Origin of the sequence: Candidatus Formimonas warabiya, assembly GCF_002777255.1 — a bacterium.
GTDB classification, from domain to species: Bacteria; Bacillota; Dehalobacteriia; order Dehalobacteriales; family Dehalobacteriaceae; genus Formimonas; species Formimonas warabiya.
The window spans coordinates 634,386-865,071 of the sequence record NZ_CP017634.1; the positions used below are offsets into that span (position 1 = coordinate 634,386).

Sequence of the window (230,686 nt, forward strand, 5' to 3'; positions counted from 1 at the left end):
GGCCGGATTGCCCGGAAAGGGGTGAATGAAACCTAATGACTGTGAAGCAGCAGGAAAAGATCGCCCGATTTTTCTTATGGACAGCGGCCACCATTACCGTAGGTTTTCTCTTTTTGATTATTGGTTATATCGTTAAAGAGGGTATTGGCGTGGTGAACCTTAATTTTTTGCTTGATGTTCCTAGAAAAATGGGGGCAAAGGGAGGGATTTTCCCTTCCATCCTCGGCACCCTGTATTTAATCGCTGCTACCTTGGTTTTTGCCATCCCCATTGGGGTGGGGGCAGCTATTTATCTCAATGAGTATACCAGGGAAGGGAAAATAACCCGGCTGATTCGATTCGGTACCGAGGCTTTGGCAGGTATTCCTTCCATTATTTTTGGCTTATTCGGCTTTGCTTTTTTTGTCATTCTTTTGCGGCCGATCACAGGAGGGTGGTCCATCCTATCCGGCTCTTTAACGGGGGCCATTATGGTTCTGCCGACGATTGTCCGGACATCGGAAGAAGCGTTGAAAACTGTTCCCTTGACATACAGGGAAGGAAGCCTGGCTTTGGGTGCAAGCAAGTGGCAAACAGTAAGCAAGGTGGTGCTTCCGGCCGCAATTCCGGGAATATTAACAGGGATTATTTTAGCCATTGGGCGGGTAGTAGGGGAAACGGCAGCTTTGCTTTTGACCCTGGGAGGAACCCTGTTGATGCCCCATTCCCTTTTTGACGGGGCCCGGACCATGTCAATGCATTTATATATGGTGGCCATGGAAACCGGTGCCATGGAGATGGCTTTTGGCACGGCAGTTGTATTAATTATCACCATCCTGATCATCAACACGGCGGCCGGGTTTTTACGCAAAAAGCTGGAACTTAGCTCAGGCAGGAGGTAAAAGTAATGGGGAAAATAGATATCACCAATCTGAATTTATTTTACGGTAGTTTTCAAGCTTTGATCAATATTAATTTTACGATTAAAGAAAAGGGAATTACCGCATTAATCGGACCGTCCGGCTGCGGAAAGTCTACCTTTTTGCGCGTGCTGAACCGGATGAATGACCTGATCCCGTCGGTAAAAGTGGAAGGCCAGGTGCATATGGATAATCAGGATATTTATGATAAGTCGGTTGATGTGGTAGAATTAAGAAAAAAGGTGGGGATGGTGTTTCAAAAGCCGAATCCTTTTCCCATGAGTATTTTTGATAATGTTGCTTACGGCCCCAGAATCCATGGGATCAAAGAAAAGAAACGGTTGGAAGAGATTGTGGAAAGAAGTTTAAAACTTGCTGCTCTTTGGAATGAGGTGAAAGACAGGCTGCACAGCGGCGCCCTAGGTCTTTCAGGGGGGCAGCAGCAAAGGTTGTGTATTGCCCGGGTGTTGTCGGTGGAGCCGGAAGTATTGCTCATGGACGAACCTACATCTGCTCTCGACCCGATTTCTACATTGAAAGTGGAAGAATTGGCCCAGGAATTAAAAGAAAAATATACCATTGTCATCGTTACCCATAATATGCAGCAGGCCGCCCGGATATCCGATCATACCGCCTTTTTCTTGAACGGGGAAATGATTGAATTTGGGGAGACTGATTTTATTTTTACCAAACCACGGGATAAAAGGACAGAGGATTATATTACGGGACGATTTGGATAAAGGAGGGAACAGTATGACACGGGAGACTTTTCAGGCCCAGTTAAAAGACCTGCAGCAGCAAATTTTACGCATGGGCAGTTTGGTGGAGGAAGCCATTGCCAATTCGGTGGCTGCCCTGAAATTGCAGGATACGGTTTTGGCCCAAAAAATTATTGATGAGGATGACATCATCGACGATTTTTATGCCAAAATTGAGGATCAATGCCTGAAACTTATTGCTACCCAGCAGCCCATGGCGAAAGACTTGCGTAAAATTATCACCGGCCTGAAAATAATCGGAGATTTGGAACGCATGGCAGATCATGCGGTGGATATCTCTAAAATTGCTCTGCAAATTTCTCATGAGCCGCTGATAAAGCCTTTGATTGACATTCCCCGCATGTCGGAATATGCGCAAAAAATGGTTAAACACTGTTTGGATGCGTATGTAAAAGAAGATACAAACCTGGCCAACAGTGTTGGTCTTGACGATGATTTGGTCGATCACCTGCACAGGCAGATTTTTCGCGAATTATTAACTTACATGATGGAAGATCCTCGCACCATTAAACAGGCGACCCACTTGCTTTTTGTCAGCCGTTACCTGGAACGTATTGCGGACCGGGCCACGAATATCGGTGAAGCGGTGATTTATTTAGTTACCGGAGACAGAACGGACATCAATAATTAGATTGGTACCGCCAAGGGACAGACGGGGGAACGGTTCTTCGAACTGAAAATGAGATCGAAGAACCGTTCCCCCGTCTGTCAGGGTAATCTGTTTATCCGGCTGCCTGGCCATGGCGAGATAAATTAAATATTCTAAAGGACTGGCACCAACTTCCGGCCTCATGAATATAATAGATCAAGGATAGGAGGGGAATGCCGTGTCCGATTTTAATCATTTTATGCGCAACAAATTTTTTGGTTTATTCGGACGTGTGAAGTGGATTGCCTTTTTAATTGAGCTCCGGGTTTTGGGTAGATTACTGGTTGTCATAGCGACGATTTTCCTGTTTTTGTATGCCTTGTTTTTCCCTCAGTTTTGGATTATTTTGATTCTTTTTTGGCTGTTCTTAGCCTTACTTGCCATGTGTTGCGGTTTATAGCATGAATCATATGGGTGGTTACTGAAATGTAACCGCTTTTTTGCGCATCAGAGAACAAGGCAACGAAGAAGCGACAAGTGACCCCGTGTCTTGTTGGATCTATCATGTGAAAGGAGGGGGTCACTTTGCTACGGGTGGTTGTGGTAGGCGGAGGTTGGGCGGGCTGCGCTGCTTCCCTGACCGCTAAAAAGGCCGGGGCCGATGAAGTACTTTTAATTGAGCGGTGCGACATGCTGTTAGGTACCGGCTTGGTAGGCGGTATTATGAGAAATAACGGCAGGTATACTGCAGCTGAGGAAGGGATAGCGATGGGCTGCGGGGAGCTTTTTGAAGTGGCGGATCATGTGTCCCGTCATAAAAATATTGAATTCCCCGGACATAAACATGCCTTCCTTTATGATATTACCGCGATCGAACCGGCTGTGAAAAAGAAATTATTATGTTACGGGGTTGATGTTCTAACGGAAACCCGCATCACAGACATCAAAAGAGCCGGACAAGCCATCACAAGTGTGATCACAGCACAGGGACGAGAAATCCCGGGGGATATTTTTGTGGAAACGACAGGGACAGCCGGACCGGCAGGTAATTGCGCCAAGTTTGGTAACGGCTGTGTGATGTGTATTTATCGCTGTCCTACTTTCGGGCCCCGGGTGAGCATTGCGGGGAGAGCAGGGATCAAAGAAAAAATGGGCGTAAATACGGATGGTTCAACCGGTGCCATGAGTGGTTCCTGTAAACTGCACAAAGAATCATTATCTGATGATATTATACGCGAACTTCAGCAAAAAGGTGTGGTAGTCCGGCCAATTCCGGAATTTTTGAAAAAAGGAGACAAAATGCTGGCGCGCAAAGCATGCCAGCAATACGCCGGAAAAGATTTTGCCGATAATGTGGTTCTTTTGGATACCGGGCACGCCAAGTTGATGTCCCCTTATTTTCCCTTGGAATTATTAAGACAAGTTCCCGGGTTTGAAAAAGCCCGGTTTGAGGATCCTTACTCAGGTGGAATCGGCAATTCCATCCGCTTTCTCGCCATTTCGCCTGTCAACCGTTACCTGCAGACGAAAGGATTGGAAAACCTTTTTTGTGCCGGGGAAAAAGCCGGCCCCCTGGTTGGTCACACAGAAGCCATTATTACCGGCTCTTTGGCCGGCCATAACGGAGTACGGCAGGCAAAGGGATTTCCCTTAATCAAGATTCCGGAGACTTTAGCCTGTGGGGACATTTTGGATCAGGTGAATAAAGCTCTGGAAACGGAGGAAGGATTAGCAAAAAGGTACACTTTTTCCGGCGGACTGTATTTCCAGAGGATGCAAGAGAAGGGGACCTATTCTACGGACCGGGAGGAAATAAAACGGCGGGTGGACCAATCCGGGATGATGGGTATCTTTGATGGGCCAATCCGATAGATAACTTAGCAAAATTATCGAAAAATTAAAAATCTTTTGTATATACTGGTAATAATCATCCACTCTATAGTATAATACATAAAAATAGGGGGGTGATAGTTTGAAAATTACATTTTTAGGGCATTCTTGTTTTTTTATTGAAGGAAATAAAAAACTGATTATTGATCCTTTTTTAACGGGTAATCCGGCAGCCGCCAAAAAAGCAGAAGAAATTGAAACAGATTATATATTGGTTTCCCATGGACATGGCGACCATTTAGGCGATGCCGTTAAGATCGCTGAGCGGACAAAAGCACCCATTATTGCGCCCAATGAATTAGCCTTTTTTTGCAGGCGGCAAGGGGTATCGGTGCATCCCATGCATATTGGGGGAGCCTATAAATTTGACGGGGTGCGGGTGAAATTGACCCAGGCCTGGCATGGTTCGGGGTTTGTGGATGACAATGCGATTTCCTTTACCGGAAATCCCTGCGGTTTTCTGATTTGGATGGATGACAGATGTCTCTATCATTCAGGTGATACCGGATTGTTCGGGGATATCAACCATGTGATTGGGCGATACAATAAAATAGATGTGGCCTTTTTGCCCATCGGAGATAATTTTACCATGGGGCCGGAAGACGCCGTCATTGCTGCGGAATGGCTAAAAGCCCGCATGGTGGTCCCCATGCATTACAATACCTGGCCCGTCATTAAACAGGATCCGGAACTGTTTAAAAAACAGGTGGATGCAAAAACCCAAAGCAAATGCTTAATATTGAACCCGGGAGAAAATTTTGAGTTTTAAAAAGCGCAACGATGTTGCGCTTTTTTGATAAGTATTTTATCTTTTTTGGGGCACAATAGATCTGACATACATTTTAGGAGGTGAATGAGTTGGGCAACGTAAAATGTGTTGTGGAAGAATGTAAATATAACAAGAATCATTTATGCCATGCTGGGGGCATTGAAGTCCGTTCCAGCGGGGATATGTCTGTCGAGACTTCAGATGGGACTGCCTGTGAAACCTTTGCGCCTAGGGAATAGAAGCCAAGTTGGTCAGGTTAAAACCGGGAGTCTCCCGGTTTTAACCTATCAGCCCCAATAAGTTTTTTTGTATGAATTGCCGAACGCCATTTTTCTTACTTTCCCGAACCCAGGTGCCCCGGGGCCAGAAGAAATCCGCAGGATTTTCGTAAATAGGAAGGTATAGACGGGTTTATCCCGAAATATTTTTAGAGAAACAGCCCTTATTCCGGGAGGTAGAGAAAAAGGATGCTGCGCCAAATCATACACGTGGATATGGACGCTTTTTTTGCCTCGGTAGAGCAGCGTGACCACCCCGAATTTGCAGGAAAACCGGTTGTCGTAGGGGGAAAACCGGAAACCCGGGGCGTAGTGGCTGCTGCTTCCTATGAGGCACGTAAATTTGGGGTTCGTTCTGCGATGGCCATGGCCTTGGCGGTTAAAAAATGCCCTGATCTGATCATTGTGCCCCCCCGCCATCATGAATATGAACGGGTCTCCCGGAGTATTATGGAGATTTTCTATCAATTTACTCCTTTGGTGGAGCAGATCTCAATTGATGAGGCTTTTCTGGATGTAACAGGCAGTCTCGGCCTCTTTCAAACGGCAGAAAATATTGGCCGTACCATACAACAGAAAATCTGGCAGGTTCATGCTTTAACCGCGTCCGTAGGTATCGGCCCCAACAAATTTGTGGCCAAGCTGGCCTCGGATTTTCATAAGCCTCAAGGGTTTACCATGGTCCATCCGGATCAGGTAGCCTCTTTCTTAGATCCTTTAATTGTTCATACTATTTGGGGAATCGGAGAAAAAACAGCATTAACTCTCAATAAACTTGGCATCAAAACGGTCGGTGATGCCAAGAGCTTGTCCCTGACCCGTTTAGAAGCTTTATTTGGGAAACAGGGAAAGCAGATTTTTTATCTTTGCCGGGGAATCGACGAGCGTCCTGTAGTCCCGGAACATGAGGCAAAATCATTAGGAAAAGAAATTACATTTTCCCAAGATATTATTGACGTGTCTTATTTATTTTCCATCGCCGGCAAATTGGCAGATCAGGTCGGATTGCGATTAAGAAAAGGGTCGAAACAGTGCCGGACGGTCACGCTTAAATTAAGATACTGCGATTGGGAGACTATTAGCCGCAGTCATACTTGCACAGATCCTACAAATTTAACGAAAACAATTTACCAAAATATTTCTTTATTAATCAAAAAAGAGCTGCCTCTAAAAAAGCCTGTCCGTTTGCTTGGCGTATCTGTATCTAATCTTTGCTCTGAAAATGTGCAGCAGCAATCTCTTTTTGGGGCACAGGATGTGCGCGAAGCGGAACTCACGAAAGTAACCGATCACTTAAAAGAAAAATACGGAGAGATGGCAGTCGTCCCGGGATCCGTTCTTTACGGCAAAAAAACGAATTTCCGTAAAATGGATTAGGCTGCCTGCTTTTTGCATATTAAATTGCTTTTTCATCCATACTATACAGGAAGATAAATTGGGGACATTCCTCGGCAGGATAGGAATGCCTGATATAGAGGTGTGTTCCCTAACATTATTAAGGAGGTAAAAAGATGGAACCGTCTGTTTATGATTTTTTAGCCAAATCCTTATTGAACGAACAAGAACTAGTACGGGATTATCAAAGATTCTCCATGAAAGTGGACGATCCTGAAATTGCTAAAAACTTTCGGCATTGGGCGGAAGAAGATGGTTTAAGGGCCAATAAGATAGAGGAGTTTATCCATAAAATACAGAGCCATAAAAGTTAAAACCCGGTTGAGCGGGTTTTAACTTTTTCAGGAGGGAGCCTTATGTTTTTAGGATGCCCATTGTGTAACGGAGTCACCACTCCCGGACCCTGTGAGATTTGCGGAACACCCATGGAAGATTTAGGTATGGTGGAGGATTATGCCGGACCTTATAGTCCTTACCAGGATGGAGAGCTAATTGAACTGGAGCACAAGAGAAACCATAAAAGCACTTTGATCTGTATTCATTTAATCTACTGTCCTACCTGCAAATATGACGATTATTTAGAAGTGCCTATTTAAATGTATATAATTACCAAAATAAACCTGCCATTTTGGGAAATAATATTCCATGGGTCCTATGAAAAATATAAAAAAAGAGGTGCGAAAAATGAGAGTGGAAAAAAGTGATGCTATTACCCGGGTAAAATGTGTCGTAAACACCTGCGAATATTATCAAAGCGGGGATCATTGCACAGCGTCAAAAATTGAAATTCAGCCTCAGAATGCATCCGATACCCAGGATACCGACTGTGCCACTTTTGTTACCAGACGCTAGCTGTTTTTTAGTGGACGAATAAAAAAGGAGGTAATTTTGATGTCCCAACAACTTTCTCAAAAGGATTTACTGTATCTTACCGACCATCTGGACATTGAAAAACAACAGGTCCAGATGTTTACTGAGTCAGCCAATCAATGCAGTGATCCTCAATGCAAACGTATGTTTCAAGACATTGCCAATATGCATCAAAGACATTTTGACACTTTAAGCAAGCATATCAGCAGCGGAAGAATGATGTCATAACTATTGAGCAAAGAAAAAGGAGGGAAAACAAATGCCTCGAAATGATAAGTCTATTGCCCATGAATGTTTACTGCATCAAAAATATCTGGCCGATTCTTATACCGGTATGGCAAGGGAAACGGCATGCGACAGTTTGTTTAGCGATGTGATGAAGATCTGTCAGGAAGAACTGCAGGCGAACCATCAAATCTTTAATTTTATGAACCAACAAGGCTGGTATCAAGTTCAAAATGCGGACCAGACCCAGATTTCCAAGGCACAAAGCCAGGTTCAACAAATGCAGACAATGATGTAATTTATAGAAATAAATGGCTGAAAAAATCGCAATGATGATTGCGATTTTTTCATGTTTACATCGAAGAATAATGGGTATACCATATGTACAGGAGGTATGGTTGTAATACAAAATAAAACGAATCTACGGGAGAAAAGCATGAATGAAAAGGAGAAGCAAGAGGCCATTTTAGATATTCTGGAAAATACTTATGCCAATGCCACTACGGCGTTAAATTTTTCTACTCCTTTTGAACTGATGGTGGCTACGATCCTGTCCGCTCAAACCAATGATAATCAGGTGAACAGAATTACACAGGATTTATTTCGCAGGCTTAATACGCCCCAGCAGTTTGCCGAACTGGAACAAGAGGAACTGGAACAATCTATCAAAACATGCGGTCTATATAAAAATAAGGCAAAGAATATTATTGCTGCATCCAAAATGATTATGGAACGCTTTGGGGGGATGCTGCCCAGAACAAGAGAAGAACTAATGACGCTTCCCGGCGTAGGCAGGAAAACCGCCAATGTCATTTTAAGCAATGCCTTTGGCGTACCCGCACTAGCTGTGGATACCCATGTTTTTCGGGTAGCCGGGCGGCTAGGTTTAAGTACCGCGAAAACGCCGGATGAGACGGAACAACAATTAATAAAATTAATCCCCCCGGAAAAATGGGGGAATGCCCACCACTGGTTAATTTGGCATGGACGTAAAATTTGCACTGCAAGGAATCCCAAATGCCAGGCGTGCCCGGAGGCCAGCCTTTGCCCGTCATGTAAAGACAGAGAGGAGATAGATCAATGAAAAAGAAATTCTATTGGATCTTGGTGTTTTCCCTGATTTTTATGGTTGTAGGAACTTGTGCCGCCTATGGTGATAATAATTTAAACGAAGTGAAGAATTGGATTCAAACCCGTTATTACCAGGACGTTGACCCAAGTGTATTGAGCAAGCCGACGGTACAGGAAATGGTTTATGCCCTGAATGATCCCTATTCTACCTATATTGATCCGAAACAATTTCCTGATTTTTTGTCTTCTCTGGATGGAAAATATGTTGGCGTAGGCATGTACATAAATGAAGTAAACGGAAAGGTTCAAGTGCTCAGCCCGATGAAAGGCAGCCCTGCGGAAAAAGCGGGACTAAAAGAAGGAGACATTATCACCCATGTTAACGGTGAAACCACAAAAGGGCTCTCTTCCTCCGAAGTAGCAGGAAAAATTAGGGGACTGGAGGGGACAAAAGTAACGGTTTCCGTTCTGCGCGGAAAGGAAGCAATCAAGTTTACCGTCACCAGAGCGACGATAAAAGTTCCCAGCCTGGAGTACAAGTTGATCGGACCGGGGATTGGATATATTAAATTGTATAGTTTTACTTCTGATGCCCCGCAAGAAATGAGTGACGCCTTAGATGAACTTCAAGCCCAAAATATTCAGACGCTGGTACTGGATTTGCGGGATGATCCGGGAGGATTGCTGGACGCTGCGGTGGACATAGCCGGCAATTTTGTCCCTAAAGGACCTGTCGTCTATGTGGTCCAAAAAGGCGGAAAAGAAAATGTCTTGCGCACTTTTAAGAAACCCCGGGGACTTCCTATAGCGGTACTGGTCAATGAAGGGACGGCAAGCGCTGCGGAAATACTGGCCGGGTCTATTCAAGATGCTAAAACCGGTATCCTGATCGGCACAAAAACTTTCGGCAAAGGTTGTGTGCAAACTATTTTTACCCTTAGTAACGGCGGAGGCTTAAAACTAACCACAGCCAAATATTTAACCAGAGGACGACAGGATATTAATTCAAAGGGCCTTACTCCCAATATTTTGGAACCGGATCCTGACAAGCAATTGGAGAAAGCCGTAAAAATGCTGGGGGACAATATATCTCTCTTTGACGTTCAATTAACACTGGGATCCCCCAAGGTTTTTGTAGGTTTTCACACCTATGATTTGCCTGTAAGCCCTTATATTTTAAATGGCAATGTGATGGTACCCTTAAGAGAGATTGCCCAATATTGCGGGGCCAGCGTTCAATGGAAAAACGGGAAAGTCATTGTGACGTCTCCGAAAGGGAAACTGGAAGTCGACCTTGCTTCTAAAATAATCTCTGTCGGATCAGGAACAATAAAAGGAAAAGCGGTGGTAAAGAACGGATATACCATGGTTCCTGCACGCCTATTGGCTGAAGCTTTGGGTTATCGGATCGGATGGCAGGAAAAGGCCCAGTCGATCTACCTGGTTGATTGAAATTAATCCCATTCGGATGCTTTAAATTTCCATTTAAGGGTTGATTTTGTTTTTGCTTTCTAGTTATAATACAAATGTTTGACAGGAAATTATATCCATCTTTTAATGGAGGTTAAAGGATTTGAAAGGTTTATGGTATACGGAACACCAAGAGGCTGGGGTTGCGATTTCTCTTAAGGCTAAGACAAAATTGCATGAAGAAAGAACGGATTTTCAGTTCCTTGAAGTGTTGGATACGGATACTTTCGGACGGATGTTGGTCTTGGATGGAGCCATTCAGACCACCATGAAGGATGAGTTTGTTTATCACGAAATGATTTCCCTTGTGGCCCTCAATACCCATCCGCATCCGGAAAATGTTTTGGTGGTAGGCGGGGGAGACGGTGGCGCGATCAGAGAAATAGCAAAACACCCCCACGTAAAAAAAGCTACTTTAGTGGAGATTGATCCTGCCGTAATCGATGCGTCTAAGAAATATTTTCCGGAAATATCTTGCGGTTTAAATGACCCCAAAGTTGAAGTAAAGGTTGAAGATGGCATCAAACATATTGCGGAATCAAAAGGAAAATATGATGTGATTCTGGTGGATTCCACTGATCCGGCGGGACCGGCGGTAGGTCTTTTTGAACATGGCTTTTACCAGGGCATTTTTGATGCTTTAAAAGAGGATGGAATTTTTGTTGCCCAGACCGAGTCCCCCTTCTTAACAGAGAATTTAATTCGAGGGGTATTTCAGGATTTTAAATCTATTTTTCCCATTGCCAAACTATATTTGGCCTACATTCCTACCTATCCCAGCGGCATGTGGAGTTTTACCATAGGCTCGAAAAAATACGATCCGGAAGCGGTAGATACGGCAAAGATTCCCGATACCAATACCCGTTATTATACTCCTCAAATACATAAAGCGGCCTTTGCCCTTCCCCTGTTTGTACAGGATTTGCTAAAATAATTTGCCTGGAATTACCCCCTGCAGGAAGAATTGTTTCAAAAGAAACCAGGTGGGGAAACAAATTCGTTTTCATAGTAGGAGATAAAAAATGTCCATCAAATATGCCGACCGGTCATTTGGATTTATGGGCTCTGGAGATGACTTTTCGGAAGCGAAAATCGCTCTCTTGGGTATACCCATGGATTTCACCGTCAGTTTTCGTCCGGGATCCCGTATGGGTCCCAGGCAGATCCGAAACGTATCCGTTGGGTTGGAAGAGTACAGCTGTTATTTGGATCGAGATCTGGCCGAAATAAAGTATTTTGATTGCGGAGACTTGGTTTTGCCTTTCGGTAATGTAGAATTAAGCCTCAAAATCATTGAAGAAGCGGCCCGGGATTTATTCCGGGAAGGGAAGTTTCCCATTTTTATGGGGGGAGAACACTTGGTTTCCTATCCTTTGATTAAAGCTGCTTTCGAGAAATACCCGGACCTGGCTCTGATCCATTTTGATGCCCATGCAGATTTGCGCCTGGATTACATAGGGGAGAAAAACTCTCATGCTACGGTAATGCGGCGGGCGGCAGAACTTTTGGGCGGGAAAAACATCTATCAGTTTGGGATCAGATCGGGAGATGCTGCTGAAATCGCCTATGGTAAAGAACATACCCATTTATTTCTGGACCAGCTGATTGTTCCTTTGCAGGAAGTGATTCCAAAGCTGGGAGAAAGGCCGGTCTATGTCACTTTAGATATTGATGTGGTAGACCCTGCCTATGCTCCCGGCACAGGTACGCCGGAACCGGGGGGATGCTCGGCACGGGAAATCATCCAGTGTATTCACATGCTGGGGGCCGCTAAGGTGATCGGGTTTGACTTGGTAGAGGTTCTCCCAACCCATGATTTATCTGAACGCACCGCTCTTTTGGCTGCTAAACTGATTAGGGAAGCGATGCTCACATTTTGTTAAGAAAAAGTTTTCTTCTCTTGGTTGACAAGTAAAAGCAGTTTGGTTATAATAAAAAAGCGCTTGAGGGAGAAGGATGAAGTGAAAATTCCCAAAGATTACTTTTGACAAAAGGCGCGAAATTGTATATACTATAACTTGTCGTCGGACAAGGATGGGTGGTTAGCTCAGCTGGGAGAGCGCCTGCCTTACAAGCAGGATGTCGGCAGTTCGATCCTGTCACCGCCCACCAACAAACATGGAACTGTGGTGTAGTGGTCTAACATGCCGGCCTGTCACGCCGGAGATCGCGAGTTCGACTCTCGTCAGTTCCGCCATTTGCCTCGGTAGCTCAGTCGGTAGAGCAGAGGACTGAAAATCCTCGTGTCGGTGGTTCGATTCCGCCCCGAGGCACCATCTGCGGGCGTAACTCAGTGGTAGAGTGCAACCTTGCCAAGGTTGAAGTCGAGGGTCCGAATCCCTTCGCCCGCTCCAAAAGTGCCAAAAAGCAGAGATCAGTGATCTCTGCTTTTTGCGTTCACATCGTCCATGTACCGCCAGGCGTGTGCAGAAGCTGCAGGATTTGTTCTTCGGTGCCGTCAAGGGCATTAATATAAATCAAAAAGTTGTCACTTTTATAGGAACCCTTAAATTCGTAGCAGAGTACTTCCTCGCCTGTTTCTAGAGGAATTAAGGTAAGGCGTTCACTATCTACTTTAATCACCTTATTCAATTTTTTCCGGGCCTCTTCCAGGGTCAATTTTGGCTCAGGCAGGTTCCGCTGGTGGTGCTGCATCAAGTAACCCAAGCTCTCAAAACCTGTGACCTGGCCGTTGTCCATAGCTACGCTTACTTTTACCAGATCCGGGTAAACAATGACATCGTTTTCTTTATAGGCAAAGGATACGATCAAGGTGTTTTCCTGACGCAGAGAATAAGTAGGTACCATGGACTGATACTCGGTTTTGGCTAAAAAGGCTTTTGCTTTCTCTAAAGCCTGGTCAATGCCAATGGTAGCGGCTCCGATACTCCGGGAATTCATGGCCATCGTGATGTGGCCGCCTTTTTGGCTGACATCGACATAAATTACTTCACCCAGACTGGGCACCCGGGGAGAAATACGGACGGAATAGACAGGGATACTTGCCTTTGCGGTGCTTTTTCCGTTGTCCGCAACGACATAGTCAATTCTGTCTCTGAGATCCACAAAGTCGCGGGCTCTTTTTTTGGCCTCTTCCCATGTAATCGCTTTCCCCGTTAAAGCTTTTGGATTCTTTGTTTCCAGATGATCTGAAAAGGGACCGTCATAGATCAATGTGGGGTATTGGTTTATTTGCTCATTCATTTTTTGGAAGTTTGTATCCAGGTAACCGGTGGATTCCTTATCCAGCTTTTCTTTGCTGGTATTTTTGACTTCACGCCAGTTGACGCCGTTTTTCACAACCTCATTTTGCAGTTCAATCAGATCTCCGCTTAATCGGCTAATCTGATTGTGCAGGTCTTGTAATGTCGCTGTTTGTTTGGCATTCATGGGACGGCCGTCAGCCGTATTTTTTGCCAGAGAATAGGCGTAGTCTCCTAACTGGGTAAGAAATTTTTGCGTCCGGGTCAGGGTTACATGGGACAAGGGAAGCTGGGCCAGATTGTCTTGGGCAAAGTTTGCCTGCCACCAAATATCGGACAATAATCTAATGTTCTGCTGAGGTGACCCGGAAACAATACTCTTTGAGGTCAGAACGGAAAGATTCTCCACATTGTCCACCAGGTTATAAAAAGAACGCTGGTGGTCGTTTTCCAAAAGAATTCGGTTGGCCTGGTTCATGCGATATTGACTAAAACCCCAGACTCCTGAAACAATTAAAGCGGCAGCCAGTATACCTGTTAACCAGTTTCGCATATGATCACCCCTCAATTTTTATTTTCCAAAAACATGGTTGCCGTATTGAACAACGATTTGCCGGCTCCAAATCCAGGCGCTTACCGGTTTGGCCGGATTCCAAAAATACAGGCAGCCATAGGTAGGATCCCAACCGTTCAAAGCGTCCCGGGCCGCCCTAACAGAGTCGTCATTCGGTTCAAAGTTTACCCGCCCATTTGCCACGGATTCCAAAGCTCTTCCCTGGTAAACCACCCCTGCCAGGGTTTTAGGGAAATTGGGGTTGGCCACCCGGTTGCATATTACGGCTCCCACAGCAACTTTGCCAATATAGGGTTCTGATTCTGCTTCCGCATGGATTGCTCTGGCCAGCAGCATGGTATCACCACTTGCCGATACTTTGGATGGCTGATAGCCTGTTGAACCTGCAGGAGCCGTTGTGGGAAGGCCTAAGGCGTTATAGGTCTGGGCGCCGACGATCCCGTCGGCCGGTATGCCGTTTTTGCGTTGAAAATCGGAAACAGCTTTAAATGTTGACGCACCGTAAAATCCATCAATGGGGCCTTTATAAAATCCCCAATTGTTTAAACGCTGCTGGACCTGGGACACGTTGCTTCCACTACTGCCCCAGTAAAGTGTCGGTCTTTGCTGGGCATTTCCCAACTTGTCCGTCAAAAAAAATACGGCCGCCATAATAAATAAGAACGATACGGCCAGAATAAGTTTTTTGTTTTTCATAGACACCCTCCTATAAATATGAATAGATTGTCATTACTTATTTTCACTCCATGGGAGGTTTTTTATGCTAAAATAATAGGGATGGTTTGGAGAGATGGGAATTTTTTAATGGGATTTTTATCGAGAAATCTACTTGCAAAAGAATTTAAAGTGTGTTATTATAATCTTCGCGGTAAGGCGCCATAGCCAAGTGGTAAGGCAGAGGACTGCAAATCCTTCACTCTCCAGTTCAAATCTGGATGGCGCCTCCAAAATACATGCCGGAGTGGCGGAACTGGCAGACGCACAGGACTTAAAATCCTGCGGGCCTCACAGCCCGTACCGGTTCGATTCCGGTCTCCGGCACCAATAGATATAAGAAGGACTCAGCAGTTTGGTAAAAACTAGCTGGGTTCTTTTTTATATTATCCTGCGTGTCAGACGCAGGTTATTCTAACTATTTAGAGGGATGGTTATAACTAAAGAGAAGTTGTCTGACTAGAGAGAAAAAGTGTCAATATAGAGCTAATAATAGAGAGAGTATATCATCATCTGAAGTATGAAGATATGTTTTCCCATAGGCCCTAAAAACATCGTGTCAGTAAAATGCCAGTTATTTGACAAAATATATCAGAAAGCTGACACATAGAGTGGATAATATTAGACACAAACTGTTAAAAATAAGTCTTTCCTAGGATTTTAGGCCGGAGGTATTTTGGCATGAAAATTGCTATATGATATAATCGAGAAATCAAAAAAGGGGGAAAAGATAATGAAAAAAATGGATACTACTTTAATTGCTGTTCTCAGCGGCTTATATGTATGCTTCACCGTCCTGTCTGTATTAAACTTCTAATTCAGGTAAAATTCAAAGATTAGGAAAGGAGGGAAGTTCAATGAAGAAAATAGATGTTTCTTTGGTTGCAGCTCTTAGCGGTTTATACGTTTGCTTGACGGTTCTTTCTGTTCTGGGTTTATAGTGGAGTCATGATTAAATACGGAAGAGTGGTGGTGTAAGTGCCGGTATTTATCATGAATCAACCCGGCGGATATCAGCATCGTAAAAAGGAAAAGCCTTTTGGTTCTAATTGACCTGTTTGATCTAATGAACCAAAAGGCTTATTTTTTTGCCTCAGAGATCCCACGGATGCTATGATCATTGAGTTTCCCCGGAAGAACCCCCTTTTTTAGTCCCGAAAGATTGTGCTTTAGAGAAAGCGATATTGCTCCAGGGGCGGAAAGCTTTTTCTGTCGTTTCTCCTCGGAATTTTTGTGAAGGGAAAGCCTGCCCCATGCCGAATTTAATGGGGAGTTGAGGAAAAGCACCTTTTCCTTAGTCGCGGGGGGTGGTGTAAGGTGAAAGTAAATTTCCCTCAGGGGATGCTGAAACGCAGGGAAATTATTTATTCTGGTCGAGGCTTTGTTGATGAGGATGTAGTCATGAATGTACTCTTGCTGGGAGCGGTGGACATGGATACCGGGGCCAAGATAATGAAAACACGGAACTATGATTCAAAGGCACTGGAAGTAGAACTGAGAGTTAATGGTGTCACTGTTAACCTAGAGCGGGGTATGGCAAGGCTCGCATCATTATTCAGGAGCGTGAAAGAAAAAGACGGGTGTATATACGTTGATATATAGAGTGGATCCGTTCAAAACTCAGTACGAAATGTTACTGGGTTTAATTTTTTTGGAATTAAAAAATTGCGAAAGATTTACCTGCCCTAATTGATAGGGTATAGATTTCACAGGAGGGTATGCCACCTATTTGACTGCCTTTTTGGTTAGAAGTCATCTTATGCTGCTTAATATTTTTCTCCATTTTGGAGAGTATATTTGGAAGAATAAATAGAAGAATTGGAGGCAAATATGGATAACAGTGAATACTCTCAAATAAATCCAGAAAATATTTTTTTTAATGCTGTGAAACACGATTTAAGGAACATTATGCCGACATCCTCTGAAATCAGTCACCTTTGGTCCGGTTATTTGGCGGAAAGTATGTCGATCACGTTTTTGAAGCATATGGTTGCCAAAGCAAAAGACAGGGACTTCCATGATGTTTTGCAATTTGCTCTGGCTACTTCCAGTCAAAGAGTGAAGCTGATGGAGGAGCTGTTTCATTCCATCAAGCATCCGATCCCAAACGCCTTCGGAGAAAAAGATGTTGATGTTCAGGCTCAAGAGCTTTTTTCCGAAGAATTCTCAGTCAAATATACCAGACATACAACCAAATATATCTTACTGAATTATAGTTTTGCTTTCAGTGATTGTACCCGCCCGGATTTCCGAGAATTATTTTCCGGATTTATTGATACAGCTAAAGAGGTTATTGCGAGAGCAGATGATGTCCTGATAGCCAAAGGGCTTTTTCCTAAGTCACCTTTGATTCCGGTACCGGATCAGGTAGACTATGTCGTTGAGAAAAATTATTTTGGTTCCCTAATCGGAAGTGAAAGACCCCTTAATGTAGTGGAGATCAATAATATTTTTACTATAATGGATTATAAAAGAACTATGAGGGCTTTAAAGCTGGGATTCGCTCAAGTGACAAAATCTGATAAGGTCAGGAATCATTTAAATCGCGGTCTGAAGATGGCGGACAAACAATTACAAATCCTCGGCTCATTTTTGGAGAAAGAGGGCTTGCCCGGCCCGGAAACAATGGATTCCCAAGTTACCGATTCTAAAGAATCCCCGTATAGTGACAGGTTAATGATGGTTCATGTCACCATTGTTTTGGCTTATATTGTTCTGGCCTTTGGCCGGGGACAGACAAATACCTCAAGAAAAGATGTCGTTTTAGCCTTTAGTCGTCTTATGGCTGAAGTTATGGCGTATGTAAAGGACGGAATGGACTTGCTGATAGAAAACAGGTGGCTGGAAAGAGTACCGCAGGCTGCTGATCGTCAAGAGTTAACACATTAAACAAACAACTTTTGTAATTGTGTCTAAACCTAATTTAAAAAGCCAAAACATGATAGCCGGTTACGAAGCATTTAATCTGAGCGGAATATTGAAATTAAATGCGAAATTGAATAAAATTGAAGCAATAACTTAAGCCATAAAGAACAAAAGACAATTAGTCAACCGATGTCATGGCCGGTGTTTATTTAGAAGGAGAGGAATAATTCATGAAATATTTATTGATCTGTTACCCCAAGTGCACAACCTGTCAAAAAGCCAAAAAATGGTTGGATGAGAACGGAATTGATTATGCAGAAAGACATATTTCCGAGCAAAATCCTACAGCTGCCGAACTGAAAGATTGGCAGCAAAAAAGCGGCCTGCCGCTGAAAAAGTTTTTTAACACCAGCGGACAGTTGTACCGCTCTCTTCAACTGGCGGAGAAATTGCCGGTCATGAGCGAAGAGGAACAGTATGCCTTATTGGTCAGTGACGGTATGTTGGTCAAACGTCCTATTCTTGTTGGTAATGATGCAGTGTTGGTAGGATTTAAAGTTTCCGACTGGCAAGGGTTGAGAAACGCGATTTAAGTTTTCGCAGCTAAAAACAATGGAGCACTTATATAACAGTAGCGTAAAAAGCGGAGCATTTCAGTTGATTTGAGCCGCTTAAATATTATGGTAGAGAAACCTTTCCGATAACATTTTGATTTGAGAGAGCATAGTTTATCTATTGAGTCAATATTTATCAGAGAGGTGAAAAATATGTTTCTGTGTCCAATGAGAATGATGTACTCCCCATGCAGAGGGTACCCGAGCAGTTACCGGTCGAGCAATGTGCCAATGGGAATTAGTCAAGCCCAATTAAATCTCAATAATGAATTACGCATGTTATGGGAACAACATGATGTTTGGACTAGGATGACCATTATGGGAATTGTGGAGAACTTGCCGGATGTAGACTTAATCACCCAACGCCTTCTCCGCAATCCCAAAGATTTTGAAGCAGCCTTAAGGCCTTTCTATGGAAAAAGAGCGGCTGCTCATTTTTCCGATTTATTGACCGCTCATCTTACGATTGCTGCAGAACTTGTAAAAGCCTCCAAAGCCGGAGATGACAGAGCTGCAGCAGATGCAGAGAGACGCTGGTACGCGAATGCAGACGAAATTGCCCGCTTTCTTGGAAGAATCAACCCGTACTGGTCTCAGGAGGAATGGGAAAGAATGTTGCATGATCATCTGGGCTTGGTTAAAGCCGAAGCTGTCGCCTTGCTTACCAAAAATTATGCGGAAGGGATTGCCGTATACGATAGAATTGAGGAACAATCCCTGACCATGGCCGATGTGATGGCAGAGGGCATTGTCAGACAATTCCCCAACATGTTTAGGTAAGATTGAGTATAGGATGTTTTTGACTAGGCCGGAAGAAAGAGCGCTGAATAGAAAAAAGGCCGATTTTCAGCTTCAGGCCCCACATATTTCTTAAAATTCCCAGGCTCCGAAAAAATGGCCCTGGAATTTTTTATTTGGGTGCGTACATCAAAAAACGGGCATTATTCATAGAATTCCCCTTACGAAGATGTTAAACTTCAATTACCGAATATCCTTTTTCCATCAGTGTTTGTTTAATGTCTACGAGCGTTACTTTGATCTCGTCGTATTTTACCGTAACTTTTTTGCCTGCCTCGTCGATGATAACATTTTCAACACCGTCAAGGGCAGTTAAGCTTTTTTCCACAACGGCCTTACAATCACTACAATTCATATCCTCTACATTGAGCTCAGCACGTATAGACATGTCTCTTCACACCTCAATTGATTTATTTTGTACACCCATATCATATCCAGTTTCAAAATAAATAAAAGCGGCGACAATTTTTTGCCTTTCTTCCAGTTTTCGAACAATTTTGTTACGGCGCTTCCGGTAATAATTCAGCCTTTGCCCTGCGATAAATAATTAAAGGAATTTTTAGGGAGTCCAAAGAATATCTCCAGTATGATAGATGGCATTAGCGAAAAGACAAATCGATATGGGAGTTAAACCAGATGAGTGGGTGGTTGGTATAAAAATACCGGATTAGAGGTATCGGATGATGAACATCGAAATGAAAAAAAGATTTGATTACAAAAATCTGCCGGACATGAGAGAGATATTCGGCGAAGTAGAAAAGATCGCCGCCGAGACGACGATTGGCACAACCTTGTTTTTCCAAGAGCATGGGGTCAAGACAGAAGCGGAGTATAAAAGGAAGGCGATGGCAGAGGGTAAAATTTCCAAGCACTCGCATATGGGCTGGAATTCATGGAACGAGACAGCGAAAAATGTAGCCTATATTTACCACGAGCTGAAAAAAAGAGGGAGCTATCTCACCAGGGCCGGCTTCATTTTTGACTGGGTCATGGGTGTACCGGAGGAATATCGAAGCAGGATGCCGGCCGGGACAGGCCTGATTTTAAAAACTCCCGAAGAATGGAAGGCGCTGGGACAAATTGTGCCTGTGCAGCCCCATCTGAGCGACCATATGATCGGCGCTCCCAACGCGCTGGAAAACGCCAGGCTTGGCTTGGAGGCGGGAGTTACCTCAATCGGCAATGTGTCTCATTATTTTACCTATGAATATCCCGGAGTGGAGCTGGAACGGGAAAGGACCGTCTCCACGCTGAAGGCATTTGCCCTGATGGGGAAATTTGACGGCACCATCGTCCATTCAAACCTGGATGATGGCTTCGGCAACCAGTTTCACGACCTGGCCAACCTTACCGGATGGGCCATGATGGAACGCTATCTGGTCGAGGACCTTCTGGGGGCCAGCATGACCTTCTGCTACGGAAATCTTTTCAGTGACCCCATGGGACGCATCATCTTTAATATGACGATGGAAGCCCTGAACAAAAAGGGGACGCCGGGAACCATGATTTTCGGAAATACCATTGATTACGGTTTGGATTTTCACCGAAATTATGGGGCTCTTTCCTCCTTCTCGTTGGCCGATGCTATCTGCCAGCGCCACAAGCCCACGGGCCACGCCGTTGCTTCGGTACCGGTTACGGAAGCATCCCGAATCCCCACACCGGAGGAAATTATTGAGGGTCATCTTTGTGTCGATATGATGATAGAAAAGTCTCTTTGCTTTGAACCTTTTATCAACTGGGAGAAGGTAGAGTCGGAGAAAAACATCCTCATCGCCTGCGGCAGGATTTTCTTTGAGAGAATGATGAACGGGCTTGAGGATTTGGGTGTGGACATCACGCATCCGGGAGAAATTTTTGCCGCCCTGAAATTTATCGGACCCGAGCAGTTGGAAACATACTTCGGCGTAGGCCAAAGAGACAAGATGGCCATGCGGGCTAAAGTGCCTGTACGCCCCACCGACATGATCAAAATCATTAGCCAAAAACGGGAAAAGGTGTTTGAAAAAACGCCTGATATTTCCGGCTCCTTGGACGGAATGAAGGTGATTGTAGGCTCAACCGATATCCATGACTACGGCAAAGAAATTGTGAAAACGATTGCCTTGAAAGCAGGAGCTACCGTCTTTGACCTGGGCACCTATGTCACCCCCGAGGAAATCATAGAAACGGTGATCGAGACGGAAAGCCGGGCCATTCTAATCAGCACCTATAACGGAATTGCCCTCAGCTACGCAAAAGAACTTGTTGCCGGTCTGGAGAAAGAAAAGCTTGATGCAAAGCTGATTCTCGGGGGATTGATCAATGAAAATCAAGCGGGAAGCAGTCTTGCGGTTGATGTGACGGATGCGGTCCGGGCTTTGGGTGTCAACTGCGACAATAATGCGGAAGCCTTCGTTGACGTGGTCCGTGATATTTATTTAGGCAGTTAAAGGATCTGAGGAAGATACGATGAGAGATGCCATTCTGATTGATTTCGGCAGCACGTTTACCAAGGTTGTAGCCGCATCCGGGCAGGAAAAAAGAATTCTTTTCACGGCTTGCTTTCCTTCCACGGTTAAAAACGATGCCAGAATTGGGCTTTTCCAGTGCTTGGATGGGGCGAAACAGGCGATGGGTGAAAAAGCCTTTTCTGAAGCGGCAAAGCTTGCGTCCAGCAGTGCGGCAGGGGGATTGAGAATGGCGGTCGTAGGACTGTCCAAGACCCTTAGTATCACAGCCGGCAGGAACACGGCATTCGGGGCCGGGGCCAAGATTCTAAAAACTTTTTCGGGCAGAATCAGTGCGGAAGATGCCGAGGCCATTGTGCTTTCCCAGGTGGAAATCGTACTTTTTTGCGGCGGTTATGAAAAAGGAAATACCTCCATGATCCTTCATAACGCCGAAGTTTTAGCCAACAGCGAAATAAATGTGCCTGTAATCTATGCCGGAAACAGCTCGGTGGCAAAAGATGTGCGCAGGCAGTTTGTGATGCGGGGAAAAGAATGTTATATTGTCAGCAATATCATTCCCCAGGTGGGTGAACTGGACACAGCAGGCGCTGAAGAAATCATCCGGGATGTGTTTATGAAGCGAATCGTCAACATGAAGGGGCTGGACCGGGTGAGCAGTGCCCTTGACGCGGTGCTCATGCCCACTCCTGCTGCGGTGCTTTCGGCAGGAGAACTATTGTCCCGGGGCTGGGGGAATAGCGCTGGACTGGGCCCGTTGATGATTGTGGACATAGGCGGCGCCACCACGGATATCCACTCTTACGCTCATCACACGCCTTATCTGGGTGCAAAAATCATTGGTGCCCAAGAAGCCTATGCCCGGCGTACGGTAGAGGGCGATCTTGGCATGCGGGAGTCCTCAGACTCACTGGCGGAGGAGACCGGTTGGGATCGTCTTGCGCAAAAGACCGGCCTCCCGGTGGACAAGCTCAAAAAATCAATCGAGCATCGGGTGAAGGTAAACGGATATCTGGCTGATTCCAGTGAGGAAGTGAAAATTGATGGGGAGTTGGCCTGCGCCGCTGCGCGGATTTCCGCCCGGCGCCACACGGGGGTATTGGAGCATGTTCATTCCGGCTGCTGCAAGCTGATTCAAAAGGGGAAAAACCTCACAGAGGTAAACTGGATTATCGGCACCGGGGGACCCATCATCCATAGTGAGAATCCCTGGGAGATTCTGCAAGGTGTTTTAGCGGACCGGCAGAAAGAGCCCGATGTACTGCTTCCCGAAAAAGCTCAGTTTTTCCTTGATGCGGATTATGTCCTCTACGCAGTGGGGCTGCTGAAGGAAATCGACCCCCAAGCCGCCCTGGAAATAGTCAAAAAGAGCATTAAAAAAATTTAGCGCGCATAGAAATAAACATCCCCGCCCTTTTCACCAGGCGGGGATGTTTTTGCCCTGCATTCTTCAGGCCTTCTGGCATCTAAGGCAGGGAAATCAATATTTTGTCTTCATCTTGGATCCATTCTACTTTGCCCCCGAGAGCTTCGCTGATAAAACGGAGGGGCAGGTAGGAGGTGCTGACAAGGATAAAAGGGTTGTTTAAAAGTTGAACGGGCTCTTGATTTAAATAGACCTTTCCCGAAGCATAGTTGATACCAATGGTGACGGGCGGTATGCCAGGTTCCGTCCGGTTGATCGTGACGGTTTTGTTTACCCCATCCCAATTCAGCACGGCGCCCATTTCCTCGAAGACAGAACGGAGGGGAATAAAAGCCTGGCCGTTCCGGATGATCACACCGCTATTCATGACCACCAACTGGTCGTTTAAATAAACTGAAACGGGCTTTTGTACGGGCTGAAGGTCACTGTACATAAATGAGAAATCTCCGCAACCTAATTGGCCGTTTTTGTTCACACCCCACCCCCACAAGGAGCCGTCCTTTTTCTGCAGGATGATATGACGGGAGCCGGCCTTGATTTGTTGTACATTGGACGTCAGGTAATCGAAGAGGGGATTTCCCGGCATGGTTTCCCGATCAAGGGAAGTCTGATAAACGTCTCCCCGGGAAGTTAGTACCATGAGGGAGCGCTCGGCAGCAAAGGCTTCCTGGACGTCCTTCATATTTGTTAATTGGATGGGGTTAGGATGAAGATGATACTGAGTGCCGTCAGAAGCACCGGTGACGGTTGCCCCCCAGAACCAAAGGGTGTTTTTGTGATCAATGGCAATGTAAACGTTTCCAAATGCTTTAATCGATCGAATGCCGGTTAATTCAATTATCGGCGTGGCGGTGAAGGCCTCAACAGGGTCATTGTCGGTTTCGTTGGGCCAGGACCAAACCGTTCCGTCTTGTTTCAAGGCGATGTTTGCTTCAATATCCGTGACGGTATCTAGCGAGGGGATTTGTTCAAAGGTATTCGACGCGATGCTCCCCTTGCTTTTCCAAACTGTACCGTCCTTTTTCAAAAATACCCAGCGCATCTCCGTGCTTTGGGGGTGATATTCATAATAGCTGCTTATGTCCGCCACATTGTCGATGCCGGAAAGCGGCATTATTTGATTTAATTTGTCAGGATCCAGCTTTCCTTGGGTGGAGAGAAGATATACTTTCCCTTCTTTATCTAAGGTTAATATCTCGCTCCAAGCGGATTGCACGTCGATAAGATTGTTTAATGATTTGACGGGATAGATTTGGATTGCTCCGGAGGGGACTGTTCTCTCCCAAAACCACACCGTACGATCCTTTTTCATCACGAGTTGATTGTCAAAGGATTTTTCCACCTCAGTCAACCCATAAACCTGAACAGGCACAGATTGATCGTTGCCCTGCAGGTCGTTGCCCCACACCCAATAAGAACCGTCGGATTTGATCAGGGAGGATGCTTCAAAGGATTGAATATGGGAGGTCGGGGCAGCAGCTAAAGCAAGGGGGTTAAAAAGGACGAATGACAAGCTGGAGAGCAGAGTAAGGATAAGGATCCACTTTTTCATTAATTTACTTCCTTTCTTGAGGGTATATTTTCCTATTGAGGGCGGTATATGCATAAACAGGATAGAGATTAGACGTATGAAAACTGAAGGAAGTTCCTTAAGACCAAAAATTTTCCATAATTTTGCCTGATGATATTTCTGTAACCTACCTGGCTAAGTCATCTACTTTGGAAAATTATTAAAGGAATTTTTAGGGAGCCTAAAGAATATCTAAAAAATACGCTGATTGGAATCAGCGAAAAAATAGATAGCTGTGGGGTCAAAGTCGATGAGTTTAAGATTTATCTGTGGCAGAGCAGGAAGTGGAAAAACACGCTTTTGCCTTAATGAAATTAAAGCAAGAATATGTTCCGGCACCACCAAACCAGTGGTCTTGCTTGTGCCGGAACAGTTTAGTTTTCAGGCCGAAAGGGACCTGATCACAGTGCTGGAGACGGGCGGTATCTTGAAAACCGAGGTCTTAAGCTTCCGGCGCTTAGCCTTCCGGATTTTCCACGAGGTGGGCGGTATTACGTACCCCCACATTCATCCTGCCGGTAAATGCATGATTCTCTACCGGATCCTGGACAAAATGCGGGATAGCTTCCATGTTTTTGCCAAGTCCGTGGACCGGCAAGGCTTTATCAATACGCTGGCCACCTTGATTACGGAGTTGAAACGGTACAATATTACCCCCGAAATCCTGGAAACTGCCGGGAAGAGGCTTGATGATGAGGACCCGTTAAAGGACAAGCTGATGGAATTGCATGCCATTTACGCCATATTTGAACAGACTTTGAGAGAGAGATACCGGGATGCAGACGATGACCTGTCCCAGGCTGCAGAAAAACTTGGCGCTGCTTCTCTTTATGAGGGTGCCGAAATCTGGATTGACGGTTTTTCCGGCTTTACGCCCCAGGAATTCCAGGTGATCGGGCGTCTGCTCCGCAAGGCGGAACGGGTGAATATCAGCTTCTGTACCGATGGGTTGGATGGGGATAATGCTTCTGGTGATACGGATGTCTTTTCTGCGGTAAAAACCGCTTACAGAAAGCTGGTCAAGATCGCCCAGGAGAATGGCATTGAAATAGAACCTTTTGTCCATTTGAACCATCATCCCTTGTTCCGTTTCCGTGCGAGTCCCGAGCTTTCCCACCTGGAAGCTTATCTGAATGCCTATCCGTACAAAATCTACCGGGAAAAAACCAGGGATGTATTGCTTTTTTCTGCGCTCAATATTTTTTCCGAAATTGAGGCTGCCGCCAGGGATATTATTCATTTGTGCCGGGACCGGGGTCTCAGGTACAGGGAAATTGCCGTGGTAACAAGAAACCTGGCCGGTTACGAAAATTTAATTGAGGTTATCTTTACGGAATATGGCATTCCCTGTTTCATAGACAGGAAGAGGGACATTGCCAATCATCCTTTGATCCGATTGATTCTATCTATGCTGGACATTTTCAACGAAAACTGGTCTTATGAGGCGGTATTCCGGTATCTGAAAACCGGCATGACTGAGATCGACCAGGAAAGCATCGACCGGCTGGAAAACTATGTTTTAGCCTGTGGCATCCGGGGCAGCCGCTGGACCGAGGAAAAAGACTGGAATATGAGCCCTGACCTGATTCCGGATCAAAAAAGCCTGGACGCCCAGAGCAAGATGCTGGAAGACGTCAACAGCATCCGGGCGCTGGTTTCGGCACCACTGCTGGAATTCAGGAAGAAAAACAAAGGGAGAAAGAAAGCGGCCGAGCTCTGCGGTAGCCTCTATGACTTCCTATGTACCCTGGGCGTGCCGGAGCGGATAGAAGACAGCATAGAAAGGTTTCGAAAGAGCGGGGATCTGAATCTGGCCAATGAATATTCCCAGGTCTGGAATATTGTGATGGAGGTTTTTGACCAGACAGTAGAGGTGATGGGGGAGGAAACCTTTGGTATTGAGCGGTTTAGCGATATTTTAAAAATTGGATTTGGTGAATATCAAATCGGCCTGATCCCCGCCTCCCTGGACCAGGTGCTGGTCGGGAGTGCAGAACGCTCCAAAAGCCATGAGATCAAAGCAATGTATATCTTAGGTGTCAACGATGGAGTATTCCCTTCTGCGGTCCTTGAGGAGGGCATCCTTTCGGACCAGGACAGGGCAGTATTAAATAAGGCTGGTATTGAGCTGGCCAGCGACACCAGGACCCAGGCCTTTGACGAGCAATATTTGGTATACAGGGCACTGACTACGGCGGGAAATTATTTGAGAATCAGCTGGCCCATAGCAGACCAGGAAGGCAGGACCATGCGCCCTTCGATGGTGATATTCCGGTTACGCAAGCTATTTCCGGCCCTTAGCGAAACCAGTAACATTCTTTCCGACCTTTCCCCTGAAGAGGAGATTGGCCTTGTATCATCCAGGGATCCTTCCTTCAAGCAGATGGTGACGGCTTTGCGCCAAAGAGCCGACGGAAAGGAAATTCCCCCCATTTGGCCGGAGGTGTACCGCTGGTTTGCCGCCCAGGAGGAATGGAAGGAAAAATGCCGGACCGTCCGGAGTGCATTTCAATATAAAAATCTTGCCCGTCCGGTGGGTCAGGATAAAATCCTCGCCCTTTACGGAGACCCTGCCCTGTCCAGTGTATCCAGACTGGAAAAATTCACGGCCTGTCCTTTTGCTTTTTATGTGCAATACGGGCTGGGAGCCAGAGAACGGAAGGTGTACCGTCTCAGTCCGCCGGACGTGGGAACCTTTATGCATGCTGTGATTGAGCGGTTTTCCAGACTTGTTTCGGAAGGAGATCTTTCTTGGCGGAACTTTGACCGGGACTGGTGCCAGGCCAAGGTAGGGGAAATTGTGGATGAAATGCTGCAGAAGATGCAGGGGGCAGGAATTGCAGGCTCCAAACGATACACAGCCATGATCGTCAGGCTGAAGCGTGTGGTATCCCGGGCAGTCTGGCTGATTGCGGAGCATATCCGCAGGAGCAGTTTTAATCCTGTTGCATATGAAGTAGGCTTCGGAGCACAAGAGAAGTATCCCCCCATCACCATTGAGCTTGATTCGGGTGAAAAGATTTTCCTCACAGGAAGAATTGACAGGGTGGACGCGCTGAAAACGGAAGAAGGTACCTATTTGCGGGTTGTTGATTATAAATCGGGCAGCAAAGATTTCAGGCTCTCGGATCTCTACTATGGCCTCCAGATTCAGTTAATCACCTATCTGGATGCCATTCAGCAAGGGCAGCAAGGGGACGACTCTCTCGCTCTCAAAGTGCGACAGACAAAAGAACCGTCCCCTTGTCCAGACAAAGTGGCAGAAGGGCAGACAGAAGAACCGTCCCCTTGTCTCCCGGGGGGGATGCTGTATTTTAAAATAGACGATCCGATGATTAAAGGAAACGGCAAGCTGACTGAGGAAGAGATTGAGCTGGCGATCATGAAGCAGCTCAGGATGAGAGGGCTCCTCCTCGCCGATGTAAAGCTGATTAAGGAAATGGACCACACCATGGAAGGGTCTTCTCTGATCATCCCTGCCACCATCAATAAAGGAGATGTGCTGGGCAAGAATACTTCCGCTGCTACGATGGCACAGTTCAAGCTGCTGCGTAAATACGTGAGAAAGCTTTTGAAGGATTTATGCCGAGAGATGATGAAGGGAAATGTTTCCATTCAGCCATACAAGAAGAAGGGAACCACCTCCTGCACATACTGCAGCTTTTTGCCCGTGTGCCAGTTTGACACGAGCAGGAAAGAAAACGCATTTCGGCTGCTTTATGACAAGGAAAATGATGAAGTATGGAGCCTGATGGGGGAGGAGGGTAAAACAAATGGCTGATCAAAAATGGACAAAGGAACAGTGGGAGGCCATTAGCGAGAAAGACTGCAACCTCCTGGTGGCTGCCGCCGCAGGTGCCGGAAAAACGGCGGTGCTGGTGGAGCGGGTAATCCAGAAAATCACCGATGAGGAGAATCCGGTAGACATTGACAGGCTTCTCATTGTCACCTTTACCAATGCCGCCGCCACAGAAATGCGGGAAAGAATTGCCGAAGCTATCTCTTTGCGCTTGGAGAAGAAACCGGGTTCGGTGAATATCCGGAAGCAGCTGACTTTGCTGGGTAAAACCAGCATTACCACCATCCATTCTTTTTGTCTGGAGGTGATCCGCAGCAATTTTCAAAATATCAATATTGATCCGGGTTTTCGTATTGCCGATGAAACTGAAAGCACATTAATGAGGCTGGAAGCTTTGAGTGAGCTGTTTGAGGAACAGTATGAGCAGGAAAACGCCCATTTCCTCGATCTTCTGGAACGTTATGGCGGTAATAAAGATGACCAGGCCCTGCAGGATCTGGTGCTGAACCTGTATAGTTTTATCCAGAGCAGTCCCTGGCCCCAAAAATGGTTGGATGAAAAGACGGAGAGCCTAAATGTCCCGGCCGGGATAGATTTCGGAGAAACATCCTGGGGAAGCGTGCTTTTGGCTTCGGTAAAGCTTGAGCTGAAAGGTCTGAGCGCGATGCTGTCCCGGGCCGTTGAAGTGTTGAAATCTGCCCAAGGGCTGGAGAAATACCAAGCGGTATACGAGGAAGACCTGACCAATATGGATAGACTCCTAATGATTTTGGATCAAAGGGGTCAGGCATTCTGGGACAGCCTTTTTGAAGAACTGCATGGGTTGGAGTTTGCCACCCTTCCCCGCAGCGGCAAGGAGGTTGACCGGGAGAAGCAGGAGTATGTAAAGAAGATCCGGGATGATGTGAAAACAGGGGTCAAAAAGCTCCGGGAAAAGATGGTCACAGCCGATTCCTGTGAAATTATTACTGATTTGAATACCTTATACCCGATCATGAAGGTCCTTTCCGGTCTGGTCACCGGGTTGACGGAAAAGTACGGGGAAAAGAAAAACCGTAAATCAGTCGTGGATTTTAACGATCTGGAGCATTTCTGCCTGGAAATCTTGTCTGAGAGAGGGGAAGGGGGCCAGTTGAAACCGTCTCCGGTAGCACGCCGCTACCGGGAACGGTTTGCGGAGATTCTGGTGGATGAATATCAGGACAGTAATCTGGTGCAAGAAATCATCATTAGCCTGATTTCCCGGGCGGATACCGCCCAGCCCAATGTGTTCATGGTAGGGGATGTCAAGCAAAGCATCTATCGGTTCCGGCAGTCCAGGCCGGAGTTGTTCCTGGAAAAATACCATACCTATACACCAGATCGGGGAAACCCCTTTCGCAAAATACTGCTCTTCAAGAATTTTCGGAGCCGCAAGGAAGTAGTGGATGGCGTCAATTTTATCTTTAAGCAGATCATGTCGGCACGCGTCGGTGAATTGGACTATACCGATCACGAAGCTTTGAACCCGGGAGCGATTTTTGAGGAAAACGACCGGGACGATTTTATGGTGGGAGGTGAAGTGGACCTGGATCTGATCCAAACCGGAGGCAGGGAGGGTCGGGCCTCACTGGAAACGGAAGAGGAAGAAGCCCGGGAAGATGCCGCCGGGGAATGGTCGGATGAGGAAATGCTGGATCATGTCCAGTGTGAGGCCCGGCTGGTGGCGAGGAAAATTCTTGCGTTGATGGTGCCGGATGAAAATGGGAAACGTTTCTCTGTTTTTGACAAAGATAGGAAAGGGTACCGGCAGGTAGAATTCCGGGATATCGTGATTCTTTTGCGCACCACAAGAAACTGGTCGGATATTTTTTTGGATGAGCTGTTCATGTTGGGAATTCCGGCATTCGCCGATATGGGAACCGGTTTCTTCAAGACCATCGAAGTGCAGGTGATACTGTCTCTTTTACAGATTATCGATAATCCTCTGCAGGATATCCCCTTGCTGGCGGTGCTGCGTTCTCCTATGGTTGCCTTTTCTACCGACCAATTGGCAGAACTCAGGCTGGCGGACCGGAAGGCGTCACTTTATGAGGCGTTGAAAAAATTGGCTGAAGAGGGTCAGGAAAGTACGAAAGAAAAGGCGGCAGCGTTTCTGGAGCACCTTCAGCGCTGGAGAGAAATGTCCCTCTATTTGTCCACGGACCAATTGCTCTGGCAGCTCTATCGGGACACCGGTTATTACGGGATGGTGGGGGCAATGCCGGCAGGAGAACAGCGGCAGGCAAACTTAAGGATTCTTTTTGAGCGGGCCAGGCAGTTTGAAGAGACCAGTTACAAAGGGCTGTTCAATTTTATCCGCTTTATTGATAAGCTGAAGGCCAGCAGAGGCGATATGGGAAGCGCTAAAATCCTGGGAGAGCACGACAATGTGGTACGCATCATGAGCATCCATAAGAGCAAGGGGCTGGAGTTTCCCGTCGTGATTCTTGCCGGGTGCGGAAAGAAATTCAACCTGCAGGATATGAACAAAAGCATTCTGGTGCACCAGGACCTGGGCCTGGGGGCTGACGTTGTAGACCATAAGCGGCGCTTATCCTGGCCGTCGGCAGCCAAGGAAGCCATCCGGGCGAAAATTAAGGCGGAAAGCCTTTCCGAGGAAATGCGCATCCTTTATGTGGCCATGACAAGAGCCCGGGAAAAACTGATCATTACCGGAGCAGTGAATGATGCCGCCAAAGCCGTAGGCAGGTGGTCCGTTTCTGCCGGGATACAGGGGAGCAAGCTTCCGGACTATGAGATGCTAAAAGGTGCTAATTACCTGGACTGGATTGGACCTGCCCTTTTAAGGCATAAAAACTGCACCGTCCTGTTGGATTATCTCAATACCGGCACTCAGTTCTGCGGACTGCCAATGGAGGATGGGTCCCGTTGGAGAATACAGGTGTGGACCAAAAGCGATGTACTCAGCAGCAGGATTTCCGACGTGCATGAGGAAAATGAGTTTATGCGTTGGCTGGACAGCCTGGAGTCAACAGAAGAGCCTACCGATTATCAGGAGGAAATATCGGGAAGATTGAGCTGGGATTATCCTTATCTCAAGGCCTCCCGGGTACCGGCCAAGGTATCGGTTACCGAGTTGAAAAGACGTTTCCACGCGGAGCTTGCGGAACAAACGGTCCCTTTTCCTGATGATCTGCCCCTCCTGGTAAAAAAACCCCTGTTCCTTGAGGAAAGAAAAGGCCTCAGTGCCGCAGAAACCGGTACGGTACTGCACTTTGTGATGCAGCACTTGGATTATGGCAGGGAAGATCTTGCCGCCCAAATGGAAAAAATGGTGGCAAAAGATCTCCTCACCGCTCAGCAGGCCCGGAGTGTGGACTTGGATAAAATCCGCCGCTTCCTGGAGTCACCTTTGGGGAAGAGGATACTGGCTTCCGGAAACATATACCGGGAAGTACCCTTCAATATCGAGATACCCTGCCAGGAACTATATGCGGGTTTGGTTGATGAAGCCTGCCAAGGTGAAACTCTTCTGCTCCAGGGAGTCATTGACTGTTTCTTTGTAGAAAGGGACGGCATTGTCCTGCTGGATTATAAGACTGATTATGTACCTGCCGGGGGAATTGATCGGATCAGAGAACGGTACCGGCTCCAGATCGACTATTATGCCCGGGCCCTGGAGATGTTGACCGGGAAAAAGGTCAAGGAAAGGTATATCTACCTGTTCTGGAATGGGGAAGTGCTGGAGTATTAATTGATATAGGAAAAGACAGGTCCTTTCGAGAATATGCCCTTTGATACATAAATGGTGCATAATCAGAGAAAACTTTTCATTAAGGAAACCGATGTATTGGAGGGACTGATTTTGGAAGAAAGGATTTGGGAAAAAACGGAGGGACGGGTTAGCTATCACGATTCTGTGGAAGAGATGGTAAAGCGGATGCGAGAGGACGGGATGTCTAATGTATTTGACCGCTGGACCCTTCAGGAAAAAATCAGATGTAAGTTCTGCCTGCAGGGATTAAGCTGCCAACTGTGTTCTCAAGGTCCCTGCAGGATTAGTGAAAAGGGTGGACAGGATAAAGGCGTCTGTGGGATCGGGGCGGATGCCATGGCCATGAGAAGTCTTTTGCTCCGGAATGTGATGGGGGCAGGCACTTACAGTCATCATGCCTATGAGGCTTTCCGAACGCTACGGGCTACTGCCCAAGGGAAAACACCCTTTCAAATAAAGGATGCGGAAAAGTTAAAATGGATGTGTGAAAAAGTAGGTCTTACGACCGGCCAGGACACCAATACAATGGCGCTGGCCCTGGCAGACTTCCTGGAGCAGGAAATGGGTAAGGACATTGACGAGCCCAGCGTGATGGTGGAAGTGTTTGCTCCCCAAAAGAGAAAGAAATTATGGAAAGACTTAGGTATCTACCCATCCGGTGTGGTCCATGAAGAGCAGAACTGTGTCGCGAGCTGCTTAACAAATGTAGACGGCGATTATGCCTCACTGGCGAAAAAAGCGCTGCGTCTGGGTCTGGCGACCATTTATACGGCCCAGATCGGCCTGGAAATGGTGCAGGATATCCTGTTTGGCACGCCGGCCCCCCATGAAGTTGATGTAGATTTAGGTATTATGGACCCGGATTATGTGAATATTGTTTTTAATGGTCATCAGCCCTGGGTGGGGGTAGCTACCTTACAAAAAGCCAGGTTGCCTGAAATCCAGGAAAAGGCAAAAAAAGGCGGGGCAAAAGGCCTGCGCATTGTCGGATCCATTGAAACCGGCCAGGAGTTGTTGCAAAGATTTGAGGTAGATGGGGTGTTTGTGGGATTAATGGGCAACTGGTTGGCCATAGAGCCTCTTTTAGCAACGGGTACCGTTGATGTCATGGCCATGGAAGAAAACTGTTCTCCCCCGGCAATTGACCAATATGCGGAAAAGTATCAGGCCACGCTGGTCAGTGTGAGTAATATTATCGGGGTTCCAGGATTACAGCATCAAATGGCATATCATCCGGCCCAAGTAGATGCCATGGCAGATCGGCTGATCGATCTTGCCCTGGACAACTTTAAAAAACGCAAGGGCACAGTCGTGCCGAAGGTGCCGAAATTTACCCAAAAAGCAATCGCCGGTTTTTCCACCGAGGCCGTGCTGAAAGCGCTGGGAAACAGACTGGATCCCTTGGTCGATGTGATCAAAGCCGGCAAAATTAAAGGAGTAGTTGCACTGGCAAACTGCTCTACTTTAAGAAATGGACCCCAGGACTGGAATACGGTAAATTTAGTTAAAGAATTGATCAAAAAGGACATTCTGGTAGTAAGTGCCGGGTGCGGCAACCATGCTCTTGAAGTAGCGGGACTTTGTAATCTTCAGGCGATTGAAATGGCTGGCTCAGGTCTGCAGGAAGTATGCAGGATGTTAAAAATACCACCTGTATTAAGCTTTGGCACTTGTACGGATACGGGAAGAATATCCATGCTGGTAACAGCCTTGGCGGATCACTTGGATGTAGATGTACCCCAACTCCCCATTGCGGTAACCGCGCCGGAATGGATGGAACAGAAGGCTACGATTGACGGGGTCTTTGCCGTTGCTTATGGGGCATATACCCATCTCTCGCCCACACCTTTTGTTACGGGTGCTCCCCAGCTGGTTAAACTGCTCACCGAAGATGTGGAAACATTAACCGGGGGAAAAATCGCTTTGGGTGATGATCCCAAGGAAGCGGCGGATCATATTGAGGCTCATATCCTGAGCAAAAGAAAAGATTTGGGACTCAGTTAGACACCAATCAAAACGGCAGCTTCACGAAACTTGGAAGCTGCCGTTTTGTTCATTGGAAAAGCCGGAATCCAGAAGGACTATGAAAAAAGTGACATTTTTTCAGAAAAGAAGGGCCTCTTTTCGCCGGGGGCTTAGATGATTAGCAATGGGAGAGCAGGCGATCAGCGACTTAAAACCTCTGTGATGGTAATGGAATAGGTGGAGTAGTCGTTTGTTAAATCCAGATAATATGGTTCAACCTTTTGCGTACCATCATTAATAATTTTCACCAAAGGTCGCATGGTACAAAGTTCATTGTTTCTTACCACATAACCCTCTTTTCCGTCACTGAGCTTAACCAGGGTGCCGGATGGATAGGGAGCAATTTTTCTGATAAAGACTTCAACCAAGTTAATATCAAAGGAAATCCCCCCGTTTGACATGATAAACTCAATTGCCTCGGAAGGGAGTAATGCTTTTCTGTATGGCCTGTCAGATGTAAGCGCGTCATAAACATCTGCAATACCGATGATTCTTCCAAAAAGGGAAATATCATCTCCTTTTAATCCATAGGGATATCCGGTTCCGTCATATTTTTCGTGGTGATGTAAAGCGCCCAGGCATAATTTTTCCCGGAGTTTAAATTTTTCTTTCAGGTAGACATAGCCCAGAGCGGCATGTCTTTTTATTAGCTCCAGTTCTTCAACAGTTAAAGGGTCGGACTTGTCGATGATTTTTTTTTCAATAAAAACCTTGCCAATATCGTGCAAGATGGCACTTATGCCCAGATCGTACAATGTTTGTTTCGGCAACCGGAGGGAAATCCCCATCATAATGGATAAAACTGCCACATTTACGGAGTGGTGAAAAGTATAATCGTCAAAAAATTTCAGGTCAATCATATTGACCATGATCCCTCTGTTGTTTATGATATCGTCAATAATATCTTCAATAACTTCATGAAGAATTTTGGTATCTTCCTCTACGGATTTTGCCGAAGGGGCATGGATAAAAACATGTTTCACGACCTTAACGGCAGTGGCCCGGATTTTTTCACTAATGACATCCTTTGCTTCGATCTCTTTCGTTTCATCATCTTGAATATAGATGCCGATGATTTTTAAAATATTTAATTTTTCTACATAATGACTATTTAAAACCGTTCCTTTGGTTAGCCAGATTTCTCCGTTTTTTCCATAGATCGTATTGCTAAGAATAGAACCTTCTTGGACACAATTTACAGGTATAAATCGCATTTTTGAACACCTTATCTTTCTATTTTACACAATACATAAAAATTATATCGGCATAAATACTCGAAAGTGAATACCTAATTAAAAATTTTTTTTATTTTTCTTATAAAATCCTAAGAATTATGGATAAGGCCTGATCCCGTTTTGATCTTTAAGTTTAGGTTAAGAGGCAGGAATAGATGATCTTTTACCGAATGTTTTGGCTAACTAAGAATAAAGGTGGCGAGACATTTGGGAACACCTGCCCAATTAGTAATAGGGGAAATATATACTTCGCGTGAGATTTTAGATATTATGAAGACAAATGACGACCTTGTATTATGTAATAATGTGTACATATTGGCAGATACCGACCGGGAGCGGTTTAAAGTCAAAGAATGTATGCGCACCTATGTTCATTCCTGTTTTGGGAAGCAGTATTATTTGCTACCGAATACCAAACAAAATGTTTATGTAGTTGAGAAAGTTGAAAGCTAGCTTATCCTGGACCAAAGAAAAGGCCTCCTAAAAGGAGGCTTTTTTGTAACTTAAATATCAGGCAAGGTGCGCCATGAAATGGTTCCTTTTTTTCTCTGTAAATTTAGCGCATAAATGATGAAATTGCCAAGTAAACTAATTTATCGGCAGTGTTGTCGCCGCAAATGGCTATAGAAATAGCAAAGGGGGTATGGGACATGTCAACGGTTGTTGCTGTAAAGAAAGATGGGGTAATTGCCATCGGAGCAGATTCTCTTTCCAAGTTTGGCAGGACAAAACAGCACTCTGAGTACATCAAGAATTACTCGAAAATTTTTCAGGTGGGAAAAGCCTATATTGCCTGTGTGGGAGATGCGGTGATTAGTCACGCTTTACGAAGCTATTTTGGGAAAAGGAAGGAGATGCCCTCCCTGGATCATGCAGACCAAATCTTTGAGGTAGTATGTGATTTGCATAAGTCATTAAAGGAAGACTATTTTTTAAATCCCACCGACCAAAACGATGATGATTTCGAGTCTTCCCGGTACGAATGCTTAATTGCCAGTCCCGGGGGAATTTTCGGCGTATATGCCCTGCGCTCTGTGGATGAATTTACTAAATTCTATTCCTTTGGGTCAGGAAATGAATTCGCCTTGGGCGCCATGAAAACAATTTTCCCTGCTGCTGCTGCAGAAGATATTGCCCGTGCCGGCCTGGAGGCTGCTGCGGAGTTTGATGATTCCACCGGATGGCCTTTTGAGATTTATACCCTTTCTCTGTCTTAATCTTCTACTTCGTCCCAGGACAGAGTAGTTACCCGGGTCGTTTCACCAGCTTTTTTTTCTTTTTTGGTCGCTTTTTGTTCTAAAATATCCTCCATGCCCGGGGCAATGGTAGGTTCTTTTTTCTGATCGGACATCCTTGCCACCTCCCGATTTAGCGGTTTTTCCTTGCATAGTATCATACCCGGGGAAAATGTATTAGCCAAAAAGCCTTTGAAACCAGGATTTTTTTCCTAAATCCCGTTTCGATCTGTCTAGAACGTTGTCTTCCGCGGCTTCAAAGACCGTTGATTGCCGATTTTTATCGGATGTTTCCGTAGCATGGTTCTGGTTGTTGGGACTATTTTTTTGGGATGCGTGTGTGAATTGACCTTGGTTCGTTTCTTTTTCGCTCATGTTGGACAGCTCCTTTTTTTACCCCGGGTATGTGGAATTAGTTTACCCCTGATATACGGTAAAATATTACTATCCTTTCTTGTGTCCAATTATCTGGTACTTGCATAGCATGTAATGAAAGGAAAATAAGGAGGGATTGAGATTGGGTATTTTAAGCGGTTTTATGGGCCGGGATAAAGATTGTGGTATTTTTGGCGGGGATGACGAATGTTTTGATATTATCATTATTCTTGTGATCATTTTTATTTTTTTCTGTTGCTGCTGTAAAAGGTAAAATGGTTGTCCGGCTATGGTCCATCATCAGAAGGTCTTACATAAAAAAACCCCTGTTCTCGTGGACAGCGGTTTTTTTGCTTGAATATGCTCAGAAAGCGGCAGAGCTTAATTCAAATACATCAGGTATTTTAACATCAACCAAAAATGAGAAAAGCTTCCTGCCAATACAAATAAGTGAAAGATCTCATGAAAACCCAGCCATTTTGCAGAAATGCGCGGCCTTTTTGTTCCGTATATGACGGCACCAATGGTGTAAAGAAAACCACCGATCACTAACCAACTAAATCCGGTGAGGGGAATGGTTTTTATTAAAGGGAAAAAGGCGATTAATACCAGCCAGCCCATAAAAATGTAGATGATGGTGGAAATCCAACGGGGACAATTTCGCCAAAAGATTTTCAGAAAAATTCCCAATATGGCGAGGCCCCAGATGCTGCCCAGCAGGCTCCAGCCCCAGGCGCCCCGTAAGGGAATCAGGCAAACCGGGGTGTATGTACCGGCAATTAAGACAAAAATCATGATGTGGTCGATGCGCCTAAGAATTTTCACACCTTTGTCCGAAACGGGGACAAGATGGTATAAAGAGCTTGCTGCATAAAGCAGAATCAGGCTTGCGCCGAAAATGGAAAATGATACGATATGCCAGGGAGTAGAGAAATGCGCCGCATTCCATACCAAGAGAATAAGCCCGGGAATAGAAACCAAAAAACCGAATAAATGGGTCAAGCCACTTACCGGATCTCTAAATCGGATCATGATCATAGCTCCTTTTGTTTGATTACCTTTATTACTTTATTATAGGAAATTTTTTCAAGGATTTCAAATGTTCCTGCCTGAAAAACAATAAAAAAAGAAAGCCGCAAGAAAAGCGGCTGTTGAAAAAAAGAAAAGACAATGTTGTTATTCATTAGTAAGGGGACTGTTCAATGGAAAACAAAGTTGGTTGTTCAACGCATTTTGATTGTATCATTAAAGCAGCAGGAAAAACAATAAGGTGAAGGCATTCGGTCAAGATATTCAACTTTCACAACAAAAAAATAAACAAGCGGTCAGGGGAGAGGGGTATGTCCCAATTATTTTGATTTCAGGTAGCCTTCTGCGGCTAATAATTCTGCTGTGAGCACGGACCCTCCGGCAGCACCCCGCAATGTATTATGAGAGAGGCAAACAAATTTGTAGTCAAACAAAGAGTCCTCCCGCAGCCGGCCAATGGTGATGCCCATCCCTTTCTCCTTGTCCCGGTCACATTTTGTCTGGGGCCTGTTTTCTTCCGGGCAATAGGTTAAAAACTGTCTGGGGGCACTGGGAAGATTTAATAGCTGGGGCTTGCTTTTGTATTCTTGCCATAAGTCCAGAATGGTTTCCTTTGGTGGTGTAGACTCAAAAGAAACATAAACTGCGGCCATGTGGCCTTCGGTCACCGGGACACGGATGCATTGCGCGCTAATCACCGGCATGGTTGCATGCTCGATGATGTTGTCCTGTACATGCCCCCAAATTTTTAAAGGCTCCAATTCACTTTTGCTTTCTTCACCTTTGATAAAGGGAATGACATTATCGGTCATTTCCGGCCAGTCGGCAAAGGTTTTTCCGGCACCGGATATGGCTTGATAGGTGCAGGCCAATATTTTGGTCGGTTTAAAGTGCATCAGGGGAGTGATGGCCGGAACATAGCTTTGAATAGAGCAGTTTGGTTTTGCCACAATAAAGCCATATTCTGTGCCCAATCTTTTGCGCTGATGGGCAATAACGTCAAAATGCCCGTCATTAATCTCGGGAATGACCATTGGAACATCAGGAGTGAGGCGATGGGCCGAATTATTTGAGATCACTGGGGTTTCCTCTTTGGCATATCTTTCCTCAATTTCTCTGATTTGATCACCGGGCATGTCAACGGCACAAAAAACAAGGTCCACATCACGGCTGATCTTCTCTACGAGACTGACGTTTCTTACCGTGATATTTTTGATTCCTTCCGGTACCGGTTCGTTCATTTTCCATTTGTTTTCGACCGCCTCATGATAACTTTTCCCTGCTGAATGTTCACTGGCGGCGATCACTTCAATGTAAAAGAAAGGGTGATCGGCCAATAAGGTGACCAAACGCTGCCCCACAAAACCGGTCCCGCCGAGAATTCCTACTTTTAGCTTTTTTTTCATTACGCACCTCCGACAATTCTTCCTGTATGTTTTTGACAGTTCGGATTTTCCTATGCTATTATTATAATTGACATTTTAAGCCATAGAAATGGCATAAAATGTCCAAAACTATGTAAAAAGTGGGTTTTATTCTGAGATGCGCCTGAGGAATCCAAGAAAAGGAGTGGCCCGATGGTGTCAAATGAAGATGCTTTCGCTGGTAAAAAGGGTTACTTGGAAAAAGATTTTGAGTTTTTCCACTTGACCGACAAGAGGACGATGCATTTTGAGTATCATTACCATGATTTTAATAAGGTTATAATCTTTCTTTCTGGTAATATCACTTATTTGATTGAGGGAAAGTCCTATCAGCTGAAACCCTGGGATATTTTATTAATAAACAATAATGAGGTTCATAAGCTATTGATGGATCCGGAGGAAGCATATGAAAGAATCGTGATTTGGGTAAACAGCTCTTTTTTATCCAAGCATCTTGACGGGGAATGTAATTTGTTCACCTGCTTTGAAATGGCCTTAAGACAAAGGTGCAATTTGCTGAGATTGGATCCCCAAGCCCAACATCAATTGAGTTATCTCTTGGCCGAACTGGAGAAAGCTTTTGAAAGTGAAGAATTCGGCACTGGAATACTGAAGAATTCTTTGATGCTCCAATTTTTTGTGCTCATGAACAGGTTTTATTTACGACAGAGGGACAAAGAGCCGGAGGGGATTAAGTTTAGCAAGGAGATCGCCGCTATTTTAGATTATATCAATGAAAATCTGGATCAGGATTTATCTTTAGAGAACCTTTCTGCTGTTTTTTTTATCAACAAATATCATTTGATGCACAAATTTAAAATGAACACCGGTTATACCGTGCACAATTATATTTTGCAGAAACGATTGATCAAAGCAAACATGCTGATGCGCAAAGGAATCCCTGCTGGAGAGGCATGTATCTGTTGCGGTTTTAAAGAATATTCCAGCTTTGTCCGCTCTTTTAAGAAAATGTTTGGACTTTCTCCCCGCAAGTATCACCAGGCGGTCCCAGACATGAACCAGTAATTTCCTTTTGGTTAGGCCCGGGGAATTTTTGATCGCTGGTATTTTTTCGAGATTTTCAAAAAGGATTCCGATATTCTGTTCACTGCTTCGAAGATTATTTTTGCCGCCGTCATGAACATCAATGTTTTTGCCACCGTTTTTTTCACATTTGCCACCTTCTTTTTCAATGATAGTATAGTGTTTACGAAAATGAGGCAATCATTCCTGGTATATTTCGTCTGAAGGCTTCAATTTTTTGTGTGTCATAGGGCAAGATACTACGAAACCGGGTATCGGGCTCAAACAGAAAAAAAGCAGGTGTTGGGAGGAAGCATATGAATACGTTAAGGGTTGGTCTGGTTCAAATGCATGTCGGGTACTCTAAAGAAGAGAATCTCCAAAAGGCGAAAGAGATGGTGCAGAAGGCTGTCTCTAAAAATGCCCAATTGATCGTACTGCCGGAAATGTTTAATTGCCCCTATGATAATCAATTTTTTCCTGCCTTTGCCGAGGAGGAAGGCGGTTTCTCCTGGCAGGAATTGTCCCGCATGGCCCTGGAAAATGAAGTATTTTTAATCGGCGGATCTATTCCGGAAATAGATGACCAGGGCTGCATTTATAATACTTCATTTGTTTTTAACCGGCAGGGCGGGCAAATAGCCAAACACAGGAAAGTGCATCTCTTTGATATCGATGTGAAGGGAGGCCAGTATTTCAAAGAGTCGGACACCTTAAGTGCCGGAAATGAGGCGACGGTCTTTGATACGCCTTTTGGCAGAATGGGATTGATCATCTGTTACGATATCAGGTTTCCTGAACTAGCGAGATTGTTAGTAGCAAAAGGGGCAAAGTTTATTATTGTTCCCGGCGCTTTTAACATGACGACGGGGCCTGCCCATTGGGAAATTCTTTTTCGGACCAGGGCATTGGACAATCAGGTCTATATGATGGGCGCCGCTCCGGCGCGGAATGAGGAAGCAGCATATGTCTCCTACGGGAATTCGATCATTGTGGACCCCTGGGGAAAGGTGGTCCAAAGGATGGATGGAGAGGAAAATATTTTGATTGAAGACTTGGAACCGGCGAAGATTGAGAGGGTCAGAACAGAACTTCCTTTATTAAAACATTTACGCCAGGATCTCTACACCCTGACAGAACACCCCTACGTTACCCCCAAAAACGGCAGATACTAACCGAATCTTTTTTCAGCACCAAAAAAAATTAGGGGGAGTTGAAAAGATGAAAAAGGTGTTGTTGATGTTGTTGGCTGTAGTTTTCCTAGCAGGGGCAGTGGCACCGGCGGCCTATGCCTCTCAACCGGCCCATGCCAAGGGATCCGACAAGGCAAAAATGAATCAGGCCCTAAAATTTAAAGACGTGAAAGGACACTGGGCGGAAAATGTTCTTCTGGAAATGAACGCAAAGGGTTTCGTGAAGGGTTACCAGGATTGTACATACAAACCTGCTAACGTCGTGAGCAAATTAGAGGCTGTAGTGATGATTGTGCGCGCTTTAGGGCTGGAAGAAGAGGCTCAGGAGGCAAAATTGTCTGCACCCGTGAAAAATGAGAAACAGATCCCGTCCTGGGCCGCCGGCTATGTCCAGGTTGCCTATGATCAAGGAATTTTAACAGAGGGCGATTTAAAAGCCTTTAGACCCAATCAGGGGGCAAAACGGATCGAAGTTGCCCTTTGGATTGCCCGGGCTCTTGATCTGGACCAAAAAATTCAACAAAAAATTCAATTAGATTTTGTTGATGATGAGGATATTCCTGGGAACTTAAACGGTATTGTGATCATTATGGTTCAAACCGGTATTATGCAGGGAGCTCCCGGACATTACTTTTGGCCCAACAAGCCGATTACCCGGGCGGAAATGGCCGTGTTGCTGGACAGAATTGACGGCAAGGTAGCCGATAATCAGGGCAAGGAGATATCCGGCAAAATAAAGTCTGTTGATGATGACACCATCACGGTAGAAAAAACTGGCTGGACGAAAGAATTTGATTTCTCCGAGGATGTTACGGTCTATCTAGACGGAGATCTGGCTGAGGTAGAGGATCTTGAAGAGGGATACCGGGTAAAAGTAGTCCTTGATAATGATGGAAAAGTCTCATTTGTGAAAGCTGAAGATGCGGAAAATGAGGAAGATTTTGAAGGAGAAATTACGCAGATTGTATTAGGCGACGGGGCTCAGATCACTGTTAAATCGGGGAACAAAGAGAAGGCCTTTCGGGTGAATGGTTCCACGGAAATCGAAAAAGACGGCAAGGAAATCTTTTTATCTGAACTGGAAATAGGCTGGGAGGTTTCTGTAGAATCTGAGAATGGTGTTGCCATAGACATTACGGTAGACAATGAGGAAGATAACGAAGATGACGAAGAAACCGAGGAGGAATATGAGGGAACGATTACCGAGGTAGACTCAATTGGTCATCAATCCATCACGATCGAGGACGAAGATGGGAGAACACATACCTTCGATGTGGATGAAGACACGGAAATCATTCTGGATGATGAAGACCAGGATCTGGAGGATTTGGAATCTGGTTTTGCTGTAACAGTTACGGTTATCGACGATGTAGCCACCAGAATTGAAGCAGAGTCGGAAGAGGAAGAGTTTTCCGGGGAAATTGTGGCCCTTACTCTGGGAGATGAACAAACTGTCGTCATCGAAACGGATGAAAATGACAGGTTTACCTTTGATGTTACCGAGGATACGGAGATTGAATTAGATGGAGACCGGGCAGAATTGGATGATTTAAAAGTTGGGGACACAGTAGAAATAACAGCTCAGAACGGTGCCGCCCTGACCATTGATGCAGAGAGAGAGGACGATTAAGAAAATCCCCGGTATCACCTGCCTTCTCTATTTTGGTGCAAATACCAGGTGATATTTACAATGCCATTGTGCATGTAATAAACTTTCCATATCCATTGAAGCAAGTTCTTAATTCAGATGGAGATTCTTTTACTCCATCTGAATTTTAGAACTGCAAATGCATGACTTAGTTGGCGTTTGACTCCCGCATATTTGGGGACATTCCTAAGAGAGGTGTGTCCCCTGACCGCTGATGGCGGGAGACTTACGCCAAGTTAGTCAGGTTAAAATAACTACCTCCTTTGGGCTAGTGGGGCTGGCGAAACCTGCACATTTGACCAAATGGGGGTAGTTCTTCTTTACTCAGCGCTAAAGCTTTTTGGAGCCACCTGCCTAGCAGGTGATTTTCGTGATACAAAATACAAAAAAGAATAACCGTCTGGAGAACGGTTATAACAGAAAACAACAAAGAAAACTGCATATAAAGGGCATACAATGGACATAAAATTGAGAAGCATGACACAACTTTATTGTAGAGTGTGGGACGAATAATCACAATACTTAGAGGATGTTTGGTCAAAAATTTAAACCAAAGAGCAAAAAATTAAAGGCCTCATTCTCTGATCAAAAAGTTTGAGAATAATCTCACTACTTCATTGACGTTGCAGACATCTTTTGAAGAAGCAGGAAAATGTCCGAATTCTTCAAGAATCTTGTCGAAATATTTGACAAATATATCCTGATATACTATTATTTAAAAGATGAGTTCCTTAGCGATAGTACTTTTTAGTTTAGAAATGGGGAGGTTGTAAACGGGTGGTTGAACGAAAATGTCCCCGGTGTGGAAAGAGAGTTTTCAGTGCCGATACGATTAATGATTGGTATTGCCCCTATTGCGGGGCGAACATTCCCAGGTTTTAAGTTTTTGTTTTTTTAAATTAAGACAATAAAGTACTGTCAAAGCCTTTCTGGGCTTTTTTCTTTTTGCATCAAGTGCTCATGAGAAGATCCGCACATGGACTAATCTTCCATGTGCTTCATTTGTTCTTCAAAACTGGCATGGGGTTCTTCACCATCATGGGTAGAAGCCGCTGGCTGCAGTCCCTTTATATCCCGGGAATGGGCATGGATTTCTTCTTTCTCCAGGAGTATTTCGCTAATATCGTCTGCTTTTACCTGAATACCATTTTGCAAATAGACCGATAAAATCTCTTTTGCTGTGGCTTCATCCACTGGGGGAAAATCCGACAAAGTAATGCGGAATGTTACCTTCATGGTTTAAACCCTCCTCTTATGTATGATTAATAAATCATACCATATTTTTTAGTAAATTTGAACAATTAAGAATATTATATGAATAACTTATTTGCACGAATCTATGATACAATACGAATAAAAACCAGAGGACAAATAAATGGAGAAGACAACCAGTTTGGCTCTTAACCAGGATCAGAAACTTGGTATTCGATACGCTTTGGCCGCTTATGGCGCATGGGGACTATTGCCGGTATATTGGAAAGTGATAAGTGCGGTGCCGGCGGTCCAAATTTTGGCGCACCGGATTTTCTGGTCTTTTATTTTCGTGGGAGGATTACTGATTGCGCAAAAGGGTCATCACTCTGTCATGCACGTAATTAGGACACCGAAATATATGCTGTGTTTTTTGGCCAGTTCTCTGCTTTTGACGACAAATTGGGGCGTATATATCTGGGCCAATAATCACAATCATATGATTGAAACAAGCTTGGGTTATTTTATTAATCCTTTAGTAAGTATTTTACTGGGGATGATATTCCTGAAAGAGAAAATTGAATTTTGGCAGATCGTTGCGGTGTTATTAGCTGGAACCGGGGTAAGCTATATGGTTTTTGAATACGGAAAATTTCCCTGGATTGCCTTAATTCTTGCCCTGACCTTCGGTTTTTACTCCCTAATTCGAAAAGTAGTCCCTGTAGAATCATTAACCGGTTTGTTCATCGAAACAAGTGTAATGACCCCGATAGCCTTTATTTATCTCATAGTTCTAGGGGCAGAAGGAAAAGAAATGTTTTTCTCGGCCGGATTAAAGATATCACTTTTACTAATATTTGCCGGGGTGATTACTGCTTATCCGTTAATGTGGCTGGTAAATGGGGCAAAAAGGCTTCCTCTTAAAACCATCGGCTTTTGCCAGTATCTTGCCCCCAGCCTGATGCTGGTCATTGGTGTGATCATTTATCAAGAGCCTTTTACGGAAATGCACCGCATCAGTTTTTCCTTCATTTGGAGTGCCTTGCTCATTTATTCGCTGTCTACGGCATCCTTTATGCAGAAATTAAACCCATTCGCCAGGAGAGAAAAATGGAGGGGGAGATTATAAAATTTTAAAGAACTTCGAGAAATGAGCAAAATTTATTTTATTGTGAACCCTTGTGCCGGGAACGGTGCCACCAGACGATGGTGGCTCAGCTATTTGCCTGTTTTAGACCGGACAGGCTTGAATTTTCAGTGGTCATTTACCCAGGGGCCCTTTACCGCTCCGGCTATTGCCGCTCAAGCGGTAGATTCAGGCTATGATATTCTTGTAGCAGTTGGGGGAGACGGAACCGTCCATGAAGTCGTAAATGGAATCATCAGAAATAGTGGCTTCACTTTGACCACTCCGGCTTTGGCCATCTGGCCCAGGGGGACGGGATGTGATTTGGGCAGAACATTAGGGATTAGGAATAAAAAGGAAGACTTGATTGGCTTGCTTAGCGGGGGTGAAGCAATCTGGGTGGATGTCGGACAGGCAGAATTTATCAGTAATGATGGAGAAAAAAATCTTTCGCGATACTTTTTAAACGTGGCTGAAGTAGGACTTGGCGGTGAAACAGCGGCTAAGGTAAATGAGACAACAAAGGTTTTGGGAGGCTTTTTTTCTTTCCTTTGGGGATCCTTGACTTCCATCTGCACTTATCGTAGCCCATATCTCCGCATGGTAATTGATGAGAAGCATTCCCGGGAAGGCCGGTACACCCTGATCGCCTGTGGAAATGGCAGGTTCTTTGGGGGTGGGATGATGATTTGCCCAAAGGCAAAAATAAATGACGGCTATTTTGACATCGTCGCAATAGAAGCAATGGGCAAAAGCAATCTCATCTATAACTTGCCGAAAGTATACTCCGGAAGGCATCTGGAACATGCAAAGGTGTGGCATGCCCGGGCTAAATCCCTATTGATTCAATCCCGGGGAAGGGTTCTGGTAAACCTGGATGGGGAACAGCCAGGAATTGTACAAGCAAAATTTACGATCATACCCAAGGCAATTAAATTGCTCGTCCCCAAACAATTTCCAACTATGTTCGGAGAAGTTTAAACCCCATCAACAAATTACCGGATGCTCCAAATTTTTGGGAGCATCCGGCGCCATACGAGCCGAACCCGATACCCGGATCCAGAAAAAAGTAAGCAATATTGATTTAGTTTTTTCCCGGTAACCGGTTCCCGGATCCCGAAAAGCCCTTTGGGCTTTTTTATTTATACAAGCCCATACTTTCTGCTTCCCGAAGCTGCTTTTTGTCAATCTTTCCTGTAGCGGTTTTAGGAATACTCTCGAGCAGTTGCACTTGGCGGGGACATTTAAAGTTAGCCAATCTCTCACGGCAAAAGACGGAGAATTCTTTCGGTACTGCCGTTTCACCAGGTTTTAAAACAATAAAGGCCTTAGGCACTTCACCTCTTAGACTATCATGAATGCCGATTACCGCTGCCTCTGCAACCTTGGGATGTTGGTACAGGCATTCTTCAACTTCTCTGGGATATACGTTGAGTCCGCTGACAATCAACATGTCCTTCTTCCGGTCGACGATGTAAATGTAACCGTCGGCATCTTTTTTGCCCAGGTCGCCGGTGTGGAACCAGCCATCTTTGATAGCCTCCGCGGTGGCTTCCGGCTGGTTGAGATAGCCTTTCATGACGTTGGGGCCTTGCACACAGATTTCTCCAATTTCTTCCGGAGGCAGTTCCTGGTCATTTTCATTTACAATCTTCACCTTGACTCCTTCTAAAGGTGTCCCCACAGAACCGGGCTTCCGCAGGCTCATGGGGTTGGCATAGGAGACAGGAGAGGTTTCTGTAGGGCCGTTTCCTTCAATCACAATGATACCGTATTCATCCTCAAAAAGATGCATGATTTCTAAGGGCATCGGTGCTCCGCCAGAAAAACACAGGCGCAAAGAGGAAAGATCAATTTCATTTGTGTTTCCGGAGTTTTGCAGGATGGCAGCATACATGGCGGGAACCCCGCAAAAAAGGGTCACTTTGTGTTTGCCGATTTCCTTCAGTACGTGATCCGGCCGAAACTGGGCCATTACGGTAATGCTTCCTCCGGAATAAATAGGACAGAGCATGGCCGCCATTTGCGCATAAGAATGAAACAAGGGAAGGACACACAAATGGTTGTCCTTCGGGTTCATTTCTACATGGTTTACCACAGCAGCCGCATCAAACATTAAATTGCTATGTGAGAGTAAGGCTCCTTTCGGCTTTCCCGTTGTGCCTGATGTATAAAGACAGGCGGCAATATCCTCCGGGTTGATGGCAACTTTGACGGGTGCGGATGGTATCGAGATCAAATCATCCCAAGAGATTACATCCTCATCGGATTCTCCGCCGATGACGATGATTTTTTTCAGCGCGGGAATTTGACCCCAAACGCTTTCCACTAAAGGCAAAAATGCTTGGGTCGTGATGAGAAAAACCACTTCGGCATCATTTAAAATATATTTAATTTCCTCCCCTTTAAAAAGAGGGTTTAAAGGAATAACTGTCCCGCCGGCCCGGGTAATGGCAAAATAAGCTCTGATAAAATCCGGTGAGTTTGCGAGGAGAAGGCTCACCCGCTGTTGGTACCCTAAGCCAAGATCGATAAAGCCCTGGGCAAGGTTGTCCACTTCTTGATCAAACTGACCGTAAGTAATTTCGGTATCCCCAAAAAAAATCGCTTTTTTGTCTGGAAGACGGGCGGCCGTGTTTCGTAAAAAAAGATCTACTGACATAAATCTCCTCCTTTATAGGTATTTAATGCTTCATGATAGTAGTTTAATTTTACCGGCTTTTTCCCCGAAAAACCATATTCTGTCTCAAAATTTTTTTCCTTTCCCAATACTTTTTTTGTCGAAATTCGGAAACAAAAATCCCTGGTAAAACGTCTAAATGAAATAGTAACACACAAGTTTGTCTTATGGAGGTGGAAAATATTTAATAATTATGAAAAGATATGAAATACGTCATTGGACAGGAATGAGGAGTGGTTAAATGAATTTTAAACATGATCATTTATTCAAAACGTTAGTTGCATTGCTGCTGGTAAGTTTTTTAATTTTTAATGTCTCCTTTCCTGTTTTTGCCCAAGATGAGAAAAAAGTTAACGTCAGAGTGGACGGACAATCCGTTAATTTCGATGTCGCACCTTATATTGACAGTCAAAACCGCACCATTGTTCCTCTGCGCTTTATTGGGGAAGAATTGGGATACAGTTTTGCCTGGGATGCTCAAACCAAACAGGTTGCTTTTGCCGGTGACGGCGTATTGATTTTTCTTACCATCGGTAAAAAAGAGGCGACCGTAAACGGTGATCAGGTTCTTTTGGACACTGCGGCAGTAACAAGAAACGGCAGGGCAATGGTGCCTTTGCGTTTTATTGTGGAGAATTTAGGGGCCACAGTGCAGTATGATACCGCGAAAAATCTGGTTAATATTGTAACGAAAGAGGGGGGCGAAATGCCTGTTACTGAAACCAGAACCGCTGTGGTATCGGAAGATGGCGTGAATATCCGAAGTGGACCTGGCCAAACATATAAGGTAATTTCTCAGGCGAACAAAGGTAATACCTTTAAGATATTGGGCCAAAGCAACGATTGGTATCAAATTGAAATCACCGGCAATTCCTCCGGGTGGATCGCAGGTTGGCTGGTTTCGGTACGGACGGACAGCTCTTTGCCTTCCCGCAGCGAAGAACCCGGGGAAGGAAGGGATCCTCCCGTAACATCCCAGCCCGGACCATTGGCTTCTATTACGGAAGTAAGTGTGGATACCTCCCAAGGAGATCCTTTGCTCACAGTTACGGGTGATCAAACCCTTAATTATGCCACGTCCATTTTGGACAATCCGCGCCGGCTGGTTTTGGACTTTTTCAATGCTGTCTTAGACACGGAGGAAATCGAATCTGAAGATTTAGAAGTTGACACGGAATTGGTAGATGGGGTTCGTATGGCCCAGTTTTCGGATAATCAGGTGAGAATTGTGGTGGATGTTTCCGGTCCTGCCGGGCTTACCCTAGCTTCCGGTAGTGGGAAAACCTTATCCTTTAAAATCGGTAAACCAACTTTACAGGGTAAGACCATCGTGATCGATCCCGGACACGCCAGTATTCAGCCGGGAGGATGGGCGGATCCCGGAGCAGTTGGTCCGACAAATCTCAAAGAAAAAGACGTCGTGCTCGATATGGGGGTAAGTGTTGCGGAAATTTTAAAAGCACAAGGAGCAAAGGTGATTATGACCCGGACGGGCGATACTAATTTGACTTTGGGTGGCAGGGCCGACGTAGCTAATAAAAATAAAGCGGATATATTTGTCTCCATCCATGTCAATGCTAATGTGAGCAGAACGACTAACGGCACATCCACTTACTTTTTCGGTGACGTGGCCGGTCAATATCAGGCAAGAGAAAAATTAGCGAAATCAGTCCAACAGGAGTTGGTTAAATCGATTCAGCGAAAAAATATCGGGGTGCTTCAGGCTAATTTTGCTGTTTTACGCTATACCCAGGTGCCTTCTATTTTAGTGGAGACTGCGTTTATTTCCAATTATGAGGAAGAAAAGCTTCTGGCTGATCCGGCGTTTCGTTTAAAAGTAGCTCAAGGGATTGCCAATGGCATTGAACGGTATTTTTTAAACTAAAATTAATATTTTAGCGCTGACAATTGACCAAAGAAGCTGTAGTTATTTTTCTCAGCTTCTTTGTTTTTACGGATTGTCCCTAAGAAAAATGGCATAATAAAATGAATAATACTTAAGGATGGTGTATTTATGACGAAAGCATTCACCCGAGCAGGGATTCTATTTTTCGTAGCTCTCGTTTTCTTCGTTGGTTGTACAGCTAACCCTTCTCAAAAGGAAATGGATGTTTCCACGGAAAAAGTAAACCTGTATTATGGGGATAGCAACAACGAAAAACTGGTTACCGAAGAACGAGAAGTATCTTTTTCCCCAGAGGCTGATAAATACAAAATAATTCTTGAGGAATTAATCAAAGGGCCGGAGGACAAAAATCTCCGGGCCAATATTTCACCAAACACCAAAGTATTTGGCACCATTAAACAGGGCAACGACTTGATCGTCGATTTCAGCCGGGACTTTAATCAATTTGGCGGCAGTGTGGCGGAGATCATTAGCGTGGCCTCGGTCGTTAATACCATGACCCAACTAGATAATATCAACAGAGTGAAAATTCTGGTGGAGGGACAGGAATTGATTGGGCCGAGCGGAGAACCCAGAGGATTTATGGCGTCTTTCGGTGATACGCAAGAAACAACCACGGATGTAGTGCTGTATTTTGGGAACAAAGATGCCACGAAAGTTATTGGGGAAACGAGGAAAATTCCCGGCTCTGCCGATGAAAACAGGGACGGATTTATTAAAAAGGTACTGGAGAAATTAATTGCCGGGCCCCAGCGCTCCGATTTATACCGGACCATTCCGAAAGAAGTAAAAGTACAGTCTGTGGAAATAACGGACGGCACAGCTTTTATAGATTTTTCTCAGGAAATGCATACAAAGCATTGGGGCGGGTCAGCCGGTGAATCTATGACGATTAATTCTGTGGCAAATACGCTGACGGAATTTGATTTTATCAAAAGAGTTAAAATGACAGTGAATAAAGAACCGCTGGCAATTGAAAACACCATTCTAGAGGAGCCGGTAGAGCGTAACGAAAGCATCATTGAGCGTTAAGTCTTTCATAGAGCAAATTTTTTCAGGCCTTTGGAAAAGAGGCCTTATTTTTTTGGGAAAAAACTTGACGCCAAACATTTGTTCCTCATAGAATAAATATAGTTCACCGAAACGATGGGCTAGGTTATCTTCATTTAAATGAACTGGGAGGGACTCTGAAATGAACCATTTTTTTGCTTATTTATCCAGAATGAAATTTATTCAACGGTGGGGTTTAATGCGGAATACCCGCTCTGAGAACATTCAGGAACATAGTTTGGAAGTTGCCATGGTGGCCCACGGTTTGGCCCTGATTCGAAACCGTTATTTTAAGGGAGGGATGAATGCCGAACGGGTCATTGCTTTAGCCGTGTTTCATGAAGCCGGGGAAGTCATCACCGGTGACCTGGCTACTCCTATTAAATATTTTAATCCGGAAATTGAACAGGCCTATCATAAAATTGAACAAGTGGCCAAGGAAAAGCTTCTTCAGATGCTCCCGGAAGAATTAAAGGCGGAATATGCCTCTCTCTTTTTTCTTAACGAATCAGACCGGGAGAATTGGAAGCTGGTGAAAGCAGCGGATAAGATTTGTGCTTATTTGAAATGCCTGGAGGAGCTGAAAAGCGGAAACCAGGAATTTTCAAAAGCTGAGAAAGCAATAAAATCGGATCTGGAAAAAATGAATCTTCCGGAAGTTACTTATTTCATGAATAAATTTGTGCCTAGTTTTTCTTTAACACTGGATGAATTGAACTAGTTATGCCATAATAGGATTAATAAAAAGGGAGTAGTTGAGGAGGAAAAATAATGGATACAGCGGTATTAAATTTGTCCTTTGAAATTGATTTGGACCAACTGTTGCATCATCTCCATATTAAGCCCGGCAGTCCCCATGTGGAAAAAGTAAAAAGACTAGTAGACGAGGCTGCAAGTGTTGCGAAACCAAAGGCCGTATACCAGGTAGCATATGTTGATGAGAAAAATGATAATGATGTTGTGATCAATGGAATTAAATTTACCAGCCGTGTTCTAAGAGTAAACCTGGAAGAGGCATACCGGGTTTTTCCCTACGTAGTAACCTGTGGGGCCGAACTGGAAGAGTGGTCGAAAAAAATTGACGATATGTTTGACAGTTTTTGCGTTGATGCCATCAAGGAGGCGGTATTGCGCTCTGCCCGGCAAAATTTTACTGCCTTAATTGATCAAGAGTATGGTTTGGGACATGCCGCCAATATGAACCCTGGCTCACTGCAGGATTGGCCTTTAAGAGAGCAGAAACCTTTGTTCCAACTGCTGGGAAATGTCAAGGACCTGATTGGGGTTGAGTTGACCGATAGTTTTTTGATGATTCCCATCAAAACGGTTTCCGGAATTAGATTCCCCAAGGAAGGGACTTATGAAAACTGTCAGCTGTGTCCGCGGGAAAAGTGCCCAGGCCGTAAAGCCCCCTATGATAAAGACCTGTATGAGGAAAAATTCAAATTAAAATAATGGGGTTAGGCTTTTTTATATTAAAAAAATTGCCGCTATCGTGGTTATCGCTAATCCAATCAATACCGGGATTAGGTTGCGGCGGGCTAAGTCAAAAGGGTTAACACCACAGATGGCAGCCGCAGGAATCAATGCCCAGGGGACAAGAGTACCTCCACCTACCCAAATAGCAGCTATTTGACCAAGGGCGGTCAGGGTAGCAATTCCCGAACCAATAGAATTGGCAAACAAGTGGGCGACCGATCCTGCTAATGAGATGCCGGAAAAGCCTGAACCGTCCAGTCCTGTGATTGCACCTACAGTTGTAAGGGTAATTGCGCCTATTGCGGCATTAATGGGCACGGTATTGGCCAAGGCAATGCCCAGATCGTTAACGAGACCCTGAGAGTTCTGGGGAAGCACCTCTCCAAAAATTTTAATAAACGCAGAATCGCCTAAATAGAAAAACGCCGCAATGGGGATCACTGGGCCAAATACTTTGAAACCAAACTGAAAACCTTCAATCAGGTAAGCCGTTATTTCCTCTAGACTATCGTTTCTATGAGAAATGACGGCAATTAAAATGAGGATAAAAATAGAAGTTCCCCCGATTAATGCCGTAGCATCTCCACCCTGCAGGCGGGCAAAGTACATGGTCACCACGTCGAAAGCAAACAAAACGGGTACTATGACGGCCAGGAGCTTTTTACTCTGTGGAGTGAGAGCTTCTTTTCGCACCGGACTTTTATTTCCTGAATCCGTGCTTAATTCCTGATCCTTTTTTTCACCTGACCTATTTTCCAACGGTATTAGACCATTTTTCATATCCCGTTTTAAAAGCCAAAAAGCAGAAATAGTAGTGACTGCTCCCATGATAAATACCAGGGGAATGCTTGCTGCCACTACCTGATTAACAGCTATTCCGGCGGCGTCGGCGGTGAGCTTTGGTGCTCCCTGAATAATAAAATCACCGGAAAGAGCAATTCCATGGCCGAACAAGTTCATGGCCATGGCCACGCCCAGAGCCGGAAGACCCACCCTAAGAGCAACAGGCAATAATACGGCTCCCAACAGGGCAACTGCCGGAGAAGGCCAAAAGAACCAAGAAATTCCCATCATCACCATACCGATGACCCAGTATGCTAATGAAGGTGAGCGAATCAATTTAGCAAAAGGAGAAATCATTACTTCATTAATCCCGGTGCGCGTTAATACTTTGCTCATGGCTACAATAATAGAAATGACCAGGATGGTTCCCAACAGCTCGGTAATGGCAAAAACCATACTGTTGAATATGCCGATTATGGATTGATACAAGGAGTTTTTGGCCAGTAAACCAAGAACAAAAATTCCTACGATACACACCAGTGTGGTATCACGTCGCATGATCATGACAAGAATAATCAAGAGAACAAAAACTAGATAAACCCAATGCAATGCATTCAGGTCGATCCCCATTGATCTCCCTTCCTTTCAAAATAGCCAATTTTTTGTATTACAAAATATGCGTTAATAGGGAATGTAGTGCAAGGCCAACTGCTTTGTCCATTCTTTATTGATGGCCAGGAAGAGGATCAAGGGATCTCCATAAAGGATTTCTAGACTACTTGACAGGAAGCGCGAACTCCTTTACAATATAAAATGTTCCTGCAAGACTTATGTTTTGGAAGGTACCATGTTGAAAGAGCAGGATAGTTATGTTAGAATTAGCGCACGAGGTTGTTTAGCTCAAAAGAATACAAATTTGGGGTCTTAGCTCAGTCGGTTAGAGTGCTTGCTTGACATGCAAGAGGTCGTTGGTTCGATTCCAATAGACCCCACCACTTGGAATTAAAGGGACTGCTGGTTTTTGCAGTTCCTTTTTTTATGCTCAAAAATAGTCAACACCCTATTTACACTTTGAAGAAAAAAGCAGGGTGGTTGCCGCCTCTCATTCCCTAATGGAAAGGGGGTGGTGCTATGACTGCATTAAAATTAATTATGGCATATTGTTTGCGTGGGAAAAGTGATCGCAAAGGTTAAGCCTTTGGGATTATTTATTTTATTTGGTGGGTAGGCTAATCATAAACAAGGCTTCAGAAGGAGTGATTTTTTGAATCAGGTACCGGAAGGGTTTCCTGTTTTAGAAGTGAACCCCATTATAGATCAATCCGTGCGGGAATTGTGCACGAGACCCTATCCGCTTCATCCGAAAGGTTGTCCCAATTTCGGGCAAAAGGATACCTGTCCGCCAAAAGCAAAAATGTTTTTTGAGGTCTTCGATCCTTCCTATCCTGTTTATGCAATTGTTAATGCCTTTGACTATCGGGGCCATAAAGAACAGATGCGGGCGAAACATCCGGAATGGTCGGAACGTCAGTTGGCATGCGTACGTTTTTGGCAAGGAAAAGCACGAAAACAGTTAAAACTAGCCATCAATATGTTTTTAAGTAAGCATGAAAATTATGCGGCCACCACCTGTCCGGAGGCCTTAGGAGTTAATGTGACGGAGACCTTAAAAAATGCGGGTATTATCATGGAGTGGCCCCCAAAAGAAATTGCTTACCAGGTGGCATTGGCGGGTAAAAAGAAGACAGGCGATTGCTAAACTCATGCTTTGTCTCATGGAACCTTTGATGAATGCCCGCCATAATATATGGTAAAAAAAACTGGAGGGGGTTTTGATGACCACGAAACTTCCGGATATGCCCGAGTTGTTAACACCTGAGGTGATGGAAGAAATTATAAAAAACGCTGAGGCCGTAAAGATTATAATAAATTCTGGGGAAGAGGAGATGAATATCCATAAAAACTGCAATATGGCCTGTTGTTGTCCCAAGTTATTAAAATTTAAGTTTATTTTCTGTAATGTTTATATTATAAACCAGAATGCAAAATGCTCATCGGAGCCAGAAATAGGTAAAAACTAAAAACCGATCTGAATTTTCTCATGGAAATCCGTCACAATCTGACGGTTTTTTATTTTCTACCAAAAAACGACATTGTTCTTGGCGTGAAATGGTGTAAAATAAAAAATATGGAATCTAATCAGCTTTTTCTGCTGAATCATTGGAGGAAGGTAATAATGGGTCGAAATAATAAAGAATTAGTACCGGAAATGGTTCAGAAAAGTAATTTTGACACAGAAAAGCAAAAGGAACCCCTTACAGAAGCAAGTCTTGCGGAAATGTTAAAATTGAACAATAAGCTGAATACGATCATGAAGGATATGACGGAAGGTTTAATCATTTTAAACAGTGGACTTCGTTTCTTATATTTGAATCACGCGGCAAAGCTTCTCCTTCATCCGGTTAACTTGGAAAGCATCATCGGGAAGGAATTAGGCGAAATATTTCCTCCGGAATCCTTGTTATATCAAACGCTTTATAAATCCTACACAAAACAATTGGCGGTTCGTCTGGAATACAATCCTGTACATACGGACCAATTTTTAGAGATGGACATTTATCCCCATAAAGGAGGTTTACTGGTTTATTTACGGGATATTACCAACCGGAAAAGCTATGTCAAACGGGAGCAAAATAATTACAGCAGGTTAGTTGATGTTTTGGACCGCATATCCGACGGGTTTTATGCCCTCGATCATGATTGGCGGTTCGTTTTTGCCAATAAGGGGGCTGGTGAATTTTTTCCCCGGATTCCCGGGGACCTGATCGGCAAGGTAATTTGGAAAGTAATTCCCCAGATTGCCGGAACCGTTCTTGAAGAAAAATTAATCAAAGCCAAGCAAGAGAAGATCTATCTTAAATTCGAAACAAAAGGATTATTTCAGGAGAATTGGTTTGAAAAACACATTTTTCCTTCTGAAAACGGACTAACTGTTTATTTTAAAGATATTAGTGAGCGAAAACGCTTGGAATGGGAGATTTCCCGATTGGACCGGCTCAACTCCGTGGGGGAAATGGCTGCCTGTATTGGACACGAAATCAGGAACCCGATGACGACGGTGCGGGGATTTCTTCAAATTTTAGGGGAAAAAGAAGAATGTCTAAAATATAGGGAATCTTTTACCCTGATGATTGAAGAGCTGGACCGGTGCAATTCCATCATCACGGAGTTCCTCTCTTTTGCCGGTAAAAAAGATACAAATCCGGAACTGGTTAATTTGAATGCCATTGTTGAGGCGATCAGACCCTTGATATTGGCGGATGCTGTGATTGACGATAAAAATGTTATTTTTGAGCTGGACCCGGTTCCCGATCTTCTTCTGGATCGGAATGAAATTCGTCAGCTGATTCTTAATCTAACCCGTAATGGATTGGAAGCCATGTCCGCAGGAGCGACATTGCTGATCAGAACCTACTGGGAGGGGAACGAGGTGGTTTTGCTGGTTAAGGACCAGGGTTCCGGCATCGATGCCTCCGTTATTGAAAAGATCGGTACCCCCTTTGTGACCACCAAGGAAAAGGGCACCGGACTAGGATTACCGGTGTGTTACAGGATTGCGGATAAGAATAACGCTGCCATCAGCTTTGAGACAGGAAGTACCGGCACCACCTTTTTTGTTCGTTTTAGCAAGAAATAAGAAATATAAGAAATAATTGTACAAAGAAAATGAAATTTTTTTTCGATCAGATTAAAGAAGTGCTCCATTTAGCCGAAATATAGAAATAGAAAGAGTATATTGTTAGGGAGGATAAAATGAAAAGACATTATTTCTTAATTTTGCTGCTCTTAATATTGATGTGTCTCGGACAAGGGGCCTTTGCGGCAGAAATTTCCGAAATCAGGATCCTTGATGGTTCAGGTAGAACTGAACTAACTGAAACTACGACTTATCTGACCAGGGAAAACCTGGTTGACTTTCAAGTTGATTATCTCGGCGCTTCCAGCATCAAAATTGGTGCGCTTACTAAATCGGTAACTGAGTCTGTTTATGACGAGGCTACAGTTACTTTTAGGGATTATGTGCTGAAGCCCGGTTTAAACAAATTAACGGTTCAGGCAGTAGGTTCCGGCGGTACGGCAAAAAAGAACATTACCATCAATTATGTATCTTCTTTTGTTAACGAAACCCAGTATGTCTTAGAAATCCCCTCTACCGGGAAAATCAGTATTTTTGACAAAGCGGTTAATCTTACCCTTCCCAAAGATGATTTTATTGTTGACAGCGGGGGAGATATCATCGAGGACCAAAAAATTAAATTTGAGGTAACAGATTTGGACACCGATGATTATCCGAGCAAATTCCGTACACCGGTAAGCAATGTCATTGATATATCGGCCAATGACAGTGATGGGAAAAGGCTAATTAATCCCGGGACAATTTCCATAAAATACAGCGCTGAAGTGCCGGAATCCAGTGCCAGTAATATCACCATTATGTATACTCAAGGATCAGACTGGGTTAATATTGGCGCCGTTGTTGATGCCAAAAACAGAACTGCCACAGCGCCTTTTCAGGAGTTTGGCGAATATGCTGTTTTTAATGCGTCCAGATTTTTTGATGATTATAATTGGGCTAAACCTTATGCAGAGCCTTTATGGGCGAAAGGGATCATGCAGATTCGCCAGAGCGATGGAGATATTGTGTCTGAGGATTTTGATGAAGATACGCAAGAATTGGGTTTAGAGAATGACTGTTTAAGAGCGGATTTTGCCAGTATGATTGTTAAGGCCTTAGGGTTGCTGCCTGTGAATAAGCCTGGCTCCGACAACAGCAGGTTTACGGACATCAGTACAAGCGATGATGAACAAGACATTGAAACTGCTGCGGCGTACGGTATTGTAGAGGGAGTGAGCGTAAATCGTTTTAATCCTAATGGATCCTTAACCCGGGCTCAAGCAGCAGTGATTGTGGCAAGGGTGCTTAATCTGAGTTTGACGATCGATGAAACTAAAGTAGCGACTGAATTACAAAAAGTCTTTACAGATGAAGATGATTTTAATGCTATCCCTGACTGGGCAAGGCCTCATGTGCTGGCTTGTGTAAAAGGAAAATATTTCAATGGGATCCCTACGGGTGACGGATCCGAGGTAGAATTTAAGGCCAACCAAAAGCTGAACCGGGGAGAGGCGGCCAAACTGGTCTACCTGATCATGAAAGCTAAAAAACGCATCTAAAAAATAGCGGCATCAGCCGCTATTTTTTTTACCAGGAAAGTATAAAATGGTCTGAAGGTTTCCTTCAGATATCAGAAAGTAAGTAATCAATCTTGACTTAATTAGTTTTCCCGGTAATCGGACTCCCAAAAGTTTTTTGAGTTTTTTTACGATCCTGAATTGGACAGGGTCACTACCATACTTACTTCGCTTTCTTTTTGCGCCCGATCAAAAAGGATTTTAAGCCCGGACCATATTTCTTCTTCTGTTCCGGTAAGCTGAGTCGAGATGGAACCGACTTTTGTGTCCAGATCTAGGTCGGCAACCGCATCCAATGAATCTCTGATGATTTCACTGGCTCGACTGGTTTTTTGGGGATAGAGGGAAACTTCGGCAGAAATCAAGATAACTCACCTCCGTGTTTTTGATCTTATTTTGCGGGAAACGGCTGGTTTTTATGACTGGAGGAATTAAGTAATTAGGAATGGAACCAAAATCTGAGAAAAAGCATAACATGATAGGCAGAAGAACTATTCCTGTTGCTATTCAGGAGGTGGTAGCATGTCGAAAAAGGCACGCCATAAAAAGCATGATCAACCGCAAGAGGATTGCCGTCAAAATTTTGGAGCGGATCACCATTGGATGCGTATTTTTGTGAAGCTGATCATCATTTTGTTAATTTTTAAGTTTCTCTGCATAGCTTTGGAAGAAGAGTAAAGGGACAACGTTGTTCCCGTTATTTTAGTTACAGCACCATTTTTCTCCCCGTATACAACGAAAAACCCACACATATACTACTATTAAGCAAGAAAGGGGTGACAAAATGGCGACCTCAATTACCATCGGCACTTCCATTGAATCTGAATTTATCAGTTCCAGGCTGGGAAAAGATTTTAATATCCTCCAAAATGAAGGAATTAATATTATGATGGAGCGAAACTGCCTGGGTGATTATACCGTGTTGGATTGTTCTCTCAAAGAGCTCCCCATACCGGAACATGAAATGATTTTAAAGCATTATGTGGCAAATGCCATTTCAGATTTTATTCTTACCCAATGGGAACATTTGATTTTAAAAAAAATTACCAAACTCCAATATTATTATTTGACCAAAGATGAAAAAGAAAACGTGTTAAATAAGGCCAGAAATATCCTGGAAACCGTTGCTAAGCCCGGGAAAGACGACTATTTGCTCTATCGTTTAAACAGAAAAAGTAAAATATTGCATACCGTGCTGGATTATCTTTCCCAGGATGATACCATTAATATTGATGGCTTTGTGAATTTCCGGCTGCAGGATTATATTGAAGATTTACATCATGTCATTGAGCAGGCTGTAGATGAATTAATGATGGAAAAAGAGTATCAGGAATTTATCATGCTCTTAAAATATTTTGTTGACATTCAAGAGCCCCGCTTGGAAAAGGTACATGTTCTATTATTGCCTACAGGCAGCTTTAAATTGTTCGACGACAATAACAAATCTATTAATAGTCAATGTCTTGAAGGCTGTATTGTAGAAATGATTGATAACGAGATAAATTATGAAGACCTGCTCATTAGCGCTCTGATCACGATTGCCCCGAAAGAAATCGTGTTGCACATACCGGAGCCATTTAAAGCGGGCAGTTCAGTGAAAACGATTCAGGGTGTTTTTGGGGAGCGGCTGGTAATTTGCAATGGGTGCAGCCGCTGCACCCAGAAAAACCGGAACAGCCATTAAAGCCATGGAGATTCTGTTGAGATAGAGAAAGATGCGAAAATGGATACTTAACTGGTATGGAAAAAAGCGCTTATGCGCTTTTTATTGCTTTTAAGCCCTGGGAATGGTATTCTTACTAAAAAGATTTCCGTGACATGGAGGATTTTATGTGGCTTCAGTTGATTACTATTCCTCTGGTAGGGGCATTGATTGGTTGGATTACCAATGTTTTAGCAATCAAATTAATTTTCCGGCCTTATCGGCCTGTACGCATTCCCCTTTTGCATTATCAAATTCAAGGACTGATTCCTAAGAGAAGGGAAGAATTGGCGGTCAATGTGGGACAAGTCATTGGCAATGAATTGCTTTCCTGGGACGATGTCCTGTCTAAATTAAACCAAAAAAGCATCAAAGAAAGAATTGTGAAGTCAGTGGTAGAGACAGTAATGCAAAAATTGGATGAGCGGACCCCTTCTTTGGTTCCCCATTCCCTCAAAAAGTTATTTCTTGGTATCGTAGAAGACATTCTGTATAAAGAAACTCCGGGGATGATCAATAATTTCTTAATGGATTTCTCTGGTAAGGTGAAAGATGAGATTGACTTTCCCCACATGATCCAAGATAAAATCAACAATTATGATCTGCATGAATTGGAGCGGGTGATACTTTTAATTGCCTCCCGGGAACTAAAACATATTGAAATTCTGGGAGGGGTTTTAGGGTTTGTCATCGGAGTAGTTCAGGCCCTGCTTTTCTATTTATTTGAATAAGGGAGCTAACTATTCAGTAGTTAGAAGCCGGGAGTCAGCATGGAAAAGTGTTTATCGACGGGAAATATCCCGGCGGGTAAATTTTAAATCGTAAAAAATTGACAACAAAGTTGATTCGCTTTATAATTAGGGATAAAATTAATAATAAAAAAATGTAATGCTGGGGAAAGTAGCTTTTTTACCTGTTTCAGAGAGGAGACATTCAGGCTGAAAGTGTCTCTAACGAGGTATGATTGTGAATACCACCCCAAAACAGCGGATCAGAGCATCCCATTTGATGGGAAAGTAAGATGCGCCGGCTTGCCTGACGTTAGCAGCACAGAGTAAAAAGACAATCTGTCTTTTTGATAGGGTGGAACCACGGGAAGCCTTCTCGTCCCTTTTAGGGATGTGAAGGCTTTTATTTTTATATGAAAAGGAGGAAATAGAAAATGACAGTATCAGTTACTTTTCCGGACGGATCCGTACGGGAATACGAAGAAAAAAATACGGTGATGGATGTTTTAGAGTCGGTGAGCAAGGGACTGGCCAAAAATGCTTTAACAGCAAAAATGAATGGGCACATGGTGGACTTAAACTGTCCCTTAAACCAGGATGCCACTATCGAAGCTATTACCTTTGAGGATGAAAAGGGCCGGCAGGTATTCCGCCACAGTACCTCCCACATCCTGGCCCAGGCGGTACAGCGCCTGTTTCCGGGCACGAAACTGGGTATCGGCCCCGCAATTCAGGACGGGTTCTACTATGATTTTGATTCGGAACACACTTTTACTCCGGAAGATCTAGCTGCCATCGAGGAAGAAATGGCAAAAATTGTCCAGGCTTCTTATGCCTATCAGCGGGAAGGCGTAAGCCGGGAAGCGGCCCTGAAATTTTTTCAGGATAAGGGAGAAATTTACAAGGTAGAATTGATTCACGATCTTCCCGCTGATGCGGAAATCAGCCTTTACCGGCAGGGGGACTTTGTAGATTTGTGCGCCGGGCCCCATGTTCCGGATACCGGAAGGATCAAAGCTATTAAACTTCTTAATTTGGCCGGGGCTTACTGGCGGGGGAGCGAAAAGAATAAGATGCTGCAACGGATTTATGGCACTTCCTTTCCCAAAAAAGCCATGCTGGATGAGTATTTATTCCGGTTGGAAGAAGCAAAGAGACGGGATCACCGAAAAATCGGTACGGAACTGGAATTGTTCACTATTTTGGATGAAGGACCCGGGTTTCCCTTCTTTTTACCCAAAGGAATGATTTTAAGAAACGAATTGGAAAACTTTTGGCGGCAAGAGCACCGGAAATGGGACTATGAGGAGATTAAGACGCCCATCATTTTGAGCCGGGGATTATGGGAACAATCCGGCCATTGGGATCATTATAAAGATAACATGTATTTTACGAAGATTGATGAGCAGGATTATGCCGTGAAGCCGATGAACTGCCCGGGCGGCATCCTGGTTTATAAAAGCAAGTTGCATAGTTACCGGGACTTGCCCATCCGATACGGGGAATTGGGACTGGTGCACAGGCATGAAAAATCCGGGGTCCTTCATGGTTTGATGCGGGTTCGGTGTTTTACCCAGGATGACGCGCATATCTTTATGCTCCCCTCCCAGATTAAAGATGAAATAAAAAATGTTTTTGATTTGATTGACTCTTTTTATACCCTCTTTGGCTTTGAATACCATGTGGAGTTGTCTACCCGCCCGGAAAAGGCCATGGGTTCTTTGGAAGACTGGGAGCAGGCTACAGAGGCTTTGCGTCAGGCCTTAATTGAGACAGGGAAGCCCTTTAAAGTGAATGAAGGAGACGGCGCTTTTTATGGGCCTAAAATTGACTTCCATCTCAAGGATTGTTTAGGCAGGACATGGCAGTGCGGCACCATTCAATTGGATTTCCAAATGCCGGAAAAATTTGACCTCACTTATATCGGAGAGGATGGGCAAAAACATCGGCCTGTGATGATCCACCGGGTTGCCTTTGGCAGTATTGAGCGTTTTATCGGTATTCTTACGGAACACTATGCCGGGGCTTTTCCTTTATGGTTATCACCGGTACAGGTTCGCGTATTATCGATTACGGATAAACATGGGGAATATGTGCAGGCTGTTACGGATAAACTGCAAAAAGCCGGGATTAGAGCAGAAGCAGATCTTCGGAACGAAAAGATTGGCTACAAGATCCGGGAAGCCCAAACGCAAAAAATCCCGTATATGTTTGTGGTGGGAGACAAAGAGATGGCCGGCAATGAGGTGGCGGTGCGCAAGCGCAGCGAAGGAGACATAGGAGCGAAGCCCTTAGACGAGATGATTTCTCTGATCCTTCATGAAATTGATACGAAAAAGTAGGCGTTAATGATCCATTTTAAGGGAATTGCTCTTGACTCAAAATGGATTAAGTGCTATATTTATTTGGTGAAGATTGAATATGATGAGAAAAAGTAGAAGTCATCCGCTTCTCACCTTATAGCTTGCGCTTTTAAGGTTAATAATTTGACCATTTATTACGTATTTTCTGGCGGGTGAGTTCTGTGCACTCGCCATTTTTATGTTATCTGGAGGTGAAATATTATTAGTAAAGACTTACGCATCAATGAGGAAATTCGTGTCCCTGAAGTGAGGTTTGTTGGTCCGGAAGGGGAACAGCTGGGAATTATTCCCATTAAGCAAGCGTTAAAAATAGCTGGGGAAAAAGGGCTTGATTTGGTTGAAGTCGCTCCCACTGCTAAGCCCCCGGTGTGCCGTATTATGGATTATGGCAAGTATCGCTTTGAACAAAGTAAACGGGAAAAGGAAGCCAGAAAAAACCAAAAAATCATTAGTATCAAAGAAGTCAAATTACGGCCTAATATTGAAGAACATGATTTTGAGACCAAAGCGAAAAATGCGGAGAAATTTTTAAAAAGCGGCGATAAAGTAAAAGTGACGATTATGTTTCGGGGACGGGAAATAACTCATCCTGATTTAGGTAAACAGTTGTGCATGAAGATGGCTGACTTTATGCAACAAGTGGCTACAATAGAGAAACTACCAAAAGTCGAAGGAAAAAATATGACGATGATTTTAACACCAAAACAGGGTTAAGAGATGTAAAAGGAGGATTTTTTTATGCCTAAAATGAAGACACATCGAGGAGCAGCAAAAAGACTGAAAGTTACCGGGTCTGGGAAAATTAGCCGGTCCAAGGCTTTTAAAAGCCATATTTTAGAAAAGAAAACCAGAAAAAGAAAACGCAGCTTGCGCCAAGGGGGGCTGGTCTCGGCTGCTGATGTAAAGAAGACCAAGAAATTACTTCCCTATATTTAGATGACTTCCTATCGAGAAATTCTTAAATTTTTTTCGGAAAAGAAAGCGGGGTTAATAACATGCCAAGAGTAAAAAGAGGCGTGACCAAACGCCAAAGACATAAGAAGGTTTTAAAGTTAGCGAAAGGATACCGGGGCGCAAAATCTAAGCTTTTTAGAGTTGCCAACCAACAGGTGATGAAATCCCTGGCTTATGCATTTGCCCATCGGAGAAAGAAGAAAGGCGATTTCCGGAAGCTGTGGATTACCAGAATCAACGCCGCAGCCAGGATGAACGGATTGTCTTACAGCCGGCTGATAAACGGGTTGAAAAATGCCGGAGTGAGTATTAATAGAAAGATATTGGCCGATGTAGCTGTAAACGATGCAGCGGCTTTTCAGGAGTTTGTTACCGTAGCAAAACAGAATCTTAAATAGCAGGTACCAACCGTGAGCTGGGAAGAATTCTCAGCTTTTCCTTTTCTCTTAAATGTTAATTGAAGTAATATTGTAGATAATAATAGTACAATGTATCCTAGTTGTTGATCATTGCGGAGGATTAACCTGATGTACCGGAAAAGAATAAATATGACTCCACCTCAGATTTTGGCCATCGGTTTTGGGGTGGTGATCATTTTGGGGGCTTTTTTACTCACCTTGCCTATTGCCACCGTCAACGGGAAAGGATGTCCCTGGTTAAACGCCCTTTTTACATCCACGTCCGCCACTTGTGTTACCGGTCTCATCGTTGCGGATACCGGAACCTATTTTTCCCGATTCGGGCAGGTGGTCATTGCCTTATTGATTCAGGTAGGCGGATTAGGTTTTATGAGTATGTCCGTTCTTTTTGCTCTGGCCTTAGGAAAAAGGATTTTATTAAAAGAACGGCTGATTGTACAGGAAGCATTAAATCAGATTAATGTGGAAGGGATCATCCGGGTCACCAAATTTCTTCTGGGCGTAACTTTTATCATTGAAGGTGTGGCAGCCTTCATTCTGACGATCCGCTGGGCACCGGACCTGGGTTGGGGTAAAGCCGTTTATTACGGTATTTTTCACAGTGTATCCGGTTTTTGTAATGCAGGATTTGATTTATTTTCCGTGAGCATGGTTAATTACCGGGGTGACATCACTGTAAATCTGGTGATGACCTCTTTAATTATTATCGGCGGGATTGGTGTCACGGTTTTGGTTGACCTGGCTAACGGGATCTCACATCGAAAAATGAAATTTAGCCTTCATACAAAAATGGTTTTATCAATTACCGCCATCTTAATCGTGGTAGGTACTGTGGTGATATTTTTACTGGAAGTAAATAACCCGCATACTTTGGGGAATATTTCCTGGAAGGAGAAAATTTTAGCCTCCTATTTTCAGGCGGTTGTTCCCCGTACAGCAGGATTTAATTCGGTACCGATCGGAGAATTGCATGAAGTAACCTTGTTTTTCATGGTGATCCTGATGTTTATTGGCGCCTCTCCCGGCTCTACCGGGGGAGGGATCAAGACCACCACCTTTGGTACCATTTCACTGCTCATCCTCAGCCTTATCAAAGGGAAAAATGAAGTAGAAGTTTTTGACCGCACCATACCAAAGGAGACCATATTTAAATCGTTGACCATTTTTTTAATTTCATTGGGCCTGGTTGTGGTGGCCACCATGGTGATGCTGATCACGGAAAAGGCCAATTTGATCCAAGTATTATTTGAAGTCGTGTCGGCTTTTGGCACGGTGGGCTTGTCCACCGGTCTTACCCCGACACTCACCCCCCTGGGAAAAGTAATCATCATTTTTACGATGTTCTTAGGCCGGGTGGGGCCCCTTACTCTAGCTTTTGCCTTAACGGAACGGATGAGAAAAGGTTCTCAGATCAGGCATCCGGAAGAGAAAATAAATGTGGGATAGGTGGTTTGAAAGATGAAACAGTTTGCGGTGATTGGACTGGGCCGCTTTGGTTCCAGTTTGGCAAAAACCTTATATTCCATGGGACATCAAGTTTTAGCGGTGGACATTTCTCATGAAAATACCCAACGCATGATGGATGATGTGACACACTGTGTCCAAGCTGATACTACGGACGAAGAAGTCTTAAAATCACTGGGACTGAGGAATTTTGACGCTGTGGTGGTTTCTATCGGTCAGGACATGCAGGCCAGTATCTTAACAACTGTTCTGTTAAAAGAAATGGGTGTGTCCTTTGTGATTGCCAAGGCGAATAGTGCTTTGCACGGGAAAGTATTGGAAAGGGTTGGCGCTGATAAGGTCGTCTATCCGGAAAGAGATATGGGAGAACGGTTAGCCCACAGCCTTATTTCCACCAACATTTTAGACTATATTGATATTTCCCCTGAATACAGTGTGATGGAGATTGCAGTTGGTGAACGTTTGGCAGATAAAACATTGGGTGAGCTTAATCTCAGGGCCAAATACGGGGTCAGTGTGATGGTGATCAAGAATAATGATAAAATTCAAGTTGCGCCAGGCGCCGGTGACTGGGTCCGGGAAGGGGATGTTTTGGTTGTGATTGGAAAACCGGCAGCCTTGCAAAAGATTGCTTTATGAACAATTCGGACATGATCATCTCAAAAAATAATCAATATGTGAAACTGGCAAAGTCTCTTATGAATAGAAAATACCGGGAAAAACAGAATTTATTTATCCTGGAAGGGGTTCGTTTGATTGAGGAAGCGGTTGCCGCTGGAATTAAGCTGGAATTCATCCTCTATTGCTCCAGACTCTGCAGTTCCGGGAGAGGGGCCAGACTGCTGGAAAAAATTACAGAGTTAGGTGTTTCCACCTTTCTTGTGGAGGAAAAGATCTTTGAAGATTTAGCGGACACGGAAAATCCGCAAGGTATTGTCGCAGCGGCCCAAATGACAAAAAGCCGGTTTGCCGATATCAAAACAAAGGAAGATAATCTGGTCATGCTAATTGACGGCGTACAGGATCCCGGCAATTTGGGGACCATGATCCGTACGGCCTGTGCTGCAGGCGTATCCGGGATAATCCTCACGAAGGGTACCGTGGATCTGTTTAATCCTAAGGTTGTCAGAGCCAGTATGGGGACCATGTTTAACATTCCGGTGGTCAGTGCCGTGGACGATCAGGAGATTGTGAACTATTTGAAAAAAAACAGGTTTCGCCTGCTCATAGCTGATGTGGCGGGGGAAAAATTCTACTTTGATGTGGATGTGGACGGGCCCCTGGTTTGGGGATTGGGAAACGAAGCGAATGGCCCGAGAACGTTTTTTATGGAGCAGGCAGATGAAATCGTAAAAATACCCCTGGTGGGGAAAGCAGAGTCCTTAAATGTGGCCGTCGCTGCGGGGATATTGTTGTATGACACGGTGCGCAGGCGGGGGGTTTTGTGATGAGACCGTTCTTGTCAATTATTTGACAGTATGTTATACTAATACTGGCTTCAATAATTTACAGGAAGGTAGTGGTATTGTTGTTTTCACCCGCCGAGTTTTTCTGGAGATTATTTGAACAGACCGGCTCCATTGCCGCTTATATTATTTACCGAAGGCTAATGGTACAATAGGTTAATTTAATAATAACTGTAATGATTGGGACAGTAAACCTCAAGTTCTTTTTCAGGGAAATGCTGCCAGAGACTGGAAGCGGCATTAAGGAAGCAGGGTTGAAATTCCCCCATGAACAGCACTCTGAACGAGTCTACTTATTGCTCAAGTAGGAGTTGCCGGCTCTTATCCGTTACCAGTAAGCAGTATTCATGAGATACTGAAATGAGCATCCTTAGGGATAAAATAGGGTGGTACCGCGGAAGTTGCCTTTCGCCCCTTGTGGGCGAGAGGCTTTTTCATGTACAATTTTTCCTGAAAGGAAGTCAGCTAGGGAGGAGAAATATGTTAGAAAAATTGAAAGAGATTCGCATCCAAGCAGAACAGGAATTAAAAAATGTGGGCACCTTAAATGATCTGAATGCATTACGGATTAAATATCTAGGGAAAAAGGGAGAACTGACCTCGGTGTTGCGGGGGATGGGAGCCCTTTCCCCGGAAGAACGACCGATCATCGGTCAGGTCGCCAATGAAGTGCGTGCATTAATTGAAGAAGCCTTGGCCCGGAAAACAAACGATTTAAAGGCGGGGGAATTAGAAGCATCCTTACAGAAAGAAACCATTGACATCACCCTTCCCGGACAAAATATCTTCATCGGGCGCCGGCACCCTATTACCACAGTCATTGATCAGATCAAAGAGATTTTTCTCGGTATGGGCTACTCTATTGAGGACGGGCCCGAAATAGAATTGGATTATTATAATTTTGAGGCCTTAAACATCCCTCCGGACCATCCGGCCCGGGATATGCAGGACTCCTTTTACATATCGGCAGAGATTTTACTGCGCACCCAGACTTCTCCGGTTCAGGTACGCACCATGGAAAAAACCGTACCCCAGGTACCGGTAAAAATTATCTGCCCGGGCAAGGTTTACCGCAAGGATGATGATGCCACCCATTCCCCCATGTTTCATCAAGTGGAAGGGTTGGTCATCGACAAAAATATTTCTATGGGCGACTTAAAGGGAACCTTATTGACTTTTGCCCGGCAAATGTTTGGTGCGGACCGGGAGATTCGATTACGCCCCAGTTATTTTCCTTTTACGGAGCCCAGCGCCGAAGTGGATATTTCCTGTATCATGTGCGGGGGAAAAGGCTGCCGGGTCTGTTCCCAAAGCGGCTGGTTGGAAATATTGGGCGCAGGCATGGTCCATCCCCGGGTATTGGAAATGGCCGGGTATAATGCCGAAGAGGTGCGGGGGTTTGCCTTTGGCATGGGCGTAGAAAGAGTAACGATGTTGAAATACGGCATTGATGATTTGCGTCTGCTTTTTGAAAATGACGTGAGATTTTTGAGTCAGTTTTAGGGGGGATCAGGATGAACGTATCATACAAATGGTTAAAGAAATATGTGGATATTGCTATTTCTCCGGAGGAATTGGCTACCCGTCTTACCATGGCGGGCCTGGCGGTGGAGCACACAGTTTACTTGGGCGAAGGAATCAAAGGCGTTGTGGTGGGGGAGATCCTGGATGTACAGAGACATCCCCAAGCCGATAAGCTGGTTGTCTGTCAGGTGAATCTAGGGAAAGAGACGGTTCAGATCGTGACCGGGGCAACCAATGTGAAAGCCGGACAACGGGTACCCGTCGCCACCGTGGGAGGGGAACTTCCGGGCGGCATCAAAATGAAAAAAGCCTCTTTACGAGGGTTGGATTCTTATGGCATGATGTGCTCTGCCGGTGAATTAAATATGGATGAGGATCTGGTATCTCCCGAATTCAGAGACGGCATTCTCATCTTGCCTCCGGACAGTCCCATCGGGGCCAATGCACTAGAAGTTCTCAACCTGGATGATACCGTTTTGGAATTCGAGCTGACCCCGAACCGGTCCGATTGTCTAAGTGTGATCAATATTGCCCGGGAAGTAGGGGCAATATTGGATAAGCCGGTTCATTTGCCTGCGGTGGAATTTCCCGAGACAGAAGAATCTATTTTTGACATCGCAGCTGTTGAGGTGCGGGATCAGGACCTTTGTAACCGGTACACGGCAAGGGTTGTAAAAAATGTGAAACTGGGGCCCTCTCCTGAGTGGATGCAGCATTTTCTTCGGTGTGCCGGGGTCAGGCCCATTAATAATGTGGTGGATATTTCAAACTATGTGATGCTGGAAATGGGACAACCGTTACATACCTTTGATTATGACGGTCTGGCCGGGCACAAAATCATCGTCAGAAGGGCTGAGGCGGGAGAAAAAATGTTTACCCTGGACGGACAGGAACGCACCTTCCAGAATGATACCCTTTTAATTTGTGATGGGGAGAAACCGGTGGCTGTTGCCGGCGTCATGGGCGGATTGGAAACAGAGGTTACGGAAAATACAAAACATATTCTCATAGAGGCGGCTCGTTTTCACCCTGTGTCTATCCGGCACACGTCCCGGAACCTGGGATTAAGATCGGAATCGTCTTTAAGATTTGAAAAGGGACTGGATGTCCATAATGTGGTTCACGCGGCCAACCGGGCAGCTCAACTGATGGTGCAGTTAGCCGGAGGAGAGGTAATAGCCGGGATCATTGATTCTTTTGAGGGAGAGATGGCAACTCCGAAGATTACTCTACGGACAAAACGGGTCAATGAAATACTGGGCACATCTCTTACAACGGCAGATATCGCGTCTATCATGAGGAGACTGCAATTTAGCGTTGAGATTTCGGAGCATGAGACGAGAGTAGTCATTCCTTCCTACCGGCAGGATATTACGAGAGAAATTGACTTAATTGAAGAGGTAGCCCGTCTCAATGGCTATGATAAGATTCCTCTCTCTTTGCCTTTTGGCCCCACAACGGAAGGAAGCAAGACCAGATTCCAGAAGTATGAGGATCGAGTAAGGGACTACCTGACGGGAGCAGGATTCCTGGAAGTAATTACGTACAGTTTTATTAACCCCAAAGATTTTGACCGCCTGCATTTACCCCAGGATTCTTCCCTGAGAAATGTCCTGGAAATTAAGAATCCTTTAAGCGACGAACAAAGTGTGATGCGGACCACATTAATTCCCGGTCTCCTGGAAACTGCAGCGAGAAATACCAGCCGGAGGAATTTAAATTTCGCCTTATTTGAATGCGGACGGATTTTCTTGCCCCATGAGGAAAAACTGCCGGACGAACCCCTGATGCTGGGCGGGATTGTGTCGGGAAAAACAGAGCGGGGATGGAATTGGCAGGCGCAAGTTTTTGATTTTTATTTTCTCAAAGGCGTTTTGGCAGGCATCTTTCAACGTTCCGGGATCACAGACTGGTCCCTCAAAGCGGAATCCTTTCCTTCCTTTTTACATCCCGGGAGGGCGGGGAATCTATTTGTGGGCGAGACCTATGCCGGGTTTATGGGAGAGGTTCATCCTCTGGTCCAAGAGAATTACGGACTGGAAAACCGGGCCTATGTTTTTCAAGTCTACTTAAAACCAATCATGGAAGCTTCTTTAGAGATAGCAAAATATACTCCGGTGCCTAAGTATCCTGCAGTGGACCGGGACATGGCATTAGTTGTCAAGGATACTATTCCTGCCCGGATGATCGAAGAAATCATTTGGGAAAACGGGAAAAGAATCTTAACGGGAGTTAGCCTGTTTGATGTATACAAAGGGGCCCAAATTCCGGAAGGATGCAAAAGCCTGGCCTATTCCTTGACTTTTCAAGCCAATGACAGAACATTGACAGATGAGGAGGTTTCCAAGGTATTTGGCCGCATTAAGGAAAAACTTTCTCTAAAATTTGGAGTCGAATTGCGCTGAATAGCAGGAAAACGGTGGAATAGTGCCGAAAAATACCCTTTATAAGAATAGTTTACCTGAAAGATAAGGATCTAAACTGGTAACAACTATGGGGAGAAGGGGTGAAGAATAGTGAAACTGGTAGATAAGTCAAAAGCAAAGGTAGAAATATTGGGGCAGGAGTATGTCTTAAGGGGGACGGAGCCTCCCGAGTATTTGGAAACGTTAGGAAAATCTGTCGGGAAAAAAATGGAACAAGTATACCAGAGCAACCCCTCCTATGGACCCACGAAAGTAGCGGTATTGGCATCCTTGCAATTGGCCGATGAGCTCTGTAAGCTCCGGGAAGATTATGATAAAATCATGGAAGAGCTAAGGGTTTTAGATAAAATTCATAAGATTGGCTAAAGCGTAACCTAGGTTATGCTGAACCTGTTGATAAACCCCCATCTCGTTCAGCGAAGTGTTTTTTCCAGGTATACGATGGGAAAACGCCATCGACCTGAATGCTCGCTGTGCTTTGTGCCTGGGGGTTTCTGAGTAGTCATGTCTCTCAATCATCTTATGATTTCTTTTCGGGGAAAAACAAAGAGAAATGCCCTCATGTTCGGATGCGCGGGAATATCGTATATTTATCAGGCTTATGGGATATATTTTTGTTGTAACCTAACGTCACTATTTCTTTGTCAGTGAAAAGAAAAATGGATACCGGGAGGATCGTTTATGAAGTTAATGGATCTTTATCAATTAGTGGTTAAGACTGGTATGTCTGCCGACCCGCGGGGAGAAAAGACCGTGGAAAAGGACTTGCAAAAGACACGGAAAAGATGGGAAAAGTTAGAGGAAAAGAAAAGGGAATTTTTTGATCAAGAATCACTTTCCAATCCTTATAGTGATACCAGGATTCTGTTTGGAGAGCCGGAGACGGAAGTTTCCACGCTGTTCACGGGAATTGATATTGAAATGGGAGAAATACTTCTTGCGGATCGGTTAAGGGAGAAAGGAGAGAAAATTGATTTGGTTCTCTCGCACCATCCGGAAGGTTACGCTTTAGCAGGGCTATATGAAGTGATGCATATCCAGGAAGGAATCATGGCGGGATTGGGTGTTCCGATCAATGTGGCGGAAGGGCTGTTGGCGTCAAGAATACCCGAAGTGAAAAGAGGTTTTCTTCCTTTTAACCATAACCGGACTGTGGATGCGGCCCGAATTCTGGGGATTCCCTTTATGAGTGCCCATACCCCTGCCGACAACCTGGTCACGGCTTTTCTGATCAAATATCTTGCCGAAAAAGGGCCCGATACGCTGGATGAGTTAATTGAGGTGCTGAAGGAAATTCCGGAGTACAGAAATGCGGCCAAACTGAAAGCAGGTCCTACCATCGTCTTAGGCCTGGGGAAAAGATCTGTAGGAAAGATCTTCGTTGATATGACCGGGGGCACCAGCGGATCGGAAGATGCCTTTGAAAAACTTGCCATCGCAGGAGTAGGAACCATTGTGGGCATGCATATGGGGGAAAAACATCGGAAAAACGCGGAAAAATATCATATTAATGTGGTAATTGCCGGACATATGGCCAGTGACAGCCTGGGCATGAATCTCTTATTGGATAGGATCGAGGAAAAGGGTGTCCGGATTATCCCGGTTGCCGGACTGGACCGGGTGGCACGAAGATAAAAAAAGGCGTACCGAAAAAAGGAAGCGGTTAGCAGGAACAGGTTACAGGGCTATGGCATAGGTCCTGTAATTTTTTTCCTATTCTCTAAAATCTTATCTGATGCCCATTTTTGCTTCCTATTTGTTCGTTGTGATATAATCGAATCAGATTTGATAAAAGATGGAGATGATGATCTTGCGCATACCGGAAATTCTTGCTCCGGCCGGGGATTTTGACGCCTTGGTTGCCGCGGTGGAAAATGGTGCGGATGCGGTATATTTGGGGGGGAAAACCTTTAGCGCCCGTGCCTTTGCGGGGAATTTTGACGATATGGAGATGGAAAAAGCGATCAAGTATGCGCATTTACGTAGTATCCGGATCTACGTGACGGTAAATATTTTGATTGACAACAGCGAAATGAAAGACGTGATGAATTATCTGAAAAGGCTTTATGATTGGGGGGTAGACGCTGTCATTATCCAAGATCTTGGGTTAGGGTTTTTACTGGGACGTTTGTTACCTGAGCTGAATGTCCATGGCAGTACGCAGATGACTGTACATAATGCGGAAGGAGCCCAATTCTTGTCCCAAATGGGGATGGACCGGGTGGTTTTAGCCAGGGAAGTTGCCTTGGATGATGTCCCTTCCATAAAACAGGAAACCGCCATGGACTTAGAGATTTTCGGACATGGTGCCTTATGTATTTCTTATTCCGGCCAATGTTTGATGAGCAGCCTGATCGGAGGCAGGAGCGGCAACCGGGGGAAATGTGCCCAACCCTGCCGGATGACCTATGCTTTGGTTGACGAAAAAGGAAGGTTTGTAGGCGATCAAGAGATGGGAAACCACCTGCTCAGTCCCCGTGATTTGAATACGCTGGAATTGCTCCCTCTGATCTGTGAGACCGGAATCTGTTCTTTAAAGTTTGAAGGCAGAATGAAAAGACCCGAGTATGTGGCCACGGTAATCCGCATTTACCGGCAAGCATTGGACCGGTTTAAAGCGGACCCTAAGGCTTTTCAGGTTTTTCCGGAAGAATTGCATCAACTGGCCCAAATCTTTAATCGGGATTTTACCCAAGGACATCTTTTGGGAAATCCGGGCCGCGATCTCATGAGCTATAAAAGACCGAATAACCGGGGTGTTCGATTGGGACGGGTGGAAGAGGTAAAGGAGAGAGAACAGCTGGCCCTGATTAAACTTGACGAAGAAATCCGGGTAGGGGACGGAGTTGAGATCTGGGTTACCAAAGGAGGCCGTCAGGGATTTTTTGTGGATAAGATTTACCACGGGGGAGTACAGGTGAAGGAAGCCGGAAAGGGCGAGACAGTTTTTATTAATATCATAGGTAAGCCTAAGGTAGGAGACAGGGTTTTTAAAACCCATGACATAAGGTTAATGGATGAGGCCCGGACCTCTTATCTCCAGCCCAGAAAGCTAATTCCCCTGCACATGAAGATATCAGCCCTGGAAGGTCGTCCCATCATTTTGAAAGGATGGGATGACCAAGGGAATGAGGCTGCATATACCTCCCCATATCTTGTTGAGAAAGCAAAGAAACATGCCGCTGATGAAGAATCTGTGGCACAACAATTAAATCGCCTGGGGGGAACAGGTTTTACGACAGGCGCCTTATCTTTTGATCTGGAAGAGGGGATGATGCTTCCGGCAAGCGAGCTGAACACAGCCAGACGTTACCTGGTGGATCATATTACTAAGCAGCGTTTGGAAAAATACCGCTATCCCACCGTATCCAGGGAGGAATTTGATAAAAAATTAAAGGTATGGATAGGGAGTCGGAAAACAAATCAGAAAGGCAAAGTCCTGAACATAGCAGCCAGGGTAGCCGGTATGGAAGAAGCCAGAGCAGCCCTGGAAGCAGGGGCAGATGTAATTTATCTGGGCGGAGAAACTTTTCGCTCCCAAGGATCTTGTTCCCTGGATCAGATGCAAAAGATGGGAGAATTCAGTGCCCAAAACGGGCGGGAAATAGTTTGTGATTTGCCCAATATTTTTCATGAAAAAGAGCGAAAACAAATCTATCATCTCTTAGACCAGGCAGCGCAGGGGAAATGGTCCGGGTTATTGGTAGGAAATGTGGGGGGGATATCTGCCGCAAAAAATGCGGGGTGGGGAAAAAAACTGTATGGGGATATCGGCTTAAATGTATTTAATGATGCCACGATCCAATATTTGTCCCAGAATGGCATGAGCCGGGTCACCCTATCTCTTGAGCTGACTTTCGGCCAGATTGAAAAGCTTAACCCGGGAGCCATGGAAATGGAATGCGTTGTCCATGGTGCGCTGCCGATGATGGTTAGTCAATATTGTGCCGTAGGGGCGGTATTGGGAGAGAAAAGCAGGGAAAACTCCTGTACCCGGCCTTGCCTGCACCGGTCTTTTGGTCTTAAAGATCGCATGAATTATGTTTTCCCTTTAGAGATGGACCAGTTTTGCCGCATGCATGCTTTTAATCCCCAAGAGTTGTGCCTGATCGAACATTTGGATAAATTCTTCCAGCTCGGCGTACATTGGATCCGGATTGAGGCAAAGCGCTATCGGCCGGAAGCCGTTTATCAGGTGATCAATACGTATCGCCGGGTGAAAGAAGCCGTTTTATCGCATACGGTCAATCAATTAGACTTGAACGAGATGGCAGATGCGCTGAAGAAAACTTCGGGAGCAGCAGGTTTTACCAAGGGCCACTATTTCCGGGGTGTTTTGTAGTGAATGAGGGAGAGGGAGAATGCTGTGGATGAAAAGACATTAGGGAAAATAGAATTTGATAAAATCAGCCAGATGCTGGATGAATGCTGCGGCTCTGTTCTGGGGAAGGAGAATGCGCACCGCTTGGCTCCCGGGAAGGATTTGCATCAGATCCGTTCTTGGCTTCAGGAGACGACAGAGGCTAAAGAAATTATGCGGTTCAATCCATCCTTCAGTCTGGGCGGCATTCGGGATATCCGGAGCAATGTGGAAAGAGCGGCATTGGGAGCGATATTGGAACCGGAAGATTTATTAGATATTGCTGATACCTGCCGTGCCGCGAGAAAAACAAAAACTTTTTTTTCCAACTTAAAAGGCAGTTATCCCCTCGTGATGGATTTGGCGAAAAATTTGGGCCTGTTTAAGTCTATGGAAACAGCCATCAATGAGGCGGTAAGCGATGAAGGGATGATTCTGGATACGGCCAGCGATCAACTCTTTGTGATCAGGAAAAAAATCAGGACTTATCAGGAAAGGATCAAAGATAAGCTGGATTCCCTGATCAAAAGCCCCCATATTGCCAAATATCTGCAAGACAATTTGGTGACGATCCGGGCCGACCGTTATGTGATCCCTGTGAAACAAGAGTACCGGGCCCAGATCCCCGGATTGATTCATGACCAGTCGGCCAGTGGGGCGACACTTTTTATTGAACCGATGGTTGTATTGGAAATGAATAATGAATTGAAGAAACTGAAAGCCGCGGAACATCAGGAGATTATCCTTATTTTAAAAGGTCTCAGCCAGCAGGTGGCTTCTTTTGACCAGGACCTGGCCAGTACCTTACGGGTACTTGGCCGGCTGGATTTTATTTTTGCCAAAGCACGATTAAGTCAAATCATGGATGCCGGGCCCCCGGAAATAAACACCTTCGGGGCTATTAAGCTGGTCCGGGCCCGCCACCCCTTAATCAAGGGAAATGTAGTGCCCATCGATGTGGACCTGGGCAAAAACTTGGATGCCATGATTATTACAGGGCCAAATACAGGGGGAAAAACCGTCACGCTGAAGACGATCGGACTGCTCCATGCTATGGCCTTGTCCGGTCTTCATGTACCGGCGAACACCGGAACGGAAGTATGTTTATTTCTTAATATTTTTGCAGATATTGGTGACGAGCAGAGTATCGAACAGTCATTAAGCACTTTTTCTTCTCATTTGGTAAATATCGTACGTATTTTGACACAGTCAGACGAGCATGCATTGGTGCTGCTGGATGAACTGGGCGCCGGCACCGACCCTACGGAAGGCGCCGCCCTAGCCATGGCTATTTTGGACTATCTTCAGAAGCGGCATGTCAAAGTAGTTGCCACAACCCACTATAGCGAATTAAAAGCCTTTGCCTATAATAGTCCGAGAATCGTCAATGCCAGTGTGGAGTTTGATGTCAAGACCCTCCAGCCCACATACCGGCTTTTGATGGGTGTGCCGGGAAAGAGCAATGCCTTCGAAATTGCCCGGCGACTTGGATTAAGGGAAGATGTGATTAACCGGGCCAGTGAGTTTTTGACCAAAGATCAGGTTCAGGTGGCAGACTTGATTGCTAATTTAGAGATGGATCAACGGATTAGCGAACAGGAAAGAAAAGAAGCGGAAACATTGCGCAAAGAACTGCAGGCCATGGAACGGCGTTTGGAAGATAAGGAGACGGAACTGCATAACCGGGAAAGAGAAATTATGCGGCGGGCCCAGGAAGAAAGTTTACAGGTGGTCAGGAAAACAAAAGAGGAAATGGACCGGCTTTATCAGGAATTGAAAACGAACCTGGATGCCGAGGCCCAGAAAGCGCAGAATAAGGCATTGACTGGGGCAAAGGAAAAAATTAAAGGAATGGAAGACAAAATATATCAAGCCCTGCCGGAACAAAAATATACCGGTAAAGCACCTCAGACAGTGATGCCCGGACAATTGGTGGAAATCCCCAGGTTAAATCAAACCGGCCATGTCCTTTCCGCACCCAACCAATCAGGGGAAGTGTATGTTCAGGCAGGAATTATGAAGATCGCAGTTAAGCTGGACGACCTGAGGCTTCCCATTAGTACCGAAAAGAAGTCGGGAGAGACCAGAGTGGGACATTTAAGGATGGAAAAAATTCGCCAGGTTTCTCCCGAACTGGATCTGAGAGGGATGATCGTAGAAGAAGCCCTTGAACAGATGGACAAATATCTTGATGATGTTTTTGTCGCCGGCTTAAAAGAAATCAGAATTATTCACGGAAAAGGAACTGGAGCGTTGCGGGAGGCGATCACCAGCCATTTAAAAAAACACCGTCAGGTGAAAGGATTTCGCTTGGGAGACTATAATGAAGGTGGAACGGGTGTAACCCTGGTAAGTTTAAATGTGTAATGTAAAAGAACGGGATTCGGGAACAGGGGTAAGACCAAAACCCTGTGCTTTTTCCTAGAATTTTAGTAAACAGATCCCGGATCCCGAAACATGTAAGAAAGCCTGATGGGGCTTTTTTTACTATATCAGAAAGTATAAATATTTTGTTGCCTAGAATTCTTACATTTCAAGGGGCTTTTATGTGTACCTGCTCTAAAGGTTTCCTTATGGGTATCAGCAAGTAAGTAATATCGATTTAATTGTCTTTCCCGGTACCCGGTACCCGGATCCCGAAAAGCACTTTGGGCTTTTTTACATGTTTATAGGAACTTTAATTCTTTTAGTCGGTCTACTGGATTCCATGGTTTCTTCATTTATCGCATAAACCTGATAATAATAAGTTATTCCCGGTTCCACATCATTATCCACGTAAGATGCGGTGTAAGCCCGAAAGGTCATGATTTCATCGGGGTTATTGTCCGGCCAGCGTTCAATCTTAAAAATGCTGTTGCTGCTTTTCCAAGAAATATGTACTTCTGTTCCATTATCGCCGTGAGATATGTTGTACTTGATGTTTTCCGGGGTATCAGGAGTCTTGTTGCCCTCATTGTCTGAGGCACTGCCGGAACTTTCTTTTACCACCTGATGGTCAGATAGATTACAATGTTCTGTTGGGGCAGTTCCGGGAGGAAAGGGCCTGAATTCGATATACTCTTCCGGGCATCCTCCGCTTTCTCCGGAACCGGGGTGGTTAGCCAAGACTGCCGTTCCATGATGTCTGGGATCCGTGCAAATACCGATGAGCTCCGACCCTCCGCTTTCGGGCTGGCCGCCGTGAATGTTACAATAGGATGCGGGCAATGATAAACCCGCATCCAATGGCTTGTTCTTCGTATTTGGGATTGGCCCCGGTCTTTTAAAATATATGCCGGTGATTTTTGTGGGGCAGGAAGAGTTTGCCAGCAAGCCGCTTTCCGCACAAACGCTCGCACTTACCCAGACGTCAGATACTTCTGTCGGAACGTTTTTTTTCGCAAAAACCTCCTTTTTGATAAACTTATCCGGTGTAAGATCACTGGGTAGTTTACCTGATTTAATATCAACGGCTTGGGTTACAATTCCCGGAGGAAAGGTAAAAGGTTTAACCGGGACTCCCTTCAAAGATTTTTCCATCACTGCTTTCCAGACCCCGGCGGGGTATTGTCCCCCGTATATTTTCTTTAAATAATTTGGCTTGCCGTTTTGATCGATATCTTGGTCGTACCCCATCCAAACGACACCGACCAATTCCGGTGTATAGCCGGCAAACCAGGAATCCTTCATAGAACTCCCTTTTACGTTTTGAAAAATCGACTTGTCCGGTAGCTGGGTAGTACCGGTCTTTCCTGCCACCGGACGGTTGAGCCTTGCTTTGGTTCCCGTACCGGCATCAACTACGGTTTTTAACATGTCCGTCATGAGATATGCGGTCTGTTCGGTCATGGCAATGTTTTTTTTCGGCGTCACGTCCACAATGGTATTCCCTTTTTGGTCCACAATTTTTGTGATCACATGGGGTTGAATATATACGCCTTGGTTGTCGAAAGCACTGTAGGCGCCGGCCAGATCCAGGGGTGAAACACCATGGGTCAGCCCGCCTAAAGCCAGGGAAAGATTTTTATCATTTTTATCATCCAGCGGTAGACCTAATTTTTTCGCAAAAGAGAATCCTTCATTGACACCAATCTCGTTTAGAATTTTTACTGCCGGAATATTTACCGAGTATTGAACGGCCTCCCGCATGGTAATGACACCCCGGTACGTTCCATCATAGTTCTCAGGTTTGTACGGATTACTTGACGATCCAAAAACTGTGGGAACATCATCAACCACACTTGAGGGGGAATACCCCTTTTCCAAGGCAGGACCATAAACCACAGCTGGCTTAATGGCGGATCCGGGCTGGCGCTGCATATCGGTGGCCCTGTTTAGTCCTCGCCGCGTTACATGCTCCCGGCCCCCAATAAGCGCTCTAACCTCTCCCGTTTTCGGATCCATTACTGCCATAGCACTTTGAATGGGGTCGGAGGTATTGCTTTTCGGGAAGAAGGATTCCGTACTGTAGACTTCTTCGGCTGCTTTTTGGATCGTGGGATCAAGGGTGGAATAAATTCTGAATCCTCCGGTATATAATTGGCTGGAATCGTAACCGGCATCTTCCAGCAGGTCTTCCGCCTGGTCAATCACATAGTCGGAGAACCAGGGATAGGCATATTCCTGTTTTTGCTTTAAATCAGCAAGCTTTAGTTCTTCATTTTTGGCTTGTTCCGCTTCTGCCTCCGTAATTTTGTCATAACGCACCATGTTGTCTAAGACAATGTTTCTTCTCGATAAGGCATTTTCCGGATTGAGGAAGGGAGAATAATATTTATATCCTTTCACAACTCCGGCAAGAATGGCCGATTCCCCTAAGGTCAGGTCTCCCACACTTTTGCCGAAATAAGTTTGAGCGGCAGCTTCTACCCCATAGGCACCATGGCCGAAGTAGATTTCATTCAGATAAAAATAAAGAATTTCATCCTTCGTATATTGCCGTTCTACTTGAATGGCCAGCAAGGCTTCTTTGATCTTGCGTTCTAACTTTTTTTCCTGACTTTCCAATATGGCGTTTCTTACCAACTGCATCGTAATCGTGCTGGCTCCTTCTGAAAAATCCCGGTTCCGGATATCCGCAAGAAAAGCACCCAATATTCTTCTTGTGTCGACGCCGTGATGTTTGTAAAAACGCACATCTTCTGTGGCAATAAATGCATCAATCAGATAAGGGGGCATATCCTTTAACTCAACCGGTGTACGGTTTTCAGATTTGTGTACCCGGACCACCAGATCACCATTGGCATCGTAAATAAAGCTGGAGTTTTCTGTTTCAAATACGGATTCCTTCCAATCCGGAAGGCTTTTTAATACCCCTAATAAAAGGCCTAAAGCAGAGCCAAACCCGATAATAAGGAAAAAAATTAAGGATAGAATAATAACGCGGGAAGCTTTTAGTTTACGTTTTTTTCTATTTTGATCGCTCATTATGAGACCTCCTTTGTTTTTGGAGAGGGTTAGCTGCTCACATTATCTCACCTATTATAACACAATGCACGATCTTATTAAATATGAATAAAAGGTCAGAAATATTGCCTGCATTTGTTTAGTCATGCTACAATTATCTATAAGTTAAGGATATAAACAATTTTTTTCGAGGTTCATGATGCGTACAAATATTCTGTTTTTTTCAGTTTCCATTGGATCCGGCCATGACTCAGCGGCAAAATCCTTAGAAAAAAGCTTCTTGGAGAAAATTCCCCACGCGAACACCAAGGTGATTGATACTTTTGATTATATTAATCCTACCCTGAATAAAGTAGTCGTGGGAAGTTATATGGAGACGCTGAAGTTTAATCCTAAGGTATGGGGATACCTGTACCAGCAGGCGGAAAATGGGGACAGGATGGTTGATTTAGGGCAAATTCTCAACAAATTGCTGTCTCATAAATTGCAGCAGCTTATTGATGAGTTTAAGCCCCATGCCATCATTTGTACCCATGCTTTTCCTGCCGGCATGATGTCGTTGGTCAAGGCTCAGATGGGATTGAAGGTGCCGGTGATCGTCGTGTTGACGGATTATACCGTTCATGCCTTTTGGATCCATCCCCATGTCGACTATTATGTGATTCCGTCTGATGCATTGATTTACGAATGTGTCAGTAAAGGAATGCCTAGGGAAAAAATCAGGCCCTTCGGCATACCGATTAGAAAAGAATTTTCTAATCCCATCGATAAAAATGGGATGAAACAAACATTAGGTTTAGATGAAAGGCCGGTGGTCCTGGTGATGGGCGGAGGGCTTGGATTGGGGGCAGTTCAGGAAACTGTAAAGACGTTATTGAACACCAATCCGAACCTGCAAATTGTGGCTGTGGCGGGAAAAAATAAGAGCTTATTTTCTCAGTTAATGAAATTTAAACATGCTTACAAAAATTTGCATGTGTATGGATACGCAGAAAATATTGTGGAATTGATGTCTGCTGCGGATTTAATCATTACAAAGCCGGGCGGACTAACTTCGGCTGAAGTGTTGGCCAAAAAACTTCCCATGGTTATTGTTGATCCCCTTCCTGGACAAGAAGATCGAAACACGGAATTCCTCCTGAATTGGGGTGTTGCTGTAAAAACGGGTAAACGGAGCAGCCTTTCTGCTCTGATCAATCAATTATTCGGGAATGGATTGCGTATGAAACACATGAAAGAAATGGCAGAATATTTAGCAAAGCCTTTTGCGGCAGAGGATATCAGCGATTTTACCATTCAGATCATGACAAATAAATAAACCTGGTAGAGGGACAACTTCACAGTCCGAAAAAAAGACTTTTCTTTTTTGTAACCCTTTGGGCACCGGCTTCATATATTAGATATGCGGAGGTGAAAGAGGACTGTGGGGAAAAAAAAACGAAAAATTATGAGGAATTTTTTTCTCATATTAATCGCAACATTAGGTTTTTTCGTTTTTCTCGAGATCAATTTGACACCAACGATCATCGCCGTCGCAGAAGCCAAAACTCAGTTAATGGCCACTAAAATTATTAATGAAGCCGTTTATCGGAATGTTTCCAATATCAATTATCAGGATATCATGAGCATACATAAAGACAATCAAGATAGAATCGTTTTAATGATGCCGGATACTGTAAAAATAAACAAATTAGCTGCCATGACATCATTGGATATTGAAAAAGAGTTGAATCAATTGGAAACTCAAGGTTTTTCCGTGCCCCTTGGTTTAATCACGGGTAGTGCTTTGTTTTCCGATACCGGCCCCCCGATCAACATCGGCATTGTTCCTGCAGGGACCATTGATGTGGATGTCAATGATGAATTTGTAGAAGCAGGAATAAACCAGACGAAACATCGCATTTATCTAAATGTAAAAACCAGTTTAAAAGTGGTTGTACCCTTAATGAGCTCGACCATCAACGTAGCCGTACAAGTTCCGGTAACGGAAAGCATTATCATAGGCCCTGTACCGGAGTGGTATATGAAATTTAATTCGCAGCAAGACCCGGTAGTGCCTAATTTGAATATCAGTCCGGGAGCTTTGACGGAAGAATAAGGCCGGGCCTTGAAGTCCGCTGATTACTCAAATGTTTTTATTTTAGTGTCTGGCGCCAACCTTTCAGGCGCTATTTTTATGTCAAAGAGAATGTTTTTAAACTATGCATGATTTCCTCAAAGGGAAACATAATAAAAAAAGCAGGTAAGATAGATTTAAGCATGAATGTTCCAATGACTGAAGGCACTGATATCCAAGTAAAAAGCAAGTTAAAAAAACCAGAGGCATAAACCAGAAACTGTCAGTCATGAGATAGTTGACAGCGGGAAAGTAGTTTGATAAACTGATCAAGCGCCGGAGAGAGAGGCGCCAGAAACTGCCAGGAGAAAGGTAGTTGACAGAAGGAAAGTAGTTTGGTAAACTCCCGTATTTGACACTTGATCAAAATAAAAATCCTGCAAAGCCTTGATTTGAAGGGCACTGAAAAAGTCCATTCGCATAAGCGGGATGGATTTTTTCATATATTTTTGGTATAATTATGCATAGAAAGAAAGGATGGATGGGAGCGGGAGAGAATGCTGAGGGACAACAGTCAAATGCAATTGTCCTTGTCACCATATCAAGGGCTTTATGATATCGTGGTTCCCCAAGAACACCTGTTGCGAAAAATCAAAGAGCATATAGATTTCAGCTTTGTGAATCCCATGTTGCGGAAACAGTATTGTGAAAACTTCGGGCGCCCGGCTAAGGAGCCGGAGATGATGTTCAAGCTGATGTTTTTGAAAAAAATGTACGATTTGTCTGACGAAAAGCTAATAAGTGGCGCGCAGACCGACATGGCATACAAATACTTTCTGGATTTAGACCCAGAAGCTGAAATGATAGATCCAAGTTTGCTCACAAAATTTCGCAAGACCCGCATTACAGAAGATATTTTGGAAGATATGCTAAGAGAAACCATACGGCAAGGGATAGAAAAAGGAATCATCAAATCCACAGCGATCATAGTGGATTCTACCCATACAAACTCGGCGGCACGGCCCAAAACGGTCACACAGGTACTGAGAGAACTTAGCAAACAATTCCGCAGAAAGATTTACCGTGAGATGATAGAGCTTTCCGAAAAGTTTCCGGAAAAGCCAAGCGAAACCGCAGAATTGGCGGAGGAAATCGAATATACATACCACTTGCTTGAAAATGTCAAAGAGGACATACTGCAAAGCGAGAAAATTTCGCTGATTGAACTGTATGAGCGCATTAAGGAATTGCTGGACACACAGCGTATTCGTGAAATACGTTCCAAAAACGATGAGGATGCCCGCTTTGGGCACAAAACGGCAACCAGTACATTTTTCGGTTATAAAAGCCATCTGGCTATGAGCGAAGAGCGGATCATAACAGGCATTGAAGTCACACACGGTGGAGAAGCGGATTGCAAGCAACTTCCGGCACTACTTGAAAAATCCCAAAACAATGGTGTTGAGGTTAAGGAAATTATTGGCGACATGGCGTATGTCAGCGAAGATAACCTTGATACTTGCGAAGAAGACGGCGTGATGCTTTTCGCTAAAACGAATTCCGCTGTGGCGGCTGCTGCCGCCTCGTCGCTGGATGAAGGTTTTTCTTTCAACAAAGATGCCGGATTGTTACAATGTCCGGCAGGGGAATTGGCTATGCGTGTTGAAAAAAGGGCCGCAGAGAATGGGAATACCTATTTGAGATATGTGTTTAGCAAAGTCAAGTGCCGAAAATGCCCGCTATGGGAGCAGTGCCGTGTTGGGAAATCAAAAGCGAAAGAACGGAGTTACAGCATCACGCAGCCGAACGAGAAAAACCGCCTAAGACTTGAATTTGAAGCCGGTGAATACTTCCGTGAACGGCTGAAAATCCGGCACCGTATTGAAGAAAAAAACGGTGAAATGAAAGTGGCGCACGGTCTTGGCAAAGCCGATTCCGTGGGGCTTGACGCCATGCGATTACAAACGTATTTTACAGCGTTTGTGGTAAATGTGAAGCGGATAGTTAAGCTTTCCGCACTAAATCCGGCCTGATTGGGGCTGCTTTTTTATTTCAAGCGAAACCCAACAAATTTTCCGCTTATTCCTACGAAAATTACAACGCATATTTATGCACTGAGAAATCCCCGTCTCTAAAAACGGGGATTTTTCAGTGCCCTTGATTTGAAAGGTTTTGCAGGATTTAATGTATGTGTAAAAAGTGCGTACTTTTTTTACTTTTTCGTTTCTTTAAAAATTTTTTTCATGATGCTTGTTGCAACAATCTGATAGTCCGTGCGAAAGCCAAAAGCATCATGAAGCGCATCGGTAAAATCTGTTCTTGTGTAGGTTGGAACATACCCTTCGTTTTTAACTTCTAGAAAATCCATATCTCTCAGCCCGCCAATAATCTCGTGGCATGTGAAATTTTCGTTGAGCCTCTTTTCAAGTAGCCTAAAAATAATTAGCGATATAAAGCAAGTGGTAAAATGCGCTTCAATCCTGTCATCATTGCTTAAGTACACAGGTCTTGCTTTGAATTCGCTTTTCATAATCCTAAAGCATTCTTCGATCTCCCATCTCCTGTGATTTACCTTGATGATTTCAGATACATCATCCTCAAGGTTTGTGCAAATTCCATAAAAACCATCAAAGGCTTCTTCTTTCTGGATGAGAGTAGAATCAATGCTGTAGATCTCTTTTTCTGCGACTTCTCCATCAGGAGTACAGCTTGTTTTAATGAATAAACCTTTTGTAATCGTTAGGATTGCATTTCTTAATTTTTATTGGGTTTGCATCTATAACCTTTTGGGCACGTTCTATTTGAGAGTTACGGATTTTACGCTGATAATCCCTGTATTTGATAGAGTAGGTTACAATAAGCCTTTGTTCAAAACCGTTTTCTTTGATCCAACGTTCCTTGTAAAAAACTTTAGCTCGTATTTTGGCTTTATCTTCAGTAGTGGCTTTATCTATCATTTCATCAAGCTTGGAAATGTCATAGGTTTTTTCGCTATCTGGAAGTTTCCAGCCATCTGGAGCAAGAGCCCATTTTTTTAGGTGCTCTTTTAATTTTTTAATAGACTGAGTTGTAATAAACGCCCGTCCATCTTTGTCGTTAAACTTTCGATTATCTTCGGAAGCAAGGCCTGCATCAGTACAGACGATGAATTTGGAAAGTTCAAAATCGGATAAAATCTTTTTTTCCAATGGCTTTAAAGTCAGCTGCTCGTTCATATTACCCCTGTTAATGCTAAAAGCCAGAGGAATGCCATCCCCGTCCATGAATAGTCCCATTTGGACTATTGGGTTTGGTCTGTGTTCTTTTGACGGACCGTATTGTTTACTGCCGTCTTCCTGTTCTATTTCAAAAAAGTAATTGGTGCAATCATAGTAAAGTACACTGGTGTTTCTTTTGGAAACCTTAAGGCTGTTTTCATACAAAGAGGACTGAATAAAACCTGTTTCCTTGGAAAGCACTTCAAGAGCTCTGTATATTTGATGTAAATCAAAATTAGGCTGCTCAATAAACCTTTTAGAAAGCTCGTATGTTGCAAGTTTTGAGGAAGGGAAGATAACTCTGCCGTAAATTAACCTTGAGAGAATTGAATCCAGGTCAAAATCAAATTTGTACCTTTGGGAAATATCTTTACAGATCTTATGAATTCCGAGTTCGTGATAAATCTTTTGCAGAAATAGATATCCGCCGTTGAAGGAACGCTGTTCGTCTTTCGAAATAATTTTAGATTGCTCGAAAGGAACAAGTATTTTCCGTATTTGTTCCTTTTCTTTTTCATTCAATTTTCTTATATATTCTTTAGCCCACTCATATGGATCTGCACCATTAAGTTTTTCCCTGAGTTCAGTTTCGGTTCCAAGTTTCTCAACAGTAATTGTGCGTTCTTTCTTATTCATATAAACAGTTTTTGTAACATAAAGTGAAGCTGAATTTTTTGAACGTGATACCTTTAATCTCATAAGCAATCCTCCAAACTACTTATATTATAACATATCACGCGTTATCACGCAATTGGAAGTGCGAAAATTTGACAAAAAAATAAGCCTATCTCAAGGCTTTCAGGGATTCTTTCTTTATTCAACTGTCAAAGGCCCGGCATAAACCAGAAACTGTCAGTCATGAGATAGTTGACAGCGGGAAAGTAGTTTGATAAACTGATCAAGCGCCGGAGAGAGAGGCGCCAGAAACTGCCAGGAGAAAGGTAGTTGACAGAAGGAAAGTAGTTTGGTAAACTGATTAAGCGCCTTGAGAGGGCGGGAAAAGTTACCAGGAACAAAACGGTTGACAAGAGCCAGAAAGTCTGGTAGACTGGTCAAGCGCTCGAGAGAGCGGGTAAAAAATGAAGATCGACTAAGAACGCAGCGTCCTGCTGCAACGTCGATCTTAGTGCATCCGTGCACGTCAAGAAAAAAAGTATGTTGACAAACGTAAAAGAGTTTGTTAAGATACGAAAGCTGGTCTTTGAGAACTGAACAGTGAAAAGCCTGATGTTTAAACAAAAAACATCAAACCCTGTAAATAACTTTGAGAGTTAAGAACAGGTAATTCAAAAACGAGCCAATTAAACTACGATAAAGAGCGTAGCGGCCGAGAGGCTGAGACGATAAATTTTTATTGGAGAGTTTGATCCTGGCTCAGGACGAACGCTGGCGGCGTGCTTAACACATGCAAGTCGAACGGAGAAAGAAGAGGAAGCTTGCGAATCTTCTTTTTTAGTGGCGGACGGGTGAGTAACGCGTGGGTAACCTGCCCTAGAAACCGGGACAACAGCTGGAAACGGCTGCTAATACCGGATAAGTTCATTAAGAGGCATCTCTTGATGAAGAAAGGTGGCCTCTGAAGATGCTACCGATCAAGGATGGACCCGCGTCTGATTAGCTAGTTGGCAGGGTAGAAGCCTACCAAGGCGACGATCAGTAGCCGGCCTGAGAGGGTGACCGGCCACACTGGGACTGAGACACGGCCCAGACTCCTACGGGAGGCAGCAGTGGGGAATCTTCCGCAATGGGCGAAAGCCTGACGGAGCAACGCCGCGTGAATGAAGAAGGCCTTCGGGTCGTAAAGTTCTGTCTTTAGGGAAGAAGACTTTCTATGTAAACAATGTAGGAAGGAGACGGTACCTAAGGAGGAAGCTCCGGCTAACTACGTGCCAGCAGCCGCGGTAATACGTAGGGAGCGAGCGTTGTCCGGAATTACTGGGCGTAAAGGGCGCGTAGGCGGGATATTAAGTCAGGTGTGAAAACTCCGGGCTCAACTCGGAGATGGCACTTGAGACTGGTATTCTTGAGGACAGGAGAGGAAAGTGGAATTCCTAGTGTAGCGGTGAAATGCGTAGATATTAGGAGGAACACCAGTGGCGAAGGCGACTTTCTGGACTGAACCTGACGCTGAGGCGCGAAAGCGTGGGGAGTGAACGGGATTAGATACCCCGGTAATCCACGCTGTAAACGATGGGTACTAGGTGTAGGAGGTATCGACCCCTTCTGTGCCGGAGTTAACGCAATAAGTACCCCGCCTGGGGAGTACGGCCGCAAGGTTGAAACTCAAAGGAATTGACGGGGACCCGCACAAGCGGTGGAGCATGTGGTTTAATTCGACGCAACGCGAAGAACCTTACCAGGGCTTGACATCCCTCGCAATCCATAGAAATATGGAGTTCTATGCTTCGGTATAGACGAGGAGACAGGTGGTGCATGGTTGTCGTCAGCTCGTGTCGTGAGATGTTGGGTTAAGTCCCGCAACGAGCGCAACCCCTACTTTTAGTTGCCAGCATTAAGTTGGGCACTCTAAAGGAACTGCCGGTGACAAACCGGAGGAAGGTGGGGATGACGTCAAATCATCATGCCCTTTATGTTCTGGGCTACACACGTGCTACAATGGCCGGTACAGAGGGAAGCGAAGCCGCGAGGTGAAGCAAATCCCAAAAAGCCGGTCTCAGTTCGGATTGCAGGCTGCAACTCGCCTGCATGAAGTCGGAATCGCTAGTAATCGCGAGTCAGCATATCGCGGTGAATACGTTCCCGGGTCTTGTACACACCGCCCGTCACACCACGAAAGTTGGCAACACCCGAAGTCGATGAGCTAACTCTTTATGAGAGGCAGTCGCCGAAGGTGGGGCTGATGATTGGGGTGAAGTCGTAACAAGGTAGCCGTATCGGAAGGTGCGGCTGGATCACCTCCTTTCTAAGGAGCTACACGAAAGTGTACATCCTAAGGTCGATCTCAGGCTTTTAAACACTGTTTAGTTCTCAGGGACCAAAAATCTCTGAGAAATGATCTTTGAAAATTACACAGTGAAGCAAAAAAGGGTAAATCAGTGTAAGAACTGAAAATTACAATTTTAAATGCTTAGGATTCATCATCAAAAGAAAAAATAAGGTCAAGGTAATAAGAGCGTACGGTGGATGCCTTGGCGCCAAGAGTCGAAGAAGGACGTGGTAAGCTGCGAAAAGCTTCGGGGAGCCGCAAGCAGGCGTTGAACCGGAGATGTCCGAATGGGGAAACCCGGATGGAGTAATATCCATTCATCCTGTATTGAACACATAGATACAGAGAAGACAACCTGGGGAACTGAAACATCTAAGTACCCAGAGGAAGAGAAAGAAAACTCGATTCCCTGAGTAGCGGCGAGCGAAACGGGAAGAGCCTAAACCAGCGTCTTCGGATGCTGGGGTTGCGGGACTCACATGAGAAGGATGAAAGCCTAGCCGAAGAGGTCTGGAAAGGCCCATCACAGAGGGTAACAATCCTGTAGGCGAAAGGCAGAAATTCTTGTGAGGATCCCAAGTACCGCGGGACACGAGAAACCCCGTGGGAATCCGGGGGGACCACCCCCCAAGGCTAAATACTCCTTGGCGACCGATAGTGAACCAGTACCGTGAGGGAAAGGTGAAAAGAACCCCGGGAGGGGAGTGAAAAAGAACCTGAAACCGTATGCTTACAAACAGTCAGAGCACTTTTAATGTGTGATGGCGTACCTTTTGTAGAATGGACCGGCGAGTTACGGTAACGAGCGAGGTTAAGTCGAAAAGACGGAGCCGGAGCGAAAGCGAGTCTTAAAAGGGCGAATAGTTCGTTGTCGTAGACCCGAAACTTGGTGATCTACCCATGGTCAGGGTGAAGCTTAGGTAAGACTGAGTGGAGGCCCGAACTGACCGGCGTTGAAAAGCCGGCGGATGAACTGTGGGTAGGGGTGAAATGCCAATCGAACCAAGAGATAGCTGGTTCTCCCCGAAATAGCTTTAGGGCTAGCCTCAATTGATGATTCATGGCGGTAGAGCACTGTTAGGGCTAGGGGCCTAACCAGGTTACTGAACTCTCACAAACTGCGAATGCCATGAATTTAAGTTGGGAGTCAGACTGCGGGGGATAAGCTTCGTAGTCGAAAGGGAAACAGCCCAGACCGACAGCTAAGGTCCCAAAGTAAGTGCTAAGTGGAAAAGGATGTAGAGTTGCTAAAACAACCAGGATGTTGGCTTAGAAGCAGCCACCATTCAAAGAGTGCGTAATAGCTCACTGGTCGAGTGACTCTGCGCCGAAAATGTAACGGGGCTCAAGCACAACACCGAAGCTTCGGGATCGGACAGAATCTTAATGTTCTTAAAAGAAAGAGTAAGTGGAAAGAGGAACATTTGCCGAAAAGCAACAAGGAATTATGATAAGAGGTGTTTTCGGGCAAATGGACTTAAGGATCAAGGTCAAGTAAGTTAAGGGCATTAAGATTCTGTTCGATCGGTAGGGGAGCGTACTCAACAGGACGAAGCATGACCGGAAGGACATGTGGACAGTTGAGCAGAGAGAATGCCGGTATAAGTAAGCGAAAAGGCAGGCGAGAATCCTGCCCGCCGAAAGCCTAAGGTTTCCTGGGGAAGGCTCGTCCGCCCAGGGTAAGTCAGGACCTAAGTCGAGGCGAAGAGCGTAGATGATGGACAATCGGTTAAAAATCCGATACCACCTGAACCCGTATGAAGGAAGGGGTGACACAGGAGGGTAGGCACAGCGCACCGTTGGTCGAGTGCGTCCAAGCCGGTAGGGAGAATAGTAGGAAAAACCGCTATTCAAAATCCCGAGAGGTGACGGGGAGCGAAACTAAGTAGCGAACTGGCTGATCCCACACTGTCAAGAAAAGCCTCTAACGAGGGTTTGGGTGCCTGTACCGCAAACCGACACAGGTAGGTGGGGTGAGAATCCTAAGGCGCGCGAGAGAACCCTCGTTAAGGAACTCGGCAAAATGACCCCGTAACTTCGGGAGAAGGGGTACCTCGGTAATGTGAAAGTAAACAACTGGAGCAAGAAGAGGTCGCAGAGAAAAGGCCCAAGCGACTGTTTAACAAAAACACAGGTGCCTGCAAAGTCGAAAGACGACGTATAGGTGCTGACGCCTGCCCGGTGCTGGAAGGTTAAGGGGATTGCTTAGCGCAAGCGAAGGTGAGAACCGAAGCCCCAGTAAACGGCGGCCGTAACTATAACGGTCCTAAGGTAGCGAAATTCCTTGTCGGGTAAGTTCCGACCCGCACGAAAGGCGTAACGATTTGGGCACTGTCTCAACGAGGGACTCGGCGAAATTGTAATACCGGTGAAGATGCCGGTTACCTGCGACAGGACAGAAAGACCCCGTGGAGCTTTACTGTAGCCTGACATTGGATTTTGGTATATCATGTACAGGATAGGTGGGAGACTTGGAATCTGGTACGCCAGTATCAGAGGAGTCACCGGTGGGATACCACTCTTGATGTGCTGAAGTTCTAACTTTAAACCGTAAGCCGGTTAAAGGACAGTGTCAGGTGGGCAGTTTGACTGGGGCGGTCGCCTCCCAAAGAGTAACGGAGGCGCCCAAAGGTTTCCTCAGCGCGGATGGAAATCGCGCGAAGAGTGTAAAGGCAGAAGGGAGCTTGACTGCGAGAGAGACATCTCGAGCAGGGACGAAAGTCGGGCTTAGTGATCCGGCGGTACCGAGTGGAAGGGCCGTCGCTCAACGGATAAAAGCTACCCCGGGGATAACAGGCTTATCTCCCCCAAGAGTCCACATCGACGGGGAGGTTTGGCACCTCGATGTCGGCTCATCGCATCCTGGGGCTGTAGTAGGTCCCAAGGGTTGGGCTGTTCGCCCATTAAAGCGGTACGTGAGCTGGGTTCAGAACGTCGTGAGACAGTTCGGTCCCTATCCGTCGCAGGCGTAGGAAATTTGAGAGGAACTGTCCCTAGTACGAGAGGACCGGGATGGACAGACCTCTGGTGTACCAGTTATCCTGCCAAGGGTACAGCTGGGTAGCTAAGTCTGGAAGGGATAAGCGCTGAAAGCATCTAAGCGCGAAGCCGGCCTCAAGATAAGATTTCCCACAGCGCAAGCTGGTAAGACCCCAGAGAGACGATCTGGTTGATAGGCCGGATGTGGAAGGGCAGCAATGTCCGGAGCTGACCGGTACTAATTGGTCGAGGACTTGACCTTAAAGATAGAATCTAAGCATGAAAAGCTCACTGTGTAGTTTTGAGAGAACAATTCTTTCAACAAAGCGCATAAATTTTCCTGGTGATGATGGCGGAGAGGCCACACCTGTTCCCATTCCGAACACAGAAGTTAAGCTCTCCCGCGCCGATAGTACTTGGGACGCAGGTCCCTGGAAGGGTAGGTCGTTGCCGGGATCTAATTTTAAACACACCGTAAAGTGTGTTTTTTATTTCCCCTTTTAAATTCATAATCTTTATCGATGAGGAAAATATGTTTTTGGGGAACTCGCGCTGCTTTTATACGCCAATATTACCATTTCTTAGAGAAGGACTTTGTTGATTGTTGTAGAAATATAGTTTTTTGAAACGAATCTGACATGGTCAAGAATTTGATGTTTTTCCAGAATGGATAAAGCCAAGAAAGTACGGAAGTAGTTGTGGAGGGACTAATCATGGAAAACGGCATTTTCCGCAAGAGCTCTTTAGAGAGAATATCCTCACCAGAGCAGTTGAACGATTATGTTAAAATAACCAATCCGGGCATTTGGATTGTGCTTTTAGGGCTTTTTTCCCTGTTGATAGCTGCCGGAATCTGGGCTTATTTCGGGACAATTCCTGAAACAGTGCAGCTTTCCGGGGTGGCTTTCAGTGATAAAGAAGAAGTAGAAACGGTTTATTTCTATATGCCAATGAGTGTGTCCAAAAGACTGAGTAAAGGAATGAAAGTCCAAGTCTCACCAGACTATGCTCCGCGCGCCGAGTACGGGTATATCTTTGGTGTAGTCCAAAGCATTGGGGAAAAGCCTGTAACGGAAGCTGATCTCATGAATACCTTCGGCAACATTCAGTATGTACAGGAAATCATGCCTCAGGGAAACGTGGTGGAAGGTCGCGTGACATTGGAAAGGGCGGAGGGTAAGTTAAGATGGTCCAATCTAAAAGGAGAAACTGTAGCGGTGACCAGCGGCTCTTATTGTAATTTGCTCATTGTGACGAAGGAAAGAAAACCTTATGAATTGCTACTTAATTAAATAAGGCAGGTGAAATAATGAGCAAAATAGCAAGAGTGCCCGTGGTGATCCAGATGGAGGCGCTGGAGTGTGGGGCGGCTGCTCTCTGTATGATCCTCGCCTATCATGGGAAATGGCTTCCTTTGGAGCAAGTGCGCAGGGACTGCGGTGTATCCCGGGACGGCGCCAGCGCCAAGAATATCATAAAAGCGGCCCGGGCTTATGGGTTCAAAGCTGCCGGATATCGCATGGAAACGGCCATGTTGAGGGAGAGTGTTCTGCCTGCAATTATTCATTGGAATTTTAACCATTTCGTTGTTCTGAATGGTTTTAAGAAAGATAAGGTAGTTTTAAATGATCCGGCCCGGGGGACAGTGGAGGTGTCTTTAGACGAGTTTGATAAGGCATTTACCGGTATTGTCCTGCAGTTTGAAAAAAGTGAAGGCTTTCAACCCGAAGGCAAACCGAAGAGTGTGCTTAGTTTTGCGAAAAAACGGCTGGAAGGATCATTTGTGGTCTTTATTTTTGTCGTACTGATCGGTATTCTTACTGCAGTAGCCGGTATGGTACCCCCTTTATTTTCCCGGATTTTCATGGACAATATCCTCTCCGGGAAAAACCCGGAGTGGTTAGTTCCGTTTCTGGCCGCGATGATGATCATGATTCTTTTTCAGTTTGCAGTGGCCTTCATTGAGGGGGTGTATTGGCTGAAAATAGAGGGCCGGTTTGCCATCACAGCCAATGCAGAATTTATGTGGCATGTACTACGTTTGCCTGTGGAATTCTTTTCCCAGCGTTTTGCCGGAGATATTGTGTCGAGACAAATTTCAAACCAGCAAATTGCCGCAACACTAATCAAACAATTAGCGCCTATTTTTATGAGTGTTTGTTTGTTAGTGGTTTATCTGACGGTCATGATCAACTACAGTGTTTTATTGACGATCATCGGAGTTGCGGCGGTCTTGCTCAATGTATTGGCCATGCGTATTACGGCAAAAAAACAGGTTAATTTAAGCCGTACGGTAGAGGCCAGCGCTGGAAAACTAGCCGGAGCGACCATGTCAGGTATCGAGATGATTGAAACCATCAAGGCGTCGGGAGCTGAGAACGGTTTCTTTGAACGATGGGCAGGCTATTATGCCAAACAGCACAATGCTCAGGTGGCTATTACCAAATTTGAACAATATTTTGCGGCAATTCCTCTATTTTTACAGCAAATAGCCAACATTGCCATTTTAATGGCCGGGGTTTATCTGATTCTGGACGGGTTGTTTACGATCGGGATGTTACTGGCTTTTCAAGGAATTTTCACCTTATTTCTAACGCCGGTGAATCAGCTGATCGGAGTGGGACAGAGTTTCATGACGATGCGTTCTTTGATGGAGCGCGTCGAAGATGTTCTTAATTACCGCCCGGATGTTTTCCTGGATCAGCAGGAGGCTGAAACGGAAGGGAAATTATCCGGAGCAGTAGAAATTAAAAATTTAACTTTTGGGTACAGCAAATTATCTGAGCCGTTGATTCACGACTTTTCTATTTCGATTAAACCGGGATCGGCTGTAGCTTTTGTGGGAGGCAGCGGCAGTGGGAAATCCACTCTAGCCAAGCTAATCACAGGGTTATACGCACCTTGGAGCGGTGAAATATTGTTTGACGGGAGAAGGAGAGAAGACATTTCCGAATATACCTTAAAAAGCTCAGTAGCCATGGTCGATCAGGAGATTACCCTTTTTGAGGATACGGTTGCCAACAATATTCGCATGTGGGATTCCTCTATTGAGGATTTTACCGTTATCTTGGCTGCACGGGATGCGGATATTCATGATACAATTGTTTCCCGGCCGGATGGCTACGCCTATATCATGAAAGAGGGCGGTAAGAATTTCTCCGGTGGGCAAAGACAACGCTTGGAGATTGCCCGCGTGTTAGCTCAGGAGCCAACCGTGATCATTCTGGATGAGAGTACCAGTGCCCTGGATGCCAAAACCGAGGCAGAGGTGATGCGCAATATCCGTAACATTGGGGCAACCTGCATCGTGATTGCGCACCGGCTTTCAACGATCCGGGACTGTGATCAAATTGTAGTCTTGGATCGGGGAGTAGTTGTCGAGCGGGGGACACATGAAGAACTCTATGCCAGAGGGGGGAAATATTCCCAGCTTGTGACCAGCGAATAAGGGTTAAACAACACTTTGCAAAAGGAATGACGATATGAGGTCAAGCCGATGAATTTTAATATTTTTGATGAACAAATAAATACCCGAAGAGAAAATGACCGCCATCAGTTTGAAGGGGCATTTGCCGATCTTGTGTCCATTTTAGGGATTGATGTCCCGGCAGGAGAAACGCTGGAAAAGGAAAAGACGGCCAAGAGCGCTCTGGAAAAAATTTTACTTTCCTTTGGGGCTAAAATTCCTGAAGTACCGGAGAGCATTACAGAATTAAATGCTCAGTTTGACTATATGTTGCGTCCGTCCGGGATTATGCGTCGTCGGGTGGAGCTTGTCGGCAGTTGGTGGGAAGATGCGGTGGGGGCTTTATTGGGCAGTACTCTTGCCGGTGATGTGATTGCCATCATGCCCTTAAATTTTTCCGGGTATGGATACATAGATCCGAAAACTTGCAGACTTATCAAAATAAATAAAAAGACGGCAAAAAACATCAGTACGGATGCCTTTTGTTTTTATCGGCCCTTACCGGCCAAAAAACTAAACTTATTAGACTTAGGAAAGTTTATGCTCATGAGCATCTCACGAGCCGATTTGATTTTTGTGCTAACTGTGAGTTTGTTCGTTTCTCTGCTGGGGATGTTTTTGCCCTTTATGAATAAACAAATTTTTGACAGCGTAATTCCTTCCGGGACGAAAGGTGATGTTTTGCCGGTAGCGGCTTTGCTCATTGGAGCTGCGGTAGGGACAGCTCTTTTTAACGTAACCAGGGATATTATGCTAAGCCGTTTCCGGGATAAAATTAGTTTTTCTGTCCAAAGTGCGTCCATGATGCGGCTTTTTTCCCTGCCGACTACTTTTTTTAAGGATTATTCTTCGGGGGAGCTAAGCAACCGCCTGATGAGTATTGCCACTCTCTGCAAAATGATCTCCAATGTGGTGCTGACCACAGGACTGACCGCATTGTTTTCTTTTGTGTATATATTTCAAATGGGCAGCTATGCTCCGATGCTGGTAGGGCCAGGACTCTTGATTATTTTTGTCATGCTTGCTTTTTCGATTGTCACCACCTTGGTGCAGCTTAAAATTTCCCATAAACGGATGAAGATTTCAGCCAAACTTACCGGTCTGGTATTTGCCTTATTTAGCGGGGTGCAAAAAATTAAACTGGCCGGGGCAGAAAAACGGGCTTTTGCCAAATGGGCGGCTCTTTACAAAGAGGAGGGAAAACTCACCTATTCTCCCCCCCTTGTGCTGCGCATCAACTCGGCAGTCTCCGTGTTCATTACCATGTGCGGGGCGTTTATCCTTTACTATTTTGCCGGCATTTCAGGGATTTCTGCAGCTGATTACATTGCTTTTAATCTTGCTTATGGAGCTGTAAGCGGAGCCATTATAGCTCTCGCAAGTATTGCCATGATAGTGGCTAATATTAAGCCCTTACTGGAAATGGTGCGGCCGATTCTGGAAACAATCCCCGAATACAGTGAAAATAAAAAAATCTTGACATCTCTTTCCGGTAATATTGAAGTCAATAACCTGACTTTTCGTTATACCGAGGAAGGACCGCCCATCCTCGAAAATGTAAGCTTCAAAATCCGACCGGGCGAATACATTGCCGTTGTCGGGAAAACAGGGTGTGGCAAATCCACATTGATGCGGCTTTTGCTTGGCTTTGAAAAACCGGAAACCGGGGCCATCTATTACGACGGACACAATTTGGAAAACCTTGATTTGCGTTCCCTCCGCCAGTGTATCGGTGTTGATTTGCAAAATGGCAAACTATTTTCAGGAGATATTTTCTCCAATATCATTATTACCGCCCCCTGGAAGACCTTGGATGATGCCTGGGAAGCGGCGCGCTTAGCCGGTATGGAAGAAGACATTAAAGCTATGCCTATGGGCATGCACACGATGATCAGTGAAGGGAGCGGCGGTGTTTCCGGAGGTCAGCGTCAAAGGCTCTTGATTGCCCGGGCGATTGTATCAAAGCCCAATATTCTGTTCTTTGATGAAGCAACCTCGGCTCTTGATAATATCACGCAAAAGCATGTATCCGACAGCCTTGCCGCTTTGAAATGCACCCGGATCGTCATTGCCCACAGGCTTTCCACCATCCGTAACTGTGATAAAATTATCGTCCTAGACAGTGGGAAGATCGTGGAAGAAGGAAATTATGAGGCGTTAATAGCTAAACAAGGGGCTTTTTATGAACTGGCGAAAAGGCAAATGGTCTAGGATTAAGTAAAAAATACCACAAAATATTTATAAAGTTCATTTTTTTAGCGATTTTGTTATTTGTTGATGGCTTATAATGTTACTATTCATATGCCTTGAAGATAAACGACAGATATACGAAAAGTACAATTTGGAGGCAGATAGTGAAAACGGTCAACTTGAAACTGATGCTTATTCATAGAGGCACGAGAACCCACTCCATCACGCAAATTGAACCCATCGGTCATATGTCTTTAGCTGAAATGATGGCCAGTAAAGGAATTGACGTTTCTGTTTTTTCGGGAGAATTATTAAAAGGGCTGGAGTTTCTTGATAGCTTTGGATGTGATGCAAATACCGTGGTGGGCTTATATTGCGATTATGAAAATCAGTCCGCGGTTGAGAGTTTCTCCCAGGAAATAAAAAAGCGATACGGCGCCTATGTTTTTGTGGGTGGCCCCCAGACCGTCGGTTTGGGAGAAGATTTTTTACGTTCCAGTCAGGCAGATGGGATGATGAGAGGGGAAGGGGAGTTTTCCCTTTATGAAGTCATCCAATATATTGAAAATGAAGAAGAGGAAAATTGGGAAAGAATTCCTGGCATGTGTTCATTCAGAAAAGATGGAACCTATTATGATAACGGCATTTTTCCGGCGATTGAGAATTTAGATCAGTTGCCCATTATAACCGGGAAAATTAAATCCCCCCAACATCGGGGAATAAAACACATGGCAGTAATGTCAGGACGGGGGTGTCCTTTCCACTGCTCTTTTTGTTATGAAGGGGGAAACAGTAAAAACGTGCGCAAGCGCAGTGTAGAAAATGTGATAAAGGAAATCCGCTGTCGCCTGAAAAAAAATCCCCATATTAAATACATCTTTTTCGGAGATGATACATTTACTCTGGATAAGGAACGGGTAAAAACCTTCTGTGATCAATTGAAAGAGCTGCGAAAAGAACATGATTTTGTTTGGTTTGCCGATGCCCATGTCAATGTCATCCTTAAATATCCGGAAATTGTAAAAATGATGGTTGGCGCCGGCCTGGTACGCATGCAGATTGGTATTGAAAGCTGTAATCAGCATATCATCGATATCTATCATAAAAAGATCAAACGGGAAGACCTTTTCAAGGTGATCAAAATCTCAAAGGAAGCTGGGCTTCCCCAACTGGTTGGCAATATTATTATTGGCGGGGCTCTGGAAACACGAGAAACCCTGGACTATACATTTAACACGGTTAATAAAATGATTAGGGCAGGACGGGGAATGGTCGAAGTGGTCAGTACGTTTTATATGCCTTTTCCGGAAACCGCCATGTCCAAGAATCCGGAGACTTTCGGCATTTATGTGAAGGATGAAAAAGCGCTCACATCTGTGGGCGATTTTCCTGTGATTGAAACAGAGGCCCTCAGTATAGAAGAAATTTGTGCAGCAAGAAATGAGTTTTTTGAAGAGAATACGAAATTGATGCGTAAAATGTTCACCGATGGCTTAATTCCGGACGAGGTAATTCTGAAAAGCTATGAACTCAGTGAGAAATACAGTCTCAGCGGCATGTGGCAGAGTCTGGCCTATTCACGCTATCCCTATTTCGATGCCCAGTATAAGGCCCGAATACGGGGAGATCGGCCAATAAAAGATTATGATCCGGATGAGGTTTTTGATACCCATCCCCAACGGATTGCCGTGCTTTCCCTGACAAAAGAGCTGGCGGCTGAAATTCCTGTATTAAACGGATTTGTTTATTCTCCTTTTGAATTCGAGGTCTTAAAATATGCCTCAGGCAAGATCACCATGAACGAGATGGCAGCAATACTCTTTGAAAAATATCAAACAAATTTTAAAAATTTTCTGGAGTTTAAAGGGCATCTTTTGGAGACCGTTAAAAAATTGGAAGCGGTAGGAATGTGTGTGCTAGCCGGTTCATTGAAAGGGAAGGATGCCGATAAAAGATGGGCCCATCCAAAAGAAATCATGGAGAAAACAGTGAGAAACAAAGTAATTCTTTTCAAATTATCGACAATTGGCATGGAAATAGCCGGTCTGAGCAGAAATGGCGCTTTCTTGGGTATCTATGGTCTGGCAAGCTATCTGGATGCAAAAGGATATGATGCTTATGTGTGCGAATGCCGGGCAGATCAGACCATTGATTATCTGAAACAATTCAAGCGTAGCGAAATCTGCGGGATTGGATTTTCAGTTGATTATGAGAACAAACATGTGGTCCAAAAAATAGGAGCAAGCATCACCGAAATGTATGATATTCCGGTTTTCATTGGCGGACCGGAGGCCATTTCACTGGATGAAGCTTATTTGAGACAATCAAGGGCAAAGGCTATTGTCAGAGGTGAGGGAGAACTGGCACTGGCGGCGGTTCTGGATGCCTTAAAAGAAAATAAAAACTTTGATCATATTCCGGGGATTTTCTATATCAATGAGAAGGATCAATGTATTGACCGGGGAGAAGGACCCGTTGTGGAAAATTTAGATGGCCTGCCTTTTCCCGCCTATGAAAAAAGCATCACCCCCATTGATTTTTCAAGTCTTTATCTGATGACCAGCCGGGGTTGTCCCTATCATTGCGTTTTTTGTCACGAAGGGGCCTTGAAACGGCCTGTGCGCCAGCGCAGTGTGCAAAACGTCATTGCCGAAATGAAATATTTCCTGGTGAAATATCCGGAATTGAGTTATTTTAAATTCTGTGACGACACTCTGGTCACCAATCCCAGGTGGTTGGACGACTTCTGCAGGGAAGTCAAGGCACTTCAGGAAATCAGACCCTTTCAATTCTATTGTGAGGCGGATGCGGTGTCTTTAAGCAGACGGCCGGAAGTATTAAAAGACATGGTGGCAGCAGGGCTGAACCGTCTCCAAATTGGTATTGAGTCGGCGGACAAGGCGATGCTAAAAATATATCGAAAAAACATCTCGCCGGAAATGGTCGAAACGGTTGTCAAAGCGGCCTATGATGCCGGGGTTCAGCAGGTTTTTGGGGCATTGCTGGTAGGCGGACCTTTTGAAAACCGGGAACATATCGAGAAAAATAAGGCATTTGCCGCCAAATTACTGCGTTTGGGACCGGGAATGATGGAGATAGCCCCCAGTATCGTGATGCCTTATCCCATGACGGATATTGGACAGCATCCGGAAAAGTACGGTTTAACCATCTATGATAAGCAAGGGCTGGAATCTATTTCTGATTATCCTGTTATGGAAAGCGAAGGAATGAATCGGCGGGAAATCATGGCGGCTTATCAGGAATATCTCCAGAGTTTTGTGGATGAGATAAAAATCATGCTCCAGAACGGGGAACTTAGTCATGAAGATATTTTGAGATGCTACCATACGGCACTGGCGCCCAATGGCCCGAAATACTGGATCAATATTATTGCCCATCACAAGCCCACATTATCGGCTTATTATACCATGCTGGCCAGAGAAGCGGCCAGCCGGGTAGTCGATGTGGACCGGCCGGCACTGCCGGCCTGGCGGCCCCAGCGATTGATCGAAATGTGGCGGGATGTGGATTTTTCTCAGGGTTTTCCTGTTTTGTGGGGAGAGGCTTTATCTCCTTATGAATATGAAGTTTTAAAGTACAGTACTGGAAAAAGCACGATTGAGACGATTGCCAAAATACTCTACGACCGGTTTGGGAAACCATTTGGAGAGAGCCTCCATGAATTTAGAGAACGGCTGATAGAAACCCTGAAAGTTTTTGATCGAAAATATTGGCTTCTTGTGGTTCCGTTCTAGAAAAGAGTAAAAGATGAAAATATTGCTATGCAATGTATCAAAAAAATATGACACCATCTTCCATGATTATGTGGGATTATTCTATCTGGCCGGGGCTCTTGAAAGAGAAGGGTTTGAGCCCCTGGTTTATCATGGAAAACCGGAAGATCTTTTGGAAGAAATTAAAATAAACGAACCAAAAGCAGTAGGGTTTTCCTGTGACTTTGATAATCGTGATCTGATCAGTAACTTGACAAAAAAAATAAAAGAGAAATGGCAGATTCCCATCATTGTGGGAGGACCTCAAAGTATTGGTCTAAATAGAGATTTTTTGGAGGATAGCCGGGTGGATTATGTCCTGAGAGGTGAAGGAGAAACCTCTTTGCCCAGGCTCTTAAAGGCTATCTTATCTGGAATGGGAGATTTGAAAGATATCAAAGGTCTGGCCTATTTAAAAGATGGCATTTATATTGAAACAGGGCCTCCTGAAATCATTGACAATCTGGATGATCTGCCCCTGCCGGCCTATCATTGTTCACTTCATAAAAACCATGCTTATGGAAAACTGATTTTCACAGGACGGGGCTGTCCCTATCAGTGCGCCTATTGTGCTCCCAGCCCCGGAAAGCAGAAAGTCCGGCTGAGAAGCATACCTTTGGTGCTGGATGAAATTAAACTCAATTTGAAAAACAATCCGGATTTAAAGTACATCATTATTATGGATGACACGTTTACCGTTAACAGGCAGCGGATTGAGGAATTCTGCAAAGGGATGCAAGAAATCAGAAAAGAACGGGACCTGGTTTGGTATTGTGAATGCCATGTAGGTAGGATCAAAAACTGGATGGATGTATTGCCCGCCATGATTGATGCGGGATTGATCCGTTTACAAATCGGCATCGAATCCGGAGATCAGAAGGTTCTGGATCAATATCACAAACACGTCAATATTGAAGATATTATTGAATTTGTATCCTATGCCGCAGATTGCGGATTAGCACAGATTGCCACAAACTTTATTGTCGGGGGTCCTGAGGAGGATGCGGGGGCCACAGCAGGGCTGATAAAAACCCTCATGGATCAGGCACCAGGGGTCATTGACATCATTACAGGGTTTTTGAGAGCTTATCCGGGAACAGAGATACTGAAAAACCCGGGGAAATTCTCTTTAAAGCTCCATGACGAAAATGGACGCCTTAGCAGCGATGACTACCCTTTTGTGACTCCGATGGGACGCAGTCAGGATCAGGTGATGAAAGAGCGTCAGGAATTAAATAAGGTGATCCGGCAGAGTATGCAAAAGAAAATTAAAAATCATGAGCTGAAGGAAGGGGTGGTGATGAAGCAGTTTAAAGCCGCCTTAGCTTATGGGATTCGCAGCCGGTGGTTTGAGGAAATCGCCGCCCATCCAAGAGCCTATGAATATTACTATGTCATTTACTTAAATGAGGGTCAATCCTTTGATAAAAACCTGGATTTCTCCGGAGATTTTCCCCAAAGAACATTTGAACTATGGCGGACCATGACGTTTGCCGAAGGGTTTCCCCAATTAGATGGGGCAGCCATTTCCCCTTTAGAATATGAGTTGCTTTTACGCTGCGCAGGAAAAAGAAGTCTTAAAAATATTGAAAATGAGCTTTATGCAAAATTTGGGAGTTCCTATCAAAGCCAAGTGGAGTTTCATGGAAAATTAATTGATATTCTATATCAATTTAATTTTAAATTCTGGGTGACTCATTTTATGGTCTAACAAAATAGTTTGGAAAGGAGGGACAAGAATGGGTATTGATGGTGCAAAAGCTTTAGCCGCAAAAGTATTAACCGATGAAACGCTGGCAAAAGAAATCAATGCGGCAAAAACAGAAGCAGAATTTAATGCGATTGTGGCAAAATTAGGGTATAACTGTACAGCTGATGAATTCCAAGCTGCTTTTAAAGAAGCACAAAGCAAACAACCCCTTACTGATGAACAATTGGATCAGGCTGCCGGGGGTTTAAGTATTGTTGGCGTGGATTATGCATTTGTAGCAACACAAACAATGGCTTAGTGGGAACAGAAGGAGGTTTTCCCTCCTTCGAAGTGCTGATTAGAGGACGGGACATTCTCAGTCAGTAGTTCCAAGGAGGGATCGTTGTAAATGGACATACTATTCACCAAATCCCATCGCTATGTCAACGGCTATATTCCGGGAAGTAATCTGGGCATGAATATACTGACCCAATTAATAAGGCAAAATGGTTATCAAGCACAGATGTTTCAGGGCTATGCCCAAGAAACGCTGGATTATATAAGAAGTCTCATGGGGAGCACGGACAAGCCAAGAATTATTGGCTTTTACTGTGACTTTAATAATATTCACTGGGTAAAAACCTTTGCCAAAAAAATAAAGAAACAGTTTCCGGAAGTTCTTCTTTTGGCAGGAGGCCCTCAAACTGTGGCGATGGATGCCGCCTTTTTTAAAGAGATACCCATTGAAGCGGCTTGTATTGGAGAAGGCGAAGAAACGATCCTGGAATTATTGGATTTTTTTATCAAAAAAAAGGGCCAACTCAAAGACATCCGGGGCATTGTTTATCTCAATGAAGCGGGCATCTGTGTGGAAACCCCGCCCAGAAAACCACCCGAATCTCTGGATAATATTCCTTGGCCGGATATTACTATGACCAACGACTACAAACATTATGGCTTACTGCCCATATTAACAGGACGGGGTTGTCCTTTCGGCTGTACCTTCTGTTATGAAGGAGCCAATGCCAAAAGGGTTCGTCGCCACTCGGTGGATGCCCTGATTGCAGAAATCAGGAATAATTTCAAACGGAATCCTAAAATCAAGTATATTAACTTTTTAGATGATACATTTACATTGGATGCCAAACGGGTGGACCGAATTTGCGCCGAAATTAAAGAAATGCGCGAAGACTATGATTTTGTCTGGTTTGCCAGTGCTCATATTTCAACCATTGACAAGTACCGGGACATGGCAAAAAATCTGGCGGATGCAGGTCTAAAAAAATTTTTTTTCGGTTTGGAGTCGGGAAGCGACCAGGTATTAAAGAGTTACAATAAGAAAATAACCCGGAATATGATCGTGGATGTGATAGACCATTGTGTGGAATCTGGGATTCATAGTATTTCCGGAAATATCATTTTGGGCGGACCCCATGAAACCCTAAAAACCATTGAAGAATCGGAAACCCTGATTATGGAATTATTGCACCGGGCACCCGGCCAATTTGAAACCGCCTATTTTTCATTTCTCCCCTATCCGAAAACCCCGATTACCCTTGCCCCAGAGAAATTCGGCATGGAAATCTATGAAGATCTTATTGATTGCTGCAACGAGGATATTCCTCTTTCCAAAACAAAAGAACTGGATTTCATGGATTTGACAAATATCCGTTTATCAGCCAATAAACGTCTGCAAAATGAAATGCGTCAAATTTATCTGCACGGAAAAATTCCGGAAGCGATCATCCTGGAGTCCTACCGGTTAATTAGACAATATGGAGTTTTTACGCGCTGGAATGAATATGTGTATAAAAATTTGCCCATTGATCATGAATACTGGAAAATGCGTGCCTCAGGGGATTATCTATTAAACCGGCAATTAGGAAGCTATGATGAAGAAGCCATTATGCACCGGACCTTTGAATTGTGGCTGTATACGGATGTAAGCGGGGAGAAACCTAAAATATTCGGCCAGACCCTGAATGAAATAGATTATACCTTAATGAAGCTGTGCAACGGGCGCCTTTCTAAAAAAGATGCTCTGCAACTGGCAAGATTACAGCTGGATCCTAAAGGGGAAAACACCAATTTCTATAGGGAAGCGGAAATATCTTTGAATAGAATGGAAGGAAATAAGTGGATTTTATATCGAAAACCATGAAGATAAAACCTAGAGTTTTACTAATCTATACGCAGCGCATGGTCCGGGGACGGACCTTTGAAATGATCGAAAATCTGGGTATTCTCACCCTGGCCGCCCAGTTAAATGCCCATGGTTTTGAGGCAAAAGCCTATACCGGCATTACCACTGATGTGATGAAAACCATCGAAAGAATGAAGGATGACCTGTTCGCAGTTTGTTTTTACTGTGACTTTGACAATCAATCTGCACTGGCCTCGATGATTCATCATCTGAAAAGGCACCATAATTTCTATATTGTGTTGGGCGGTCCCCAAACCCTGCATATGACGGAAAAAGATCTAGAGACATACCAGGCTGATGTTATTTTAAAAGGAGAAGGAGAAGAAATCCTTCTGGAATGGTTAAATGGAAAAGTTCAGGGGAAACAGATAATTGTACCAGGAGAAATCCGCGCGCAGGAAAAGGTGAATTATGTTTATTTGAATGATTTCTCAAAATATATTTTGCCCCGAGACGAGGATGTACTGGACTATGAGGAAAAGCCTCTGTTGTCGGTGATTACGGCGAGAGGATGTCCTCACCGTTGTGCCTTTTGTTTTGAAGGCGGCAATTCCAAAAAACTGAGAATGCGCCCGGTTGAGGATGTGTTAAATGAAATTGAGTTAAGGCTCAAAAACAGCCACCGGCCCCGATACGTTTTTTTTACTGATGATACATTGACGACAAGTCTGCCGAGACTGAAGAAGCTCCTAACAGGACTAAAAGCCCTGCGAAAACGGTATGATTTTGTGTGGTTTTGTGAAGGGCACCCCGGGTTTTTGGCAAGGAATCCGGAATTAATCAGAGAAATGATGGACAGTGGGATGGTGCGCATGCAAATCGGCATGGAATCGGGAGTGGAAGAAGTGCTGTCAGCCTATGGAAAACAAGCTGGACCGGAGGATATCGAAAAAGTAGTGGAAATCTGTTATCGGGAAAGATTACCCCAGTTAACCGGGAATTATATTATCGGCGGGGCATTTGAGACAGAGAAAACCTTAGAGGTGACAGCCCAAACTGCCTTAAAGCTTTTGGATCTGGCACCGGGATTACTGGACCTATCAACGACGTTTATCATGCCTTTGCCGGGTACCCAAATCTATAACCATCCTGAAAATTACCGTATTGTACTGGAAGACCGTGATTACATCACCTCTTTAGAAGATTTTCCGGTCAACCATACTTATGATCTTTCCCTTCCGGAAGTTTGTATGGAGCGTTCCCGTTTTATTACAAAAGTATCGCATAAAATGAAGGAACAGTTTGAAAAGGGATTTATTCCTAAGGTACGGATCAAACAGGACTTTAAGCTGGCTCTGCGCTATGGAATTGCAGGGGGATATTTTAAATTTATTTATGTTAAAAACAAGAGGCTGTTTCATTATTACTCAAAATTGATTGAATATGAAGGTTTATTAAAAGAATGGGATCAACTGGATGAAGAGGAAAGATATACCTGGGTTCCTCAAAGAATCCCTGATTTCTCCATGATAGATCTTAAAGCGCTCAGCCAAACTGAATTTGAATGTCTGAGAATTTCAGGAAGATATACGGTTAGAGAAATGGCAGAGAAACTGAATCTGTCTTCAGAGAACATGAAAAACCTGTTAACGAAAATGAGTGAGAGTTATTTAATTTTATTTTCCCATACCACCTGAACCCGATTGAAAGAAAGCGTGACACAGGCGGGTAGGTCGTTGCCGGCATCTAATTTTAACACACCTAAAGGGTGTGTTTTTGTTATGTTATTTTGGAATGGATGACGAATCTGCCTTTGTTGGTTCTTTAAAGGAGTTTGTTGTATTGTGTGGAATATTTTAGCCAATATCTGCAAATTACCAATAAGTCTTAGACTCCAGAAATTTAAAAAATTTACAGATCCTTAAAACAACGTCTAATTGATTGTAATTTGAGAATTTTTGGGAGGCATACATGCTATTTGCGTTTGAAATGTGGGTTTTCATACTTTCAGCGGCAATAATTACGGTGCTTATGGGAATCACGTGGCATCGGAGAGATTTCTCCAGCGGGCGCGCATTTCTTTTTTTGATGTTCTGTGCTTTCCTATGGACGGTAACATTCACCCTTGAAATAGGGGCACAGAGCCTACAATTGAAATTACTTATGGTTAAATTTCAATTTATTGCCATAGCTTTCTTGCCTTTAGCATGGCTTTATTTAATCTTTAGCTATATCGGGTATGTCAGGCCATGGAAAGACTGGTTTTTTTTATCGGTTATCCCTGCTATCACCAACATGATCATATGGTTTGTTCCGCAGCCCAACTGGTTTTGGAAAGAGCCTAGGATTATGTCAGGTTCTGCATCGTTAACAATCATGGATTACGATTACGGGTTCTGGTTTTATTATGTACATGTGCCCTATAGTTATATTTTGATGTTTATTGCTCTCATCACATTGGTTCGTACCCTCTTTAAAGTACATGCTATATACCGGCATCAAATTATCATTATGATCATTGCCGTCCTGCTTCCTACGATTACCGATATACTCTACGTTTTTGGTTATTCACCCATAAGGCATTTTAATTTCACGACGGCAGTATTTAGCATATCCTGTCTCATTATTGCCTGGGCACTTTTCCGTTACAGTTTTCTCGATCTGCTGCCCATGGCACGGGATGTGGTTATAGAAAACATGGAAGATGGTGTGATTGTCCTCGATGTTAAAAACCGCATTGTGGATGTAAACCCGTCTGCCATAATGATCACCGGAATTTCTCTCCAGGATATAGGGCGACCGGTCTCTGAAATCTTCCCCGGTTTGGTCGATAACAGGTTTGGGGAAAGCTGCTATAAAAATAAAAATCAGATTGAAATCAAGATGAGAAATACGAATGAGATACGTGTCTTTGATCTCCGTTTGTCCTTGATTAGAGACCATATAGGCCGGGTACAGGGCAGTGTTGTGACGCTGCGTGATTACACAGAACGAGCGAAATTGTTTAATCAAATACGGGAACAAGCAATTTACGATGATTTGACAGGCATTTACAACAGAAGGCATTTTTTCGAACTAGGGCAGAAGGGGCTAAATCTGATCAAGAAGCGTCCGGACAATTTCATTTCCGTGATGATGCTGGATATAGACAAATACAAGGCCATAAACGATCGGTATGGTCATGCCGTCGGAGATCAGGTGTTAATCGCCTTTGCAAAGCAATGCAAGAATAGCATCCGTACCAATGATATTTTCGGACGCTTGGGCGGTGATGAGTTTGCTATTATTTTACCTGATACGGCACGGGAAGATGCCCTTATAGTGGCAGGACGAATCAAAAAAAGTGTAGAAGATATGTGTATTGCTGCCACAAGATACGATCATATCTCTATTACAGTAAGCCTGGGAATTGTAACTGCCCAGAGCTTGGATGCTTCTGAGCTTCAGCTTGAGCAACTTTTAAGTCTGGCAGATGAGGCTATGTATGCGTCTAAAAAACAAGGCGGAATCAGGTCTATTTATTTAATAGAGAAAGGCAGAGGCTTTTGTTAAAATAGAATTGGAGAATAATACTAGGTAATTGGCCGTTGACATGAAGAGAAGATTTTGATAAACTGATCAAGCGCCGGAGAGAGAGGCGCCAAAAACTACCAGGAGAAAGGTAGTTGACAGAAGGAAAGTAGTTTGGTAAACTGATTAAGCGCCTTGAGAGGGCGGGAAAAGTTACCAGGAACAAAACGGTTGACAAGAGCCGGAAAGTCTGATAGACTAGTCAAGCGCTCGAGAGAGCGGCAGGGAAAAAGAGGAAGAAAAAAAGTATGTTGACAAACGTAAAAGAGTTTGTTAAGATACGAAAGCTGGTCTTTGAGAACTGAACAGTGAAAAGCCTGATGTTTAAACAAAAAACATCAAACCCTGTAAATAACTTTGAGAGTTAAGAACAGGTAATTCAAAAACGAGCCAATTAAACTACGATAAAGAGCGTAGCGGCCGAGAGGCTGAGACGATAAATTTTTATTGGAGAGTTTGATCCTGGCTCAGGACGAACGCTGGCGGCGTGCTTAACACATGCAAGTCGAACGGAGAAAGAAGAGGAAGCTTGCGAATCTTCTTTTTTAGTGGCGGACGGGTGAGTAACGCGTGGGTAACCTGCCCTAGAAACCGGGACAACAGCTGGAAACGGCTGCTAATACCGGATAAGTTCATTAAGAGGCATCTCTTAATGAAGAAAGGTGGCCTCTGAAGATGCTACCGATCAAGGATGGACCCGCGTCTGATTAGCTAGTTGGCAGGGTAGAAGCCTACCAAGGCGACGATCAGTAGCCGGCCTGAGAGGGTGACCGGCCACACTGGGACTGAGACACGGCCCAGACTCCTACGGGAGGCAGCAGTGGGGAATCTTCCGCAATGGGCGAAAGCCTGACGGAGCAACGCCGCGTGAATGAAGAAGGCCTTCGGGTCGTAAAGTTCTGTCTTTAGGGAAGAAGACTTTCTATGTAAACAATGTAGGAAGGAGACGGTACCTAAGGAGGAAGCTCCGGCTAACTACGTGCCAGCAGCCGCGGTAATACGTAGGGAGCGAGCGTTGTCCGGAATTACTGGGCGTAAAGGGCGCGTAGGCGGGATATTAAGTCAGGTGTGAAAACTCCGGGCTCAACTCGGAGATGGCACTTGAGACTGGTATTCTTGAGGACAGGAGAGGAAAGTGGAATTCCTAGTGTAGCGGTGAAATGCGTAGATATTAGGAGGAACACCAGTGGCGAAGGCGACTTTCTGGACTGAACCTGACGCTGAGGCGCGAAAGCGTGGGGAGTGAACGGGATTAGATACCCCGGTAATCCACGCTGTAAACGATGGGTACTAGGTGTAGGAGGTATCGACCCCTTCTGTGCCGGAGTTAACGCAATAAGTACCCCGCCTGGGGAGTACGGCCGCAAGGTTGAAACTCAAAGGAATTGACGGGGACCCGCACAAGCGGTGGAGCATGTGGTTTAATTCGACGCAACGCGAAGAACCTTACCAGGGCTTGACATCCCTCGCAATCCATAGAAATATGGAGTTCTATGCTTCGGTATAGACGAGGAGACAGGTGGTGCATGGTTGTCGTCAGCTCGTGTCGTGAGATGTTGGGTTAAGTCCCGCAACGAGCGCAACCCCTACTTTTAGTTGCCAGCATTAAGTTGGGCACTCTAAAGGAACTGCCGGTGACAAACCGGAGGAAGGTGGGGATGACGTCAAATCATCATGCCCTTTATGTTCTGGGCTACACACGTGCTACAATGGCCGGTACAGAGGGAAGCGAAGCCGCGAGGTGAAGCAAATCCCAAAAAGCCGGTCTCAGTTCGGATTGCAGGCTGCAACTCGCCTGCATGAAGTCGGAATCGCTAGTAATCGCGAGTCAGCATATCGCGGTGAATACGTTCCCGGGTCTTGTACACACCGCCCGTCACACCACGAAAGTTGGCAACACCCGAAGTCGATGAGCTAACTCTTTATGAGAGGCAGTCGCCGAAGGTGGGGCTGATGATTGGGGTGAAGTCGTAACAAGGTAGCCGTATCGGAAGGTGCGGCTGGATCACCTCCTTTCTAAGGAGCTACACGAAAGTGTACATCCTAAGGTCGATCTCAGGCTTTTAAACACTGTTTAGTTCTCAGGGACCAAAAATCTCTGAAGACAGGGAACTGTCAAAAGAAAAGCTAAAAACAGGAGACAGAACCCGGTGAAAAGAATGGGCCTGTAGCTCAGCCGGTTAGAGCGCACGCCTGATAAGCGTGAGGTCGGTGGTTCGAGTCCACCCAGGCCCACCAAAGAAATATGGGGGTGTAGCTCAGCTGGGAGAGCACCTGCCTTGCAAGCAGGGGGTCAGCGGTTCGATTCCGCTCATCTCCACCATCATGATCTTCAGAATTGAAGATCAGGGTCCGGGTAAAAGGAAATACGGGAAAGAAAAGAAAACGCGCTTGCGCGTTTTAACAAACTCTAAGCCCGAAAAGCCGAAACCGGAGAGAGGCGCACACAAAGTGCGCGTGTTCTTTGAAAATTACACAGTGAAGCAAAAAAGGGTAAATCAGTGTAAGAACTGAAAATTACAATTTTAAATGCTTAGGATTCATCATCAAAAGAAAAAATAAGGTCAAGGTAATAAGAGCGTACGGTGGATGCCTTGGCGCCAAGAGTCGAAGAAGGACGTGGTAAGCTGCGAAAAGCTTCGGGGAGCCGCAAGCAGGCGTTGAACCGGAGATGTCCGAATGGGGAAACCCGGATGGAGTAATATCCATTCATCCTGTATTGAACACATAGATACAGAGAAGACAACCTGGGGAACTGAAACATCTAAGTACCCAGAGGAAGAGAAAGAAAACTCGATTCCCTGAGTAGCGGCGAGCGAAACGGGAAGAGCCTAAACCAGCGTCTTCGGATGCTGGGGTTGCGGGACTCACATGAGAAGGATGAAAGCCTAGCCGAAGAGGTCTGGAAAGGCCCATCACAGAGGGTAACAATCCTGTAGGTGAAAGGCAGAAATACTTGTGAGGATCCCAAGTACCGCGGGACACGAGAAACCCCGTGGGAATCCGGGGGGACCACCCCCCAAGGCTAAATACTCCTTGGCGACCGATAGTGAACCAGTACCGTGAGGGAAAGGTGAAAAGAACCCCGGGAGGGGAGTGAAAAAGAACCTGAAACCGTATGCTTACAAACAGTCAGAGCACTTTTAATGTGTGATGGCGTACCTTTTGTAGAATGGACCGGCGAGTTACGGTAACGAGCGAGGTTAAGTCGAAAAGACGGAGCCGGAGCGAAAGCGAGTCTTAAAAGGGCGAATAGTTCGTTGTCGTAGACCCGAAACTTGGTGATCTACCCATGGTCAGGGTGAAGCTTAGGTAAGACTGAGTGGAGGCCCGAACTGACCGGCGTTGAAAAGCCGGCGGATGAACTGTGGGTAGGGGTGAAATGCCAATCGAACCAAGAGATAGCTGGTTCTCCCCGAAATAGCTTTAGGGCTAGCCTCAATTGATGATTCATGGCGGTAGAGCACTGTTAGGGCTAGGGGCCTAACCAGGTTACTGAACTCTCACAAACTGCGAATGCCATGAATTTAAGTTGGGAGTCAGACTGCGGGGGATAAGCTTCGTAGTCGAAAGGGAAACAGCCCAGACCGACAGCTAAGGTCCCAAAGTAAGTGCTAAGTGGAAAAGGATGTAGAGTTGCTAAAACAACCAGGATGTTGGCTTAGAAGCAGCCACCATTCAAAGAGTGCGTAATAGCTCACTGGTCGAGTGACTCTGCGCCGAAAATGTAACGGGGCTCAAGCACAACACCGAAGCTTCGGGATCGGACAGAATCTTAATGTTCTTAAAAGAAAGAGTAAGTGGAAAGAGGAACATTTGCCGAAAAGCAACAAAGGAATTATGATAAGAGGTGTTTTCGGGCAAATGGACTTAAGGATCAAGGTCAAGTAAGTTAAGGGCATTAAGATTCTGTTCGATCGGTAGGGGAGCGTACTCAACAGGACGAAGCATGACCGGAAGGACATGTGGACAGTTGAGCAGAGAGAATGCCGGTATAAGTAAGCGAAAAGGCAGGCGAGAATCCTGCCCGCCGAAAGCCTAAGGTTTCCTGGGGAAGGCTCGTCCGCCCAGGGTAAGTCAGGACCTAAGTCGAGGCGAAGAGCGTAGATGATGGACAATCGGTTAAAAATCCGATACCACCTGAACCCGTATGAAGGAAGGGGTGACACAGGAGGGTAGGCACAGCGCACCGTTGGTCGAGTGCGTCCAAGCCGGTAGGGAGAATAGTAGGAAAAACCGCTATTCAAAATCCCGAGAGGTGACGGGGAGCGAAACTAAGTAGCGAACTGGCTGATCCCACACTGTCAAGAAAAGCCTCTAACGAGGGTTTGGGTGCCTGTACCGCAAACCGACACAGGTAGGTGGGGTGAGAATCCTAAGGCGCGCGAGAGAACCCTCGTTAAGGAACTCGGCAAAATGACCCCGTAACTTCGGGAGAAGGGGTACCTCGGTAATGTGAAAGTAAACAACTGGAGCAAGAAGAGGTCGCAGAGAAAAGGCCCAAGCGACTGTTTAACAAAAACACAGGTGCCTGCAAAGTCGAAAGACGACGTATAGGTGCTGACGCCTGCCCGGTGCTGGAAGGTTAAGGGGATTGCTTAGCGCAAGCGAAGGTGAGAACCGAAGCCCCAGTAAACGGCGGCCGTAACTATAACGGTCCTAAGGTAGCGAAATTCCTTGTCGGGTAAGTTCCGACCCGCACGAAAGGCGTAACGATTTGGGCACTGTCTCAACGAGGGACTCGGCGAAATTGTAATACCGGTGAAGATGCCGGTTACCTGCGACAGGACAGAAAGACCCCGTGGAGCTTTACTGTAGCCTGACATTGGATTTTGGTATATCATGTACAGGATAGGTGGGAGACTTGGAATCTGGTACGCCAGTATCAGAGGAGTCACCGGTGGGATACCACTCTTGATGTGCTGAAGTTCTAACTTTAAACCGTAAGCCGGTTAAAGGACAGTGTCAGGTGGGCAGTTTGACTGGGGCGGTCGCCTCCCAAAGAGTAACGGAGGCGCCCAAAGGTTTCCTCAGCGCGGATGGAAATCGCGCGAAGAGTGTAAAGGCAGAAGGGAGCTTGACTGCGAGAGAGACATCTCGAGCAGGGACGAAAGTCGGGCTTAGTGATCCGGCGGTACCGAGTGGAAGGGCCGTCGCTCAACGGATAAAAGCTACCCCGGGGATAACAGGCTTATCTCCCCCAAGAGTCCACATCGACGGGGAGGTTTGGCACCTCGATGTCGGCTCATCGCATCCTGGGGCTGTAGTAGGTCCCAAGGGTTGGGCTGTTCGCCCATTAAAGCGGTACGTGAGCTGGGTTCAGAACGTCGTGAGACAGTTCGGTCCCTATCCGTCGCAGGCGTAGGAAATTTGAGAGGAACTGTCCCTAGTACGAGAGGACCGGGATGGACAGACCTCTGGTGTACCAGTTATCCTGCCAAGGGTACAGCTGGGTAGCTAAGTCTGGAAGGGATAAGCGCTGAAAGCATCTAAGCGCGAAGCCGGCCTCAAGATAAGATTTCCCACAGCGCAAGCTGGTAAGACCCCAGAGAGACGATCTGGTTGATAGGCCGGATGTGGAAGGGCAGCAATGTCCGGAGCTGACCGGTACTAATTGGTCGAGGACTTGACCTTAAAGATAGAATCTAAGCATGAAAAGCTCACTGTGTAGTTTTGAGAGAACAATTCTTTCAAGCGCATAAATTTTCCTGGTGATGATGGCGGAGAGGCCACACCTGTTCCCATTCCGAACACAGAAGTTAAGCTCTCCCGCGCCGATAGTACTTGGGACGCAGGTCCCTGGAAGGGTAGGTCGTTGCCGGGATCTAATTTTTAACACACCGTAAGGTGTGTTTTTTATTATACCCGGATCCCGAAAAATGCCCGCCAGGGCTTTTTAATTATCTTTATTTGATGTCATTATTTTGATATAATGAAGAGAAATTAATAAGGAGAAATAGCAGCCATGAGGATAGCAATTATCGACGGGCAGGGAGGCGGCATTGGGAAACATATCACGGAGAAGTTAAGGAAACATTTGCCTGAAGATACTGAAATAATAGCATTGGGGACCAATTCTTTAGCCACGGCTGCCATGTTAAAAGCAGGAGCTAATGATGGAGCAACCGGAGAAAATGCGATTGCTTTTATGGCGGATCAGGTAGATATTATTGTAGGATCTGTCGCTGTTTTGGCGGCGAACTCTATGTTGGGCGAATTGACGCCAAGAATGGCGGAAGCAATAGCAAATTCCAAAGCAAAGAAAATCCTATTGCCCATTAATCGGGCAGGGATAGAGATTATTGGTGTCGTAAATGAGCCTTTACCACACCAGATCGAAAAATTGATCACGGTTTTGATAAAATTAAGGAAAGGTGATTCATATGTGTGAAGCGAATGCCTATCTTTTAAAGGGAGAACAGGAAGAGTTGTTTTTAGAAAAAGTGGATAGAGTAATTCCTCAAAATGATCAGTTGATACTGGAAAACATTTTTGGACAAAAGAAGATTATTAAAGCACACATTAAAGAATTAGCCCTGGTTGATCATAAAATTATCTTAGAAAGAAATGATCAGTAAAACCTCTTATTTTTAGTATTGACAATATTCTTCTAAACATGTATACTGCACCCTAGTGAAAAAAACTGAACACTCATCTAGAGAGGTGGAGGGACTGGCCCGATGAAACCCGGCAACCATTTAGGAAACTGCTTGTTTGCTAAAAATGGTGCCAATTCCTGCAGAACAAAGGGTTCTGAAAGATGAGAGGAGGCAATAAATTTGTAAAAAACCTCTTCTCTTCGAGAAGAGGTTTAATTTTTAAAAAAAGTAACATTAGGAGATGGAAGGGATATTTGATGGCAATCACAAAAACTTATGAGGAAATTAATGAAAAAATCAGAAAAGGGAAAGCGGTTGTAGTTACGGCAGAAGAGATCATTGATCTGGCTGCCCAGGAAGGAATCAGTAAAGCCGCTGCTAAAGTTGACGTGGTCACAACAGGAACATTTGGACCCATGTGTTCTTCCGGAGCATTTTTAAACTTTGGCCATTCTAAACCAAAAATGAAAATGCAAAAAGTATGGTTAAACGGGGTTTCTGCATATGCAGGTATCGCAGCTGTAGATGCATACATCGGGGCCACGGAATTGCCGGAGGATGATCCCTGCAACAAGGTACATCCGGGAGCATTTCCTTACGGGGGGGGCCATGTCATTGAGGATTTAGTCAGCGGTAAACCTGTCAGACTGGAAACCACCGCTTACGGCACCGACTGCTATCCCAGAAAAAAACTGGAAACCACGATTACTATCGACGACTTAAATTATGCGCTATTGTTCAATCCTCGTAACGCCTACCAGAATTATAATGTGGGGATTAATATTTCGAACAAAACTATTTATACATATATGGGGGTATTAAAGCCCAACATGGGGAACGCCAATTATTCCAGTGCCGGGCAATTAAGCCCTTTAATGAACGACCCCTACTACAGGACTATCGGCATTGGTACGCGGATTTTCCTCGGTGGAGGAATTGGCTATGTAGCCTGGCATGGGACCCAGCACAGTCCTTCGGAGGAGAGAACCGAAAAAGGTGTTCCTACCGGTGGAGCCGGGACACTGGCTTTGATGGGTGATTTGAAACAGATGAGTCCGGAATGGCTGCGCGGAGTAAGCCTGCTTGGGTATGGGGCCAGCCTGGCTGTGGGAGTAGGCATTCCTATACCGATTTTAAATGAAGAAATATTGGCATACACTACGGTAAGAGATGAAGATATCTTTGCTCCTGTTGTTGATTACAGTACCGCCTATCCCAACGCGGAGCCAGGAAATCTGGGACTGGTCAGTTACGCTGAGCTAAAATCCGGAATGATCAGGATTCAGGAAAAAGAAGTGAAGACGGCTTCCCTTTCCAGCTATTTTAAAGCGAAACAAATCGCGGAAACGCTCAAAGAATGGATCCAAAAGGGCCAGTTTTTCTTAACCCAGCCGGTGCAAAAACTGCCTTCCGTAGAAGAAAATATTAGCCTAAAGCGTTTAGAAATTAAGTAGGGAGGTAAAAAATATGACTGTCTGTAAAAAAGTTGTCTTAAGATTTGGAGCAGAAATCGTCGATAAACCGATCATCTATTCTTTGATCAAAGAATATGGACTGATTCCCAATATTTTAAAAGCGGAAATAAACCCCCACAAAGAAGGATATCTGGTGATGGAAGTAACCGGGGAAAATGAACAATATGCGGACGGTGTGGAGTTCCTTCATTCCATGGGAATTTCCGTGGATGCCTTGGATCAGGAAGTCGTATGGTTAAAAGAAAAATGCACCCAGTGCGGGTTGTGTACCGGGCTGTGCCCGACCCAGGCCTTAATTATGAATAGGCCGTCCATGACGGTCACCTTTGACGGAGATAAATGTATTGTCTGTGAAATGTGTTTAAAAAGTTGCCCGGCTAAAGCAGTGGCATTAAACTTTTAACTGGCTAACTTGCTGCAACGGTTCCCGGGTACCGGAAACGGAAAGGTGACAGGGAGATGAATGTTGACCGCATCTATCGAAAAAATTTATCCGCCGACCTCGAAACCTTCGAAGTAAAAATCAAGGAAACTGACCTCTTGATTTCCGTAGAACCAAACCGGATTGGTCCGGAAATAAGAGAAAAAATTCAGCAATACACTTATGGCCTGCGCCAGGAATTAGAAACTTATCTTGCCGAGGATCCTGACTTTCAGATCACCCTTAGTCCCTATCTCATATACACGGGGGCACCGGTGATCGCACAGAAAATGGCTAAGTATGCCAATATTGCCGGGGTAGGTCCCATGGCGGCTGTTGCGGGAGGATTTGCTGAAATGGTAGGAGAATATGTGGGGCAATTTTCTCCAGAAGTAATCGTGGAAAACGGGGGAGATATTTATTTAAAGTCAAGAAAGCCAAGAATTGTGGGAATCTTTGCCGGCATGTCGCCCTTTAGTAACCGGATCGGTCTGAAATTATTTCCCCGTCAAATGCCTTTGGGCGTGTGCACTTCTTCAGGAACGGTTGGTCCCTCTTTAAGTTTTGGCAAGGCTGATGCGGCCATTATTCTTGCGAAATCGGCTTTTTTGGCTGATGCTGCTGCTACGGCAGTGGGAAATAGGGTGAATTCTCCGGAAGATTTTGATCTTGCTTTAGCATGCGCCAAAAAAATTGATGGTATCCATGGAATAGTAATCATTAAAGATGACAAAATGGCTGCTTGGGGAGCAGTTGAAGTTGTGCCAATAAAGTAAATGAGGGAAAGCATTTCTTGGGGCAGCGGAAGAACTGCCTTTGGAAAACAGGAATAGGGAAATGAAAAGGTACTTTTCGGAGTTCCATTTATATGCTACAATTATCATGGAATTTTGGTAAAGTAATCTGAACCTTAACGGGTAGGGAAAGAGAGGGAAATGCATGTCCGGCCATTCCAAATGGGCAAACATAAAACATAAAAAAGCAAGACAAGATGAGGCCAAGGGAGCAATTTTCACGAAGGTATCCAAGGAAATTATGATTGCGGTTAGGCAAGGGGGACCGGATCCCGAAGGAAATTTTAGATTAAAACTTTGCATCCAGAAAGCTAAAGCCAATAATATGCCCAATGACAATATTAACAGGGCGATCCAAAAAGCTTCCGGAGGTACCGAAGGAGATGCTTTTGAGGAAATCTATTATGAAGGATACGGACCAGGGGGGGTGGCAATCCTCCTGGACATTCTGACCGATAATAGAAACCGAACGGCCAGCGAGATCCGCTATATATTTTCCCGAAATGGGGGAAACCTGGGGGAGACCGGCTGCGTGGCCTGGATGTTTGACAGGAAGGGCCGGTTAACGGTAGATTTAGACGGCCGGGATGAAGATGAACTGATGATGCTGGCCTTGGACGCCGGTGCCGAGGACTTCAAGTCGGAAGACGGCATCGCTGAAATTATCACAGAGCCGGATTCTTTAGAAGAAATTCGCGCCCAGATTATGGGTCAAGGAATTGAACCTGAAGAGGCTGAAGTGACCATGATTCCTCAGAATACCATTGAGGTGACGGATTTGGAGCAGGCAAGGAAGCTGTTAAAACTGGTAGATATACTGGAAGATCATGACGATGTGCAGAATGTCTACGGAAACTTTGATATCCCGGAAAACATTTTGGCCCAATTGGATTAGCATTAGCCTACAGGTATATGAATCCCACCTTTTGGAAATACTACTTTTCTAAAAGTATTTCTTAGGTGGGATTATTGTGTTTTTACGAAAATATGGGTGGGCGGTTATTATCTTTTTTGCCACATGGATGATTAGTTTTGGCTTATCTTTTTGGCTGGTTAAGTCGGTTTTTTGGCAGGATGCGGTACAAAAACCTTTGGACCAACAAAACCTGGAGGCCGGCCAAACACAGGTTGTGGGCTTGATTCCGCAAAATACCAGAGTGATAGAAGAAATTTATTATCTAAAATGCCAGCATTTGAAAAAAAGAGAAATTCTGGCCGCAGAACTGCCTGAACTTAGTGAACAAGCGCTTAAAGGCCAAGGATGGGCTGTGTACCATAATAATGATCACAGCATTACCATTTTTAAGAATGTGGACGGCTTATGCCCGGAGGATGCAAATAAACGGCATTTAGGGGTCTCCAATGGCTTCGTGGCCATTTTTGAAGGCCCGGTGGGAACTCCCGGAAAAATGTTGGAAGTGCTCGACATTAAGGTGGAAAGGCTTCCCAAGGAATGGCAAGAAAAAGTAAAAAAAGGGGAGTTGAATTTTTCCAGTGAGCAGGAATTACTGGAAGCCTTAGATAGTATAGACGAATATGAGTAACATAAAAAGAAGCCTGTTCGGATCACGCTGAACAGGCTTTATTAGTTAGAAAAGCCCTTTGGGCTTTTTTACTTATCCCGATGAAGGATAAGAGATGGTGCCGTCGAATAATTAAGCGAAAGGAGCGGGATAGGTGAAAATATTAGGGATAGATCCAGGCACTGCTATCACAGGATTTGGTGTTTTAGAAACACTGGGAAACAGATTTCGCCTGCTTGATTACGGGTGTATCAGGACTGACGCAGGAACCCCTCTGGAAGAGCGGTTGGAAAAGATTTATCACGGCATGATATTGCTCATCAATCGTTGGCATCCGGAAGAGCTGGCTATTGAAGAACTTTTTTTTAACAAAAATACCCGAACTGCTCTTACGGTGGGTCATGCCCGGGGGGTTATTTTTTTAGCGGCAGCCCATCAAAAGGTACCGATCAGAGAATATACCCCGTTACAGGTAAAGCAGGCTGTGGTAGGATATGGACGTGCCGATAAACACCAAGTTCAATACATGGTAAAAGCTCTCCTTAATCTTTCATCTCTTCCGAAACCGGATGATGCGGCCGATGCCCTGGCGATTGCCATCTGTCATGCGCACTGGCATAGCGTGGAGCATACTATTAATCAAAAGGAGAGATAAATTTTTGATCTCGTTTGTCCGGGGTAATTTGTTTGCCCGTGAAGAGGAAAGCGTCACACTGGATGTCGGTGGTATTGGCTATCTGATCATGATTCCACCGGCTGTACTTCCCCAAGACTTGAAAATAGGAGATGAGTTACTCCTCCATACTTACCTCCAAGTCAGGGAAGATAACTGGCAGCTCTTTGGTTTCCCCCAAAAGGAGCAACTGGAAGTATTTCGCCTCTTGATTACGGTGTCCGGAATTGGGGCACGGCTAGGACTTGCCATTTTGAATCATTTTTCCTACCTGGAAGTGATGCAATTGGTGGCCAGTGGAGACAGTAATAAATTGAGCTGTGTTCCGGGTATCGGAAAAAAGATTGCCCAAAGATTGGTTTTGGAACTGAAAGAGAAATTTAAAAAATTGGACCCAGCCGGTTTGCCCCAGGAAGCTCAAACCGGAGAAGGGGATCTTTCCCTCAATCAAGATGTGGTTTTGGCTCTGACTCAGCTAGGATATCCCATGAACGAAGCACGTGCGGCATTTCTGAAAGTGTCAAAATCTCTTGGTCCTGAGGCTGATTCCCAAGGATTGATCAAGGGTGCATTGAAGCTGTTGGGTAAATTTTAGAGTGAGGTAACCAAATGGAAGAAGAGAGAATTGTTTCTTCGTCAATGAAACCGGAGGATCTGGACAATGAATTATCCAGCATTCGTCCCATGACCTTTGGAGAATACATTGGCCAGGACAAGGTAAAGAATAATTTAGAAATTTTTATTCAGGCCGCGACCAACAGGGGTGAACCTTTGGATCATGTGCTTTTGTATGGTCCGCCTGGCCTGGGAAAAACGACGCTGGCCAATATTATTGCTAATGAATTAAATGTGCATATTCGCACCACATCTGGCCCGGCCATTGAACGTCCGGGAGATCTGGCGGCTATTTTAACCAGTTTGGAACCGAAAGATGTGCTTTTTATTGATGAAATTCACCGCTTGAATCGTACGGTAGAAGAAGTGCTTTATCCGGCCATGGAGGATTACTGCATTGATATTGTGATTGGAAAAGGGCCCAGCGCCCGGACCCTTCGGCTGGATTTACCCAAGTTTACTTTAGTTGGCGCCACCACAAGAGCGGGCATGCTCTCCGCGCCGTTAAGAGACCGGTTTGGGGTCATTTCCCGCTTGGAATATTATCAAGAAGAAGATTTAGTAACGATTATTAATCGGGCTGCCGCGATACTGGATGTGAGAATTACTCCTGAAGGGGCGGCTGAAATTGCCCGCCGGTCTAGAGGGACACCCAGAATTTCCAATCGGCTGTTGCGCAGGATCAGGGATTATGCAGAGATCAAAGCAAACCGGGTCATTACAGAGGACGTGGCGAAATCCGGCTTAACCCTATTAGAAGTGGACCCCCTGGGTTTGGACAAGATTGACCGAAAAATGATGTTAAGCATCATCCAAAAGTTCGGCGGCGGACCGGTAGGATTAGAGACGATTGCAGCTGCAATCAGTGAATCGTCGGACACCGTGGAAGATGTTTATGAACCCTACTTAATGCAGTTAGGTTTTTTGAACCGGACCCCAAGAGGACGGATGGCGACAGCAGAAGCATACCACTATTTTGGCATTTCTCTTCCCAAACCTTTGGAAAACGTTGAGCTGCAAGCTACCCTATTTGATGAAAGGAAGGAATAAAAAAAGAATGAATATTCTCCTTCATTCTTGCTGCGGGCCCTGCGCTACTTTTCCGGTTAAAGCTTTGCGGGAGGCAGGGCACCAGGTATGGGGATATTTTTATAATCCCAATATTCATCCCTATAAGGAATATGAAAAAAGGCTGCTGACATTTCAGGAATATGCCAAGCAAGCAGATTTGGATGTGATTATCCGGGATGATTATGATTTGGAAGAGTTTTTACGGTTGATTGCCCATCAAGAAGATATCCGCTGTCAATTTTGTTACCGGATGCGTTTAAGGGAAGCTGCTAAGTATGCGAAAGAAAATAAATATGATGCATTTTCTTCTACTTTGCTGGTCAGTCCCTTCCAAAAGCATGACTTGATTAAAAGTGTGGGAGAAGAAATGGGGAAAGAATTTCAAATTCCTTTTTATTATATCGATTTTCGCCCCGGATACCGTGAGGGAGTAGCCATGTCCAGGGAAATGGGATTATACCGGCAACCTTATTGTGGGTGTATCTACAGTGAAAGAGACAGGTATAGAAAGGAGAGAGTATAATGGACTGGCAGTCAATAGGCCGCATGTTGATTGGTTTTGGTGTGCTGCTTTTGATTGTGGGTTTGATTTTATTAGGATTAGGAAAGTTGTTTCATATCGGGTCCTTACCGGGCGATATTGTGTATAAAAAAGGAAACTTTACCTTTTATTTTCCCTTGGTAAGCTGCATTTTACTGAGTATAATTTTAACAATCCTTTTAAATTTTGTTTTTCGAAAGTAATACCCCCAAAAAACCGGGTTGGGCCTGCGAACATTTTCAGTGACGGGCAGGTGATGGCTTTGGATGAATTAGCGACATTATTGGAAAGTGCCCAAGCAGGTCACCGAGATGCCAGGGAGAAGATTATCAAACGCTTCCATCCTCTGGTAATCAAAACTGCCTCTTCTTTAAGCGGAAGGTATATCGATACGGCGAGAGACGATGAGATCAGTATTGGGATGTTGGCGATAAACCAAGCGATTGATACCTTTAAACCGCAGGGAGGGACCAGTTTTTTTAGTTATGCCGAAATGTTGATTAAGAGGCGATTAATTGATTATTACCGGAAGGAACAACGATTATCGAAAGCGGTTCCTTTTTCCTGCTTAGGGCCGATGAACGAACAAGAAGAAAATCAAAATACCATCAGCCAGATTGAACATAATTTAGCGATGATCGAATTTCAAAAAAAGCAAGAAGAAATTGAGCGCCGGGAGGAGATTAAACAATATACGAAAAGATTAAAGGAGTATGGGATTGCCTTGACAGATCTGGTGGCCAATTCACCCAAACACGAAGATGCCCGTCTTCGCGCACTGGAGGTTGCCCGTCTGGTGGCAACCAGAAGTGAGTTAAAATTACACTTGGAAATGAAAAAAGAGCTGCCTCTCAAACAAATTGAAGAACTGGTGGCCGTAAGCCGAAAAACCTTAGAAAGACAAAGAAAATATATTATTGCCATGACCATTGTGATTTGTGGGGAATTTAATTATTTAAAAGAATATCTGCAAAAGAACATTTAAATAAATAAAAAAGGGGGGAAGACCGGTGGAACAGAAAGCCTTAGTGATGGAAGTAAATGAAAAGAACATGATCCTATTGACAAAAGACGGCCAATTTGTTTCCCGCAGGCTTTCCGGGATCTGCCCCCAAATTGGTGAAGAAATTAGCATTGAGGAGAACAGGCCCAAAAGATCTTTTTGGTTTTCCATAAGTGTTTTAACGGCTGCTGCCGTATTGTTTGTGGTCATTTATGCAGGGAAATTGTGGAACCAGGGAATCCTGATGCCGATGGGGAATACAGTGGTCACCTATGTTACCGTAGATATTAATCCTAGTGTGGAACTGGGATTGAACAGCGATCAGGTTGTTGTTTCCGTAGAGCCGTTAAACGAGGATGGCAAGATCATTATCAAGGATCAAGAATTAGTGGGCAAGTCTTCAGATGATGCCGTGGAGATCATCGTGAGGGCGGCTGCCGACAAGGGTTATCTCGCTCCGGAAAAGGGGAACCAGGTGATCATCAATGTTTCGGAAAAAAATCCGGTTCCAGACAAAAAGGAACAACTTGAAACCACCCTTCCGGAAAGAGCGGAGAAAGTATTGACAGAAAAAAACCTAAAAGCCAAAGTAAATGTGATTAAGACTGATTTTGATTTGTATCAAGAGGCCAAGAAATTAGAGATTTCTGCCAGCAAATATGCCGTTCTTTTAGAAGCAAAAGAGGCGGGACTGGATATAACCATCGAGAGTATTAAGAAATCAGGCCTGATCAATGCCATAAAAAATGCTGGTGGGAACCCTCAGGAAATCATTGAAAAAGCGCGTCAGGAAAAGGAATTCTCCATGAAAATAAAAAAGTGGGATCAAGAATTGGCAAAAAAGAATGAAACCCGTCCGGAGAAGCAGATGGGAACAGAGAAAAACGGTATATTATTCAAGAAAGAAAATAAACAGGAGGAAAGAAATAAAAATCAGGGAAGAGATCAAAGGGAAAAATTCAATAAGGGGAATAGCCAGGGGATTTCTGTACAAAAGAATAGCTATTCCGATCCGGAAAGACTGATTCATGACAAGTCTAACATGAAGGAAACCAAAGAAAATGACAAAAAATCAGGAGCCGGTAACCAGGAAAAAACCAGAGAAAAATTTACCCGACCAGATGGCAAATTCAGAGATAACCCTTATGAAAAAAGAAATCAGAAAATCAATCAAGGAAGAAATGAGGGAATGAAGGGAAATATCATTGAGAATAAGAAGAAAAAATTAAAGCAAAAACAGTTTCAGAAAAATGTTTTTAACATCTGACGCAACCGGAGGTTGCGTTTTTTTATACTTTCAGAATTTATAAGTTTCAAAAGGTTGAAAGTATAAGTGCAACTAAGTCTTCCGCCTTCGCCAGAGGATCGGTGCAGGCCAAGTTTTCTAATGATATTAAAAGTCTTTCGGGATTTTTACGGAGGAATATCGAGTTATTTGTCGAAAAGAAATACTTACCAGTAAATCAGGTAGGTGGAAACGTGAAAAGAATAGTAACCGGGGTCCTTGTATTTTTTTTGCTCTTCTGTGGGACAATGCTTTCAGCGCACGGAAAAGAAAATGCCCATATCCGGGTTTGTTTGTCCCAAAACTCTTATTCAGCTGTTTTTCAAATTACGGAGGGGTCCTATTTTTTGCAGGATGTTGCCACGAGTATGCCCATTGCTTCTTTAAGTGCGGGCGATACGATTACCGTAAATCAAGCGGGGAATGCTTTAACGCTGGAAATAAATAGTGTGCCCTTAGCAGGTGGGTTTTCCGGACCCGTCCGGGCCCTTCCAGAAGACGAATCAGAATTAAATGTTTTTAGCTATAAGAATACGAAATACCGGGATGGTATTTCCATTGGCGTTGATTCCGGACATCTGCTGGTAATCAATAATATTGATATCGAACATTATTTATATGGTGTGGTGGGGAAAGAAATTGGCTATACTGCTCCTGGGGAAGCATTAAAGGCCCAAGCGGTGGTTTCCCGTTCTTATGCCCTCTGTGCCCTGGGACAAGGATTAAAGTATGATGTGGGGGCCGACATGTATAGCCAGATTTACGGCGGCTATAGTGCAGAACAAAATTTCAGTGGGGAAAAAGTCATTGATGCTGTTGATGATACGGAAGGAGAAGTAATTTATTACTATAATCAAGCGAATAAGCAGAAAAGTATCATCAAAGCCTTTTTTCATTCCAATGCCGGAGGATATACCGAAAACAGCGAAAATGTCTGGAATGAAGCCCTCCCGTATTTAAAGGCGGTCCCTTCTCCGGATGATGCTCATGCCGTGGAATATTCCGATGAAACAGGAGACTCGTGGCCGGCCAGCTGTTACCACTGGGAGATGAGTTTTTCCCTTGAGGAGATTCAGGCGGCAATCGATAATTATTTACAAAAAACTTCTAATCCTGTCAGAATTGGGTCATTTCAGGAGATTAAACTTTATCGCTTGAATCGGGACGGCATTACTCCCACCGCATCCGGACGGGTGACAAAAATGGAGATCGTAGGCAGCAATGGGAGCTTTAGTGTTTTACGGGACGGAATCCGAAGCGTGTTTGGCCTGAAGAGTACCAAATTTGACGTTGTTTCCGGTGCAGGGGGCAACTTTGTAATAAAAGACGGCTCCAGTGTGAAACATCAGGTTGATGACATCGGATCTTTAAAAATTATTACCGGGGAAAACAATGTGGTTGATTTGAAAAATGCGGAGGGGATGTACCAGGTGCTGGGAGAGTCGGGAAAAACCGGCCTCAATAAATCGGTACAGAGCATTACCTTTATCGGACAAGGAAACGGACACGGGATAGGTATGAGCCAGTGGGGAGCAAGAGGAATGGCGGAGAAGGGATCCGATTACCAGGAAATCATTGAACACTATTATAATCAAGACAAATATGACGGCAGTATCATGATTGATGAATACTAGTTTTTATTTGTTAGTTTCTTTGATTTGGGTTAGAATATGTTTTTGGAAGGAAAAAAGGAGCAGAGGGATGAGACTTTCTGATTTTGATTATCATTTACCGGAGGAACTGATTGCACAGCATCCTATGGAGCCTAGAGACGCCTCGCGGCTTTTAGTATTGCACCGGGACAGCGGTTTGATCGAGCATAAGATCTTTCATGATATCATTGATTATCTGGATCCCGGCGATGTGTTGGTGATTAATGATACCAAGGTGTTACCAGCCCGGTTATTCGGCCGGAAAGAAACCGGCGCGGCCATTGAGGTCGTGCTCTTAAGGCAGGTGGAACATGACACGTGGGAGGTTTTGGTCCGGCCGGGGAAGAAAGCAAGAACGGGAACCAGGCTTGTTTTTTCCCCGGGCCAGCTCGAGGGAACGGTATTGGAACACACGGAATCTGGGGGACGACTGTTAAAGTTTGATTTTATCGGTGATTTTTTTGCCCTTATTGACCGGATTGGACAAATGCCGCTTCCGCCTTATATCCGGGAAAAATTGGCGGATGCCAGCCGTTATCAAACGGTTTATGCCCGGGAAATGGGATCGGCAGCTGCGCCCACAGCCGGACTGCACTTTACGGATGAGTTGCTTGCCCGCATCGCCAATAAAGGGATTATCATTGCCAAGGTACTGCTCCATGTGGGGTTGGGTACTTTTCGGCCGGTAAAAGAGGAAATCATTGAAAATCACCGCATGCATGCAGAATACTATGAAATTGATGGGGAAAATGCGGAAAAAATAAATGAGGCAAAAAAGCAGGGCCACAGGGTAATCAGCGTAGGCACCACCTCCACACGGACCCTGGAGACCGCCGCATTAACGGATGGATCAATCATGCCGGGCAAGGGATATACGGAAAGTTTTATTTACCCGGGATACAGGTTTAAAGTTGTGGACAGCCTGATTACGAATTTTCATTTGCCCCAAAGCACCCTTCTGATGCTGATTTCCGCTTTTGCCGGACATGAAAGGGTGATGCGGACCTACCAGGTGGCTGTACAGGAAAGGTACCGGTTTTTTAGTTTTGGCGACGCGATGATGATTATTTAACACGGAGGTAAAGATGCCAGCAACGTATACATTGATCAAAAAAGATACAGAGACAGCCGCTCGGGTAGGCGTACTCCAAACTTCCCACGGGAGTATTCATACGCCGGTTTTTATGCCGGTAGGAACCCAGGCAACGGTAAAAACCATTTCCCCGGAAGAATTAAAAGATTTAGGTGCGGAAATCATTTTAGGGAATACATATCACCTGTATTTAAGACCAGGTCATGATTTGGTGGCTGAAGCGGGCGGATTGCACAAATTTATGCACTGGGATGGACCGATTCTTACCGACAGCGGAGGATTTCAGGTATTTAGTTTGAATGATCTGCGCAAAATAAGTGATGAAGGGGTGACCTTTCGCTCTCACATTGACGGATCCAGCCATTTTTTTACCCCGGAAAAAGTTATGGAAATTGAAATGGCTTTGGGCGCGGATATTGCCATGGCTTTTGATGAATGTGCGCCCTATCCCTGTGAGATCAAAGATGTTCAAAGGGCTGTAGAAAGAACGGCAACATGGGCGGCTCGTTGTAAAGAGGCCCATCGTCACTCTTATCAGGCCTTGTTTGGGATTGTTCAGGGGGGGACGATACGGGAATTGCGGGAAAAGAGTGCCCGGGATATTACTTCCTTGGGTTTTCCCGGATATGCCATCGGCGGCTTGAGTGTAGGAGAGCCCAAGCCCCTGATGTACCAGGTGTTGGATTACACCGTCCCTTTACTTCCGGAAGATAAACCCCGTTATTTAATGGGGGTAGGGTCACCGGATTGCTTAGTCGAGGGTGTGGCCCGGGGAATCGATATGTTTGACTGTGTTCTTCCCACAAGAATTGCCCGAAATGGCACCGTTTTTGTACCCGAAGGAAAACTGGTGATTCGTAATGCCGAATATGCCCGGGATTTTTCTCCCATTGATGAAAATTGTTCCTGTTATGCGTGCCGGAATTACTCCCGTGCTTATATCAGACATCTCATTAAATGTAATGAAGTCCTAGGGATCCGGCTGACCACCATTCATAATCTTCATTATTTAGTGGATTTAATGAAAAATATTCGCTTGGCCATAGGGGAAAATAAATTTGGAGAATTTCGCCGGGAATTTTTTGCCAGATTCAAAGTCTAGGGGGCTGACTTATTTTCTTGATCCATAAAAAAAGATGCCATCAAAAAAGGATTTTCTTAAAAATATGGCGAAAGTATAATACCAAAAATGAAAGGATGGTGAAATTTGTTTGAATAATAGTTGGATGGGAACCATTGTTTATTTTATCTTTATATTCGGGATATTTTATTTCGTGCTGATCAGACCCCAGCAAAAAAGGCAGAAGCAGCACAAAGATATGGTTTCGTCTTTAAAGGTTAATGATGATGTAGTTACGGCCGGGGGTATTTTGGGTACCATTACACGAATTAAAGACCGCTCTGTCTGGGTAAAAGTGGCAGATAAAGTTGAAATCGAAGTTTTAAAGTCTTCTATTAGCACTGTTCAGGGAACCGAGAAAAAATAGGCTCTTTGAGAGTCTATTTTTTTTTCTTTGGGAATAATAAATTTTTAAAGCTGGAAAGAATAGAGATGATGTTATAAAAATATGTCAGGGTTGCTTTCACCTGACTAACTTGGCGTAAGTCTCCCGCATTAATTGGGGACATTCCTATAGCGGGAGCCCAACACCAATTAAGTCATGCATTTGCAGTTCTAAAATTCAGATGGAGCAAAAGAATCTCCATCTGAATTAAGAACTTGCTTCAATTGACAATAAAGAAAGGGCAGGGGTATAATGTTGTAGAATGGAACCCCATCAGGTGAGGAGGAGAAGTGATGAACCGAAGTAATGGATTAAAACTAATAGTAGTAGTTGTTGCTCTTATTGTTGCGGTCTTTTTATCCATTAATCCTATTCAGAACAAAACAAAGTTAGGACTGGATCTCCAAGGAGGTGCCCACGTCCTGCTCCAAGCGGTACCGGAGCCGGGAAAGACCATCACTACGGATGATATGACAAAGCTGAAGGCTGTGATGGAGAACAGAATCAATGAATTAGGCGTTTCTGAACCCCGGATTCAAAGCGAGGGGAAAGACCGGCTGATTATAGAAATAGCCGGAGTGGACAACCCGGATAAAGCCATTGATCTTTTAGGCAGTACCGCTAAATTGGAATTTAAAGATCCTTCCGGTCAGGTAGTTGTAAGTGGATCGGAATTAAAAAATGCCCAGGCAAGAATAGACTCCAACACCGGCCAGGCGGAAATCAGTCTGGAATTCACCTCTGAAGGAGCGAAAAAATTTGGCGCGGCTACCGCCCGTTTAGTGGGTCAACCCATTAGTATCGTATTGGATGATAAGGTGATTCAAAGCCCCAACGTCCAAGAGCCCATCATGAACGGGCAGGCCCGCATCACCGGCGGCTTTACCTTTGAAGAAGCCTCAAACAATGCGGCATTATTAAGGGGCGGCGCCCTTCCTGTGGAAGTGAAAGTACTGGAAAAACGTACGGTAGGCCCCACCCTGGGAAAAGATTCCCTGCATAAAAGCTATATTGCCGGTATCATCGGTTTGTTGGCAGTGGTGGTATTTATGTTTGCCTATTACCGGTTACCGGGCCTGTTGGCCAATGTGGCCCTGCTCCTTTATATTTTAATCAACCTTTGGATATACACCTTGCTGCATATTACCATGACCCTTCCCGGTATTGCCGGGTTCCTCCTGACCATTGGCATGGCGCTGGATACGAATATTATTATCTTTGAACGGGTGAAGGAGGAGTTGAGGGCCGGAAAGTCCTTATATGCCGCAATTGACTCCGGGTTCAAACGGGCTTTTCTGACCGTTATTGACGCCCACGTAACCACCTTGATTGCCGCTGCTGTTTTATTTTACTTCGGACAGTCTTCGGTCAAAGGTTTTGCCGTAACGCTTAGTATCGGTATTCTATCCAACTTGTTTACCGCGATTACCTTTACCCGTATCATGCTGGTTTGGACGGCAAATATCAAATCCTTAAGTCATAGAAAATTATACGGGGAATAGGAGGGAAGAGAAGATGAGATACAATTTCAATTTCAATATCATTGGGAAAAGAAAATGGTGGTATGCGATCTCCTTGTTGATTATTATTCCCGGGATCATTTCCCTCTTCATCCAGGGTTTGAATCTTGGCATTGACTTTACCGGGGGAAACCTGATGGAAGTGCGTTTTACGCAAGAAGTGAATTCGGATCAGGTACGATCCATCTTTTCTCAGTATGTGAAAGGGGCTTTTTCGATACAGGAGACGGGAGCCAATGACTTCTTAATTCAAACAGGCGAGATTTCGGAAAAGGCAAATAATGACATTCGTACGGCCTTAACTGCAGATCTGGGGAAGAACGAAGTACTAAGAAATGAGCATGTGGGGCCGGTAGTGGGCAGGGAGCTTACTTCCAACGCTTTATGGGCGTTGCTGGTAGCCACCGTCCTGATGTTGATTTATATTACCATCCGCTTTGAATTTACCTTTGGTGTTGCGGCTGTGCTCGCCCTGCTCCATGATGTTCTGGTGCTGTTAGGTGCCGCCTCCTTACTCCGGTTTGAGGTAGATTCCTCATTTGTTGCGGTGGTATTAACGATCTACGGATATTCCATTATGGATACCATTGTAATTTTTGACCGGATTAGAGAGAATGTGCGCAAGGGCAAAAGAGGCACAGAATTGGAAGGCCTTGTAAATACCAGTATTATGCAGACTTTGGCCCGGTCCATCAATACCGTCCTGACGGTTGTTTGTATGCTGGTTGCTTTACTGTTATTTGGCGGGGATACGACAAAAATATTCTCCTTGGCGCTGTTAATAGGAGTTCTTACCGGTTGTTATTCCTCCATTTGCGTGGCCAGTCCCTTATGGCTTGATGTGAATAGATTGGAAAAGAGGACGAAGTTGGCTTAAATATTGAAATTACTCACTTATAGAACCCTCATCCGCAGGGTTCTATAATTTTTATGTAATAAGGAATCACTTCTTGAAGGTTTCGTGAAGATAGTGTAAAATTTTTTTATACTTTCAGAATTTATCAGTTTTAAAAGGTTGAAAGTATAAGTGCAACTAAGGCTTCTGCTGTCGCCAGAGGCTTGGCGCAAGCCAAGTTTTCTAATTATTAGAGAAAGCGATGTGAGATGAATGCAATTGTATCTAATTGTCGCTTTACTTTTTGCTATTACCGTGGCACTGTTCGCCGTACAAAACGCCGCACCTGTTGATATTAATTTTTTGATCTATCAGTTTAAAGGGATTTCCCTGGTCGTCGTAATTTTAATTTCTGTTTTGTTTGGTTCGTTAATTGTATTTTTGCTCAGTATGGTGAAACAGGTCTCCTTAATGAAAAGAATCTATCATTTAGAGAAAAGAAAGCAATCATTGGAAGCGGAACTGGAAAAATTGAGAGAAAAAAATGAATTACCACGGCAGGAACAGGCCGCACCTGAAGAAGAAAGTGCGCCTGATGCGGCAACAAGTTAATACTCAAAAGCACCCTGGGTGCTTTTTGTGTCGGTTTGAGGAGGAACTATGCCCCCCAGCAGGAAACGGTGGATTTTGGCTCCCTATGACTGCCAATTGCAGTTTGAGATTTCTCAGAAAGTAAAAATTTCTCCCCTTCTAGCCCAGATTTGTATCAACCGGGGCATCACTTCTCCGGAAGACGTTGAGAATTTTTTTCATGTGAACCCATCTCAGCTTCATAGCTCTTTTTCATTTAACAAGATGGAACAGGCGGTGACCTGTATGGAAGAGGCCATCGCCAACCAGGAAAAAATTCTGATTTATGGCGATTATGATGTGGACGGTGTGACAGGGACATCCCTGCTTTATTTATATTTAAAAAGCAGGCAGGCTCGTGTGTCCTATTATATTCCGGATCGCAAAGAAGAAGGGTACGGCCTTAATGAGGAAGCCGTCTATTGGGCTTCCCGGGAAAAGTTTTCTTTAATCGTTACGGTGGATTGCGGAATAAGCTCTGTGCGGGAAACAGAATTAGCCAATTCTTTGGGCTTAAAAATAATTATTACGGATCATCATCAGCCGCCGGAGATTCTCCCGGCCGCTCTTGCCATCATTAACCCTAAGGTGAAAGCAAGCAAGTATCCCTTTCCTCATTTGGCGGGGGTAGGGGTGGCGTGGAAACTGGCCCAAGGGTTAGAGATGCACAGGGAGAAGAAGGAAAATCATGAAGACGCTATCTTAAAGGAATTTTTAGACCTGGTTTGTTTAGGCACCATTGCCGACGTCGTGCCTTTAACAGGGGAAAACCGGGTGATCGTGGCCCTGGGCCTGAAAAAAATGATGGAGGGGCAGCGGCCCGGCATCCAGGCACTGCTATCCGTGACAGGGCTGGACAACAAACCGGTCACGGCAGGCCAGGTGGGCTTTATTCTGGCGCCCCGGCTCAATGCAGCAGGCAGGCTGTCCAGTGCCCGTTTAGCGGTGGAACTGCTTACTTCTTCTCTGGCCAGCGAGTCCCTGGAACGTGCCCTGGTGCTGGACAAGGAGAATACCTTGAGGCAAGCGGTGGAGGGAGAAATATTTCAACAAGCGTTACACATGATTGATGAAACAGTTGACTTGGAAGAAGATTATGTCATCGTTCTCGCGGCGCCGGAGTGGCATGCCGGAGTGATCGGGATTGCCGCTTCCCGGCTGGTGGAAAAATATCATCGCCCGGTCGTTCTCATTGCCATAGAGGGTGAATTGGCCAAGGGAAGTGCCCGAAGCATTGAATGTTTTGATATTTTTCTCGCCTTGAGAAGTTGTCAAGAGTGGTTGGTCCAGTTTGGCGGCCACAGGCTGGCCGCCGGGATCAAGTTAAAAGAAGAAAATATCGCTGCTTTTCGTAAGGCCATCAATACTTTTGCCCGGACCGTGCTGAGCAAGGATCATCTCATACCAGTGGTAAAAATTGATTTGGAGTTGGATCTGAATACCAATGAACAATACTATATCAATGACATTGAAAGATTAGCCCCCTTTGGTGCGGGAAATCCCCTGCCGGTTTTAGCCTTCCGCAATTTGAAAATTGTTGAGGCCAAAGGGGTAGGCGTGGGTGCCCCACATTTAAAGGTAAAGTTTGAATCAGGAGGCCATTTTTTAGACGGCATTGGTTTTAATTTATCCCACCATCTCTCTTGGATAACAATAGGCAGTAAAGTGGATGTGGCGGTAACGCTGGAAAGAAATCTATGGAACGGCTGTGAAAAAATCCAATTCGTCTTAAAAGATATTCAACCCCATCCAGTCCTGATTTCCTTATCCCCGGCGCCTGATTTTGATCAAGAGAAGGGCATGGTCATCCCTGGGATAAGAGCAGACAAGGAGGAAAATGAAGATCATCCTGCTTTTAGTGCCTTGATAAACAGGAGAACTCCTCGGGTATCTATGGCTTTACCTCTTAAAGAAGGAAGGTTTCTTTGGTATCATGCTGCTGCCTACAATTGCCGGGTCGGTAAAAGTAAGACCATTATTCTTTTCTCCTGTCCTTCCCAACTTGGGAGTGAATACGCACTGGCGGCGTTACATTTAGGAAAGCTGGGAATTTCCGTGGGCTGGGCAGACAGTAGGATGGCTCAGGAAGAAAAGGACCAGGTCTGGGATGCCTTTACAAAAGGTTGGATCAGAGTATTGTTTACTACTCCGGAGTATTTAGAAGCCCAGGATCACGATGGCTCGGAACGGGCTGATGCTTTAATTGTTGTGGCCATCGTAGACCCTTTTGACTCTTTATTATCCGGCGGGGAATTTATGGAACGCTGTCACGAAATTCTTCGTCCCGGCCTGACGAAGGGTTTGGTGATCACCACTGTTTCCGAGAAAAAAAACCATCTCAGCTTATTAGAAAAAACATTTAATTGCCCCGACACATATTCTGATATCAAACAGGCCAGAACTTCCCTTGTTGATGGCCGGGGCATGAGGAACCGGGAAGAATACCTCCTTGATTTGCTCCAAAAAGAAGAAAGCTGCCTCGTCTATCTTTCCCTTCCTTCTCATGTGGAAGAACTGATGAGCGGGATGTCCCGTCTAGGCATTAGGCCGGAAAGTATGACAGGGTGCTATGGGGACCAAATGCCGTGGCAGCATCAGATGGTAATGAAAAAGATACAAAAAAAGGTTTTGCGTACGGTGGTGACGACGAGGCATTTGTATGGAGAAACAGACGGCCTATTTGATCATGTCATCTTTTATCATTCTCCCCGGAACATGTTTGATTTTTTCCGTTTTGCCGGCTGCGGAAACGGGGAAAAGGGTGCTCAAATTCACTTGCTCTACAATACCCATGATGTGGCAGCGATCAATGATGTCTTGCAGGCTGATTTCCCCGATCGGGACCTTTTAGGAAAGATCTATAAAGGAATCAAGGCCCTTTCCCCTTACGGGAGGCAAGTATCCGGCACAAAGGAAGAAATCTTACAGAGATTAAAGATTGATCAGGATCCTTGTCGGAAGGAAAGGGCCTTTGATGCCTGGCTATCTACCATGAGTGAGCTGGGTCTGTTAAAAGTATCCCGGCAAGGGAACCGTTTTTGTTTAGAATTCATCAATAATGGAAACAAATGTAGGCTAGAAGACTCTTTTCGCTACCGGGAAGGTTTAAGGGAGAAAAAGGCCTTTGATTTTTGGCATCATATTGCCCTTTCTCCTCAACTTGATCAGGAGATTTTTGATTTGCTGGGTTAGACAAAAGGGATAAGGATTGATGGCAATGGATATTCAGACACTGAAGGAACAAGTCAAAAAATATAATCCAGCCAGTGATGCGGAATTCATCCAAAGGGCGTATGATTTTGCGGCCCGGGCTCATCAGGGGCAATTCAGGTATTCCGGTGAAGCCTATATTAATCATCCCATGGCGGTGGCGGAGACGCTGGTGATGCTGCAGCTGGACGACATCACCATTGTGGCCGGCTTGCTTCATGATGTGGTGGAGGATACGGGAGTAACCGGTTTTGACGTCATGAAAGACTTCGGCGAAGAAGTGGCTTTGCTGGTTGACGGGGTAACAAAGCTGGGCCGGTTGGAGTACAAATCAAAAGAAGAACAACAGGTAGAAAACCTGCGCAAAATGTTTTTAGCCATGGCGAAGGATATTCGGGTGATTCTAATTAAGCTTGCCGATAGGCTGCATAATATGAGAACACTGCGCTACCATCATTCGATTTTGAAACAAAGGGAAATTGCCGAAGAAACCCTGGAAATTTTTGCCCCTCTGGCCCACCGGCTGGGGATTTTTAAAATCAAATGGGAACTGGAAGATTTGTCTCTGAGATATTTGGAACCGGACAAGTACTACAGCCTGGTGGAACAAATTGCGGCCAAAAGGCAGGAAAGGGAAGCCTATGTGAAGGAAATCTGCGAGACCTTAGGGGACAAATTGGAACAGGTGGACATCAAAGCGGAGGTGACCGGACGGCCGAAGAACTTTTACAGCATTTACAAGAAAATGGTCAATCAGCAGAAGGAACTGGGGGAAATTTATGATCTGATGGCGGTCCGGGTCATTGTGGACAACGTGAAAGATTGTTACGGGGCATTGGGCATCATTCATACTTTGTGGAAACCCATTCCGGGAAGATTTAAAGATTATATTGCCATGCCGAAACAAAATATGTATCAATCCATCCACACCACGGTCATTGGCCATAAGGGAGAACCTTTTGAAATTCAGATCCGCACCTGGGATATGCACCGGACTGCGGAATACGGCATTGCCGCCCACTGGCGATATAAAGAAGGAAAGAGCGGCGATAAAGAATTTGATAAAAAGTTAGCTTGGCTCAGGGGGATGCTGGAATGGCAGCAAGACCTGCGGGATGCCAGGGAGTTTATGGAATCCATCAAGGTAGACCTGTTTACGGATTCCGTATATGTGTTTACCCCTAAAGGCGATGTGATCGAGCTGCCCGCCGGATCGGTGCCCATCGATTATGCTTACCGGGTGCACACCCAGGTAGGCCACTGGTGTATCGGGGCGAAAATAAACGGAAAAATTGTGCCCCTGGATTATAAACTGGCCAACGGCGATATTGTAGAGATTCTTACCCTGAAAGGCAGCGGCCCCAGCAGAGACTGGCTGAAAATAGTCAAGACGTCTCAGGCTAAAAACCGGATCCGGCAGTGGTTTAAGAAAGAAAAACGGGATGAAAACCTGGCCCGGGGCCGGGAAATGTTGGAGAAAGAAATTAAAAAGTATGGCTACGAAGTGTCTTATTTTCTGAAGCCGGAAAAATTGGCGGAAGCAGCAAAACGTTTCAATTATATGTCGGGAGATGATCTGGTGGTGGCCGTGGGGGACGGCATCATCTCTCCCATTCAGCTCCTGACAAAGATCAAAGAAGATTTTAAAAAAGAGAAAGAGGTCTCCCTGCCTCCTCCGGAAGTCAAACCCTGGTCGGAATCGGGAAAAGATTCCAAGGGTGTGATCGTGCGGGGCGTAGATAACGCCATGGTAAGATTATCCCGGTGCTGCAATCCGCTGCCCGGAGATCCTATTATCGGTTATGTCACGCGGGGCCGGGGTGTGTCCATTCACCGGGAAGACTGTCCCAACATGGTCCAAAACCATCAGCATGAATATGAACGTTTAATTGGCGTCGCATGGGATATGGCCAGTCAAGGCGTTTTTCAAGTGGAAATAGAAGCAGTCTCTTTAGACCGGCCCCGTTTAGCCGTGGATATTATGAGTGTGATTGCGGACACCAAGACAACCATTAATTCCGTTCATGCCCGGGCCACCAAAAACAAGCTTGCTTCCATTAATATCAAGATGGAAATCAAAAGCCTGGATCATTTAGAATATATTATGAACAAGGTCAGGAAGTTAAAAGACGTGATCGAGGTGAAAAGGGTTACGCCCAGTGGCAATGCTTAATTGTTGAAAATTTCCATAATGAGGTACAAGTTATGCGTGCGGTAGTACAAAGAGTAAAACAAGGTTCCGTGTCCGTAGGGGGAGATATCGTCGGATCCATCAAACAGGGTCTCGTTGTTTTTCTTGGCGTGGGAAAAGGGGATACGGATGACGACGCTTTATTTCTTGCGGAAAAAATCGCAAATTTGCGCATTTTTGCCGATGCAGAAGATAAAATGAATTTATCTGTCCGGGATATTCAAGGGGCGGTCCTTGCCATATCCCAGTTTACCCTATTCGGGGACTGCCGGAAAGGACGCCGGCCGGGGTTCTCTCAAGCCGCCCCTCCGGAAGAGGCAAACGAACTTTATGAAAAGTTTATTTCTTTTCTCAGCCAAATGGGCTTGTCTGTCCAAACAGGCATATTCCAGGCGGATATGTTGGTATCTATTGAAAATGATGGTCCGGTGACGATGCTGCTGGACAGCAAAAAATTGTTTTAGAAAGAATAAAACCAGTCTACTGCCTGCCTGTAGCATCAAGACTAAACCGAAATACCGAAGAACCTTTAATTTACGAGGAGGATGTAAAGATGATCATTAAAACTATTCAAGTTGGTATGATCGGCACAAACTGTTATGTGGTCGCCTGTCCGGAAACAAAAGAGGCTGTCGTCATCGATCCGGGCGATGAGGCGAAAAAGATTTTAAATTTGATCCAAAAAAACGACTTAAAAGCCATCGCTATCATTAATACCCACGGCCACTGGGATCACGTGGGCGCAAATAACGAATTAAAGGAACTGATCAAGGTCCCGGTATTGATTCATGAACAGGACGCCCAATATCTTACCGATGGAAAACTTAACCTTGGTTCATTGATGGGACATGAAACGGCGAGTCCCGCGGCAGACAAGCTCCTTAAGGAAGGGGATCTGATTCAGTTTGGCAAAGTGTCCTTAAAAGTGATCCATACGCCGGGACATACCCCGGGCGGTATTTCTTTGATCGGAGAAAAGGTGGCTTTTGTAGGAGACACTTTGTTTGCCCGGTCCATTGGCCGGACGGATCTCCCCGGCGGCAATTTTGCCACCTTAATTGCTTCCATCAAGGATAAGCTGCTCTTATTAGACGACGACTTTGTGGCTTACCCGGGGCATGGACCCAGTACGACCATTGGCAAAGAAAGAAATGAGAATCCCTTTTTATTAGAGGACTAAGCTGGCGGGAGCATGGGATGAATATTAACCTTTTGAGCAACAGACCGGAACTAATACGAGCCGTAGAAGAAGTGGTACGTATCTATTACCCCGGTGTCAAAATTTCCGGGGAAGATCCCCAATTTACCATCGACTTGGCTGTGGAAGCAGCGCCAAGAATAAAAATTGCGGGAACTCTGAACCACAGGGAAGGGACCCGAAAATTTTGTTTGGAAGAAGAATTTACCGGGGATGAGGAGCATGGGAATCAGCTCCGGCGGCTGGCCCGGGTAGTGGTATACCGACTGTTGGCTCAAGAGAAAGACAAGACCGGATCACCCTGGGGAATTCTTACCGGTATCCGCCCCACCAAAATTGTCCATCGCTGGATGGACAAAGACTGGACTCCTGATGATATTAAGGAAAAATTAGTGCATAGGTATTTACTGGATCCGGAAAAAGCGGAATTGCTCGTGCAAGTTGCCAACGTTCAGAGACCTTTTCTGCCCATGAAAGAAAGATCCGATCAGGTCAGTGTTTATTTGGGCATTCCTTTTTGTCCTTCCCGGTGTACTTATTGCTCTTTCTCTGCGGAACCCTTAAAAAAGGTGCTCCATTTGGTGCATCCTTATTTGGATGCCTTAAAGTGGGAAATAGAACAAATCGGGTCCGCCCTAAAAACCTGGGGTGTTGATGTTCAGACAGTGTATGTGGGCGGAGGGACCCCCACGTGCCTGGACGAGAAAGAGTTTGATCACTTCTTGCATGCGATCGCCAAGAGCTTCCCCCTGCGTAATTTAAACGAATTTACCGTGGAAGCAGGCCGGCCTGATACCTTGAATCAGGAAAAATTATGGATCATGAAAGAACGGGGGGTGAGCAGAGTTAGTATCAATCCCCAAACCATGCATCAGGAAACACTGGACCGGGTGGGGCGTAAACACACGGTAGGCCAGGTCTTGGAAAGCTGTTTTCAGGCAGCGGAATTGGGCTTTTTGATTAATATGGACCTGATTTTAGGGTTGCCGGGAGAGACCTGCGCCCAGGTGGAAGAAACATTCCGGCGCATTGGAGAAGTTAAGCCCGATAATCTTACGGTCCATACCCTTGCGCTGAAAAAAAAAGCACCGATGAACAAGGAGAAGGAAGCATATTTGCGGACATCGAATCTTGAAGTAGAGAAAATGATTGCCCTGTCGCGAAATTGGTCGGAAAGGATGGGGATGGTTCCTTATTATCTGTACCGGCAAAAAAATATTTTAGGAAAATTGGAAAACACAGGGTACTGTTTGCCGGGGAAAGAATGCCTTTATAACATTCATATCATGGAGGAAAGACAAACCGTTTTGGGGCTGGGCGTAGGTGCCGGTTCTAAGTTCGTCTCTCGGGACCTGCAGTTTTTAACGGCTGATTATAACCCCAAAGATATCGCTTGTTACCTGGAAAGGATTGAGGAGACGGTAAAGAAGAAAATTGACAAACTGGCAACGATTGTATAAAATAATTAGCAATCGAGTAGTTAAATGCCATGAACGGGAGTTTCACGGAATCATGTTTTTTCAGGGAGGAAAAGTCGTGACTGAAAGCTTTTCTAAGAACAGCCGTTGAAGGAACACCCGGGAGCAGACATCTGACAAAGGATGTCCGGATTCATCCGTTACCTGAGAAAGTGGGATTTATACGTCCAAATAGGGTGGCACCGCGGGATTTGACTCTCGTCCCTGATGATGTTTCGTCAGCGCGAGAGTTTTTATTTGGACAAAAGGAGGTCGTAAAAATGCTAACCACCAGACCCCGGGGAACCAATGATTTTTTGCCCGGGGAAACGGAAAAATGGCAGTACGTGGAGAATGTATTAAGAACCATCTGTAAAGATTTCGGTTATCAGGAAATACGGACGCCGATTTTTGAACATACGGAATTATTTCAGCGGGGTGTAGGGGAAACCACGGACATTGTGGAGAAAGAAATGTACACCTTCACGGATAAGAAAAACCGTAGTTTAACATTACGTCCCGAATCTACGGCATCCACCGTGCGGGCTTATTTGGAGCATAAGCTATATGCGCTTCCCCAGCCTGTAAAGCTGTATTATATTGGGCCCATGTTCCGGTACGAAAAACCCCAGGCCGGGAGATTCCGCCAGTTCCATCAGTTCGGCGTGGAGGTCTTTGGTTCTTCTGATCCGGGGCTTGATGCGGAAGTAATTGGATTGGCTATGGGCATCTACCACAGGCTAGGCTTAAGGGGGCTGGAAGTACATATGAACAGTGTGGGATGCCCCCAGTGCCGGCCCAAGCATAAGGAAATGCTGCAGGAGTTTTTAAAAAAAGATTTCGCTTCTTTGTGTCCTGATTGCCGGGGAAGATATGAAAGGAATCCCCTGCGCATTCTCGACTGTAAAAATGAGAAATGCCAGGAAATTACCGCCTATGCTCCCACTATCCTCAACTGTTTATGCCCGGAATGCCGGGAGCATTTTGACAAGGTGAAACATTACATGGAGATCAGTGGGATCAAATATCTGATTGACGAGAGACTGGTCCGGGGCTTAGATTACTATACGAAAACCGCCTTCGAGATCCTGGTCAATGAAATCGGCGCCCAAAGCGCCATCTGCGGCGGGGGCCGCTATGACGGCTTGATCGATTCCCTGGGAGGGCCTCCCATACCAGGAGTAGGATTTGCCCTGGGCATGGAAAGAATTTTTCCTGCATTAGAATCACAAGGGATCAGCCTTGCTTTAGAGAGTCCCCTCGATGTATTTGTGGTGACTTTAGGGGACGAGGCCGGTAAAAAAGGTTTCCAAATCCTCATGGATTTAAGGATGGAAGGGATTAAGGCGGAAAAGGATTATTTGGGACGGGGCTTAAAAGCCCAAATGAAAACGGCGGACCGGATGAAAGCCAAGTATGCCGTGATCATCGGGGAAAATGAGTTGGACCGGGGCATAGGGATCATTCGGAACATGGAAACATCGGCACAACAAGAGATGCCCCTTGATCAAGCTGTTGATTGGATCAAAAGGCAATATTAAATTGTAAAGTAAGGAGGTAATTTCGTGTCAGAATCAATTTATGGTTTAAAACGGACTCATTCATGCGGCGAGTTAACGGTAAAAAATGAGAACGAGAAAGTAATTTTAATGGGGTGGGCACAAAGGCGCAGAGACCACGGCGGTTTAATTTTCGTAGATTTACGGGATCGTTCCGGTTTTGTACAGGTGGTATTTAGCCCGGAAATTTCCGGAGCCTTTTTTCAAAAGGCGGAGTCAGTGCGGAGTGAATTTGTCCTTGCCGTGGCCGGAACCGTCCGGATCAGGCCGGAGGGGACCATTAACCCCAATATGGCTACAGGGGAAGTTGAAGTATATGCTCATGAACTGCGCATTTTAAATGCTGCCAAAACGCCGCCCTTTTATATTGAGGACAATGTGGATGTGGACGAAACCTTGCGTTTGAAGTACCGCTACCTGGATTTGCGCCGTCCGGAAATGCAGCAGGCCTTGATTACGCGGCATAAGACTACCCTGGCCGTGCGCAACTATTTGGATCAAAAAGGTTTTTTGGAGATTGAAACCCCTATGCTGGCCAATAGTACGCCGGAAGGGGCGAGAGACTATTTGGTGCCTAGCCGGGTTCACCCCGGCGAGTTCTATGCCTTGCCCCAATCTCCTCAACAATTCAAACAGATTTTAATGGTATCCGGGATGGAAAAATACTTTCAGATTGTACGCTGTTTTCGCGATGAAGACCTGAGGGCGGACAGGCAGCCGGAATTTACTCAATTGGATATTGAAATGTCCTTTATTGAGAGAGATGATATTTTAGGAATCATGGAGGAAATGGTCGCCTATATTTTTGATTGCGTATTAGGGAAAAAAATCACTACCCCCTTTCCCCGCATTAGTTATGAAGACGCCATCAATCAATACGGATCCGATAAGCCGGATTTAAGGTTTGACATCCCCCTGGTGGATATCGGCGAACTTGTAAAAGATAGCGGGTTTAAGGTCTTTGCCGATGTCTTATCTTCCGGCGGCCAGGTTAAAGGAATCAATGCGCCGGGATGCGGCCACTATTCCCGGAAAGAACTTGATGATTTGACAACTTATTGCGCTATTTTTGGCGCCAAGGGGCTGGCCTGGATCATCGTGTCTGAGGACGGCGTCAAATCTCCCATCGCCAAGTTCTTCACACCGGAGCAGTTCAATCGTATCCTGGACCGGATGCACGCCCAACCAGGGGACTTGCTGCTCTTTGTGGCGGATCAGCCTGCAGTGGTGGCGGATAGTCTGGGACATTTACGTCAGGAGATTGCCAAAAGAGAAAATTTAATTGACGAGAATGCCCTGAATTTTGCCTGGGTGATTGATTTTCCCCTGCTGGAATACGATGGGGAAGAAAACAGGTGGGTGGCCATGCACCATATGTTTACCTCACCAAGAGATGAAGACTTAGGCCTTCTTGCCACCGACCCCGGAAAAGTAAAGGCGAAAGCCTACGATATGATTCTTAATGGGGTAGAAGTGGGAGGAGGAAGTATCCGGATTCACCGGAGGGACATTCAGGAACAATTGTTCAGTTTGGTCGGTTTTTCTCCGGAGGAAGCCCGGGAGAAATTTGGCTTTATGCTGGAAGCCTTTGAATATGGGGCTCCGCCTCACGGCGGCATTGCTTTTGGCATTGACCGTTTGGTGATGTTAATGACGAAAAAAGACTCTATTCGCGATGTCATCGCTTTCCCCAAAACGCAAAGTGCCACCGACTTAATGATCCAGGCGCCTGGCCCTGTTGCGCACAAACAATTACGGGAACTTCACATAAAACTGGACGTTTTGAGTAAGAATAAATAATGGAAGAGAGAACCGCTTATGCCATGATTTGCATGGGAAGCAAGGCTTAAACCAGGTTGTTTGAGACTTGAAAAGGAATTTTGCCTATGTTAAGATTTAATTAAAGTTATACCCTGCAATGTGCGTGAACAAGCCGATATGTTTTGAGCCAACACTATTTTAAAGGGAACCTGACTCTAGATGTAGCCTATATGCCTCCTGGACCGAGGACATAGAAAGCATTTAGGAAGGTACCCACCTGCCGGGGGCAGGTTCAAAACATCGGCCACACGGCATCTGTGGGGTTGTTTTTTTATTCATAATCCGATGAGAAATTTGGAAATATAGTTGTAAAAATGAAATACTTCATGTATAATACCGGGTAGGGGTATGGAGGTGTTAAAATGGCGGAATGCGAAAAAGAAGATGTGATTCAACGGTTGAAAAAGATTGAAGGGCAGGTAAAAGGCATTCAACGCATGATCGAAGACAATAAATATTGTGTGGATATTTTAATCCAGATTGCCGCTGTTCGGGCTGCCATTAATAAAGTCGGCATCAAAGTGTTAGAAAACCATACCAGAGAATGTTTGAAGACGGCTTTCCAGAACAAAAGGGAAGAAGAAATGATTGAAGAACTGATCGATGTTGTAGTAAAATTTACTAAATAAGAAGGTTAAAAGATGGCAACAATACTTATCGGTATCATTATTGCCTTCGTGATTTTTCGCATGGTAAGCGGAAAAAGCTCATGTTGAAGCAGAGTAAATCCTTCCGGGCAGGAAGGGACCAAAAAGGTTAAGCAAGAAAATAAAGGATAAAACAGTTTGAAAAGGAGAGTTTATCATGGCCAGTGAAAAAGTAACAACGTTTGCCGAAGCTAATTTTCAGAGCGCGGTATTGCAGGCAAATAAACCGGTTTTAGTAGATTTTTGGGCAGCCTGGTGCGGACCATGCAAGATGATTGCCCCCGTCGTAGATGAAATCGCCCATGAATTTGACGGGAAGTTAATTGTAGGCAAGCTTAACGTGGATGAGAACAACAGCATTGCCGCCCAATATGGTGTGATGAGTATTCCTACCTTGCTTCTCTTTAAAAACGGAAAAGAGATTGACCGCATTGTAGGCTATAAAACGAAGAGTGAGTTGTCGGGTATCTTAAACAGCAAATTATAAGAAAAGCCCTTTGGGCTTTTCGGGATCCGGTACCGGTTGCCGGGGTTGGGGAAACACCAAAAGAGAAAATCACGCAGTACATGAGGGTGAAGTACCAAAATGTTTATACCTTCAATTTTGACTTCCTGATACATAAGGGGGAAGACCGGATCACCGGTCTTTTTTTTCCCTTCCATGATGGATTCCTGAAACCGTTTTTTCTGAATCGAGGTGAACCGATGGACCTGTTTGATTATTCCCGGAAGGAAGCACTAAAAAAAGCAGCCCCTCTGGCGGCAAGGATGCGGCCCAGAAGCCTGGATGAATTTATCGGCCAGGAAGAAATTGTGGGGACCGGCTCCTTACTGCGCCGGTCTATCCAGGCAGATCAATTGTCTTCTTTGATTTTTTACGGCCCTCCCGGGTCCGGCAAGACCACTTTAGCCCAGGTTATTGCCCAGCATACCAAGGCTTGTTTTGAACAGCTTAGCGCAGTAACGGCAGGGATTGCCGACCTGAAAAAAGTAATTCAGGAGGCCCGTGACCGTTTAGGCTTTTATGGACAGAGAACCATCCTATTCATAGATGAAATTCATAGATTCAATAAGGCACAGCAGGACGCTTTGCTCCCTGCCGTTGAAGAAGGCACCTTAGTATTAATTGGCGCTACCACGGAAAACCCTTATTTTGAGGTAAATTCCGCTCTCCTGTCCCGGTCCCGGATCTTTCACCTGAAGCCTTTAGGGGCCGGTGAGCTGCAAAAAATCATCAACGAAGCGATTCAGGACCAGGAAAGAGGACTGGGTAGTTTTCATGTCCGGATCACGGATGATGCTTTAAATCATCTGGTCGAGATGGCGGGGGGAGATGCCAGGATTGCTCTTAATGCTTTAGAATTAGCCGTTCTGACCACCGGCCCGGGTGAGGATGGGGTGCGTCCGATCACCCTGGATGTGATCGAGCAGTCCATCCAACGAAGAGCCGTAAAGTATGATAAAACCGGAGACTATCACTATGATGTGGTATCCGCGTTCATTAAAAGCATGCGGGGATCAGACCCTGATGCCACGCTCCATTGGATGGCCCGCATGATCGATGCCGGTGAGGATCCCGAGTTTATCATGCGACGGATTGTGATTTGTGCCGCGGAAGATGTCGGGTTAGCGGATCCCCAGGCTTTATCCGTCGCCACATCGGCTGCCCAGGCCCTGGCCTATGTGGGCATGCCCGAGGCCCGGCTTCCCATGGCGGCCGCCGCTCTTTACGTGGCTTGCGCTCCCAAATCCAATGCCGTGATTAAAGGTATTGACGCCGCCTTGGCGGATGTGCGGACCCGTCCCACGGGTGAAGTGCCCCGCCACTTAAAGGATGCCCATTACCAGGGAGCAAAAAAACTGGGCCATGGGGAAGGATATTTGTATCCTCAGAACTATCCCGGGAATTTTATCCCCCAACAGTACCTGCCGGAAGAATTGCTGGGCACCCGATATTATCATCCTACGGAGAACGGGAAAGAACAAGAAATTAAACTCAGACTCAAAAAGATGGGCCTAAGATAAAAGGGGCGTAAGAGAATGCGTACGAAAAAAACAGTATTAGTGGCCATGAGCGGCGGGGTGGATTCTTCTGTGGCGGCTGCTCTTTTGCAAGAACAGGGTTATCAGTTAATCGGTGTGACGATGCAAATATGGCCGGAGGATCAGCCCGATCCGGAGGGGTCCGGCGGGTGCTGCAGTCTTTCTGCGGTGGAGGATGCCCGGCGCGTGGCCAATGCTTTGGACATTCCCTATTATGTGATGAATTTTCGCCAGCTATTTAAAGAAAAAGTAATCGATTATTTTATCCAGGAGTATTTGGAAGGGAAAACCCCCAATCCTTGTATTGCCTGCAATCAGTTCGTTAAATTTGAGGCCTTGCTTCATAAAGCCCTCGCCTTGGGGGCAGACTTTGTGGCAACAGGTCACTACGCACAGGTTTACTTTGATGAAGAAAGAGGCCGGTTTTTATTAAAAAAGGCCCAGGACCGGAATAAAGACCAGACCTATGTTTTATATAGTTTCACCCAAGCCCAATTATCCAAAATCATGCTGCCCCTGGGTGTTTTTACGAAACCCCAAATACGGGAAAAAGCCAAAGAAATGGGACTGTCCGTGGTGGCGGAAAAGCCGGAAAGTCAGGAAATCTGTTTTGTCACGGATAATGATTACCGGAGATTTCTCCGGGAAAAAGCAGGAAACCAAATCAAGCCGGGTCCCTTTTTGGACCGGAGGGGAGCGATGATCGGTCAGCATGAGGGAATTCCCTTTTATACCATCGGCCAGCGCAAAGGATTAGGAATTGCCTTGGGAAAACCGGCCTATGTAACCGATATTTGCCCTGCCCAAAATGCGGTGGTGATTGGGGATCAGGAAGACTTAATGAAAGATCGATTGACTTCATGCAAAAACAACTTTATTCTGATGGAACGTTTGGAAAAACCCATGGAGGTAACGGCAAAAATCAGATATAAGGCAGGAGAAGCCCCCGCTTTGATTACACCTTTGGATGCGGACCGGGTTTTGGTGGAATTTAAGGAGCCGCAAAAAGCCATTACTCCAGGCCAGGCAGTGGTATATTATCAGGGTGAGTATGTAGTGGGTGGAGGCGTAATAGAGTAGTGAGCCTGTTTATAACCCCCCATCTACGTTGTTACAGCTGCGCATTCTTGCTCGACGTACGCCCGGATTGCCTGAGTTCAGGATAAAACCGTGGATAAAAATAATTAAGAAAAAATCGCTGAAGGCGATTTTTTTGTACGTTTTTCGTCAATAATAGGTAATAATAAATTTGGAGGAGAGATGGTTTGTTTAAAGGGCGTCAGATCAAAGGGCTGCGTGTGATCACTTTTGGTGATGGAAAAGAAATAGGACGCGTGGAAGATTTATTGATTAATACGGAAACGGGCATGCTGCAGGGATTCGTCATTGAAAACCGCAGTATCCTGAAAAACGCAAAATATGTCCAGTTAGGGCATGTAGTCAGCGTGGGACGGGATGCGGTGATGATTACTAGTATAGAAGACGTGCAGGATGATCATGATAATAGTGTCTGCAAATTATCCTGGCAGAACAGACTGGAAAAAAACGTGTTTTCCAAAGAAGGAACAGACATTGGCACCGTTCAGGATATTTTTTTTGAGTTGCCGGAAGGGCGGATACTGGGGATAGAAATGTCCGGGGGAATTTGGGCAGACTTAAACCAGGGAAGAAAAATGGTGCCCTGGCACCAGATCCTTTCCGGAAAAGGGGAAAATTTGCTTGTGGATACTTGGGAAGAAGATATTTGGCTTTAGGAAGTAAAAGGAAGGTGAAATTATGGGATGTCCGGTATGTAATGGACGAGAAATAGGGAAAATAGGAACGAACCAATATTTTTGCTGGAATTGTCTCGTGGAATTTAATGACAATGAAGAAGTGTTCGAAATTACCGAAGACGGATCGCTGTTGAGTCTCAACTCTAAAGAATAAGATTAAGGAGGTGAAAGACTTGAATAGATCATTTTTTAGGGGAATTCTTGCCGGTAGTATCATTGGCACCGTGATTGGCATGTTTAGCGCACCTCAAATGAAACCCATGCCGGAAAACGTCAGGAAGATGATGGATGATCCGGGCAAAATCCAGAACCGGGCCAAAAAAGTATTGAAGGGGCTTAGTAAAGGAGTTTCGGAGATAATCAAATAAATGGGGTCAATTCAGTGAGGGAAACCTCACTTTTTCTTTCATTTTTTGAATAGACGGGGTGACATTTTTGGAGCAAAAAGCCCGGCGGATCCTAACCGTAATTCTGATGATTACGGCGGGTATCCTGGTTGTTTGGCTGATCATAAAAATCAGGGCCATCCTGATGCCTTTTGCTTTCGCAATTTTGCTGGCCTACATCTTACTGCCACCTGTGGAAGCACTGGTAAAACGAAAAATACCCATTACCCTGGCCATTATCCTGGTGTATTTAGCGCTGGCCAGCGCCGTCACCATTTTTGTCTTATATATTTTCCCCGGAATTTTTACGGAATTGAACAGGTTTGCCAACGATATTCCGGATTATACCCGGAATATCCAGACCTGGATGAAAGAATGGCAGCAAAATTACAGCCGGTTTAATCTGCCGGAGAGTATCCGGCAAATCATTGATGAAACCATCCTTTCCCTCGAAGAAAAAATTATTGAGGCGGTAAGAAACGCCATGGCCCTGGCGGTGGGATTGTTTAGTTATACAGTCAGTTTAATCCTGATTCCTTTTTTAACCTATTATTTTCTCAAGGACCATGAAGCCATTACGAAAAAAATGGTCTCTTATCTGCCCCCCAGGTACCGGGAAGAATTATTAAATCTCTGGGCCATGATGAATGTGGTTTTGCGCAAATTTATCTATGGCCATTTGACGGTTGCTCTTATTGTCGGTACCCTCACAGGATTAGGGCTGGCCTTAATCGGCATGGACTTTGCCGTGACATTAGGATTTATTGCCGGAGTGGCTGATATCATCCCTTATTTCGGACCCATTATCGGCGCCATTCCCGCCGTTTGTTTAGCCCTGATGCAATCAAAAAAATTGGCCCTTTCTGTAGTTTTAGTGATGTTTATTGTCCAGCAGGTGGAAAGCAGTGTGATTTCACCAAAGATCATTAGCGACAGTGTTGGGCTGCATCCCCTGGTGATTATCTTTGTCCTGCTTTTGGGCGGATATTTGTTTGGGGTATGGGGCATGCTGGCGGCCGTTCCTGTCACGGCAGTGCTAAGAATACTGGTGAATTACGCCTATCAGAAGATCGTTGCTTATCGGACCGATTGACAATAAAAGAGATTGTCAGTATAATCTTCATGTTTTACTGATTCCTTCCATGAGAGATACTTCTTTGAAAAAAAGAGTGTAATAAACCAAAAAAGTGCTAAAATATAAAGGAGATTAGTCTCTTACGGGGAAGAATGGAGGAAAAGAATGACCGGAAAAGAGTTGAGAGAGAGATACCTCAAATATTTTGAAAGTAAAGGACATACAATTGTCCCCAGTTCGTCACTGGTTCCACATAACGATCCTACGCTGCTCTTTACCAATGCTGGGATGGTGCAGTTTAAAGACGTATTTCTAGGGATTGATAAACGTTCTTATTCCCGGGCAACGACGGCGCAAAAATGCGTCCGGGCGGGAGGAAAACATAACGATTTGGATACGGTAGGGCGTACGGCCCGGCACCACACCTTTTTTGAAATGATGGGCAATTTTTCTTTTGGCGATTATTTTAAAAGAGATGCCATCACGTATGCGTGGGAGTTTCTCACCCAGGTGATTGGATTGCCCAAGGAACAACTGTATGCCACCATCTATTATGATGACGACGAAGCTTTTGATTTATGGCTGGAACTCACGGAAATCCCCCGGGAGAGAATTATCCGCCTGGGGGAGAAGGACAATTTTTGGGCCATGGGCGATACCGGTCCTTGTGGTCCGTGCAGTGAGATCCTGATCGACAGAGGGGAAAAATATCGTTGTCAGGCGGCCGAATGTGCCATCGGTAAATGTGATTGCGACCGCTGGCTGGAATTATGGAACCTGGTATTTATGCAATATAACCGGGACGAAACCGGTAAAATGACCCCCCTGCCTAAACCCAGTATTGATACAGGGATGGGTTTGGAGCGGGTGGCCTCCGTCCTTCAGGACGTGGCATCCAATTATGATACGGATTTATTAAGAAAACTGATCGACCATACGGAAAAAATAACGGGACGAACTTATTTTTCTGATGACCGGGGCTTTCCTTTCCGGGTCATTGCCGACCATGCCCGGTCCTGTACTTTTTTGGTTGCAGACGGCGTCTTACCCAGTAATGAGGGCAGGGGTTACGTACTGCGCCGTATCTTGCGCAGGGCGGCCCGGTTTGTCAAAGTGCTGGGGTGGGAGCAGCCTTTTTTATGCGAACTGGTACCGGTGGTAGTGGATTTGATGGGAGAGGCTTATCCGGAAATTGAGGAAAAACAGGCCTATATTCAAAAGGTGATCAGACTGGAAGAGGAAAGATTCCATGAAACCCTTTCCGAAGGGATGAGAGTGGCCGCCGATATCATTGACCGGGTCAAAAAAGAAGGCCGAAAGCAGCTTCCGGGGAAGGATGCTTTTTTACTGTATGACACATATGGCTTTCCTTTTGATTTAACAGAGGACATTGCGGAGGAAAATGGCCTTACCGTGGACAGGCCAGGCTTTGATGCCGCCATGGAAGATCAGAGACAAAGGGCAAGAGCGGCCCGGGTAGACTCCAAGGTCTTTGATGAAGCAGTTACCATGACCTCCCTGTTGGAAGGGATTCCGGCCACTAAATTCGTAGGTTATGAACAGTTATCCGCGCCGGGGAAGATTTTGGCCCTGGTCAGGGGAGAAGAACAGGTTTCCACCCTGTCCCATGACGACACCGGATTTTTGATCCTTGATAACACTCCTTTCTATGCAGAAAGCGGGGGACAGGTAGGAGATACAGGGATTGTTACGGGACCTTCCGGCTGTGTCCTTGTGGAAGATACCCACAAGCTGGCCAATGGTATTTACCTGCACCAAATTAAAATTCAGGAAGGATCTATTTCGCTCGGGGAAGCAGTAAATGCTGAAGTGGATGGGGAACGAAGAAAGGCTACGGCCCGCAACCATACGGCAACCCATCTGATTCACAGAGCGTTGAGAAATATCGTGGGCGAGCACGTACACCAGGCCGGTTCATTAGTTGGCCCGGAGCGCCTGCGTTTTGACTTTTCCCACTTCTCCGGGTTAAGTGCAGATGAACTCTTCCAGGTGGAGGAGATGGTAAACCGGATCGTGCTGGATGTATTACCCCTGGAAACCTTTGAAACCGGTTTGGATGAAGCCAAGTCCCTGGGCGCTACCGCCCTCTTCGGGGAAAAATATGGAGATGTGGTCCGGGTCGTGAAAGTGGGCGATTACAGCATGGAGTTATGCGGGGGAACCCACTGCCGTTCTACAGGTGAGTTGGGCTTGGTGAAAATTATCAGCGAAGCAGGAATTGGTGCCGGGCTTCGGCGTATCGAGGCGGTAACGGGAAACAATGCCAGGAACTATTTCCAGCAGCAAGAACAGGTGCTGCTGGAAGCGGCCCAGGTTTTGAAAACCGGTCCTCAGGACGTAGCGAAAAAAGCAGGCCTGCTGCTCACAGAATTAAAATCAAAAGAAAAAGAAATTGAAGCATACCAGTCAAAGATGGCAAAACAAGTGATTAGCGACATTTTAGACCGGGTGGAAGAAGTAGCCGGGATCAAGACGGTTGTAGAACAGGTGCAAGCTGCCGATATGAATGGTCTCAGGTCAATGGCCGATTTAATTAAGGATAAATTGGGCTCCGTTGTAATAGTTTTAGGCGCTGCTGCACAAGATAAGGTAAATTTCGTGGCCATGGTAAGCAATGACTTAAAGGATAAAGGACTCCATGCCGGAAATATCCTGCAACAAACGGCAAAAATAGCAGGAGGCGGCGGGGGAGGCCGTCCCGACATGGCCCAGGCAGGAGGAAAAAATCCTGAGAAGATTGCCCAGGCCTTGGAAAAAGCCCGGGAAACCATTAAGATTCAGCTGGGATCAAGAGGATAAAAGGGTCCCGGGAAATTATCATTTTGTCATAAAAGCAAGAGGAATCTGCACTTAGCCAGCGAATATTAACCATAAAGATTTTAGGAACGGGGGTGGACTTTGTGGCTGGGAATAATATAGAAGAGACCATGAGGTTTAAGGTAAACAAAGAGGAAGAATTAAATCCCGGAGAGATATTACTCTCAGTTTTTGCGGCGCTGAAGGAAAAGGGTTATAATCCGATCAATCAGTTGGTAGGATATTTGATTTCCGGAGATCCGGCATATATTACCAGTCATAATCAAGCCCGCAGTTTGATTCGCCGGGTGGAACGGGATGATCTGATTGAAGAATTGCTCAAGAGCTATTTGGATGGGCATAAATAACTTTTCCGTTAACAGGACGGCTGAGGGGCCGTCCTGTTTTGTGAGGAGCATACCTGATCGTGGAGGATTTGGAGCAATGCGCATTATAGGCTTGGATGTAGGTGAACGTACCATCGGGCTGGCGGTGAGCGATCCTTTCGGCTGGACCGCTCAAGGCATAGAAACCATTCGGAGAAAGGGCGATCTGGCCGAAGACTTGGACCATCTTAAGCGGGTGATTTCTCAATATGGGGTAGAAAAAGTGGTGGTGGGATTACCGCGAAATATGAATGGCACCCTGGGACCTTCGGCACAGAGAGCGCAGGAAATAGCCGGTATCATCGGGAAGGAAACAGGACTGCCTGTGGAAATGTGGGATGAACGGCTGTCTACCACTGCTGCCGAGCGGACTCTTTTAGAGGGTAATGTGCGCAGGGCAAAAAGAAAACAGGTGATTGACCAAATGGCGGCCGTAATCATTTTGCAAGGATATCTTGATTTCTGCGGGAAGAATAAATCTCCATAAAAATGGTTATAACTGTAAGGAAACCATTGACATAGCTTCTTTGATGGGATACAATGTCCATAATTTGATGAAAAATGAGGTGTAACTATGGCGGACCTGGAAGACCAAAAAGTTGTATTATTGGACGAGGATGGAGAAGAACACGAATTTGAAGTTTTGGATATTATTGAAGTAGATGGATCTGAATATGCTGTTTTGTTCCCGATTGAGGAAGGTGAAGGAGAACAAGAGGAGATTGAAGAAGCCATCATCCTGAAGATCGGTACAGATGAAAACGGTGAAGAAGTTCTTTATGAGATAGAAGATGATGAAGAATGGGAAAAAGTGGCCGATGCTTATGATAGTATGATGGAAGATGAGGACGAGGAAGAATAACGTAATTTACTGATGCGCGACGATAAGTTGCGCATTTTTTGTTCCCCTGCTTCATAACATAAACTTAAAAGAGAGTGGGGTGGGGTGACCCTTTTTGCAGACATTCAAGGGAAAGATAATTCTCTTCATCATCCTCGTGGTAAGTATGGGGATCATTAGTATTGCCATGCTGGAACATATGATTATGACGGGAAGCCGCATTTTACCCGGCGTAGTTGTAGGAGATGTTGGTTTAGGAAGCATGGATAAAAGCCAGGTTCAGGCTGAACTGAGTCCCTCGTTTGAAAGTGCTTTAGAGAGAAAAATAACCATCCGGGGCGGAGGGAAAAGTTGGTCCTATTTACCGAGTCAGCTGGGGGTTACGCCGGACGTGACAGAAACGGTCCGCCAGGCTTGGCTTATCGGGCGTAAGGGATTTTTTTGGACTAGGTGGCATGAAAGGTGGCGTGCCCAAAAGTACGCACAACAGGTTTCATTAGTATTCCAAGTAGACGAAGCCGTTTTAAGAAAGACCCTTTTGCCTTTGGTGGCCATGATCGAAAAAGAACCTCAGAATGCAGGAGTCCGTATTCATGATGATCATACCGTAGAGATTCTTCCTGGTGTGAACGGTGTGAAAATAGACCTTGCCGCCAGTGAAAGTAAATTAAAACAGGTATTACAATCACCCCAACAATCTCAGTGTAACCTGGTCGAGCAGGTACTTTATCCGAAATTAACGGCCGGGGATGTGGAGAAATGGGAAATCACCGGGGTTGTGGCCTCTTTTGATACCAATTTTGATGCCGCCAAAACGGAACGTTCCTATAATATCAAAACGGCTGCTTTGGCCCTTGATCAAGTTTTGATTATGCCCCAAGAGGTTTTTTCGTTTAATGACATTGTGGGGCCGCGGACCACCGAGGCAGGCTATAAAGAATCTCTTGTCATTGAAAACAACCAATTTACGCCGGGAATCGGCGGAGGGGTCTGCCAGGTTTCAACCACCCTGTACAATGCCGTATTAAGAGCAGACTTACCCATCGTGGAACGGCATCCTCATTCTCTTCCTATCACCTATGTGCCTCCCGGCATGGATGCTACCGTAGCCTATAATTTAGCCGACCTGAAATTTGTCAATAACCGGGCAAAACCTATTTTGCTCCATACCGAATACCATCAGGGCACGTTAAAGGTGATGATATTTGGGACCGTGGGAGAATTTCCTCAAATCAGGGTGAAGAGCAAAATCATTGAATATTTGGAACCGGATCAGGAAGTGATTAAGGACCCTACCTTGGCCCCAGGGCAAAGAATCATTGAGGATAACGGCAAAAAGGGGATGATAGTTGAAGTAAAACGGGAAATAATAGTAGACGGGGCAGTTACGTCCAGTGAACTGATTTCCCGTGATAAATATCAGTCTCAGAAATCGGTAGTCAGAGTGTCTGGAGAAGAAACTGAATAGATCTTGCTTCCACTACGCCCAAGCGTGTATAATTAGAAGCATAAATTTTGTCATAAAAGGAGGCACGCACATGGCCGTACGACGTGGAAAGAAAAGGCGCCCTAAATCAGGTTTTCCCTTAGCTGCGGTTCTTGTTTGCGTGCTGATTGTGCTGATATTTAAGGATTTAACGGCACCGGTAACTCTTTCCCAAAGTGTAACCGTATCCGTACCTTCCCAGGCTACTACCACCATGATTTCCCAATTGCTCCAGGACAAGCAGTTAATTCACAGCCCCTGGGCGTTCAAGATGTATGCCAAAATGAGCGGCTTCGAAGGCAAGCTGCGGGCGGGAGAGTATATTTTTTCCGGAAAAGTATCTTTAAAAGATATTGAAGAAACAATGGCCAAAGGCAACGTAATTGCCCAAAGTTTTACCATCCCCGAAGGCTATAATATCGAGCAAATTGCGGACCTCCTGGCGGAAAAAGGTATTGCGGACCGGGACAGGTTTTTGCATGTGGCGGACCAGGGGTCGTTTCCATATGATTATTTACCCCCACCGGGAACAGAACACCGGTTGGAAGGATTTCTCTTTCCCGATACCTATAAAATCGTCAAAGGCTGGTCGGAAGAGCAAATTATTGAGATGATGCTGAAAAGGTTTGACCAGGTGTTTACGCCGGAATGGAGCAAACAGGCGGAAAAATCCAAGATGACGATGCAAGAGGTGGTTACGCTGGCTTCCATCATCGAACGGGAAGCGAAAGTACCGGCGGACCGGCCGGTCATCTCCAGCGTTTTTCATAATCGCTTAAAACAGGGAATGTACCTGGAATCATGCGCTACCGTACAATATGCCTTAGGTGAGGTTAAAGAAGTCCTTCTTTATGAAGATCTGAAAGTGGACTCCCCCTATAATACTTATCTGCACGCTGGTTTGCCGCCCGGCCCCATTGCCAGCCCGGGAGAGGCCTCGTTAAAAGCGGCTTTATACCCGGCGGAAACGAATTATTATTATTTTGTGGCCAAGCAGGACGGTTCCCATTATTTCAGCAAGACGCTGGCGGAGCATAATGAAGCAAAGAGGAAATATTTAAAATAATGTTGAGCTTGGACTCTCCCTTAATGAAACAGCTGGCCCGGGAATGCGCAGAAAACCATGTGGCGTTAATTTCTTTGGGAGCAGCAGAATTATTTTCTTTATTAATTGACTGCGGCCGGTACCGCAGGGTTTTGGAAATCGGTACCGGACTGGGTTATTCCACTATGTGCTTCGCTCAGGCCGTGCAGCGTTGGAATGGGACGGTAGTAACAATCGAGCGTTTGCCGGAACGATTGGAACGAGCGCGCGATTATTTTCAAGAAAACGGATTAAAAAATATTCAGTCCTTTGCCGGAGAGGCACAAGATGTGCTGCCTCATCTGAAAGGGACTTTTGATTTCATTTTTTTGGACGCAGCCATGGGGCAATACAGGGACTTTTTTCATCAGCTGTTTCCCAAGCTGACCCCGGGAGGATTGTTAATAGCGGATAATGTGCTGCTGGAAAATTTAGTATCCCGGGACCGGTACCAGGTTCCCCGCCGGAGAAGAACCATGCAGCAGAGATTACGGGAGTTTTTAGATTTGGTGGAAAACCACCCGGAATTGACGACGAGAATGATTCCTTTCGGGGATGGCCTTGCCGTATGCTGGCGTCATCCGGAAAATCGGAGTGAAATACATGATTAAACCTGAACTTTTAGCACCTGCCGGAAATTTAGAAAAATTGGAAATGGCCGTTCGGTTTGGGGCGGACGCTGTTTATCTGGGCGGAAAATCTTTTGGTCTGCGGGCCGGGGCCGGTAACTTTTCCTTGGAAGAGATGGCACAAGGAGTAAAATTTGCCCATGAAAACGGGGCCAAAGTATATGTAGCAGTGAACATATTTGCGCATAACGAGGATCTGGTTGAGTTGGGCGGCTATCTGGACGCAATCTCCTCCCTGAAGGCAGACGGGGTGATCGTCTCCGATCCCGGCGTTTTTCGTCTCGTAAAAAGCAGGGTTCCGGATCTCCCCATCCATATCAGCACCCAGGCTAATAATACCAATTGGTCCGGTGCCTTGTTCTGGCAGGAAATGGGTGCCAAAAGAATTGTCCTGGCCAGAGAACTTTCCTTCCAGGAAATCAGGGAAATCAGCCGGCGCAGCCAGATAGAATTAGAAGCCTTTGTGCATGGCTCCATGTGTATTTCCTATTCCGGCCGCTGCCTGTTAAGCAATTATCTTACAGGGAGAAATGCCAACAAAGGAGATTGTGCCCATCCCTGCCGGTGGAATTACCGGCTGGTGGAAGAAAAACGGCCCGGACAGTACTTCCCGGTCTTGGAAGATGAACGGGGCACCTATATTTTTAACTCGAAGGATTTATGCCTCATTGAGCATCTGCCTGACCTGATCCAGGCCGGGGTAGGCTCCTTTAAAATTGAGGGGAGAATGAAAAGCGCCTATTATGTGGCCACGGTGGTGAAGGTTTACCGGGAGGCCATCGACACCTACTGGGCTGATCCGGAAAGCTATTCTTTTCAGGAAAGCTGGCGGGAGGAATTGGCCAAAGTCAGTCACCGGCATTACACCACAGGCTTTGCTCTACAGAAACCTTCTGCATTTGATCATCGTTATGACTCTTCCGCCTATATCAGGAGTTATGATTTTGTGGGCGTGGTTTTGGATTACCTTCCGGAAACCGGTGAAATGCGCGTAGAACAGAGAAACCGTTTGGCCGTGGGAGATGAAATAGAAATTGTTCCTCCCCAGGGACCTTTTATGTCCTGGAAGATTCCTTCCATGAAAGACGACCGGGGCGAATTCATTGAGGCGGCCCCTCATCCCCAACAGGTTATCACCATCCCTATCCCTGAGCGGATCAAACCCTTTTCCCTATTAAGAAGAGCGGAGTAAGGGGGGATTATTTTGCCGGATCCTTTTTGTATTCCGGTTCAGGTAAGTCCCAATCACATCGACGTCTTTAATAAGATCCTGGAAGCTTATGATAACCTGGCCCTGGTAACAGCCGTTGACCCCGGGCAAGGACGATTAGTGGTAAGGGTTACCCCGGATACTCGGAAAGACACGCTGAAATTATTACAGCACATGCCTTTTCCGGTGGAAATCATGGAGTAGATGGGGAGTTACGATGGAGGTTTATCAACAGACTTATTAAGAGGTATATTTTTTGAGAATCTAGCCCACCCTAAGGATTGGAAACAAATTACAAAGGGTGGGTTTGATGTTTCTAGAGAAAAAAAGGATTTTGGCGATTTATTTTGTCTTTCTTTTCTTTTTTACCTTGCTGCTGGGCCGTCTTTACCAAATTCAATTTTTGGATGGACCGGGGTACACCAAACAGGCGGTGGCACAGCGTCAGAAGACCTTAAATTTTGTGCAGTATCCTAGGGGAGAGATTTTAGACCGTAATTTTCGTCCCCTGACAAATATTGAACAACAACCCTGTGTCGTGATTTTTCCCATTATGGTGAAGGATGCGTCCCGCACAGCAGAAGTATTGTCAAAAATTTTAGCCCTTCCTCCGGGAACGATTCGGGCAAAAATTGAAATAGAAGATTCCGCCTCCACCCAAGTGGTGAAAGAACCTTTTATTTTACAGGCAAATGTTTCCGAGCAGAAGAACCAATTGATCAGGCAAGCCGACCTTCCCGGGGTCTACGTTTTGCCCCTGATCCCCAGGTACCGTCCAGGGTGGCCGGCCGGACATCTTCTGGGCTATGTGGGTAATTTAAATCAGAACGAATATCAAAAGCTTCAGGAAGAAGAAAAAGATTATCAACCCAGTGACGTGATTGGCAAGAATGGATTAGAGAAGCAGTATGAGGAGTTTTTAAGAGGAGGCACCAGCCAAAAAGTGGCCGCTCTGGTTGATGACCGGGGACGCCACTTATCCGGGCGGGGCTTTACTCTCCTTCCTCCGGTACAAGAAAAGACAGAGGAGCCCCACCAGGTGATTACCAGTATTGACGCTGATTATCAGTCCGTTGTGGAACACGCCTTAGAAGGCCATAGCGGTGCTGTGGTTGTAATGGACGTGTGGAAGGGAAATATCCTGGCCATGGCCAGCAGTCCCAAATACGATCCGTATCTGTTGGAAAAACCGGAGGCAGATGACGCCTACCTCAATAAGGCCATGCAAAACTATCCCCCTGCTTCAGTATTTAAAATTCTCATTGCGGCGGCTGCTTTGACAGAAGGGGTGGTAAAGCCGGAGGATTCCTTTCATTGCCAGGGCGGAATTACCCTTCCTTCCGGGAGGATCGTGTCTTGCTGGGAAAAGGAAGGTCATGGTGACATTAGCTTTTCCCAGGCTTTGGCTTTTTCCTGCAATCCGGTCTTTGTAGAAACGGGGTTAAAATTAGGGGGAGAAAAGATTATGGCATATGCAAAACGGCTAGGTCTAACCGATGACACCATCATCGGATATGATCTTCCCCAGGAAACCCATCTGGACTTTAACCCTGCCGTACCTGGGGATGTGGCGAATGCCTCCATCGGAGAAAACGGCATCAGTTTGAGTCCGGTGCTTGTGGCCAAATTAATTTCCGAAGTCGCCAACGGCGGGTTGGCGGTAACTCCCCGGCTGGTGCTAAAAGTGCAGGATCATCTGGGAAAGGTCGTGAAAGAATATCCAGCGCCCCCTTCTTTTCCGGTCCTGCCGGGGCCGGTGGCAGAAAGACTTAAATCCATGCTGGCGCTGACCGTGGAATCAGGGACAGGCAAGTCCGCTCAAGTACCCGGGATCAAATGCGCCGGAAAAACCGGCTCTTCAGAAAGGGATGAGGCATGGTTTGCCGGCTTTGCCCCTGCGGATGCCCCCAGGTGGGCAGTGGTAGTCTTTATTCATAAAGGGACTTCGGGAGGGCGGGATGCGGCACCGATTTTTCAAAAGATTGTCTCCGGGTTGGCAGAGATAGAAGAAATTTTATAATTTTATCAATTTTCACCTCCAAAAAGTGTCACATTTACAAAAGATTTTTCATAAAATGTAGAACCGACGCTTTGGAGGTGGTTTCATGGGTCCTGAATGGGTAGCAATGCTATCGCTGGCTTTAATTAAGGGGTTTCATGCGCTGTTCGGGTACATCAGCAATAATGCTTTTCCCCAACCTTTATCGGAAGACGAAGAGGCAGAGTATCTCAAGAGGTATGAAGCAGGAAACGAGGATGCGCGCAACATTTTGATTGAACACAATCTGCGGCTGGTTGCCCATATTACCAAGAAATTTGAAAGTACCGGTGTGGATAAAGATGATCTGATTTCCATCGGCACCATTGGTTTAATTAAGGCCATTAACACTTTCAATTCTACCAAAGGGACTAAATTAGCCACGTATGCCGCCAGGTGCATAGAAAACGAAATATTAATGCATCTGCGCTCCACAAAAAATATGCGCAGTGAAATATCCCTTTATGATCCCATCGGGATCGATAAAGAAGGAAATGAAGTTTCTCTGATGGATGTTTTAGGAACGGAGAACGATTCTGTTGTTGACTCTGTGGAATCTTACTATGAACAGAAACAGTTGCTGGAAAAAGTGGGCACCTTGGAAAACCGGGAACGCTACGTCCTTCAATTACGATACGGCCTATGTAACGGGTTTCGCCGCACCCAAAGAGAAATTGCACGGAAACTGGGCATTTCCCGTTCTTATGTCTCCCGGATTGAAAAAAAGGCGATCCAAAAATTAATGCGGGAAATGGTCAACAGCGGAAACCATAATGTATAAGAAAAAGCGCGAGAGATCGCGTTTTTTTCGAGATCCGGATATCTTTACCGGAATCCGGAAAAACAAAAACAAAAAACCTGGGAAGGAAAATTTATTCTTTCGGCGAATGGGTAAAATAATAAAGCTGGATCTGAATATTATGCTCAAAGGCCAAAATAAAGATAGGAGCGAAAAGGTTGAAACCCAAACTTGCCCCAGACTTGTTTATTGATTCGCTGTTGGACATCCCTTTGGAAAAATTGGCCCACAGGAAGATCAAGGGAATGATTTTTGATTTGGATAATACGGTAACCGAGTGGAACAATCCCGAAATTAGAGATGACATTATTCAGTGGTTTAAAAAGTTACAAGCAACAGGCATTACCGCTTGCCTGCTTTCAAATAATAAAGGCCCCCGGGTGATGGAAGCGGCAAAAAAGTTAGGCATTCCATATGTGGCCAAAGCGACAAAACCCCGCCGCCGTGCTTTTCGTCTGGCCATTGATTTGCTCCAAACGACTCCGGAGGAAACTGTGGTCGTAGGAGACCAAATCTTTACGGATATTTTAGGCGGCAACCGGATGGGACTTTATACCATTCTGGTCTCCCCCCTCAGTAAGAGGGAGTTTATCGGTACCCGTTGTGTACGGTGTATTGAGTGGATTGCTTTGAAGAAAATCCGGAAAGAACGGTAAGGAAGACTGTTATACAAATGCGGAGTGTTGGGCAAACTTATAATAAAAAATTTTGGGGGTTGCATCGTGGACGAAACCCGAAAAATCAGTTTGTTATTTCAACATTCCGGCCGGACAAAAAATGCAGCGGAACTGCTAGTGAAAGTACGGCAGAATATTAAAGATCTGAAGGAAAACCAACCGGAATTGAAGGAATATTACCTGGCCAATGTGGGCATGTACCGTGACAGCACCGGAATACGGGTAAATCTTTACTTCATTAAGGGAGAAAAGACCGCATATGTCTCGGCAGAAAAAAGGGCTAATATTTAGCTCTTTTCTTGTATGATCATACCGCCGCAAAGAAAACCCTTTGATTTATTCTTTTAGATCATATACGGGGAGGAAAACTAAGTGCAGTTGCTAGGAATATTTGGCCATCCCATTGCCCATTCACTCTCGCCTAAAATGCATCAGGCCGCTTTGCAGGCTACCGGCCTGGCGTCAGAATATGTTTACCTGCCCTTTGATGTTGTTTCCCAGGACTTGTCTCTGGCAGTCGGTGCTTTGAGAGCTCTTCACGCCAGGGGAGTAAATGTGACTATTCCCCATAAAGAAGCGGTGATTCCTTTGTTGGATCAATTAGATTGTCAGGCCGGGGCCATCGGGGCGGTGAATGTAATTGTCAATGACAGGGGCTGGCTCACCGGATATAATACGGACGGGATCGGGTTTATCCGCGCACTGAAAGAAGAGGGAGGCGTGGACCCCGGGGGGAAAAAAATTTTGGTATTCGGAGCAGGAGGAGCAGCCCGGGCTGTCTGCGCCGCCCTGGCCACTTCCGGATCGGCAGAGATTTTGGTGGTGAATCGAACCATAGACCGGGCTGAGTCTGTGGCTGAAATGGTGAAAAGCCTGGGCACCCAGGCCGCAGCGTTGCCTTTTTCTTCCGGGAAGCTGAGGGAAGAGGTGGAAAAGGCGGACATCATCGTCAACACGACCTCAGTGGGCCTTTATCCGGCCGGGGAATCCCTGCTCACTGCATATCAAGGCTGCCTGAAGAGAAGGCACTTGGTATGTGATATTATTTATCATCCCCGGGAGACATTGATGCTTTCCCAGGCGAAAACTTACGGATGCTCTACTTTATCCGGAATGGGAATGCTGCTGTTTCAAGGTGTGGAGGCATTCAAACTGTGGACCGGGGTGGAAGCCCCGGTGGAGGTAATGAGAAAGGCTTTGGAAGAAAATCTGTGCGTAAATGGGGATAAATGACCAAATAAGCTCAGACGTTACCTGGGCTGATTTTTTTGTCTAAATAAGGCGGAAACTTCTCGCTTGGCCGGAAAGGGAAAACCTGTTCATTTGGGGAATAAGTACCAGGTTGAAAGTAAAAAGGGGAAGGTGATCCAAGTGGCCTCACTTACGATTGATCAGGTCGGTAATATTCTCCAGGTGGAGGTCAGTACGATCCGGTACTGGGAAAAAGAATTTAATGAATTTTTAAATATTAATTGTCCCAAAGGGCAAAGAGTTCGGTACACGGAAGAACATTTGGAAATTTTCGGACAGATCAAGGAACTCCTTTATAATGAACAGTACACGATTAAAGGGGCAAAAAGACGTTTGGAAATGGAGCGTACACTGACCAGCGCTTTAGGTGTGGAGCCGAATTTTAAAACTACCGTATTTTTTATGTTTTCCGCCATTATTCAGGAATTGCAAAAGACCAGAGAGGAAAGCAAAAAGCTTGCCCATCAATTGGAGCTGCTGCGCAAAGAAAAAGAAGAAGTGGAAGAAAGGCTCACGGAAGAACAGCAGAAAAGCCTGTGGAAGTTCCTGGCAAGCAAATTCGGGACATAAGAAGGCTTAAAGAGCTCGGAATTCAGGTACTTAAAAAAGCCCTCTGGGCTTTTTATTTTTTTGCAGGATTTAGATATAAATAGGAGAATTTTATCATTAAAAATTAGATCTAGACGATATTTGGGGAGAAAATGTCATGGCAAACATTAAGAAAAAGCTGGGAGACCTGCTCATTGAAAGCAGGGTCATTAATTTTGCCCAACTTCAAGAGGCCTTGCGGGTGCAGCAGCAAACCGGCGACCGTTTGGGCCGGGTTCTGGTAAATCTGGGCTATGTTTCAGAACAGGATATCGCCAATGTTTTAGAAGTGCAATTGGGCATCACCCAAATTAAACTGGGTAATATCCTGCTCCTTCCCGACACCATCAAATTGGTTCCGGACAATCTGATCCGCCAGCATCGCATTGTACCGATCAAAAAAGAAGGCAATAAATTGACGGTGGCGATGGTGGATCCCTTGAATGTGGTGATTTTAGATGATTTACAAATTGCTACGGGATGCATCATTGAACCGGTTTTAGCTACGGAAAGAGAGATTGAGTCCGCCGTGCAAAAGTTGTTCGGCTTTCAGGATTTGATCAATCAGGCCGTCCGGGAATTTGAGGTGATGCCCAGCGCCAACGTGCCCACTTTTGATTTGGACGAAATCCCTGATGATTTGACGGAGGAAGCACCTACGGTACGGATCGTGAACTCCTTATTCCAGCAGGCGATACGGGAACGGGCCAGCGATATTCATTTTGAGCCTCACGCGGAAGAGTTTCGGGTACGCTACCGGATTGACGGCGTACTGAAGGATATGATGATCCTGCCCAGACAGTCTATTGCCTCCATTCTCTCCAGAATCAAAATTATGGGCGAAATGGATATTGCGGAAAAAAGGATTCCCCTGGACGGAAGAATTCAGATTAAAATGGACCGAAAAAACATTGACCTGCGGGTTTCCACCATTCCCACCATCTTTGGGGAAAAGGCGGTTATTCGGATTCTGGACAAAAACGCTGTGGTGGTTAAGCTGGACCAATTGGGCTTTTCCCCGGACATCTTGGAAAAGTATCGCCAGCAAGTAAAACGGTCCTACGGCATGATCCTGATTACCGGACCTACCGGTTCCGGGAAAACAACCACCTTGTATTCCACCCTGAATGAAATTCTTTCTCCGGAAAAAAATATCATTACCATTGAAGATCCGGTCGAATATGTGATTGACCAGATTAATCAAATCCGAGTCAATCAAAAATCCGGACTGACATTTGCCACCGGTTTGCGGGCTATTTTGCGGCAGGATCCGGATATTATTATGGTGGGGGAAATCCGGGACAGTGAAACAGCCAGTATTGCGGTGCGGGCGGCGACGACAGGCCATATGGTTTACAGTACCCTTCATACCAATGATGCAGCGGGCGCTTTGCCCCGGCTGGTCGACATGGACGTGGAACCTTTTTTGGTCGCATCTTCCGTTGTTGCCATTGTCGCCCAGCGTTTAATACGTGTGATCTGCCCGATCTGCAAAAAACCTTACGAGTTGCCCAACGATACGCCTGAGCGGAGGTTTCTCGGCATTCGGGACGGCGTACCGGTAACCCTTTACCGGGGTACGGGATGCCAACAATGCGGAAGTACCGGGTACCGGGGGCGTATGGCGATTCAGGAGATGCTGGTGATGACCCAGCAACAGAGAAAATTGGTTCTTGCCCGGGCCCCTGCCAATGAGCTTAGGCAATCTGCCATTGAACAAGGAATGGTCACCATTACACAAGACGGCATTCAAAAGGCATTAATCGGTATTACCACCATCGACGAGATCATGCGCGTTGCTTCTACGGAAGAACTGTAAGGGGGTACCTATGGATATTAATGAAATTCTCATCAGGGCAAAACAGGCGGGAGCATCGGATACCCACCTTACCGTGGGCCGGCCTCCCGTGTTTCGCCTCCATGGTGATATCAAACCCCAGGATGCCTGGGATATTCTTACTCCGGAAGCAACGGAAAAGTTGTGCCGGCAGATGATGGACGAACGCTTCCTAGCCCTGGCGGAAAAAAACGGGGAAGTGGATTTTTCCTATGAAATTGATGGTGTCGGCCGTTACCGGGTAAATGTTTTTAAGCAAAAGGGCACTTACTCCGCTGCCATCAGAACCATTAATTCCCAAATATTAAGCTTGGAACAATTGCATTTGCCCTCTGTTTTAAACGATTTATGTAAAAAACCCCGGGGTCTGGTTCTGGTCACCGGGCCTACCGGAAGCGGCAAAACCACCACGTTGGCGGCCATGATTGATTTAATCAACCGGGAGCAGAAAAGGCATATTTTGACCCTGGAAGATCCCATTGAATTTATTCATTGCCACCGCAATTCTATCGTCAATCAAAGGGAAATCGGCAGTGATTCCATGTCTTTTGCCGGGGCCTTGAGAGCCGGCCTGCGCCAGGACCCGGATGTGATTCTGGTCGGCGAGATGCGGGACATTGAAACCATTTCCATTGCAGTAACTGCAGCGGAAACCGGCCACTTGGTTTTTGCCACCTTGCACACGTCCAGTGCAGCCCAGACGGTGGAAAGGATTGTAGATGTGTTTCCTCCTCATCAGCAAACCCAGATTAGGGTACAGTTGGCCGCTACCATCCAGGGCATTGTTTCTCAAACCTTAGTGAAGCGGGCAGATAAAGAGGGACGTATTGCCGCGGTGGAGGTTCTTATTGGGACCCCGGCGGTGCGCAACTTAATTCGGGAAGGAAAAACCCATCAAATTAATTCCATGATTCAGGCCGGAGGGCAGTATGGCATGCAAACCCTGGAGGCTTCCTTCAAAAAGCTTGTTCTCGCAGGTACTGTCAGTGCGGAGACGGCGGTAGTGCATGGCATCCATCTTAACGGATTGTTTAAAGAGAACAGTTCCCAAAATTTTGGGGAAAATTTTTAAAAAAATTGTAAAACATTGCAGGATTTTCTCATTTCATAGAGAAATAAGTATAGGTACTTCTATGAATATAATATATTGAGAAGTCTGAGTAAACTACTCGAAAGAGCAGGGCACAAAGCTATGGGTCTTCAGTCCAAGGGGACTATGATCGCCAGGCTGCATCAAAATCTTTGATGCAGCTTTTTTAATAAGCTCAGCAGGTTCTTTACATAATTTAGCATCCCTGAGGAGAAGGACAATGTCTGTTTTTTCCTATAAAGTTCGCGACCTAAGTGGGAGAGTCCTTTCGGGGACCATGGAAGCGGAAAACGAGCGCAAGGTGGTAGAATACCTGCGGAGCAGAGAATATTTCATTACCGAAATTGCTCCCCAAAGGATCCGGAACTATAACATTAACGTGCCCCGGTACTATCCCAAGGTTAAAGCGAAAGATATGGCCATGTTTTGCCGCCAGTTGGCTACCTTAATGAATGCCGGAGTGCCGATTCTGGCTTGTTTAAAGATTCTGCAAATTCAATCGGAGAACTTCCGGTTGAAGAATGCTTTGGGCCAGGTGATTTCCAACCTGGAAAGCGGAAATTCCTTCGCTAATTCCATCCGGCCCTTTCCCCATGTCTTCCCGGAAATCTTGGTCAGCATGGTGGAAACGGGGGAAATCAGCGGCGCTTTGGACGAAGTGATGGACCGGCTGGCAAGCCATTTTGAGCGGGAACATGAGATCCGGGAAAAAACCAAATCCGCCATGACCTATCCCATTGTAATTATGGTGGTTTCCACCATTGCCATTACCTTTATGCTGGTATTTATGCTGCCGAAAATTATCGGCATGATGCCCGATACGGGAGAACCGCTGCCTCTGCCCACGAGAATGGTTTTAGGAGTAAGCGACGCCATGCGCCATTTTTGGTGGCTCATTATAGTTGTCCTGATCGGGGTTTTTTTGGGATTAAGAAAAACGGTGGGTTTAAAAAATATTAAAGAGCTGTTAGATGCCTTAAGTTTGAAGGTTCCTATTTTTGGAAAGCTGATTTGCCAAATGATCGTCAGTCGGTTTGCCCGCTCCTTGGGTACCATGTTAAAGTCCGGCGTGGGCATTCTGGATGCCCTGGGAACAGTACAGCGGACTCTGGGCAATAAGGTAATGGCCAAGGAAATAGAGCTGGCCCGGGAAAGTATTCTCCGGGGCAAAGGGATTGCTGATCCCTTAGAAGATTCCAGGTATTTTCCTCCTATTGCGGTGCAGATGATTGCCATCGGAGAGGAAAGCGGTGCTCTGGATACTCTTTTAGAAAAAGTAGCCGTGTTTTATGACCGGGAAGTGGACAACATGTTGTCCAGGCTTTCTACCATGGTGGAACCAATAATGATTGTGGGATTAGGCCTGATTTTGGGATTTATTATTATTGCCATGATGTTGCCATTACTTACCATCATGACAACAGTACCGCAGTAAGAAAAATAACGAACAACAAAAAGGGTGATGCATGGTGCTGAGGATACTCAAAAAAAGAATTAATAATGAACGTGGCTTTACCCTGATTGAATTAATGGTAGTGCTAATGATATTAGGAATCCTGGTATCCATTGCCATTCCCCGTTTTACGAACAAAATACCCGAAGCCCAGAAAGTGAAAACTAAGGCTGACCTTACCATTATTCAAAATGCAGTAGATTTATATTATTTGGATTTTGGTGAGTATCCTACCGAAACAAGTCAGTTAGTGGAGGAAGGTTATCTCGCTAAGGATCCTGTAAAAGTAAATAGCGAAGAACATTATACGATTGATCCTGATGACGGGATTGTATCTGAATAAGACATTAATTTTGATCGAACTGTTAAATCTAAAAAGGGGTTATCTTTTGCCAGGCAAATTGACTGGCAGAACATTAGATATTATTTTTTGAGGTCTTAGAAATTTTAAAAAGGAGGTGAAAACATGTTACAGAAAATCCGAAAAATGATCCAAAATGAAAAAGGATTTACCCTTATTGAGTTAATGGTGGTGGTCGTTATTCTTGGCATTCTGGCAGCAATTGCTATTCCTCGTTTTACCGATAAGAGTGCTCAGGCTGAAAAAGCCAGAGAAGCTGCGGACATTAAAATAATACAAAATGCGGTAGACTTGTATTATTTTGACAACAAAGCGTATCCTGGTACTTTGGATGGAGACACTACTCCTACTGATCTTGACAATTTAGTTCCTAAATATCTGCAGGCCGTGCCAGACGATATTACTTCGATTGATTTTGGAGAAGATGGTGTAGTTCAAGCTATTACATACAAAGATTAAGAGTTTCATGACAGGGCCATATGGCCCTGTCATACCCCTACTTTTGAGGTGAACAATGGAATTTTTTATCCTTTTTATTTTTGGATTAATCATAGGAAGTTTTCTTAATGTTTGCATCAGCCGGATTCCCCGGGGAGAATCGATTGTTTTTCCGCCCAGCCGTTGCGAAGCATGTGGCACGAATCTAAAGCCCTTTGACCTGGTTCCAGTAGCCAGTTTTTTGTTATTAAGGGGCAAATGCCGCTACTGTGGGTGTAGGCTTTCCTGGCGCTATCCGGGTATAGAAGTGCTGACCGGAGTACTTTTTATCCTTTTATATCAGAATTTTGGAGTTGCGAAAAACCTGATTCCTGCTCTCTTTTTGATAAGTCTTTTGATCATAGTTTCTTTTATTGACATGGATCATTACCGTATTCCCGACCTTTTAATCATTTTTGGATTAGGGACGGGGATCGTGTTTCAGATATTGATTCCGTCTATAAGATTTAGCGATTCTCTTCTCGGCCTAATCGTAGGCGGTGGCATCCTCTTTACGCTTGCTCTAGTCAGCCGAGGGGGCATGGGCGGGGGAGACATAAAACTGGGTGGATTAATCGGCTTTTTCCTGGGATGGAGATTTATCCTGCTGTCCTTGTTTCTGGCTGCCTTATTGGCATCTATCATCGGTTTGGCTTTGATGCTAGTCAAGAAAAAGTCCCGGAAGGACCCTATTCCTTTTGGTCCCTTTTTATCTTTGGGGGCCATAATATCTGTACTCTGGGGAAATGATCTTATTTTATGGTACGTAAATAGTTTTTTCCAATAAGCGAATATTCAAGTCTGGCGGAAACGTTGAGGGTGCAAAATGCCGTTAATTGAAGTAGAACGTAAAACAAATGTGGTCTTATTATTATTAATGTCTATTCTGGGATTGACAGCGGTTTTCCAGGCCGGCTACAGTCATGAAATGGTCTACTATTCTTATTTAGTAGTAGTTCCCTTGACCATGTATTATTTGCTTAAAGGCATCCCTAGCAATTCTTTTTCTGTAGTGCTGCATTTGCCCATACTTTGTTTTTTGTTTTTCAGTGCCATTTCTTTAATATGGACCATTAATATTAATGAGTCGCTAGGGGAACTATATAAGCTTGTTTTCTATCTCCTCCTTTATTATCTGGCCGGAGCCTATCTGAAAGAAAAAGATGTGGAAAAACTGGTAGCGGCTGTATTGATTATCGGGACATTTATAGCCCTTTTAGGAATTTTACTATTTTTATTGGTCCATTCTCGCCGCATCATTTCCGTGTTTAACAATCCCAACCCTTTTGGCATGTATTTGGCGATGCTAAGTTTGGCCGGAATAGGTATTTATCTCCATGGGGCGAAAAACAGATGGCTGGCAGTCTCTTTGGTCATCATTACGGATGCGCTGGTACTAACCGGTTCCCGGGGATCCCTCCTGGCTTATGCCATTGCCTTTCCCATTTTATTACTATTTGTTCCCAGGGAACAGCTTTTTGGTAAATGTCAAAAAGCCTTCCTTTTATTTTTCGTGGTAGCTATCAGTACTTTTATTATCAGCTCTGTGGCGCCTTGGCTCCAAAATCTTGGGTTGAATTTCAATTTTTTGAATCAACTAGTTATCCGGGACAGTTCTCTGGAATCCACTTCCGTAGTGGGCCGCTTGGCCTTCTGGAAAGTCGCCTGGAACATGATTATGGCCCGTCCTTTTACAGGATTTGGGCTAGGTACATATCACATAGCCTATAATTCTTTTCGTAATGATGACAAATGGTGGGCCTTGTTTGCCCATAACAATTACCTCCAGATTTGGGCGGAAACCGGGATATTTACACTTCTTTCTTTTTTAGCTTTTTTCTTTCTTTTTTATCTGTTTGCCGTTAGCCAGATAAAGGCTGTTCGAAAAACCGGGATTTACCAGGGCATTCTTGCTGCCGGCTTCGCTTTTTTATTGCATACTTTTGTGGATTTTACCTGGAATATACCTACGGTAACCATTTTGTTTTGGACATTCCTGGGTTGTGTTACTGCTCTTCAGTCTCCAGAGCACCACTATTTTGCGGAGGGGAGAAGGCATCCTTCCCATTGTCTTGCGGCTGCCTTGATTTTTATCTTTCTTTTGGGCAGCGGACAACAATTGCTAGCTTATCGTGTGGCCCTACTGGGAGAAAAAGCCCAGGATGCAGGCGAACATCAGGAAGCAATAAATCAGTATCAACTGGCCTGTAGGATATTTCCTTACCGGGCCGAGTATTTCGGTAAACAATCAGAAAATTATTATGATCTTTATTTAGAATCAAAAGATCCGGTCTTACTAGACCAAGCAGTTAATTTGCGTCAGAAAGCGATTAATCTGAGTCCTTATGAGTACGAAAACTACGGAATTTTAGGCCGAATCCTGTGGGATGAAGGACGAAGAGACGAGGCTGAAAAATATTTGCGTCAGGCGGTGCATTTGGGCGGCTTTACTCCTACGCCTTTCCTTAATCTAGGGTACTTTTATCTCTCTCAGGAGAAATTTGCGGAGGCGGAAAGGGTGTTGAGTCAAGGTTTAGCACAAAGTATTTTTGCTTATAGGAATGCTCCCGGTTCAGGAGAGAAGACACGGGTTACTGAAGCGCAGGTGCAAATGCACTTAGGTCTGGCCATAATTTATCATAGTCAAGAACTGTATAACAAGGAGAAAGAACAACTTCAATCCATATTGAGGCTGGATCCCCACAATTCCGTAGCCCAGCGCCAACTCGATAAATTTCAGCAGGAATAATGGGCGAGAGGAAAACTTTCTTTTTTTGTCGAATAATAAAGGTTAATTATTAGGTTGTTGAGGATTTTATCATGAAAAAAAAATTATTTAACGAAAAAGGTTTTACTTTTTTAGAAATGTTAATTGTGATTATTATTCTTGGGATTCTTGTAACGATCGCTTACCCGAAATTTGAAAAAGAAAAAGCCCGGTGGGAATTAAATATGGCAGCCAGACAGATGGTCAGTGATATTCGGCTGTGGCAGCAAAAGGCAATTGTGGAACAAAAAATTTTTACCTTATTGATAAATAGAGAGGAGAAGATATACCACATAAAGGAAAAGGAAAGTAATACAATAAAGTACACAGGTGATCTAAGCAATTTGATTGAGTCTGTCAATTTCACGACTAATTTTAATATTATTGATCTTTATCCTGACGGAACTACTAATAAAGCGGGACATTTTACATTAACAAACAAATTTGGCGCTAGGAAGTATGTGATAATCTTGAATACTACGGGACGGGTACGGATTTCCGACACAGCCTCGTAAGAAAATTTCCCCCGGGTTATTTGGAGGTAATGTATATGTCTTGTAAAAATGAGGATGGTTTCACTTTTTTGGAAGTAGTTCTTTCCCTTCTTATTATCGGCATAATCCTGGTTCCTATGTTAAATTTGTTTTACGGAAGCCAGCAACGTTCTGACAGGTCTACTGAAACAACAATTGCCGTTAACCTTGCCCAAGAAATAATGGAAGAGAAGGTGGCACAAGATCCCGCTGTAATTGAGGCAAACCCCGATTCTTGGGCAGAATTTGAAGATAATCCAGGCTATTTTTACCAGGTGGAAGTTACTAAAAATAACGAGTTGTTGAACCTATACACCATTGATATCAGAGTGCAATACCGGGTCGGAGGAATCACTCAAAATCTTGAAATATCAACCTACTCAGCTGGTAGATAGGTGGAAATACCATGAAAAATGATCAAGGGTTTACCTTAATTGAAACGATTATGGCCATGGCGTTATTGGGATTAGTTCTTATTACCGCATACAGTTTTATGTTTTCCGGTTTAAAGTCCTGGACCCATGGAGAGGATCATATAGATGTCATGCAAAATCTGCGTGCTGGAATGGATTTAATGATTCGCGAAATCCGTATGGCCGATGCAGTTAAGACAGCGGGAAGCGATAAGATCGTAATCACGGTACCGAACACAACCTTTTCCGCTTGGGTAGATATTTGTTACAGAATTAATGGCAACGAATTAGAAAAACAAAGAGGGTCGGATGGGTTTCAGCCGGTAGTCAGCAGGATCAGTGGCCTTTCTTTTGCGTATGATCCTGAGCCAGATCCCAATCATCCGGAGGTCCCTATTAAGACTGTAACGATAACTATGACAGGGAAGAAAAGTAACGGCAGTTTAATCACCCTCAAATCCAAAGTGTCGTTAAGATCTGTCAATTAATGAGACGGGGAGCATGAAAGATGAACGATAAAGGGTCCACCCTGGTGGTAGTAGTGTTTACTATGTTAATTGTGCTTTTCCTTGGTACAGGTCTTCTGGAGATTTCCACCATGGATTTCATGATGTCTAATAACCAGGTAGATGCAATCAAAGCGTATTATATTGCTGAAGCTGGGATGAATAAAGCAATTGCAGCATTGCGTCATGATCAAGTAACCCAGAGTACGATACTTGGGTTAAAGGAGAGCAATCTCCCTTATACGCTCCCTTTAGGGGAAGATTTTGGGGCTACTGAAAATCATGAGGGGAATTTTTCGATTATGGTGACGAAACTAGGTTTAGATCCTGGAAATAAATGGCGCAAACTTATCTTATCCTCTACCGGTAAATATGACAAGGCAAAACGAGTAATATTATCTGAGGTGCAAATGAATATTGGCGGCGGCGTATCTCCCTTTTTATCATCGGGAGTCGCTGTGATCTCTGATGGTAAAGTAACAACAAATAATGAATGTAAAATTACGGGAAATGTCTATGCAAAAGGCAATATTGATATTGGCTCCAGTAAAGCACGAATTAATGGAAGTGTTTTTGGGTACGGAGATTCTACTAGAATAGGCAGTAATGACCGAATTACGGGAGACTTAATGAGTTCTGGTACAGTCAATCTTGATTCACCAACTTTTATAGATGGTGATTTATTGGGCAGCGTGAAAGTAAGTATTAACTCGTATTCCCATATTGGTGGAGATGTGCAAAGCCAAAATATTGATGATTCCGGTTCCGATTGTATTGTTGAAGGTAATTTGTACGGAATTCAAAATGTAAAAACTGGTTCAAATTGGAATGTCTCCAAAGACCTTTTTAGTTCCGGCACTGTGACCACAGGAAGTTCTTCTACAATTCAAGGAAATCTGTATGGGAAAAGGGATATTTCATTAGGATCAGGTACCCATATCGGTGGTAATATCCAGGGGAAACAGTTAGTAACTTTAAATTCTAATGCCTATACTGATAAAAATTTATATGGTCAGAGCAACGTTACATTGGAAAGTTCTGCGAAGGTTACCGGCGATTTATTGAGCAGCGGTAATGTTACGTTAAAAAGTTCCGCGAAGGTCATCCAAAACTTGTATAGTAGTCAGAATATTTTCTTAGAATCAAGTGCCAAGGCTAACGGAGGAATTCAGGGGGAGGGAACCGTCAGTCTGGGATCCTCCGCCGGTACAGAAGGAAGTATTTTTGCACGGGGTGGAATTAGCATAGGTAGTTCCGGTAGCGTGCTGGGTGATATGGTTAGTTATGGTGATATTGAACTAAAATCAAGTAATGCCACAGTCCACGGAGATGTATTTGGATTAGGAAGTAATAAAAGTATTTACGTAAGATCAGATGGGATAGTCAAGGGCACAACGGTTAGCCACGGTAGTCTGTCATCAGAGTGGCATGCTACTTTTGGTAACGATGTTTACGGAAAAACAGTAAGTTTGGGTGGAGGAAACGCTGTTTCAGGAAATATACATTATGTTCAGCCTCCCTGCAGTTATCCACGTGACTTCCCCGCAAATAAAATCAAGCAAATTGAGGAAAGCGAATTCCCCCAGGCCCCGGATTTTCCCAGCTTTCCAAGTTTCCCGGGTTTTCCTGAACCTTCTGCTTTATTTAATATTTTAACTACTCCGCCATTTCCGGGGATTCCGCAAGTTACTCCGGAACAGTATCAAGAGGAATCAACAAAGATAACACAGGAAAATATCAACCTATCAAATTTAAGCAGTGGAGTATATTATGTGGATAATAGTGTATCAAATGTAAATGTTTCCGGAGCATATACCGGTGTTATTACTATCGTATCAAAAGGAAAGATTACTGTTACCGGTAATATTACAACAGAAGATCATCAGGCAAATGGATTAATGCTATTATCATTTAAAGAAATTTATTTTAACTGGAATATTACGGCGGGAGATGCTCTGTTTTTCTGCGTGCCCTACAATGGCTCTAATGGACAAATTACTACCAGTAGTAGTTGTAAGCTTCAAGGAGGGGTCATTGCCGGGAATTTTACTTTGGGAAGCAGTAGTGAGTTGATTTGTGATGACAGTATCAGCCAGAAATTTGGTATCGGCAGTTCAGGAATTAGCTCTGTTGTTGTCAATCATTGGAGTGAAAGTACTAACTAATAGCAGATAAGCTTGCATGAAAGGACAAAAACAATGCGAAAAAAGATTAGTGGATGGTTTAGGAGTACATTTAGAAATAAAAAAGAAAGTTTCATGGGGATTGATATCGGCTCCCGTGATATCAAGTTGGTGGAAATGGCTGGAGGACCGCTGCCTCAAATTGCAGCCATGGGCCGTATTGCCACCCCACCCGGTGCTCTTGACGACGGTGCGATTTTGCAAGTGGAACCAGTGGTCAACGCCATTAGGACCGTCATGGAGCAGGCCGGAAATAAATCGAGAAAGGCGGTCACGATTATTTCCGGGAGAAATGTCATTACCCGGTTCATTAAGCTTCCCAAAATGAGTCCGAAAGAGGTAGCTTCCACATTAAAGTGGGAAGCAGATAAGTATATCCCTCTTTCCGCTGGAACGGATATGATTGTCGATCATCTCATTCTAGGGAATGTGGAAGAAGAGATCAATCCCCAGATTAACGTTCTTTTGGTGGGAGTTCCTCGAAAACTAGTTTACCAGGTTTATGAAACCTTTTCCAAGGCAGGTTTGGAATTGTTAGCCGTAGAAATTGAGCCTTTGTCTCTCTGGCGCAGCATCGGCACTACTACGGCAACAAGAACCGGGTCTCAGGCAATTCGAGAAGAAGGTTTTATTAGTCTGGATATTGGAGCCAAGGCATCCAATTTAGCAATTTTTCAAGGAGATGAATTGATTTTTTCCCGGTATCTTCCTATGGCCGGGGATGGGATTACAAACGCTGTTTCCCTGGCGACAAGCCTGGAGTTTAATGCGGCTCAGGTAATTAAGGAAAGGGACGGGGAATTGTTATTGGGGCAAACCGTAGAACAGGCTCCCCCCGATAAAGTTATTCTGGACAAAGCCCTGAAAGAAAGCCTTCTGCCGTTGGCCGGCGAGATCCGGAGATCCATTGACTTTTACCGGTCCCAGTATAAAAGGGATGAGCCCAAAGTACTGATTATTTCGGGAGGAACGGCTAAAATGAAGGGATTACCTGCTTTTCTTCAGGCTGAATTGGGGATACCTGTTTCGTTAGGACTGCAGCATATTGCCATCAAAGAGCACTTGACCGACAAAAAGTCAAAAGAAGTGAAAAACATGGACCCTGCTTTTGCAGTGGCAGTAGGTTTAGCTCTTCGGGAGGTTGAGTAATGAAAAAAAACATTAACCTGCTTCCTGTTGAACTACAAAAAAAGGCCTCTGTGAAAACACAGAGAAATCTGTTGATGATGCTGGCCGGACTGATTGCTTGTACTGTGCTGATTGTTTTTACAGGTTTTTTTGCCTGGATTAAGATTTGTGAATACAGATTGGCCCATTTAGACCAAAGCATCGCGACGATTATGCCCAAAGACGCTCTGGAAAAGAGCTATCAGCAAGAAAACCTCCAAATGGAAAAAGATTTGCAGAATTTGGAGCAGATCCAGGAAGGTAGAATTGATTGGACAACCATTCTGCAAGATATGAATAACCATCTGCCTCGTGATATGTGGATTACCGGCTTTTCCAGCCAAGGCGGCAAAGTCAGTATTACCGGTTTAACCGCGGATGTTTCCGAGATTGGTGTTTTTATCTATGAATTAAACCAGTTGGCCTACTTTTCCGATCTATCTTTAGGAAAAACTGGTGAAGTAACTGCAGGGAACCTTACATTAAATGAGTTCTCTATTGTCGGAACACTGGTCAAAGGAAGTGAGTGAATAAAATGCTGGAAAAGCTGTCTATCAGAGAAAGAAATTTACTGGCTGTATTACTGGTGGCCATTTTGCTGGGAATCGTCTATTTTGGCCTGATTAAACATTTGTATCCCCAATACCACCAGGTAACAGAAGAATTATCGATTAAACGGCAGCGTTTGATAGAAATTAGTGAGAGGGTTAATCTTTTAAGTAATTTGCAAAGCAAAAACAAAGAGTTGAAGAATAAACTCCAAACTCTCACCGAGTCCTTTAATAAGGAAGTCAGGAACGGGGTTAACTATTACTGGGTAGGGAAACACGCGGTCGATAATAACGTAATTATTAGTGAAATTATTCCTCAGTCCGTGATTGACAAAGGGCAATATTTGGAAATTCCTTTAAAAATTACGGTCCGGGGCCAGTATCCCAATGTGTTGAAGTTTATTGAACAGGTTGAAAAAGAGATGCCCAATACATCTGAGGTAAGAGCTTTGGACCTGCATCCGGTGGGTTGGGAAGCATTAGCTGCCGCGGACAACAAAGAAACGGCAGAAAAGAGTGAGGATAACCTTGCGGGACAGGTTTCCCAAGTTAATTCGCTTTTAAAGAAAGCTGCCAATCCGGAAAAGCAACAGCAAAACCAGTCACCTCAAATGTCTCCTTTAGAAAAACTTATTTCGGACAAGAATCCGGACGTAACGGCGAAAATTGACATGGTTACCTATGCAGTCAAGTCACCGGAAGTTATTGAAATAGCGAAAGAAAAACCGCTGGGCCGGTGGGATGCCTTTTCCCCAACTGTGGATGTTCCCGTTGTGGAGCCTACCCCGCCTCAAGAAGGGGAGACTGGAGAGTTCCCATATGACGAAGGTGATCTAGGTTCTCTGGGTGAGGTTTCCGGGGGTAATAGCGGTACCCCTGATGAAGGTGACAACGCTGGTGAGGAAACGGAGAAACCTCCTGTTCCCGAAGTAATTACTACGGAAACCGGTGATTACAGTTTTCCTGTGCGAGAAAATAACCCGGTTGAGGAGGAAGGCTCAGATGAGAAATAAAGCCGGTTTATTGGGTTTATTGTTAATACTGATCCTCATGGTATGGCACTCTATTTCCTTTGCTGCCGAGGTTTTTACCACAAAAAGCATTCCCGTTACCTACCGGGGGATTAAAATTATTGTTAATGGTAAACAAATCCCTGGAGAAGAACCATTAGTCTTAGACAACAAGGGGATCATCATGGTTCCGGTACGGACCGTGGCAGAGGCAACAGGCAAGCAGGTGGTATGGGATGAAAAGGTCAATACGATTTACATCGGGAATCTATCTTCCCAAGCCCAAACACCTAAGTCAAGCGCCAAAACAGGAACCCCTCAACCAAAACAAGGGCAGATTATTCCGGTTACTTACCGTAATATTAGAATCATGGCCGGAGGGAAAATTATCAGCGGGGAAGAACCCTTTATTATGGACCGTACCGGAACTGTGATGGTGCCTGTGCGTACCGTGTCGGAAGCACTGGGAAAATCTGTGGTTTGGGACCCGAAAAAAAATACTCTTACCATTAGTGCGGGAGGTGTTGCTTCCACATCGGCTGGGGTCGCGCAAGATAAAACGGCATCATTTTCCCGCCTGGAGGACATGATGGTGTTGCGCAATGTGGGACCCTTTTTCCGGCAAACGGACAAGCCATTTATGATCGCAGCCGGAGCCCACTCCCATGGTTTAGGCGTTCGCTTAACAGGTGGACATGCAGAAGTGGTGATTCGCACCAACGGAAAATACAAAGCCATTGAAGGGTGGCTGGGTGTAGATGACGAAACCAAAAATTCTAATGGTGCCTTCTTTTTTTCCATACAAACTGATAATAAAGAGGTTCCCAGCTTTTATGAAATAAATGGCGGCGCTGAAAAAATCAAAGGAAACGTCCCTGATTTTACTCTTGAAGAACCCAAAGACCTAAATGGACCTATAGACGAGGAGGCCGACGAAGAGGAGGATATTCACAAGGTGACTTATCCCGTAAACACAGATCTGTTAGAAAAAACGCCGGTATTCGTAAGTGGTCCGATTCTGCCGGCATCTTATCCCCGGTATATCAGTCCTACCGTAACGGACATTAGCGGTGCTCTCACCGTAACACTCACGGTGACTTGGGTAGCGGGATCAGAAGGAGATTATCCTGATCTTACAGCAGTCTTAGCCGACTTTAAATTCATCAAACAGTAGTATTGTAAAAAAAGCCCAAAAAACAAGCAGGTCCGAAAAAAAACCTGCTTGTTTCCTTTTTTAAGGTAACTTTAGTCGATTTCGATTTTGGTTCCTTTTTTTGCTTCCGGCTCCATTTTGGGCAGAACGACTGTGAGAACACCGTTTTCATATTTGGCACCCACCGCTTGTTTGTTGATATTTCTTACTAAAAAGCTGCGCGTCAGGGAGCCGAATCGGCGTTCTCTCCGCAGGTAATGCTCCCCTTTCTCCTCAGTTTCTTGATTCTTTTCCGCTGCAATCGTCAGGCGGTCTTCATCCAGATCAATGCTAATTTCTTCTTTACGGTAGCCGGGCAGTTCCGCTTCAATCACATATTCCTTTTCATTTTCGCTGATATCCACCTTGAGTTGATTGCTGGAATAAAAAGGCAGTTGGTCATTGAAGATGTTTTCGAAAAAATTGTCCAGTTTAAAAGGGTCCTCAAACTTTCCTACCAACGCGTTCTTTTTCCCATAGGGGGTTAATCCGAACATTTTCCTCGCCTCCTAAAAAATTTATATTTCTGACCTTCTTTGACCATATCATAACATAAACAAAAAAATATTCAAATCGGAAATTTGACCATCTCTGATCAATAGGTGGGAAAGAGCCAAAATAGATCTAAAAAGGTATTTCACACAAGTTTTTTCATTTAAAATCGCTTATTTTCACAACAGCCTGACCTATGCTGTTAGTTAGATCCGGATCCTTAAAACTGTGCTCACGTATCCCGGGATTTGCCCGGTAAAATTTTGCTCCCTTGGCCGGCAATTGACAAACCAAAAATTTCCGGTCATAATAAAGTAACACGTGAAATCGGCGTGTTTCTTATTGTTTAAATCATTTTATACTTTAGGAGGCAGGCTATGCGATATTTGACGGCAGGCGAATCTCATGGACCGGCTTTAACAGCTGTGATTGAAGGTATTCCGGCAAATTTACCGCTGGCGCCCGATCTGATAAATGGAGAACTGGCCAGGCGCCAAATGGGATACGGACGGGGGGGCCGTATGTTAATTGAAAAGGATCAAGTGGAAATATTGTCAGGAATACGTAACGGATCAACCTTAGGTAGTCCTATTACCTTGCAGATCAGAAACCGTGACTGGATAAACTGGGAAAAAATTATGAGTCCGCTTTCCGGGGCAGAAATAGAAATAAAAAAAATTACCCGGCCTCGTCCCGGTCATGCCGATCTATCTGGGAGCATAAAATATCAGCAGGGTGATATGCGCAATATTCTGGAAAGGTCAAGTGCCCGGGAAACTGCGGCCAGAGTCGCTGTAGGAGCGATAGCAAAAGGGTTGCTTCGGGAAATCGGGGTGTTTGTTTGGGGGCATGTCGTGGCTTTAGGAAATGTCCAGACAGGAAAAACAATACCTGATGGGGAACCCAGCGAGTTTTTTAACCAGGTTGAAAAGTCTCCTGTTCGATGTGGTGATCCGGAAACCTCTCACAAAATGATGTTTGCTATTGATCAGGCGAAAGCCACGGGAGATACCTTAGGGGGAATTTTTGAGATTATGATCGCAGGGATACCAATAGGTTTAGGAAGTCATGTTCACTGGGATCGAAAACTAGATGGTCGTTTAGCCTGTGCCTTGATGAGTATTCAGGGAATTAAGGGTGTGGAAATAGGATTAGGCTTTCAATCAGCACGCCTTCCTGGCTCTCAAGTTCACGATGAAATCGGTTATTCGCAGGCCAAAGGCCTTTATAGAATGACCAACCGGGCAGGAGGTATTGAGGGCGGCATGTCCAATGGTGAGCCCATAGTTCTACGCGGGGCGATGAAGCCGATCCCGACTTTGATCAAGCCCCTAAATACTGTGGATATGGAAAATAAATGTCCGGTACAAGCACAGGTGGAACGATCAGACGTTTGTGCTGTTCCTGCCGCGTCTGTGATAGGAGAGGCAGTGACCGCATGGGAAATAGCCCAATTGGTATTGGAAAAATTTGGAGGGGACACCATGGCCGAACTAAAAGAAAGGATGGAAGAATACAGAAAATACGTAAAGCAGGTGTGATTGTATGCAAAATGTGGTACTGATAGGTTTAATGGGTACGGGGAAAAGTGCCGTAGGCCGGGTTGTTGCCCGTTTACTCCATTATGAATTTGTAGATACGGATCAAATGGTTGAAGAAGTAACCGGCTTGCCCATCAAAGAAATATTTCGGAAGTACGGAGAAACCCGGTTTCGGTCAGAAGAAGCGCTGGCAATCAGTAAAATAGCAGATAAAGAAAACATGGTGATCGCAACTGGCGGGGGAGCACTGATAGGCCCCCGGAATGTGGAATTATTGAAAAGGAAAGGTTATTTTGTTTTGCTTACTGCGGATCCGGAAGTAATATTTGAACGAGTTTCACGAAAAAATAACAGACCCTTGCTGGCTAGGGGCAGGAATTTAGAATACATTAAGCAGCTCCTGCAAGACAGAGGACCCTGTTATTCCCAATGTGCCGATCTGATCATTGACACCTCTCGTTTGGATATTGCAGATGCCGCCGAAAAAATAGTCCACATGGCAAGGGAAGAAGGTCTTCATGAAAAAAGTTAAAGTTTCTTTGACAACACGCAGCTATTGCATCTTAGTGGGATCAGGTACTCTGAACAGCCTGGCTGAGGAACTGGCCAAATTAGGACTTAAGGGTAAGGTCCTGATGGTGACCAATACCACAGTGGAGCCTTTGTACGGAAAGATTCTCATCGATGAACTAACCAGCTCAGGATATGCGGTTTCTTCCCTCGTGCTACCTGATGGAGAGAATTTTAAGAGTCTAGAAACAACTGCCCAAATTTATGATGCTATTCTGGAAGCGGGATTGGATCGCCAAGGGATTATTTTAGCTTTGGGCGGAGGGGTCATAGGGGATATGGCCGGTTTTGCTGCGGCAACTTATATGAGAGGAATTAATTTTGTTCAGGTGCCTACCACATTATTAGCTCAAGTGGATGCCAGTGTGGGGGGCAAGGTGGCGGTAAACCATCCCAGAGGGAAAAACTTGATTGGATCTTTTTACCAGCCGAGTCTGGTTTTCATTGATACTGCCACGCTGGATACTCTGCCGGTGAGAGAAATATTATCCGGGTTATCCGAAGTGATCAAGTACGGCATCATTACGGATCCGGAACTTTTTTCCTATCTTGAAGTGAATGTAATTGCTCGTGGAATAAGGGGAAAAGAATTTTTTATTGATATTGTGGAAAAATCGTGTGCTATTAAAGCTAAGGTGGTAAGCAGAGATGAACGAGAAGAAAATGTGCGGGCCATTTTGAATTTTGGACATACCATTGGTCACGGTATAGAAGCGGCTACACATTATCAGGTTTTTCGTCATGGAGAGGCGGTTGCCATCGGTATGATGGGAGCAGCCTGCATCTCCCGGGAAATGGGATTAATTTCTGCTCCTGAGGTTGAGCGCATCAGAAGCCTAATTATTTCCGTAGGGTTGCCCGTTTATTTTTCCGGGATAGCCTGGGAGGAAATCTGGTATCATATGCAAGCGGATAAAAAGGCGAAAGACGGAAATATTAACTTTATTCTCCCCACATCCATCGGTTCTGTGGTGATTTCTCCAGTGGATCCTCACACTATCCGAAAAGTGGTAGAGTCAGAATTAATCCGGTAAAATTCTGCTGTTTTTTGAAAGGAATGTTTGCGGAATGCTTTCGAAAAATGAATTGGAAAAAATTCTTGATGCTGCTTTAGAAGAAGGAGGCGACTTCGCAGAGATCTTTGTGGAAAAGAAATTTACCACCGGAATCGGCTGTGAAGATAATCGTATTGAACAGGTTGACTCAGGAGTTGACCTGGGTGCCGGAATGCGGGTGATCAAAGGTGATACCACTTCGTATGCCTATACAAACGATCTCTCTCTTCATGGGCTAATGCAGGTAGCGAATATCGCCTCCCGGGCGGCAGCCGGTTCGCGACAAGGGACTCCGGTAAAAATAACTAAGCGTTTTCCTCAATTTGATTTTGACATTGAATTACCGCCTGATATGGTTCCCGTTGCGAACAAAGTGGAACAAGTAGAACGGGCGAATCGAGCCGCCCGACGAGTGGATGAAAGAATCAAGCAGGTTTCCGTAGGATTAGGCGATGTGATTCAGGATGTAGTCATGGCAAATTCCGATGGGATCTATGTGGAAGACAAGAGAATTCGGACCCGTTTCGTTGTCAATGCGGTAGGCTCTGCAGCCGGTCAGATTCAAACCGGTTTTGAGTCGTTAGGGGGAACTCAGGGTTTTGAAATTTTTCGCCGTTACTCCACAGAAGAATTGGCAGAGGCAGCTAGCCGCAGGGCACTTTTGTTGTTGGAAGCGGCCCCTGCCCCGGCTGGTAAGATGCCCGTCGTTATGTCAGCTGAAGCTGGTGGTACCATGGTTCACGAAGCATGCGGTCACGGATTGGAAGCAGACTTAGTGCAAAAAAAGCTTTCGGTTTATGGGGAAAAAATTGGACAGCAGGTGGCTTCTCCCCTGGTGACAGTGGTTGATGATGCTACAATCAAAGGAAAGTATGGCACTCTCCGTTTTGATGATGAAGGCAATCCTGGTCAAAAGAAAACATTGATTGACAAAGGAATCCTTAAAGGCTTTATGTATGATAATTTAACTGCCAAAAAAAGCCAAAGACCACCTACAGGAAACGGACGCCGAGAATCGTTCAAGGATAAACCGATTCCCCGCATGACAAATACCTATATTGCACCTGGTAAGGACGATCCGGAAAAAATTATCCAGAACACAACATACGGGTTGCTGGTGCGCAAAATGGGAGGTGGTCAGGTTAATACTACAAATGGTGATTTTGTTTTTGATGTGGCTGAGGGTTATATGATTCAGGATGGTGAGGTAACGAACCCTGTCCGGGGTGCTACCCTGACAGGAAACGGCCCTGAAACATTGACCTTAGTAGATAGGATAGGGAAAGATCTAGGGTTTGCTATCGGAACCTGCGGAAAAGATGGGCAGGGGGTTCCGGTATCCGATGCCCAGCCTACGATTCGGATAAAAGAGATGATTGTCGGGGGCACAGTTCATGTTTCCCCTTCATCCCATATGATCAGGCGGCTATAAAGAACTCTTATAAATTACGAACTTACGTCAAAGCGCGGCAATATGCCGCGCTTTTTCTGATGCGCCGGGCATGGGTGCAGTCTAACGGTATAAGTCCCGAGTGCGGAAAATCTGCACGCCGCTGTCTTCTACCAACCACTTAATCGAGAATAACGATGGCAGCGTTCAGTATCTAGAATTGACTTTAAAATATCTAACTTATAGACTTAATAATATAAAAGCAAAGAAAAATTTAGACAAAATAAAAAAATTGAATATGCCGTGCAAATGCCATTTTAGGGGAATCGGAATAAAAAGGTAACTAGAAACATTATAAATAATAAAATTAAAGGAGAGATAAGTAATGACACTTAAACAAGGTAACATGGGTACACAAGTGGAATGGGAAATCAGGGATCATATTGGAATTATTCGCTATAATAATCCACCTCTCAACATCAATTCCACCGAAATGGTGGCCCTTTTCCAGGAAGCATGCGATGTGATGGACAAGGACAAGGATGTGCGCGTCTTGGTCCTCTGTGCTAACGGACGCGCCTTTTGCGCCGGATCCAATTTGGGACAGATCATTAAGCAGATGAACGATGGCATTTATGTCAATGTGAAGATGAAGCATAGTGTGGAAGCCGGCGACAACTTTGCCAACATGCGGATGCCAACTATTTGCGCTCTAGATGGTTCCGCTTATCAGGGCGGCTTTGAAAGAGTGCTCCAATGCGATTTGGTAATTGCAGCAGAGCATGTAAAACTGGTCATGACCGGTGTTGACCTGGGTACCTGGCCCGGTTCAGGGGGCGTGCATAGGCTTATCCGGCTGATGGGTACGAAAAAGACGATAGAGTACCTGCTGCTCCAGAAGGAAATGACCGCTCAGCAAGCATTAGAAAACGGGGTGATCAACGCTATTGCCAAAGACCGCACGGCGTTTGATATGGCGATGGAATGGGCGGAAATCATTGCTTCCAAGGCTCCCATCGGCCCCCACGCGGTCAAAGCTGCCATGGTCGGTTACTATAAGCCCCAGCAGGATTATCTCTTCTTGCTGCAACAGCATATCTCTCAGATGGTGTATGATGCAGGCGATCTTAAGAAAGGCTGCGAAGAATTCTTTGAGAGGCAGGAAGCCAAGAGGCGGCAGAAAGCTGCTGAGGCGGAAATTGCGGGAAGCAAATAAGTTAATCCATGGGGTAGGCCTTGCAAAATTTATTAGATTATGGAGAAAGTTGGAAAACAGAAGAAAAGAGGTGACAGAAGGAAACCGGCATGCAACCGGGATACCTCGTTTCGTTCTAGATTAGACGAGAAACTTTTCGGGGAGTTTTAGGATCCTGTTAAGGAAGGAAAGAAGAGGGGGATAAAGAATGAAAAAAAGCTTGGCAATACTTATGTTTACTGTGTTTTTTGCAGTACTGTGTACTGGGTGTAAGGCATCAACACCTTCCACGCCATCCGGCGAATCATCCGAAAACAATGCGACTGAGACAGCCCCATCTTATCCGATAAGAGACATCCGCTGCGTCGTTCCTTTCGGCGCTGGGGGCGGAACGGATCTGATCGCCAGAGAGATGGCGGGCCTGGTCCAAAAAAATATCGGGAAGGGCATGGTTGTGGAAAATGTAGGCGGCGCTTCCGGCTCCGTAGGTATGCAGACGGTCTTCAATGCTCCGACAGACGGATACACCATCGCTTTCGCCTCGGAAACGATGATGACCTTTAACGCAATGAAGCTTGTAGATCTGGATTATGATGATTTTGATTTTGTCAACCTCTTTGCCGTTATCCCTAACGTTTTGGTCACCAGCCCTGATTCTCCCTATAAGAGCTTTGATGATGTGATTAAAGCGGCAAAAGCGAATCCTGGCAAGGTTACCGTGGCTACTACCGGAGCAGGCACCGTCACGGATATCGCCTTTTCGCTGATGGAGAAAATCCATGGCGTCAAATTCAACAAAGTAGCATTTAACGGAAGTGGGGAAGCAGTAACGGCGATTTTGGGCAAGCAGGTCGATCTGTACAATGCGGGGATGCATGCTTTAGGCGAATATGTGCGTTCCGGCAAAATGATTCCTCTTGTGGCCTTCGCCAATGAACCCGTTCCCGCGGGTCAAGGTATGGCTGATATCCCTGCTGTTTCCAGTCTCTATCCGGAATACAAAGGTTATATGCCCTGCGGACCCTTTTTCGGGGCGATGGTCAAGACGGGCACCCCGAAGGATATCGAAGATAAGCTGGTTGAAGAGTTTGCCAAGGCATGGAAGAGCGACGAATTCCAAAAATACTTGAAGGAGTCCAATTTCGTTCCCCTGGGGTTGAGCGGCGAAGAGGCAAGAACCTATGTGAAGAATCTTCAGAGCAAATTCTGCTGGATGCTGTATGAGATGGGCATCACCGATGTGGAGCCCAGCACATACGGCGTGGCAAAGCCACAATCGTAATTTAGGCTAGTTTTTGCGGTAATAATAGGGAAAATGCAGACAGCATTTTCCCTACTCTTTAGATTACTTTTCTGGAGGAAGTAAGATGGAAAAAAGAACAGCGATTATCAGCGATTATGCCATTACCTTTCTTTTCTTTGCCGCCAGTGTGTTTGCATTTATTTATTCGGCCCGGATGCTGATGAACAATCCGGGGGCGGATTCTCCGGGATTGTTTCCTGCATTGCTAACCGCCGTGATGATAATATGCTGCATCGGGGCCTTATTGGGGATTAGGAAGAAATCTGCCCAAGTTTCCTTCAGGTTTTCCGACAAAAAGAGAGCCTTATGGGAAACTCTCAAGGATGAGTTTCCTGTTCCGATGCTGGTCATGACGGTCATGGCTGTTTTGGCCTATGTGGTTTTATTGCCTCTCGTAGGATACAATATTACGTCGTTTCTGTTTATATTTGGTTCTATTCTCTATTTGAGAAGAGAAAAAGTCCTGCATTCCCTCCTGGTTACGATTGCATTTATGGTGATATCCCAAGTGATTTTTGTTTACATATTTAAGGTTGTCTTCCCCTAGAAAAAATTGTTTTTCCTTAGACTGGATGTAGAAAGGATAATGCGCAATGATGGAAATGTTAAGCAGCATGTTGATATTATTTCATGAACCATCCCTTATTTTATATACAGTCGTAGGTGTCTTCTTAGGAATGTATGCAGGAGCCTTGCCGGGAATCTCTGTGGTTATGGCGGTTTCGTTGCTGGTGTCTTTCACTTTCTCCTGGAGTTTGCATCCCTCCCTCGCCATGATGATTGGTGCCCATATCGGCGGCAATTACGGCGGGTCACGCTGCGCGATTCTTATCAACATCCCGGGAACCGCTCCAGCTGCTATTACCGCCTTTGACGGTTATCCTTGTGCTCAGAGGGGAGAAGTTGCCCGGGCCCTTTCCACAGCGGCAACCCAGAGTGTCCTGGGGGGCATCCTGGGTACCATCGTTATGTTCACGATGACCCCGATTATCTCAAATTTTGCCCTGAACTTTGCTCCCAGAGATTATTTCCTGCTAGGCTTAATGGGACTGATGCTGGTTTCCAGCCTGAGCGGCGAATCCTTTGCTAAGGGTATCTTCTGCGGTGCTGTCGGCCTGCTGATCGGTTGCGTGGGCATGGATTACGCCACGTCTCTCACCCGGTTTACCTTCGGATCAATACCCCTGATGACAGGAATCAATTCTACAGTAGCCATTATCGGCCTCTTTGGTATGGCGGAGGCGCTGATCCAAATAAGAACAGTATATAAGACTACGACTGTCAGGCAAAAGATCGGCCGGGTAGTGCCCCTCTGGAAAGATGTTGTCAAGCATATTCCCCTAACCCTTAGGACATCCTCGATCGGCGTTTTTATTGGGGCTCTTCCTGGAACGGGGGGCAGCATTGCGGCCTTGCTTGCTTACGACCACGCCAAGAAGACCGTAAAAAACCCGGAAGTTCCCTTCGGTCAAGGGGCAATAGAGGGAATCATCGCGCCGGAAAGTGCGGACAACGCGTCGGTGGAGGGGGCATATATCCCGATGCTTACCTTGGGCATTCCCGGGGATGCCACAACAGCGGTGATTATTGGCGCTTTGTTTGTCCACGGCCTGCGTCCCGGTCCTCTGTTCATGTCCACATCGCCTGATGTTTTAGGTGTGATATGCGCCGCCATGTTGATCGGAAACATCGCGTTGTTGCCGGTGAGTTTTTCCGGTATCAGGATGTTTGCCAAGTTCTGTGAGATTCCCAAACCAATTCTCATGCCTCTGATTATTGTACTCTGTGTTATTGGTACCTATGCCATCAGTTACTCAGTGACTGATGTTGGCTTGATGATGGCCTTCGGTGTCCTGGGATATTTTATGAAAAAGCATAATTACCCGGTCAGTTGTGTGGTTTTGGGTGCGGTTCTGAGTTCCCTGGTAGAACAGAACTTGAGAAAATCTATCGGGTTAAGTAACGGATCCTTAGGAAAATGGTTTGGAGATATGCTGACAGATCCTCTGTCCTGTGTGCTGTTTATCATTCTGGTTACCATGATGGTAACGCAAACAAGAATTTGGAAGGATCATAAAGGGAAACTGATGTTTTGGAAAAAGCAAAAAGTATATTAGGTGATATGCCTGCAACAAACGACAACAAATAAGCAATTACATAAGGAAGTGGGGTTATAATGAAAAAACCGGAAAAGATTAACAACAAAGTACCGATTTTAACGGCAGATGAGGCTGTAGCACTGATTCCGAACGAAGCGGTGATTTATCTGGATGGTTCCGGCAACGGAGAAAGAGAACCGGCATCGTTATACCACGCCTTGGCCAAGAGGCACAAGGAAACAGGATCTCCTAACGGTCTGACACTGATTCACCCCAACGGCGTCGGTGACAGAACTGCCGGTTCGGACGTAGGGTTTGGCGTGCTTGCCTTGCCGACCATGATCAAGCGGTTGCTATCTGGTCATCTGGGTCAATCTCCGAAGCTGGCAGACCTGGTGGACCACAATGAAGTGGAGGCATATAATTTTTCCATGGGCACTCTGAGCCAAATGATGCGTGCTGCGGCTGCAAAACAGCCGGGTGTTTTTACGAAGGTGGGTAAGGGGACCTTTATGGACCCGCGCCAGACCGGGGGTAAGCTGAACGAACGTACTAAAGAAGACCTGGTCAAGGTGGTAGATGTTGAGGGTGAAGAGTACCTGTTTTATCGTACCGTTTCTCCAACCGTAGCTCTTTTGCGCGGAACAACGTCCGATATGAATGGTTATATCACCGTAGAAGAAGAAGTGGGTCCAGCGTTTTTGGACGACATCGCGGTAGCCCAGGCAGTTCATAATAATGGAGGGCTAGTCGTGGTCCAGGTGAGAAGGCTGGTCAAAGAAGGGACTCTTAATCCAAAACACGTGCGCATTCCGGGCATTTTGGTAGATGCGGTGGTTGTTGATCCCTATCAATCACAGTCTTATGCTCTGAAAGGCCAGCCCATCGACAATTTTGCCGCAGGTGACTTGAAAAAGCCGGAAGACGGCGTGCCCCCCCATCCTTTGACAGAGCGGAAAGTGATTGTGCGCCGAAGCCTAATGGAGGCTAAGCCGGGTGACATTGGAAATATCGGCGTCGGCGTGCAGACTGCCATCAGCGGTGTGGCAAATGAGGAAGGTATTCAAAAGGATTTTACCTTAACTGTGGAAACCGGTGTCATCGGAGGAGCATCAGGCCCTTCGAAAGGAAAAAGCAACGGTGGTGAATACTATAATGTGCGTGCAGTAATTCCAATGGCCGATTCGTTCAATTTTTATGAAGGCGGCGGATTGGATGTTGCGTATCTGAGCTTTGCTCAGGTTGACAATGAAGGCAATGTGAATGTGCATTGGTTTAACCATAAGATTATGGGAACCGGCGGGTTTATCCATATTTCTGCCAACGCCAAGAAAGTCGTATTTGGCGGCACAATGACTTCCGGAGGCTTTAAGTCGAAAGTAGGCGGCGGAAAAATCGAGATTTTGCAGGAAGGCCGCTTTAAGAAGTTTGTAGGAAAAGTGGATCAGATCACGTTCAGCGCAAAGGAAGCGAACCGGGTAAATAAGCCGGTGTTCTATGTTACCGAGAGATGCGTGTTCCGTTTGACTCCCGAGGGACTGGAGCTGATCGAGATCGCGCCGGGTATCGATTTAGAAAAGGATATTTTGCCGGTGATGGATTTCAAACCCATTATCTCCAAAAACTTAAATATGATGGATGAGCGGTTCTTCCATGACCGGCCTATGGGCATCAAGGAAGAATGGCGGGCTAAAAAGTAAACAAGATGCAAATGAAAAAGCTGGTTTGCGATCCTTTGTCTGTGAACACTTATATTATTCATGAAGACAATGGAAAAGATTGTGTGGTGATCGATCCGGGGGTAGCGGAGCCTGTGCTAACTTATCTGCGAAACATGCATTTGCGGTGCTCTCATCTACTGCTGACACATGGTCATTATGACCATGTGCTTGGGGTCGCTGCCTTACAAAAATCGACGGGTGCCAAGGTTTTCATCCACCGAGAAGATGACGGCTACTTGCATAGCGGCGATGTGCCGCGGATAGTGTATGACGGGTATGTTATGGAATCCTGTACACCGGATGGCTTTGTGGATGACGGGGACATCCTGTATGCAGCCGGCTTAGAACTCCGGGTGATTCATGTGCCCGGCCATACATTGGGCAGTGTGTGTTATTTGATTGAAAAAGCAAGGATGATTTTTACCGGTGACACCATATTCCACCAGGATGCAGGTCGGGCGGATTCACAGAAATCCAGTTATGCCATGCTGTATGGGTCAATTGTCAATAAGTTGTTTACGCTTCAGGGAGAATATACCCTTTATCCCGGGCATATGGAGGAGGGATCTCTGGAAGAAGAACGGAGGAACAACCCCTTCGTCCGCTATTGGAGACGCATACAAGAATAGCATAATAAGTTCTGCTGCAAATGGAAGACTTGGGTCCTATAAAATCCATTTTGGGAATTCTTGTATGGCATATATCACATAGTTTAAGTATCAGGTCTTAGCGTGGTGCAAAATTGTGACTAAGGGAGAAGGGAAGCTATGGATTTTTGCCAGTTAAAGTATTGTCTTGAAGTTGCCAAATGCAATAATTTTACCCGCGCTGCCGATGAATGCTTCATTGCCCAGTCCTCCCTTTCCGTTCAGATCAGTAAACTGGAAGCGGAATTAGGGATACGTATTTTCGAACGTACTCCTAAAGGAGTAAAGCTGACAAAAGCCGGGGTGGTTTTTCTTGATTTCGCGGAAAAGGTTTGCGATATGGAAGCCGATGTACGTAATGCCCTGCGGGTATACGAACGAGAAGATGATGGCGTTTTGACCTTAGGAATGGTGCATGGTAGCTCAAATTTTGATTTGACGGACCTGATTGCATCATATAAACAATCATTCCCCTTTGTGGAGCTTGATATCTATGAGGAAGAGAGCTCCAAACTGATGGAGATGCTCCAGCAAAATGAGCTGGATGCCGCTTTCATTTCGGCCATGGAACTACCATCTATGTTAAAAACATATCTCCTGTATAGCGACGAAGTGGTACTGATTGTGGGAAAGAACCATCGTTTGGCCGACAGGGATGAGATCTATTTAGCGGAGTTGATGAATGAGCCCTTAATTTTTTCAAAAACCTCCTCCATCCGGGAATACCTGGAGACGGACGTATTGAAGGACATGAGAATGTGTAAAAAGGATGCCTCTTTTAATATGTGTATCACACACAATACTCATATTAGCACCAATATCGGACTGGTAGCGAGCGGTATGGGTGCGACAATGGTGACCCGGAAAACCGCAGAAAAAAATCAGATACGAGGGATCTCCATTATTAAAGTAAAACCGGCGTTTTATCGCCACATCTTTTTAGCTATTTCCAATAATTCTTTTAAGTTTCCCGTCGTCAAAGGTTTTATTCAACATATTTTGCAAACGTATCACAATCTTAATCAGAAGTAAAGATCGGCGGATAAATGCGGTATTCGGGAGAAGGGCGGCGCACTGTGAATGCATCCGGGCTGTCACAAAAGATATCTAACAATGAACCAATCAGCAAGACTGTGTTATGGAATAAAGCATTTATCACAATATGGGTTTCCGCTTTGATAATGAGCAGCCTGGCACAAATGTTTAACAGCTACTTACCTAATTATGCCATTTCTATCGGTACCACCGGCGCTCTAGCCGGTGCGCTGGTTACCGTATGTTCTATGGGCTCTTTAATCATGCGTCCTTTCGCCGGCCACATGATTGACAGAAAGCAATGCGTTCTAGCATGGATGATCGGGGTATTCGGCAGCATGCTCTGCTACGGGTCCTATATTTTTATCGGATCTGTAGCTCTCATGCTGGTGATGCGAACCTTAGCGGGTTTTTGCTACGCGTTTTTATCGGGAGCTGTTGCCACTATCGCCAGCCGGTCTTTGCCCAAAGAACAGTTGATGGAAGGCATGGGATATTACGGTCTTGCTCAACCAATTGCCACAGGAATTGGCCCGGCCGTTGGTTTGTGGATCGGTAGCACCCTGGGTTACAAAGCGGTGATGATATTTTCTTTTGTCATGATCTCGATTGTGGCATGTTTGGGGAATATTCTCAGCAAAGAGTCAGCCTTTTCCTTTAAGAGTGCCCCAAGTGCACCTGAGCCTGGAGAGCCCGACTCGGAGAATGGCGAGAAAGAAGAATATCCCGGCGGTTTCTCTGCTAAAGTCAGGATATTTTCCGCTTTGATGTTATTTGCCATCACCCGGTGCTGCGTCACCTCTTTTATTGCTCCCTATACGACGCAAAAAGGCTTCGGAAATATCAGCTTCTTCTTTTTCCTGTACACGGTATCGATTATTGTCACACGCATAATTGTGGGAAAAAAAGCAGGCAGGCTGGGTTTTACCCGGATGATGGCCATGGGTATACCCGCTTTAACAGCCTCCTATGTCTTGCTAATATGGTTCCCGGCAAAATCGATACTAATGCCGGTGGGGATACTGTTTGGGATCGGTGTGTCCTTAGTAAACCCGACTTTACATACGGCGATCCTGGTGCTATTTGGAAAATATAAACAAGGTGCCGCCAATTCAGCCTACTATGCGGCATGTGACAGTGCCTTTGCCTTGGGGGCATTGATGCTGGGCGCACTGTTGGATATTTCTGATTATCCCTTTTTATTTCTGACGTCCACAGTTATTGTGGTAGTAACCTTTATTTTGTTCTATGGGGTGGCCAAACAACTGTCCGGATCCTTTGGCGGCACGGAAAATTAAAGGTTTTGCGGATGAACTCTATCGTTATAAAAAATTGGAAAGTGAATCAGGGTCCTAATGCTGTCTTTCATCATTTTATTTCCGAGTATTAACATTAAGTTACTAGATATTAGCTATGGATTAAAGGAGGACAGATCATGATGAGCCAGGAAAAAGATTTAAGGACGATGGCATCTGATTATGCCATAGCAAACTGCAATAAAGGCTTCAACTGCACGGAAGCCATTTATGATGCACTTTTACGGTGCGGCGCATTGAAGGTGCCTCAGGAAACAATTGCCCTGTCCTTTGGGTTTGGTGGAGGGATCGGTTTAACCGGCCATACTTGTGGAGCTCTTTGTGCTGTTGTTTTAGCCTGCGGGGCTGCTTATGGACGCCCCGATCCCTGGAGAATTCCTGAGGATGAAAGAATCATGGAAATCCGGGATTATTATCGCCGGTACAATAAAATCGTGCATGATTTTATCGCCGAAAACAAAAGCGCCTCCTGCAAAGAATTATGCGCGCCTTTCGGTGACTTTCAAAGCAGGGAACGCAGAGTTTACTGCATGAAACTTATTGGAAGGAGTGCGGCAATGGCAGTTGATTTTCTCAGTATGAGCCAGGATGAAGCGTTTGATCTTCCATTCGGTGAAAACCTGGCGGGTGCTCGTTAAGATAACTTGAGGATTTTTTCAGAAGGGGAGGAGAAACTGAAATGAATGCGATCAATGTTAATACCAAACTGGTTGGATTATTAGGGAATCCCCTGGGACACAGCTTTTCTCCGGCCATGCAGAACCGGGCCTTTGAAAAGTTAGGGCTAGATTACTATTATCTGCCCATTGAAGTAGCTGGGGAAAACCTGGGTGACGTAGTTAAGGGGATTTCCCGGATGAATTTTGCCGGCTTTAATGTCACGATCCCCCACAAAATCAATATTATCAAATACCTGGATGAGATCGATGAACTGGCCGAAATAATTGGCGCCGTCAACACGGTTACCATAAAAGACGGACGCTTAAAGGGCTATAACACCGATGGCAGCGGTTTTGTCCGCTCTCTGGAAGAGGAAACCGGGATCACGGTTCAGGATCAAAACGTGTTTATCCTGGGAAGCGGTGGAGCCTCCAGGTCCATAGCACTAACCGTCGCTTATAAAGGAGCCCGAACTATTTGTCTGTGCAATCGTACAGTGAGTAAAGCCCAGGAACTAGCCGGGGAGATCAACGCCAAGGTTAGAGAGTGCTGTATTTCTGTTACCCTGGACAAGGGCGAAATGAAAGAGCTTTTGAAAGATTGCGATATTTTCATCAACACAACCAGTGTCGGCATGCATCCAAAAGATGAGGAAATTCCTCTTGATCCTGAGCTAATCAACGAAAAAACTATAGTTTGTGATATCATCTATAACCCTCTAAAAACAAAACTCCTGAAGGAAACGGGAAAAAAAGGATGCAAAACCGTAAATGGCCTGGGTATGCTGCTATTCCAGGGGGCTGAAGCTTTCAAATTATGGACGGGAAAGGATGCCCCGGTAAGCGATATGGAAGTGATCCTGCACGTACTTTCCAGGTAGCACAAAGGCTGGGTGGGAATGTGCCATCCCTAGTTTAAAAACTGTAAACCATAGTAAATTCCGGATAGGAGGGATATTTATCAACGAAAAGAACCAGGCAAGTTTTTCCTGGCCTGCCCGCATTATTGTTTGCGAAGTAGGACCACGGGATGGACTGCAAAATGAGAAGATGATGCTGGAAATCCAGCAGAAAGTAGAATTGATCGAACGTGCAGCACAAGCAGGGACAGGCATCGTTGAAATCGGCTCCTTCGTACATCCTAAGGCAGTACCCCAAATGGCTGATACAGACGAAGTGGCCAGACGCATCAAACGATATCCGGGAGTTGAATACCGGGTGCTGGTTGTGAATAAGAAAGGGCTGGAACGGGCCGGAGCCGCCGGTATCATGAAGGCCAAGCTCACTGTTTCGGCCAGCAATTCTCACTCTCTGAGTAACCTGAAACGCACACCGGAAGAAGTGATCAAGGGCTTCGGGGAATGTGCCGATTATGCAGTTGCTCACGGCATAGAGCTTTCGGGAGCCATCTCCACTGCTTTTGGTTGTCCTTTCGAAGGCATGGTCCCTTTGGAACAGGTGATGAAGGTTGTTTCCTGTTTTCGGGAGATGGGAGTCAAAGAGCTGTCTCTCTCTGACACTACAGGAATGGCCAATCCCCGTCAGGTCTATGATTATTGTCTCGGTGTCCGGGAACAGTTTCCGGATGTTACCTGGAACCTGCATTTTCACAACACCAGAGGGATGGGATTAGCTAATGTGCTGGCAGGAATGATGGCCGGTATCAAACGTTATGATGCCAGTTTTGCCGGATTGGGAGGATGCCCCTATGCTCCTGGTGCCACAGGAAATATCGCCACGGAAGATTTAGTCCATATGTGTCACGAAATGGGGATTGAGACCGGATGTGATTTGGATCAAAGTATTGCCATCGGCCGTGATGTCCAGAAACTTATCGGCGATGATAGGGGAAGTTTCATTCTTAAAGCCGGTAAATGCAGCGATGTAGTTTGTTCATAAAAAATACCATTACATTTTTAAGGAGGAGATACAGATGAGTGATGAACTCAGGGAAGAACAACAGCAAGAACTGGATGAGGCCTTTGAACGGGCAAACAAAGCGCTTAGCATGATTGAAACTTACGACCAGGCCAGAGTCGACCGCCTGTGCCGGGCGGTAGCCTGGGCGGTGGCCAACAAAAAAACCTTCCTGCGTCTGGTAGAAATGGGGATTGAAGAAAGTGGGCTGGGAGACCCGGAAAGCAGACAGAATAAGCGATTTAAGATTCGGGGGGTCTTGAGGGATGCCCTGCGCGAGAAGAGCATTGGCATTATCGAAGAAATCCCGGAAAAAGGCATCGTGAAATACGCGAAACCTGTGGGAATTATTGCCTCGCTGGTGCCTACCACCAACCCGGATCTTACTCCCGCGGGACAGGCGATTTATGCTATTAAAGCCCGTGATGTCGTTATTTTTTCTCCCCATCCCCGCTCGAAAAAGACCTCCTTCGAAACAGTACGGCTAATGCGGGAAGCCCTGGAAAAAGAAGGGGCGCCGGCGGATATTCTCCAATGCCTCACCAAAGTGAACATCCCCATGTCCAAGGCTCTGATGGCCAGAGCCGATCTGGTCATGGCAACCGGGGGTCAAGCCATGGTCAGAGCTGCCTACAGTTCGGGAACACCTGCCTATGGTGTTGGGGCAGGAAATTCAACCATGCTTATTGACGAATCAGCCAATATCCAGGAAGCGGCGCATAATACCATGCTGAGCAAGACTTCGGATTACGGTTCCGGGTGTTCTGCCGACGGTAATCTGGTAATTGAGGAAAGCATTTTTGATAAAATGGCGGAACAGCTGGGCCACGAGGGAGGCTACCTGGCCAGTGAAGAAGAAAAGGCCAAGCTGCGCAAAGTCATGTGGGACGATGAAGGACATAGATTAGCGGATACCGTAGCGATTGCCCCGCAAAAATTGGGGGAAATTGCCGGCTTTACCATTCCCGCGGACCGTAAGTTTATCATGGTCATGGGGGATGGGATTGGAAAGGAGTATCCTTTCTCTGGAGAAAAACTGACAACACTGCTGGCTCTATATAAATACCAGGGTTTCGAGAATGGACTGCGTATGATCAAGGAAATCTATCATGTTGGGGGCAAGGGGCACTCCGTAGGAATCTATTCCTTTATAGACGAACACATCCACCGGTTGGCACTGATGGCGCCGGTGAGCCGGATCATGGTACGCCAGCCCCAATCCAAAGCTAATGCCGGGGCATTTAACAATGGAATGCCCATGACTTCCAGTTTGGGATGCGGTACCTTTGGCGGCAATATCGTTTCCGAAAACATTTCACTGAAGCATTATCTGAATACCACCTGGGTATCCCGTCCTATTCCTGAGGATAGGCCCTCAGATCAGGAACTCTTCGGAGAGTTTTACGACCCGGAGATGGAAAAATAGAAGAAAAAGGGGATAAATGAATGATGAGTAAGATGATAGGAGCATCCGAACAGCCTTTAATCTGCACACCCCTGGTAGGTAAAAAAAGAGAAAATGTCCTCGGCGAATTGGCCGATGTCCTGGCTAAAAAACCGGATATCATTGAATGGCGCGCCGATTTCTTTGAAGAAATAGACCAAACGGACAGGGTGATTAATTTAGCGAAAGAGATTAAGGAGATGGCGGGAGATATTCCGCTAATCTTTACGATTCGCTCCATACGTGAGGGAGGGCAGCCGATACCTTTGTCAGATGAGGAAGCCATAGAACTAAACGCGACTATATGTAGAAATACCAAAATCGAGTATGTGGACTGTGAATTGAGCAATAAAAAGGAGCACATCCAGTATCTCCGAAAAATTGCAGCGGAAAACGGCACCAGGATTGTGGCGTCTTACCACAATTTTGATTCCACCCCCAGCCAGAAATTTATCGCACAAAAATTAGAAGAGGCAGAACAGTACCAGTTGGATGTGGCCAAGGTAGCCGTTATGCCCCAAAAATTGGAGGACGTTTTAACCTTATTGAGTGTAACCTTAGAAGCCAAAAATCGTTTAAAAATACCTTTAATTACCATGTCAATGGGTAAATATGGAGCGATCAGCCGGATGATCGGCGGAGTTTTTGGTTCTGCACTCACCTTTGCCGTAGGGGCGAAAAGTTCAGCGCCCGGCCAGGTGCCCATTGAAGACTTAAAAACGGTCCTTGAAGTCATTGAAAGATCAATGAAGAGTAAATAGGGGGGGAGGCGGTGATCATGAAAGATCTAGTGGCGAACCAGTTAGTGAAGTATCTGGAAAAAAGAGGAGTCAAGCACATTTTCGGCCTGTGCGGGCATACCAATATTGCCTTTCTCGCGGCCTTATCGAAGAGTACAAAAATAAGATTTATTAACGTCAGGCATGAACAAATTGCCTCCCATGCCGCTGACGGTTATGCCCGTGTGACCAAAAAAGCCGCAGTGGTCTTAAGCCATTTGGGACCTGGCTTAACCAACGCTGCTACAGGTGTGGCCAACGCCGCATTAGACTCCATTCCCCTGGTGGTCATTGCCGGCGATGTTCCCAGTCATTATTTCGGGAAACATCCCCACCAGGAAGTTAACATGCATGCTGATGCCTCACAATGGGAGATTTATCGCCCCTTTGTCAAACGGGCCTGGCGTGTGGATCGTCCTGACCTATTTCCGGAAATCATGGAGAAGGCTTTTGTCCTGGCGGAATCCGGCCGCCCCGGCCCGGTTTTGGTAGACGTTCCTATGGATATTTTCTCTCAAGAGATTGATGCCGCGTTATTCGAAAGGCTGGACTATAACGTTAAAGTGATGCAAAAGCCCTCGATCAACGATGAACTAGCGACAAGAATTGTGAAGATTCTGGCCGAAGCGAAAAATCCCCTGATTTATGCGGGCGGCGGCATCATGTTAGCTGATGCGGCCCAACAATTAAGGGAATTCGTGGACCATATGGGGATACCAGTAGCTCATACCCTCATGGGCAAGGGGATTTTACCCGATGACCACCCGCTGACCCTGGGTATGACGGGATTCTGGGGAACAAAATACATAAACGAGAAATGCCAAGGCGCCGATTGGGTTTTGGGCCTGGGAACCCGTTTTGCAGAGGCAGACTGCAGTTCCTGGTATCCGGAATATGCATTTAATTTCCCTCCTGCCAAATTAATCCATATTGATATCGACCCTGGTGAAATTGGCAGAAATTATCCGGTAGAAATTGGCGCGGTCGCCGACATCAAACAAGCACTAACCGTTTTTAACCGGGTGGCAAAGAAATTGTATCCGGAAGCCAAACAAAACGAAGCCCTCAACCAAGAGATTGCCTTATACAAAAAAGAGTTCAAAGCAAGCAACAAGAGTCTGGAAGAGAGCAATACCTTCCCCATGAGTCCCCAGCGGATCTTAGCCGATGTGCGTGAGGTATTGCCCCGGGATGCCATCATTACCACGGATGTAGGCTGGAACAAAAATGGTGTGGGACAACAATTCCCCATTTACGAGCCTGGTTCCATCCTCACTCCCGGGGGATACGCGACAATGGGCTTTGGCTCCCCTGCCGCTTTGGGCGCCAAAATAGCCGCCCCCGATAAAGTTGTCGTATCCCTAATCGGCGACGGTGGTTTCGGTCAAAACCCGGCTGTTCTGGCAACTGCCGCAATCGAACATATCCCGGCCATTTTCGTGATCATGAACAACTATGCTTTTGGCACCATTGCCGGATTAGAAAAAGCCCATTATGACACTACCTTTGGCGCTGTTTTTGAAAAAGACGGACAGCCCTATTCCCCTGACTATGCAGCTATCGCCAGGGCATATGGGGTTGAAGGGATAAAAATCCGATCAGCAGAAGAATTCAAACCTGCATTAAAAATGGCTATTGAAGCAAATAAACCTTGTGTCATTGATGTATCAATGTTAAATAATCCAGTGCCCACTGCCGGCCACTGGAATATTATGGACATATATTCGCCTGGCAAACATGTTCATCATGTGAGCACCAACTAAACATGGGAGGAATACAAAAGATGAAGAGACAATTTTCCCTAGCCCACCTTACGGTACTTGGCTGTACCCCTGCCGAGATGACTTACATCGCGGCCCGAGCCGGCTATGATTTCGTCAGCTTGCGGCCTATATATATGGGCTTGCCCGACGAGCCCAACTACGCCTTAGCGGAAAACAAAGAGATGCTGAGACAAACCAAAAAGGCCCTTGACTACACGGGCATTAAGCTTCATGATATCGAACTGGCCCGCATCTACGATGGACTTGACCCGAAAAAGTATCTGCCTGCCATGGAAGTAGCTGCCGAATTAGGGGCGTGCTGTGTCCTTAGCAGCATCTGGACCTCGGAACGGAATTTTGCGATTGAGCGTTATGCAGAACTTTGTGATTTAGCGAAACCTTTTGGCATGACAGTGGATTTGGAATTCGTCACCTGGGCCAATGTCACAAACCTCAAGGACGCAATGGATGTTCTGCGTAGCGCTAACCGGGAAAATTGCGGCATCATGATCGATACCCTTCATTTCAACCGCTCACGGGTCGCCCTTGAGGAATTGGACCAGGTTCCCCGGGAATGGTTCCACTTCGCCCACCTCTGCGACGCGCCCCAAGAGATTCCGACTACGAAAGAAGATTTGATTCACACTGGACGCGATGAACGTCTGTATGTGGGTGAAGGTGGTATAGATATTGCCGCCATCCTGAAACGAATGCCTCAGATTCCATATTCCATTGAGTTGCCACACCTGGCCAACGTAAAGGAACTAGGCTGTGCGGAACATGCATGGCGCTGCCTACAAACAGCAAAGGATTATCTTGATGCTCATTTAGGGGCATAGAATATAAAAAGGCAAGCATAAACATAAGAAAAAAGGGTTGTTGACCAGGGTTAATGTCACCAACCTTTTTTTCGTGATCCTGCATGGACATGAGCTTGGTAGCTATTCTTTGTGTTTTACGAATTCATGAATCTCACTGACTACGTCCGGAAAATCCATATCGGATGTGTCGATGGTTAATTCTGCCACCTGGTACAGTTTTTTTCTCTCTCGAAGCAGCCTTAGAATATTTTGGTACGGGTCACCATTGTGGAAAAGTGGTCTGTTGATGTCGGCTTTTATCCTTTCCAGGATAATCTCCGGACGAGTAGAAAAGCAAATCAAAGTCCCTTTTTCCTGCAAATAATCAATGTTTTGCCGATTAAGCACGACGCCCCCCCCAGTTGAAATTACACAATGATCATATTGGGAAAGTTTCTTGACCATCGCTGTTTCTTCCAAGCGAAAACGTGCTTCCCCATATTCGGCAAAGTACTGGGAGATCATTTTTCCTGTTAACTTTTCGATTTCACGATCCGTGTCGTAAAACTCCATTTGCAAACGTTCCGCAAGCATTTTTCCAATGGTAGTTTTTCCGGAGCCCGATATCCCAATCAAAACAATATTAGATTTCATTTGAACAACCGCCTTCCGAAATATTAATAGGTAAATAAGCCATGCCTTACAGCGGGATCTTGGTGAATGTGGAAGGTGAAGTTGCATTTATACTATAAAAAGTATAAAAAACACCCACTTTCTAAAAAGGGGTGTTATCAAGAAGCCCTTGCTTATCCCCATCCTACCATCCTACAAAAACATTAAAAATATTATACTGTGTTTCTCAAGCTATTTCAAGTATATCTTACTACGTATTTAGCTCACTCAGAGTACATCAACCCTTTTCCCGTAATTTGACATAATTAATCGAAAAATACTTGCCCAAATTAGCAGGAAAACTAGCAAAAGATGTTGTATTATGCAATAATAACCAAAATATGAGGGTGAGAAAATGCATGTGGCGGAATTTAGAGAAAACCCGGGACAAGGTGGGAGTTCTGCCTTCTCCACATGGATGAGAGAAGTATTTTGCTTAAATAATAATAGCGCTTTGGGTGACCTATGGGACCAGTTCTGGGCGGAATCATCGGATGCCGTCCTTGTGGGGGATCAAGAAATGAGGGTGATCTGGGTTAACCGGTGCGCACAAGAGCTTTTTTCTTGTCAGGAAGAGTTGACAGGAGAAAAAATTGATGGTCACATTTGCGCTGATAAGCCCTTGGGGGAAACGATCCAGCGCCTGATGAGAGAATCATGGGAAAGAAGAGCCGAGCACCGGTTGGTGGAAAAGGCTTGGCTCAAAAATCGGCCTTTTCTTTTTTTGCTGGAGACCCGTTTCTTAAAGCTTGAGAACACTCAGGCGGCCGGGTTGATGCTTACGGTGAAAGATATTACGGAACACAAGATCTTTTATGAAGAGACCAACCGGCGTTATATGCAGAAAATAGTAAACCAGGTGGCCTCCGGGTTGGCCCACGAAATAAGAAATCCCTTGACCGCAGTAAGAGGTTTTATTCAACTGCTTCATGAGCAATTAAAAAAATCATCCAAAAAAGAATATCTGCAAGTGGCTTTAGATGAATTGGACCGGGCCAACTTTATGATCAAAGATTTTTTGCTCTTTGTGCGGCCGGCGGCGCCCAATTTTTCTTTGGTACATCTAAAACAGGTGTTGGAGGAAGCGGTCTCCGTGGTAAAACCAGACGCGGAAGCAAAAAGATTGCCTGTACCATCGGTTTCCGGCGATGTTTTTCCTTTAATGTATTTAGATCCGGAGCAGATTTGCCGGGCCCTGGTCAATGTTTTAAAGAATGCCGTTGATTTTTCCGAAAAGGGCACCATTCGGATCTGGGTCCATAATGATGAAAAAATGGGCAAGGTGGTATTAAGTGTTCAGGATATGGGGCCGGGGATCCCTCCGGAAATTATCTCCCATATCTTTGAGCCCTTTTTTACCACCAAAGAGGAAGCCCCGGGCATGGGACTGGCCTTAACCTACAGTATTATCCGGAACCATGGGGGCGAGGTACATGTGTTTAACAATCCCGACGGGGGAACCACTGTAACCATGGAATTATTGTATGTTTCCCGCTATCCTGCTTCCTAGAATATTTTTACTTTTGTTGAATAATACTACCTGATAAATAGGGGTTTTTTGAGGAGGAGAAATAGTTGGCTGGAGAGAACTTAACAAAAATTGGGGAAAAGGCCGTAAAAATGGCCCTTTCTCTTGGTGCCTCATCGGCAGAAGTATTTTTAAGCCGGGCGAAAGACTTGACCATTGAAGTAAGCGAGCAGCAGGTTGAAACCATGAAACTGGCGGAGCAGCAGGGCCTAGGTATCCGTATTTTACAGAATCAGAGACTGGGATTTTCATACTCCTCGGCATGGTCGGATTCCGCACTGGATCAGCTTGTATCTCAGGCCATAGAAAACTCTCGCAGTACCGGAGAGGACAAATACAATATCTTGCCTGGTCCGGCAGAAAAATATCCGGAGGTTGCTCTTTGGGATGCTGACACAATACAGGCTCCTGTAGAAGAAAAGATTGATTTGGCAAAAAATATTGAGCAGGCTGCCCGAAAGTATGATCACCGCATCAAGATTACCGAAAGATGCGCCTATTCCGATTCCAGCTATGAGGTGGCTGTGGTCAACTCATTGGGGGTGGCCGGCCAATTTCAGGGTTCCTACTGCGGGGCTTCTGCTTTTGTGGTCGCGGAAGACCAAGGCGAATCTCAAACGGGTTTCAGTTTTCAATATCAATTAAAATATCAGGAAATTGACCCGGTTTTTTTGGGACAGGAGGCGGCAAAAAAAGGGGTTCGGATGCTGGGGGCCAAAAACATCAAGACCCAGGAAATGACAGCGGTCTTTGATCCCTATGTGGCGACAAATTTCTTAGGGAGTATTTCTCACGCTCTGTCGGCAGAATCGGTTCAAAAAGGGAAGTCCCGGCTGGCAGGAAAGATGAATACCCGGGTCGCGTCAGGATTAGTTACTCTGATTGATGACGGGGCCAAAGAAAAGGGGATTATGTCATCTCCCTTCGACGGCGAAGGAGTGCCTTCTCAAAAAACGGTGTTAATTGATCAAGGGGTGTTGAAGGGTTTCCTTTACAATACCTATGCCGCCGCCAAGGACGGGGTAAAGTCCACCGGAAACGGCATTCGAGGCTCCTATAAAGGTACCCCTGAGATCGGCACGACCAACTTCTATATCGAAAAGGGGGCCGTTTCCCAAGAAGACTTGTTGAAAAAGGTCACAAAGGGGATTTATCTGACAGAGGTCATGGGCATGCATACCGCTAATCCCATTTCGGGCGATTTTTCTTTAGGAGCGGCGGGCTTGTTGATTGAACATGGGGAATTAACCCAGCCGGTCCGGGGTATTGCCATTGCAGGCAACTTTTTTGATCTTTTATCTGCCATTGATGCAGTCGGCTCAGATCTTACTTTCTTTATCGGCAAAGGAAGTCCTACCCTTCGTATTGCAAAAATGACGGTAAGCGGTAGCTAAATTAATAAAAAGTTAAATACTGGTCAAAAAAATAAAACTATGATAAAATGCTAACGAAGGACGGGAGTGGTAAGGTATGCCAAAGTTGGTGGTATTGCACGGGCCGAATTTAAATTTATTGGGGAACAGGGAAACGGACGTCTATGGTCGTGTTACGTTGGAGGAGATTAATCAGAATCTTACCCGCTTGGCGGCGAAGCATGGGGTGGAAATTTTTTGCGCCCAGTCGAATTCTGAAGGAGAGATCATCGACATCTTGCACCGGGAGGGAGCAAATGCCGATTGTGTCATCTTGAATCCTGGGGCGTATACCCATTATAGTATCGCTATTCGGGATGCGGTGAAAGGTATTCATACTCCTGTGGTGGAAGTGCACCTGTCCAATATTTATGCCCGGGAAGAGTTTCGCCACGTTTCCGTGGTTGCTCCGGCCGCGAAAGGGCAGATCAGCGGTTTTGGTCCTTTCAGCTACCAGATGGCTTTTTATGCGGCATGGCATATCATGAAGGAAAATAGCTAGGGATAAAAGGCTTTTTTTCTGATTCAAATTTAATCATGTGCAACTAGGGGGTATTTCAATGATTTCATCAAACGATTTTAAAACAGGAGTGACCATCGAGTTAGACGGTGATGCTTACCAGGTAGTAGATTTCCAGCACGTGAAGCCCGGCAAAGGAGCAGCTTTCGTGCGTACTAAACTGAAGAATGTGAGAACCGGAGCAGTGGTGGAAAGAACCTTTGCGGCCGGGGAGAAGCTTACCAAAGCCCATTTGGAACGGAAAGAAATGCAGTTTCTCTACCATGACGGGGATGCCTTTATTTTGATGGACGTAAACAACTTTGAGCAAATGCCTTTGAGTGACGAACAAATGGGAGACGGGAAAAAATACTTGAAAGAAAACACGAACCTGTTTATCCTTCTTTTCCAAGGCAATGTGATTGGAGTAGATTTACCCAGTCAGGTAGAACTGACAGTAACGGAAACAGAACCGGGAATCAAAGGAGATACGGCCTCCGGGGGTTCCAAGCCGGCTACTTTGGAGACGGGAGCAGTTGTAAGAGTACCTTTCTTTATTAATGTGGGTGAGGTCATTCAAGTGAACACCAAGACAGGTGAATATATCGGACGGGCTTAGAAAAATTTGATTCATTCCTGATATGATTAAAATGGAAAAACATAGGGAACAATAGTATTGGTTACAATGAAAGGAGGTAATAATGTGAAGGATTTGAAACAGCAGGTTGCCTATTTGCAGGGTTTGGCTGAAGGACTGGGTATATCCAAAGAAACAAAAGAAGGCCGGGTACTTACTCAGATCATCGATGTGTTGGAGGGAATCGCCCTTTCCGTGGAAGATCTGAGAGCGCAACAGGCAGACATGGAGACCTATCTGGAAAGCATTGACGATGATTTAAATGAATTGGAAGAGGACTTTTACGAAGAGGAAGAAGACGATACGGATTACGTAGAGGTTAAGTGCCCCAAGTGCCAAGATATTGTCTGTTTTGACGCGGATATTTTAGAGGATGAGGATTTGATCGAGGTCACCTGTCCGCGCTGCAATGAAGTAGTATTTATTAACGACGGCAGCTATGATGACAAGTGTACCTGCGGCGAAGAGCACGAAGAGGAAGATGAGGAGCAATTGGTGGCGGAAAAGAAAAGTCATACGGAAGATCTCTAATCCATTTTCCCGGTTTGAGGGAGCAGTTTTCAGGTGACAGGGGAAAAAATACGATTTCAAGGAAAGAAGGTGCAAACCTTCTTTTTTCACATCTAACATTAAAATTTAAGACCAGAAAAACTGAAAAATAGGTCCCTCGAAAAAGTGCGGCAGACCAGCCGTACTTTTTTCGTTCTAATTTACTTGTCCATCTAATATTAATAATCAAAGGGGGACAAAGGTGACAACACTGGCAGAGATTTCTCGAGAAGGTTTAAAACGATCCGTAGCGGCGATCATACACCAGGAAATCATCCCATTTTTGTCTCCGGATCTGCGCACCTTGCTGGCTAAATTACCGGAGGTCCAACTTGATACTTTGGAAGAAATCAGGCTACGAGTGAATGCTCCGGTTTTACTGCGCCAGAGAAACGGTGATCAATACCTGGGTAAAGAGGGAGGACTAACATCCAGACGGGAAAGGGGTTATCTTTGCAGTTCCGAGACCATGCATAAAACGGTGCTTTTATTGTGCAACAGCTCTCTTTACGCCTTGGAAGAAGAACTGCGCAAAGGATTTATCACCCTTCCCGGAGGACATCGGGCAGGTTTTGTGGGACGGGCGGTATTGGACCAGGGCGCACTGAAAACATTAAAGCAGATTTCCAGTGTCAATATCCGAGTCGCCCGTCCTGTGACCGGAATTGCCCAAAAAATCATGAGGCATTTGGTACTGGGAAACAGTTTGCGGAATACTTTAATTATTTCGCCGCCCAGAGGAGGAAAGACCACCTTATTAAGAGACATTGTGGCGGCTCTTTCCGATGGTTTTACCGGATTTTTGCCGATAGATGTAGGTCTAGTCGATGAAAGATCGGAAATTGCGGGGTGCAGAGAGGGGATCGTTCAGATGCCTGTGGGGCACAGGACAGACGTTTTAGATGGTTGTCCCAAGGCAGAAGGAATGATGATCATGGTCCGGTCCATGGCACCCCAGGTGATCGCTACGGATGAAATTGGACGCAAAGAGGACGCAGACGCCATCCAAGAAGTGATTAATGCGGGAATTAAACTGCTGGCTACCGTCCATGGCGAGAGTAAGGAGGATATTTTGAGGAGGCCGGTGATTCGAGAGATTGTGGAAGAAAAGGTTTTTGAGAGATATGTGATCCTGAGCCGGAAAAAGGGCCCGGGAACGGTAGAAAACATTTACGACAGGAACTGGGAAACGGTGCTTCCAAAAGGGGGGGTTACAGATGCTTAAACTGGTGGGTGCCGGTTTGGTGGTGGCATCTTTTGGCGTCATGGGGACCATGCTGGGAAAAAATGTGGCCAAACGGCCGGATGAGTTAAGGCAATTGCAGTTTGGCCTGCAGGCTTTGGAAACGGAAATAATGTATTCCGCAACGCCCTTGCCCCAAGCACTGAGCATGGTGGCAAAACAAACAAGAGGAATGATCGCGGAGGTTTTTGCTCAGACCGGCAAAGAACTGGCGCAGGGCCAGGGACAAACGGCAGGGGAGGCCTGGTCTAAGGCACTAAAGGAGATACAGCCAAACTTGTTACTGGCAGATGGGGAAATCAGTATTCTGGAGCAATTTGGACAAGGCTTGGGAACCTCTGACCGGGAAGATCAGATGAAGCGTCTGACCAGTATCAGGATCCAACTGGCCGCCAAGGAACAACTGGCGGAAACAGAGCGGCGCCAGTACCAGAAAGTTTGGCAGACGCTAGGCTGGGCTGTCGGCCTGGTATTAACACTTTTGTTTCTATAAAAAACCTTGAAAAGGATTGGAATTTTCCACAAGAAAGGACGATACGCATGGTTGCAGATACAGGAGTGATCTTTTTTCTTACAGGCCTTGCCATTGCGGTGACAATCCTGCATACCTTTCTGAAGCAGGCAGGAAGAGACGAATATGCCTACATGACACTGGTGGTTGGTCTGGCGATCGGATTACTGAAAATAATTCCCGTGATCAAAACTCTTTTTGAACAGGTACAAAGCGTCTTTAAACTTTATTAGCACGCACGGGGGGAGATTTTGTGGAAGGTCTGTTTGCCATTTTAGGACTGGCCCTCGTCACGACCATACTGGCGGTCTTTGTAAAAGACAGCCGGATTCCGGAACTGGCGATTGTGATCACTGTTTTGGTGGGAACGATTATTTTTTTACAGGTGCTGCCCAAGATTTCGCACATTGTGGCCGTGTTTGAGGAATTGGCCTCCCGGGCCAGTTTAAATACATTTTACTTAGCCACTATTTTTAAAATTATCGGTATTTCTTACATTGCTGAATTTGGCGCCCAGGTATGCCGTGATGCGGGACAGGGGGCGATTGCCACAAAGGTGGAATTCGCCGCCAAAATATTGGTGATGGTATTGGCTATTCCCATCATCGCAGCAATCTTGGAATCTGTGGTAAGACTGCTTCCGTAATCGTATGGTAACTTTCAGCAGTCCTTTCAAGTATAAGTCGAAAGCCCAAAGTCGAAAGTCAGTTGAAGAATCTTGAAGTCCGGTGAAAAGTCTTCGGCTTTTGAAACTTAGACAGAATAGCAGCGGAATAATAAATCACTTTTGATTTTGACCTTTGACTTTCGACTGATTCCTTTAGGGAGTGTGAGACAGGATGGGTAAAGGATTGGGATGGCTGGTCATATTCTTTTTGGTTCTTAACTTGGTTTCCCCGCTTCCCACCCGGGCGGAAGAACCGGCTAACACCGCAGAGATGGCGGACAACCTTGATTTTTCCGAAATAGAAGAATATGTGGAACAGGTAGATCAGGAAATACAAGAGCATTTGCCTGAGCTAAGTATCAGCCGGCTTTATCAGGATCTCAAAAAAGGAGATTTTTCCTGGAATGTAAAGGATTTAGTGACCGGTTTGCTCAGATTCTTTTTTCAGGAAGTGGTGGCAAACAGCGGCCTCCTTACCAAGCTGGTGATCCTTGCTGTAGCAAGTGTGGTTTTGGCGAATTTGCAAAGCGCCTTTGATCAAGGGAACATTGCCATTTTAGGGCATGGGGTCATTTATTTGGTCTTAATCTCCATAGTGCTCAATTCTTTTTCCATTGCTGTGAACACGGGAAAAGAAGCCATAGACAGCATGACAGGGTTTCTCTATGCCCTGATGCCCTTATTATTGTCCTTGCTGGCCGCCATGGGGAATGTAACTTCGGCAGCTCTGATCCATCCTGCCATGGTGATGATGTTAGGTTTTTCGACAACCGTAATTAAAACACTGATATTTCCCTTTATTTATTTTATGGCCGTTCTGAATATTGTCAGCCATATTTCTCCTCAATTTAAAGTAACCCGGTTGGCCGGGCTCTTCAAAGATTTGTCTTTAGGTTTCTTAGGCATCCTGATGACAATATTCGTCGGGTTTTTAGGTATGCAGGGCCTGGCAGGGTCTGTGGCGGACGGGCTCACCATTAAAGCAGCGAAGTTTGCCACGGGCGCTTTTATCCCGGTGGTAGGAAAATCTTTGGCTGATGCTATGGACACCGTGATCGGCACTTCATTGATCCTGAAAAATGGCATCGGTTTTTTAGGGGTGGTGGTCATTTTTTTGCTGTGTGCGATTCCCGCGATCAAAATTATTGCCATGAGCTTAATTTACCGGATTGTTGCGGCCATTATTCAGCCTTTTGGAGACAATCAACTGGCAGAGGCATTGCATACCATGGCTAATTCATTGTTGCTGGTCTTTGCTGCCGTGGCATCGATCGGCCTGATGTTTTTCTTTATCATTACCATTACCATCGGCTCCGGCAATATTAGCATGATGTTCAGGTAGGTGAGAAGGATGCTCAATACGATAAGAGATTTGGTCCGTGATGTGACCATTATTGTGATCATCGCCGGGTTCCTGGAAATGCTTTTGCCCTCCGGTGAAATTAAAAAATTTGTCAAAGCCGTCATGGGATTATTTATTCTTGTTTCCATCTTAAACCCTTTATTAAGTTTGTTTGACAAGAATGTGGCCTGTGAAGTTTTAGCTTGGCAGAATCCTGCTCCCAACACCGAATTGACTTCCATTCTGCATCAAGGGGAAGAAATCTCCCGGCACATGAATGATAAAGCGGTGGATCTGTACACAAAGAATTTAGCAAAACAGATTGAAATGATCGTGAAATTGGTAAAGGGGGTGACTTGGGTCCAAGCCATGGTGGAAATGGAAAAAACGGGCAATCCCGATTACGGCAAGATTAGCAAAGTGGTGTTAGAGGTGGGCACCGGATCAAAAAATGGTGCTGAGACAGATTTGGAAAAGGTAGAGCCCATCGATATTAATATTTCGGGAGAAAAAAGGACTGCCCCGGAGAGTCCGGATCACGAGCAAATGAAAGTGCAGATCAAAGAAGCGCTCAAGAGTTTTTATAGCTTAAACGAAGAGCAAATTCAGATTACCATGATGTCTCAGAGTGAGGAGGAAACAGATGGTGAATAAAGAGAACAAAAATAAGGTACCAACGATCTTTAAAATCACAAAAGACCAGTGGCCCTTTGTTTTTAAGTTATTGACAATTGCCTTTGTGGGTATTGTGATTCTTAATTTTGCCAACTTTTTTTCCGGCCCCAAAGCCGCTGATTCTCAGGCGTCCCTGCTGCCGAAGAATCAAGATACCGGAAATGACCAGCTGGTCTATGTGCCGGATAGCAACACCCTGGAAAGCCAGCTGGAAAACATTTTATCTGAAATCGACGGGGTAGGAGATGTTTCGGTTTCCCTGGTGTTTGCAGAAGGGCCAACCAAGGAATATGCCGTGAATGTCAATACGACAGCTAGGGAAATCCAAGAAAAAGATCAATCCGGAGGAATCCGGACTACAAATGAAAAAACGGAAAATGGCCAAATGGTGATGGGGGAGGGAAATGCCCAGCCTGTCCTGGTTAAAGAGAGCATGCCCAAGATTCAAGGGATCTTAATTGTGGCGCAAGGAGCGGAAAATCCTCTCGTGAAAGAAGAACTGTTTCAGGCGGCAAAAACCCTGCTTCAGATTCCGGCTCACCGGATCACCATCTGTTCTAAAAAAGGAGGTTGAGAAAAAATGATGATGCTCACATGTTCAAGAAAAAAGGTTTTATTGGGAGTGCTCCTCATTTGCCTGATTTGGTTAGGTTATTTCAGCTTCGCCCGGGAAGAGAAAACCACCGTTTCCGTGCTGAAAAACGATGAGACAAATTCCGGGGAAAAAAGTACCCTGGTGGTGCCGGATGACACGACCGCCCCGGATACTATTTCAGTTACGGAAAATACGCCGGTAATTGATGGGGAAGATTATTTTGTCAATTACCGGATGGAAAGGGAAAAAATCCGCAGTGAACAGGTAGAAATCCTCCGGGAGATCGTCGATAACCCGAATTCCGTGAGCGATGTCCGAAAAGAAGCCCAAGAGAAGATGCTCACCCTTACCCAGACCATGGAAAACGAATTGAAATTGGAGAACCTGATCCGGGCAAAAGATTTTCCGGATGCCGTGGTATTAATTCAGCCGGAATCGGTTATGGTAGTGTTAAAAGGAGCCCAGTTAACCGACGTGGACAGCACAAAAATTGCGGATTTAGTTGCCAATACGACGGGTTGTAACTATGAAGATATCATTATCAGTACCAAAGATTAATTGTTATTTTTTCTCTCCTTTGGTATAATGTTATTGGCTGTGACTGGAAATTAACAGCGGTGGGGGTGTAAGAAGAAAAATGGAAAAACCGGTGCTGGAAAAACAAGCGGGGCGTGATTCCGGTTCCCTCCGTATTGCCGATGATGTAGTAGCGATTATTGCGGGACTTGCGGCCACAGAAGTGGAAGGGGTGGCCGGCATGAGCGGAGGAATTGCCGGTGGAATTGCGGAAATGCTGGGACGGAAAAATCTGTCTAAAGGGGTTAAAGTTGAGGTAGGAGAGACGGAGACCGCTGTTGATATTTTTGTCATCGTGGAGTTTGGGATCAGAATCCCTGACGTGGCTTTAAAAATACAGGAAAATGTCAAAAAAGCCATTGAAACCATGACCGGCTTAAAAGTAGTGGAAATAAATGTTCATGTGCAAGGCGTGGCTTTTCCCAGCACAGAGATTAAAGAAGAGGAAACAAGGGTAAAATAAAAAATATTCCCCGGAACCCGTTTACCGGGTTCCGGGTTTTTGCATATTCCCGGAATACCGGTACTTTTTTTATTCGTTGGAGGTGAGGATGATGAAAGTCTTCAACAAGTTTCTGGCGATTATTTTTTCCGTACTGCTTGCCATCATTAGTTTAATCACTCTGTTTATGGCCTTGGGCTGGACAACCCCCCTGGATTATTTAAACAGTGCTTTTAGTTCTTTTAATCTGCGCTGGATTATCGGCATTACTTCTGTGGTGATTTTGATTGCCGCCCTTAACTTGTTTTTCGTCAATTTTGTAAGCCACCCGGTCACCCATACGAAAATTGATCAGAATGACCAGGGAGAGATCAGCATCACCCTCCCTGCTGTGGAGGCTTTGGTAAAAAAAGCCGCTTTTCAAATCAAAGGAGTACGGGAAGTAAAGCCGGTGATTAAGTGCACCCCTGAAGGAATTGCCATTTTTATGCGCACGGGAATGCAGCCGGGGACCGTCATTCCCCAATCTGCCCAAGAGCTTCAGGCTGCCGTAAAGGCGTATTTGGAACAGACTGCCGGGCTTCAGGTGGTGGAAACAAAGGTTTTAATTACCAATGTGTCTTCTCAGGAAAACAAAAGCAGGGTTGACTAAGGAGGATTTCATGTGGATTGGGGAAAGGTTTTTTTAGAGCTCTGGACCCATCATCGCGGCAAAACCGTGGGCATCGGCATCGGCTTTCTTTTTGGACTGATGGTCGCCCTTTTAGGTTTTTTCGAGGCTGTCTTTATTTCTCTTTGCATGGTCGTAGGTTACTTTGTGGGTCGGAGAATCGACGAAAACATAGATTTTCGTGACCTGATAGATAGAGTGTTTAAAGACCATTAAACATAATTATTCAGTCTAAAGTTGAAAGTCAAATGTCAAAAGTCATTTATTTCTCCCTATCTATTCTGTCTAAGTTTCAAAAGTTAAAGCTTCACTGAGTTTCAAGACTCTTTGGTTGACCTCCGATTTTCCGACTTTGGACTTTTGACTCATGCTTGAAAGAAATGCTAAATAGTTACCATTAATCTTAAGGAGGCACCAGCGTGAGCAGGCGTTTAGCAAGGGAAAAGGCTCTTCAGATGCTTTTTCAAATGGATGTAGGGCAGAATTCCTTAGAGATGGCAAAACTGACCTTGGAAGAGACAACGTTGTCTCCTTTGGACAAAAGTTTCGCCCTCCAGTTGGTTGAAGGTACACGCAATGCTTTAGGAGAATTGGATGCTTATATCAAAAAGCACTCCGCGGAATGGGATATTGAGCGTTTGGCCAATGTAGACAAAAATGTGATTCGCATGGCCTTATATGAAATGAAATATCTTGCCGATATCCCTTTTAGCGTATCCATCAATGAAGCCATTGAGTTGGCGAAATCTTTCGGGAGTGAAGATTCCGGAAAATTTGTCAACGGTATCTTGGATAATATTCAAAAAGAAACTGATTTTAGTGCAGGTAATTAACGTATGATTATAGGCATTGACACCAGCTGCTATACCACCTCACTGGCGGTTATTGATCAGTCGGGGAATTTGATGCAGGACCTGCGGCGACTTTTAACTGTGAAGCAGGGAGGCCGTGGACTGCAGCAGTCGGAAGCGGTATTCCAGCATGTACAGAATTTACCGGCGCTTTTCTCTGACCTGGGTGAGAAAGTGGATTTACGCCAAATCAAAGCTGTCAGTGTGAGTACGAGACCCCGGCCGGTAGAGAAATCTTATATGCCGGTATTTACCGTAAGCCAGGGTTTTGGACAGGTCATCGCCCATACCCGGGCCCTTCCCCTGTTTTTTACCAGCCATCAGGAAGGTCATCTGATGGCCGGGATTTGGTCCGCCCAAGGACCAAAGGGAGCGGAATTCCTTGCCGTACACCTTTCCGGCGGTACCTCTGAGGTATTGAACGTGCAGAAAGATGGGCCGGGTTTTTCCATTAAGATAATAGGTGCTACGGGAGATTTGCATGCCGGACAATTTGTGGATCGGATCGGTGTGGAGCTGGGCCTGCCTTTCCCGGCCGGAAGTCACCTGGAAAAACTGGCCTCCTCCTGGTCTGAAGAGATACCTTATGTGCCCACGGGCGTAAAAGGCTATGATTTTTCTTTTTCCGGCCCGGAAACAGCAGCGCGAAGATTGTTAAAAGAGGGGGTTCCTCCTGCCGGTGTGGCCAGAGCGGTAGAACACTGTGTGGCCGCCACCTTGGAAAAGGTGCTGAAACGAGCAGTACGGGACAGTGGTCGGAGAGAAATCCTTATTGTGGGCGGGGTGGCCTCAAACTTCTATATCAGAACCTGGTTAAAGAACCGCCTGGAGCATCCGGCTGTGGGCGCCCGGCTCTATTTTGCGGAACCCAGATTTTCCACAGACAATGCCGTCGGCGTTGCTCAGCTGGGATTATTGTCCCTTATTTCCACGTCCTAGGCAATCGGAACACCTCCTGGATATAGCCCCAAACGGAGATAGGACTCATCAAAATTTGATAGCATAAAACAAACAGGACAAATCCTAAAACATTCCTGCGTATTTTTAAGTGTAAAGTGCCGAAGACTTTTTTCTGATAGCAATACAAAATGTAGTTTTGGAGCAAGGAAAGAGGGATGACAAAAAGCGTGGTGACGCCGACGATCCAATAATATCCCCCAAATGCCAAAACCAGTCCCGGAATCCAGCAAAATGTGTAAACAAAATCCAAATAAGGCATGATCAAGTTGCAGCCTGTAAGATATTTAACGGAATAAACAGGCTGTTTCCATGGTTTGAACAATCTTAGCGCTTCAATCATCCCTCTGGCCCAGCGGCTTCTTTGCCGGAAAAAATGTTTCAATACCACAGGCACATCTGTAAAAGCAACGGCCAAGGGTTCAAAATAGACCCTCCTGTTCTTCCTCAAAAAACTCCACGTTAACACAATGTCTTCACCAATGGCGTCCGGCCATCCTCCGGCCATTTTAATGGCCGAGGTCTGGTAGATAGAAAATGCCCCCTGAGCCACCAATGTTCCCTGGAACAACCCCTGCAGCCTCTTTGTGCTAGCGATTCCTAAAAAATAATCCCACTCCTGAATTTTTGCCAGCCAGGTACTCCTGCTGTTCCGGACCAAGATGGTTCCCGCCACAGCGCACACGTCTTCGGGAGCAGTCTCCATTCTTGAAACAATATAACGGACAGCCGAAGGGTGCAATAGGGTATCCGCATCCAGGGTTAAAACATATTCCGTTTCTACATACTGGAGTCCTGTATTGAGGGCAAAGCTTTTACCGCTTGTGGGCTCCTGTATGACGCATACTTCTATTTGCATCTCTTCCGCAGCCTTTAAAGCGACTTCCTCTGTATAGTCCTTTGAGTTATTGTCAATCACAACGACGCTGATCTGTCCCTGGTAATCTTGGGCAGCGATGTATTTCAGGGTATTTCTAATCCTTTTTTCTTCATTGTAACAGGCGATCAGGATGGTCACATGTTTCTCCGGCTGGTCATCCTTTAAGGGTGGTTGGCGGTCCAACAAAAGGCTAAATACCATAAAAGCATTCATATAACCGGGAATATAAGCAATACCTCCAATAATGAGGATACTGAACAACAAACCGATGTGAAAAGCCAATTCTCTCATCCAGGGAAGGGAAAGGTAAATGGACAGCATCACCCACATCAAGGCCATGATCATACTGATGGTAAATTTTGTTTTCACCGGGATATAAAATGTTTTTTTCCCATGCTTTATTTTCCATCTGAATGGGGGAACAATTTGCTGGTTAGGTGGCAGTTGTTGATTCATATTTACCTCCACATCCCTTACTTTGCATGATATAATCTAAGCAATATCGCTGGCAATGCTATATTGCTTCCGGATGTGGAAAACTGTGGGCAAAAGCGAATAATTAAAAAGATTTTCAACAAAAGACAAAAAAAAGGGGTTGTTTGATGAACTGTTTTTGTTTAGACTTGTAGAGTAGGATAAATATATCCTTGACCAAGTAAGGAGTAGAGAGGAAAAAAGGGGGAGTGAAATCAATGCAGTGTTGCTGTGGGGAAGAGAAGAAGCTGGAAAATAGATTTCCCGATAGTGATGTTGACCTTCAGCCGTTGAATGCTGTTTTGGAAAAATACAAGGGAATTCCGGGAAGTTTAATCACAATTCTTCAACAAGCACAAGGAATTTACGGATATCTGCCCAGAAAGGCGTTGGCGCATATCGCCGATGTGATTGGGGTTAAACCGGCCAAGGTTTTGGGTGCGGCTACCTTTTATACCCAGTTCCGGTTTAAGCCTATCGGCAAGTACCTGGTAATGCTCTGTCAGGGAACGGCCTGCCACGTGAACGGGTCGGAAAAAATTGAGTATGCTTTGTGTGATGAGCTAAACATTAAAGATGGCGAAACGACGCCGGATAATTTATTTACTTTGGAAAACGTGGCATGTCTGGGTTGCTGCAGTTTGGCACCGGTGATGATGATCAATGGAGAAGCCTATGGTAAGCTGACTCCTGATTCGGCCAGAAAGGTGATTCGGGAAATATATAAAAAGGAAACCAACAGTTAGGAGGTGTGGCAGGTGAGAATTCGCGTCGGATTTGGCAGTTGCGGGATCGCGGCAGGGGCCAGAAAAGTGGTGGCCGAATTTGAAAAGGAACTTTCCAACAGAGGTTTGGATATCAAGATTGAACAGACCGGTTGTATCGGCATGTGTTTCAATGAGCCGCTGGTAGAACTCTTTGATCAAGACAATAAAGTCTCGGTATATGGAAAAGTGACGCCGGAAATAGTAAAAGACATCGTGGAACAGCATGTCATAGGAGGAAATCCTGTCCCGGATTATCTGGTTTCCGAGGACGATATGGGTTTCCTGAGAAAGCAAAAGCGGGTGGCTTTGAGAAACTGCGGAAAAATTGATCCGGAATCCCTGGATGATTATATCGCCGCAGGGGGTTACCGGTCTTTTGAGAAATGCCTCAAGGAAATGACCCCGGAACAGGTCATTGAAGAAATTAAAACTTCCGGTTTGAGAGGAAGAGGGGGAGCCGGTTTCCCCACTTGGTTTAAATGGAACGCCACCAAGGAGGCGAAAGGATCGCCCAAATATATTTTATGCAATGCGGATGAGGGGGATCCGGGCGCCTTTATGGATCGCAGCTTGCTGGAAGGCGATCCCAACAGCGTCATGGAAGGGATGATGATTGCCGGCTATGCGGTCGGAGCTGTGGAAGGGATTTTCTATGTTCGGGCGGAATATCCTTTGGCCATTAAACGATTGGAATTAGCCATTGCCCAGGCCCGGGAAAAAGGACTATTGGGGAAAAACATTTTGGGCACCAATTTTAGTTTTGATCTCAGGATCAAGGCCGGTGCCGGCGCTTTTGTGTGCGGGGAGGAAACGGCGCTCATTGCTTCCCTGGAAGGGGAAAGAGGCATGCCCCGGCTGAAGCCCCCATTTCCGGCTCAAAAGGGGTATTGGCAAAAACCCACCAATATCAATAATGTAGAAACCTACGCCAATGTGCCCTGGATCATCAGCAATGGGGGATCTGCCTTTGCTGCCATGGGTACCGCCACCAGTAAAGGAACCAAAGTTTTTGCTTTGGCCGGAAAGATCAAGCGGGGCGGCCTTGTGGAAGTACCCATGGGGCTGACTTTAAGAGAAGTGATCTTTGATATCGGCGGGGGAATCATTGGAGACAAGGATATCAAAGGCGTGCAAATGGGCGGCCCGTCCGGCGGGTGTATTCCCAAAGATTTGTTGGACACGCCCATTGATTACGAATCCATTACCAAAACCGGCGCCATTATGGGTTCCGGCGGCATGATCGTGATGGACGAAACTACTTGCATGGTCGATATGGCCCGATTCTTTTTAGATTTTACCCAAAAAGAATCCTGCGGTAAATGCTATCACTGCCGGCTGGGCACCAAGCGGATGCTGGAGATCCTGAACCGGATTACCAAGGGGGAAGGAAAAGACGGAGATATCGAATTACTGGAAGAACTGTCCGTAAAAATCATCGAAGGCTCCTTGTGCGCGTTAGGAGGTTCCGCCCCCAATCCGGCCAAGAGTACCATCCGTTATTTTAGAGATGAGTATGAAAAGCATATTTACGATAAAAAGTGTCCATCCAAAAAATGCAAGCCCTTGTTAACCTACACCATTCAAGAAGATACTTGTACCGGCTGTACCCTGTGTGCAAAAAAATGCCCGGTGGGAGCAATCAAGGGCGAACGGAAAAAGCCCCACGCAGTGGATCAAAGCCTGTGCATCAAATGTGGAAATTGTGCTGACGTGTGCCGTTTCGGAGCGGTACAAGTTGATTAAGAGAGATGGGAGGGGAGAAAGGTTATGTCACAATATAGATTAAATATCAATGGAAATGAAGTTGTCGGCCGTCCCGGCCAGACCATTTTGGAAGTGGCCCGGGAAAACGGCATCGAAATTCCTACCCTTTGTTACGATGAAAGAATCAAAATTTATGGCGCTTGCGGCCTTTGCGTCGTGGAAGTGGAAGGAAGCCCCAAGCTTTTCCGGTCCTGCGCCACGGAAATTGCCGATGGCATGGTAATTCATACCGAAACGGAAAGAGTAAAAGGTTCCCGGAAAGTTGCATTGGAATTACTGCTTTCCGATCATCTGGGCGACTGTCGTCCGCCCTGCCGTCAGGCCTGTCCGGCAAATACCGACTGCCAGGGCTATGTGGGCTTAATTGCCAACGGCAGATATCAAGAAGCCTTAGAATTAATCAAGGAACAGCTGCCTTTGCCCGCCAGCATTGGCCGGGTTTGCCCCCATCCTTGTGAAGAAGCCTGCCGCAGGCAGTTGGTGGAAGAGCCGGTATCCATTGCCTGGTTAAAACAATTTGTCGCCGATGCTGATTTAGCTTCCGGGGATGCCTTCATGCCCGAAATAAAAGCACCGAGCGGGAAGAAAGTGGCGGTGGTAGGAGGCGGTCCCGCCGGTTTAACGGCCAGTTATTTCTTAGCGAAGGAAGGCCATCAGGTTGTAGTCTTTGAAGCCATGCCGAAGGCGGGAGGCATGTTAAGATACGGCATCCCCCAATACCGTTTGCCCAAAGAGGTATTGGACCAGGAAATCGCCACCATTGAAAATATGGGCGTGGAAATCCAGACGAATGTGAAAATTGGCCGGGATATCAAACTTAATTATTTAAGAGAAAATTTTGATGCCGTCTATCTTGCCATCGGTGCCTGGGCCAGTTCCGGCATGCGCTGCCCCGGTGAAAAACTGGACGGAGTCATCGGCGGCATCGAATTTTTAGAAGCGGTAGCGCTCAATAAACCGGTGCAATTAGGAAAGAAAGTGGCGGTAGTGGGCGGCGGCAACACGGCCATGGATGCCTGCCGGACCGCGGTGCGGCTTGGTGCCGAAGAAGTATATTTACTGTACCGGAGAACCAGATCCGAAATGCCTGCCGCAGATATTGAAGTGATTGAAGCGGAAGAAGAAGGCGTTATCTTCCAGTTCCTGGTTGCCCCTATCGAAATCATGGGCGAAAACGGCAAGGCCACCCACATCAAGCTGCAGCAAATGGAACTGGGCGAGCCGGATGCCAGCGGACGCAGAAAGCCGGTGCCCATTCCCGGGGCGGAAAAAAACCTGGAAGTAGACAATGTCATTGCCGCCATCGGGCAGCAGGTTGTCCCGGAGGGCATGGACGGGGTAACCCTGACCAAATGGAATACCATTGTGGCTGACGAGCATACCTATATGACCAATATTCCCGGTGTCTTTGCCGGCGGCGACGCCATTAATGAGGGACCGGGGATCGCCATTGAAGCGATCTCGGATGCGCGAAAAGCCGCAGATGTGATATGCAGCTACCTGGAAGGGGAAATAATTCCCTATCAAGCACCCTACTATGCGAAAAGAGAAGACCTGACTGCGGACGATTTTGCAGACCGGGAAAAAGTTTACCGGCCCCATATGGGTCATCTTCATCCGGAAGAGAGAAAACACAATTTTTCCGAGATCGTCTTCGGTTATACGGAAGAACAAGCGAAAAAAGATGCCATGCGCTGCCTGGAATGCGGCTGCGGGGATATCTTTGAGTGCAAGCTGATCCATTATGCCAATCGGTATCACGTAGACCCGGCCCGGGTGGCTGGGGAAGTTCATAAGAGAAACTACAAGGACGAGCATCCCTTTATCGACCGTAACCCGGACAAATGTATTCTTTGCGGCTTATGTGTCCGGGTCTGCGACGAAATCATGGGGGTTACCGCTCTCGGACTGGTGAACCGGGGCTTCGATACCATTGTGCAGCCTGAGTTTAACCTGCCCCTGCAGGAAACCGGATGTATCTCCTGCGGTCAGTGTGTCGCCGCCTGTCCTACCGGCGCCCTCCAGGAACGATTGACCATCGATAAATCCGTTCCTCTGGAGACGGCAGAAACCAGCACTATTTGCTCCTACTGCAGTGTGGGATGCAATCTGAAACTGAAAACAAAGGGTGAATTGTTGGTTAAATCGGTTCCGGACAAGGAAAGCAGCGTGGACAAAGGTCTCCTCTGTGTGAAAGGACGCTTTGGCTTTAATATGGGCCAGAAAGGAACCCGGATTACCGCACCTCTGATGAAGAAAAACGGGGAATTTAAAGAAGTATCCTGGGATGAAGCCCTTCTTTTCGTGGCTAAGAAAACCCAAAGTATTTCCTCCCGTTACGGAAGCAAGGCATTAGCGGTCAGTGTTTCCGACCGCTATACCAATGAAGAGATTTATTTAGCCGCTAAATTCGGCAAGCAGATTCTAGGCACGGATCAGGTATTCTCTTTTAACGGTTTTGACGGCGGGATTGAGGATGTTTTAGGCTATGATGCGTCCAGCAATACCTTTGACGAACTCCTTTCCACCGAAGTGATTTTGCTTGTTGGTTCGGATATTATGCACGATCATCCCATTGTGGGTTTAAAGATTAAAGAGGCGGCGGCAAAAGGGGTTAAATTGATTACCGTCAACCCCTTTGCCTCTCTGGCAGATGAATGGGCGGATCAAAAAGTCTGCCCCGCGGATAGCGTCAGTTTTATCAAAGAAGTGATCAAAGCTGTGGTGGAAAGCGGACGAATCCCTTCAGACAATTCTGCAGCTGGATTTGCTCCCTTGCGGGAAAGCCTGGAAAACATCGAAGTGAGCGGGTCCGCAAAAGAAATTGCGGAAGCCTACACGAAAGCCAAAAGGGCGATAATTGTCTTTGATCAAAACCGGGTTACAGCTGACGGGGCTAAGTTACTTGCCGATTTGGCGGTAGTGGCGGGGCATATTGGTAAAGCGCGCAGCGGTATCATCCAGTTAAAACCAAAAGCCAACAGCCAGGGCCTGGTCGATATGGGTGTTACCAAGGGTGCGCAAGAAATCAGGACGAATCTGGATGCCGGCTTGACCAAGGGAATGTTCATATTTGGGGAAGATATCGGGGGATGGGACCTGAGTACGTTAGAACTTCTCGTGGTGCAGGATACCCATTTAACGGAGACGGCGTTAACGGCGGATGTGGTCTTACCCGGTGTGAGTTTTGCCGAGTCCTCCGGAACCTTTACCAGTTCAGAACGACGCATTCAGAGACTAAACCAGGTCATCCCGGCTATTTCCGGACTGACCAACTGGGAAGTGATCATAGAAGTTGCCAATGCTTTTGGGGCCAACCTAGCATACTGCTGCCCCGAATGCATTGAGGAGGCCATATCTGCGGATATTCCGGAATACAAGGGAATTGTCCAAGGGGAGGAAAAGACGGTCTTCTGGCCGGTGCACGGCAGTCCCGTACTCTATGGGGAAAAGTTCCATTTTGCTGACGGGAAAGCCTGCCTGCACACCGTAGGAGAGGGGCCCTTATTTAAAGCGACGACCCATACAGACCACCTGGAAAACACATTTGTTGATTTCCTCAAAGAAAAAAAGATTGTTTAGCGTGTGATGGAAAAACGATCTGACTTTAAATCTCCAACTTCGGTTGGAGATTTTTTTGCCTGAAAAGGAATAGCAGATGAAGGATAAATTTTATTACCGGTGTTAAAAGGAAATCTCTTGAAATGATAGAATATATGTTACATTTGCTAGATACTGTAACATTTGGGGAAATTATATCGCTAAAGCCAAAGTCAGATCGTGATGGGATTTTTCTAGTAATCCGAAGTAAGCCTAGTAAATGCGAGGTGATTACTTATGAGATTTCATTATCAAGCTTGGGAGGATTTCGTTATAGGCAGAAATACCAGCAAGGAAACCTCTTTGGTGAGTCCCATTATCCTGTCGTCCTGGCAACGGTGTGTCAACCGGCACCAGAGCCCTGATGAGGTCATTTCTTCCAGGGTACCGGAGGAAGAAGTAAATAAAAGAAGAACTGTCAATCAAAATCTCATTAACGTTGCCAAACCATTTTTAGAGGAATTATATGAATTGGTGAAAGGGTCCGGCTTTACAGTTGTTCTCCTTGATCAGGATGCCTGCATTTTGGAGATCTTGGGCGACCAGGATTTTTTAGAGCGGCATAAGCATTTCCAAACCGGTGAGATTTGGGACGAAGAGACAAAGGGCACAAATGCCATGGGTATCGTAAAAATAGAAAAAATTCCGGTTCAGGTATACGCTACGGAGCACTATGTGCGGAAAAATCACAATATCACCTGTTCCGGCGCTCCCATCCGCGGCGCCAATGGAGAAATGATCGGCATCCTAGACGTGTCCGGAGATTTTAACAAGGCCCATGCCCATACTTTAGGCATGGTGGTAGCTGCCGTCAAAGCGATTCAAAATGAGCTTAGCCTAAAAGCGGCCCATGCGGAAATCATCAAGTCCTATAACAATGTGAACGCGATTATCGAAACCATTTCCGACGGCATTGTTTCTTTTGATGAGTATGGCCGCATCACAAACATGAATCCTGTGGCGATTAAGATTTTAGACGTAAACGGATCCAATTACCAGGGAAAACAATTGAAAAGTATTCTGAAGAACGATGAAATCTTTGATCGCATCCTGCGCAACGGCCGAAGCATTTATGACAAGGAATTCCTTCTGGAAAGAAACCATAAACAAGTGCACTTTCTCTTTTCCGCCCAGCCCATCATTGATCACGCCAAAGAGATTTGCGGCGGTGTAGCCAACCTGAGGGAAATTAAATACGTGCACCGGCTGATCAACCAAATGGTGGGGGCAAGAGCTTTGTTTACCTTTGAAGATATTATCGGCGAAAGCGCCTCCATCAAAGAAAGCATTCGAATTGCCAAAGACATTGCGGCCAGTATGTCCTCCATCATTTTACAAGGCGAAAGCGGCACCGGTAAAGAAATGTTTGCTCAGGCCATTCATAATGAGAGCAGTTTTTCTCTCGGCCCTTTTATGGTGATTAATTGTGGGGCCATCCCGAGAGACCTGATCGAGAGTGAACTTTTTGGCTATGAAGACGGGGCCTTTACCGGAGCCAAGCGGGGGGGACGAGCCGGTAAATTTGAGCTGGCCAACGGAGGGACCATCTTCCTTGATGAGATTGGTGATATGCCTTTAGATACCCAAGTATCCCTGTTGCGCGTGCTTCAGGAAAAACAGGTGGTACGGATCGGCGGGTATAAGTCCATACCCATCAATGTTCGGGTCATTGCCGCCACCAACAAAGATATCAAAGAAGAAGTCCGGAAAGGGAATTTCCGGGAGGATCTTTACTATCGTTTGAATGTGATCAATATCACCATACCTCCCCTCCGCAAAAGGGAAGGAGATATTTTGCTCTTATCAAAATACTATATTAAAAAATGTTCTACCATGCTGGGCTATACGGTGAGTAATTTGGATCCCCAAGCTGTGCGCTCCCTGGAGGAGTATTATTGGCCGGGAAATGTCCGGGAGCTTGCCAATGCCATGGAAAGAGCGGTAAATATGGCGAAAGGAAAGGAAATTGCTTTAGAACATTTGCCGGAAAATCTGCAAAAACAAACAAATTTGGGAAAGAAGAAAGCAAAGGATCCCCATACGTTGGAAAAGAGGGAAAAAGAGATTATCCTGGAAACTTTGGAAGCGGTTAACTGGAATATCTCGAAAGGCTCTTCCATTTTAGGGATTTCCCGGAATACCCTTTACCGGAAAATCAATAAGTATGAGATCACAATGACGGGTTAAGGACAGCCACGAAAAAATTTTTTTGAACGAAATGCAACGCTTTAGAGCTCTGGGCAAAGAGCTCTATTTTTATGCTCATTATTGGCACACTGTAACATTTTGGTACAAGGGGCAAAACAGGCTTAACAAACAGTTTCCATGATCAGGAAGATTATTGCTCCAAATTGTCACACAAATACCTGATCAAAAAAATTCACAGAATGAGATAAAATAAGAAAAGTCAAACAATTCCCTCGTTGGCATAAAAATTGCATTAATGATCTTTGCTATTAATTTAAAAGGAGGGTTTTTTCATGTCAAACGCAATTTATGCCAAGATGATTGCAGAAGCACTGGCGGCCCAAAAAGCAGATCTAAACGTGATCAAAGCAAAGAGGGGAGGAAAATTTAAAATCTCGGATGCCAAACCCTATGTGGATGCGGTAAACGAGATGAAAGCAGGAGAAGGACAAAGTCGTGAAGTGATCAGACTGCATGTGGACTCAGTTAACGCCCATTATCAAATCTTTGACCAAATCACTGAGACAGTTACCCCGGAAGATGATCCTTTTGTAGAACATTATCAGACCCCTGCGCTCCTGGAAATTCTCTATGAATTGGACCCTGCTTTCCGTGATGCCGTGGATCAATTCATCAAAGCCATTGCAGACAAGGAAGCCTTAATCGGCAAAGAATCCGTGCGCCGTTACGGAGGCTTCTATGGTCCTACCGCTGTGGTTGATTTTGCTTTTGTTCCCGGTTCCACCAGCAATGTGGTCAATACTATTCTGCAAGATCTGCCCATGGAAAAGAAGTATAAACAAGCCATCTTATCTGCTAAGTCATGGGGCATGGATACTTCTTACGGGATAGGGGCAGCTTTTGCCACTTCTCTGGAAGCAGGCAAGACCTTGGCTGAAGCGGCAAAAGACGAAGTGGAGATGCTTCAACTGGTTTACGACAAGCCTATTGAAGCACAAGCCAAATTGATGGCGGATCATGGGCATACCTCCTTTGACGTTAAGAAGTATATGGAAATGTATAAAGAAAGAATTCGCCCGGCGGTAAAAGAAGCCGTGGATGCCGGTGTGCATTACGGCAATATCGTTACGGTTCCTGCCTACTGTGTAGGAGATGTGGCCCACCATATCGCCCAATCCATGTTTAATATGGCGAAAGACGATATGACCATGGCGATTATGGAAGCAACCACCGATGTGATGGAAAAAACCTTAAACCTGGGCTTGGATCAAGGGTATAAGAGCGTTTATGATGTTTTAAGCGTAGCCACCGGTTCTACCGCAACTGCGGTTGCCTATATTTTGGAAAAAGACGGTTTCACCGTTCCCATGGTGATTGATCTCCTCACCAAACGGTTCACCAACTATGTGCAGAAATATCCTCAACGGGGCGCGGCGGCAGAATTACACAATGTGGACTTTATGGATATGATTTATCGGGGCAGCCAGGTTCTGGCCAAGGCTGGCGTGAAAATCAAAGGAATTCCCGTTCAACTGAGTGCGATTGACGATAACGAGATTATTGCCAATCCGCAGCGCTATACTTATCCTGCCTGTGCCATTACGGTCAGATTCTCTTCCCTGATGCGTTTGGCCGACTTCCCCTGTCTCTTGACGAGTGAGCCGGTTACCGCTACCTTAATGACCAATATTATCGCCCTGGATCCCAAAACACCCGGCTCTCCTGCCCGAGTATGCAAAAACTGCGCTGTGACCACCCTGATCAAACGTTGCGGTTATTGCAACTGGAGCTCTGCCGTATAAAATCTACAGATAAAAAAAGGAAGGAGAAGGTAGCTGAATCAGCTGCCTTCCCACTTCCCCAAATGAGGTCAACCATAGTTAGATTATCATATAAGGGGGGTAATTTCAATGCCTTCGCTATCAAAGAAGTTTTTCGCAGAGTTAATTGGAACCTGGATGCTGGTATTGGTGGGGCCGGGCGCGGCGGCAGTCACTCTGATGCTGGCCCAGGGAGAGGATAAGGCCTCGGGTTTTAATATTGGCATTGGTGCTTTAGGGGGATTAGGCGACTGGTTGGGCATCGGATTGGCTTTCGCAATTGTTATTGCTGCGGCGATTTATATTTTTGGACCTGTTTCCGGAGCCCATCTGAATCCTGCGGTAACCATCGCCCTTTGGGCGGGCAAGCGTTTTCCCACCAAAGAAGTGATCCCTTATCTCTTGGCCCAGTTCATCGGTGCGGTGCTGGGATCGGCTACCTTATTAGCGATGCTGGGGAGTGCAGGGGCAACAGTGGGCGGTTTAGGTGCGCCGGGTCCTTTTCCCGGAATCAGCCTGACCGGCGTGTTTATTGCAGAATTAGTAGGCACCTTTATTCTCATGTTAACGATTATGGGAATTGCTGTTGACAACAGAGCCCCGCAAGGTTGGGCAGGTTTGATCATCGGGTTGATTGTGGCTGGCGTGATCATTACCATGGGCAATATTTCCGGTCAAGGAATCAATCCTGCCCGTACTTTTGGGCCTGTGCTGGTGGATAGCCTGGCCGGCGGACCTAATGGCTGGCCGGTATATTGGATTTATCTCGTAGCACCGATTATCGGAGCGGTGGCAGCTGTTTTCGTCTACGATGCCGTTGTAAAAGAAGAGTTAGTTTCCACCCAAGCGAAATCAACATCCAATTCAGTCGGTTAAGTTGATGAGATTCGGTAATTACTTTCTCCCTATCGCTATGGTCAAAGCTACGCATTTAATAGAGGGGCAGGTTCTTTTGGGGGAGCCTGCTCCCTTCAAAAATCTGCTTTTCGAAATATAAAGATCCGTAGGAGAGAGGTGATGAGATTGGATCAGTTTTGGGTAAAAACGGGAACCCGTCTTCATCTGGGTCAACTGGATCTCAATGGCTCATTAGGCCGCCTGTATGGCGGACTGGGTTTAGCTATTGATCAACCCCAATTGGAGATTATGGCGGAAAGAAATCATCATCTTGAAATTATCAGCCCGGACAGCGAGAAAAAGAGACTCGTCAGTATCGTTAGAAAATACCTGGAGTATTATCAGCTTCCCGGTGTCAAAATCAATTTGCTTCAATCTTTACCCAGTCATAGCGGGTTGGGTTCAGGAACCCAGCTTTCTTTAGCATTGGGGCTTGCAATTACTCGCGTTTACGCATTAGAGCCATCTTTAGCGGAACTGGCCAGTATTACGGACCGTGAGAGCAGCCGCTCGGGAATTGGCGTGGCCGCTTTTGAACAGGGTGGTTTTTTGGTAGACGGGGGTAAACCAATCCATCAAGCGAGGGATGATTTCAAAGTTCCTCCGCTCCTTTTTCGGATTCCCTTTCCGGACGAATGGGTGATGATTCTGGTCTTACCTGATCAGGAAGAGAAAATGTATGGGCAGAAAGAGGAAGCCACATTTAATGCTTTGCCTCCTATGGATGAACAGGTTTCCGGGAGTATTACCCGTCTGATTCTGATGAAACTATTACCCGGTTTAATCGAAAAGGACTTGGCCTCTTTTGGGCAGGCCGTTACAGAAATTCAAAAACTGGTGGGGAATTACTTTGCCCCGGTGCAGGGAGGGCAGTATGCCAGTACCCTGGGGTCTCAACTGGCGGATTATTTATTGTCCCAAGGGGCGGCCGGAGTAGGGCAAAGCTCCTGGGGTCCCACAATTTACGGGTTTACCCACCAAGAAAAACAAGCCGATTTGCTGGACCGGACCCGGTGCTTTTTAGGGGGACGTGGTCGGGTATGGACAGCCAAAGGAGTTAATCATGGGGCAAAATGGGGTTGGAAATAAACAAAAAAGCACAAAAAAACCAAGGAGTAATCAAATGACAGATCAAGGGGAGGTTCCGTCACGCATCGCCTGGGGGATGACCGGGGCGGGACACGATTTAGCTTCTTGTGTAGAGTTGGTGTGCACTTTGGAGCAGGCAGACATCTTCCTTTCCCGGGCGGCTCAAGAAGTACTTGCCGCGTACAGGCTTTTCGGCAGATTAAAAGGAACAAAACATCAGCTGTTTTTTGATGACCATGCCAGTAGCAGGCCTGTTACCAGGCTCTATACCGGGAGATATGACCTGGTGGTGATTGCGCCGGTGACCGCCAATACCATCGCCAAAATGGCCCACGGCATTGCGGATAATCTGATCACCAATTTATTTGCCCATGCCGGCAAATGTCAGATTCCCACGATCCTACTTCCTTGTGATGGGGCAAATGAATTGACCTCTCTTACCCCTCAGGGAGAAGAAGTTTTCATTCATGTGCGGCAGATCGACCGGGAAAATTTGGCCCGTTTGGCCGGGTGGTCTGGTGTGCGCATCGTTGGCGATCCGGCCCAATTGGGTGATGCGATCAAACACCGATCCCGCTGGTAAGCAAGAGGATATTTATCTTCCTTCCGCAGGCTCCGGAGGGATTTCAGGAAAGAAGGCTGGTTTAAATTGTCCAAATACATCCTCATCACCGGTCTCATTGCCCAGGGCGCCTTAGCAAAAACGGCAGCCAAAATCAAAGAAATAAGCCTGGAGGTCATGCCGCTCAAGTGTACGGTAGCAGCTTTGATGTCCACGGATTTTATTGCCCGGGAACTGCTTGGCGCCGGGTCCCTCAGCGGGGAGGAGATTATTGTGATCCCGGGCTTATGTACCGGGCCGCTGGAGCGGATTCAAGAGGCCACAGGCTGTAAAGTACTGAAAGGGCCCAAGGACTTGACCGATTTACCCGCTTTTTTCCAGTCCGGGCCAAGGGGAAGCCAAGAGGCTGTTTCCCTCCCGACGCGTTCCCCCATCCGGATCCTGGCGGAGATCGTGGACGCACCCCGGATGAGTTTGAAGCAGATCCTGGAGAAAGCCTTTTACTACCGGAATAGCGGCGCCGACATCATCGATTTGGGCGGTGATATCCATCAGCCCTTTCCTGATTTGGCCAAGGTGATTAAGGCATTAAAAGGGGAAGGACTGCAAGTAAGCATCGACAGCCATCAAAAAGAAGATATTCTTGCGGCCAGTGCAGCCGGTGTTGACCTGGTCCTGAGCTTAACTTCCCAAAATATTGACATCGCAAAAGTATTGTCCTGTCCTGCGGTTGTAATACCGGATGATGGGGTTGATCTGGCTTCTTTGTATCACAACATGGAGAAACTGGAACACTGGCATGTTCCTTACCTGGTGGACCCTATTTTACCTCCCTTGACCTTGGGCTTAGCCCAAGGAATCGAACGTTATATCCGGGTCAGACGGGACCACCCGGACTGTGAGATGCTCATGGGCTTAGGAAACGTGACCGAGCTGGTTGACGCCGATAGTACCGGAATCAACGCTTTGATGGTGGGAATCGCGGGAGAACTTCAGATTCATTATCTTCTCACGACGGAAGTGAGCCACCGGGCCCGGGGGAGTGTCCGGGAAATCAGTCTGGCCCGCCGGTTAATGCACCGGGCGATCACAGAAGAAAGGGTGCCGAAACATTTGGATGATAGTTTGTTAACCATCAAAGATCCGGCAGGAAATTCCTTTGGGGAGCCCGACCTTTTGGAGATGCAAAAGGTGGTCCGGGATAAAAATTTTCGCATTTTTGTCGATGATCAGATTTATCTTTTTAATGCCCACTGTTTTTTACGGGGATCTTCCGCCCAAGAATTGTTTTCCCAGCTGGAGATCGAAAATCCCAAGCATGCTTTTTATCTGGGGCAGGAACTGGGCAAGGCGGAGATTGCCCTCGGCTTAGGAAAAAGGTATGTGCAAGATGATCCCCTGCGCTGGGGCTATCTGAATCAGGATGAAACCAAGAAAAGAGGCAGTCTTGATGATTATTGAAACCATCCTTTCTTCCATCAATAAAAAGGGTGAGGTCAATTTTGCTCCCATGGGGGTGCATATTCCGGATCATGCCATCAATCTCTCCAAAGTTAAAGAGATTTGTCTTTACCTTTATTCCGGATCCCACACCTTTGACAATCTTCAAACAACCTTAGAGGGAGTAATTAATCTGACAAATGACGTGATGGCTTTTGTGGAAACAGC

Annotated in this window: 201 protein-coding genes, 9 tRNA genes, 6 rRNA genes, 1 other RNA gene, 2 pseudogenes, 2 riboswitches and 4 other annotated features (2 of these 225 only partly in view); of the genes and pseudogenes, 199 read left to right on the top strand and 20 right to left on the bottom strand. The window is 45.5% G+C overall.

The window, feature by feature from the left end:
* From pstC to DCMF_RS02965, 22 genes are all read left to right on the top strand, one after another.
* Positions 1-36, top strand: the 3' portion of a protein-coding gene (gene pstC / locus DCMF_RS02855; protein ID WP_148133036.1) for a phosphate ABC transporter permease subunit PstC. The gene continues 870 nt to the left of window position 1, outside the view; only the last 36 of its 906 coding nucleotides appear in the window; its start codon lies off the left edge, out of view; the stop codon is at positions 34-36.
* Entirely contained in the window at positions 36-881 is an 846-nt protein-coding gene (pstA, locus tag DCMF_RS02860; RefSeq protein ID WP_148133037.1) for a phosphate ABC transporter permease PstA, read from the top strand. Before pstC ends, pstA begins: the two co-directional genes overlap by 1 nt.
* A 5-nt stretch (positions 882-886) precedes the next feature.
* Positions 887-1,639 carry a phosphate ABC transporter ATP-binding protein PstB gene (gene pstB, locus DCMF_RS02865; RefSeq protein ID WP_148133038.1) on the top strand — a complete coding sequence of 251 codons (753 nt, stop codon included), beginning with the start codon at positions 887-889 and terminating at the stop codon, positions 1,637-1,639.
* Between the two features lie 13 nt (positions 1,640-1,652).
* A complete protein-coding gene (gene phoU / locus DCMF_RS02870) occupies positions 1,653-2,309 on the top strand; it encodes a phosphate signaling complex protein PhoU (RefSeq protein ID WP_148133039.1) in 657 nt (218 codons plus the stop codon).
* Positions 2,310-2,505: 196 nt separating this feature from the next.
* A complete protein-coding gene (locus DCMF_RS02880; protein ID WP_148133041.1) occupies positions 2,506-2,727 on the top strand; it encodes a hypothetical protein in 222 nt (73 codons plus the stop codon).
* A 134-nt stretch (positions 2,728-2,861) separates the two neighbouring features.
* A complete protein-coding gene (locus DCMF_RS02885; protein WP_335582421.1) occupies positions 2,862-4,139 on the top strand; it encodes an FAD-dependent oxidoreductase in 1,278 nt (425 codons plus the stop codon).
* A 100-nt stretch (positions 4,140-4,239) separates the two neighbouring features.
* The gene (locus tag DCMF_RS02890) at positions 4,240-4,926 is read left to right on the top strand and encodes a metal-dependent hydrolase (protein WP_148133043.1); all 687 of its coding nucleotides are present in this window, start codon (positions 4,240-4,242) and stop codon (positions 4,924-4,926) included.
* Between the two features lie 89 nt (positions 4,927-5,015).
* On the top strand, positions 5,016-5,165 hold the full coding sequence (locus DCMF_RS02895) for a DUF1540 domain-containing protein (protein WP_148133044.1): 150 nt from the start codon (positions 5,016-5,018) through the stop codon (positions 5,163-5,165).
* Between the two features lie 228 nt (positions 5,166-5,393).
* A complete protein-coding gene (gene dinB, locus DCMF_RS02900; RefSeq protein WP_148133045.1) occupies positions 5,394-6,581 on the top strand; it encodes a DNA polymerase IV in 1,188 nt (395 codons plus the stop codon).
* A gap of 134 nt (positions 6,582-6,715) precedes the next feature.
* Positions 6,716-6,913, top strand: coding sequence for a hypothetical protein (locus tag DCMF_RS02905; protein ID WP_148133046.1), 198 nt, complete (start codon positions 6,716-6,718; stop codon positions 6,911-6,913).
* A gap of 42 nt (positions 6,914-6,955) precedes the next feature.
* Positions 6,956-7,195 carry a hypothetical protein gene (locus DCMF_RS02910; protein WP_148133047.1) on the top strand — a complete coding sequence of 80 codons (240 nt, stop codon included), beginning with the start codon at positions 6,956-6,958 and terminating at the stop codon, positions 7,193-7,195.
* Between the two features lie 88 nt (positions 7,196-7,283).
* Positions 7,284-7,451: a DUF1540 domain-containing protein gene (locus DCMF_RS02915; protein ID WP_148133048.1), complete on the top strand. Its 168-nt coding sequence runs from the start codon at positions 7,284-7,286 to the stop codon at positions 7,449-7,451.
* A gap of 39 nt (positions 7,452-7,490) precedes the next feature.
* Entirely contained in the window at positions 7,491-7,697 is a 207-nt protein-coding gene (locus DCMF_RS02920; RefSeq protein ID WP_148133049.1) for a spore coat protein, read from the top strand.
* A 31-nt stretch (positions 7,698-7,728) separates the two neighbouring features.
* Positions 7,729-7,992, top strand: coding sequence for a spore coat protein (locus DCMF_RS02925; protein WP_148133050.1), 264 nt, complete (start codon positions 7,729-7,731; stop codon positions 7,990-7,992).
* A gap of 138 nt (positions 7,993-8,130) precedes the next feature.
* A complete protein-coding gene (nth, locus tag DCMF_RS02930) occupies positions 8,131-8,778 on the top strand; it encodes an endonuclease III (protein WP_148137704.1) in 648 nt (215 codons plus the stop codon).
* A complete protein-coding gene (locus tag DCMF_RS02935; RefSeq protein WP_148133051.1) occupies positions 8,775-10,217 on the top strand; it encodes a S41 family peptidase in 1,443 nt (480 codons plus the stop codon). Before nth ends, DCMF_RS02935 begins: the two co-directional genes overlap by 4 nt.
* Before the next feature lie 121 nt (positions 10,218-10,338).
* Complete coding sequence (gene speE, locus DCMF_RS02940) at positions 10,339-11,169, top strand: polyamine aminopropyltransferase (protein ID WP_148133052.1); 831 nt, start codon at positions 10,339-10,341, stop codon at positions 11,167-11,169.
* Between the two features lie 88 nt (positions 11,170-11,257).
* Positions 11,258-12,118: an agmatinase gene (speB, locus tag DCMF_RS02945; RefSeq protein ID WP_148133053.1), complete on the top strand. Its 861-nt coding sequence runs from the start codon at positions 11,258-11,260 to the stop codon at positions 12,116-12,118.
* A gap of 153 nt (positions 12,119-12,271) precedes the next feature.
* Positions 12,272-12,347 (top strand) — tRNA-Val (locus DCMF_RS02950).
* Positions 12,348-12,355: 8 nt separating this feature from the next.
* A tRNA-Asp gene (locus DCMF_RS02955) sits at positions 12,356-12,432 on the top strand.
* A gap of 3 nt (positions 12,433-12,435) precedes the next feature.
* Positions 12,436-12,511: transfer RNA gene (locus DCMF_RS02960), tRNA-Phe, on the top strand.
* 3 nt (positions 12,512-12,514) lie between these two features.
* Positions 12,515-12,589 (top strand) — tRNA-Gly (locus DCMF_RS02965).
* Positions 12,590-12,632: 43 nt separating this feature from the next.
* On the opposite strand, the gene ypeB is transcribed toward DCMF_RS02965, so the two are convergent.
* Together ypeB and sleB are read right to left on the bottom strand one after the other, a co-directional pair.
* The gene (ypeB, locus tag DCMF_RS02970) at positions 12,633-13,991 is read right to left on the bottom strand and encodes a germination protein YpeB (RefSeq protein ID WP_148133054.1); all 1,359 of its coding nucleotides are present in this window, start codon (positions 13,989-13,991) and stop codon (positions 12,633-12,635) included.
* Between the two features lie 18 nt (positions 13,992-14,009).
* On the bottom strand, positions 14,010-14,708 hold the full coding sequence (gene sleB, locus DCMF_RS02975) for a spore cortex-lytic enzyme (RefSeq protein ID WP_148133055.1): 699 nt from the start codon (positions 14,706-14,708) through the stop codon (positions 14,010-14,012).
* A 176-nt stretch (positions 14,709-14,884) separates the two neighbouring features.
* Here sleB and DCMF_RS02980 point away from each other — a divergent pair.
* From DCMF_RS02980 to DCMF_RS03005, 6 genes are all read left to right on the top strand, one after another.
* Positions 14,885-14,959, top strand: a tRNA-Cys gene (locus DCMF_RS02980).
* 8 nt (positions 14,960-14,967) lie between these two features.
* A tRNA-Leu gene (locus DCMF_RS02985) sits at positions 14,968-15,056 on the top strand.
* Between the two features lie 987 nt (positions 15,057-16,043).
* Positions 16,044-16,328 carry a hypothetical protein gene (locus tag DCMF_RS02990; RefSeq protein WP_148133056.1) on the top strand — a complete coding sequence of 95 codons (285 nt, stop codon included), beginning with the start codon at positions 16,044-16,046 and terminating at the stop codon, positions 16,326-16,328.
* Between the two features lie 228 nt (positions 16,329-16,556).
* Positions 16,557-17,615 carry a DUF3231 family protein gene (locus DCMF_RS02995; protein ID WP_148133057.1) on the top strand — a complete coding sequence of 353 codons (1,059 nt, stop codon included), beginning with the start codon at positions 16,557-16,559 and terminating at the stop codon, positions 17,613-17,615.
* Positions 17,616-17,821: 206 nt separating this feature from the next.
* Positions 17,822-18,184 carry an arsenate reductase family protein gene (locus tag DCMF_RS03000; protein ID WP_148133058.1) on the top strand — a complete coding sequence of 121 codons (363 nt, stop codon included), beginning with the start codon at positions 17,822-17,824 and terminating at the stop codon, positions 18,182-18,184.
* 339 nt (positions 18,185-18,523) lie between these two features.
* Positions 18,524-18,985 (top strand): acetylglutamate kinase, encoded by a 462-nt coding sequence (locus DCMF_RS03005; protein ID WP_236860168.1) that lies wholly within the window; start codon positions 18,524-18,526, stop codon positions 18,983-18,985.
* 190 nt (positions 18,986-19,175) lie between these two features.
* On the opposite strand, the gene DCMF_RS03010 is transcribed toward DCMF_RS03005, so the two are convergent.
* Positions 19,176-19,391: a heavy-metal-associated domain-containing protein gene (locus DCMF_RS03010; protein ID WP_148133059.1), complete on the bottom strand. Its 216-nt coding sequence runs from the start codon at positions 19,389-19,391 to the stop codon at positions 19,176-19,178.
* A gap of 292 nt (positions 19,392-19,683) precedes the next feature.
* Between DCMF_RS03010 and DCMF_RS03015 the strand changes: the two genes are divergently transcribed.
* Both DCMF_RS03015 and DCMF_RS03020 read left to right on the top strand, forming a co-directional pair.
* Complete coding sequence (locus DCMF_RS03015) at positions 19,684-21,435, top strand: cobalamin-dependent protein (protein WP_236860169.1); 1,752 nt, start codon at positions 19,684-19,686, stop codon at positions 21,433-21,435.
* Between the two features lie 19 nt (positions 21,436-21,454).
* Complete coding sequence (locus DCMF_RS03020) at positions 21,455-22,840, top strand: glutamate mutase L (protein WP_148133060.1); 1,386 nt, start codon at positions 21,455-21,457, stop codon at positions 22,838-22,840.
* Between the two features lie 79 nt (positions 22,841-22,919).
* Here the strand turns inward: DCMF_RS03020 and DCMF_RS03025 are convergent, their stop codons facing one another.
* Positions 22,920-24,431: a stalk domain-containing protein gene (locus DCMF_RS03025; RefSeq protein WP_214659052.1), complete on the bottom strand. Its 1,512-nt coding sequence runs from the start codon at positions 24,429-24,431 to the stop codon at positions 22,920-22,922.
* Between the two features lie 268 nt (positions 24,432-24,699).
* On the opposite strand from DCMF_RS03025, the gene addB reads away from it, so the two are divergent.
* The 3 genes from addB to cooS all read left to right on the top strand — a co-directional run bounded on the left by addB (position 24,700) and on the right by cooS (position 34,009).
* Positions 24,700-28,230, top strand: a complete 3,531-nt coding sequence (gene addB, locus DCMF_RS03030; protein WP_148133062.1) for a helicase-exonuclease AddAB subunit AddB — start codon at positions 24,700-24,702, stop codon at positions 28,228-28,230.
* Positions 28,223-31,984, top strand: coding sequence for a helicase-exonuclease AddAB subunit AddA (addA, locus tag DCMF_RS03035; protein WP_148133063.1), 3,762 nt, complete (start codon positions 28,223-28,225; stop codon positions 31,982-31,984). The genes addB and addA overlap by 8 nt, the downstream gene beginning before the upstream one ends.
* 111 nt (positions 31,985-32,095) lie before the next feature.
* On the top strand, positions 32,096-34,009 hold the full coding sequence (gene cooS, locus DCMF_RS03040) for an anaerobic carbon-monoxide dehydrogenase catalytic subunit (protein ID WP_236860170.1): 1,914 nt from the start codon (positions 32,096-32,098) through the stop codon (positions 34,007-34,009).
* 161 nt (positions 34,010-34,170) lie between these two features.
* Here cooS and DCMF_RS03045 read toward each other — a convergent pair whose 3' ends face one another.
* Positions 34,171-35,244 (bottom strand): HD-GYP domain-containing protein, encoded by a 1,074-nt coding sequence (locus DCMF_RS03045; RefSeq protein ID WP_148133065.1) that lies wholly within the window; start codon positions 35,242-35,244, stop codon positions 34,171-34,173.
* A gap of 671 nt (positions 35,245-35,915) precedes the next feature.
* On the opposite strand from DCMF_RS03045, the gene DCMF_RS03050 reads away from it, so the two are divergent.
* The gene (locus DCMF_RS03050) at positions 35,916-36,482 is read left to right on the top strand and encodes an Ntn hydrolase family protein (protein ID WP_148133066.1); all 567 of its coding nucleotides are present in this window, start codon (positions 35,916-35,918) and stop codon (positions 36,480-36,482) included.
* Here the strand turns inward: DCMF_RS03050 and DCMF_RS29050 are convergent.
* Both DCMF_RS29050 and DCMF_RS03055 read right to left on the bottom strand, forming a co-directional pair.
* Positions 36,479-36,616 carry a hypothetical protein gene (locus tag DCMF_RS29050; RefSeq protein ID WP_214659053.1) on the bottom strand — a complete coding sequence of 46 codons (138 nt, stop codon included), beginning with the start codon at positions 36,614-36,616 and terminating at the stop codon, positions 36,479-36,481. The two genes, DCMF_RS03050 and DCMF_RS29050, sit on opposite strands and share 4 nt — an antisense overlap.
* A 61-nt stretch (positions 36,617-36,677) precedes the next feature.
* On the bottom strand, positions 36,678-36,875 hold the full coding sequence (locus DCMF_RS03055) for a hypothetical protein (protein ID WP_148133067.1): 198 nt from the start codon (positions 36,873-36,875) through the stop codon (positions 36,678-36,680).
* 142 nt (positions 36,876-37,017) lie between these two features.
* On the opposite strand from DCMF_RS03055, the gene DCMF_RS30015 reads away from it, so the two are divergent.
* A complete protein-coding gene (locus DCMF_RS30015) occupies positions 37,018-37,149 on the top strand; it encodes a hypothetical protein (RefSeq protein WP_257790943.1) in 132 nt (43 codons plus the stop codon).
* A 107-nt stretch (positions 37,150-37,256) separates the two neighbouring features.
* On the opposite strand, the gene trhA is transcribed toward DCMF_RS30015, so the two are convergent.
* Together trhA and asd are read right to left on the bottom strand one after the other, a co-directional pair.
* On the bottom strand, positions 37,257-37,910 hold the full coding sequence (trhA, locus tag DCMF_RS03060) for a PAQR family membrane homeostasis protein TrhA (RefSeq protein WP_214659368.1): 654 nt from the start codon (positions 37,908-37,910) through the stop codon (positions 37,257-37,259).
* A gap of 314 nt (positions 37,911-38,224) precedes the next feature.
* Positions 38,225-39,310, bottom strand: a complete 1,086-nt coding sequence (asd, locus tag DCMF_RS03065) for an aspartate-semialdehyde dehydrogenase (protein ID WP_148133069.1) — start codon at positions 39,308-39,310, stop codon at positions 38,225-38,227.
* 171 nt (positions 39,311-39,481) lie between these two features.
* Here asd and DCMF_RS03070 point away from each other — a divergent pair, with 171 nt between their 5' ends.
* Positions 39,482-40,354: an AraC family transcriptional regulator gene (locus tag DCMF_RS03070; protein ID WP_148133070.1), complete on the top strand. Its 873-nt coding sequence runs from the start codon at positions 39,482-39,484 to the stop codon at positions 40,352-40,354.
* An 11-nt stretch (positions 40,355-40,365) separates the two neighbouring features.
* Here DCMF_RS03070 and DCMF_RS30020 read toward each other — a convergent pair whose 3' ends face one another.
* Positions 40,366-40,500: a hypothetical protein gene (locus DCMF_RS30020; RefSeq protein ID WP_257790944.1), complete on the bottom strand. Its 135-nt coding sequence runs from the start codon at positions 40,498-40,500 to the stop codon at positions 40,366-40,368.
* A gap of 168 nt (positions 40,501-40,668) precedes the next feature.
* Here DCMF_RS30020 and DCMF_RS03075 point away from each other — a divergent pair, with 168 nt between their 5' ends.
* On the top strand, positions 40,669-41,526 hold the full coding sequence (locus DCMF_RS03075; protein ID WP_148133071.1) for a carbon-nitrogen hydrolase family protein: 858 nt from the start codon (positions 40,669-40,671) through the stop codon (positions 41,524-41,526).
* A 46-nt stretch (positions 41,527-41,572) separates the two neighbouring features.
* On the top strand, positions 41,573-43,174 hold the full coding sequence (locus tag DCMF_RS03080; protein WP_148133072.1) for an S-layer homology domain-containing protein: 1,602 nt from the start codon (positions 41,573-41,575) through the stop codon (positions 43,172-43,174).
* A 30-nt stretch (positions 43,175-43,204) separates the two neighbouring features.
* Here the strand turns inward: DCMF_RS03080 and DCMF_RS03085 are convergent.
* A pseudogene (locus tag DCMF_RS03085) lies at positions 43,205-43,270 on the bottom strand (IS200/IS605 family transposase); the annotation flags it as partial.
* Between the two features lie 903 nt (positions 43,271-44,173).
* Positions 44,174-44,428, bottom strand: a complete 255-nt coding sequence (locus tag DCMF_RS03090) for a hypothetical protein (protein ID WP_148133073.1) — start codon at positions 44,426-44,428, stop codon at positions 44,174-44,176.
* A 139-nt stretch (positions 44,429-44,567) separates the two neighbouring features.
* On the opposite strand from DCMF_RS03090, the gene rarD reads away from it, so the two are divergent.
* Positions 44,568-45,512 carry an EamA family transporter RarD gene (gene rarD / locus DCMF_RS03095; protein ID WP_148133074.1) on the top strand — a complete coding sequence of 315 codons (945 nt, stop codon included), beginning with the start codon at positions 44,568-44,570 and terminating at the stop codon, positions 45,510-45,512.
* A 21-nt stretch (positions 45,513-45,533) separates the two neighbouring features.
* Positions 45,534-46,490, top strand: coding sequence for a diacylglycerol/lipid kinase family protein (locus tag DCMF_RS03100; protein ID WP_148133075.1), 957 nt, complete (start codon positions 45,534-45,536; stop codon positions 46,488-46,490).
* A gap of 157 nt (positions 46,491-46,647) precedes the next feature.
* On the opposite strand, the gene DCMF_RS03105 is transcribed toward DCMF_RS03100, so the two are convergent.
* Positions 46,648-48,171: a long-chain-fatty-acid--CoA ligase gene (locus DCMF_RS03105; RefSeq protein WP_148133076.1), complete on the bottom strand. Its 1,524-nt coding sequence runs from the start codon at positions 48,169-48,171 to the stop codon at positions 46,648-46,650.
* 259 nt (positions 48,172-48,430) lie between these two features.
* Between DCMF_RS03105 and DCMF_RS03110 the strand changes: the two genes are divergently transcribed.
* The 4 genes from DCMF_RS03110 (at position 48,431) to DCMF_RS03125 (ending at position 52,600) form a co-directional block, all read left to right on the top strand.
* Complete coding sequence (locus tag DCMF_RS03110; RefSeq protein WP_148133077.1) at positions 48,431-50,074, top strand: N-acetylmuramoyl-L-alanine amidase; 1,644 nt, start codon at positions 48,431-48,433, stop codon at positions 50,072-50,074.
* Between the two features lie 129 nt (positions 50,075-50,203).
* Positions 50,204-51,127, top strand: coding sequence for a GerMN domain-containing protein (locus tag DCMF_RS03115; RefSeq protein WP_148133078.1), 924 nt, complete (start codon positions 50,204-50,206; stop codon positions 51,125-51,127).
* Positions 51,128-51,287: 160 nt separating this feature from the next.
* The gene (yfbR, locus tag DCMF_RS03120) at positions 51,288-51,866 is read left to right on the top strand and encodes a 5'-deoxynucleotidase (RefSeq protein ID WP_148133079.1); all 579 of its coding nucleotides are present in this window, start codon (positions 51,288-51,290) and stop codon (positions 51,864-51,866) included.
* Positions 51,867-51,916: 50 nt separating this feature from the next.
* A complete protein-coding gene (locus DCMF_RS03125) occupies positions 51,917-52,600 on the top strand; it encodes a vitamin B12 dependent-methionine synthase activation domain-containing protein (protein ID WP_148133080.1) in 684 nt (227 codons plus the stop codon).
* 15 nt (positions 52,601-52,615) lie between these two features.
* Here DCMF_RS03125 and DCMF_RS03130 read toward each other — a convergent pair whose 3' ends face one another.
* Positions 52,616-54,037 carry a hypothetical protein gene (locus DCMF_RS03130; RefSeq protein WP_148133081.1) on the bottom strand — a complete coding sequence of 474 codons (1,422 nt, stop codon included), beginning with the start codon at positions 54,035-54,037 and terminating at the stop codon, positions 52,616-52,618.
* A 288-nt stretch (positions 54,038-54,325) separates the two neighbouring features.
* Here DCMF_RS03130 and DCMF_RS03135 point away from each other — a divergent pair.
* The 5 genes from DCMF_RS03135 (at position 54,326) to DCMF_RS03155 (ending at position 58,642) form a co-directional block, all read left to right on the top strand.
* A tRNA-Val gene (locus DCMF_RS03135) sits at positions 54,326-54,402 on the top strand.
* Between the two features lie 269 nt (positions 54,403-54,671).
* Positions 54,672-55,166 (top strand): hypothetical protein, encoded by a 495-nt coding sequence (locus DCMF_RS03140; RefSeq protein ID WP_148133082.1) that lies wholly within the window; start codon positions 54,672-54,674, stop codon positions 55,164-55,166.
* 76 nt (positions 55,167-55,242) lie between these two features.
* Complete coding sequence (locus DCMF_RS03145) at positions 55,243-55,488, top strand: hypothetical protein (RefSeq protein WP_148133083.1); 246 nt, start codon at positions 55,243-55,245, stop codon at positions 55,486-55,488.
* A 155-nt stretch (positions 55,489-55,643) separates the two neighbouring features.
* Positions 55,644-57,104, top strand: a complete 1,461-nt coding sequence (locus DCMF_RS03150; RefSeq protein ID WP_214659054.1) for an ATP-binding protein — start codon at positions 55,644-55,646, stop codon at positions 57,102-57,104.
* A gap of 116 nt (positions 57,105-57,220) precedes the next feature.
* On the top strand, positions 57,221-58,642 hold the full coding sequence (locus DCMF_RS03155; protein ID WP_148133085.1) for an S-layer homology domain-containing protein: 1,422 nt from the start codon (positions 57,221-57,223) through the stop codon (positions 58,640-58,642).
* Between the two features lie 146 nt (positions 58,643-58,788).
* Here DCMF_RS03155 and DCMF_RS03160 read toward each other — a convergent pair whose 3' ends face one another.
* Positions 58,789-59,025: a YkoF family thiamine/hydroxymethylpyrimidine-binding protein gene (locus DCMF_RS03160; RefSeq protein ID WP_148133086.1), complete on the bottom strand. Its 237-nt coding sequence runs from the start codon at positions 59,023-59,025 to the stop codon at positions 58,789-58,791.
* Between the two features lie 157 nt (positions 59,026-59,182).
* Here DCMF_RS03160 and DCMF_RS29055 point away from each other — a divergent pair, with 157 nt between their 5' ends.
* The 17 genes from DCMF_RS29055 (at position 59,183) to DCMF_RS03240 (ending at position 78,433) form a co-directional block, all read left to right on the top strand.
* Complete coding sequence (locus DCMF_RS29055; protein ID WP_214659055.1) at positions 59,183-59,338, top strand: hypothetical protein; 156 nt, start codon at positions 59,183-59,185, stop codon at positions 59,336-59,338.
* A 106-nt stretch (positions 59,339-59,444) separates the two neighbouring features.
* A complete protein-coding gene (gene ytxC / locus DCMF_RS03165; RefSeq protein WP_148133087.1) occupies positions 59,445-60,344 on the top strand; it encodes a putative sporulation protein YtxC in 900 nt (299 codons plus the stop codon).
* Between the two features lie 146 nt (positions 60,345-60,490).
* On the top strand, positions 60,491-61,093 hold the full coding sequence (locus tag DCMF_RS03170) for a DUF445 domain-containing protein (RefSeq protein ID WP_214659056.1): 603 nt from the start codon (positions 60,491-60,493) through the stop codon (positions 61,091-61,093).
* A gap of 148 nt (positions 61,094-61,241) precedes the next feature.
* Positions 61,242-61,477 (top strand) — a binding site (T-box leader).
* A gap of 47 nt (positions 61,478-61,524) precedes the next feature.
* Positions 61,525-63,432 (top strand): threonine--tRNA ligase, encoded by a 1,908-nt coding sequence (gene thrS / locus DCMF_RS03175; RefSeq protein WP_148133089.1) that lies wholly within the window; start codon positions 61,525-61,527, stop codon positions 63,430-63,432.
* Between the two features lie 84 nt (positions 63,433-63,516).
* Positions 63,517-63,638 (top strand) — a sequence feature (ribosomal protein L20 leader region).
* Positions 63,639-63,654: 16 nt separating this feature from the next.
* A complete protein-coding gene (infC, locus tag DCMF_RS03180; RefSeq protein WP_148133090.1) occupies positions 63,655-64,167 on the top strand; it encodes a translation initiation factor IF-3 in 513 nt (170 codons plus the stop codon).
* Between the two features lie 24 nt (positions 64,168-64,191).
* Positions 64,192-64,389 (top strand): 50S ribosomal protein L35, encoded by a 198-nt coding sequence (gene rpmI, locus DCMF_RS03185; protein ID WP_148133091.1) that lies wholly within the window; start codon positions 64,192-64,194, stop codon positions 64,387-64,389.
* 59 nt (positions 64,390-64,448) lie between these two features.
* On the top strand, positions 64,449-64,805 hold the full coding sequence (gene rplT, locus DCMF_RS03190; protein WP_148133092.1) for a 50S ribosomal protein L20: 357 nt from the start codon (positions 64,449-64,451) through the stop codon (positions 64,803-64,805).
* A 129-nt stretch (positions 64,806-64,934) separates the two neighbouring features.
* Positions 64,935-66,272, top strand: coding sequence for a TrkH family potassium uptake protein (locus DCMF_RS03195; RefSeq protein WP_148133093.1), 1,338 nt, complete (start codon positions 64,935-64,937; stop codon positions 66,270-66,272).
* Positions 66,273-66,284: 12 nt separating this feature from the next.
* Positions 66,285-66,929 (top strand): potassium channel family protein, encoded by a 645-nt coding sequence (locus DCMF_RS03200; RefSeq protein WP_148133094.1) that lies wholly within the window; start codon positions 66,285-66,287, stop codon positions 66,927-66,929.
* Positions 66,926-67,738 carry a TrmH family RNA methyltransferase gene (locus DCMF_RS03205; RefSeq protein WP_148133095.1) on the top strand — a complete coding sequence of 271 codons (813 nt, stop codon included), beginning with the start codon at positions 66,926-66,928 and terminating at the stop codon, positions 67,736-67,738. The genes DCMF_RS03200 and DCMF_RS03205 overlap by 4 nt, the downstream gene beginning before the upstream one ends.
* A 185-nt stretch (positions 67,739-67,923) precedes the next feature.
* Positions 67,924-68,175 (top strand) — a binding site (T-box leader).
* Between the two features lie 61 nt (positions 68,176-68,236).
* The gene (gene pheS / locus DCMF_RS03210; protein ID WP_148133096.1) at positions 68,237-69,259 is read left to right on the top strand and encodes a phenylalanine--tRNA ligase subunit alpha; all 1,023 of its coding nucleotides are present in this window, start codon (positions 68,237-68,239) and stop codon (positions 69,257-69,259) included.
* 11 nt (positions 69,260-69,270) lie between these two features.
* Entirely contained in the window at positions 69,271-71,685 is a 2,415-nt protein-coding gene (gene pheT / locus DCMF_RS03215) for a phenylalanine--tRNA ligase subunit beta (protein WP_148133097.1), read from the top strand.
* Positions 71,686-71,796: 111 nt separating this feature from the next.
* Positions 71,797-72,072: a cell division protein ZapA gene (locus DCMF_RS03220; protein WP_236860171.1), complete on the top strand. Its 276-nt coding sequence runs from the start codon at positions 71,797-71,799 to the stop codon at positions 72,070-72,072.
* A gap of 156 nt (positions 72,073-72,228) precedes the next feature.
* Positions 72,229-72,357 carry a DNA-3-methyladenine glycosylase gene (locus DCMF_RS30425; RefSeq protein ID WP_418219640.1) on the top strand — a complete coding sequence of 43 codons (129 nt, stop codon included), beginning with the start codon at positions 72,229-72,231 and terminating at the stop codon, positions 72,355-72,357.
* Positions 72,358-72,387: 30 nt separating this feature from the next.
* Entirely contained in the window at positions 72,388-73,341 is a 954-nt protein-coding gene (locus tag DCMF_RS03230) for a Nif3-like dinuclear metal center hexameric protein (RefSeq protein WP_148133100.1), read from the top strand.
* A 175-nt stretch (positions 73,342-73,516) separates the two neighbouring features.
* The gene (locus tag DCMF_RS03235) at positions 73,517-76,048 is read left to right on the top strand and encodes a U32 family peptidase (RefSeq protein ID WP_214659058.1); all 2,532 of its coding nucleotides are present in this window, start codon (positions 73,517-73,519) and stop codon (positions 76,046-76,048) included.
* A gap of 24 nt (positions 76,049-76,072) precedes the next feature.
* The gene (locus tag DCMF_RS03240; RefSeq protein ID WP_148133102.1) at positions 76,073-78,433 is read left to right on the top strand and encodes an endonuclease MutS2; all 2,361 of its coding nucleotides are present in this window, start codon (positions 76,073-76,075) and stop codon (positions 78,431-78,433) included.
* A 291-nt stretch (positions 78,434-78,724) separates the two neighbouring features.
* Here DCMF_RS03240 and DCMF_RS03245 read toward each other — a convergent pair whose 3' ends face one another.
* Entirely contained in the window at positions 78,725-81,472 is a 2,748-nt protein-coding gene (locus DCMF_RS03245) for a transglycosylase domain-containing protein (protein WP_148133103.1), read from the bottom strand.
* A 175-nt stretch (positions 81,473-81,647) separates the two neighbouring features.
* Between DCMF_RS03245 and DCMF_RS03250 the strand changes: the two genes are divergently transcribed.
* The 3 genes from DCMF_RS03250 to DCMF_RS03260 all read left to right on the top strand — a co-directional run bounded on the left by DCMF_RS03250 (position 81,648) and on the right by DCMF_RS03260 (position 85,540).
* A complete protein-coding gene (locus tag DCMF_RS03250; RefSeq protein WP_236860172.1) occupies positions 81,648-82,769 on the top strand; it encodes an MGDG synthase family glycosyltransferase in 1,122 nt (373 codons plus the stop codon).
* Positions 82,770-82,874: 105 nt separating this feature from the next.
* Positions 82,875-83,549, top strand: coding sequence for a sporulation protein YunB (gene yunB / locus DCMF_RS03255; protein WP_214659059.1), 675 nt, complete (start codon positions 82,875-82,877; stop codon positions 83,547-83,549).
* A gap of 536 nt (positions 83,550-84,085) precedes the next feature.
* Positions 84,086-85,540 carry an IS1182 family transposase gene (locus tag DCMF_RS03260; RefSeq protein ID WP_236860051.1) on the top strand — a complete coding sequence of 485 codons (1,455 nt, stop codon included), beginning with the start codon at positions 84,086-84,088 and terminating at the stop codon, positions 85,538-85,540.
* A 179-nt stretch (positions 85,541-85,719) separates the two neighbouring features.
* Here DCMF_RS03260 and DCMF_RS03265 read toward each other — a convergent pair.
* A pseudogene (locus DCMF_RS03265) lies at positions 85,720-87,463 on the bottom strand (IS1634 family transposase).
* A gap of 652 nt (positions 87,464-88,115) precedes the next feature.
* Between DCMF_RS03265 and DCMF_RS03270 the strand changes: the two are divergent.
* The 83 genes from DCMF_RS03270 (at position 88,116) to DCMF_RS03680 (ending at position 179,447) form a co-directional block, all read left to right on the top strand.
* Positions 88,116-89,687 (top strand): 16S ribosomal RNA (locus DCMF_RS03270).
* Between the two features lie 194 nt (positions 89,688-89,881).
* Positions 89,882-92,952: ribosomal RNA gene (locus tag DCMF_RS03275) — 23S ribosomal RNA — on the top strand.
* A gap of 77 nt (positions 92,953-93,029) precedes the next feature.
* A 5S ribosomal RNA gene (gene rrf / locus DCMF_RS03280) occupies positions 93,030-93,146 on the top strand.
* Together the 16S, 23S and 5S rRNA genes form the textbook arrangement of a ribosomal RNA operon.
* Before the next feature lie 257 nt (positions 93,147-93,403).
* Positions 93,404-93,982 (top strand): hypothetical protein, encoded by a 579-nt coding sequence (locus DCMF_RS03285; protein ID WP_148133106.1) that lies wholly within the window; start codon positions 93,404-93,406, stop codon positions 93,980-93,982.
* 17 nt (positions 93,983-93,999) lie between these two features.
* Complete coding sequence (locus DCMF_RS03290; RefSeq protein ID WP_148133107.1) at positions 94,000-96,138, top strand: NHLP family bacteriocin export ABC transporter peptidase/permease/ATPase subunit; 2,139 nt, start codon at positions 94,000-94,002, stop codon at positions 96,136-96,138.
* Positions 96,139-96,186: 48 nt separating this feature from the next.
* Positions 96,187-98,367, top strand: coding sequence for an NHLP bacteriocin export ABC transporter permease/ATPase subunit (locus tag DCMF_RS03295; protein WP_148133108.1), 2,181 nt, complete (start codon positions 96,187-96,189; stop codon positions 98,365-98,367).
* 143 nt (positions 98,368-98,510) lie between these two features.
* On the top strand, positions 98,511-102,101 hold the full coding sequence (locus DCMF_RS03300) for a B12-binding domain-containing radical SAM protein (protein WP_148133109.1): 3,591 nt from the start codon (positions 98,511-98,513) through the stop codon (positions 102,099-102,101).
* A gap of 13 nt (positions 102,102-102,114) precedes the next feature.
* Positions 102,115-103,830, top strand: a complete 1,716-nt coding sequence (locus tag DCMF_RS03305) for a B12-binding domain-containing radical SAM protein (RefSeq protein WP_148133110.1) — start codon at positions 102,115-102,117, stop codon at positions 103,828-103,830.
* A 28-nt stretch (positions 103,831-103,858) separates the two neighbouring features.
* Complete coding sequence (locus DCMF_RS03310) at positions 103,859-104,128, top strand: Nif11-like leader peptide family RiPP precursor (protein WP_148133111.1); 270 nt, start codon at positions 103,859-103,861, stop codon at positions 104,126-104,128.
* Positions 104,129-104,218: 90 nt separating this feature from the next.
* On the top strand, positions 104,219-105,970 hold the full coding sequence (locus DCMF_RS03315; protein WP_148133112.1) for a B12-binding domain-containing radical SAM protein: 1,752 nt from the start codon (positions 104,219-104,221) through the stop codon (positions 105,968-105,970).
* Positions 105,946-107,649 (top strand): B12-binding domain-containing radical SAM protein, encoded by a 1,704-nt coding sequence (locus tag DCMF_RS03320; protein ID WP_148133113.1) that lies wholly within the window; start codon positions 105,946-105,948, stop codon positions 107,647-107,649. The genes DCMF_RS03315 and DCMF_RS03320 overlap by 25 nt, the downstream gene beginning before the upstream one ends.
* Positions 107,650-107,923: 274 nt before the next feature.
* The gene (locus tag DCMF_RS03325; RefSeq protein ID WP_148133114.1) at positions 107,924-109,504 is read left to right on the top strand and encodes a histidine kinase N-terminal 7TM domain-containing diguanylate cyclase; all 1,581 of its coding nucleotides are present in this window, start codon (positions 107,924-107,926) and stop codon (positions 109,502-109,504) included.
* A 462-nt stretch (positions 109,505-109,966) separates the two neighbouring features.
* A 16S ribosomal RNA gene (locus tag DCMF_RS03330) occupies positions 109,967-111,538 on the top strand.
* Between the two features lie 145 nt (positions 111,539-111,683).
* Positions 111,684-111,760: transfer RNA gene (locus DCMF_RS03335), tRNA-Ile, on the top strand.
* A gap of 9 nt (positions 111,761-111,769) precedes the next feature.
* Positions 111,770-111,845 (top strand) — tRNA-Ala (locus DCMF_RS03340).
* Positions 111,846-112,084: 239 nt separating this feature from the next.
* Positions 112,085-115,156 (top strand): 23S ribosomal RNA (locus tag DCMF_RS03345).
* A gap of 73 nt (positions 115,157-115,229) precedes the next feature.
* Positions 115,230-115,346: ribosomal RNA gene (gene rrf / locus DCMF_RS03350) — 5S ribosomal RNA — on the top strand.
* Between the two features lie 141 nt (positions 115,347-115,487).
* A complete protein-coding gene (locus DCMF_RS03355) occupies positions 115,488-115,913 on the top strand; it encodes a DUF3842 family protein (protein ID WP_148133115.1) in 426 nt (141 codons plus the stop codon).
* Positions 115,906-116,100, top strand: a complete 195-nt coding sequence (locus DCMF_RS03360; RefSeq protein ID WP_148133116.1) for a CooT family nickel-binding protein — start codon at positions 115,906-115,908, stop codon at positions 116,098-116,100. The genes DCMF_RS03355 and DCMF_RS03360 overlap by 8 nt, the downstream gene beginning before the upstream one ends.
* A 70-nt stretch (positions 116,101-116,170) precedes the next feature.
* A riboswitch (SAM riboswitch) is annotated at positions 116,171-116,289 on the top strand.
* Positions 116,290-116,378: 89 nt separating this feature from the next.
* Positions 116,379-117,575 carry a homocysteine biosynthesis protein gene (locus tag DCMF_RS03365; protein WP_148133117.1) on the top strand — a complete coding sequence of 399 codons (1,197 nt, stop codon included), beginning with the start codon at positions 116,379-116,381 and terminating at the stop codon, positions 117,573-117,575.
* Positions 117,576-117,588: 13 nt separating this feature from the next.
* Positions 117,589-117,999: an NIL domain-containing protein gene (locus tag DCMF_RS03370; RefSeq protein ID WP_148133118.1), complete on the top strand. Its 411-nt coding sequence runs from the start codon at positions 117,589-117,591 to the stop codon at positions 117,997-117,999.
* 56 nt (positions 118,000-118,055) lie between these two features.
* Positions 118,056-118,793 carry a UPF0280 family protein gene (locus DCMF_RS03375; protein WP_148133119.1) on the top strand — a complete coding sequence of 246 codons (738 nt, stop codon included), beginning with the start codon at positions 118,056-118,058 and terminating at the stop codon, positions 118,791-118,793.
* A 163-nt stretch (positions 118,794-118,956) separates the two neighbouring features.
* Positions 118,957-119,706, top strand: coding sequence for a YebC/PmpR family DNA-binding transcriptional regulator (locus DCMF_RS03380; RefSeq protein WP_148133120.1), 750 nt, complete (start codon positions 118,957-118,959; stop codon positions 119,704-119,706).
* Positions 119,707-119,782: 76 nt separating this feature from the next.
* Positions 119,783-120,355 (top strand): BofC C-terminal domain-containing protein, encoded by a 573-nt coding sequence (locus tag DCMF_RS03385; protein WP_148133121.1) that lies wholly within the window; start codon positions 119,783-119,785, stop codon positions 120,353-120,355.
* A gap of 133 nt (positions 120,356-120,488) precedes the next feature.
* The gene (gene ruvC / locus DCMF_RS03390) at positions 120,489-120,989 is read left to right on the top strand and encodes a crossover junction endodeoxyribonuclease RuvC (RefSeq protein WP_148133122.1); all 501 of its coding nucleotides are present in this window, start codon (positions 120,489-120,491) and stop codon (positions 120,987-120,989) included.
* 4 nt (positions 120,990-120,993) lie between these two features.
* Positions 120,994-121,602, top strand: a complete 609-nt coding sequence (ruvA, locus tag DCMF_RS03395) for a Holliday junction branch migration protein RuvA (RefSeq protein WP_214659060.1) — start codon at positions 120,994-120,996, stop codon at positions 121,600-121,602.
* Between the two features lie 14 nt (positions 121,603-121,616).
* Positions 121,617-122,672, top strand: a complete 1,056-nt coding sequence (gene ruvB, locus DCMF_RS03400) for a Holliday junction branch migration DNA helicase RuvB (RefSeq protein WP_148133124.1) — start codon at positions 121,617-121,619, stop codon at positions 122,670-122,672.
* Positions 122,673-122,679: 7 nt separating this feature from the next.
* Positions 122,680-123,216 carry an epoxyqueuosine reductase QueH gene (locus DCMF_RS03405; protein WP_148133125.1) on the top strand — a complete coding sequence of 179 codons (537 nt, stop codon included), beginning with the start codon at positions 122,680-122,682 and terminating at the stop codon, positions 123,214-123,216.
* A gap of 23 nt (positions 123,217-123,239) precedes the next feature.
* A complete protein-coding gene (locus DCMF_RS03410; RefSeq protein WP_335582424.1) occupies positions 123,240-123,437 on the top strand; it encodes a DUF2905 domain-containing protein in 198 nt (65 codons plus the stop codon).
* Between the two features lie 59 nt (positions 123,438-123,496).
* Positions 123,497-124,219, top strand: a complete 723-nt coding sequence (gene sigI / locus DCMF_RS03415) for an RNA polymerase sigma-I factor (RefSeq protein ID WP_214659061.1) — start codon at positions 123,497-123,499, stop codon at positions 124,217-124,219.
* Between the two features lie 25 nt (positions 124,220-124,244).
* Entirely contained in the window at positions 124,245-125,504 is a 1,260-nt protein-coding gene (locus tag DCMF_RS03420; protein WP_148133128.1) for an anti-sigma factor domain-containing protein, read from the top strand.
* A 212-nt stretch (positions 125,505-125,716) separates the two neighbouring features.
* Complete coding sequence (locus DCMF_RS03425; RefSeq protein WP_148133129.1) at positions 125,717-127,156, top strand: SpoIID/LytB domain-containing protein; 1,440 nt, start codon at positions 125,717-125,719, stop codon at positions 127,154-127,156.
* A gap of 67 nt (positions 127,157-127,223) precedes the next feature.
* Positions 127,224-128,246: a tRNA preQ1(34) S-adenosylmethionine ribosyltransferase-isomerase QueA gene (queA, locus tag DCMF_RS03430; protein ID WP_148133130.1), complete on the top strand. Its 1,023-nt coding sequence runs from the start codon at positions 127,224-127,226 to the stop codon at positions 128,244-128,246.
* Positions 128,247-128,259: 13 nt separating this feature from the next.
* A complete protein-coding gene (gene tgt, locus DCMF_RS03435) occupies positions 128,260-129,369 on the top strand; it encodes a tRNA guanosine(34) transglycosylase Tgt (protein WP_148133131.1) in 1,110 nt (369 codons plus the stop codon).
* Between the two features lie 109 nt (positions 129,370-129,478).
* On the top strand, positions 129,479-129,754 hold the full coding sequence (gene yajC, locus DCMF_RS03440; protein ID WP_236860173.1) for a preprotein translocase subunit YajC: 276 nt from the start codon (positions 129,479-129,481) through the stop codon (positions 129,752-129,754).
* Positions 129,755-130,065: 311 nt separating this feature from the next.
* Positions 130,066-131,274, top strand: a complete 1,209-nt coding sequence (gene secD, locus DCMF_RS03445) for a protein translocase subunit SecD (RefSeq protein ID WP_148133132.1) — start codon at positions 130,066-130,068, stop codon at positions 131,272-131,274.
* A gap of 13 nt (positions 131,275-131,287) precedes the next feature.
* On the top strand, positions 131,288-132,169 hold the full coding sequence (gene secF, locus DCMF_RS03450) for a protein translocase subunit SecF (protein ID WP_148133133.1): 882 nt from the start codon (positions 131,288-131,290) through the stop codon (positions 132,167-132,169).
* Between the two features lie 231 nt (positions 132,170-132,400).
* The gene (locus DCMF_RS03455) at positions 132,401-132,739 is read left to right on the top strand and encodes a LapA family protein (RefSeq protein ID WP_148133134.1); all 339 of its coding nucleotides are present in this window, start codon (positions 132,401-132,403) and stop codon (positions 132,737-132,739) included.
* Between the two features lie 48 nt (positions 132,740-132,787).
* Positions 132,788-135,949 (top strand): single-stranded-DNA-specific exonuclease RecJ, encoded by a 3,162-nt coding sequence (recJ, locus tag DCMF_RS03460; protein WP_148133135.1) that lies wholly within the window; start codon positions 132,788-132,790, stop codon positions 135,947-135,949.
* Positions 135,950-135,974: 25 nt separating this feature from the next.
* The gene (locus DCMF_RS03465) at positions 135,975-138,140 is read left to right on the top strand and encodes a RelA/SpoT family protein (protein ID WP_148137709.1); all 2,166 of its coding nucleotides are present in this window, start codon (positions 135,975-135,977) and stop codon (positions 138,138-138,140) included.
* Positions 138,141-138,172: 32 nt separating this feature from the next.
* Positions 138,173-138,622, top strand: coding sequence for a D-aminoacyl-tRNA deacylase (dtd, locus tag DCMF_RS03470; protein WP_148133136.1), 450 nt, complete (start codon positions 138,173-138,175; stop codon positions 138,620-138,622).
* Between the two features lie 89 nt (positions 138,623-138,711).
* Complete coding sequence (locus DCMF_RS03475) at positions 138,712-139,338, top strand: MBL fold metallo-hydrolase (RefSeq protein WP_148133137.1); 627 nt, start codon at positions 138,712-138,714, stop codon at positions 139,336-139,338.
* 17 nt (positions 139,339-139,355) lie between these two features.
* Positions 139,356-140,816, top strand: a complete 1,461-nt coding sequence (gene hemZ / locus DCMF_RS03480; protein WP_148133138.1) for a coproporphyrinogen dehydrogenase HemZ — start codon at positions 139,356-139,358, stop codon at positions 140,814-140,816.
* Positions 140,817-140,836: 20 nt separating this feature from the next.
* Positions 140,837-141,043 (top strand) — a binding site (T-box leader).
* Positions 141,044-141,094: 51 nt separating this feature from the next.
* Positions 141,095-142,354 carry a histidine--tRNA ligase gene (gene hisS, locus DCMF_RS03485; RefSeq protein ID WP_148133139.1) on the top strand — a complete coding sequence of 420 codons (1,260 nt, stop codon included), beginning with the start codon at positions 141,095-141,097 and terminating at the stop codon, positions 142,352-142,354.
* 24 nt (positions 142,355-142,378) lie between these two features.
* Positions 142,379-144,172 carry an aspartate--tRNA ligase gene (gene aspS / locus DCMF_RS03490; RefSeq protein ID WP_148133140.1) on the top strand — a complete coding sequence of 598 codons (1,794 nt, stop codon included), beginning with the start codon at positions 142,379-142,381 and terminating at the stop codon, positions 144,170-144,172.
* A 107-nt stretch (positions 144,173-144,279) separates the two neighbouring features.
* Positions 144,280-144,461, top strand: a non-coding RNA gene (gene ssrS, locus DCMF_RS03495) — 6S RNA.
* 94 nt (positions 144,462-144,555) lie between these two features.
* On the top strand, positions 144,556-144,822 hold the full coding sequence (locus DCMF_RS03500; protein ID WP_148133141.1) for a metal-sensitive transcriptional regulator: 267 nt from the start codon (positions 144,556-144,558) through the stop codon (positions 144,820-144,822).
* A gap of 175 nt (positions 144,823-144,997) precedes the next feature.
* Positions 144,998-145,327: a thioredoxin gene (gene trxA, locus DCMF_RS03505; RefSeq protein WP_148133142.1), complete on the top strand. Its 330-nt coding sequence runs from the start codon at positions 144,998-145,000 to the stop codon at positions 145,325-145,327.
* 218 nt (positions 145,328-145,545) lie between these two features.
* Positions 145,546-146,865 carry an AAA family ATPase gene (locus tag DCMF_RS03510; protein ID WP_148137710.1) on the top strand — a complete coding sequence of 440 codons (1,320 nt, stop codon included), beginning with the start codon at positions 145,546-145,548 and terminating at the stop codon, positions 146,863-146,865.
* Positions 146,866-146,880: 15 nt separating this feature from the next.
* Complete coding sequence (gene mnmA, locus DCMF_RS03515; protein ID WP_148133143.1) at positions 146,881-147,963, top strand: tRNA 2-thiouridine(34) synthase MnmA; 1,083 nt, start codon at positions 146,881-146,883, stop codon at positions 147,961-147,963.
* A gap of 185 nt (positions 147,964-148,148) precedes the next feature.
* Positions 148,149-148,637: a PRC-barrel domain-containing protein gene (locus DCMF_RS03520; RefSeq protein ID WP_148133144.1), complete on the top strand. Its 489-nt coding sequence runs from the start codon at positions 148,149-148,151 to the stop codon at positions 148,635-148,637.
* Positions 148,638-148,831: 194 nt separating this feature from the next.
* A complete protein-coding gene (locus DCMF_RS03525; protein WP_148133145.1) occupies positions 148,832-149,026 on the top strand; it encodes a YtxH domain-containing protein in 195 nt (64 codons plus the stop codon).
* A 67-nt stretch (positions 149,027-149,093) separates the two neighbouring features.
* Positions 149,094-150,137, top strand: a complete 1,044-nt coding sequence (locus DCMF_RS03530; RefSeq protein WP_214659062.1) for an AI-2E family transporter — start codon at positions 149,094-149,096, stop codon at positions 150,135-150,137.
* Positions 150,138-150,284: 147 nt separating this feature from the next.
* On the top strand, positions 150,285-152,939 hold the full coding sequence (alaS, locus tag DCMF_RS03535; RefSeq protein ID WP_148133147.1) for an alanine--tRNA ligase: 2,655 nt from the start codon (positions 150,285-150,287) through the stop codon (positions 152,937-152,939).
* Between the two features lie 128 nt (positions 152,940-153,067).
* On the top strand, positions 153,068-153,304 hold the full coding sequence (locus DCMF_RS03540; protein ID WP_214659371.1) for an IreB family regulatory phosphoprotein: 237 nt from the start codon (positions 153,068-153,070) through the stop codon (positions 153,302-153,304).
* A 76-nt stretch (positions 153,305-153,380) separates the two neighbouring features.
* Entirely contained in the window at positions 153,381-153,809 is a 429-nt protein-coding gene (gene ruvX / locus DCMF_RS03545) for a Holliday junction resolvase RuvX (RefSeq protein WP_148133149.1), read from the top strand.
* An 87-nt stretch (positions 153,810-153,896) separates the two neighbouring features.
* On the top strand, positions 153,897-154,184 hold the full coding sequence (locus tag DCMF_RS03550) for a DUF1292 domain-containing protein (protein WP_148133150.1): 288 nt from the start codon (positions 153,897-153,899) through the stop codon (positions 154,182-154,184).
* A 94-nt stretch (positions 154,185-154,278) separates the two neighbouring features.
* Positions 154,279-155,631, top strand: a complete 1,353-nt coding sequence (locus tag DCMF_RS03555) for a VanW family protein (protein ID WP_148133151.1) — start codon at positions 154,279-154,281, stop codon at positions 155,629-155,631.
* A 70-nt stretch (positions 155,632-155,701) separates the two neighbouring features.
* Positions 155,702-156,715, top strand: coding sequence for an endolytic transglycosylase MltG (gene mltG, locus DCMF_RS03560; protein WP_148133152.1), 1,014 nt, complete (start codon positions 155,702-155,704; stop codon positions 156,713-156,715).
* On the top strand, positions 156,715-157,344 hold the full coding sequence (locus DCMF_RS03565) for an O-methyltransferase (RefSeq protein WP_148133153.1): 630 nt from the start codon (positions 156,715-156,717) through the stop codon (positions 157,342-157,344). Before mltG ends, DCMF_RS03565 begins: the two co-directional genes overlap by 1 nt.
* Positions 157,337-158,554 carry a peptidase U32 family protein gene (locus tag DCMF_RS03570; protein ID WP_148133154.1) on the top strand — a complete coding sequence of 406 codons (1,218 nt, stop codon included), beginning with the start codon at positions 157,337-157,339 and terminating at the stop codon, positions 158,552-158,554. Before DCMF_RS03565 ends, DCMF_RS03570 begins: the two co-directional genes overlap by 8 nt.
* A gap of 12 nt (positions 158,555-158,566) precedes the next feature.
* Positions 158,567-158,776: a DUF4911 domain-containing protein gene (locus DCMF_RS03575; protein WP_214659063.1), complete on the top strand. Its 210-nt coding sequence runs from the start codon at positions 158,567-158,569 to the stop codon at positions 158,774-158,776.
* A 106-nt stretch (positions 158,777-158,882) separates the two neighbouring features.
* Entirely contained in the window at positions 158,883-160,592 is a 1,710-nt protein-coding gene (locus DCMF_RS03580; RefSeq protein ID WP_148133156.1) for a peptidoglycan D,D-transpeptidase FtsI family protein, read from the top strand.
* Positions 160,593-160,677: 85 nt separating this feature from the next.
* Complete coding sequence (gene sigK, locus DCMF_RS03585) at positions 160,678-161,391, top strand: RNA polymerase sporulation sigma factor SigK (RefSeq protein WP_148133157.1); 714 nt, start codon at positions 160,678-160,680, stop codon at positions 161,389-161,391.
* A gap of 176 nt (positions 161,392-161,567) precedes the next feature.
* The gene (locus DCMF_RS03590; protein ID WP_148133158.1) at positions 161,568-162,065 is read left to right on the top strand and encodes a YqeG family HAD IIIA-type phosphatase; all 498 of its coding nucleotides are present in this window, start codon (positions 161,568-161,570) and stop codon (positions 162,063-162,065) included.
* Positions 162,066-162,131: 66 nt separating this feature from the next.
* Complete coding sequence (locus DCMF_RS03595; RefSeq protein ID WP_148133159.1) at positions 162,132-162,377, top strand: hypothetical protein; 246 nt, start codon at positions 162,132-162,134, stop codon at positions 162,375-162,377.
* 81 nt (positions 162,378-162,458) lie between these two features.
* On the top strand, positions 162,459-163,319 hold the full coding sequence (locus DCMF_RS03600) for a shikimate dehydrogenase (protein WP_148133160.1): 861 nt from the start codon (positions 162,459-162,461) through the stop codon (positions 163,317-163,319).
* 63 nt (positions 163,320-163,382) lie between these two features.
* Positions 163,383-163,907 (top strand): MerR family transcriptional regulator, encoded by a 525-nt coding sequence (locus DCMF_RS03605; RefSeq protein ID WP_148133161.1) that lies wholly within the window; start codon positions 163,383-163,385, stop codon positions 163,905-163,907.
* Between the two features lie 136 nt (positions 163,908-164,043).
* Positions 164,044-165,744: a GspE/PulE family protein gene (locus DCMF_RS03610; RefSeq protein ID WP_148133162.1), complete on the top strand. Its 1,701-nt coding sequence runs from the start codon at positions 164,044-164,046 to the stop codon at positions 165,742-165,744.
* A 10-nt stretch (positions 165,745-165,754) separates the two neighbouring features.
* Positions 165,755-166,834, top strand: a complete 1,080-nt coding sequence (locus DCMF_RS03615) for a type IV pilus twitching motility protein PilT (protein ID WP_148133163.1) — start codon at positions 165,755-165,757, stop codon at positions 166,832-166,834.
* Positions 166,835-166,911: 77 nt separating this feature from the next.
* Positions 166,912-166,998: riboswitch (cyclic di-GMP riboswitch) on the top strand.
* 74 nt (positions 166,999-167,072) lie between these two features.
* Positions 167,073-168,287: a type II secretion system F family protein gene (locus DCMF_RS03620; protein WP_148133164.1), complete on the top strand. Its 1,215-nt coding sequence runs from the start codon at positions 167,073-167,075 to the stop codon at positions 168,285-168,287.
* Positions 168,288-168,318: 31 nt separating this feature from the next.
* Positions 168,319-168,648, top strand: a complete 330-nt coding sequence (locus DCMF_RS03625) for a competence type IV pilus major pilin ComGC (protein ID WP_148137711.1) — start codon at positions 168,319-168,321, stop codon at positions 168,646-168,648.
* Between the two features lie 123 nt (positions 168,649-168,771).
* Complete coding sequence (locus tag DCMF_RS30025; protein ID WP_148137712.1) at positions 168,772-169,125, top strand: competence type IV pilus major pilin ComGC; 354 nt, start codon at positions 168,772-168,774, stop codon at positions 169,123-169,125.
* Between the two features lie 55 nt (positions 169,126-169,180).
* On the top strand, positions 169,181-169,930 hold the full coding sequence (locus DCMF_RS03635) for a prepilin peptidase (protein WP_148133165.1): 750 nt from the start codon (positions 169,181-169,183) through the stop codon (positions 169,928-169,930).
* Between the two features lie 39 nt (positions 169,931-169,969).
* A complete protein-coding gene (locus DCMF_RS03640; RefSeq protein WP_148133166.1) occupies positions 169,970-171,892 on the top strand; it encodes an O-antigen ligase family protein in 1,923 nt (640 codons plus the stop codon).
* Positions 171,893-171,963: 71 nt separating this feature from the next.
* On the top strand, positions 171,964-172,425 hold the full coding sequence (locus DCMF_RS03645; protein ID WP_148133167.1) for a GspH/FimT family pseudopilin: 462 nt from the start codon (positions 171,964-171,966) through the stop codon (positions 172,423-172,425).
* Positions 172,426-172,460: 35 nt separating this feature from the next.
* Positions 172,461-172,838, top strand: a complete 378-nt coding sequence (locus DCMF_RS03650; protein WP_214659064.1) for a type IV pilus modification PilV family protein — start codon at positions 172,461-172,463, stop codon at positions 172,836-172,838.
* Positions 172,839-172,849: 11 nt separating this feature from the next.
* Entirely contained in the window at positions 172,850-173,344 is a 495-nt protein-coding gene (locus DCMF_RS03655; protein WP_148133169.1) for a PilW family protein, read from the top strand.
* A 20-nt stretch (positions 173,345-173,364) separates the two neighbouring features.
* Entirely contained in the window at positions 173,365-175,527 is a 2,163-nt protein-coding gene (locus DCMF_RS03660) for a hypothetical protein (RefSeq protein ID WP_148133170.1), read from the top strand.
* A 33-nt stretch (positions 175,528-175,560) separates the two neighbouring features.
* Positions 175,561-176,694: a type IV pilus assembly protein PilM gene (gene pilM / locus DCMF_RS03665; RefSeq protein ID WP_148133171.1), complete on the top strand. Its 1,134-nt coding sequence runs from the start codon at positions 175,561-175,563 to the stop codon at positions 176,692-176,694.
* A complete protein-coding gene (locus DCMF_RS03670; protein WP_148133172.1) occupies positions 176,694-177,242 on the top strand; it encodes a PilN domain-containing protein in 549 nt (182 codons plus the stop codon). Before pilM ends, DCMF_RS03670 begins: the two co-directional genes overlap by 1 nt.
* 5 nt (positions 177,243-177,247) lie before the next feature.
* Positions 177,248-178,276, top strand: a complete 1,029-nt coding sequence (gene pilO / locus DCMF_RS03675) for a type 4a pilus biogenesis protein PilO (RefSeq protein WP_148133173.1) — start codon at positions 177,248-177,250, stop codon at positions 178,274-178,276.
* Positions 178,266-179,447, top strand: coding sequence for a stalk domain-containing protein (locus tag DCMF_RS03680; RefSeq protein ID WP_148133174.1), 1,182 nt, complete (start codon positions 178,266-178,268; stop codon positions 179,445-179,447). The genes pilO and DCMF_RS03680 overlap by 11 nt, the downstream gene beginning before the upstream one ends.
* A gap of 71 nt (positions 179,448-179,518) precedes the next feature.
* Here DCMF_RS03680 and DCMF_RS03685 read toward each other — a convergent pair whose 3' ends face one another.
* Positions 179,519-179,962: an Hsp20/alpha crystallin family protein gene (locus DCMF_RS03685; protein WP_148133175.1), complete on the bottom strand. Its 444-nt coding sequence runs from the start codon at positions 179,960-179,962 to the stop codon at positions 179,519-179,521.
* Positions 179,963-180,334: 372 nt separating this feature from the next.
* On the opposite strand from DCMF_RS03685, the gene aroC reads away from it, so the two are divergent.
* From aroC to DCMF_RS03780, 19 genes are all read left to right on the top strand, one after another.
* Complete coding sequence (gene aroC / locus DCMF_RS03690; RefSeq protein ID WP_148133176.1) at positions 180,335-181,498, top strand: chorismate synthase; 1,164 nt, start codon at positions 180,335-180,337, stop codon at positions 181,496-181,498.
* A 4-nt stretch (positions 181,499-181,502) separates the two neighbouring features.
* Positions 181,503-182,030 carry a shikimate kinase gene (locus tag DCMF_RS03695; protein ID WP_148133177.1) on the top strand — a complete coding sequence of 176 codons (528 nt, stop codon included), beginning with the start codon at positions 181,503-181,505 and terminating at the stop codon, positions 182,028-182,030.
* On the top strand, positions 182,017-183,102 hold the full coding sequence (aroB, locus tag DCMF_RS03700) for a 3-dehydroquinate synthase (RefSeq protein ID WP_148133178.1): 1,086 nt from the start codon (positions 182,017-182,019) through the stop codon (positions 183,100-183,102). Before DCMF_RS03695 ends, aroB begins: the two co-directional genes overlap by 14 nt.
* 34 nt (positions 183,103-183,136) lie before the next feature.
* Entirely contained in the window at positions 183,137-184,555 is a 1,419-nt protein-coding gene (locus tag DCMF_RS03705; RefSeq protein ID WP_148133179.1) for a TldD/PmbA family protein, read from the top strand.
* A 343-nt stretch (positions 184,556-184,898) separates the two neighbouring features.
* The gene (locus DCMF_RS03710) at positions 184,899-185,729 is read left to right on the top strand and encodes an enoyl-CoA hydratase/isomerase family protein (protein ID WP_148133180.1); all 831 of its coding nucleotides are present in this window, start codon (positions 184,899-184,901) and stop codon (positions 185,727-185,729) included.
* Between the two features lie 187 nt (positions 185,730-185,916).
* Positions 185,917-186,990 (top strand): Bug family tripartite tricarboxylate transporter substrate binding protein, encoded by a 1,074-nt coding sequence (locus DCMF_RS03715; RefSeq protein WP_148133181.1) that lies wholly within the window; start codon positions 185,917-185,919, stop codon positions 186,988-186,990.
* Between the two features lie 85 nt (positions 186,991-187,075).
* The gene (locus DCMF_RS03720; RefSeq protein ID WP_148133182.1) at positions 187,076-187,558 is read left to right on the top strand and encodes a tripartite tricarboxylate transporter TctB family protein; all 483 of its coding nucleotides are present in this window, start codon (positions 187,076-187,078) and stop codon (positions 187,556-187,558) included.
* A gap of 46 nt (positions 187,559-187,604) precedes the next feature.
* Entirely contained in the window at positions 187,605-189,128 is a 1,524-nt protein-coding gene (locus DCMF_RS03725) for a tripartite tricarboxylate transporter permease (RefSeq protein WP_236860174.1), read from the top strand.
* Positions 189,129-189,187: 59 nt separating this feature from the next.
* Positions 189,188-190,810 carry an acyl CoA:acetate/3-ketoacid CoA transferase gene (locus DCMF_RS03730; protein WP_148133183.1) on the top strand — a complete coding sequence of 541 codons (1,623 nt, stop codon included), beginning with the start codon at positions 189,188-189,190 and terminating at the stop codon, positions 190,808-190,810.
* A 5-nt stretch (positions 190,811-190,815) separates the two neighbouring features.
* Positions 190,816-191,460 (top strand): MBL fold metallo-hydrolase, encoded by a 645-nt coding sequence (locus DCMF_RS03735; RefSeq protein WP_148133184.1) that lies wholly within the window; start codon positions 190,816-190,818, stop codon positions 191,458-191,460.
* A 138-nt stretch (positions 191,461-191,598) separates the two neighbouring features.
* Positions 191,599-192,510, top strand: a complete 912-nt coding sequence (locus tag DCMF_RS03740; RefSeq protein WP_148133185.1) for a LysR family transcriptional regulator — start codon at positions 191,599-191,601, stop codon at positions 192,508-192,510.
* Between the two features lie 14 nt (positions 192,511-192,524).
* Positions 192,525-193,811: an MFS transporter gene (locus DCMF_RS03745; protein ID WP_148133186.1), complete on the top strand. Its 1,287-nt coding sequence runs from the start codon at positions 192,525-192,527 to the stop codon at positions 193,809-193,811.
* A 137-nt stretch (positions 193,812-193,948) separates the two neighbouring features.
* Positions 193,949-194,467: a C-GCAxxG-C-C family protein gene (locus DCMF_RS03750; RefSeq protein WP_236860175.1), complete on the top strand. Its 519-nt coding sequence runs from the start codon at positions 193,949-193,951 to the stop codon at positions 194,465-194,467.
* Between the two features lie 41 nt (positions 194,468-194,508).
* Positions 194,509-195,369, top strand: coding sequence for a shikimate dehydrogenase (gene aroE / locus DCMF_RS03755; protein WP_148133187.1), 861 nt, complete (start codon positions 194,509-194,511; stop codon positions 195,367-195,369).
* A 121-nt stretch (positions 195,370-195,490) separates the two neighbouring features.
* Positions 195,491-196,387, top strand: a complete 897-nt coding sequence (locus DCMF_RS03760; RefSeq protein ID WP_335582425.1) for a hydroxymethylglutaryl-CoA lyase — start codon at positions 195,491-195,493, stop codon at positions 196,385-196,387.
* Between the two features lie 34 nt (positions 196,388-196,421).
* Positions 196,422-197,831 (top strand): aldehyde dehydrogenase family protein, encoded by a 1,410-nt coding sequence (locus tag DCMF_RS03765; protein WP_148133189.1) that lies wholly within the window; start codon positions 196,422-196,424, stop codon positions 197,829-197,831.
* Between the two features lie 20 nt (positions 197,832-197,851).
* Entirely contained in the window at positions 197,852-198,610 is a 759-nt protein-coding gene (gene aroD / locus DCMF_RS03770; protein WP_214659066.1) for a type I 3-dehydroquinate dehydratase, read from the top strand.
* Positions 198,611-198,627: 17 nt separating this feature from the next.
* Positions 198,628-200,391, top strand: coding sequence for a thiamine pyrophosphate-binding protein (locus DCMF_RS03775; protein WP_148133190.1), 1,764 nt, complete (start codon positions 198,628-198,630; stop codon positions 200,389-200,391).
* Positions 200,392-200,411: 20 nt separating this feature from the next.
* Entirely contained in the window at positions 200,412-201,230 is an 819-nt protein-coding gene (locus DCMF_RS03780; protein ID WP_148133191.1) for a sugar phosphate isomerase/epimerase family protein, read from the top strand.
* A 102-nt stretch (positions 201,231-201,332) separates the two neighbouring features.
* Here DCMF_RS03780 and DCMF_RS03785 read toward each other — a convergent pair whose 3' ends face one another.
* On the bottom strand, positions 201,333-201,845 hold the full coding sequence (locus DCMF_RS03785; RefSeq protein ID WP_214659067.1) for a shikimate kinase: 513 nt from the start codon (positions 201,843-201,845) through the stop codon (positions 201,333-201,335).
* Positions 201,846-202,218: 373 nt separating this feature from the next.
* Between DCMF_RS03785 and DCMF_RS03790 the strand changes: the two genes are divergently transcribed.
* From DCMF_RS03790 to DCMF_RS03875, 18 genes are all read left to right on the top strand, one after another.
* Positions 202,219-203,373 (top strand): two-component system sensor histidine kinase NtrB, encoded by a 1,155-nt coding sequence (locus DCMF_RS03790; protein ID WP_148133193.1) that lies wholly within the window; start codon positions 202,219-202,221, stop codon positions 203,371-203,373.
* Between the two features lie 65 nt (positions 203,374-203,438).
* Entirely contained in the window at positions 203,439-204,785 is a 1,347-nt protein-coding gene (locus DCMF_RS03795) for a TldD/PmbA family protein (RefSeq protein WP_236860177.1), read from the top strand.
* A gap of 76 nt (positions 204,786-204,861) precedes the next feature.
* The gene (gene aroQ / locus DCMF_RS03800; protein WP_148133194.1) at positions 204,862-205,305 is read left to right on the top strand and encodes a type II 3-dehydroquinate dehydratase; all 444 of its coding nucleotides are present in this window, start codon (positions 204,862-204,864) and stop codon (positions 205,303-205,305) included.
* A 58-nt stretch (positions 205,306-205,363) separates the two neighbouring features.
* On the top strand, positions 205,364-205,921 hold the full coding sequence (gene efp, locus DCMF_RS03805) for an elongation factor P (RefSeq protein ID WP_148133195.1): 558 nt from the start codon (positions 205,364-205,366) through the stop codon (positions 205,919-205,921).
* Between the two features lie 84 nt (positions 205,922-206,005).
* The gene (locus DCMF_RS03810) at positions 206,006-206,470 is read left to right on the top strand and encodes a CD1247 N-terminal domain-containing protein (RefSeq protein ID WP_214659068.1); all 465 of its coding nucleotides are present in this window, start codon (positions 206,006-206,008) and stop codon (positions 206,468-206,470) included.
* Positions 206,471-206,690: 220 nt separating this feature from the next.
* Positions 206,691-207,713: a stage III sporulation protein AA gene (gene spoIIIAA, locus DCMF_RS03815; RefSeq protein WP_236860178.1), complete on the top strand. Its 1,023-nt coding sequence runs from the start codon at positions 206,691-206,693 to the stop codon at positions 207,711-207,713.
* On the top strand, positions 207,706-208,224 hold the full coding sequence (gene spoIIIAB, locus DCMF_RS03820) for a stage III sporulation protein SpoIIIAB (protein ID WP_148133196.1): 519 nt from the start codon (positions 207,706-207,708) through the stop codon (positions 208,222-208,224). The genes spoIIIAA and spoIIIAB overlap by 8 nt, the downstream gene beginning before the upstream one ends.
* 47 nt (positions 208,225-208,271) lie before the next feature.
* A complete protein-coding gene (gene spoIIIAC, locus DCMF_RS03825) occupies positions 208,272-208,475 on the top strand; it encodes a stage III sporulation protein AC (protein WP_148133197.1) in 204 nt (67 codons plus the stop codon).
* Between the two features lie 20 nt (positions 208,476-208,495).
* Positions 208,496-208,888 (top strand): stage III sporulation protein AD, encoded by a 393-nt coding sequence (gene spoIIIAD, locus DCMF_RS03830; protein ID WP_148133198.1) that lies wholly within the window; start codon positions 208,496-208,498, stop codon positions 208,886-208,888.
* A 193-nt stretch (positions 208,889-209,081) separates the two neighbouring features.
* Positions 209,082-210,251 carry a stage III sporulation protein AE gene (gene spoIIIAE / locus DCMF_RS03835; RefSeq protein ID WP_148133199.1) on the top strand — a complete coding sequence of 390 codons (1,170 nt, stop codon included), beginning with the start codon at positions 209,082-209,084 and terminating at the stop codon, positions 210,249-210,251.
* 9 nt (positions 210,252-210,260) lie between these two features.
* Positions 210,261-210,905, top strand: a complete 645-nt coding sequence (gene spoIIIAF, locus DCMF_RS03840) for a stage III sporulation protein AF (protein WP_148133200.1) — start codon at positions 210,261-210,263, stop codon at positions 210,903-210,905.
* Positions 210,895-211,500: a hypothetical protein gene (locus DCMF_RS03845; RefSeq protein ID WP_148133201.1), complete on the top strand. Its 606-nt coding sequence runs from the start codon at positions 210,895-210,897 to the stop codon at positions 211,498-211,500. Before spoIIIAF ends, DCMF_RS03845 begins: the two co-directional genes overlap by 11 nt.
* A gap of 6 nt (positions 211,501-211,506) precedes the next feature.
* A complete protein-coding gene (locus DCMF_RS03850) occupies positions 211,507-212,079 on the top strand; it encodes a SpoIIIAH-like family protein (protein WP_148133202.1) in 573 nt (190 codons plus the stop codon).
* 79 nt (positions 212,080-212,158) lie between these two features.
* Entirely contained in the window at positions 212,159-212,560 is a 402-nt protein-coding gene (locus DCMF_RS03855) for an Asp23/Gls24 family envelope stress response protein (protein WP_148133203.1), read from the top strand.
* Positions 212,561-212,648: 88 nt separating this feature from the next.
* Entirely contained in the window at positions 212,649-213,191 is a 543-nt protein-coding gene (gene amaP, locus DCMF_RS03860) for an alkaline shock response membrane anchor protein AmaP (RefSeq protein ID WP_148133204.1), read from the top strand.
* A 12-nt stretch (positions 213,192-213,203) separates the two neighbouring features.
* The gene (locus DCMF_RS03865; protein ID WP_148133205.1) at positions 213,204-213,425 is read left to right on the top strand and encodes a DUF2273 domain-containing protein; all 222 of its coding nucleotides are present in this window, start codon (positions 213,204-213,206) and stop codon (positions 213,423-213,425) included.
* 203 nt (positions 213,426-213,628) lie between these two features.
* Complete coding sequence (nusB, locus tag DCMF_RS03870) at positions 213,629-214,042, top strand: transcription antitermination factor NusB (RefSeq protein WP_148133206.1); 414 nt, start codon at positions 213,629-213,631, stop codon at positions 214,040-214,042.
* Positions 214,043-214,045: 3 nt separating this feature from the next.
* Positions 214,046-214,999, top strand: coding sequence for a tRNA (adenosine(37)-N6)-threonylcarbamoyltransferase complex transferase subunit TsaD (locus DCMF_RS03875; RefSeq protein ID WP_148133207.1), 954 nt, complete (start codon positions 214,046-214,048; stop codon positions 214,997-214,999).
* Here the strand turns inward: DCMF_RS03875 and DCMF_RS03880 are convergent.
* Positions 214,983-216,353 (bottom strand): glycosyltransferase family 2 protein, encoded by a 1,371-nt coding sequence (locus DCMF_RS03880; protein ID WP_148133208.1) that lies wholly within the window; start codon positions 216,351-216,353, stop codon positions 214,983-214,985. The two genes, DCMF_RS03875 and DCMF_RS03880, sit on opposite strands and share 17 nt — an antisense overlap.
* Positions 216,354-216,589: 236 nt before the next feature.
* Between DCMF_RS03880 and nuoE the strand changes: the two genes are divergently transcribed.
* The 10 genes from nuoE to DCMF_RS03930 all read left to right on the top strand — a co-directional run.
* Positions 216,590-217,117: an NADH-quinone oxidoreductase subunit NuoE gene (gene nuoE / locus DCMF_RS03885; RefSeq protein WP_148133209.1), complete on the top strand. Its 528-nt coding sequence runs from the start codon at positions 216,590-216,592 to the stop codon at positions 217,115-217,117.
* A 12-nt stretch (positions 217,118-217,129) separates the two neighbouring features.
* On the top strand, positions 217,130-218,881 hold the full coding sequence (locus tag DCMF_RS03890; RefSeq protein ID WP_148133210.1) for an NADH-quinone oxidoreductase subunit NuoF: 1,752 nt from the start codon (positions 217,130-217,132) through the stop codon (positions 218,879-218,881).
* 24 nt (positions 218,882-218,905) lie between these two features.
* Positions 218,906-222,484, top strand: a complete 3,579-nt coding sequence (locus DCMF_RS03895; protein WP_148133211.1) for a molybdopterin-dependent oxidoreductase — start codon at positions 218,906-218,908, stop codon at positions 222,482-222,484.
* 255 nt (positions 222,485-222,739) lie between these two features.
* Positions 222,740-224,689, top strand: coding sequence for a sigma-54-dependent Fis family transcriptional regulator (locus DCMF_RS03900; protein ID WP_148133212.1), 1,950 nt, complete (start codon positions 222,740-222,742; stop codon positions 224,687-224,689).
* Between the two features lie 293 nt (positions 224,690-224,982).
* Complete coding sequence (locus DCMF_RS03905; RefSeq protein WP_148133213.1) at positions 224,983-226,452, top strand: DUF2193 domain-containing protein; 1,470 nt, start codon at positions 224,983-224,985, stop codon at positions 226,450-226,452.
* A 108-nt stretch (positions 226,453-226,560) separates the two neighbouring features.
* On the top strand, positions 226,561-227,346 hold the full coding sequence (locus tag DCMF_RS03910; protein WP_148133214.1) for an MIP/aquaporin family protein: 786 nt from the start codon (positions 226,561-226,563) through the stop codon (positions 227,344-227,346).
* A 141-nt stretch (positions 227,347-227,487) separates the two neighbouring features.
* Entirely contained in the window at positions 227,488-228,456 is a 969-nt protein-coding gene (locus DCMF_RS03915; RefSeq protein ID WP_148133215.1) for a beta-ribofuranosylaminobenzene 5'-phosphate synthase family protein, read from the top strand.
* A gap of 34 nt (positions 228,457-228,490) precedes the next feature.
* A complete protein-coding gene (locus DCMF_RS03920) occupies positions 228,491-229,039 on the top strand; it encodes a flavoprotein (protein WP_214659069.1) in 549 nt (182 codons plus the stop codon).
* A gap of 66 nt (positions 229,040-229,105) precedes the next feature.
* Positions 229,106-230,479, top strand: a complete 1,374-nt coding sequence (locus tag DCMF_RS03925) for a DUF6513 domain-containing protein (RefSeq protein ID WP_148133217.1) — start codon at positions 229,106-229,108, stop codon at positions 230,477-230,479.
* Positions 230,469-230,686: the 5' end (the start) of a DUF447 domain-containing protein gene (locus tag DCMF_RS03930; protein ID WP_214659070.1), read on the top strand. Its footprint extends 376 nt past the window's final position; 218 of the gene's 594 nt are visible here — the first part of the coding sequence; it begins with the start codon at positions 230,469-230,471; the stop codon falls past the right edge of the window. The genes DCMF_RS03925 and DCMF_RS03930 overlap by 11 nt, the downstream gene beginning before the upstream one ends.

Bases quoted from the DNA above. Each gene is read 5' to 3' on its own strand.
- DCMF_RS03855 (WP_148133203.1), top strand. From the start codon at position 212,159: ATGGAAAAACCGGTGCTGGAAAAACAAGCGGGGCGTGATTCCGGTTCC.
- DCMF_RS03050 (WP_148133066.1), top strand. From the start codon at position 35,916: ATGTCAACGGTTGTTGCTGTAAAGAAAGATGGGGTAATTGCCATCGGA.
- DCMF_RS03205 (WP_148133095.1), top strand. From the start codon at position 66,926: ATGAACAATTCGGACATGATCATCTCAAAAAATAATCAATATGTGAAA.
- nuoE (WP_148133209.1), top strand. From the start codon at position 216,590: ATGCAGTGTTGCTGTGGGGAAGAGAAGAAGCTGGAAAATAGATTTCCC.
- thrS (WP_148133089.1), top strand. From the start codon at position 61,525: ATGACAGTATCAGTTACTTTTCCGGACGGATCCGTACGGGAATACGAA.
- aroE (WP_148133187.1), top strand. From the start codon at position 194,509: ATGAATGCGATCAATGTTAATACCAAACTGGTTGGATTATTAGGGAAT.
- DCMF_RS03550 (WP_148133150.1), top strand. From the start codon at position 153,897: ATGGCGGACCTGGAAGACCAAAAAGTTGTATTATTGGACGAGGATGGA.
- efp (WP_148133195.1), top strand. From the start codon at position 205,364: ATGATTTCATCAAACGATTTTAAAACAGGAGTGACCATCGAGTTAGAC.
- DCMF_RS03500 (WP_148133141.1), top strand. From the start codon at position 144,556: ATGGCGGAATGCGAAAAAGAAGATGTGATTCAACGGTTGAAAAAGATT.
- DCMF_RS03615 (WP_148133163.1), top strand. From the start codon at position 165,755: ATGGATATTAATGAAATTCTCATCAGGGCAAAACAGGCGGGAGCATCG.
- DCMF_RS03005 (WP_236860168.1), top strand. From the start codon at position 18,524: ATGGGAATTGTGGAGAACTTGCCGGATGTAGACTTAATCACCCAACGC.
- DCMF_RS03710 (WP_148133180.1), top strand. From the start codon at position 184,899: ATGACACTTAAACAAGGTAACATGGGTACACAAGTGGAATGGGAAATC.
- spoIIIAF (WP_148133200.1), top strand. From the start codon at position 210,261: ATGCTCAATACGATAAGAGATTTGGTCCGTGATGTGACCATTATTGTG.
- DCMF_RS03725 (WP_236860174.1), top strand. From the start codon at position 187,605: ATGATGGAAATGTTAAGCAGCATGTTGATATTATTTCATGAACCATCC.
- pheT (WP_148133097.1), top strand. From the start codon at position 69,271: ATGAACGTATCATACAAATGGTTAAAGAAATATGTGGATATTGCTATT.
- recJ (WP_148133135.1), top strand. From the start codon at position 132,788: ATGCCCCCCAGCAGGAAACGGTGGATTTTGGCTCCCTATGACTGCCAA.
- pilM (WP_148133171.1), top strand. From the start codon at position 175,561: ATGCGAAAAAAGATTAGTGGATGGTTTAGGAGTACATTTAGAAATAAA.
- DCMF_RS03730 (WP_148133183.1), top strand. From the start codon at position 189,188: ATGAAAAAACCGGAAAAGATTAACAACAAAGTACCGATTTTAACGGCA.
- DCMF_RS29050 (WP_214659053.1), bottom strand. From the start codon at position 36,616: ATGTCCGATCAGAAAAAAGAACCTACCATTGCCCCGGGCATGGAGGAT.
- secD (WP_148133132.1), top strand. From the start codon at position 130,066: ATGAACCGAAGTAATGGATTAAAACTAATAGTAGTAGTTGTTGCTCTT.
- DCMF_RS02915 (WP_148133048.1), top strand. From the start codon at position 7,284: ATGAGAGTGGAAAAAAGTGATGCTATTACCCGGGTAAAATGTGTCGTA.
- DCMF_RS03780 (WP_148133191.1), top strand. From the start codon at position 200,412: ATGAAGAGACAATTTTCCCTAGCCCACCTTACGGTACTTGGCTGTACC.
- DCMF_RS03305 (WP_148133110.1), top strand. From the start codon at position 102,115: ATGAAAATATTGCTATGCAATGTATCAAAAAAATATGACACCATCTTC.
- ruvB (WP_148133124.1), top strand. From the start codon at position 121,617: ATGGAAGAAGAGAGAATTGTTTCTTCGTCAATGAAACCGGAGGATCTG.
- DCMF_RS03200 (WP_148133094.1), top strand. From the start codon at position 66,285: ATGAAACAGTTTGCGGTGATTGGACTGGGCCGCTTTGGTTCCAGTTTG.
- DCMF_RS30425 (WP_418219640.1), top strand. From the start codon at position 72,229: ATGATTTCTTTTCGGGGAAAAACAAAGAGAAATGCCCTCATGTTCGGA.
- DCMF_RS03245 (WP_148133103.1), bottom strand. From the start codon at position 81,472: ATGAGCGATCAAAATAGAAAAAAACGTAAACTAAAAGCTTCCCGCGTT.
- rarD (WP_148133074.1), top strand. From the start codon at position 44,568: ATGGAGAAGACAACCAGTTTGGCTCTTAACCAGGATCAGAAACTTGGT.
- DCMF_RS30025 (WP_148137712.1), top strand. From the start codon at position 168,772: ATGTTACAGAAAATCCGAAAAATGATCCAAAATGAAAAAGGATTTACC.
- DCMF_RS03295 (WP_148133108.1), top strand. From the start codon at position 96,187: ATGAATTTTAATATTTTTGATGAACAAATAAATACCCGAAGAGAAAAT.
- DCMF_RS03075 (WP_148133071.1), top strand. From the start codon at position 40,669: ATGAATACGTTAAGGGTTGGTCTGGTTCAAATGCATGTCGGGTACTCT.
- DCMF_RS03790 (WP_148133193.1), top strand. From the start codon at position 202,219: ATGCATGTGGCGGAATTTAGAGAAAACCCGGGACAAGGTGGGAGTTCT.
- DCMF_RS03915 (WP_148133215.1), top strand. From the start codon at position 227,488: ATGAGATTGGATCAGTTTTGGGTAAAAACGGGAACCCGTCTTCATCTG.
- DCMF_RS03850 (WP_148133202.1), top strand. From the start codon at position 211,507: ATGATGATGCTCACATGTTCAAGAAAAAAGGTTTTATTGGGAGTGCTC.
- DCMF_RS03375 (WP_148133119.1), top strand. From the start codon at position 118,056: ATGAATGTTGACCGCATCTATCGAAAAAATTTATCCGCCGACCTCGAA.
- DCMF_RS03510 (WP_148137710.1), top strand. From the start codon at position 145,546: ATGGACCTGTTTGATTATTCCCGGAAGGAAGCACTAAAAAAAGCAGCC.
- speB (WP_148133053.1), top strand. From the start codon at position 11,258: ATGTCCATCAAATATGCCGACCGGTCATTTGGATTTATGGGCTCTGGA.
- DCMF_RS03020 (WP_148133060.1), top strand. From the start codon at position 21,455: ATGAGAGATGCCATTCTGATTGATTTCGGCAGCACGTTTACCAAGGTT.
- DCMF_RS03740 (WP_148133185.1), top strand. From the start codon at position 191,599: ATGGATTTTTGCCAGTTAAAGTATTGTCTTGAAGTTGCCAAATGCAAT.
- DCMF_RS03370 (WP_148133118.1), top strand. From the start codon at position 117,589: ATGACTGTCTGTAAAAAAGTTGTCTTAAGATTTGGAGCAGAAATCGTC.
- DCMF_RS03080 (WP_148133072.1), top strand. From the start codon at position 41,573: ATGAAAAAGGTGTTGTTGATGTTGTTGGCTGTAGTTTTCCTAGCAGGG.
- aroB (WP_148133178.1), top strand. From the start codon at position 182,017: ATGAAAAAAGTTAAAGTTTCTTTGACAACACGCAGCTATTGCATCTTA.
- DCMF_RS03685 (WP_148133175.1), bottom strand. From the start codon at position 179,962: ATGTTCGGATTAACCCCCTATGGGAAAAAGAACGCGTTGGTAGGAAAG.
- DCMF_RS03310 (WP_148133111.1), top strand. From the start codon at position 103,859: ATGGGTATTGATGGTGCAAAAGCTTTAGCCGCAAAAGTATTAACCGAT.
- DCMF_RS02935 (WP_148133051.1), top strand. From the start codon at position 8,775: ATGAAAAAGAAATTCTATTGGATCTTGGTGTTTTCCCTGATTTTTATG.
- DCMF_RS03260 (WP_236860051.1), top strand. From the start codon at position 84,086: ATGCAATTGTCCTTGTCACCATATCAAGGGCTTTATGATATCGTGGTT.
- DCMF_RS03475 (WP_148133137.1), top strand. From the start codon at position 138,712: ATGATCATTAAAACTATTCAAGTTGGTATGATCGGCACAAACTGTTAT.
- DCMF_RS02920 (WP_148133049.1), top strand. From the start codon at position 7,491: ATGTCCCAACAACTTTCTCAAAAGGATTTACTGTATCTTACCGACCAT.
- DCMF_RS03610 (WP_148133162.1), top strand. From the start codon at position 164,044: ATGGCAAACATTAAGAAAAAGCTGGGAGACCTGCTCATTGAAAGCAGG.
- ypeB (WP_148133054.1), bottom strand. From the start codon at position 13,991: ATGCGAAACTGGTTAACAGGTATACTGGCTGCCGCTTTAATTGTTTCA.
- DCMF_RS03405 (WP_148133125.1), top strand. From the start codon at position 122,680: ATGAATATTCTCCTTCATTCTTGCTGCGGGCCCTGCGCTACTTTTCCG.
- DCMF_RS03110 (WP_148133077.1), top strand. From the start codon at position 48,431: ATGAATTTTAAACATGATCATTTATTCAAAACGTTAGTTGCATTGCTG.
- rplT (WP_148133092.1), top strand. From the start codon at position 64,449: ATGCCAAGAGTAAAAAGAGGCGTGACCAAACGCCAAAGACATAAGAAG.
- DCMF_RS03000 (WP_148133058.1), top strand. From the start codon at position 17,822: ATGAAATATTTATTGATCTGTTACCCCAAGTGCACAACCTGTCAAAAA.
- DCMF_RS03655 (WP_148133169.1), top strand. From the start codon at position 172,850: ATGAAAAATGATCAAGGGTTTACCTTAATTGAAACGATTATGGCCATG.
- DCMF_RS03015 (WP_236860169.1), top strand. From the start codon at position 19,684: ATGATGAACATCGAAATGAAAAAAAGATTTGATTACAAAAATCTGCCG.
- DCMF_RS03010 (WP_148133059.1), bottom strand. From the start codon at position 19,391: ATGTCTATACGTGCTGAGCTCAATGTAGAGGATATGAATTGTAGTGAT.
- DCMF_RS03570 (WP_148133154.1), top strand. From the start codon at position 157,337: ATGATTAAACCTGAACTTTTAGCACCTGCCGGAAATTTAGAAAAATTG.
- DCMF_RS03130 (WP_148133081.1), bottom strand. From the start codon at position 54,037: ATGGGGATCGACCTGAATGCATTGCATTGGGTTTATCTAGTTTTTGTT.
- DCMF_RS03910 (WP_148133214.1), top strand. From the start codon at position 226,561: ATGCCTTCGCTATCAAAGAAGTTTTTCGCAGAGTTAATTGGAACCTGG.
- DCMF_RS03115 (WP_148133078.1), top strand. From the start codon at position 50,204: ATGACGAAAGCATTCACCCGAGCAGGGATTCTATTTTTCGTAGCTCTC.
- DCMF_RS03070 (WP_148133070.1), top strand. From the start codon at position 39,482: ATGGTGTCAAATGAAGATGCTTTCGCTGGTAAAAAGGGTTACTTGGAA.
- DCMF_RS03920 (WP_214659069.1), top strand. From the start codon at position 228,491: ATGACAGATCAAGGGGAGGTTCCGTCACGCATCGCCTGGGGGATGACC.
- DCMF_RS03680 (WP_148133174.1), top strand. From the start codon at position 178,266: ATGAGAAATAAAGCCGGTTTATTGGGTTTATTGTTAATACTGATCCTC.
- dinB (WP_148133045.1), top strand. From the start codon at position 5,394: ATGCTGCGCCAAATCATACACGTGGATATGGACGCTTTTTTTGCCTCG.
- DCMF_RS03290 (WP_148133107.1), top strand. From the start codon at position 94,000: ATGAGCAAAATAGCAAGAGTGCCCGTGGTGATCCAGATGGAGGCGCTG.
- ytxC (WP_148133087.1), top strand. From the start codon at position 59,445: ATGGCGACCTCAATTACCATCGGCACTTCCATTGAATCTGAATTTATC.
- phoU (WP_148133039.1), top strand. From the start codon at position 1,653: ATGACACGGGAGACTTTTCAGGCCCAGTTAAAAGACCTGCAGCAGCAA.
- dtd (WP_148133136.1), top strand. From the start codon at position 138,173: ATGCGTGCGGTAGTACAAAGAGTAAAACAAGGTTCCGTGTCCGTAGGG.
- DCMF_RS03230 (WP_148133100.1), top strand. From the start codon at position 72,388: ATGAAGTTAATGGATCTTTATCAATTAGTGGTTAAGACTGGTATGTCT.
- DCMF_RS03640 (WP_148133166.1), top strand. From the start codon at position 169,970: ATGCCGTTAATTGAAGTAGAACGTAAAACAAATGTGGTCTTATTATTA.
- DCMF_RS03365 (WP_148133117.1), top strand. From the start codon at position 116,379: ATGGCAATCACAAAAACTTATGAGGAAATTAATGAAAAAATCAGAAAA.
- asd (WP_148133069.1), bottom strand. From the start codon at position 39,310: ATGAAAAAAAAGCTAAAAGTAGGAATTCTCGGCGGGACCGGTTTTGTG.
- DCMF_RS03355 (WP_148133115.1), top strand. From the start codon at position 115,488: ATGAGGATAGCAATTATCGACGGGCAGGGAGGCGGCATTGGGAAACAT.
- DCMF_RS03145 (WP_148133083.1), top strand. From the start codon at position 55,243: ATGACCACGAAACTTCCGGATATGCCCGAGTTGTTAACACCTGAGGTG.
- DCMF_RS03635 (WP_148133165.1), top strand. From the start codon at position 169,181: ATGGAATTTTTTATCCTTTTTATTTTTGGATTAATCATAGGAAGTTTT.
- sigK (WP_148133157.1), top strand. From the start codon at position 160,678: ATGGGTCCTGAATGGGTAGCAATGCTATCGCTGGCTTTAATTAAGGGG.
- DCMF_RS03785 (WP_214659067.1), bottom strand. From the start codon at position 201,845: ATGAAATCTAATATTGTTTTGATTGGGATATCGGGCTCCGGAAAAACT.
- DCMF_RS29055 (WP_214659055.1), top strand. From the start codon at position 59,183: ATGTCGAAAAAGGCACGCCATAAAAAGCATGATCAACCGCAAGAGGAT.
- DCMF_RS03250 (WP_236860172.1), top strand. From the start codon at position 81,648: ATGATGCGTACAAATATTCTGTTTTTTTCAGTTTCCATTGGATCCGGC.
- hemZ (WP_148133138.1), top strand. From the start codon at position 139,356: ATGAATATTAACCTTTTGAGCAACAGACCGGAACTAATACGAGCCGTA.
- DCMF_RS03620 (WP_148133164.1), top strand. From the start codon at position 167,073: ATGTCTGTTTTTTCCTATAAAGTTCGCGACCTAAGTGGGAGAGTCCTT.
- mnmA (WP_148133143.1), top strand. From the start codon at position 146,881: ATGCGTACGAAAAAAACAGTATTAGTGGCCATGAGCGGCGGGGTGGAT.
- DCMF_RS03105 (WP_148133076.1), bottom strand. From the start codon at position 48,171: ATGTCAGTAGATCTTTTTTTACGAAACACGGCCGCCCGTCTTCCAGAC.
- DCMF_RS03565 (WP_148133153.1), top strand. From the start codon at position 156,715: ATGTTGAGCTTGGACTCTCCCTTAATGAAACAGCTGGCCCGGGAATGC.
- DCMF_RS03380 (WP_148133120.1), top strand. From the start codon at position 118,957: ATGTCCGGCCATTCCAAATGGGCAAACATAAAACATAAAAAAGCAAGA.
- secF (WP_148133133.1), top strand. From the start codon at position 131,288: ATGAGATACAATTTCAATTTCAATATCATTGGGAAAAGAAAATGGTGG.
- pilO (WP_148133173.1), top strand. From the start codon at position 177,248: ATGCTGGAAAAGCTGTCTATCAGAGAAAGAAATTTACTGGCTGTATTA.
- nth (WP_148137704.1), top strand. From the start codon at position 8,131: ATGAATGAAAAGGAGAAGCAAGAGGCCATTTTAGATATTCTGGAAAAT.
- tgt (WP_148133131.1), top strand. From the start codon at position 128,260: ATGCCAGCAACGTATACATTGATCAAAAAAGATACAGAGACAGCCGCT.
- DCMF_RS03125 (WP_148133080.1), top strand. From the start codon at position 51,917: ATGGATACAGCGGTATTAAATTTGTCCTTTGAAATTGATTTGGACCAA.
- mltG (WP_148133152.1), top strand. From the start codon at position 155,702: ATGGCCGTACGACGTGGAAAGAAAAGGCGCCCTAAATCAGGTTTTCCC.
- DCMF_RS03735 (WP_148133184.1), top strand. From the start codon at position 190,816: ATGCAAATGAAAAAGCTGGTTTGCGATCCTTTGTCTGTGAACACTTAT.
- DCMF_RS02905 (WP_148133046.1), top strand. From the start codon at position 6,716: ATGGAACCGTCTGTTTATGATTTTTTAGCCAAATCCTTATTGAACGAA.
- DCMF_RS03695 (WP_148133177.1), top strand. From the start codon at position 181,503: ATGCAAAATGTGGTACTGATAGGTTTAATGGGTACGGGGAAAAGTGCC.
- DCMF_RS03715 (WP_148133181.1), top strand. From the start codon at position 185,917: ATGAAAAAAAGCTTGGCAATACTTATGTTTACTGTGTTTTTTGCAGTA.
- DCMF_RS03195 (WP_148133093.1), top strand. From the start codon at position 64,935: ATGTACCGGAAAAGAATAAATATGACTCCACCTCAGATTTTGGCCATC.
- DCMF_RS03775 (WP_148133190.1), top strand. From the start codon at position 198,628: ATGAAAGATCTAGTGGCGAACCAGTTAGTGAAGTATCTGGAAAAAAGA.
- DCMF_RS03845 (WP_148133201.1), top strand. From the start codon at position 210,895: ATGGTGAATAAAGAGAACAAAAATAAGGTACCAACGATCTTTAAAATC.
- DCMF_RS03745 (WP_148133186.1), top strand. From the start codon at position 192,525: ATGCGGTATTCGGGAGAAGGGCGGCGCACTGTGAATGCATCCGGGCTG.
- aroD (WP_214659066.1), top strand. From the start codon at position 197,852: ATGATGAGTAAGATGATAGGAGCATCCGAACAGCCTTTAATCTGCACA.
- DCMF_RS02925 (WP_148133050.1), top strand. From the start codon at position 7,729: ATGCCTCGAAATGATAAGTCTATTGCCCATGAATGTTTACTGCATCAA.
- DCMF_RS03645 (WP_148133167.1), top strand. From the start codon at position 171,964: ATGAAAAAAAAATTATTTAACGAAAAAGGTTTTACTTTTTTAGAAATG.
- DCMF_RS02995 (WP_148133057.1), top strand. From the start codon at position 16,557: ATGGATAACAGTGAATACTCTCAAATAAATCCAGAAAATATTTTTTTT.
- DCMF_RS03360 (WP_148133116.1), top strand. From the start codon at position 115,906: ATGTGTGAAGCGAATGCCTATCTTTTAAAGGGAGAACAGGAAGAGTTG.
- DCMF_RS03025 (WP_214659052.1), bottom strand. From the start codon at position 24,431: ATGAAAAAGTGGATCCTTATCCTTACTCTGCTCTCCAGCTTGTCATTC.
- DCMF_RS03875 (WP_148133207.1), top strand. From the start codon at position 214,046: ATGATTATAGGCATTGACACCAGCTGCTATACCACCTCACTGGCGGTT.
- ruvX (WP_148133149.1), top strand. From the start codon at position 153,381: ATGCGCATTATAGGCTTGGATGTAGGTGAACGTACCATCGGGCTGGCG.
- spoIIIAB (WP_148133196.1), top strand. From the start codon at position 207,706: ATGCTTAAACTGGTGGGTGCCGGTTTGGTGGTGGCATCTTTTGGCGTC.
- DCMF_RS03170 (WP_214659056.1), top strand. From the start codon at position 60,491: ATGTGGCTTCAGTTGATTACTATTCCTCTGGTAGGGGCATTGATTGGT.
- DCMF_RS03465 (WP_148137709.1), top strand. From the start codon at position 135,975: ATGGATATTCAGACACTGAAGGAACAAGTCAAAAAATATAATCCAGCC.
- DCMF_RS03650 (WP_214659064.1), top strand. From the start codon at position 172,461: ATGTCTTGTAAAAATGAGGATGGTTTCACTTTTTTGGAAGTAGTTCTT.
- DCMF_RS03900 (WP_148133212.1), top strand. From the start codon at position 222,740: ATGAGATTTCATTATCAAGCTTGGGAGGATTTCGTTATAGGCAGAAAT.
- hisS (WP_148133139.1), top strand. From the start codon at position 141,095: ATGCTAACCACCAGACCCCGGGGAACCAATGATTTTTTGCCCGGGGAA.
- DCMF_RS03150 (WP_214659054.1), top strand. From the start codon at position 55,644: ATGGGTCGAAATAATAAAGAATTAGTACCGGAAATGGTTCAGAAAAGT.
- DCMF_RS03580 (WP_148133156.1), top strand. From the start codon at position 158,883: ATGTTTCTAGAGAAAAAAAGGATTTTGGCGATTTATTTTGTCTTTCTT.
- DCMF_RS03315 (WP_148133112.1), top strand. From the start codon at position 104,219: ATGGACATACTATTCACCAAATCCCATCGCTATGTCAACGGCTATATT.
- DCMF_RS03455 (WP_148133134.1), top strand. From the start codon at position 132,401: ATGCAATTGTATCTAATTGTCGCTTTACTTTTTGCTATTACCGTGGCA.
- DCMF_RS03670 (WP_148133172.1), top strand. From the start codon at position 176,694: ATGAAAAAAAACATTAACCTGCTTCCTGTTGAACTACAAAAAAAGGCC.
- DCMF_RS03410 (WP_335582424.1), top strand. From the start codon at position 123,240: ATGTTGATTGGTTTTGGTGTGCTGCTTTTGATTGTGGGTTTGATTTTA.
- rpmI (WP_148133091.1), top strand. From the start codon at position 64,192: ATGCCTAAAATGAAGACACATCGAGGAGCAGCAAAAAGACTGAAAGTT.
- trxA (WP_148133142.1), top strand. From the start codon at position 144,998: ATGGCCAGTGAAAAAGTAACAACGTTTGCCGAAGCTAATTTTCAGAGC.
- sleB (WP_148133055.1), bottom strand. From the start codon at position 14,708: ATGAAAAACAAAAAACTTATTCTGGCCGTATCGTTCTTATTTATTATG.
- DCMF_RS03100 (WP_148133075.1), top strand. From the start codon at position 45,534: ATGAGCAAAATTTATTTTATTGTGAACCCTTGTGCCGGGAACGGTGCC.
- addA (WP_148133063.1), top strand. From the start codon at position 28,223: ATGGCTGATCAAAAATGGACAAAGGAACAGTGGGAGGCCATTAGCGAG.
- spoIIIAC (WP_148133197.1), top strand. From the start codon at position 208,272: ATGGTTGCAGATACAGGAGTGATCTTTTTTCTTACAGGCCTTGCCATT.
- DCMF_RS03540 (WP_214659371.1), top strand. From the start codon at position 153,068: ATGAGGTTTAAGGTAAACAAAGAGGAAGAATTAAATCCCGGAGAGATA.
- DCMF_RS03765 (WP_148133189.1), top strand. From the start codon at position 196,422: ATGAGTGATGAACTCAGGGAAGAACAACAGCAAGAACTGGATGAGGCC.
- DCMF_RS03045 (WP_148133065.1), bottom strand. From the start codon at position 35,244: ATGCGATTTATACCTGTAAATTGTGTCCAAGAAGGTTCTATTCTTAGC.
- DCMF_RS03055 (WP_148133067.1), bottom strand. From the start codon at position 36,875: ATGAGCGAAAAAGAAACGAACCAAGGTCAATTCACACACGCATCCCAA.
- DCMF_RS03325 (WP_148133114.1), top strand. From the start codon at position 107,924: ATGCTATTTGCGTTTGAAATGTGGGTTTTCATACTTTCAGCGGCAATA.
- pstA (WP_148133037.1), top strand. From the start codon at position 36: ATGACTGTGAAGCAGCAGGAAAAGATCGCCCGATTTTTCTTATGGACA.
- DCMF_RS03625 (WP_148137711.1), top strand. From the start codon at position 168,319: ATGGTGCTGAGGATACTCAAAAAAAGAATTAATAATGAACGTGGCTTT.
- DCMF_RS03090 (WP_148133073.1), bottom strand. From the start codon at position 44,428: ATGAAGGTAACATTCCGCATTACTTTGTCGGATTTTCCCCCAGTGGAT.
- aroQ (WP_148133194.1), top strand. From the start codon at position 204,862: ATGCCAAAGTTGGTGGTATTGCACGGGCCGAATTTAAATTTATTGGGG.
- DCMF_RS02910 (WP_148133047.1), top strand. From the start codon at position 6,956: ATGTTTTTAGGATGCCCATTGTGTAACGGAGTCACCACTCCCGGACCC.
- DCMF_RS03880 (WP_148133208.1), bottom strand. From the start codon at position 216,353: ATGAATCAACAACTGCCACCTAACCAGCAAATTGTTCCCCCATTCAGA.
- DCMF_RS03720 (WP_148133182.1), top strand. From the start codon at position 187,076: ATGGAAAAAAGAACAGCGATTATCAGCGATTATGCCATTACCTTTCTT.
- spoIIIAE (WP_148133199.1), top strand. From the start codon at position 209,082: ATGGGTAAAGGATTGGGATGGCTGGTCATATTCTTTTTGGTTCTTAAC.
- DCMF_RS03285 (WP_148133106.1), top strand. From the start codon at position 93,404: ATGGAAAACGGCATTTTCCGCAAGAGCTCTTTAGAGAGAATATCCTCA.
- DCMF_RS03905 (WP_148133213.1), top strand. From the start codon at position 224,983: ATGTCAAACGCAATTTATGCCAAGATGATTGCAGAAGCACTGGCGGCC.
- amaP (WP_148133204.1), top strand. From the start codon at position 212,649: ATGATGAAAGTCTTCAACAAGTTTCTGGCGATTATTTTTTCCGTACTG.
- aroC (WP_148133176.1), top strand. From the start codon at position 180,335: ATGCGATATTTGACGGCAGGCGAATCTCATGGACCGGCTTTAACAGCT.
- DCMF_RS03895 (WP_148133211.1), top strand. From the start codon at position 218,906: ATGTCACAATATAGATTAAATATCAATGGAAATGAAGTTGTCGGCCGT.
- DCMF_RS03155 (WP_148133085.1), top strand. From the start codon at position 57,221: ATGAAAAGACATTATTTCTTAATTTTGCTGCTCTTAATATTGATGTGT.
- DCMF_RS03705 (WP_148133179.1), top strand. From the start codon at position 183,137: ATGCTTTCGAAAAATGAATTGGAAAAAATTCTTGATGCTGCTTTAGAA.
- pstB (WP_148133038.1), top strand. From the start codon at position 887: ATGGGGAAAATAGATATCACCAATCTGAATTTATTTTACGGTAGTTTT.
- DCMF_RS03660 (WP_148133170.1), top strand. From the start codon at position 173,365: ATGAACGATAAAGGGTCCACCCTGGTGGTAGTAGTGTTTACTATGTTA.
- alaS (WP_148133147.1), top strand. From the start codon at position 150,285: ATGACCGGAAAAGAGTTGAGAGAGAGATACCTCAAATATTTTGAAAGT.
- DCMF_RS03750 (WP_236860175.1), top strand. From the start codon at position 193,949: ATGATGAGCCAGGAAAAAGATTTAAGGACGATGGCATCTGATTATGCC.
- addB (WP_148133062.1), top strand. From the start codon at position 24,700: ATGAGTTTAAGATTTATCTGTGGCAGAGCAGGAAGTGGAAAAACACGC.
- pheS (WP_148133096.1), top strand. From the start codon at position 68,237: ATGTTAGAAAAATTGAAAGAGATTCGCATCCAAGCAGAACAGGAATTA.
- yfbR (WP_148133079.1), top strand. From the start codon at position 51,288: ATGAACCATTTTTTTGCTTATTTATCCAGAATGAAATTTATTCAACGG.
- queA (WP_148133130.1), top strand. From the start codon at position 127,224: ATGAGACTTTCTGATTTTGATTATCATTTACCGGAGGAACTGATTGCA.